Source organism: Rhizobium vallis (genome assembly GCF_003985155.1).
In the GTDB taxonomy this organism is placed as follows: Bacteria; Pseudomonadota; Alphaproteobacteria; order Rhizobiales; family Rhizobiaceae; genus Rhizobium; species Rhizobium vallis.
On sequence record NZ_ML133690.1, the window covers coordinates 1 to 226,692 of the forward strand.

211 protein-coding genes, 1 tRNA gene, 2 other RNA genes and 4 pseudogenes (1 of these 218 only partly in view) are annotated in these 226,692 nt (G+C 60.4%); 122 read left to right on the forward strand and 96 right to left on the reverse strand.

Annotated elements, in window-relative coordinates; translation table 11 throughout:
• Nucleotides 1–349: 349 nt before the first annotated feature.
• Both EFQ99_RS15510 and EFQ99_RS15515 read right to left on the reverse strand, forming a co-directional pair.
• Nucleotides 350–616 carry a hypothetical protein gene (locus tag EFQ99_RS15510; RefSeq protein ID WP_126921899.1) on the reverse strand — a complete coding sequence of 89 codons (267 nt, stop codon included), beginning with the start codon at nt 614–616 and terminating at the stop codon, nt 350–352.
• 949 nt (nt 617–1,565) lie between these two features.
• A tRNA-Ile gene (locus tag EFQ99_RS15515) sits at nt 1,566–1,641 on the reverse strand.
• Between the two features lie 221 nt (nt 1,642–1,862).
• On the opposite strand from EFQ99_RS15515, the gene EFQ99_RS15520 reads away from it, so the two are divergent.
• Nucleotides 1,863–2,231 carry a response regulator gene (locus EFQ99_RS15520; RefSeq protein WP_164736379.1) on the forward strand — a complete coding sequence of 123 codons (369 nt, stop codon included), beginning with the start codon at nt 1,863–1,865 and terminating at the stop codon, nt 2,229–2,231.
• A gap of 98 nt (nt 2,232–2,329) precedes the next feature.
• Here the strand turns inward: EFQ99_RS15520 and EFQ99_RS15525 are convergent, their stop codons facing one another.
• The 3 genes from EFQ99_RS15525 to EFQ99_RS15535 form a co-directional block, all read right to left on the reverse strand.
• Nucleotides 2,330–2,524, reverse strand: a complete 195-nt coding sequence (locus tag EFQ99_RS15525) for a hypothetical protein (protein ID WP_126921901.1) — start codon at nt 2,522–2,524, stop codon at nt 2,330–2,332.
• Entirely contained in the window at nt 2,521–3,186 is a 666-nt protein-coding gene (locus EFQ99_RS15530; RefSeq protein ID WP_126921902.1) for an acyl-homoserine-lactone synthase, read from the reverse strand. The genes EFQ99_RS15525 and EFQ99_RS15530 overlap by 4 nt, the downstream gene beginning before the upstream one ends.
• A gap of 222 nt (nt 3,187–3,408) precedes the next feature.
• Nucleotides 3,409–4,134: a LuxR family transcriptional regulator gene (locus tag EFQ99_RS15535; RefSeq protein WP_126921903.1), complete on the reverse strand. Its 726-nt coding sequence runs from the start codon at nt 4,132–4,134 to the stop codon at nt 3,409–3,411.
• Nucleotides 4,135–4,257: 123 nt separating this feature from the next.
• Here EFQ99_RS15535 and EFQ99_RS15540 point away from each other — a divergent pair, with 123 nt between their 5' ends.
• Nucleotides 4,258–4,452 carry a hypothetical protein gene (locus tag EFQ99_RS15540; protein ID WP_126921904.1) on the forward strand — a complete coding sequence of 65 codons (195 nt, stop codon included), beginning with the start codon at nt 4,258–4,260 and terminating at the stop codon, nt 4,450–4,452.
• Nucleotides 4,453–4,760: 308 nt separating this feature from the next.
• Here EFQ99_RS15540 and EFQ99_RS35050 read toward each other — a convergent pair whose 3' ends face one another.
• Entirely contained in the window at nt 4,761–5,141 is a 381-nt protein-coding gene (locus EFQ99_RS35050) for a hypothetical protein (RefSeq protein WP_164736380.1), read from the reverse strand.
• Between EFQ99_RS35050 and EFQ99_RS35500 the strand changes: the two are divergent.
• A pseudogene (locus EFQ99_RS35500) lies at nt 5,137–5,325 on the forward strand (hypothetical protein); the annotation flags it as partial. The gene EFQ99_RS35050 and the pseudogene EFQ99_RS35500 overlap by 5 nt on opposite strands.
• Nucleotides 5,326–5,346: 21 nt before the next feature.
• On the opposite strand, the gene EFQ99_RS15555 reads toward EFQ99_RS35500, so the two are convergent.
• Both EFQ99_RS15555 and EFQ99_RS15560 read right to left on the reverse strand, forming a co-directional pair.
• Nucleotides 5,347–5,586, reverse strand: a complete 240-nt coding sequence (locus EFQ99_RS15555) for a DUF2934 domain-containing protein (RefSeq protein ID WP_126921905.1) — start codon at nt 5,584–5,586, stop codon at nt 5,347–5,349.
• A gap of 26 nt (nt 5,587–5,612) precedes the next feature.
• Nucleotides 5,613–5,819 carry a hypothetical protein gene (locus EFQ99_RS15560; RefSeq protein WP_126921906.1) on the reverse strand — a complete coding sequence of 69 codons (207 nt, stop codon included), beginning with the start codon at nt 5,817–5,819 and terminating at the stop codon, nt 5,613–5,615.
• 359 nt (nt 5,820–6,178) lie between these two features.
• On the opposite strand from EFQ99_RS15560, the gene EFQ99_RS15565 reads away from it, so the two are divergent.
• Nucleotides 6,179–6,562, forward strand: coding sequence for a BRA0787 family protein (locus EFQ99_RS15565; RefSeq protein WP_126921907.1), 384 nt, complete (start codon nt 6,179–6,181; stop codon nt 6,560–6,562).
• 117 nt (nt 6,563–6,679) lie between these two features.
• A complete protein-coding gene (locus tag EFQ99_RS15570) occupies nt 6,680–7,093 on the forward strand; it encodes a DUF4174 domain-containing protein (RefSeq protein ID WP_126921908.1) in 414 nt (137 codons plus the stop codon).
• A 61-nt stretch (nt 7,094–7,154) separates the two neighbouring features.
• Here the strand turns inward: EFQ99_RS15570 and EFQ99_RS15575 are convergent, their stop codons facing one another.
• Entirely contained in the window at nt 7,155–7,862 is a 708-nt protein-coding gene (locus tag EFQ99_RS15575; RefSeq protein WP_126921909.1) for a GntR family transcriptional regulator, read from the reverse strand.
• 268 nt (nt 7,863–8,130) lie between these two features.
• Here EFQ99_RS15575 and EFQ99_RS15580 point away from each other — a divergent pair, with 268 nt between their 5' ends.
• The 9 genes from EFQ99_RS15580 (at nt 8,131) to EFQ99_RS15620 (ending at nt 16,088) form a co-directional block, all read left to right on the forward strand.
• Nucleotides 8,131–9,219 (forward strand): ABC transporter ATP-binding protein, encoded by a 1,089-nt coding sequence (locus EFQ99_RS15580; RefSeq protein ID WP_126921910.1) that lies wholly within the window; start codon nt 8,131–8,133, stop codon nt 9,217–9,219.
• 53 nt (nt 9,220–9,272) lie between these two features.
• On the forward strand, nt 9,273–10,571 hold the full coding sequence (locus EFQ99_RS15585; RefSeq protein ID WP_126921911.1) for an ABC transporter substrate-binding protein: 1,299 nt from the start codon (nt 9,273–9,275) through the stop codon (nt 10,569–10,571).
• A gap of 313 nt (nt 10,572–10,884) precedes the next feature.
• Nucleotides 10,885–11,796: an ABC transporter permease gene (locus EFQ99_RS15590; protein ID WP_126921912.1), complete on the forward strand. Its 912-nt coding sequence runs from the start codon at nt 10,885–10,887 to the stop codon at nt 11,794–11,796.
• 1 nt (nt 11,797) lies between these two features.
• Entirely contained in the window at nt 11,798–12,619 is an 822-nt protein-coding gene (locus tag EFQ99_RS15595; protein ID WP_126921913.1) for an ABC transporter permease, read from the forward strand.
• Between the two features lies 1 nt (nt 12,620).
• Nucleotides 12,621–13,364 (forward strand): aspartate/glutamate racemase family protein, encoded by a 744-nt coding sequence (locus tag EFQ99_RS15600; RefSeq protein ID WP_126921914.1) that lies wholly within the window; start codon nt 12,621–12,623, stop codon nt 13,362–13,364.
• Between the two features lie 3 nt (nt 13,365–13,367).
• A complete protein-coding gene (locus EFQ99_RS15605; RefSeq protein WP_126921915.1) occupies nt 13,368–13,976 on the forward strand; it encodes a flavin reductase family protein in 609 nt (202 codons plus the stop codon).
• A gap of 88 nt (nt 13,977–14,064) precedes the next feature.
• Nucleotides 14,065–14,559, forward strand: a complete 495-nt coding sequence (locus EFQ99_RS15610; protein ID WP_126921916.1) for a heme-degrading domain-containing protein — start codon at nt 14,065–14,067, stop codon at nt 14,557–14,559.
• A gap of 132 nt (nt 14,560–14,691) precedes the next feature.
• Entirely contained in the window at nt 14,692–15,315 is a 624-nt protein-coding gene (locus EFQ99_RS15615) for a DUF2799 domain-containing protein (protein ID WP_126921917.1), read from the forward strand.
• A 182-nt stretch (nt 15,316–15,497) separates the two neighbouring features.
• Nucleotides 15,498–16,088, forward strand: coding sequence for a DUF2799 domain-containing protein (locus EFQ99_RS15620; RefSeq protein WP_164736381.1), 591 nt, complete (start codon nt 15,498–15,500; stop codon nt 16,086–16,088).
• 39 nt (nt 16,089–16,127) lie between these two features.
• Here the strand turns inward: EFQ99_RS15620 and EFQ99_RS15625 are convergent, their stop codons facing one another.
• Entirely contained in the window at nt 16,128–17,387 is a 1,260-nt protein-coding gene (locus tag EFQ99_RS15625) for an AGE family epimerase/isomerase (RefSeq protein WP_126921919.1), read from the reverse strand.
• Nucleotides 17,388–17,556: 169 nt separating this feature from the next.
• Between EFQ99_RS15625 and metH the strand changes: the two genes are divergently transcribed.
• From metH to EFQ99_RS15640, 3 genes are all read left to right on the forward strand, one after another.
• Nucleotides 17,557–21,330, forward strand: coding sequence for a methionine synthase (gene metH, locus EFQ99_RS15630; RefSeq protein WP_126921920.1), 3,774 nt, complete (start codon nt 17,557–17,559; stop codon nt 21,328–21,330).
• A 182-nt stretch (nt 21,331–21,512) separates the two neighbouring features.
• On the forward strand, nt 21,513–21,746 hold the full coding sequence (locus EFQ99_RS15635; RefSeq protein WP_126921921.1) for a type II toxin-antitoxin system Phd/YefM family antitoxin: 234 nt from the start codon (nt 21,513–21,515) through the stop codon (nt 21,744–21,746).
• Nucleotides 21,743–22,144 carry a type II toxin-antitoxin system VapC family toxin gene (locus EFQ99_RS15640; protein ID WP_126921922.1) on the forward strand — a complete coding sequence of 134 codons (402 nt, stop codon included), beginning with the start codon at nt 21,743–21,745 and terminating at the stop codon, nt 22,142–22,144. Before EFQ99_RS15635 ends, EFQ99_RS15640 begins: the two co-directional genes overlap by 4 nt.
• A gap of 3 nt (nt 22,145–22,147) precedes the next feature.
• On the opposite strand, the gene EFQ99_RS15645 is transcribed toward EFQ99_RS15640, so the two are convergent.
• Both EFQ99_RS15645 and EFQ99_RS15650 read right to left on the reverse strand, forming a co-directional pair.
• A complete protein-coding gene (locus EFQ99_RS15645; RefSeq protein ID WP_126921923.1) occupies nt 22,148–22,912 on the reverse strand; it encodes a GntR family transcriptional regulator in 765 nt (254 codons plus the stop codon).
• The gene (locus tag EFQ99_RS15650; RefSeq protein ID WP_126921924.1) at nt 22,909–23,793 is read right to left on the reverse strand and encodes a glucosamine kinase nucleotide-binding domain-containing protein; all 885 of its coding nucleotides are present in this window, start codon (nt 23,791–23,793) and stop codon (nt 22,909–22,911) included. Before EFQ99_RS15650 ends, EFQ99_RS15645 begins: the two co-directional genes overlap by 4 nt.
• Nucleotides 23,794–24,324: 531 nt before the next feature.
• Here EFQ99_RS15650 and EFQ99_RS15655 point away from each other — a divergent pair.
• The 5 genes from EFQ99_RS15655 (at nt 24,325) to EFQ99_RS15675 (ending at nt 29,677) form a co-directional block, all read left to right on the forward strand.
• Nucleotides 24,325–25,584 carry an ABC transporter substrate-binding protein gene (locus tag EFQ99_RS15655; protein WP_126921925.1) on the forward strand — a complete coding sequence of 420 codons (1,260 nt, stop codon included), beginning with the start codon at nt 24,325–24,327 and terminating at the stop codon, nt 25,582–25,584.
• Nucleotides 25,585–25,807: 223 nt separating this feature from the next.
• The gene (locus tag EFQ99_RS15660; protein WP_126921926.1) at nt 25,808–26,755 is read left to right on the forward strand and encodes a carbohydrate ABC transporter permease; all 948 of its coding nucleotides are present in this window, start codon (nt 25,808–25,810) and stop codon (nt 26,753–26,755) included.
• Nucleotides 26,756–26,764: 9 nt separating this feature from the next.
• Nucleotides 26,765–27,604 (forward strand): carbohydrate ABC transporter permease, encoded by an 840-nt coding sequence (locus EFQ99_RS15665; RefSeq protein ID WP_126921927.1) that lies wholly within the window; start codon nt 26,765–26,767, stop codon nt 27,602–27,604.
• Nucleotides 27,601–28,665, forward strand: coding sequence for a Gfo/Idh/MocA family protein (locus EFQ99_RS15670; protein WP_126921928.1), 1,065 nt, complete (start codon nt 27,601–27,603; stop codon nt 28,663–28,665). The genes EFQ99_RS15665 and EFQ99_RS15670 overlap by 4 nt, the downstream gene beginning before the upstream one ends.
• Nucleotides 28,666–28,675: 10 nt before the next feature.
• Nucleotides 28,676–29,677: an ABC transporter ATP-binding protein gene (locus tag EFQ99_RS15675; RefSeq protein WP_126921929.1), complete on the forward strand. Its 1,002-nt coding sequence runs from the start codon at nt 28,676–28,678 to the stop codon at nt 29,675–29,677.
• A 69-nt stretch (nt 29,678–29,746) separates the two neighbouring features.
• Here EFQ99_RS15675 and EFQ99_RS15680 read toward each other — a convergent pair whose 3' ends face one another.
• The 6 genes from EFQ99_RS15680 to EFQ99_RS15705 all read right to left on the reverse strand — a co-directional run bounded on the left by EFQ99_RS15680 (nt 29,747) and on the right by EFQ99_RS15705 (nt 35,234).
• Nucleotides 29,747–30,052, reverse strand: a complete 306-nt coding sequence (locus tag EFQ99_RS15680) for an NIPSNAP family protein (RefSeq protein ID WP_126921930.1) — start codon at nt 30,050–30,052, stop codon at nt 29,747–29,749.
• A 193-nt stretch (nt 30,053–30,245) separates the two neighbouring features.
• Complete coding sequence (locus tag EFQ99_RS15685) at nt 30,246–31,307, reverse strand: ABC transporter ATP-binding protein (RefSeq protein WP_126921931.1); 1,062 nt, start codon at nt 31,305–31,307, stop codon at nt 30,246–30,248.
• Between the two features lie 12 nt (nt 31,308–31,319).
• The gene (locus EFQ99_RS15690) at nt 31,320–32,108 is read right to left on the reverse strand and encodes an ABC transporter permease (protein ID WP_126921932.1); all 789 of its coding nucleotides are present in this window, start codon (nt 32,106–32,108) and stop codon (nt 31,320–31,322) included.
• On the reverse strand, nt 32,105–32,998 hold the full coding sequence (locus EFQ99_RS15695) for an ABC transporter permease (RefSeq protein ID WP_126921933.1): 894 nt from the start codon (nt 32,996–32,998) through the stop codon (nt 32,105–32,107). Before EFQ99_RS15695 ends, EFQ99_RS15690 begins: the two co-directional genes overlap by 4 nt.
• A gap of 71 nt (nt 32,999–33,069) precedes the next feature.
• Nucleotides 33,070–34,173, reverse strand: a complete 1,104-nt coding sequence (locus EFQ99_RS15700) for an ABC transporter substrate-binding protein (protein WP_126921934.1) — start codon at nt 34,171–34,173, stop codon at nt 33,070–33,072.
• 188 nt (nt 34,174–34,361) lie between these two features.
• On the reverse strand, nt 34,362–35,234 hold the full coding sequence (locus EFQ99_RS15705) for a MurR/RpiR family transcriptional regulator (protein ID WP_008531061.1): 873 nt from the start codon (nt 35,232–35,234) through the stop codon (nt 34,362–34,364).
• Nucleotides 35,235–35,410: 176 nt separating this feature from the next.
• On the opposite strand from EFQ99_RS15705, the gene EFQ99_RS15710 reads away from it, so the two are divergent.
• From EFQ99_RS15710 to EFQ99_RS15745, 6 genes are all read left to right on the forward strand, one after another.
• Complete coding sequence (locus EFQ99_RS15710) at nt 35,411–36,181, forward strand: N-formylglutamate amidohydrolase (protein WP_126922295.1); 771 nt, start codon at nt 35,411–35,413, stop codon at nt 36,179–36,181.
• A 119-nt stretch (nt 36,182–36,300) separates the two neighbouring features.
• Nucleotides 36,301–37,890: an amino acid permease gene (locus EFQ99_RS15715; protein WP_126921935.1), complete on the forward strand. Its 1,590-nt coding sequence runs from the start codon at nt 36,301–36,303 to the stop codon at nt 37,888–37,890.
• A 141-nt stretch (nt 37,891–38,031) separates the two neighbouring features.
• Nucleotides 38,032–39,396: a glutamine synthetase family protein gene (locus EFQ99_RS15720; protein WP_126921936.1), complete on the forward strand. Its 1,365-nt coding sequence runs from the start codon at nt 38,032–38,034 to the stop codon at nt 39,394–39,396.
• Nucleotides 39,397–39,594: 198 nt separating this feature from the next.
• On the forward strand, nt 39,595–40,980 hold the full coding sequence (locus EFQ99_RS15725; RefSeq protein WP_126921937.1) for an aldehyde dehydrogenase family protein: 1,386 nt from the start codon (nt 39,595–39,597) through the stop codon (nt 40,978–40,980).
• Nucleotides 40,977–42,128 (forward strand): iron-containing alcohol dehydrogenase, encoded by a 1,152-nt coding sequence (locus EFQ99_RS15730; protein WP_126921938.1) that lies wholly within the window; start codon nt 40,977–40,979, stop codon nt 42,126–42,128. Before EFQ99_RS15725 ends, EFQ99_RS15730 begins: the two co-directional genes overlap by 4 nt.
• 500 nt (nt 42,129–42,628) lie before the next feature.
• Nucleotides 42,629–43,327 carry a ParA family protein gene (locus EFQ99_RS15745; protein WP_245441502.1) on the forward strand — a complete coding sequence of 233 codons (699 nt, stop codon included), beginning with the start codon at nt 42,629–42,631 and terminating at the stop codon, nt 43,325–43,327.
• Between the two features lie 60 nt (nt 43,328–43,387).
• Here EFQ99_RS15745 and EFQ99_RS15750 read toward each other — a convergent pair whose 3' ends face one another.
• From EFQ99_RS15750 to EFQ99_RS15765, 4 genes are all read right to left on the reverse strand, one after another.
• Nucleotides 43,388–44,143: an ABC transporter ATP-binding protein gene (locus EFQ99_RS15750; protein ID WP_126921939.1), complete on the reverse strand. Its 756-nt coding sequence runs from the start codon at nt 44,141–44,143 to the stop codon at nt 43,388–43,390.
• A gap of 1 nt (nt 44,144) precedes the next feature.
• Entirely contained in the window at nt 44,145–44,984 is an 840-nt protein-coding gene (locus tag EFQ99_RS15755) for an ABC transporter permease (RefSeq protein ID WP_126921940.1), read from the reverse strand.
• Nucleotides 44,985–45,005: 21 nt separating this feature from the next.
• Nucleotides 45,006–45,974 (reverse strand): aliphatic sulfonate ABC transporter substrate-binding protein, encoded by a 969-nt coding sequence (locus tag EFQ99_RS15760; RefSeq protein ID WP_126921941.1) that lies wholly within the window; start codon nt 45,972–45,974, stop codon nt 45,006–45,008.
• 199 nt (nt 45,975–46,173) lie between these two features.
• Nucleotides 46,174–47,574 carry a L,D-transpeptidase gene (locus EFQ99_RS15765; RefSeq protein WP_126921942.1) on the reverse strand — a complete coding sequence of 467 codons (1,401 nt, stop codon included), beginning with the start codon at nt 47,572–47,574 and terminating at the stop codon, nt 46,174–46,176.
• 256 nt (nt 47,575–47,830) lie between these two features.
• Between EFQ99_RS15765 and EFQ99_RS15770 the strand changes: the two genes are divergently transcribed.
• The 3 genes from EFQ99_RS15770 to EFQ99_RS15780 all read left to right on the forward strand — a co-directional run bounded on the left by EFQ99_RS15770 (nt 47,831) and on the right by EFQ99_RS15780 (nt 49,499).
• Nucleotides 47,831–48,670: an aldose 1-epimerase family protein gene (locus EFQ99_RS15770; protein ID WP_126921943.1), complete on the forward strand. Its 840-nt coding sequence runs from the start codon at nt 47,831–47,833 to the stop codon at nt 48,668–48,670.
• 72 nt (nt 48,671–48,742) lie between these two features.
• Nucleotides 48,743–49,081, forward strand: coding sequence for a protein tyrosine phosphatase family protein (locus EFQ99_RS15775; protein WP_126921944.1), 339 nt, complete (start codon nt 48,743–48,745; stop codon nt 49,079–49,081).
• A gap of 73 nt (nt 49,082–49,154) precedes the next feature.
• Nucleotides 49,155–49,499: a RidA family protein gene (locus EFQ99_RS15780; protein ID WP_126921945.1), complete on the forward strand. Its 345-nt coding sequence runs from the start codon at nt 49,155–49,157 to the stop codon at nt 49,497–49,499.
• A 38-nt stretch (nt 49,500–49,537) separates the two neighbouring features.
• Here EFQ99_RS15780 and EFQ99_RS15785 read toward each other — a convergent pair whose 3' ends face one another.
• The 4 genes from EFQ99_RS15785 to EFQ99_RS15800 are packed head-to-tail and all read right to left on the reverse strand — an operon-like array spanning nt 49,538 to nt 54,311.
• Entirely contained in the window at nt 49,538–51,196 is a 1,659-nt protein-coding gene (locus EFQ99_RS15785) for a thiamine pyrophosphate-binding protein (protein ID WP_126921946.1), read from the reverse strand.
• Nucleotides 51,193–52,392: a succinate--glutarate CoA-transferase gene (gene caiB, locus EFQ99_RS15790; RefSeq protein ID WP_126921947.1), complete on the reverse strand. Its 1,200-nt coding sequence runs from the start codon at nt 52,390–52,392 to the stop codon at nt 51,193–51,195. Before caiB ends, EFQ99_RS15785 begins: the two co-directional genes overlap by 4 nt.
• A gap of 15 nt (nt 52,393–52,407) precedes the next feature.
• Nucleotides 52,408–53,364 (reverse strand): DMT family transporter, encoded by a 957-nt coding sequence (locus tag EFQ99_RS15795; RefSeq protein ID WP_126921948.1) that lies wholly within the window; start codon nt 53,362–53,364, stop codon nt 52,408–52,410.
• A gap of 17 nt (nt 53,365–53,381) precedes the next feature.
• Complete coding sequence (locus EFQ99_RS15800; protein WP_126921949.1) at nt 53,382–54,311, reverse strand: alpha/beta fold hydrolase; 930 nt, start codon at nt 54,309–54,311, stop codon at nt 53,382–53,384.
• Nucleotides 54,312–54,467: 156 nt separating this feature from the next.
• Here EFQ99_RS15800 and EFQ99_RS15805 point away from each other — a divergent pair, with 156 nt between their 5' ends.
• The 5 genes from EFQ99_RS15805 to metF all read left to right on the forward strand — a co-directional run bounded on the left by EFQ99_RS15805 (nt 54,468) and on the right by metF (nt 59,898).
• Nucleotides 54,468–55,208: a ribonuclease T2 family protein gene (locus tag EFQ99_RS15805; protein ID WP_126921950.1), complete on the forward strand. Its 741-nt coding sequence runs from the start codon at nt 54,468–54,470 to the stop codon at nt 55,206–55,208.
• Between the two features lie 98 nt (nt 55,209–55,306).
• Nucleotides 55,307–56,956: an energy-dependent translational throttle protein EttA gene (gene ettA / locus EFQ99_RS15810; protein WP_126921951.1), complete on the forward strand. Its 1,650-nt coding sequence runs from the start codon at nt 55,307–55,309 to the stop codon at nt 56,954–56,956.
• Nucleotides 56,957–57,094: 138 nt separating this feature from the next.
• Nucleotides 57,095–57,736: a GNAT family N-acetyltransferase gene (locus EFQ99_RS15815; RefSeq protein WP_245441503.1), complete on the forward strand. Its 642-nt coding sequence runs from the start codon at nt 57,095–57,097 to the stop codon at nt 57,734–57,736.
• 232 nt (nt 57,737–57,968) lie between these two features.
• Nucleotides 57,969–58,994 carry an ArsR/SmtB family transcription factor gene (locus tag EFQ99_RS15820; RefSeq protein ID WP_126921952.1) on the forward strand — a complete coding sequence of 342 codons (1,026 nt, stop codon included), beginning with the start codon at nt 57,969–57,971 and terminating at the stop codon, nt 58,992–58,994.
• 1 nt (nt 58,995) lies between these two features.
• Nucleotides 58,996–59,898, forward strand: coding sequence for a methylenetetrahydrofolate reductase [NAD(P)H] (gene metF / locus EFQ99_RS15825; protein WP_126921953.1), 903 nt, complete (start codon nt 58,996–58,998; stop codon nt 59,896–59,898).
• A gap of 561 nt (nt 59,899–60,459) precedes the next feature.
• Here metF and EFQ99_RS15830 read toward each other — a convergent pair.
• The 5 genes from EFQ99_RS15830 to EFQ99_RS15850 form a co-directional block, all read right to left on the reverse strand.
• Nucleotides 60,460–61,374, reverse strand: coding sequence for a DMT family transporter (locus EFQ99_RS15830; RefSeq protein ID WP_126921954.1), 915 nt, complete (start codon nt 61,372–61,374; stop codon nt 60,460–60,462).
• A 145-nt stretch (nt 61,375–61,519) separates the two neighbouring features.
• Nucleotides 61,520–62,746, reverse strand: coding sequence for a lytic murein transglycosylase (locus tag EFQ99_RS15835; RefSeq protein WP_126921955.1), 1,227 nt, complete (start codon nt 62,744–62,746; stop codon nt 61,520–61,522).
• 81 nt (nt 62,747–62,827) lie between these two features.
• The gene (locus EFQ99_RS15840) at nt 62,828–63,625 is read right to left on the reverse strand and encodes a glycoside hydrolase family 25 protein (RefSeq protein WP_126921956.1); all 798 of its coding nucleotides are present in this window, start codon (nt 63,623–63,625) and stop codon (nt 62,828–62,830) included.
• Nucleotides 63,626–63,752: 127 nt separating this feature from the next.
• Nucleotides 63,753–64,427, reverse strand: coding sequence for a class I SAM-dependent methyltransferase (locus EFQ99_RS15845; protein WP_126921957.1), 675 nt, complete (start codon nt 64,425–64,427; stop codon nt 63,753–63,755).
• Nucleotides 64,424–65,668: a BtaA family protein gene (locus EFQ99_RS15850; RefSeq protein WP_126921958.1), complete on the reverse strand. Its 1,245-nt coding sequence runs from the start codon at nt 65,666–65,668 to the stop codon at nt 64,424–64,426. Before EFQ99_RS15850 ends, EFQ99_RS15845 begins: the two co-directional genes overlap by 4 nt.
• A 190-nt stretch (nt 65,669–65,858) precedes the next feature.
• Here EFQ99_RS15850 and EFQ99_RS15855 point away from each other — a divergent pair, with 190 nt between their 5' ends.
• Nucleotides 65,859–67,283: a serine hydrolase domain-containing protein gene (locus EFQ99_RS15855; protein WP_126921959.1), complete on the forward strand. Its 1,425-nt coding sequence runs from the start codon at nt 65,859–65,861 to the stop codon at nt 67,281–67,283.
• A gap of 24 nt (nt 67,284–67,307) precedes the next feature.
• On the opposite strand, the gene EFQ99_RS15860 is transcribed toward EFQ99_RS15855, so the two are convergent.
• From EFQ99_RS15860 to EFQ99_RS15870, 3 genes are all read right to left on the reverse strand, one after another.
• Nucleotides 67,308–68,243, reverse strand: coding sequence for a lytic transglycosylase domain-containing protein (locus EFQ99_RS15860; protein ID WP_126921960.1), 936 nt, complete (start codon nt 68,241–68,243; stop codon nt 67,308–67,310).
• Between the two features lie 115 nt (nt 68,244–68,358).
• Nucleotides 68,359–68,994, reverse strand: a complete 636-nt coding sequence (locus EFQ99_RS15865) for a LysE family translocator (RefSeq protein ID WP_126921961.1) — start codon at nt 68,992–68,994, stop codon at nt 68,359–68,361.
• A gap of 57 nt (nt 68,995–69,051) precedes the next feature.
• Nucleotides 69,052–70,263, reverse strand: coding sequence for a pyrophosphate--fructose-6-phosphate 1-phosphotransferase (locus EFQ99_RS15870; protein WP_126921962.1), 1,212 nt, complete (start codon nt 70,261–70,263; stop codon nt 69,052–69,054).
• A gap of 376 nt (nt 70,264–70,639) precedes the next feature.
• Between EFQ99_RS15870 and EFQ99_RS15875 the strand changes: the two genes are divergently transcribed.
• The 18 genes from EFQ99_RS15875 (at nt 70,640) to murB (ending at nt 90,332) form a co-directional block, all read left to right on the forward strand.
• Complete coding sequence (locus tag EFQ99_RS15875; protein ID WP_126921963.1) at nt 70,640–71,347, forward strand: J domain-containing protein; 708 nt, start codon at nt 70,640–70,642, stop codon at nt 71,345–71,347.
• Entirely contained in the window at nt 71,344–72,105 is a 762-nt protein-coding gene (locus EFQ99_RS15880) for an N-acetylmuramoyl-L-alanine amidase (protein ID WP_126921964.1), read from the forward strand. The genes EFQ99_RS15875 and EFQ99_RS15880 overlap by 4 nt, the downstream gene beginning before the upstream one ends.
• Before the next feature lie 261 nt (nt 72,106–72,366).
• On the forward strand, nt 72,367–72,894 hold the full coding sequence (locus tag EFQ99_RS15885; protein ID WP_126921965.1) for a lytic transglycosylase domain-containing protein: 528 nt from the start codon (nt 72,367–72,369) through the stop codon (nt 72,892–72,894).
• 118 nt (nt 72,895–73,012) lie between these two features.
• Nucleotides 73,013–74,197: an NAD(P)/FAD-dependent oxidoreductase gene (locus EFQ99_RS15890; protein ID WP_126921966.1), complete on the forward strand. Its 1,185-nt coding sequence runs from the start codon at nt 73,013–73,015 to the stop codon at nt 74,195–74,197.
• 138 nt (nt 74,198–74,335) lie between these two features.
• A complete protein-coding gene (locus EFQ99_RS15895; RefSeq protein WP_126921967.1) occupies nt 74,336–75,511 on the forward strand; it encodes an NAD(P)/FAD-dependent oxidoreductase in 1,176 nt (391 codons plus the stop codon).
• 55 nt (nt 75,512–75,566) lie between these two features.
• Nucleotides 75,567–75,964: RNase P RNA component class A (rnpB, locus tag EFQ99_RS15900), an RNA gene on the forward strand.
• A 426-nt stretch (nt 75,965–76,390) separates the two neighbouring features.
• Nucleotides 76,391–76,828: a division/cell wall cluster transcriptional repressor MraZ gene (gene mraZ, locus EFQ99_RS15905; RefSeq protein WP_024320776.1), complete on the forward strand. Its 438-nt coding sequence runs from the start codon at nt 76,391–76,393 to the stop codon at nt 76,826–76,828.
• 17 nt (nt 76,829–76,845) lie between these two features.
• Nucleotides 76,846–77,871, forward strand: a complete 1,026-nt coding sequence (rsmH, locus tag EFQ99_RS15910; RefSeq protein ID WP_126921968.1) for a 16S rRNA (cytosine(1402)-N(4))-methyltransferase RsmH — start codon at nt 76,846–76,848, stop codon at nt 77,869–77,871.
• Nucleotide 77,872: 1 nt separating this feature from the next.
• Nucleotides 77,873–78,400 carry a cell division protein FtsL gene (ftsL, locus tag EFQ99_RS15915; protein ID WP_126921969.1) on the forward strand — a complete coding sequence of 176 codons (528 nt, stop codon included), beginning with the start codon at nt 77,873–77,875 and terminating at the stop codon, nt 78,398–78,400.
• Nucleotides 78,400–80,157 carry a peptidoglycan D,D-transpeptidase FtsI family protein gene (locus tag EFQ99_RS15920; RefSeq protein WP_126921970.1) on the forward strand — a complete coding sequence of 586 codons (1,758 nt, stop codon included), beginning with the start codon at nt 78,400–78,402 and terminating at the stop codon, nt 80,155–80,157. The genes ftsL and EFQ99_RS15920 overlap by 1 nt, the downstream gene beginning before the upstream one ends.
• A gap of 6 nt (nt 80,158–80,163) precedes the next feature.
• Complete coding sequence (locus EFQ99_RS15925) at nt 80,164–81,684, forward strand: UDP-N-acetylmuramoyl-L-alanyl-D-glutamate--2,6-diaminopimelate ligase (protein ID WP_126921971.1); 1,521 nt, start codon at nt 80,164–80,166, stop codon at nt 81,682–81,684.
• The gene (locus EFQ99_RS15930; RefSeq protein ID WP_126921972.1) at nt 81,681–83,120 is read left to right on the forward strand and encodes a UDP-N-acetylmuramoylalanyl-D-glutamyl-2,6-diaminopimelate--D-alanyl-D-alanine ligase; all 1,440 of its coding nucleotides are present in this window, start codon (nt 81,681–81,683) and stop codon (nt 83,118–83,120) included. The genes EFQ99_RS15925 and EFQ99_RS15930 overlap by 4 nt, the downstream gene beginning before the upstream one ends.
• A gap of 21 nt (nt 83,121–83,141) precedes the next feature.
• A complete protein-coding gene (gene mraY / locus EFQ99_RS15935; RefSeq protein WP_008531140.1) occupies nt 83,142–84,242 on the forward strand; it encodes a phospho-N-acetylmuramoyl-pentapeptide-transferase in 1,101 nt (366 codons plus the stop codon).
• 7 nt (nt 84,243–84,249) lie between these two features.
• The gene (gene murD, locus EFQ99_RS15940) at nt 84,250–85,662 is read left to right on the forward strand and encodes a UDP-N-acetylmuramoyl-L-alanine--D-glutamate ligase (protein ID WP_126921973.1); all 1,413 of its coding nucleotides are present in this window, start codon (nt 84,250–84,252) and stop codon (nt 85,660–85,662) included.
• 1 nt (nt 85,663) lies between these two features.
• Nucleotides 85,664–86,818, forward strand: a complete 1,155-nt coding sequence (gene ftsW / locus EFQ99_RS15945) for a putative lipid II flippase FtsW (protein ID WP_126921974.1) — start codon at nt 85,664–85,666, stop codon at nt 86,816–86,818.
• Nucleotides 86,819–86,824: 6 nt separating this feature from the next.
• Complete coding sequence (gene murG, locus EFQ99_RS15950; protein ID WP_126921975.1) at nt 86,825–87,949, forward strand: undecaprenyldiphospho-muramoylpentapeptide beta-N-acetylglucosaminyltransferase; 1,125 nt, start codon at nt 86,825–86,827, stop codon at nt 87,947–87,949.
• Nucleotides 87,946–89,361: a UDP-N-acetylmuramate--L-alanine ligase gene (gene murC / locus EFQ99_RS15955; RefSeq protein ID WP_126921976.1), complete on the forward strand. Its 1,416-nt coding sequence runs from the start codon at nt 87,946–87,948 to the stop codon at nt 89,359–89,361. The genes murG and murC overlap by 4 nt, the downstream gene beginning before the upstream one ends.
• Nucleotides 89,358–90,332 (forward strand): UDP-N-acetylmuramate dehydrogenase, encoded by a 975-nt coding sequence (gene murB, locus EFQ99_RS15960; protein ID WP_126921977.1) that lies wholly within the window; start codon nt 89,358–89,360, stop codon nt 90,330–90,332. Before murC ends, murB begins: the two co-directional genes overlap by 4 nt.
• A gap of 3 nt (nt 90,333–90,335) precedes the next feature.
• Here the strand turns inward: murB and EFQ99_RS15965 are convergent, their stop codons facing one another.
• Complete coding sequence (locus tag EFQ99_RS15965) at nt 90,336–91,265, reverse strand: UDP-glucose 4-epimerase family protein (protein ID WP_126921978.1); 930 nt, start codon at nt 91,263–91,265, stop codon at nt 90,336–90,338.
• A gap of 448 nt (nt 91,266–91,713) precedes the next feature.
• Here EFQ99_RS15965 and EFQ99_RS15970 point away from each other — a divergent pair, with 448 nt between their 5' ends.
• The 13 genes from EFQ99_RS15970 (at nt 91,714) to EFQ99_RS16030 (ending at nt 105,255) form a co-directional block, all read left to right on the forward strand.
• Nucleotides 91,714–92,640 carry a D-alanine--D-alanine ligase gene (locus EFQ99_RS15970; RefSeq protein ID WP_126921979.1) on the forward strand — a complete coding sequence of 309 codons (927 nt, stop codon included), beginning with the start codon at nt 91,714–91,716 and terminating at the stop codon, nt 92,638–92,640.
• A complete protein-coding gene (locus EFQ99_RS15975; RefSeq protein ID WP_126921980.1) occupies nt 92,628–93,560 on the forward strand; it encodes a cell division protein FtsQ/DivIB in 933 nt (310 codons plus the stop codon). The genes EFQ99_RS15970 and EFQ99_RS15975 overlap by 13 nt, the downstream gene beginning before the upstream one ends.
• Entirely contained in the window at nt 93,557–94,888 is a 1,332-nt protein-coding gene (gene ftsA / locus EFQ99_RS15980) for a cell division protein FtsA (protein WP_126921981.1), read from the forward strand. Before EFQ99_RS15975 ends, ftsA begins: the two co-directional genes overlap by 4 nt.
• A 56-nt stretch (nt 94,889–94,944) precedes the next feature.
• Complete coding sequence (ftsZ, locus tag EFQ99_RS15985; RefSeq protein ID WP_126921982.1) at nt 94,945–96,663, forward strand: cell division protein FtsZ; 1,719 nt, start codon at nt 94,945–94,947, stop codon at nt 96,661–96,663.
• Nucleotides 96,664–96,923: 260 nt separating this feature from the next.
• A complete protein-coding gene (lpxC, locus tag EFQ99_RS15990) occupies nt 96,924–97,880 on the forward strand; it encodes a UDP-3-O-acyl-N-acetylglucosamine deacetylase (RefSeq protein WP_126921983.1) in 957 nt (318 codons plus the stop codon).
• Between the two features lie 318 nt (nt 97,881–98,198).
• Nucleotides 98,199–99,068, forward strand: a complete 870-nt coding sequence (locus tag EFQ99_RS15995; RefSeq protein ID WP_208722769.1) for an outer membrane protein assembly factor BamD — start codon at nt 98,199–98,201, stop codon at nt 99,066–99,068.
• A 5-nt stretch (nt 99,069–99,073) separates the two neighbouring features.
• The gene (recN, locus tag EFQ99_RS16000) at nt 99,074–100,747 is read left to right on the forward strand and encodes a DNA repair protein RecN (protein WP_126921985.1); all 1,674 of its coding nucleotides are present in this window, start codon (nt 99,074–99,076) and stop codon (nt 100,745–100,747) included.
• A 77-nt stretch (nt 100,748–100,824) separates the two neighbouring features.
• Nucleotides 100,825–101,352 (forward strand): DUF6886 family protein, encoded by a 528-nt coding sequence (locus EFQ99_RS16005; protein WP_126921986.1) that lies wholly within the window; start codon nt 100,825–100,827, stop codon nt 101,350–101,352.
• Nucleotides 101,353–101,446: 94 nt separating this feature from the next.
• Nucleotides 101,447–101,734, forward strand: a complete 288-nt coding sequence (locus EFQ99_RS16010) for a type II toxin-antitoxin system TacA family antitoxin (RefSeq protein WP_126921987.1) — start codon at nt 101,447–101,449, stop codon at nt 101,732–101,734.
• Nucleotides 101,731–102,231, forward strand: coding sequence for a GNAT family N-acetyltransferase (locus EFQ99_RS16015; protein WP_126921988.1), 501 nt, complete (start codon nt 101,731–101,733; stop codon nt 102,229–102,231). Before EFQ99_RS16010 ends, EFQ99_RS16015 begins: the two co-directional genes overlap by 4 nt.
• A 152-nt stretch (nt 102,232–102,383) precedes the next feature.
• Complete coding sequence (gene ligA / locus EFQ99_RS16020) at nt 102,384–104,540, forward strand: NAD-dependent DNA ligase LigA (protein WP_126921989.1); 2,157 nt, start codon at nt 102,384–102,386, stop codon at nt 104,538–104,540.
• Between the two features lie 41 nt (nt 104,541–104,581).
• Nucleotides 104,582–104,878, forward strand: a complete 297-nt coding sequence (locus EFQ99_RS16025) for a type II toxin-antitoxin system HigB family toxin (RefSeq protein ID WP_126921990.1) — start codon at nt 104,582–104,584, stop codon at nt 104,876–104,878.
• Nucleotides 104,878–105,255, forward strand: a complete 378-nt coding sequence (locus EFQ99_RS16030) for a helix-turn-helix domain-containing protein (RefSeq protein ID WP_126921991.1) — start codon at nt 104,878–104,880, stop codon at nt 105,253–105,255. The genes EFQ99_RS16025 and EFQ99_RS16030 overlap by 1 nt, the downstream gene beginning before the upstream one ends.
• On the opposite strand, the gene EFQ99_RS16035 is transcribed toward EFQ99_RS16030, so the two are convergent.
• A complete protein-coding gene (locus tag EFQ99_RS16035; protein WP_126921992.1) occupies nt 105,252–105,788 on the reverse strand; it encodes a GNAT family N-acetyltransferase in 537 nt (178 codons plus the stop codon). The genes EFQ99_RS16030 and EFQ99_RS16035 overlap by 4 nt on opposite strands.
• A 271-nt stretch (nt 105,789–106,059) precedes the next feature.
• On the opposite strand from EFQ99_RS16035, the gene EFQ99_RS16040 reads away from it, so the two are divergent.
• Both EFQ99_RS16040 and EFQ99_RS16045 read left to right on the forward strand, forming a co-directional pair.
• A complete protein-coding gene (locus EFQ99_RS16040; RefSeq protein WP_126921993.1) occupies nt 106,060–106,650 on the forward strand; it encodes a 3'-5' exonuclease in 591 nt (196 codons plus the stop codon).
• Between the two features lie 74 nt (nt 106,651–106,724).
• The gene (locus tag EFQ99_RS16045) at nt 106,725–107,216 is read left to right on the forward strand and encodes a CreA family protein (protein ID WP_126921994.1); all 492 of its coding nucleotides are present in this window, start codon (nt 106,725–106,727) and stop codon (nt 107,214–107,216) included.
• 271 nt (nt 107,217–107,487) lie between these two features.
• Here EFQ99_RS16045 and EFQ99_RS16050 read toward each other — a convergent pair whose 3' ends face one another.
• Both EFQ99_RS16050 and EFQ99_RS16055 read right to left on the reverse strand, forming a co-directional pair.
• The gene (locus EFQ99_RS16050) at nt 107,488–107,955 is read right to left on the reverse strand and encodes a chemotaxis protein CheW (RefSeq protein ID WP_004668786.1); all 468 of its coding nucleotides are present in this window, start codon (nt 107,953–107,955) and stop codon (nt 107,488–107,490) included.
• 2 nt (nt 107,956–107,957) lie between these two features.
• Entirely contained in the window at nt 107,958–109,922 is a 1,965-nt protein-coding gene (locus EFQ99_RS16055; RefSeq protein WP_126921995.1) for a methyl-accepting chemotaxis protein, read from the reverse strand.
• A 394-nt stretch (nt 109,923–110,316) separates the two neighbouring features.
• Here EFQ99_RS16055 and EFQ99_RS16060 point away from each other — a divergent pair, with 394 nt between their 5' ends.
• Both EFQ99_RS16060 and EFQ99_RS16065 read left to right on the forward strand, forming a co-directional pair.
• Nucleotides 110,317–110,919, forward strand: a complete 603-nt coding sequence (locus tag EFQ99_RS16060) for an SCO family protein (protein ID WP_126922298.1) — start codon at nt 110,317–110,319, stop codon at nt 110,917–110,919.
• A 54-nt stretch (nt 110,920–110,973) separates the two neighbouring features.
• On the forward strand, nt 110,974–111,852 hold the full coding sequence (locus EFQ99_RS16065) for a 50S ribosomal protein L11 methyltransferase (protein ID WP_126921996.1): 879 nt from the start codon (nt 110,974–110,976) through the stop codon (nt 111,850–111,852).
• A 368-nt stretch (nt 111,853–112,220) separates the two neighbouring features.
• On the opposite strand, the gene EFQ99_RS35055 is transcribed toward EFQ99_RS16065, so the two are convergent.
• Entirely contained in the window at nt 112,221–112,394 is a 174-nt protein-coding gene (locus tag EFQ99_RS35055; RefSeq protein ID WP_003541368.1) for a hypothetical protein, read from the reverse strand.
• A 278-nt stretch (nt 112,395–112,672) separates the two neighbouring features.
• Between EFQ99_RS35055 and EFQ99_RS16070 the strand changes: the two genes are divergently transcribed.
• Nucleotides 112,673–114,508 (forward strand): aminopeptidase P family protein, encoded by a 1,836-nt coding sequence (locus EFQ99_RS16070; protein ID WP_126921997.1) that lies wholly within the window; start codon nt 112,673–112,675, stop codon nt 114,506–114,508.
• A gap of 34 nt (nt 114,509–114,542) precedes the next feature.
• Here the strand turns inward: EFQ99_RS16070 and EFQ99_RS16075 are convergent, their stop codons facing one another.
• Both EFQ99_RS16075 and EFQ99_RS16080 read right to left on the reverse strand, forming a co-directional pair.
• Nucleotides 114,543–114,851: an AzlD family protein gene (locus EFQ99_RS16075; protein WP_126921998.1), complete on the reverse strand. Its 309-nt coding sequence runs from the start codon at nt 114,849–114,851 to the stop codon at nt 114,543–114,545.
• 3 nt (nt 114,852–114,854) lie between these two features.
• Nucleotides 114,855–115,586: an AzlC family ABC transporter permease gene (locus tag EFQ99_RS16080; RefSeq protein WP_126921999.1), complete on the reverse strand. Its 732-nt coding sequence runs from the start codon at nt 115,584–115,586 to the stop codon at nt 114,855–114,857.
• Nucleotides 115,587–115,721: 135 nt separating this feature from the next.
• Between EFQ99_RS16080 and EFQ99_RS16085 the strand changes: the two genes are divergently transcribed.
• A complete protein-coding gene (locus tag EFQ99_RS16085; protein WP_126922000.1) occupies nt 115,722–115,985 on the forward strand; it encodes a DUF2164 domain-containing protein in 264 nt (87 codons plus the stop codon).
• Nucleotides 115,986–116,003: 18 nt separating this feature from the next.
• On the opposite strand, the gene EFQ99_RS16090 is transcribed toward EFQ99_RS16085, so the two are convergent.
• From EFQ99_RS16090 to EFQ99_RS16100, 3 genes are all read right to left on the reverse strand, one after another.
• Entirely contained in the window at nt 116,004–116,669 is a 666-nt protein-coding gene (locus EFQ99_RS16090; protein ID WP_126922001.1) for a dihydrofolate reductase family protein, read from the reverse strand.
• A 90-nt stretch (nt 116,670–116,759) separates the two neighbouring features.
• The gene (gene pncA, locus EFQ99_RS16095) at nt 116,760–117,386 is read right to left on the reverse strand and encodes a bifunctional nicotinamidase/pyrazinamidase (protein ID WP_126922002.1); all 627 of its coding nucleotides are present in this window, start codon (nt 117,384–117,386) and stop codon (nt 116,760–116,762) included.
• Nucleotides 117,387–117,705: 319 nt separating this feature from the next.
• Nucleotides 117,706–118,209: an EF-hand domain-containing protein gene (locus tag EFQ99_RS16100; RefSeq protein WP_126922003.1), complete on the reverse strand. Its 504-nt coding sequence runs from the start codon at nt 118,207–118,209 to the stop codon at nt 117,706–117,708.
• Nucleotides 118,210–118,422: 213 nt separating this feature from the next.
• On the opposite strand from EFQ99_RS16100, the gene EFQ99_RS16105 reads away from it, so the two are divergent.
• Nucleotides 118,423–118,770 (forward strand): hypothetical protein, encoded by a 348-nt coding sequence (locus EFQ99_RS16105; protein ID WP_126922004.1) that lies wholly within the window; start codon nt 118,423–118,425, stop codon nt 118,768–118,770.
• A 22-nt stretch (nt 118,771–118,792) separates the two neighbouring features.
• Here EFQ99_RS16105 and EFQ99_RS16110 read toward each other — a convergent pair whose 3' ends face one another.
• The 3 genes from EFQ99_RS16110 to EFQ99_RS35505 all read right to left on the reverse strand — a co-directional run bounded on the left by EFQ99_RS16110 (nt 118,793) and on the right by EFQ99_RS35505 (nt 122,267).
• Nucleotides 118,793–121,273: an ATP-dependent helicase gene (locus EFQ99_RS16110; RefSeq protein ID WP_126922005.1), complete on the reverse strand. Its 2,481-nt coding sequence runs from the start codon at nt 121,271–121,273 to the stop codon at nt 118,793–118,795.
• A 75-nt stretch (nt 121,274–121,348) separates the two neighbouring features.
• Entirely contained in the window at nt 121,349–122,026 is a 678-nt protein-coding gene (locus tag EFQ99_RS16115) for a YoaK family protein (RefSeq protein ID WP_126922006.1), read from the reverse strand.
• Nucleotides 122,027–122,066: 40 nt separating this feature from the next.
• Nucleotides 122,067–122,267, reverse strand: coding sequence for a hypothetical protein (locus EFQ99_RS35505; RefSeq protein WP_245441504.1), 201 nt, complete (start codon nt 122,265–122,267; stop codon nt 122,067–122,069).
• A gap of 335 nt (nt 122,268–122,602) precedes the next feature.
• Here EFQ99_RS35505 and EFQ99_RS16130 point away from each other — a divergent pair, with 335 nt between their 5' ends.
• The 5 genes from EFQ99_RS16130 to EFQ99_RS16155 all read left to right on the forward strand — a co-directional run bounded on the left by EFQ99_RS16130 (nt 122,603) and on the right by EFQ99_RS16155 (nt 128,814).
• Nucleotides 122,603–123,079: a VOC family protein gene (locus tag EFQ99_RS16130; protein ID WP_126922007.1), complete on the forward strand. Its 477-nt coding sequence runs from the start codon at nt 122,603–122,605 to the stop codon at nt 123,077–123,079.
• 430 nt (nt 123,080–123,509) lie between these two features.
• Nucleotides 123,510–125,453: a PrkA family serine protein kinase gene (locus tag EFQ99_RS16140; RefSeq protein ID WP_126922009.1), complete on the forward strand. Its 1,944-nt coding sequence runs from the start codon at nt 123,510–123,512 to the stop codon at nt 125,451–125,453.
• A gap of 12 nt (nt 125,454–125,465) precedes the next feature.
• Nucleotides 125,466–126,740 (forward strand): YeaH/YhbH family protein, encoded by a 1,275-nt coding sequence (locus tag EFQ99_RS16145; RefSeq protein ID WP_126922010.1) that lies wholly within the window; start codon nt 125,466–125,468, stop codon nt 126,738–126,740.
• Nucleotides 126,737–128,287, forward strand: coding sequence for a SpoVR family protein (locus EFQ99_RS16150; RefSeq protein WP_126922011.1), 1,551 nt, complete (start codon nt 126,737–126,739; stop codon nt 128,285–128,287). The genes EFQ99_RS16145 and EFQ99_RS16150 overlap by 4 nt, the downstream gene beginning before the upstream one ends.
• 134 nt (nt 128,288–128,421) lie before the next feature.
• The gene (locus EFQ99_RS16155; protein ID WP_126922012.1) at nt 128,422–128,814 is read left to right on the forward strand and encodes a GFA family protein; all 393 of its coding nucleotides are present in this window, start codon (nt 128,422–128,424) and stop codon (nt 128,812–128,814) included.
• Nucleotides 128,815–128,929: 115 nt separating this feature from the next.
• Here the strand turns inward: EFQ99_RS16155 and EFQ99_RS16160 are convergent, their stop codons facing one another.
• Entirely contained in the window at nt 128,930–129,697 is a 768-nt protein-coding gene (locus EFQ99_RS16160) for an SDR family NAD(P)-dependent oxidoreductase (RefSeq protein WP_126922013.1), read from the reverse strand.
• Between the two features lie 105 nt (nt 129,698–129,802).
• On the opposite strand from EFQ99_RS16160, the gene EFQ99_RS16165 reads away from it, so the two are divergent.
• Entirely contained in the window at nt 129,803–130,306 is a 504-nt protein-coding gene (locus EFQ99_RS16165; protein ID WP_126922014.1) for a TetR/AcrR family transcriptional regulator, read from the forward strand.
• A 4-nt stretch (nt 130,307–130,310) separates the two neighbouring features.
• Here the strand turns inward: EFQ99_RS16165 and EFQ99_RS16170 are convergent, their stop codons facing one another.
• Genes EFQ99_RS16170 through EFQ99_RS16185 form a run of 4 tightly spaced genes read right to left on the reverse strand, consistent with a single transcriptional unit; the run spans nt 130,311 to nt 134,074 of the window.
• Nucleotides 130,311–131,522, reverse strand: a complete 1,212-nt coding sequence (locus tag EFQ99_RS16170; protein ID WP_126922015.1) for an MFS transporter — start codon at nt 131,520–131,522, stop codon at nt 130,311–130,313.
• Nucleotides 131,519–132,622, reverse strand: coding sequence for a flavin monoamine oxidase family protein (locus EFQ99_RS16175; protein ID WP_126922016.1), 1,104 nt, complete (start codon nt 132,620–132,622; stop codon nt 131,519–131,521). Before EFQ99_RS16175 ends, EFQ99_RS16170 begins: the two co-directional genes overlap by 4 nt.
• Nucleotide 132,623: 1 nt before the next feature.
• Nucleotides 132,624–133,325: a cupin domain-containing protein gene (locus EFQ99_RS16180; RefSeq protein WP_126922017.1), complete on the reverse strand. Its 702-nt coding sequence runs from the start codon at nt 133,323–133,325 to the stop codon at nt 132,624–132,626.
• A 2-nt stretch (nt 133,326–133,327) separates the two neighbouring features.
• Nucleotides 133,328–134,074: an SDR family oxidoreductase gene (locus tag EFQ99_RS16185; RefSeq protein ID WP_126922018.1), complete on the reverse strand. Its 747-nt coding sequence runs from the start codon at nt 134,072–134,074 to the stop codon at nt 133,328–133,330.
• Nucleotides 134,075–134,175: 101 nt separating this feature from the next.
• On the opposite strand from EFQ99_RS16185, the gene EFQ99_RS16190 reads away from it, so the two are divergent.
• Nucleotides 134,176–135,087 carry a LysR substrate-binding domain-containing protein gene (locus EFQ99_RS16190; RefSeq protein WP_126922299.1) on the forward strand — a complete coding sequence of 304 codons (912 nt, stop codon included), beginning with the start codon at nt 134,176–134,178 and terminating at the stop codon, nt 135,085–135,087.
• A gap of 20 nt (nt 135,088–135,107) precedes the next feature.
• Here the strand turns inward: EFQ99_RS16190 and EFQ99_RS16195 are convergent, their stop codons facing one another.
• The gene (locus EFQ99_RS16195; RefSeq protein ID WP_126922019.1) at nt 135,108–135,596 is read right to left on the reverse strand and encodes a RidA family protein; all 489 of its coding nucleotides are present in this window, start codon (nt 135,594–135,596) and stop codon (nt 135,108–135,110) included.
• A 173-nt stretch (nt 135,597–135,769) separates the two neighbouring features.
• Here EFQ99_RS16195 and EFQ99_RS16200 point away from each other — a divergent pair, with 173 nt between their 5' ends.
• The 6 genes from EFQ99_RS16200 (at nt 135,770) to EFQ99_RS16225 (ending at nt 144,392) form a co-directional block, all read left to right on the forward strand.
• Complete coding sequence (locus EFQ99_RS16200) at nt 135,770–136,453, forward strand: TetR/AcrR family transcriptional regulator (RefSeq protein ID WP_126922020.1); 684 nt, start codon at nt 135,770–135,772, stop codon at nt 136,451–136,453.
• 121 nt (nt 136,454–136,574) lie between these two features.
• Nucleotides 136,575–137,486, forward strand: a complete 912-nt coding sequence (locus EFQ99_RS16205; protein ID WP_126922021.1) for an adenylate/guanylate cyclase domain-containing protein — start codon at nt 136,575–136,577, stop codon at nt 137,484–137,486.
• 300 nt (nt 137,487–137,786) lie between these two features.
• Entirely contained in the window at nt 137,787–138,998 is a 1,212-nt protein-coding gene (locus tag EFQ99_RS16210) for an efflux RND transporter periplasmic adaptor subunit (RefSeq protein WP_126922022.1), read from the forward strand.
• Nucleotides 138,995–142,150, forward strand: a complete 3,156-nt coding sequence (locus EFQ99_RS16215) for an efflux RND transporter permease subunit (protein ID WP_126922023.1) — start codon at nt 138,995–138,997, stop codon at nt 142,148–142,150. The genes EFQ99_RS16210 and EFQ99_RS16215 overlap by 4 nt, the downstream gene beginning before the upstream one ends.
• Before the next feature lie 272 nt (nt 142,151–142,422).
• Complete coding sequence (locus EFQ99_RS16220; protein WP_126922024.1) at nt 142,423–143,421, forward strand: flagellin N-terminal helical domain-containing protein; 999 nt, start codon at nt 142,423–142,425, stop codon at nt 143,419–143,421.
• Nucleotides 143,422–143,726: 305 nt separating this feature from the next.
• The gene (locus EFQ99_RS16225) at nt 143,727–144,392 is read left to right on the forward strand and encodes a YiaD family glycine zipper/OmpA-like lipoprotein (protein WP_126922025.1); all 666 of its coding nucleotides are present in this window, start codon (nt 143,727–143,729) and stop codon (nt 144,390–144,392) included.
• 139 nt (nt 144,393–144,531) lie between these two features.
• On the opposite strand, the gene EFQ99_RS16230 is transcribed toward EFQ99_RS16225, so the two are convergent.
• The 3 genes from EFQ99_RS16230 to EFQ99_RS16240 form a co-directional block, all read right to left on the reverse strand.
• Nucleotides 144,532–144,858, reverse strand: a complete 327-nt coding sequence (locus tag EFQ99_RS16230; RefSeq protein WP_126922026.1) for a helix-turn-helix domain-containing protein — start codon at nt 144,856–144,858, stop codon at nt 144,532–144,534.
• A complete protein-coding gene (locus tag EFQ99_RS16235; RefSeq protein WP_126922027.1) occupies nt 144,855–145,190 on the reverse strand; it encodes a type II toxin-antitoxin system RelE/ParE family toxin in 336 nt (111 codons plus the stop codon). The genes EFQ99_RS16230 and EFQ99_RS16235 overlap by 4 nt, the downstream gene beginning before the upstream one ends.
• Nucleotides 145,191–145,284: 94 nt before the next feature.
• Complete coding sequence (locus EFQ99_RS16240) at nt 145,285–145,692, reverse strand: DUF2000 family protein (RefSeq protein WP_126922028.1); 408 nt, start codon at nt 145,690–145,692, stop codon at nt 145,285–145,287.
• Nucleotides 145,693–145,724: 32 nt separating this feature from the next.
• On the opposite strand from EFQ99_RS16240, the gene EFQ99_RS16245 reads away from it, so the two are divergent.
• Entirely contained in the window at nt 145,725–146,612 is an 888-nt protein-coding gene (locus EFQ99_RS16245; RefSeq protein ID WP_126922029.1) for an AraC family transcriptional regulator, read from the forward strand.
• Here EFQ99_RS16245 and EFQ99_RS16250 read toward each other — a convergent pair.
• Nucleotides 146,607–147,314, reverse strand: a complete 708-nt coding sequence (locus EFQ99_RS16250) for a helix-turn-helix transcriptional regulator (RefSeq protein ID WP_126922300.1) — start codon at nt 147,312–147,314, stop codon at nt 146,607–146,609. The genes EFQ99_RS16245 and EFQ99_RS16250 overlap by 6 nt on opposite strands.
• 88 nt (nt 147,315–147,402) lie before the next feature.
• On the opposite strand from EFQ99_RS16250, the gene EFQ99_RS16255 reads away from it, so the two are divergent.
• Nucleotides 147,403–147,801, forward strand: a complete 399-nt coding sequence (locus tag EFQ99_RS16255) for a VOC family protein (RefSeq protein WP_126922030.1) — start codon at nt 147,403–147,405, stop codon at nt 147,799–147,801.
• A 193-nt stretch (nt 147,802–147,994) separates the two neighbouring features.
• On the forward strand, nt 147,995–148,948 hold the full coding sequence (locus EFQ99_RS16260; protein ID WP_126922301.1) for an NmrA/HSCARG family protein: 954 nt from the start codon (nt 147,995–147,997) through the stop codon (nt 148,946–148,948).
• Between the two features lies 1 nt (nt 148,949).
• Here the strand turns inward: EFQ99_RS16260 and EFQ99_RS16265 are convergent, their stop codons facing one another.
• From EFQ99_RS16265 to EFQ99_RS16275, 3 genes are all read right to left on the reverse strand, one after another.
• Nucleotides 148,950–149,870: a LysR family transcriptional regulator gene (locus tag EFQ99_RS16265; RefSeq protein WP_126922031.1), complete on the reverse strand. Its 921-nt coding sequence runs from the start codon at nt 149,868–149,870 to the stop codon at nt 148,950–148,952.
• A gap of 87 nt (nt 149,871–149,957) precedes the next feature.
• On the reverse strand, nt 149,958–151,052 hold the full coding sequence (locus EFQ99_RS16270) for an AbrB family transcriptional regulator (RefSeq protein WP_126922032.1): 1,095 nt from the start codon (nt 151,050–151,052) through the stop codon (nt 149,958–149,960).
• Nucleotides 151,053–151,263: 211 nt separating this feature from the next.
• Nucleotides 151,264–152,166 (reverse strand): LysR family transcriptional regulator, encoded by a 903-nt coding sequence (locus EFQ99_RS16275; RefSeq protein ID WP_126922033.1) that lies wholly within the window; start codon nt 152,164–152,166, stop codon nt 151,264–151,266.
• A gap of 92 nt (nt 152,167–152,258) precedes the next feature.
• Here EFQ99_RS16275 and EFQ99_RS16280 point away from each other — a divergent pair, with 92 nt between their 5' ends.
• Nucleotides 152,259–153,293, forward strand: coding sequence for an aldo/keto reductase (locus EFQ99_RS16280; RefSeq protein ID WP_126922034.1), 1,035 nt, complete (start codon nt 152,259–152,261; stop codon nt 153,291–153,293).
• 70 nt (nt 153,294–153,363) lie between these two features.
• Here the strand turns inward: EFQ99_RS16280 and EFQ99_RS16285 are convergent, their stop codons facing one another.
• The 5 genes from EFQ99_RS16285 to EFQ99_RS16305 form a co-directional block, all read right to left on the reverse strand.
• Nucleotides 153,364–153,753, reverse strand: a complete 390-nt coding sequence (locus EFQ99_RS16285) for a RidA family protein (RefSeq protein ID WP_126922035.1) — start codon at nt 153,751–153,753, stop codon at nt 153,364–153,366.
• A gap of 54 nt (nt 153,754–153,807) precedes the next feature.
• A complete protein-coding gene (locus tag EFQ99_RS16290) occupies nt 153,808–154,578 on the reverse strand; it encodes an amino acid ABC transporter ATP-binding protein (RefSeq protein WP_126922036.1) in 771 nt (256 codons plus the stop codon).
• Between the two features lie 11 nt (nt 154,579–154,589).
• On the reverse strand, nt 154,590–155,255 hold the full coding sequence (locus EFQ99_RS16295) for an amino acid ABC transporter permease (RefSeq protein WP_126922037.1): 666 nt from the start codon (nt 155,253–155,255) through the stop codon (nt 154,590–154,592).
• A 4-nt stretch (nt 155,256–155,259) separates the two neighbouring features.
• Nucleotides 155,260–155,922: an amino acid ABC transporter permease gene (locus EFQ99_RS16300; protein ID WP_126922038.1), complete on the reverse strand. Its 663-nt coding sequence runs from the start codon at nt 155,920–155,922 to the stop codon at nt 155,260–155,262.
• Between the two features lie 93 nt (nt 155,923–156,015).
• Nucleotides 156,016–156,864: a transporter substrate-binding protein gene (locus EFQ99_RS16305; RefSeq protein ID WP_126922039.1), complete on the reverse strand. Its 849-nt coding sequence runs from the start codon at nt 156,862–156,864 to the stop codon at nt 156,016–156,018.
• A 307-nt stretch (nt 156,865–157,171) separates the two neighbouring features.
• Between EFQ99_RS16305 and EFQ99_RS16310 the strand changes: the two genes are divergently transcribed.
• Together EFQ99_RS16310 and EFQ99_RS16315 are read left to right on the forward strand one after the other, a co-directional pair.
• Entirely contained in the window at nt 157,172–158,584 is a 1,413-nt protein-coding gene (locus EFQ99_RS16310) for an FAD-binding oxidoreductase (RefSeq protein ID WP_126922040.1), read from the forward strand.
• 149 nt (nt 158,585–158,733) lie between these two features.
• Complete coding sequence (locus EFQ99_RS16315) at nt 158,734–162,441, forward strand: AsmA family protein (RefSeq protein ID WP_126922041.1); 3,708 nt, start codon at nt 158,734–158,736, stop codon at nt 162,439–162,441.
• Nucleotides 162,442–162,524: 83 nt separating this feature from the next.
• Here EFQ99_RS16315 and EFQ99_RS16320 read toward each other — a convergent pair.
• The 4 genes and pseudogenes from EFQ99_RS16320 to ssrA all read right to left on the reverse strand — a co-directional run.
• Nucleotides 162,525–162,746 (reverse strand): annotated as a pseudogene (locus EFQ99_RS16320) (ribbon-helix-helix domain-containing protein); the annotation flags it as partial.
• Between the two features lie 102 nt (nt 162,747–162,848).
• On the reverse strand, nt 162,849–163,043 hold the full coding sequence (locus EFQ99_RS16325; RefSeq protein ID WP_126922042.1) for a DUF4169 family protein: 195 nt from the start codon (nt 163,041–163,043) through the stop codon (nt 162,849–162,851).
• 50 nt (nt 163,044–163,093) lie between these two features.
• Entirely contained in the window at nt 163,094–163,606 is a 513-nt protein-coding gene (locus tag EFQ99_RS16330) for an SspB family protein (RefSeq protein ID WP_126922043.1), read from the reverse strand.
• Nucleotides 163,607–163,733: 127 nt separating this feature from the next.
• Nucleotides 163,734–164,096: a transfer-messenger RNA gene (gene ssrA, locus EFQ99_RS16335) on the reverse strand.
• A gap of 109 nt (nt 164,097–164,205) precedes the next feature.
• On the opposite strand from ssrA, the pseudogene EFQ99_RS16340 reads away from it, so the two are divergent.
• The 4 genes and pseudogenes from EFQ99_RS16340 to EFQ99_RS16355 form a co-directional block, all read left to right on the forward strand.
• A pseudogene (locus EFQ99_RS16340) lies at nt 164,206–164,733 on the forward strand (thymidylate synthase); the annotation flags it as partial.
• A gap of 171 nt (nt 164,734–164,904) precedes the next feature.
• Complete coding sequence (locus tag EFQ99_RS16345) at nt 164,905–165,822, forward strand: thymidylate synthase (RefSeq protein ID WP_126922044.1); 918 nt, start codon at nt 164,905–164,907, stop codon at nt 165,820–165,822.
• A gap of 11 nt (nt 165,823–165,833) precedes the next feature.
• A complete protein-coding gene (locus tag EFQ99_RS16350) occupies nt 165,834–168,905 on the forward strand; it encodes a hypothetical protein (protein ID WP_126922045.1) in 3,072 nt (1,023 codons plus the stop codon).
• Nucleotides 168,905–170,893, forward strand: coding sequence for a hypothetical protein (locus EFQ99_RS16355; RefSeq protein ID WP_126922046.1), 1,989 nt, complete (start codon nt 168,905–168,907; stop codon nt 170,891–170,893). The genes EFQ99_RS16350 and EFQ99_RS16355 overlap by 1 nt, the downstream gene beginning before the upstream one ends.
• Before the next feature lie 2 nt (nt 170,894–170,895).
• Here EFQ99_RS16355 and EFQ99_RS16360 read toward each other — a convergent pair whose 3' ends face one another.
• On the reverse strand, nt 170,896–171,339 hold the full coding sequence (locus EFQ99_RS16360) for a hypothetical protein (protein ID WP_126922047.1): 444 nt from the start codon (nt 171,337–171,339) through the stop codon (nt 170,896–170,898).
• A gap of 259 nt (nt 171,340–171,598) precedes the next feature.
• Here EFQ99_RS16360 and EFQ99_RS16365 point away from each other — a divergent pair, with 259 nt between their 5' ends.
• The 4 genes from EFQ99_RS16365 to EFQ99_RS16380 all read left to right on the forward strand — a co-directional run bounded on the left by EFQ99_RS16365 (nt 171,599) and on the right by EFQ99_RS16380 (nt 175,509).
• A complete protein-coding gene (locus tag EFQ99_RS16365) occupies nt 171,599–172,117 on the forward strand; it encodes a hypothetical protein (RefSeq protein ID WP_126922048.1) in 519 nt (172 codons plus the stop codon).
• Nucleotides 172,117–173,859, forward strand: coding sequence for a site-specific integrase (locus EFQ99_RS16370; protein ID WP_126922049.1), 1,743 nt, complete (start codon nt 172,117–172,119; stop codon nt 173,857–173,859). Before EFQ99_RS16365 ends, EFQ99_RS16370 begins: the two co-directional genes overlap by 1 nt.
• Before the next feature lie 232 nt (nt 173,860–174,091).
• The gene (locus EFQ99_RS16375; RefSeq protein ID WP_164736382.1) at nt 174,092–174,619 is read left to right on the forward strand and encodes a hypothetical protein; all 528 of its coding nucleotides are present in this window, start codon (nt 174,092–174,094) and stop codon (nt 174,617–174,619) included.
• 62 nt (nt 174,620–174,681) lie between these two features.
• Nucleotides 174,682–175,509: a hypothetical protein gene (locus EFQ99_RS16380; protein ID WP_126922051.1), complete on the forward strand. Its 828-nt coding sequence runs from the start codon at nt 174,682–174,684 to the stop codon at nt 175,507–175,509.
• Between the two features lie 59 nt (nt 175,510–175,568).
• Here EFQ99_RS16380 and EFQ99_RS16385 read toward each other — a convergent pair whose 3' ends face one another.
• Nucleotides 175,569–176,111 (reverse strand): Uma2 family endonuclease, encoded by a 543-nt coding sequence (locus EFQ99_RS16385; protein ID WP_164736383.1) that lies wholly within the window; start codon nt 176,109–176,111, stop codon nt 175,569–175,571.
• 797 nt (nt 176,112–176,908) lie between these two features.
• On the opposite strand from EFQ99_RS16385, the gene EFQ99_RS16390 reads away from it, so the two are divergent.
• Nucleotides 176,909–178,213 carry a DUF6161 domain-containing protein gene (locus EFQ99_RS16390; RefSeq protein WP_126922053.1) on the forward strand — a complete coding sequence of 435 codons (1,305 nt, stop codon included), beginning with the start codon at nt 176,909–176,911 and terminating at the stop codon, nt 178,211–178,213.
• Between the two features lie 22 nt (nt 178,214–178,235).
• Here EFQ99_RS16390 and EFQ99_RS35515 read toward each other — a convergent pair.
• The 8 genes and pseudogenes from EFQ99_RS35515 to EFQ99_RS16435 form a co-directional block, all read right to left on the reverse strand.
• Nucleotides 178,236–178,507 (reverse strand): annotated as a pseudogene (locus tag EFQ99_RS35515) (hypothetical protein).
• A 1-nt stretch (nt 178,508) separates the two neighbouring features.
• Entirely contained in the window at nt 178,509–179,321 is an 813-nt protein-coding gene (gene ku / locus EFQ99_RS16400) for a non-homologous end joining protein Ku (protein WP_126922054.1), read from the reverse strand.
• An 11-nt stretch (nt 179,322–179,332) separates the two neighbouring features.
• Nucleotides 179,333–180,241, reverse strand: coding sequence for a non-homologous end joining protein Ku (gene ku / locus EFQ99_RS16405; RefSeq protein WP_126922055.1), 909 nt, complete (start codon nt 180,239–180,241; stop codon nt 179,333–179,335).
• A gap of 206 nt (nt 180,242–180,447) precedes the next feature.
• Nucleotides 180,448–180,987: a metallophosphoesterase family protein gene (locus EFQ99_RS35520; protein WP_126922056.1), complete on the reverse strand. Its 540-nt coding sequence runs from the start codon at nt 180,985–180,987 to the stop codon at nt 180,448–180,450.
• Nucleotides 180,988–181,320: 333 nt separating this feature from the next.
• Nucleotides 181,321–184,965 carry a YobI family P-loop NTPase gene (locus tag EFQ99_RS16415; RefSeq protein ID WP_245441505.1) on the reverse strand — a complete coding sequence of 1,215 codons (3,645 nt, stop codon included), beginning with the start codon at nt 184,963–184,965 and terminating at the stop codon, nt 181,321–181,323.
• 463 nt (nt 184,966–185,428) lie between these two features.
• Nucleotides 185,429–185,746, reverse strand: coding sequence for a hypothetical protein (locus EFQ99_RS16425; RefSeq protein WP_126922058.1), 318 nt, complete (start codon nt 185,744–185,746; stop codon nt 185,429–185,431).
• 1 nt (nt 185,747) lies between these two features.
• Nucleotides 185,748–185,951, reverse strand: coding sequence for a hypothetical protein (locus tag EFQ99_RS16430; RefSeq protein ID WP_126922059.1), 204 nt, complete (start codon nt 185,949–185,951; stop codon nt 185,748–185,750).
• Entirely contained in the window at nt 185,941–186,303 is a 363-nt protein-coding gene (locus EFQ99_RS16435) for a hypothetical protein (RefSeq protein ID WP_245441506.1), read from the reverse strand. The genes EFQ99_RS16430 and EFQ99_RS16435 overlap by 11 nt, the downstream gene beginning before the upstream one ends.
• A gap of 544 nt (nt 186,304–186,847) precedes the next feature.
• On the opposite strand from EFQ99_RS16435, the gene EFQ99_RS16440 reads away from it, so the two are divergent.
• From EFQ99_RS16440 to EFQ99_RS16455, 4 genes are read left to right on the forward strand one after another with little or no spacing between them, the layout of a single operon-like run.
• Nucleotides 186,848–187,417 carry a hypothetical protein gene (locus EFQ99_RS16440; protein ID WP_126922060.1) on the forward strand — a complete coding sequence of 190 codons (570 nt, stop codon included), beginning with the start codon at nt 186,848–186,850 and terminating at the stop codon, nt 187,415–187,417.
• Complete coding sequence (locus EFQ99_RS16445) at nt 187,410–188,063, forward strand: hypothetical protein (RefSeq protein WP_126922061.1); 654 nt, start codon at nt 187,410–187,412, stop codon at nt 188,061–188,063. Before EFQ99_RS16440 ends, EFQ99_RS16445 begins: the two co-directional genes overlap by 8 nt.
• A gap of 48 nt (nt 188,064–188,111) precedes the next feature.
• Nucleotides 188,112–188,588, forward strand: coding sequence for a hypothetical protein (locus tag EFQ99_RS16450; protein WP_126922062.1), 477 nt, complete (start codon nt 188,112–188,114; stop codon nt 188,586–188,588).
• Between the two features lie 57 nt (nt 188,589–188,645).
• A complete protein-coding gene (locus EFQ99_RS16455) occupies nt 188,646–189,833 on the forward strand; it encodes a Fic family protein (RefSeq protein ID WP_126922063.1) in 1,188 nt (395 codons plus the stop codon).
• Nucleotides 189,834–189,913: 80 nt separating this feature from the next.
• Here the strand turns inward: EFQ99_RS16455 and EFQ99_RS16460 are convergent, their stop codons facing one another.
• The 4 genes from EFQ99_RS16460 to EFQ99_RS16475 form a co-directional block, all read right to left on the reverse strand.
• Nucleotides 189,914–191,002 (reverse strand): alpha/beta hydrolase, encoded by a 1,089-nt coding sequence (locus EFQ99_RS16460; RefSeq protein WP_126922064.1) that lies wholly within the window; start codon nt 191,000–191,002, stop codon nt 189,914–189,916.
• A gap of 207 nt (nt 191,003–191,209) precedes the next feature.
• The gene (locus EFQ99_RS16465) at nt 191,210–191,425 is read right to left on the reverse strand and encodes a cold-shock protein (protein WP_126922065.1); all 216 of its coding nucleotides are present in this window, start codon (nt 191,423–191,425) and stop codon (nt 191,210–191,212) included.
• A gap of 192 nt (nt 191,426–191,617) precedes the next feature.
• Complete coding sequence (locus EFQ99_RS16470) at nt 191,618–192,940, reverse strand: MFS transporter (protein WP_126922066.1); 1,323 nt, start codon at nt 192,938–192,940, stop codon at nt 191,618–191,620.
• A gap of 236 nt (nt 192,941–193,176) precedes the next feature.
• Nucleotides 193,177–194,412, reverse strand: coding sequence for an ROK family transcriptional regulator (locus EFQ99_RS16475; RefSeq protein WP_126922067.1), 1,236 nt, complete (start codon nt 194,410–194,412; stop codon nt 193,177–193,179).
• A gap of 250 nt (nt 194,413–194,662) precedes the next feature.
• Here EFQ99_RS16475 and EFQ99_RS16480 point away from each other — a divergent pair, with 250 nt between their 5' ends.
• From EFQ99_RS16480 to EFQ99_RS16525, 10 genes are all read left to right on the forward strand, one after another.
• A complete protein-coding gene (locus EFQ99_RS16480) occupies nt 194,663–195,727 on the forward strand; it encodes a substrate-binding domain-containing protein (RefSeq protein WP_126922068.1) in 1,065 nt (354 codons plus the stop codon).
• A 149-nt stretch (nt 195,728–195,876) separates the two neighbouring features.
• Complete coding sequence (locus EFQ99_RS16485; protein ID WP_126922304.1) at nt 195,877–196,959, forward strand: ABC transporter permease; 1,083 nt, start codon at nt 195,877–195,879, stop codon at nt 196,957–196,959.
• Nucleotides 196,956–197,741, forward strand: coding sequence for an ATP-binding cassette domain-containing protein (locus tag EFQ99_RS16490; RefSeq protein WP_126922069.1), 786 nt, complete (start codon nt 196,956–196,958; stop codon nt 197,739–197,741). Before EFQ99_RS16485 ends, EFQ99_RS16490 begins: the two co-directional genes overlap by 4 nt.
• Nucleotides 197,742–197,798: 57 nt before the next feature.
• A complete protein-coding gene (gene tkt / locus EFQ99_RS16495; RefSeq protein ID WP_208722778.1) occupies nt 197,799–199,805 on the forward strand; it encodes a transketolase in 2,007 nt (668 codons plus the stop codon).
• Between the two features lie 4 nt (nt 199,806–199,809).
• Nucleotides 199,810–201,414 (forward strand): ribulokinase, encoded by a 1,605-nt coding sequence (locus EFQ99_RS16500; protein ID WP_126922070.1) that lies wholly within the window; start codon nt 199,810–199,812, stop codon nt 201,412–201,414.
• Nucleotides 201,415–201,461: 47 nt separating this feature from the next.
• On the forward strand, nt 201,462–202,421 hold the full coding sequence (locus EFQ99_RS16505) for a sugar ABC transporter substrate-binding protein (RefSeq protein WP_126922071.1): 960 nt from the start codon (nt 201,462–201,464) through the stop codon (nt 202,419–202,421).
• A gap of 104 nt (nt 202,422–202,525) precedes the next feature.
• Nucleotides 202,526–203,596 carry an ABC transporter permease gene (locus EFQ99_RS16510; protein ID WP_126922072.1) on the forward strand — a complete coding sequence of 357 codons (1,071 nt, stop codon included), beginning with the start codon at nt 202,526–202,528 and terminating at the stop codon, nt 203,594–203,596.
• Nucleotides 203,593–204,342 carry an ATP-binding cassette domain-containing protein gene (locus EFQ99_RS16515; RefSeq protein ID WP_126922073.1) on the forward strand — a complete coding sequence of 250 codons (750 nt, stop codon included), beginning with the start codon at nt 203,593–203,595 and terminating at the stop codon, nt 204,340–204,342. Before EFQ99_RS16510 ends, EFQ99_RS16515 begins: the two co-directional genes overlap by 4 nt.
• A gap of 127 nt (nt 204,343–204,469) precedes the next feature.
• Nucleotides 204,470–204,883, forward strand: coding sequence for an iron response transcriptional regulator IrrA (irrA, locus tag EFQ99_RS16520; RefSeq protein ID WP_126922074.1), 414 nt, complete (start codon nt 204,470–204,472; stop codon nt 204,881–204,883).
• A gap of 61 nt (nt 204,884–204,944) precedes the next feature.
• Nucleotides 204,945–206,105 (forward strand): arabinose transporter, encoded by a 1,161-nt coding sequence (locus EFQ99_RS16525; protein WP_126922075.1) that lies wholly within the window; start codon nt 204,945–204,947, stop codon nt 206,103–206,105.
• A gap of 61 nt (nt 206,106–206,166) precedes the next feature.
• Here EFQ99_RS16525 and EFQ99_RS16530 read toward each other — a convergent pair whose 3' ends face one another.
• Complete coding sequence (locus EFQ99_RS16530) at nt 206,167–206,922, reverse strand: class II aldolase/adducin family protein (protein WP_126922076.1); 756 nt, start codon at nt 206,920–206,922, stop codon at nt 206,167–206,169.
• Nucleotides 206,919–208,058, reverse strand: a complete 1,140-nt coding sequence (locus tag EFQ99_RS16535; protein ID WP_126922077.1) for a TauD/TfdA family dioxygenase — start codon at nt 208,056–208,058, stop codon at nt 206,919–206,921. The genes EFQ99_RS16530 and EFQ99_RS16535 overlap by 4 nt, the downstream gene beginning before the upstream one ends.
• Nucleotides 208,059–208,196: 138 nt before the next feature.
• Between EFQ99_RS16535 and EFQ99_RS16540 the strand changes: the two genes are divergently transcribed.
• Nucleotides 208,197–209,120, forward strand: a complete 924-nt coding sequence (locus tag EFQ99_RS16540; protein ID WP_126922078.1) for a LysR substrate-binding domain-containing protein — start codon at nt 208,197–208,199, stop codon at nt 209,118–209,120.
• On the opposite strand, the gene EFQ99_RS16545 is transcribed toward EFQ99_RS16540, so the two are convergent.
• From EFQ99_RS16545 to EFQ99_RS16585, 9 genes are all read right to left on the reverse strand, one after another.
• The gene (locus EFQ99_RS16545) at nt 209,117–210,046 is read right to left on the reverse strand and encodes an NAD(P)-dependent oxidoreductase (protein ID WP_126922079.1); all 930 of its coding nucleotides are present in this window, start codon (nt 210,044–210,046) and stop codon (nt 209,117–209,119) included. The genes EFQ99_RS16540 and EFQ99_RS16545 overlap by 4 nt on opposite strands.
• Nucleotides 210,047–210,069: 23 nt before the next feature.
• A complete protein-coding gene (locus EFQ99_RS16550) occupies nt 210,070–210,831 on the reverse strand; it encodes a hydroxypyruvate isomerase family protein (protein WP_164736386.1) in 762 nt (253 codons plus the stop codon).
• On the reverse strand, nt 210,828–211,478 hold the full coding sequence (gene otnC / locus EFQ99_RS16555) for a 3-oxo-tetronate 4-phosphate decarboxylase (protein WP_126922081.1): 651 nt from the start codon (nt 211,476–211,478) through the stop codon (nt 210,828–210,830). The genes EFQ99_RS16550 and otnC overlap by 4 nt, the downstream gene beginning before the upstream one ends.
• A complete protein-coding gene (gene otnK, locus EFQ99_RS16560) occupies nt 211,475–212,743 on the reverse strand; it encodes a 3-oxo-tetronate kinase (protein WP_126922082.1) in 1,269 nt (422 codons plus the stop codon). The genes otnC and otnK overlap by 4 nt, the downstream gene beginning before the upstream one ends.
• 17 nt (nt 212,744–212,760) lie before the next feature.
• Complete coding sequence (gene ltnD / locus EFQ99_RS16565; RefSeq protein WP_126922083.1) at nt 212,761–213,660, reverse strand: L-threonate dehydrogenase; 900 nt, start codon at nt 213,658–213,660, stop codon at nt 212,761–212,763.
• Nucleotides 213,661–213,684: 24 nt separating this feature from the next.
• Complete coding sequence (locus tag EFQ99_RS16570) at nt 213,685–214,776, reverse strand: tartrate dehydrogenase (protein WP_208722770.1); 1,092 nt, start codon at nt 214,774–214,776, stop codon at nt 213,685–213,687.
• The gene (locus tag EFQ99_RS16575; RefSeq protein ID WP_126922084.1) at nt 214,773–216,224 is read right to left on the reverse strand and encodes an aldehyde dehydrogenase family protein; all 1,452 of its coding nucleotides are present in this window, start codon (nt 216,222–216,224) and stop codon (nt 214,773–214,775) included. Before EFQ99_RS16575 ends, EFQ99_RS16570 begins: the two co-directional genes overlap by 4 nt.
• A 25-nt stretch (nt 216,225–216,249) precedes the next feature.
• Nucleotides 216,250–217,074, reverse strand: a complete 825-nt coding sequence (locus EFQ99_RS16580; protein WP_126922085.1) for an SDR family NAD(P)-dependent oxidoreductase — start codon at nt 217,072–217,074, stop codon at nt 216,250–216,252.
• 104 nt (nt 217,075–217,178) lie between these two features.
• The gene (locus EFQ99_RS16585) at nt 217,179–218,012 is read right to left on the reverse strand and encodes an HpcH/HpaI aldolase family protein (protein ID WP_126922086.1); all 834 of its coding nucleotides are present in this window, start codon (nt 218,010–218,012) and stop codon (nt 217,179–217,181) included.
• Between the two features lie 188 nt (nt 218,013–218,200).
• On the opposite strand from EFQ99_RS16585, the gene EFQ99_RS16590 reads away from it, so the two are divergent.
• Nucleotides 218,201–219,040, forward strand: coding sequence for a cupin domain-containing protein (locus EFQ99_RS16590; RefSeq protein ID WP_126922087.1), 840 nt, complete (start codon nt 218,201–218,203; stop codon nt 219,038–219,040).
• 63 nt (nt 219,041–219,103) lie between these two features.
• Here the strand turns inward: EFQ99_RS16590 and EFQ99_RS16595 are convergent, their stop codons facing one another.
• Entirely contained in the window at nt 219,104–219,994 is an 891-nt protein-coding gene (locus tag EFQ99_RS16595) for a LysR family transcriptional regulator (RefSeq protein WP_126922088.1), read from the reverse strand.
• Nucleotides 219,995–220,173: 179 nt separating this feature from the next.
• Between EFQ99_RS16595 and EFQ99_RS16600 the strand changes: the two genes are divergently transcribed.
• From EFQ99_RS16600 to EFQ99_RS16610, 3 genes are all read left to right on the forward strand, one after another.
• Complete coding sequence (locus tag EFQ99_RS16600; RefSeq protein ID WP_126922089.1) at nt 220,174–221,259, forward strand: alpha/beta hydrolase; 1,086 nt, start codon at nt 220,174–220,176, stop codon at nt 221,257–221,259.
• Nucleotides 221,260–221,668: 409 nt separating this feature from the next.
• A complete protein-coding gene (locus EFQ99_RS16605) occupies nt 221,669–222,886 on the forward strand; it encodes an MFS transporter (protein WP_126922090.1) in 1,218 nt (405 codons plus the stop codon).
• Nucleotides 222,847–223,326 (forward strand): cyclophilin-like fold protein, encoded by a 480-nt coding sequence (locus EFQ99_RS16610; protein WP_425376271.1) that lies wholly within the window; start codon nt 222,847–222,849, stop codon nt 223,324–223,326. The genes EFQ99_RS16605 and EFQ99_RS16610 overlap by 40 nt, the downstream gene beginning before the upstream one ends.
• 21 nt (nt 223,327–223,347) lie before the next feature.
• Here the strand turns inward: EFQ99_RS16610 and EFQ99_RS16615 are convergent, their stop codons facing one another.
• Nucleotides 223,348–226,692: the 3' portion of a hypothetical protein gene (locus EFQ99_RS16615; protein WP_126922092.1), read on the reverse strand. Its footprint extends 195 nt past the window's final position; the window shows 3,345 of its 3,540 coding nt (coding positions 196–3,540); its start codon lies beyond the right edge, outside the window; its stop codon occupies nt 223,348–223,350.

Consider the following 226,692-nt stretch of genomic DNA (forward strand, 5'->3'; position numbering starts at 1 on the left):
GCACTTCGATGCGCTACTGCCTTCTGGGATTGTGCCGTCAATTCGCTCCATCCCTAAGATAATTGTGAAAGCTGGCCTGAGGGCAATAGTTCCATGGGGACACGCGATTTTACGCCATGCTTTGCCAGGCCGGTTGCCACCTCAGGCACCGAGTGGTTGTCGCGCGGGATTGTCTATTGGTTATCGACCACTATCCAGCCTTGCGCCGAGACGGCCGTTTACGTCTCGGATTTATTTCCTTGCGATGCTGGCCACCGGATCGTCGACGTTGGTAAGCTCCTTCGCCACGACACTGCACGCATCGTCCGCCGGGTATAGGGCCAACCTCAGATATGACAGTAGAATGTCGTTATTCGCGAACTTCGAGACTGTCTCCGTATTTCAGGGCGAGCCGCCTGCAATCTTCGCAATCAAGCTCAATGCCATCAAGTGTGACTGTCGCAGCCGCCGTGCTGCAAACAGACTGATCCAACCTAGCGACCCGAAGAATGGCGTTGCCAAGCAGCATATCACATGGAGCCTGATCTACTTCAGGGCCGCCGACGCTGTGCGTGACAATACCCCGCACCGTGGCAAGCCATTTGCGCTTTCGGATGATATTTCTGTCCTCGACCATGAGCGTGCCTCTACCGGAAACCCGGTCAGTTCACCTCGAACAGACCGAGTCACTGCTAGGAAAACCCGTTTGAGAAATCCTTGTTCCGGGGGCAACCACTCGCGATCAGCTCGATCGAACCATTGCATCGCTGCCTGTTGACTTGGGCAATTTCGCTCGGCTTGTAGATGCTCCTCCAATGACGTTTCGACGACCCGCTTAATGCATACCGCGCCTGGACACACGATGGAAAGCTGCGACACGCCTCGTACAAAAGCTTGAGCGAGCGCCAGGACAGGCCGCCATTACACGATTGACTGAAGATCGTCGCGACTTGGAACAAAGCCCGACGAGAAATCGCCGGGCTTTGTTCGTTGATATCGAAATTGGGGGTCGGGGCAGGGATTCGAACCCCGCGTCACAGCTCGAGGGCTGGAAGCAACCTCGGATACCCGAGGGATGGGGAGAGCGCCGCGCTCCGATTACGCTTACGCCCGACTGAACCATTAACTCGTGGCCCTTGCAATTGTTCCAGATAGGCAGCCGGGTGGCGAACTCGTTGTCTTGATGAGTTGAGAAGCTTAGCATTGTGCGCGCGGTTCGCTTTCAACGGCGCGAGGCCTGGCGTGGGGTCGTTGTCATATTCTTGCGAGAGGCGTGCTTGGCGTGTCACTCGTCGCCCAGAACGCGCCCAGTATCTCAGTCGCGAAGTCGTTAATTCGCATTCTCCTAGTGCGATGGGCAGTTCTTAGAGCGTCTCGAACTCCTTGCCACCCGGTTAACAGACATGTTTCCCGTTTTCGGCTCGACCCAAGGCGCGTACCGCCCAATTTGATTATCCTCTAATCCGTTGAAGCGACTGTCTTTTTGAGCATAACTAATGACGACAGATCGGACGGCTAGAGGTTTCGATGTGTCGCCCGATCTCGCCGTTCAAACAGTCAGCGAGGGCGATCTCGGCGGGAAAAGATGGTGGGCCCGGAGGGACTCGAACCCCCAACCAAGCGGTTATGAGCCGCCGGCTCTAACCATTGAGCTACAGGCCCTCACGCCGGTGTCCGGCGCTTGGATGCCGGAGGCCGGCACCCGTGATGCCGGGGCAATGGTTCCCGCAGCATGGGTTCGCTCTAACGCAAATTGCAGGGAGCCACAAGCGGAGAGCGCAAGCATCTGTGGACGGTGCATATTTCATCGGCGGAAGCACTGGAACCTTCTCGCGCCGGCGGCACTTATTCGAATCAGATACCGCATGAAGAGGCGATTGCAGATGGTGGGTTTGAACAGTGCCGTGGTGCTCATCGTGGAGGACGAACCGGTGATCCGGTTCAATATCCTCGACGTGCTGGAGGACGTCGGCCATGTGGCGCTCGAGGCGGCGAATGCCGACGAGGCGCTGGTGGTGCTGAAGGGGAGGCAGGATGTCGATATCCTCTTCACCGACGTCAACATGGCGGGTTCGATGGACGGTATCCAGCTTGCCAAGCGCGTGAGGGCGATGCGGCCGAACATCGGCATCATTATCACCTCAGGCATGGTGCAGCTCGATCCGATGGCGCTGCCTGCCAATGCCGCCTTCCTGCCGAAGCCCTATATGCATGACGCGCTGATTTCCGCGATCGATTCGCTGATGACGTGACGCGCCGCGCAGCCGCAAAACGGGGACAGGTTTTGCGGCTGCGCGCGAGGCGCCGGGAGATATGCTCGTCTTCAGATGCGGCGGAGGGAACCGCGCCCTCAGCTGAAGCTGCTCTTCAGCGCCTCGTTTTCGTGATGGGCCTTCTTCTCATAGATCGTGAACAGAGCCATCGAGAGGAGATAGGAGAGGAAGGGATCCCCTATCTGCGTGGCGATATCGCGGGATGCGAGCACGTGGCGCTCCAGCGCGGTGATATCTTTTTGCATTGCGGTGGTTTCAGCGAGGCGGTTCATGCTGCCATCTCCAGGAATTGGGTCACGACCGAGCGGGCCGGTACGTGCCTGACATATAGGGGTAGGGTCAGGCCGAGGGCGGCGCGCATCTTGCGCAGCACGCGGTCCGACACTTCGAAGGCGCCGCAGCAGACGGGGTACTTGCCGTAGCTGTCTGCGCGGCCGAGTTCTTCCACTTCGGCGCCTGCGCGCTTGTAGACGCGCTTGAGATAGGGTTCGTAGTTGGAAATCATCGTATGGATGCCGTGGTCGAGCGCGCATTCGCAAAGGGCGAGCAGCATCATCGAGAAGGCGCGGCCGGCGTCGATATTCGGGAAGTCCCTGGCGATCGCCTCTTCGTCGATGCACATGCGCGTGCCTTCCCAGATGCCGGGGGCGATGAGATCGGCGGCAGCGGGGAACGTCTCACGGAAGACGTCGTAGAGAAGCGTCGGGCCGGTCGTCGGCATCAGGCGCATGCCGCCATAGAGACGGGTGCGGCTGTCGTTGCACCAGACGAGATAGGCGGGAGACAGAGAATCGTAGCTGTCGCGCTCGTACGGGCCGATGACAGGAACGTCCCAGCCGAGCGTATCGGCGAAGACCTTCTTGCGCAGGCGAAACATCTGGTCGAGTACGGCCGCGTATTTCTGATACTCGTGTGCCTGAATGATAACGAACATTTTGCCCTCCAGCGTTTGCAAGTCCGTGGAAGCAGAATGGTTCAGGCGGGCCGGATCGGAAATTCCCTCAGATAGGCCCCCCCAGATGGGGGGATTAGCCCAAAAGTATGATGAAACGGGTTAGGATACGTTCAGCCGCGGCGCGGCAAGGATCGCGACGCCCCGGCTTTGTTAATCGAGGCATCGTGCTTTCCGAAAACTGATTTGATTTTCGGGCAGGCTCTAGGGATTGATGATGCGCAATTGCACGGCCCGCGATGCGGCCGCCGAAATCGTGGCGCAGCCGAGCTTGAAGCGGGCGGTCTTCAGGTAATCGCGCGTGGTGTGCTCCGATATGCCCAATATGACCGAGATATCCTTGTAGTCCTTGCCGAGGGCCGTCCAGTGCAGGCATTCGATCTCGCGCGGCGAGAGCGCAGGCACGGGATCGTTCTCGCCGTGGAGCTCGTAGACGGCTTTGCGATGGATGAGGTGGGCGATCTCGATCCATTCGTTGCGGTAGCGGCGGACCAGTTCGACCCACTCTTCCGGCGGTATGCGTGCATTCATCGACAGGAGGGCGCGTCGCTGCGCCTTATCGGCGACGGGGATGGAATAGCCGTTGCCGCCGATGCCGTGCTTCTGGGCGTCGACCAGCATGGCATAGGCCTCCGGCGTCGGCTCGACCTCGCTCCAGTCGAAAGGCAGCTGGCGTTCGAAGCCCTGCTTGACGATCGGATCGACCTTCACATAGCTGTTCAGGAGGTAGCGCGAGACCCAGGCATCCGGATAGGTCGTGCGCACGAAGGGGGAATCGATCTTGCTCGCGATCGTCTGGGCGAGATGGTAGGTCACGAAATCGAGCGCATATTCCGCCTGCAGAATCCGGATGGCGGCATCGACATTGGCCGCGCCCTTGATCTGTTCGAAAGCGGACTCGAACTTTTCGCTATAGGTGTTCTCGTTCATTTCCTACCGCCCCAATTCCCACAATCCTAACGTGACCAATGTCACAACTACAAGGCATCCCCACATATGCGGGGAATGACTATTTCGGCTCCATCTGTTAGCGCCTTCATGAGGAGACCTCATATGGACATCAAGAGACCATTCGAGATTGCCGAATGCCAACAGGCGGCCAAAGGCCTGAAATCCAGTTGGCAGGACATGGCAGGTTCCGAAGCGTTGATCCGCGCGCTCGTTGCCGAACGCAACGGTGACACCCCGCTGGCGCTGTTCTGGACTGCCGTCCATAAAGCGCTCTGCGAGGAAAGCAACGCCTTCTGACACGGCGCTGCGAACGGGCTCCGGCTTCTCCCCCTGATTTCGTCAGGCCCGGCCGGACATCGAAACCGCCACCCGCGTCGCGACCAGCGAGGCTTTGCCACGGGTGAATACGTTTGCATCTTACTCTCGTAACCGATCTGCTGAAACCACCGAACGGCGGCATTCCAGGGAGGTCAATGAGAATCCAGATTCTTCCATCGATTTGCGCCATCGTGCTTGACGAAGCGTTTACGGCAGGCGTACTGGCGGCTGTGTACACGGTTACACTGTGCCGCAGCGGTGCATGTTTGCGCAATAACAGCCGGCATTCAGAAGCTGTTTCCCATGTCTGCCGCCGCCCGCACGAATGATTCGGGATGCCAGACGGTCAGCACAACGGAATTGATATGATTGAAAAGTGCCTGCTTGCCGACCGTGCCGAGAAAGTTCGCCGGCAATACGATGAGCGTTTCATCCCGCAGGCGATCGAGACGGGCGCGCATTTTCATGCGGAAAATCCCGACGGACCGAAATTCATCTGGACGACAAGCGTCCGGCTGATCCGGGGTCGTCTCAATTCGCGCAGGGCAGGAGAAGTCGCGGCATTGAAGCAGGTGATCGGGTGGGCCGATCCGATGACGTGGCCAGCCGTTCACGACCCGTGCGGAGTTGAGGCGGGGGCGCGTCGTTCCCAGCGGAGATCGGCTCACGGTCGAAACCTCCGACGCGCCGCTTGTTGCACCTCAGAGTTGGGATTTCATGACGTTCTGCAGGGCGCTTCCGGATTTTGACGCCGGCATCGGCTTCAATCTGCACAACGATAAGTAGGGAACCAATTTCCCGATGTGGTGGCGGGGAGATTTTCAGGCGCGTTTCCGGCTCAGCCTCAACTGAGCCGGTGCGTGGGATAGTGGGTCAGCCGACCTTGGTCGACGGATTGACCCAGCCTTGCCGCGGCATTTCGGGCTGCGGTGATTTCGGTCGAAACTTCACCAGTACCTCGCGGCCGTCGACGGAGGCCTTCGTGCGCTCCAGCGCATTGCGCTCGGCAACCGCCTGCCGCCAGTGTTCGTCGTCGCGACCATAGGGACGGCCTCGTTCTTCCCAGATCGCGTAAGCTCTTTTGCTGATCCATTCGTGGCGTCTATCGCTCATTTATCCATTCCATTCGTCAAAGGGAGTTATTCGGCAATTCTGTCCTGCAGGGTCGGTTGCCGGCGCTTGGCCGCCATCAGCAGGTCGAGTTCGATCGAAGAGGGCCCGAAACGGGTGTACAGGCTTTCGGCCTGGTCGCTGCGCAATCCATATTTGGAGGCGAATTCATCAAGGCTATAGGGGCGGCCGCGCAGGATCCTGCTTCGGCGCTCCGGTTCGCGGATTTGCGTCATTGGTGGTAATCCCAGTCGGTTTGGCGAGTTATGCGAACAAAACAGATTACAGCGATAAAAGTTCCGTGAATTTTCAGGGTTTTTTCGCGGCGCCGTGCCACTCTGGAGCGATTTCAGCCCGGTGGGATAGAATTTTAACGATGGCGTCCGTTGAGAAAATTTCGACTAAAAAGTGAAGATATATCATAGTGTTATGAAATTCGCTTCCGCGGCATGGGAGAAATGGGCTTTACCCCGGCGCGTTACTCTATAGAATCAATAGTGTTATTCGGTTCGCAGGGTCAAAATTTTGGCCGTTCCCGCGTCGATGCGACCGATACCGGAGGACTTTGGCTTCAACCCATCGACAGGAGACAGACATGATGAATGCCCTGCCGCCACTTCATGACGGCCACGCGCCGTTTACCCTCCAGCAGCTGTTTCGCGAAGCGCTCTATGCCTTTGAGGAATGGGACAGCGAATTGACCGAACCGATCGTGACTCACGAAGGACGGGTCATGCCTATCAGCTTTGTTTTCGAAGCCATGCGCGAATGCACCGACATCGTGCCGATGAATATCGTCGGCGCCGTCACCGAACGGCTGACCAAGCCGTGGGAGGGCGAAGGCCCGCTCGACCAGATGACCTTCTCGACGGCGGCGCGCGTCATGCGTGTGCTGGTGCGCAAGCGCCTTCTCGCCAACGGCGCGGCGGATCTCGTCGCCGTTTCGGCCCACGCGGCCGAAGACCAGAACCGCGATTGACGGAATAGGGATCGCGGCCAAGGCTGCGATCCTTTTCCGCTTGGCCCGGGAACCTCGCCCATCTCCAGCCGTTATCCGGCAGCACGGTCACATCAGAGATGGCCGAGGAATGAGCACATGCTGAAATCCATCGTTCATGAAATCATCGGCACGCATCACCGCGAGCCGGATCTCCCGCGGTCGCTCGAGCAGTTTCGCGATCGCAAGCGGGTGCTGATCATCTTTGCCGATGCGCAGGACGACCGCCCGCTTATCCAGGACGAGTGGCTGCGCAAGGCGCAAATGCGCCTGATCGAGGAAGACATCGAGGTGTTCAGCATCGCCGGTGGCGGCGCCTTTGCGCTGTTCGACGATGACTGGGAGCTCGATGCAGACGACGTGAGAGAGCGGCTGCAGGGGCCGCCGTCCGGTGAATTCGGGCTGATCTTGATCGGGCGCGACGGAACCGTCAAGCTGCGCTCCAGCGAGCCGCGCACCGCGGAGGAAATCTTCGAGGCTCTGGAGAGCTTGCCGAAGACGACGCCCTGGTAACTGCTTGAAACATCTGTTCGTTCGGGCGCGGGCATGGCGAAAGCTGTCCGCGCCTTCCATGTCAGAGTTCGAAGGCTTCCCTCAGTCCGAGGCTCTTGCGTTCGCGCAGGTCGAGATCCGCCTCGATATGGGCGATGTGGTGCAGCATCAGTTGGCAGGCGCGGTCGAGTTCATTGCTTTCAATCGCCGAAATGATGTCGCCATGTTCCGAATGGCCGCAGCTCGACACGGTCGACTGGCCGTAGAGTGCGATGACAAGCGAGGAACGGGCAACCAGTTCCTCCATGAAGCGCTGCACGATCGCATTGCCTGAAATCGCCGCCAGCATCAAATGAAAATCGCCCGATGCCTTGATCTCGGCCCGGCGCGCCGTCTGGCCGCGCTCGCTCATCAGGCGGCCTTCCTCCAGCAGCAGCTCTCTCATGCGCTTGATATCGGCAGGCGTGATCCGTGCTGCCGCCTCGCGTAATATGCCCGGCTCGACAAGGCGGCGGGCGGAAAAGATCTGGCGGGCTTCGTCGGGCGAGGGATAGGCGACGAAGGCGCCGCGGTTCTTCTCGACGCTGACGAGGCCTTCATAGGAGAGCGCCTGTAGAGCTGCGCGGGCAAGCGTGCGGCTGACGCTGAAGAGATTGCCGACATCGCTTTCCGAAAGCTTGGTGCCGGGCGAAAGCCTGCGCTCGACGATCGCATCGCGAATGGCGTCGCGGATCTGTTGTGCGCCGGTTTCGGCGGTATCTTCGGACAGTGCCCTGGCGGCGGATTTCATCAAATCGTTTCCTGGTGAACGTGCAAACCATATCTGGCTTCGCGGCAAAAGTTAAACGAATTTGCGCGCGAAATGACGGTCAAATTGTATACGATTAATTGCACGAATTGAGGACGAAAGCCTAATTCGTGTGCATATGCGGATCTGCCTATAAAATGCTCTGATGCGCCGAATTATGCTGAAAATCCTTGATTCATAAGGGTTTAACGCGGTGTAGCGCAATCTGGCACGGCAGATGCATCGTCTTTTCCGAACAAGGGAAGGCATGATGTCGAAAGCAGCAGAGATCGATATAGTATCCGTTTCGAAGGTGTACGGTGCGACGACGGCGGTCCATGCGATCAGCCTGAAGATTCCGGCCGGCTCCTATTGCTGCTTCCTCGGTCCGTCGGGCTGCGGCAAGACCTCGACGCTGCGCATGATCGCCGGCCATGAGAGCATCTCCTCGGGCGACATCCGCCTCGGCAACGCAGTCGTCACCGATTTTCCGCCGGCCAAACGCGGCACGGCGATGATGTTCCAGTCCTATGCGCTGTTCCCGCATCTCGACCTCATCGACAACGTCGCCTTCAGCCTCAAGATGAAGGGCGTCGACAAGGCGGAGCGCCGGACAAAGGCGCTCGAGATGCTGAAGCTGATGCAGATGGAGCCCTATGCCAACAGGCGTCCGGCCCAGCTTTCCGGCGGCCAGCAGCAGCGCGTGGCGCTGGCGCGCGCGCTGATCACTGATCCGGAGGCGCTGCTGCTCGACGAGCCGCTGTCGGCGCTCGATCCATTCCTGAAGATCCGTATGCGCGCCGAGCTGAAGAAGCTGCAGAAGTCGCTCGGCATCACCTTCGTCCACGTCACCCACAGCCAGGAAGAGGCGATGGCGCTCGCCGATATCATGGTCATCATGAATGACGGCCGGATCGAGCAGGCGGCCGCACCGCGCGAGGTTTTCGAACGGCCGGCGACGGCCTTCGTCGCCCGCTTCATGGGCGACCACAACGTTTTGTCCGGCCGGGTGACATCAAGCGAGAACGGCGTGATCGTCATGACCGTACCGGAGGGCCAAAGCTTTTCCGTGCGCGGAACGGGCAGGGCGGTCGGCGAGCCCGTCGATATCGGCATCCGCACCGACCGTGTGCGCCTGCAGGTGGCGACCGAATGGACGCTCGGCTTCAATGGCATCGTCTCCAACATCGAGTATCGCGGCTCTTCAGTGAAGATCACCGTTCTCGGCGCCGGCAGCGACGACTTCACCGTCATTTCAGACGACGGCGATTATTTCGATCGGCCGGTTTCGGTCGGTGACACCGTCGCGCTCAGCTGGGCGCTCGACGATGCCGTGCTGCTCGGCCGACCTTCTGCATAAGCCATCACCATCAACAACCATGAACCTTCCATATCAAGAAAAGGGGAACTGACATGACGACTGACACGACATCGACCAAGGCGGAGAAGGGTCTTTCCCGCCGCACGCTCTTGAAGACGGGTGCTGCTGCCGTCGGCGCCATCGCCGGCTCCGGCGCGATCACCGGCTTTCCCACCATCTGGGCGAAGACGAACATCACGCTTCGCCAGTTCGGCACCGGCGTTTCCAACATCAATGCCATTGCCGAGAAGTGCAAAGCCGATCTCGGCATCACGCTGGAGATGACGGCGACCGATTCCGACGCCGCCGCCCAGCGCGCCGTCACCCAGCCCGACAGCTATGACATTGCCGACATCGAATACTGGATCGCCAAGAAGGTGTTCCCGACAGGCGTTCTGCAGCCGATGGACGTCAAGAAGCTCAAATATTACGACAAGATCGTGCCGCTGTTCATCAACGGCAAGCTGAAGGCAGACAGCGTGATTGCCCAGGGCACGGCGCCGCACACGGTCGGCTTCGTCGAGGCGCAGGGCTCCAAGAAGTTCGCCAAGGAGCCGACGCAGTGGATGACGATGGTTCCCACCATCTACAACGCTGACACGCTCGGCATCCGCCCCGATCTCACTGGCCGTCCGATCACCAGCTGGGCCGATATTCTCGATCCGGCCTTCAAGGGCAAGACGGCGATCCTCAACATTCCGTCGATCGGCATCATGGATGCGGCGATGATCATGGAAGCCGCCGGCAAGATCAAATATGCCGATAAGGGCAACATGACGAAGGAAGAGATCGACAAGACGATCGAGTTCCTGATCAAGACCAAGGGCGACGGCCAGTTCCGCGCCTTCTGGAAGTCGTTCGACGAAAGCGTCAACCTGATGGCTTCGGGTGAAGTCGTCATCCAGTCGATGTGGTCGCCGGCTGTCGCCGCCGTCCGCTCCAAGGGCATCGCCTGCACCTTCCAGCCGCTGAAGGAAGGCTACCGCGCCTGGGGCGGCGGTCTGGGCCTCGCCTCGCATCTCAAGGGCGCCGAGCTCGATGCGGCTTACGAATACATCAACTGGTACACATCCGGCTGGGTCGGCGGCTACCTCAACCGCCAGGGCTACTATTCCGCCTGCATGGACACCGCCAAGGAATTCATGTCGGCTGACGAATGGGGCTACTGGATCGAGGGCAAGGCTGCGACCGGCGACATCCTTTCTCCTGAAGGCAAGGTCATGGAGAAGGCCGGTGCGGTGCGCGACGGCGGTTCGTTCGAAGCCCGCATGGGCGCGGTCGCCTGCTGGAACTCGGTCATGGATGAAGACCGCTACATGGTCCGCCGCTGGAACGAGTTTATCGCTGCCTAAGCGATTGCCGTTTTCCCCTCCCCAACCCTCCCCACAAGGGGGAGGGAGTCAGGTGAGGGCGGTGCGAGCTGTCTTTCGCTATCGCTCAAGACGTCGCTTCGCTCCGCCCCCTCGTCCGCCCTTCGGGCACCTTCTCCCCGCTGGGGAGAAGAGGGAGTTCGCGGTTTAGCCGCGCAACAAAATCAAGGTTCGCGGTGGCCCGGACGTCGCCGCGATTCTCTTCTCCCCAGCGGGGAGAAGGTGCCGGCAGGCGGATGAGGGGGCGGTACGCGCCTTCCTTCCACTTGACGTAATCAGAACGGAGAAGTGGATCATGGCGACCATCGCAGCGGAAACGGAAGACGGCAAGCAAGGCGCACGCAGCCGTGCCTTTCGCCTTTCCCCCTCGGCGATCTCCTATCTCCAGGCGATGCCGCTGTTCGTCATTCTCGGCTTCTTCTTCCTGCTGCCGATCGCGATGATCGGTATTGTCAGCTTCTGGGATTACGATTTCGCCGGTCTCTATCCCGATTTCCTCACCATGAACTACACTGATACGCTCGGTTCATGGGTGACGTGGAAGACCTATCTCAACACGCTGAAATTCACCGCCATCGTCTGGTCATTGACGCTCGTCATCGGTTTCTGGGTTGCCTATTTCCTGGCCTTCCACATCCGCAAGACCTCGACGCAGATGATCCTCTTTCTCGTCTGCACCGTGCCGTTCATGACATCGAACATCATCCGGATGATCTCGTGGATCCCGGTGCTCGGTCGCAATGGTCTCGTCAATTCGTCGCTGATCAAGATGGGTATCATCCCGCAGCCGATCGAATGGCTACTCTATTCCGATTTCGCCGTCGTGCTCGCCATGGTGCATCTCTACACGCTGTTCATGGTGACGCCGATCTTCAACACGCTGATGCGCATCGACCGGTCGCTGTTCGAGGCAGCGCGCGATGCGGGTGCCTCTGGCTGGCAGGTGCTGTGGAACGTGGTCATTCCGCTCGCCAAACCCGGCATGGCGATTGGTACGATCTTCGTCGTGACGCTCGTTATGGCCGATTTTTCGACGGTGCAGGTGATGTCCGGCGGCCAGAGCGCTTCGGTGGCGCTGATGATGAAGAACCAGATGTCGCTGCTGCAATATCCGGCGGCGGCTGCCAACGCCGTGGTGCTGCTCGCCGTCGTGTTGCTGATGGTCGCGGCGATCCTGCGCGTCGTCGATATCCGCAAGGAGCTTTGAGATGAGCCACGAAAAACGCGGCCTGGAATTCTATCTGCTGGCGATTTTCTTCGCCGTCTTCGTGCTGTTTCTCTACGGCCCGCTTTCGGCGATCCTGATCCTCTCCTTCCAGGGGCCGGACGGCGGCCTGACCTTCCCGATGAACGGCGTTTCCACGCACTGGTTCTTCAACCTGTTCGAGAAGCAGGCGGTCGGCGATTTCGGCGCCTCCTTCCGTCGCTCCTTCACCCTCGGGCTGATGGTGATGGTGGTGACGGTCGTCGTGTCGCTGCTTGCCGGCCTTGCCTTCCGCCGCCGCTTCCGCGGCTCGACCGCGCTGTTCTATGCCACGGTCGCAAGCCTCGTCGTGCCGTCGATCATCATCTCGCTCGGCATCGGCGTCGTCTTCCAGGAGGGAGGGCTGAAGCCCGCCTGGTATTCCTCGGCCTTCGGCGCGCATCTCACCTGGACACTGCCTTTCGGCGTGCTGATCATGTTTGCCGTCTTCAACCGTTTCTCGCCGGCCTATGAGGAGGCGGCGCGCGACCTCGGCGCCACCTCCTGGCAGACGTTCCGCCATGTCGTGCTGCCGATGATCGCGCCGAGCCTGATCGGCGTCGGGCTGTTCGGTTTCACGCTTTCCTACGACGAATTCGCCCGCACGCTGATGACGTCAGGCAGCTACAACACGCTGCCCCTCGAAATCTACGGCATGACGACCAACGTCACGACGCCCGTGCTCTATGCGCTCGGCACGGTGACGACGCTGTTTTCCTTCACCATCATTCTCATCGCGCTCGGCATCATGACCATGCTCAGCCGGCGACAGGCAAAGACAGACTGACATGCGCATTCTCATCGTTAATCCGAATACCACGGCCTCCATGACCGAGAAGGCCGCGATCGCCGCGCGTGCGGTGGCTGCCTCAGGCACGGAGATCATTGCCGCCACCTCGCACATGGGTCCAGTCTCCATCGAGGGCCACTATGATGGAGCACTCGCCATTCCCGGCCTGCTTTCCGAACTCAAGGAGCGGCAGGGCGCGGGCTACGATGCGGCTATCATCGCCTGCTTCGACGATACCGGGCTCGAAGCGGCGCGCAGCTTTGCCGATGTGCCGATCCTCGGGCTTTGCGAATCCGCGGTAGCGACGGCGGGCTTCCTGGCGCAGCGTTTCACCGTGGTGACGACGCTGGAGCGGTCGCGGGTGCTGATCGACAATCTGGTGCGCCGCTACGGCATGGGCGAGCGCGCCAAGGTGCGCGCCTCCGACATTCCAGTCCTTGAGCTGGAAGATGCGGCCTCCGGCGCGATTGGCAAGCTCAGGGCCGAAATCGAGCGGGCGCTTGCGGAAGACGGCGCCGAGGCAATCGTGCTCGGCTGCGCCGGCATGACGGATCTCGCGAGAGAATTGCAGGCGATCTACGGCGTGCCCGTGGTCGACGGTGTGGCGGCGGCGGTGAAGCAGGCCGAGGCGCTGGTGTCGCTCGGGCTTTCAACCAGCAAGCGCGGTTCCTATGCCTCGCCGCTGCCCAAACCCTTCACCGGGGCGATGAGCAGCTTTTCGCCGGTTCTGAAGGTCGGCTGAGCCATGGCTGTTTCCTTTGATTTTGAACGACTCACCGAGCGCGAACGCTACAAGCTGATGATCGGCACGATCATTCCGCGGCCGATCGCACTGGTGACGACCGTCGACGAACACGGCCGGATCAACGCGGCGCCTTTCAGCTTCTTCAACTGTCTTTCGGCCGATCCGCCGATCCTGGCGATCGGGGTCGAGAACAATGCCGATATGTCGTTCAAGGACACCGGCCACAATATCCGCATGACCGAGGTTTTCACGGTCAACATCGTCTCCTTCGCCATCGCCGAGGCGATGCATGTCTGTGGCGCCAAATATCCGCGCGGCGTCGATGAGCTGAAGGAGGCGGGGCTGACGGCGATGCCGGGCAAGAAGGTGGTCTCGCCCTACATCGCGGAGGCGCCGGCCGCTTTCGAATGCCGGCGGCATGTGACGCTGGAACTCGGCCGCTCCAGGCAGATCATCATGGGCGAGATCGTCTATGCGCATTATCGTGACGGCGTCGTCGATCCCAGGCTGCATGTCGATCCGGCCGCGGTCGATGCCATTGCGAGGCTCGGCGGCGATACCTGCGCCACCATCCGCGACCGGTTCGAGATGCTGACGCCGAAGCTCTGAAGCGACATAGGCTCAAGTTTTGCTTTACTTTTTTGCCTCCGCCGAGAATGGTCTGCAGCGGATCATCGCGGCAGAGGAGGGCTTACCCATGACAATCGAGGACGATCTCAGCCGGATCGCGGAGCAGGAGAAGGCGCTGAGCTTCGACGCTTTCGACCTGACGACGGCATGGCAGCTCGGCAAGCTCCTGCAGGAACTCGCCACCGAACGCGGCCTCGGCATTGCGATCGACGTAACGCTGCATTCGATGCCGGTCTTTTATGCAGCACTTCCCGGCGTGACGCCGGACAACGTCAACTGGGTGCGCCGCAAGCGCAACATGGTGCTGCGCTATTTCCGCAGCAGCTATGCCTCCGGCCTGAAGCTGAAGAAGGACGGCAAGACGATCGAGGACAACGGGCTTTCCGGCGACGACTATGCGCCGCATGGCGGCAGCTTCCCGATCAACGTCAAGGGCACGGGCTGCATCGGCGCGGTGACCGTCTCCGGCCTGCCGCAACGCGACGACCACAATCTCGCCGTCGAGGCCTTGGCGCTGATGCTGGCGAAGGATCTGGATACGTTGCGGCTGGCCTCGCTTTGATGCGGCTATCCCAGCCGTAATTTTGACAGAAAAAAGCCATGAAAAATGCAAAATTGCGTCGCCCCTCCGGTGACGCGTGTTTATCCCGCGGTTAAGGTGCGGCATCGCCCTCCTTAACCTACCCGGGACATCATGATCCGCCTGTTCCTCGCGCTTGCCGCCACCATCGGTTTCGGTCTTTTGCTGGCCTCCTGCAACACACTTACCAAGGAGGAATGCGTGGCCGCCGACTGGCGGGTGATCGGCGAAAGCGACGGCGCGGCGGGCTATGAGCCACAGCAGCGCTTCGCAGGCCATGCGAAATCCTGCGAGCGGGTCAAGATCGTGCCGGACCAGACGATCTGGTTCCAGGGATATCAAGCGGGCCTGGTGCGCTATTGCACGCCGCTCAGCGGGCTCGCGCGCGGCCAGGCGGGCAGCGGCTATGCCAATGTCTGCCCGCCGGAAACCGCATCGGGCTTCCTGCGCGGCTTCAATCTCGGCAGCAAGCAGCACGGACTGCAGGAGCGTCTCAACTCGATGCAGAACGACTACAGCTCCAAGGAAATCAGCATCGACGAGCTTTCCGACAAGCTGAAGGACGCTAGGGATGGCGACAGGTCCGAGCTGCGCCGCCGGATCGAGGAACTGGAAGACGACATGCACGACATTCGCCGCGACCAGCGCGACGTGCAGGACGAGCTCGACCGCGTCAACGAGGATGTCGAGTGGTTCCAGCGGAACCCGAATGTTGCCTTGCCCGCGCCGGGGTATTGAACCCGGGCTCGGAGCTTGTTGACGGTTTCGACGATGCCGTTCGTCGGGCTGTGCGATGCCGTAACCTGAGAGGCTGCTTTTTCGCGACAAAATAAATCGTCCAAATCGTCAGGCGTCCGTAGACGAACAGATGCGTAACTGATAGTTTGTTCTTGTTTTGTTCTAAATTCGGGTCCGTTATTTTGCGCGTATTCTTTGTTCTTGCCGCCGTCGGCATCGGTCTCTTCCTTGCCTCCTGCAACACACTCTCGAAAAAGGAATGCCTTGCTGGCGACTGGGATGGAATCGGTTTCACCGATGGATTCTATGGCCATTCGCCGGAAGCGCGGTTCGAACAGCATATCAAATCCTGTAAGAGGGTGAAGGTTGTGCCGGACCGCGCTGTCTGGAAAAAGGGCTATCAGGCTGGTCTTCTGCGTTATTGCACACCGGAGCAGGGCCTTTGGTGGGGACAACGAGGATATGCCTATGTTGGTGTTTGTCCGCCCGAGACAGAACCTGGGTTTCTACACGGTCACGACCTTGGTCGTCGTCAGTATTGGCTTGAAACGGATCTGAAGCGGGTGACAGATGAGGTCAAGTCCAAAGAGGAAGAGCTCGAGGATCTGTCCCGAAAACTCGATGAGGCGCCCGAGGCGGAGAAGTCCGATATACGCTCCGACATCCATAACCTGGAATGGGAGCTTGGCAGGGTTCGTGATAAGCAGCGCGATGTCGAGAGTGAACTCGACACCACTAAAGCGGCAGTGACCAGATTCCTGAGCCAGTTGTAAACGCAGCGATAACGATGCGAGGCTCGTGAGGCTTGAGCCTCAGAGCCTGCCGCCGGCCTCCAGGATGCCTTTCGTCAGGCTGCCAGTGGCCGGGAAAAGCGGGATCAGGCAGGCCTGCAGGGCGTGGTAGATATCGCCCTTGCCGGGGAAGAGCGAGTGCGAGGGGATGAGGTCTTCCGTCAGCTCCTCGTGCCAGCCGCCGTTCTCATGGTCGATGAAGGCGCGTTCGATCACGTTCCAGATCTTGCGGTAGCATTCCTCGTGATAGTCGCTCGGCAGGTGCTCGTTGAGGAAGTGGGCAGCGGCAGCACCTTCGCAGGCAGGCCACCAGAGCTTGTTGCGCTTGGCAGGCTTGTCGTCCCAGTCGAGCGTGTAGAAGAAGCCGCCCTTGTCGTTGTCCCAGCCGAGCGCCATGGATTGCTCGAAGAGGGCCTTGGCCGCATCCGGCATCCATTCGATGCGTTTGCCGCCGAGCGCCCAGAGCTGCAGGATGAGGCGGGCCCATTCCAGCCAGTGGCCGGGCGTCGTGCCGGCCGGGCGGAACATTTCGTTCGGATGATAGTAATCCTTATCGAGGTTCCATTCGGCATCGAAATGCTCGGCGACGCGCCAGTCGACCGAACCGGCCGAGCGGCGAATGACGAGATCGGCGATGCTTTCGGCCTTAACCAGGTATTGCCGGTCGCCGGTGGCTTCGAAGGCTGCCATCAGCGCCTCGGTCAGGTGCATGTTGGAATTCTGGCCGCGATAGCTGCCGCCATCGAGCGGCTGCCAGTCGGCGGTGAATTCCTCGGCGATCGCCCCGTTTTGCGGCTCCCAGAACTTCGTGTTCAGGACCTCGGTGATATCGGCGAGCATGCCATCAGCCAGCGGATGGCCGATCGTCTTGGCGGAGGAGGCGGCCAAGAGAACGAAGGCATGACCATAACCCTGCTTGTTGGAATCGACGGGACCGGCATTGTTGAGTGACCAGAAATAGCCGCCGTTTTTACGGTCGCGATGATGGTTCCAGAGATAGTCCATGCCGTGGTCGACGACATCGGAGGCGCCGGGACGGCCGAGCAGGGCGCCGATCGAGAAACAATGTACCGCGCGCGCCGCGATATGGATGCTGCGAACCTGGCCCTCGGCGTCGAGCGGCCTGCCGGTATCGTCGAGATCGTAGAAGCCGCCCTTCGGGTTGATCGACTTGTGCTGGAAGAAATCGAAGAGACCGTTTGCCTGGGCGAGCAGCCAGCCGCGATGATAGGCGCGGGTCGTCCAGTTTCCGAGTGCGGCGTTGCCGGTTGCGGGTGCCATGATACTCCTCCGATTTCGTGCGCACTATGTTGGAAATGCCTATATAGCGGTCGGGCGAGTCTGTCATCCGGCGAGACTTGTAAAGCACGAAATCGACGAGCATATATTGACATAAAGATATCTTTATGTGATTTGGATGTTTGGTCTTACGACGTCAAGGAGCCTTCCCGTGTTTGACAATCTCTTTGGTCCCGAAGGGGGCAAGCGTGACGGCAGTGAAGTTTTCGCAGCTTTGAAAAAAGCCGCGAGCGAGCGGATCCTTGTTCTCGACGGCGCCATGGGCACGCAGATCCAGGGATTGGGCTACGACGAGGACCAGTTCCGCGGAACGCGCTTCATCGGCTGCGCCTGCCACCAGAAGGGCAATAACGACCTTTTGATCCTGAGCCAGCCGGATGCGCTCGAAGAGATCCATTACAAATACGCCAAGGCCGGCGCCGATATTCTCGAGACCAACACCTTCTCCTCGACCCGCATCGCGCAGGCCGATTACCAGATGGAAGACGAGGTCTATGCGCTGAACAAGGAGGGTGCGGAGATCGTCCGCCGGGCGGCGATCCGCGCCGAGCGCGAGGACGGCCGCCGCCGCTTCGTCGCCGGCGCCATCGGACCGACCAACCGCACCGCCTCGATTTCGCCCGACGTCAACAATCCCGGTTTCCGCGCCGTCACCTTCGACGACCTGCGGGACGCATATGGCGAGCAGATCGACGGGCTGATCGACGGCGGCGCCGACATCATCTTGATCGAAACGATTTTCGACACGCTGAACGCCAAGGCTGCGATCTTCGCCTGCGAGGAGCGCTTCGCCGCCAAGGGCGTGCGTCTGCCCGTGATGATCTCGGGCACGATCACCGACCTTTCCGGCCGCACGCTCTCCGGCCAGACGCCATCCGCCTTCTGGAACTCGGTTCGCCATGCCAATCCGTTCACGATCGGCCTCAACTGCGCGCTCGGCGCCAACGCGATGCGCCCGCATCTGCAGGAACTGTCAGGTGTCGCCGACACCTTCATCTGCGCCTATCCGAATGCCGGCCTGCCGAACGAGTTCGGCCAGTATGACGAAACGCCGGAGCTGATGGCCGCGCAGATCGACAGCTTCGCCCGCGAGGGCCTCGTCAATATCGTCGGCGGCTGCTGCGGCTCGACGCCGGAGCATATAAGGGCGATCGCTGAGACTGTCGCCAAGTACAAGCCGCGGCCGATTCCAGAGCATCGCCCCTTCATGTCGCTGTCGGGTCTCGAACCCTTCGAGCTGACCAAGGACATTCCCTTCGTCAATGTCGGTGAGCGCACCAACGTCACCGGTTCGGCGAAGTTCCGCAAGCTGATCACCAATGCCGATTACACGGCGGCGCTCGATGTGGCGCGCGACCAGGTCGAAAACGGCGCGCAGGTGATCGACATCAACATGGACGAAGGCCTGATCGATTCCGAAAAGGCGATGGTCGAGTTCCTGAACCTTATCGCCGCCGAGCCTGACATTGCCCGCGTGCCTGTGATGATCGACTCGTCGAAATTCTCGATCATCGAATCCGGCCTGAAGCGCGTGCAGGGCAAGCCGATCGTCAACTCGATCTCGCTGAAGGAAGGCGAAGAGAATTTCCTCGCTCAGGCTCGGCTCTTGCACAATTACGGCGCTGCCGTCGTCGTCATGGCCTTCGACGAGACGGGGCAGGCGGACAGCTATGAGCGCAAGGTCGAAATCTGCACGCGCGCCTATAAACTGCTGACGGAAAAGATCGGGTTCCCGCCCGAGGATATCATCTTCGATCCCAACATCTTCGCGGTCGCCACCGGCATCGAAGAGCACAATAATTACGGCGTCGACTTCATCGAGGCGACGCGGACGATCCGTGAGCGCATGCCGCTCGTGCACATCTCCGGCGGCGTTTCGAACCTGTCCTTCTCGTTCCGCGGCAACGAGCCGGTGCGCGAGGCGATGCACGCCGTGTTCCTCTACCACGCCATCCAGGCGGGCATGGACATGGGCATCGTCAATGCCGGCCAGCTGGCGGTTTACGACAATATCGATCCCGAGCTGCGCGAGGCATGCGAGGATGTGGTGCTGAACCGTCGCCCCGACGGCACCGAGCGGCTGCTCGAAGTGGCCGAGCGTTTCCGTGGCGCCGGCGCCAGGGAAGGCCGCGTCCAGGATCTCTCCTGGCGCGAATGGAGCGTCGAGAAGCGTCTCGAACATGCGCTGGTCAACGGCATCACCGAATATATCGAGGCTGATACCGAGGAAGCCCGCCAGCAGGCCGCCCGGCCGCTGCACGTCATCGAAGGGCCGCTGATGGCTGGCATGAATGTCGTCGGCGACCTGTTCGGCTCCGGCAAGATGTTCCTGCCGCAGGTGGTCAAGTCGGCGCGTGTGATGAAGCAGGCGGTTGCCGTGCTGCTGCCTTACATGGAAGAGGAAAAGCGCCTCAACGGCGGCGAAGAACGCCGGTCGGCCGGCAAGATCCTGATGGCGACGGTCAAGGGTGACGTGCACGATATCGGCAAGAACATCGTCGGCGTTGTCCTCGCCTGCAACAATTACGAGATCGTCGACCTCGGCGTCATGGTGCCGGCGACGAAGATCCTCGACACGGCGATCGCCGAAAAAGTCGATATCATCGGCCTTTCCGGGCTGATCACCCCGTCGCTCGACGAGATGGTGCATGTCGCGGCCGAAATGGAACGGCAGGGTTTCGACATCCCGCTCTTGATCGGTGGTGCCACAACCAGCCGCGTGCACACGGCCGTGAAGATCCATCCCGGCTACAACAAGGGCCAGGCCGTCTATGTGACCGATGCGAGCCGCGCCGTCGGCGTCGTCTCGGCGCTGCTCTCGCCGGAAACGCGGCAGAGCTATGTCGATGATGTAAGAGCCGAATATGCCAAGGTCGCGGCCGCCCATGCCCGCAGCGAGGCCGAGAAGGTGCGCCTGCCGCTGGTCCGCGCCCGCGAGAATGCGCACAAGACCGATTGGTCTGCCTACCAGCCGACCAAGCCGCAATTCTTCGGCACGCGGGTGTTCGAGGATTACGATCTCGCGGAGCTTGCCAGATACATCGACTGGACGCCGTTCTTCCAGACCTGGGAATTGCGCGGCCGTTACCCCGCCATTCTCGAGGACGAGAAGCAGGGCGAGGCGGCGCGTGCGCTCTGGGCCGATGCGCAGGCCATGCTCAAGAAGATCATCGACGAGAAGTGGTTCCGCCCGCGCGCCGTCATCGGCTTCTGGCCGGCCGGCGCCGTCGGCGACGATATCCGCCTGTTCACGGACGAAAGCCGCAAACAGGAGCTTGCCACCTTCTATACGCTGCGCCAGCAGCTTTCGAAGAGGGACGGCCGGGCAAATGTCGCACTTTCGGACTTCGTTGCGCCTGTCACAAGCGGTGTGCAGGATTATGTCGGCGGCTTCGTGGTGACAGCAGGCATCGAGGAAATCGCCATCGCCGAGCGTTTCGAGCGGTCGAATGACGATTATTCCTCGATCCTCGTCAAGGCGCTGGCCGACCGTTTTGCCGAAGCTTTTGCCGAGCGCATGCATGAGCAGGTACGCCGCGACTATTGGGGCTATGCCAAGGACGAGACGCTCAGCAACGAGGAACTCATCACCGAAGCCTATGCCGGCATCCGCCCGGCGCCGGGGTACCCTGCCCAGCCGGACCACACCGAGAAGGCAACGCTCTTCAAGCTGCTCGACGCGGAAAAAGCCGCCGGCGTGAAGCTGACGGAGAGCTATGCGATGTGGCCTGGCTCGTCGGTCTCCGGCATCTACATCGGCCACCCCGACTCCTATTATTTCGGCGTCGCCAAGGTCGAGCGGGACCAGGTGGAGGACTATTCCAAGCGCAAGGGCATGGAGGTTTCCGAAGTCGAGCGCTGGCTGGGGCCGGTGCTGAACTACGTGCCGCGCAAGACGGACGAGGAGATCGAGGACGCCGCGTAGAGACCGCTCGCTGCCGTTCTTAATGCAATGAATCAAGAGATGATGAAGCCGGAAAGTGATTCACTTTCCGGCTTCATGCTTTTGATGCGGCTCGATAATTAGTCGCGTTCTGGCTGTTTGAATTCGATAGCGGAAATGACAATCGGATGGTATGGTTAGCCAAGTTAGCTAATGAGGCTGCAATGCAAGTGACCATCCATGCCGCAAAGACCAATTTGTCGAAACTGATCGACGCCGCCCTCTCCGGCGAGGAAGTGGTGATCGCCAAGGGGCGCAAACCTGTCGTGAAGATCATTCCGATTGTGCAGTCTTCCTTCAAAATCGGCCTGCTCAAGGGGCAACTCGCTGGAGATGGACCGGACTTTTTCGAGCCCATGGATGAGGGTGAAGTTGCGGGCTGGGAAGGGATCGAGTGAATTCGCTTCTGCTCGATACCCATGCCTGGGCATGGTCGCTGACAGGCGACAAACGGCTTTCGGCCAAGGCGATTGCTCTGATCGAAAAGGCGGAAACCGTTCTCGTCAGCCCGATATCCCTGTTTGAAATCGGGCAAAAGGTTCGTCTCGGCAAATGGCCGGAGATGGAGCCTTTCATCGGCCGGCTGCCGGACCTGCTGCAGGAGCAGGGTGCTACTGCAGCAGCATTGACACCGGAAGTCTGCCTGGCCGCAGCCATGATGGATTGGCCGCACCGTGATCCGTTCGACCGGTTTCTTGCTGCGACTGCGATGCAGAATGGGATACCGATCATTTCGGCGGACACGATTTTCGATGAACTCGCCGGAAATCAGCTTTGGATTGCCCGCTTCTGGTAGGGCTTACGTCACCCCGATCGTCAGTTCGGCCACGAAGTCATAGGCGTCCCCGCGATAGAGCGAGCGGGTGAATTCCACGGCGCGGCCGGAGCCGAGATAGGAGATGCGCTCGATCGACAGGCCGGCCGCACCCACGGAGACGCCGAGAAGCTGGGCGTCGGCTTCCTTCATATTGGTCGCCGAAATGCGCTGCACGGCGCGCACCGGGCGGACCTGGCGGCGTTCGAGCTCGGCATAGAGCGAATTGGTGACGGCGGAGGGGTCCGGCAGGAATTCGCCGGAGACGCTGGCATTTTCGATCGCCAGCGGCTGGTCGTCGGCGATGCGCAGGCGGGAGAGGCGGGAAACCTTCACGTCGGCGGCGAGGCCGAGGATCATCATCTCGTCGGGCGAGGGGGTGTGGACGCCCTTGTGTAGCCATTCGGAGCGGGAGGACATGCCGCGGCGCGCCATGTCCTCGGTGAAGGAGGTGAGCTGTGACAGGCGCTGCTCGACCTTCGATACCGGTTTGGCGACGAAGGTGCCCGAGCCATGGCGGCGCACCAGCAGGCCGTCGGCGACGAGTTCATCGATCGCCTTGCGCACGGTGACACGGCTGACGGCGGCAAATTCGGCGATGTCGCGCTCCGGCGGCAGCGCATCGCCGTGGCCGAGCGTGCCGGTGCGCACCGCTTCTTCGAGTGTGCGGCGCAGCTTGACGTAGAGCGGGCCGGTGCCGGCTGCCTGCAGGCGCTCCAGGGACAGGATGGTGGCAAGGTCGTCGCTCATGCCGCACCTCTCTGCTGATCGTTCAGGAGCTTGATCGCAAGTTCCACTGCGCCGTGCAAGGCATCGTTCTTCGGTTTGGCCAGCAGCGGCCCGTAGCGTTCGGAAAGCCACGGTTCATAGGCCTGCGCGAGGCCGCCGAGCAGGCAGATCGACGGGCATTCGGGCCAGAGGAGCGCTTCGAGGCTTTCGCCGATCGCCGCTGCGGCATCCGTGACGATGCCGACCGCGACGGCATCGCCCCTTGCCGCATGTTCGAAGACGGTGGGTGCGTAACGGGCGAAATCCGTCGGTCGTGCCGAATGCGCGAATTCGGCGATACGCTCGGGGTCGTTGCCGTATTCGGCCATGACAGCTTCGGTGATCGGCGATGTCGGGCGCACCCCGTCATGGGCGAGCAGCGACCGTTCCATGAGGTCGCGGCCAAGGCGGGCGCCGCTCGCCTGGTCGCCGACGACGAATCCCCAGCCGCCGATGCCATTCAGCCGGCCATCTCTACGGGCATTATAAACCGAGCCGGTGCCGAAGGCGCCGACGATGCCGTCGGCATCGCCGAGCGCGCCCTGCAGCGCGATCAACGCATCGGTGACGACGCGGCCTTCGGCAAAGGGCAGGGCTCGTTCTATCCGCTGGCCGTAATCCGTGACATTGGCGCCGGCGACGCCGACGACTGATACAACGGAGGAAACGGCCTCAGCGTCGAGCCCGGCATCGCGCAGCGCCTGGCGGGCGGATTCGACAATGTTGAGAAGAGAGTTTTCGAGATCCGACAGGATGTTGGCAGGGCCTGATTTGCCGCGGCCGATGATATTGCCGTTTCGGTCCGCCACCGCGGCCCGGCAGCTCGTTCCGCCGCCATCTATGCCGATTGCTAGCTCCGTCATCGGACCTCCGAATACGCCGTTCCCACATGTTTTTTTAATACAATACCAAAAAAATACCATTTACCAAGTGGGAATAACGGAGAAATTACATCTTTTTATCATATTGATTTTGTTGATTAAAATTTTTTAATGATTTTTTGGAGGCGAAAAAGTTAAATTCGGCTGGACAATTGGTATTTTTTTGGCCTTAATTCGGTCAAAGGGAACAGCGTTTCGAAGCCCACGAAAACCGGCAGCAAAGCCAAGCCGGAACCGCTTCGAGGATGATTGCAGGAACACCCGCCGGCCCGTGTGGCCAGGGGTTGAGTTCAGGCATCCATCGGCTTTCCCAGTCATTTCGCCACGCCCGGTGCAGGCCGCCGGGAAGGCGCGCAGTCCGGCCGCAGGCGATCCGTCTTTGCGTCCGTCGAGCTTTCGGGGCCGGCAGTCGCTGGCGGCCCTCAAGGGGCGTTGGGTGTTTCCTCAAACACACCAACCGCTTGTTTCAGATCGAAAACGGCGCCTTCCGGCGCCTGAAAACAGGAGAGGGAAATGAAAAACACTGCTCTGAAAAGCTTCCTGCTTGCCTCAAGCCTGCTGACATCGGCAGGTCTCGTCCATGCCGCCGACGTCACGCTGACTGTGGAAAGCTGGCGTAACGACGACCTGCAGATCTGGCAGGAAAAGATCATCCCGGCATTCGAAGCCAAGAACCCGGGCATCAAGATCGTCTTCTCGCCGACCGCGCCGACCGAATACAATGCTTCGCTGAACGCCAAGCTCGATGCCGGTTCCGCAGGCGACATCATTACCTGCCGTCCGTTCGACGCCTCGCTCGAACTCTTCAACAAGAAGCAGCTCGTCGACATCACCAGCCTGCCGGGCATGGAGAACTTTTCGCCGGTCGCCAAGGCCGCCTGGTCCACCGACGACGGCAAGTCGACCTTCTGCGTGCCGATGGCTTCGGTCATCCACGGCTTCATCTACAACAAGGATGCCTTCGACAAGCTCGGCATTTCCGTGCCGAAGACACAGGACGAGTTCTACGCCGCGCTCGACAAGATCAAGGCCGACGGCACCTATATTCCGCTCGCCATGGGCACGAAGGACCTCTGGGAAGCCGCAACCATGGGCTACCAGAACATCGGCCCGAACTACTGGAAGGGTGAGGAAGGCCGCGACGCCCTGATCGCAGGCAAGCAGAAGCTGACCGATGCCGACTGGGTCAAGCCCTATGAAGAGCTTGCCAAGTGGAAGCCCTATCTCGGCGACGGTTTCGAAGCCCAGACCTATTCGGACAGCCAGAACCTCTTCACCCTTGGCCGCGCCGCCATCTATCCGGCCGGCTCCTGGGAGATTGCGCTCTTCAACACGCAGGCGCAGTTCAAGATGGGCGCCTTCCCGCCGCCGGTTCCGAAGGCTGGCGATACGGGCTACATCTCCGACCATCCGGATATCGGCGTCGCGCTGAATGCCAAGAGCAAGCATGCCGAGGAAGCCAAGAAGTTCCTGAGCTGGGTCGCTTCGCCTGAGTTCGCCGACATCTACGCCAACTCCCTGCCGGGCTTCTTCAGCTTGAACTCCAACCCGGTCAAGATGTCCGATCCGCTTGCCCAGGAATTTGTCTCCTGGCGCGGCCCGTACAAGTCGACCGTGCGCTCGACCTACCAGATCCTGTCGCGCGGCACGCCGAACCTCGAAAACGAGACCTGGGTCGAATCGGCCAACGTGATCAACGGCACGGATACGCCGAAGGTCGCTGCCGAGAAGCTCCAGAAGGGCCTCGACAGCTGGTACAAGCCGGCCAAGTGATGTGATTGAGGGGCGGCGTCTGTCGCCCTTCATCCGGCCTGCCGGCCACCTTCTCCCCGCTCGCGGGGAGAAGGAGACTCGCAAGCGACCTTCCCAACCGACATGACATTCAGACGGGCATGTTCCCTCCTATCCGCCAGGCGGAGAGAGGGTTGGGGGAGGCGCAACGTTTTCCACCTGCGCTGCGCCTTGCAGCCAGTCGACAAGAACAGGCAAAATAGCCATGAGCGAAACCGACAACGCGGCTGATATCATCCCGATCAAGCGCCCGGTGCGCTGGCACATCTTCGTCTTCATGCTGCCGGCCGTGATCGTCTATTCCGCCGTCATGGTGCTGCCGCTCATCGAAACGCTCCGGCTGTCGCTCTACAACACGGTCGACGGACAGCCGGCCTTCGTCGGACTTGCGAATTTCCAAGTGCTGTTCGGCGATCCGCGCTGGGCGCATGATTTCTGGAACGCGCTCGTCAATAACCTGATCTTCTTTGCCATCCACATGTGCGTGCAGAACCCGATCGGCGTGGCACTTGCCGCCCTGCTTTCGGTGCCGAAGCTGCGGGGCGTGGCCTTCTACCGCACGGCGATGTTTCTGCCGACGCTGCTGTCCTTCGTCATCGTCGGCTTCATCTGGAAGCTGATCCTTTCGCCGATCTGGGGTGTCGCCCCCTGGATGCTCGATCTCATCGGCCTGAAATTCCTGTTCGCACCCTGGCTCGGCAAGCCTGGTTCGGCGCTGATCGCCGTGTCGCTGATCTCGAACTGGCAGTATATCGGCATTCCGATGATGCTGATCTATGCAGCGCTCCTCAGCATTCCCGAAGAGGTGATCGAGGCGGCCGAATGCGATGGCATCACCGGCTGGGCCCAGTTCTGGAAGATCAAGCTGCCGCTCATTCTGCCGGCGATCGGTATCATCTCGATCCTGACTTTCGTCGGCAATTTCAACGCCTTCGACCTGATCTATACCGTGCAGGGTGCGCTTGCCGGGCCCGACATGTCGACAGACATTCTCGGCACGCTGCTCTACCGCACCTTCTTCGGTTTCCAGCTGCAGCTCGGCGACCGCTCGATGGGCGCGACGATCGCCACCGTGATGTTCCTCATCATTCTCGCCGGCGTCTCGCTTTATCTCTTCGTCATCCAGCGGCGCATGCGTCGCTACCAATTCTGAGGAGCGCGCATGTCCAAGGCACGCACATCTCCCATCCGCACCGGCCTCGTGCACCTGGCGCTCGGCGCCTATACGCTGGTCGCGCTGTTTCCGGTGTTCCTGACCATCGTCAACTCGTTCAAGGATCGTGCCTCGATCTTCCGTGAGCCGCTGATGATCCCGACGCCGTCGACCTTCAGCCTCGTCGGCTATCAGACGGTGCTGGGGCAGGGCGATTTCGCCACCTATTTCCAGAACAGCTTTGTTGTGACGATCGTCGCGATCCTGCTGGTGCTGCTCTTCGGCGCGATGGCGGCCTTCGCGCTGTCGGAATATCGCTTCCGCGGCAATATGCTGCTCGGGCTCTACATGGCGATCGGCATCATGATCCCGATTCGCCTCGGCACGGTGGCGATCCTGCAGGGCATGGTGGCGGCCGGTCTCGTCAATACGCTAACGGCGCTGGTCCTCGTCTATACTGCGCAAGGCATACCGCTGGCGATCTTCATCCTGTCGGAATTCATGCGCACGGTTTCGGACGACCTCAAGAATGCCGGACGCATCGACGGGCTTTCCGAATATGCGATCTTCTTCCGCCTGGTGCTGCCGCTGGTGCGCCCGGCCATGGCAACGGTCGCGGTGTTCACGATGATCCCGATCTGGAATGACCTCTGGTTCCCGTTGATCCTTGCACCTTCGGAAGCCACCAAGACGGTCACGCTCGGCTCGCAGATCTTCATCGGTCAGTTCGTCACCAACTGGAATGCGGTGCTGGCGGCGCTGTCGCTGGCGATCCTGCCGATCCTCATCCTCTACGTCATCTTCTCGCGGCAGCTGATCCGCGGCATCACGTCGGGAGCCGTCAAGTGAACCAGGAGAAACCGATCCGTGTCCTCGTTGCCGGTCTCGGCAATATGGGACGTAGCCATGCGCTCGCCTATCACAACAATCCAGGCTTCGAGATCGTCGGTCTCGTCAACCGCTCGACGCCGGCGCAGCTTGCGCCGGAACTCGAGCAGTACACGATCCATCCTGATTTCATGACGGCGCTTGCCGAATTGAAGCCGGACCTCTGCTCGATCAACACCTATTCAGACAGCCATGCGGACTATGCAGTGGCCGCCTTCGAGGCCGGCTGCGACGTCTTCGTGGAAAAGCCGCTGGCGACCACGGTTGCCGATGCCGAGCGGGTCGTAGCGGCAGCGAAGAAGGCCGGAAAGAAGCTGGCGATCGGCTATATCCTTCGCCATCACCCGTCCTGGATGAAGCTGATCGAGGAGGCGCGCAAACTTGGGCCGCCTTACGTCTTCCGCATGAACCTCAACCAGCAGTCCAGCGGCCCGACCTGGGCGACGCACAAGTCGCTGATGCGCACGACCTCGCCGATCGTCGATTGCGGCGTGCATTATGTCGACGTCATGTGCCAGATCACCGATGCGAGGGCCGTCGAGGTGCGCGGCATGGGGCTGCGGCTGTCCGACGAGATCGCTGCCGACATGTATAATTACGGTCACCTGCAGGTGCTTTTCGAGGATGGCTCGGTCGGCTGGTACGAGGCCGGCTGGGGACCGATGATTTCGGAAACCGCCTTCTTCGTGAAGGATGTGATGTCGCCGAAGGGCGCGGTGTCGATCGTCATGGATCCGAACGCCAAGTCGGACGATATCGACACGCACACCAAGACGTCGGTGATCCGTCTGCACACGGCCGAGACCGGCCCGGACGGCAAATTCATTCGGCCTGACAAGGACATGAGGATGACGGGCGAGCCCGGCCATCAAGAACTCTGCGACCTGGAACAGGCCTTCATGCTGAGGGCGATCCGCGAGGATCTGAACCTCGATCGCCATATGGCGGATGCGGTGGCGTCGCTGCGCATCTGCCTTGCCGCCGACGAGAGCGTGCGCACCGGGCAGCCGGTCAGATTATAAGGAATAACCAGTGGGATCGCTTCAACTCAAATCCATCCGCAAGACCTATGGCACGCATGAGGTGCTGAAAGGCATCGACCTCGAAGTCAAGGACGGCGAATTCGTCATCTTCGTCGGGCCGTCGGGCTGCGGGAAATCGACATTGCTGCGCAGTATCGCGGGCCTTGAGGATGTCACCTCCGGCGCCGTCGTCATCAATGGGCGCGACGAGACGCTGACGCCGCCGGCCAAACGCGGCATCGCCATGGTGTTCCAGTCCTATGCGCTCTATCCGCACCTGACGGTGAAGGACAATATGGGGCTTGGCCTCAAGCAGGCCGGTACGCCAAAGGACGAGATCGACAAACGCGTCAGCAAGGCGTCCGGCATGCTCTCGCTGGCACCCTATCTGGCGCGGCGGCCGGCCGAGCTTTCCGGCGGCCAGCGCCAGCGCGTCGCGATCGGCCGCGCCATCGTGCGCGAACCGGAACTTTTCCTGTTCGACGAGCCGCTGTCGAACCTCGATGCGGCGCTGCGCGTCCAGACCCGGCTCGAAATCGCCCGGCTGCATCGCAGTCTGAAGGCGACGATGATCTACGTTACCCACGACCAGGTCGAGGCGATGACGCTTGCCGACAAGATCGTCGTGCTGAATGCAGGCACGATCGAACAGATCGGCTCGCCGATGGAACTCTACAGCCGCCCGGCCAATGTTTTCGTTGCCGGCTTCATCGGCTCGCCGCAGATGAATTTCATCCCCGGCGAGAAGGTCGGTGATCACAGCGCCAAGACGATCGGTGTGCGCCCCGAACACATGACGCTGTCGCGCGAGCAGGGGACCTGGGCTGCGAAGGTCGTGCATGTCGAGCATCTTGGCGCCGACACGATCATCTATCTGGAATCCGACCAATACGGCCTGCTGACGGCGCGCCTGTTCGGCGAGCACCAATACGAACCCGACGAAATCGTCTATGCGACGCCGGACCAGGCGCGCGTGCATCGCTTCGATGCCGACGACCGGGCGATCCGCTGAGCGGATGACAGAACGAAAAGCCCCGCCAGCGTGCGGGGCTTTTTGCTTCCAGCCGGCGCGCGGGCTCGATCAGCCGAGGACGGGCCGCATGAAATTGCGTTCATAGCTGACGATACTGCGGTTGCGCTTGTCGAGTTCGAAAGCTGCCAGACATTCCGGATCGCTTGCCATGCGCGTGCGATAGTCCTCGTAGGCGGCAAGGCTCGGGAAGGAAAACAATGCCACGGCAATATTGTTGGCGCCTTCGGATGGCAGGAAATAGCCGTGATGCGTGCCGCCCATCCTGTTGACGATCGGAATCCAGAGCCGGGCATATTCTTCGAATTCGGCAAGCTTGTATGGATCGATCACATAGCGTAGGTGGCAGGTAATCATTGAAATATCCCTTCGCGTAAAATGCCGGACCGCGGATGCCCGGGTCATTTGGTTTGTTCAACTTCTGGCACGCAGATGGGAGAGTTCAAGCGCTTTGTCGTGATGGCTGCATCACCTTTTCTGACAGTTCGACGGCCTGAAATGAAAAAGGCGCCGCGTCGGCGGCGCCTTTCGGACGAGTTGCGTTGCCGGATCAGTCGCGGATGATCAGCAGATCGGCTGCCATGAAGCGCAGCGTCACTGTTTCGCCGGCCTGCGGCGGCGTGGTGCCGGGGCTGTTGAACATGTCGAAGGAGATGACGTTGCCGCCGACATTCATGCGGGTGCGGATGACCGAGCCCAGGAAGTGAGCCGAGACGACCTGACCGGTCAGCGCGGTATCGCTTCGGGCGCTGTCGGAGAGCGAGCCTGCTTCCGGGCGCAGCGCCAGCGAGACGGTTTCGCCGGCCTTGTGGGCGGCGACCGACTGTTTCAGCGTGATTTTCTGATCGCCGATCTGGATGAGGTTGGTGTCGGGGTCGACGACCTTGGCCTCGATGAGGTTGAGCGTGCCGACGAAGGAGGCGACGAAGCGCGTTGCCGGCGTGTTGTAGATCTCGAAGGGCGAACCGATCTGGTCGGCCTTGCCGGCATTCATGACGACGATGCGGTCGGAGATCGACAGCGCCTCTTCCTGGTCGTGGGTGACGAAAACCGTGGTGATGCCGAGCTGCTGCTGGATCTGCCGGATTTCCTCGCGCAGCGATACGCGGATCTTGGCGTCGAGTGCGGAGAGCGGCTCATCGAGCAGGAGAACCTGCGGCTTGACGGCAAGCGCGCGGGCTAGCGCCACACGCTGCTGCTGGCCGCCCGACATCTGGTAGGGGAAGCGGTCGGCCAGGTGATCGAGCTTGATCAGGCCGAGCATTTCCTTGACGCGGGAATTGATGTCGGGCTTCGGCGCGCCGGCGACCTTGAGGCCGAAGGCGACGTTGTCGTGCACCGTCATATTGGGGAACAGAGCATAGGCCTGGAAGACCATGCCGATATTGCGCTGGTTCGGTTTCAGCGAGCTCTGGTCCTTGCCGTTGATGGTCAGCGTGCCGCCGGTCGGCGTTTCGAAGCCGGCGATCATGCGCAGAACGGTCGTCTTGCCGCAGCCAGACGGTCCGAGGAACGAGACGAACTCGCCCTTCTCGATGTTCATGTTGAAGTTCTTGACGACCTGAACCGGGCCGAAGGATTTCTGAATGTTGGTCAGCGTGAGAAAAGACATGAGCCAGATACCTTAAGCCTTTGCCGGGCGGGCTTTGCCGAAGCGGGAGACGATGTTGAGCAGGCCCATGCTGAGCCAGGTGATCGAGAAGGCGATGACGGCGAGCGCCGAAGGCTCATAGGCCTTGTTGGCGCCGACGAGCTGCAGGTACGGGCCGAAGGCCGGGCGATTGAGCAGCGCGGCGAAGGTGAATTCGCCCATGACGATCGCGAGCGTGATGAAGGCGCCGGAGAGCACGCCGCTCATGACATTGGGAAAAATGCACTTGAACAGGATGGTCGTCCAGCGGGCGCCGAGGCTTTCGGCCGCCTCCGTCAGCGTGCGTACGTCGATGGCGCGCATGGCGGTATCGACGGCGCGGTACATATAGGGCAGCGACAGCGTGATATAGGAGAAGACCAGCAGGATATTGGTGCCCATGGTCGAACCCGTCATCGGCAGATAGGACGACGAGTTGTACATCCTGAGGTAACCGAAGACGATGACGATCGCCGGAATGACGAGCGGCAGCAACGTAATGAATTCGACGACGGGGCGCATCTGCGGCAGGCGCAGCCGCACCCAATAGGCCGTCGGCACGACGAGCAGCATGCCGAAGATGATGGTCAGCAGCGCCATCAGCATGGAATAGCCGAAGGTCTCGCGGAACTGAATGTCTGAGAAGACCGATTCATAGGCATCGAAGCTGTATTCTCCGCGGCGCATGCGCAGCGAAAACTCGATCGTGCCGATCAACGGAATGACGAAATACGAAGCGCCCAGAATGACGGCGATCCAGGCTCCGAGACGTTGAGCTTTCATTTCTGCCACCGTTCGGCGCGCATGCGCAGCATGAGGTAAAGGACGTTGGAGACGCCGGTGATGACGATCATGCCGAGCGCGATGGCGTAGCCGAGGTTGGCATTGTGCAGGACGTCGCCGCGGATCTGCGCATAGAGCAGGATCGGCACGATATTCAGCGAGCTGCCGGTCAGCGCAAAGGCGGTGGCGATGGCGCCGAAGGCATTGGCGAAGAGCAGCAGCGTCGTGCCGAGCAGGCTCGGCCAGAGGATCGGCATTGCGACCATCGTCCAGTATTGGCGGTTGGTGGCGCCTAATATCTGCGAGGCTTCGCGCCATTCCTTCTTCATGCCATCAAGCGCCGGCGTCAGGATCAGGACCATCAGCGGGATCTGGAAATACATGTAGGTGATGGTGAGGCCGAAGAAGGACAGCAGATTGAAACCGGTGCCGTAGAGATTGAAGCCGAACCATTCGCGCAGGAGGAACGTCACGAGGCCGGTGCGGCCGAGCGTTGCCAGAAACGCGAAGGCAAGCGGCACGCCGGCGAAATTCGAGGCGACGCCGGAGAAGGTCAGCAGCGTCGAGCGCACGGAGGCGGGCAGGCCACCGAGCACGACGGCCCAGGCGAGAAAGAAGCCAATCAGCGCGCCGCCGAGGGCGGAGGCGACCGAGACGCGGATACTGATCCAGTAAGCGCTTATGATCGATGGGGTAAAGAGATCGCCGATATTCTTCAGCGTGAGGTCGCCCTCGGGCGTCAGGAATGCGCCCGCCACAAGATAAAGCGTGGGGATGATCAGGAACAGCAGGGAGAAAATGATGAAGGGTGCAATGCCCAGCCAGTCGATCACGCGGTCTTTGTTGATCAAGGGGGCGCTGCTTACCATAGGTGTTGAAACGGTACTCATGGAAAGCTCATCCTGGGGCGTCGGAGTGAGAAAACCTCCCCGCCTTTCGGGCGGGGAGGCTGGATCGGAGATTACTTGACGGCGGCGCCGACGACGGAATCCCAGTTCTTGGTGATGGCTTCCTTGCCGGCAGCCTGTTCTTCGAGCGTCGGGAAGACAGCCTTTTCATAGGCTGCTGCCGGCGGCAGCTTGTCGAGCAGGTCCTTCGGGATCTTGTTCTTCTTGGCAAGATCGTTGAAGCGGATCGGGTGGCAATAGCCCTTCAGCCAGCCGAGCTGACCTTCGTCGGAATAGAGATATTCCATCCAAAGCTTGGCAGCGTTCGGATGCGGAGCGAAGGCGGAGATCGCCTGGACGTAGACGCCGGCAACGACGCCGGTCTTCGGAACGATGACCTCAAACGGAGGGTTGCCCTTCAGGCTTTGACCCCAGGAGAGAGCATTGTAGTCCCAGGCGACGATGATCGGCGTGGAGCCCTGTGCGAACGGAGCAGCCTTGCCGACGACCGGCACGAAGTTGCCGGCCTTGTTCAGTTCGGCGAAGAACTTCAGGCCTTCAGCGCCTGCCTTCGCTGCATCACCGCCGGATGCGGAAAGACCAGAGGCATAAACGCCCTGGACCGCCTGGTTGGCGGTGCGCGGATCGCCTGCGAGCGCGACGCTGTTTGCGTAGTCGCTCTTCTTCAGGTCGGACCAGTCGGCCGGCGATGTCTTGACGAGATCCTTGTTCACGAGGAACGAGAGAACGCCGTAATAGTCACCATACCAGAAGCCATCGGCATCCTTTGCGGTGTCCGGGATCGAATCCCAGGTGGAGACCTTGTACGGCTGGATCAGGCCGTCTTTCTTTGCAGACGGGCCGAAGGAGAGGCCAACGTCGATGACGTCAGGAGCCTGCGGGCCGGTGTTGCCCTTGTTGGCCTTGATGGCTTCGACTTCGTCGCCCGAACCCGCATCCGGGTTCAGTTCGTTGACTTCGAGGCCATACTTGGCCTTGAAGCCGGCAATGACGTCGCCATAGCCGCACCAGTCGTGCGGGAGAGCGATGGTCGTGAGGGTGCCTTCCTTCTTGGCGGCAGCGATAAGTTCAGCGCTCGGCTCAGCAGCGGCAATCGCGGTCGAAGCCACGATCATCGCAGTAGAAAGTGAAAGCAGTCGAGAAAGGTTAGAGATCACTGTTGTTCTCCTTCGGGTTTCAGTGTCTGGCGATGCTGTTAATGAGCTTGCATGAAGCTTGTGTGACAGTTGGATGACGTTAATTTTGCCATGGATAGCAAGCGTTTGCGACAGATGGTTTATTTGCGACAGCGCCATCCGTTTCCGCGAAAAGCTGCCATTGTTTTTCCTTTGTTTTAGGCGCCCTCCTAACCCGGTTTGCGGAAAAGCTTGGTCTGCTCGAACAGGCCTTCCAGCGTCTTCATGCGTTCCTTCGTCTCGTCCCAGGTCGAATTCTGAACAGCCTCGATCAGCGCTTCGACAATGAAGAGAGTGACGACGGAAGAATCCCAGGCAGACGGCGCCTCGATGCGGACGCGGAAGGCATGTTTGGCGAGCTTGGCGGCAGGCGAACCCCACTGGTCGGTGAACACCACGATTTCGGCGCCGCGCTTGCGGGCGGCGGTGGCAAGGCTCACCATCTCCTGCTCGTAGCGGCGGATGTCGAAGATGATCAGGATGTCGCCGGCGTTCATGTTGAGGACATATTGCGGCCAGCTGCTGGAATTCGAAGACAGCAGCGCCGTTGCCGGCCGGATCACCTGCATATGGGTGAAGAAATACTCGGCAAGCGCGCCTGTGATGCGGCCGCCGGCAAAATAGAGGCCGCGCTTGCGGTCCGACAGCAGCGCGGCGACGTTGTCGAAGGTCGCGGTGTCGAGATCAGTCAGCGTCTGGCGCAGATTGCCCATGATGGCATCGGCGAAGCGGTTGAGGATATGCGTGCCCGGCGCGTTCTGCGCCCAGCGATCGTGCTTGGCGATCGGGTTGGAGATCGTCGCCTCGACCTCCTGATGCAGATGCGCCTGAAAATCGGGATAGCCCTTGAAGCCGAGCTTCTGCACCATGCGCACGACGGTCGGTGTCGAGACGCCGGCATTCTCGGCGATGGTGGTGATGCTGCCGAGGCCGGACACCGGATAATTGTCGAGAAGGCTTTCGGCCAATTGCTTCTCGGCGCGAGTCAGCACCCCAAGATGCGAATGGATGACGTCCGAAACCGTCTTCGACGCAGTTGTCACTGACTTTGCTCCCCGGGATGGTCTAGCGCCACTTCCCCACTCAAAGTTAACAACGCTGTCATAATCCATGTCAACTGCTGTCATGAAAAGAAATTTTCAGCGGATGCTTGACAGCGGCCGAAAGCTGAAGAATTCTTTTCTTATAAAGTTTTTATTAAGGGATAGGAGTGGCGCCTTTGGTGCTGGCCCAGCCGAAAATCCTCAGTGAAGCGGACGGCGAATGCGTCGGGATCGAGCGCATTGACGGCCGCAGCCCGCTGCTGCTCGTCTGCGAGCACGCTTCGAACACGCTTCCTCAGCGGTTCGGCGATCTCGGCCTGTCCAGCGAAGCACTCTCGAGCCATATCGCGTGGGATCCAGGCGCGCTTGCCGTTGCGCGTGGCATCTCCAAATCGCTCGACGCCACACTCGTCTATCAACGTTTCTCCCGATTGATCTATGATTGCAACCGGCCGCCGAGTTCGCCGGGTGCAATGCCGGAGACGAGCGAGATCTACGCCATCCCCGGCAACAAGGATCTGACCGACGAAGAGCGCCTTGCGCGCACCGACGCGCTCTACGTGCCTTTTCACGATGCCATTCGCGGGCTGATCGGTGATCGCCGGGCGAGGGGGCAGGACAGCGTCATCGTGACGATGCACAGCTTCACGCCGGTCTATCACGGCCGCCAGCGCCCCGTCGAACTCGGCATATTGCACGACGAAGACAGCCGGCTCGCCGATCGCATGCTGGACGTTGCGGCCGAGGCGCCGCTTTACAGGACTGAACGCAACGAGCCTTATGGGCCCAAGGACGGCGTGACCCACACGCTGATCCTGCACGGGCTTTCGAACGGCTTGCGCAATGTAATGATCGAGGTCCGCAACGACCTCATCGCAGACGATATCGGTCAAGGGGTCATGGCCGACTATCTCAAAGGGCTGCTCCAGCAAAGCCTGGACGCCTGAATAAAAAGAAGACCTGAGGGAGCAGTTTATCTGCGGACGTCCGCACGGCGAAAATGCCGCGGACAATTGGCACTGGACCGGCCCGCAATCCCGCGGCCGATCGTGAACAGGGGGAAGTCATGTCTGACTATACCGATCAGGATAAGACGCAGGACGTCCATGTCCTGCACTCGATGGGCTACGCCCAGGAACTCGAACGGCGTATGAGCTCGTTCTCAAACTTTGCGATTTCGTTTTCGATCATCTGCATTCTTTCTGGCGGTATCAATTCGCTGGCGCAGGCGACGTCGGGCGTCGGTGGTGCCGCCATCGGCATCGGCTGGCCTGTGGGATGCATCATCTCGCTGTTCTTCGCGCTCGGCATGGCGCAGATATCGTCGGCCTATCCGACGGCCGGCGGCCTTTATCACTGGAGTTCCATTCTCGGCACCCGCTTCACCGGCTGGCTGACGGCGTGGCTCAACCTGCTCGGCCTCATCACGGTTCTCGGCGCCATCAACATCGGCACCGCACTGTTCCTCGGCGGCACCTTCGGCGCACAGCTCGGCATCGCTGATGCGTCGGGCGTCGTATCGCCGGCAATGCAGGTCGTTCTTGTGGTGCTTTTCACCATCGTGCAGGCCGCGATCAATCATTTCGGCATTGGCCTCACCGCAAAGCTCACAGACTTCTCCGGCTCGCTGATCCTCGTGACGGCGGCTGTGCTGACGGTTGCATGCTTTTACTTCGCGCCCACGCACGACTTCTCGCGCCTGTGGACCTTCACCAATTATTCCGGTGATGCCGGCGGTGCCGTTTGGCCCCAATCGGACAGCATGTGGTATATTTTCGGCCTTGGTCTGTTGCTGCCGATCTATACGATCACCGGCTACGATGCTTCCGCCCACACTTCCGAAGAAACCAAGAAGGCAGCTCTTTCCGTGCCGCGCTCGATGGTGTCGGCCGTCATCTGGTCCTCGCTTGCGGGCTGGGTGATGCTTTCGGCTTTCGTCATCGCCATCCCTGATATGGCCGAAGGCGCCAAGCAGGGCTGGAGCGTGTTCTTCATGACCATCAATGCCATCATGCCGGCCTGGCTGGTGACGCTGCTTTACATCGCGATCTTCATTTCGCAGTTCCTGTGCGGTCTTGCGACCGTCACGTCCTGCTCGCGCATGATCTTTGCCTTCTCGCGTGACGGCGGCATTCCGGTCGGCTCGAAGACGCTTGCCAGCGTCAGCCCAAAATTCCGCACGCCCGTTGCGGCGATCTGGACGGGTGCGGCTCTCGAAAGCCTGTTCGTCTGGGGCGCGCTGTTCATCTCGGTCGGCGAGGCGAGCCTCTACGTCACCGTCGTCAACGCGACGCTGATCTTCCTTTTCCTGTCCTTCCTCTTCCCGATCGTGCTCGGCATCTTCGCCTACGGCACCAAGAAGTGGCCGGCACCTGGACCCTGGAACCTCGGCGGCGGCGTCTACAAGGTGGTCGGCGTTCTCGCGACGCTCGGCATGATCCTGATCATCTACATCGCGATCCAGCCGCCGAACGACAAGGTCTTCGAGATAACCCTCGGCTTCATCGCGCTGGCGATCGTCATCTGGTTCGCGGTTGAAAACCGGCGCTTCCAGGGCCCGCCGATCGGCGACATGATCGCCAAGCGAAAGGGCGAGATCGCCGCAGCCGAAGCTGCTGTCGGCGAAACCGGCACGGTTGCCGTTCCCGGCGAATAATCAGGCATATCGCAAGGAAATGGGGCCGCATCCCGCGGCCCCACCACCGGATCAACGAAAAGGCATCTGGCCGAAACATCCGGCCAAGCGCATGCGATTTCGTTGCCCCGATTTCTCAATTCCAATTCAGGCGGATCAATCATGAGCAGCTACACGATCGACGATCTCAGGAAGGATGTTGCCGAAGGGCGCATCGACACGGTTCTGGCCTGCCAGGTGGACATGCAGGGCCGGCTGATGGGCAAGCGGTTCCAGGCGGAATATTTCATCGAGAGCGCCTGGAAGGAAACGCACAGCTGCAACTACCTGATCGCCACCGACATGGAGATGGAGACCGTTTCCGGCTACAAGGCGACGAGCTGGGAAAAGGGCTACGGCGACTACACGATGAAGCCGGATCTTTCGACGCTACGTCGCATTCCCTGGCTTGAAGGCACGGCGTTGGTGTTGTGCGACATGCTCGACCACCATACGCATGAGGAGGTCGCCCATTCGCCGCGGGCGATCCTGAAGAAGCAAGTGAAGCGCCTCGAAGACATGGGCATGAAGGCCTACATGGCCTCCGAGCTCGAATTCTTCCTGTTCGATCAGAGCTACGAGTCGGCGCACACCGCGGGCTACCGCAACCTCAAGCTGGCCAGCGCCTATAACGAGGACTACCACATCTTCCAGACCACCAAGGAGGAAGAGGTGATGCGGGCAATCCGCACCGGGCTGCAGGGCGCCGGCATTCCGGTCGAGAACTCCAAGGGTGAGGCCTCGGCCGGCCAGGAGGAGATCAACGTTCGCTACGCCGATGCGCTCGCCATGGCCGACCGGCACGCGATCATCAAGAACGGCTGCAAGGAAATCGCCTGGTCGAAGGGCAAGGCCATCACCTTCCTTGCCAAGTGGAACTACAATGCCGCCGGCAGTTCCTCGCATATCCACCAGTCGCTCTGGAGCCTCGAGGAGAAGCCGCTGTTCTTCGACCATGCCGGCAAATACGGCATGTCGCCGCTGATGCACAATTACGTTGCCGGGCTTCTCTCCCACGCGAGCGAGATCACCTATTTCCTGGCGCCCTACATCAATTCCTACAAGCGCTTCATGGCCGGCACCTTTGCGCCGACAAAGGCGATCTGGAGCAAGGACAACCGCACCGCCGGCTATCGCCTCTGCGGCGAGGAGACCAAGGGAATCCGTATCGAATGCCGCGTCGGCGGTTCCGATCTCAATCCCTATCTCGCCTTCGCGGCGCTGCTTGCCGCCGGTATCGACGGGATCGAGAACAAGCTCGAGCTTGAGGCGCCCTTCGTCGGCGACGCCTATGGCGGCAAGGGTGTTCGCGAGATCCCGCGCACTCTGCGCGCGGCCACGGTGGCGATGACGGAATCGGCGATGCTGCGCAAGGCCTTCGGCGACGACGTGATCGACCACTATACGCGTGCGGGCGAATGGGAGCAGGAAGAGTACGATCGCCGCATCACCGATTGGGAAGTGGCGCGCGGTTTCGAAAGAGCTTAATAGGCATTTGCGGGTTTGCCCCCACCCTGACCCTATCCCCGCAAGCGGGGATAGGGGACTTGCCATGCGAGAGGTGGCGTGGAACGGACAGGTTGCGGCATAGCCCTTTCGCCCCGGTTGCGGGGAGAAGGTGCCGGCAGGCGGATGAGGGGCTGTCGCCCACCCAAATTTTGAATGATACGAGGACAGGAAACGATCATGGCAATGATCCAATGCATTTCACCGGTCGACGGATCGGTTTACGCGGAGCGCCCGGCGCTTTCGCTCGATGCCGCCAAGGATGTGGTGGCGCGCGCCCGCAAGGCGCAGAAAGCCTGGGCGAAGCGGCCGCTCGAAGAGCGTGTCCAACTCGTGCTGAAGGGTGCCGCGCGGCTGAACGAGATGTCCGACGTGGTCGTGCCGGAGCTTGCCTGGCAGATGGGGCGGCCGATCAAGTACGGCGGCGAATACAGGGGCTTCAACGAGCGCTCCAACTATGTCGCCTCGATCGCGGCTGATGCACTAGCCCCGCTCGTCGTCGAAGAAAGCGACCGTTTCGAACGCCGCATCGAGCGCGAAGCGCATGGCGTCGTCTTCGTCGTAGCACCCTGGAACTATCCCTACATGACGGCGATCAACACGATCGCGCCGGCGCTGATGGCCGGCAATACGGTGGTGCTGAAACATGCGTCGCAGACGTTGCTGGTCGGCGAGCGGCTGGTGCAGGCCTTCGTCGAGGCCGGCGTTCCCGAGGACGTCTTCCAGAACGTCTTCCTCGATCATGAGACGACGTCGGCGCTGATTGCCGCCGGCAGCTTCAACTTCGTCAACTTCACCGGATCGGTCGAAGGCGGGCGGTCGATGGAGCGGGCGGCTGCAGGCACCTTCACCGGCCTCGGCCTCGAACTCGGCGGCAAGGATCCGGGTTACGTCATGGAAGACGCCGATCTCGATGCGGCCGTCGATACGCTGATGGACGGTGCCACCTACAATTCCGGCCAGTGCTGCTGCGGCATCGAGCGCGTCTATGTGCATGAATCGCTCTACGACGCCTTCGTTGAAAAGTCGGTCGCCTGGGTATCGAACTACAAGCTCGGCAATCCGCTCGATGCGGAAACGACGCTTGGACCGATGGCGAACAAGCGCTTCGCCAAGGTGGTGCGCGAGCAGATCGCCGATGCGGTTTCCAAGGGCGCCAAGGCGCTTGTCGATCCGAAGCTCTTCCCTCAGGATGACGGCGGCGCCTATCTCGCACCGCAGGTTCTCGTCGATGTCGACCATTCGATGGCCTTCATGCGCGAAGAGACTTTCGGCCCGGCGGTCGGCATCATGAAGGTGAAGAGCGATGAGGAGGCACTCGCCTTGATGAACGACAGCCAGTACGGGCTGACGGCTTCGCTCTGGACCAAGGATGTCGAGCGGGCAGCGCGGCTCGGCCGCGAGATCGAAACCGGCACCGTTTTCATGAACCGCGCGGATTATCTCGATCCGGCGCTCTGCTGGACCGGCGTCAAGGAGACCGGCCGCGGCGGCTCGCTGTCGATCATCGGCTTCCAGAATCTGACGCGTCCGAAATCCTTCCACCTGAAGAAAGTCACAGCATGAGCAGCAACATCACCGCAAACTGGAGCTATCCGACATCGGTCAAGCTCGGCCGGGGCCGTATCAAGGAACTGGCCGACGCCTGCAAGAGCCTCGGCATCAAGAAGCCGCTGCTCGTCACCGATCGCGGCCTCGCCTCGATGGCGATCACCAAGAACGCGCTCGACATCCTCGAAGATGCCGGCCTTGGCCGGGCGATCTTTGCCGATGTCGATCCAAACCCGAACGAGAAGAACCTCGAGGCCGGCGTCAAGGCCTTCAAGGACGGCGGCCATGACGGCGTCGTCGCCTTCGGTGGTGGCTCCGGTCTCGACCTCGGCAAATGCGTCGCCTTCATGGCCGGCCAGACGCGGCCGGTCTGGGATTTCGAGGATATCGGCGACTGGTGGACGCGGGCGAGCCTCGAGGGCATCGCGCCGATCGTCGCGGTGCCGACGACGGCAGGCACCGGTTCGGAAGTCGGGCGCGCCAGCGTCATCACCAATTCCGAAACGCATGTGAAGAAGATCATCTTCCATCCGAAGTTCCTGCCCGGCGTCGTCATCTCCGATCCTGAGCTGACCGTCGGCATGCCGAAGATCATCACGGCCGGCACCGGCATGGATGCCTTCGCCCATTGCCTGGAGGCCTATTCCTCGCCCTTCTATCATCCGATGTCGGCCGGCATCGCGCTCGAAGGCATGCGGCTGGTCAAGGAATTCCTGCCGCGCGCCTATAAGGAAGGCACCGATCTCGAAGCCCGCGCCAACATGATGTCGGCAGCCGCCATGGGCGCCGTCGCCTTCCAGAAGGGGCTCGGCGCCATCCATGCGCTGTCGCACCCAATTGGCGCCGTCTACAACACCCATCACGGCATGACCAATGCGGTCGTGATGCCGGCGGTGCTGCGCTTCAACCGCGCTGCGATCGAGGAGAAGATCGGCCGGGCGGCCGCCTATCTCGGCATTTCGGGCGGTTTCGACGGCTTCTACGACTACGTGCTGAAGCTCCGCTCCGATCTCGGCGTGCCGGAGACGCTGACGGCGATGGGAATTGCCCCTGATCGTATTGACGAATTGTCGGCCATGGCGATCGAGGACCCGAGCGCCGGTGGCAACCCGGTTGCGATGACGCTTGAAAATACCAAGGCGCTTTTCAGGGATTGCTTCTGACATCATAAGAGCGGACCTGCAGACTGGCCCGGAAGGCTTTGGCTTTCCGGGCCTTTTTGTTCTGGTGACGTCCCTAGAGCCTTTCCGGGTTAGATTGCAGCATTCTGTTGGCTCAAACGGAGTCGGATGGTCGACCGGCCGGCGCGCGTCGTAGCCCAGTTCTACGGCCAAGACGGCCGGTCGATCAGCCGGCCCGTTTCAGCCAACCCGAAGGGCCGGGCATCTTTCCGCCAGGATCAAAGGCGATCGGCTCGGACGTACCTAGGGGTATGCCCTTCGCCAATCGCCTTTGCCCTGACGAAAACCTGCTCCGGCAGAATGCTGCAATCTAACCCGGAAAGGCTCTAGTTTTAGGGATATGAAAAATACCGACTGCAATTTCGCCGCGCGTGTTTGGAATTTGTTAACCATGATTGTAAAGGATGGCTTAACCGCACGATGCTCCGAGAGTGCGCAAAAGAGCGATGCCGGCTCGCATCATTGCCTTCCGAGGAACGAACATGCCTGTCATTACATTTGCAAATACCAAGGGCGGCGCCGGCAAGACGACCGCTGTTCTCCTGCTCGCAACCGAGCTTGCCCGCAAGGGTTACCGCGTCACCATTCTCGATGCCGATCCGCAGCACTGGATTTCGCGCTGGCACGAGATCTCTGGTCACGTACCCAATATTTCGGTGATCGATTTCGTCACCACTGCCTCGCTGCCGCAGCATATCAGCGAGAACAAGCACAATACCGACTATTTCATCATCGACCTGCCGGGTGCGCGCAATCCGCTGCTCGCCACCGCCGTCGGGCTTTCCGACCACGTGCTGATCCCGATCCAGGGCTGTGCGATGGACGCGCGCGGCGGTGCGCAGGTACTCGAACTGCTGCAATATCTGGACGAGAAGGCGGGCATCAAGATCGGCCATTCGGTGGTGCTGACCCGCGTCAACTCGATGGTGACGACGCGGGCACTGCAACTCGTCAAGTCGCTGCTCAGCGAACGGCACGTGCCGGTGCTGGACACCGCCATCATCGAACGCTCGGCCTTCCGCGACATCTTCGACTGCGGCGGCACGTTGCATACGATCGACCCCACGCGCGTCAGCAACCTCGACAAGGCGCGTGAGAATGCCATCTGTTTCGCCGAGGAAATGATGCGCAAGCTGCCTGTCCGGCTGGTGGCGTCTGCTCACATGGCGACGGCAGCCTGACAGTTAATGTGCATCCTTGAACGAAGTGCGTCCGGTTCGCCCCGCGACGCATTTCGTTTTTCAGGCGCTTGCCGTGCGGGTGCCATCATTGAGTGAATGAGCCAGAAGGCCGGAAAGACGCCTTTTGACTTCGGCCAATGCGTCCGACATGCGATTGCGCTGCCGCGGCAGGCCTATATCGACCACCTCCAGAATGCGTCCCGGCCAGGGGCGCATCACGACGACGCGATCTGCCAAGAAGGCCGCCTCTTCGATATCGTGCGTCACGAGCAGCATCGTCGTGGCATTTGCGCGCCATAGATCGATCAGATGATCCTGGAGTTCGACACGCGTCATCGCATCGAGCGCGGAGAAGGGCTCGTCCAACAGCAGCACCGCCGGCTTCGTCACGAGGGCGCGCGCCAAGGCCACGCGTTGCGCCTGCCCGCCGGACAGTTCCTTGATCCAGCGCTTCTCGTAGCCGCGAAGGCCGATCTTCTCGAGAGCCGCCGATACCCGCTCATCGCGTTCGCTGCCTGCCAAATGGCGCAGGCCGAAACCGATATTGTCCGCGACTGTCAGCCATGGAAAGAGCCGAGGCTCCTGGAAGACGATATTCACGAGCGAGTCCGGTTCCGTCAGCCGGCGCCCCTCCAGGCTGATTTCGCCTTGTGTCGGGGCTTCGAGGCCCGACAGCAGCCTCAGAAGGGTGCTCTTGCCGCAACCCGATCCGCCGATGACCGCGACCAACTCCCCCTTGCCGATATTGAGGGAGAAGTCTTGCAGCGCGTGCGTTCCGTTGGGATAGACCTTGGATAGGGAGCTGATATCGAGCATGTCAGATCCCGCTCGCATGGGTATCGCGCCAGCGCAGGAACGGCGCGCTCACGATCAGAAGCAGGCTATCGGTCGTCTTGCCGACAACGGCAAAGACCAAAATGGCCGCCAGGATCTGGTCCGGCTTTCCGAGTTGCTGACCATCCACCAGAAGATAGCCCAGGCCTTCGGATGCGCCCATGAATTCCGCCGCAACGACAAACATCCAACCGAGACCCAGGCCTGCGCGCAGGGCAAGGATGAAGTCCGGAAGGACCGCAGGCAGCAGGATCAGGCGGATGAGTTCGAAGCCCGAAAGCCGAAAGACGCGGCCCACCTCGACGATGCGCCTGTCGACGCCGGTGACGGCGCCGTAAACCCCGAGATAGACCGGGAAGAAGACGCCAACGGCAATCAGGGCAACCTTGGAGGCTTCGAAAATACCGAACCACAGGATGAACAGCGGCACCCAAGCGATGGAGGGAATGGCTCTCAGAGCCTGCAGGGTCGGATCCAGCAGACGTGCGAGCAGTTTGGAATAGCCGGTCAGCGCGCCAAGAGCGGTCCCCACCAGCGATCCGAAGGCGAAACCGATCGCCACTCTGCGCAGCGTCGCTCCGACATGGGTTGTCAGATCGCCCGATGCCGCCAGCGCATAGACCGTATAGAGAATTTTCGAGGGCGGGGGCATCAGGCGGCCTCCGACTATTCCCGCACGAACGAGGATCTCCCAGGCGGCAAACAACGCAACCGGAAACACGATTCCGACGAGCGGGTGATCGAAAGACGAAACCCGGCGGCGCCGGGTCTCCTTTCCTGTTTCCGTATTGTGCCATGACAGCGCGATGTGCACCAACGACATGGGAATGTTCTTTCTATCGCTTCACTGGCCGAGGGCGGCGGAGGCGTAGCTGGGATCGATCAGCTCCGATACGGTCTTGGTGACATCGACATCCGCCTTGATGACTTCGGCCTTTTGCAAGGCGAGGCCCGCCGCTTGGATGGTCTCGCGCTGTGCATCGCCGATCACGGAATAAGTGAGGTTCGTGCGCTCCAGCTGGCGGGCGATCACGGTATCGGGCAGCTTGGTGGCGGCGACGAGCGCGGCTTTGAGCTTGGCAGGATCTTTCAGCGCTTCGGTGCGTGCCTTCTCATAGGATGCAAGCACGCGCTTGACGAGATCAGGATGGGCGGCAGCAAACTCTTCGCGCACATTCAGAACGCCCCAGCTGTTATTTTCCGGCTTGCGATAGAAGAGCACATCGCCATCCTCAATCTCGGCGGAGGCCATGATCGGATCGAGGCCGGCCCAAGCGTCGACGTCGCCACGCTTCAGCGCAAGGCGGCCGTCGGCGTGCTGCAGCAGAACAAGCGAAACATCCTTTTCCGTCAGACCTGCATCGGCCAGCGCGCGCACCAGGAAAATGTGCGGGTCGGTGCCGCGCGTCACGGCGATGGACTTGCCCTTGAGATCCTGGACGTTGGTGATGCCGGTATCCTTACGGGTGACGAGCGCAGTCCATTCCGGACGCGAATAGACATAGATGGATTTGATCGGGTTGCCGTTGACGCGGCCGATCAAGGCAGCCGCACCCGCGGTCGAGCCGAAGTCGAGGGAGCCGGCATTGAGGAATTCCAAGGCTTTGTTGGAGCCTGCGGACTGGACCCAGGTTATCTTGATCCCATCCTTTTCGAATTCCTTCTCTAGAATGCCTTCGTCCTTCAAAATCAGGCTGACCGGGTTGTAGGTCGCCCAGTCCACGCGAATTTCCGAGACATCGGCGGCCTGCGCCGTGCCGACTGCGACCAAACCCGCCAAAACGCTCAAAGCCAATCGAACAAACGATTTCATGCGACCTCCAAATGTTAGGAGGTAAAATCTACAGATTTAATAGCTTTTGGCGTGCTTTCGGGTTCCAAACTTTGGGACGGGAGAGCAAATTTGAACTGCCGCTGCGGCTCGCGCTAGATTGTTGTGTCAGAACGCCGGCTGGATCGACCTGCCGGCGTTCATTGATGCTGTTCGCTTAGGGGCAATCAGATGCGAGGGCTTAGTCGACGAATTCGACCGTCACCCCCGGCTTGACCATCTTGGCAAGCTCGGTGGCATCCCAGTTGGTCAGGCGGATGCAGCCATGGCTCTGGGTGCGGCCGATCTTCGAAGGTTCGGGCGTGCCGTGGATGCCATAGGTCGGCTTGGAGAGCGCCATCCAGACCGTGCCGACGGGGCCGTTCGGGCCGGGCGGGATGTTGAGGATCTTGTCGTTGGCGCCCTGCTGGAAATTGATCTTCGGATTGTAGGTATAGCCGGGATTGAGGGCGACGCGCTCGACGTTCACCAAGCCTGACGGGGAGGGCGTGTCGGTGGAGCCGATCGAAGCCGGATAGGCAGCGATGAGATTGCCGGCGGCGTCATAGGCGAAGACCTGCTTGCGGGCCTTGTCGGCGATGATGCGGGCAACGTCGCCGCTCTTCGGTTCACCGGGATTGACCACCTTGATGACGGTGCCGGGAACGGTGAAATCGGCGCCGGGGTTCATCTCCTTGAGGAAGGCCTCATCCATGTGAAAGCGCTCGGCCAGCATTTCGGTGGTCGAGGTGTAGGCGAGCGACGGCAGCAGCGCCTTCTGCGAATAATCTTCCGGGATCTGGGCGACGAAGGGACCGGCGGCATCGGCCGGCGTGATCGTATAGCTGACGACAGGCAGGCCGCCGTTCAGGCGCAGCTCTTCCAGGATGGCGTCGGTGTCGTTGGGGTCGAGCTTGGAGCCGGTCATCTGGTCGTAGGCATAGATGCCCTTGGTGACGTTCGAGCCCATGTGTCCGTCGATGACGCCGGGGGAGATGCCGGCGCGGTCGAGGAAGACCTGCAGCGCGACGATCTCGGGCTTCGACTTGTTCTTCAGCGTGATCACCGGCTCGTCAGGTACGGCCTTCGGCGCGTCGGCGGGCGGGATCTGCTGATCCGGGTCGATCGAGGCATAGTCGTCGCCGGGTTGCTGATTACCGATGCTGTTGTCGTCCGGATAGGGCTGCTCGCCGAGCGGCTGGCGCTCGATCGCCGCATCCCGCGGGATGCCGCCGGTCACGGCCCCGCGCTCGGAGTAACGCGTATCGCCATTATTACCATCGTCGGCATAGTAGGGATCGTTGCCGTATTGGTCGTTATTGACCTCGCGCGGGCCGGGGCGTGGCGGATAGTAGCCGCGGGCACGCATCTCGGTGGCGACGATGTTACCATAGGCATCGATCATCACGCGGTTGCCGCTGCGATCGCGGGCGTAGGCGAAGCCGCGGGGGACATAATCGAGGATTTCGCCGTTTGGCGTAACCAGCACGATATCGCTCTGGCGGCGGTCGCGGAATTGCTGCGCGCCAGCCTCCGGCGCTGCAGCGGCAAGGGCTGCCAGCACGGCCGCAAGAGAAAATGCCGATTTCAGAAAGCGATTCACGTCTCAAACCTCGAACAGTGACTGGGCAGACACACACCCGTCAATTTTGACGCTAGTGTGGAATTTATGAAACCGTGCTGAACAAAATATGAAAATCACTAAGATTTCCTTTTACTCATAAACGTTTGCCTTCTCATGCCAGTTCCGCAAAATCAATTGTTACGGCCAAAACATAAGGTGGCGGCGAGCCTGATTGACGAATGAGGGCGCGAAACCTAACGCTGTGGCGGCCGATAAATCCTTGAGGAGACCCGAGATGATCGAATTTGCCGCCGCAAGCGGGCCGCGCCTGATGCTGGATGAAACATCGGTGCTGGATATCGGCGGATGTATCGTCGAGGGCGTGGATATCGCGCCGAAGCGGGCCGTTCCCGACGACGGCGATCCGCGAATCGATCACTCGCTCGAAGGCTTCCTCTTCACCTGCGGGCCGGATCATATCCGCCACCGCCAGCCGCTTCCCGGTCGGGCCGATGGCAAGGTCTATCCGCTGCACGGATCGGCCTCCGGCCATGCGGCGAAGCTGCTGTGGACGAAATTCGAGAACGGCAATGCTGAATGCCGTGCCGATATCGACATCGTGACCGTCGAGGGCTTGCCGCAGCGCATCGAGCGGTTGTGGCGGATCGACGGCGCGACCGGCGAGGTGCGGCTTGAGGACCGCGTCGTCAATACCAGCGACCAGACGGTGCCGACCTTCCTGATGTATCACATGAACACGGGCGGCAAATGGCTGGACGAGGGCACGCGGCTCGAAGGCAAGATGCTGGAGAATGGCGGCTTTCCCTGGACCTTCGGCGAGGACCCGGGTGGCATCTTCTGCGTCCCCGCGCCGGCGACTGAGGAAGGCTTTGCGGAGGTCCGGCTCGGGCCGATCGCCGCAATCGGCGACAGGACGCTTCGCGTGCGCTTCCGTGCTGATACGCTGCCCTATCTGCAGGTCTGGCGGAACCAGAAGGCGCCGGCCCATATTATCGGCATCGAGCCCGTTTCACACCGATGGGTCTTGCGCGACGAACTTGAGGCGGCCGGCGAGTTCAACATGCTGGCGCCGGGCGAAAGCCGCAGCTACGGGCTGAGCTTTGCCTTCGTGTGAGCGAAGTGTTGTTGACGCCTGCCGGACTGCGTCGTAGACCTTCAGCCCACGATTTTTGAGGAGATGAAGACGATGGATATTCGCCAGATCGACGATGAATATTCGGTTTCGGGTCAGATCACGCTCGACGACCTCGACGAGATCAAGGCGCTGGGCTTCAAATCGATCGTCTGCCACCGACCCGACCAGGAAAGCCCGGATCAGACCTCGTTCTCGGTCATCGAGGCGCGTGCCAGGGAACTCGGCCTTGAGATCACCCATGTGCCTGTTGGGCCGATGGGCGTGACGGAGGAAGCGGTGCAGGGCATGGTCGACGCGCTCGACGAATTCCCGCGGCCGATGCTCGGCTATTGCCGCTCCGGCGCGCGCTCGACGGCGATCTACCAGAAAACGCACCACATTCGCAGCTGAGCCTCGCCACCGCGGGCCGATTTTCCGGCGCTGCCCTCAGCGCCGCCACTTTCCATTCACTGAGGAGACTATAATGAGCATTAAGCGTATCGACGTCGGCGCGCGCATGAGCGGCGCCGTCATTCACGGCAACACGGTTTATCTGGCAGGCCAGGTGGGCGAGGGCGAAAGCGTCACCGACCAGTGCAAGTCTGCGCTTGCCGAAGTCGACCGGCTGCTCGCCGCTTCCGGCAGCAACAAGTCCAAGATCCTGCAGACGATCATCTACCTCTCTGATATCGCCTATTTCGCCGAGATGAATGCCGTCTGGGAAGGCTGGATCGACCCGGCAAACCCGCCGGCCCGCGCCACCAGCGAAGCCAAGCTCGCTGCGCCGAAATACAAAGTCGAGTTCATCGTCACCGCTGCGCTCGACTAAGCTCGCCGCAGGTCTGCTCTCAAAGCCGGTGGGGCAACCTACCGGCTTTTTGTTTGCGCGATTTCAGAAAGAGTGCGCGTCGGCGTGATCGCTTCTGGATCGAGCTTCACCTCGATGATCGCCGGCTTGCCGCTCTCGCGCGCACGCTCGAAGGCCGGCGCGAATTCCTCCGTCCGTTCCACCGTTTCGCCGTGGCCGCCATAGGCGCGGGCAAGGGCTGCGAAATCGGGATTGGTGAGATCCGTGCTGCTGACGCGGCCGGGATATTCGCGCTCCTGGTGCATGCGGATCGTGCCGTAGATGCCGTTGTTGACGACGACTGATATGATCGGCAGGCCGTAGCGGATGGCGGTGGCGAATTCCTGGCCGTGCATCAGGAAACAGCCGTCGCCGGCAAAGCAGATGACCTCGCGCTCGGGAAAGAGCCGCTTGGCGGCGACGGCCGCCGGCAGGCCGTAACCCATCGAGCCGGAGGTCGGGGCCGACTGCGTGTTGAAGCGGCGGAAACGATGGAAGCGGTGCACCCAGGTGGCGTAATTGCCCGCACCATTGGTGAAGATCGTATCCGGCCCGGTATTGGCCTCCAGCCATTCCATGATCGGTCCCATCTGGACGGCGCCCGGACCTGTTGCCGGCGGCTTCGACCAGGCGAGATAGGCCTGGTGCATACGCTCGGTGCGCTCGGCCCAGCGCGGCTCGGCCGGCGCTTCCAGATCGGCGAGTGCGGCGACGAAATCGACGGGTGCGGCGCAGATGGCGAGATCCGGGCGGTAGATGCGGCCGAGTTCGGAAGCGTCGGGATAGACGTGCACCAGTGGTTGCTGGGGGTAGGGGATATCGATCAGCGTATAGGACGAGGACGGCATTTCCGACATGCGGGCGCCGAGCAGGATCAGCAGATCGCTCTCCTTGATCTCTTTTGCCAGAGCAGGATTGATGCCGATGCCGACATCGCCGGCATAGGAGGGATGGAGATGATCGAACAGCATCTGCCGGCGGAAGGAGCAACCGACCGGCAGGTTGAAGCGCTCTGCGAAGCTCTGGAAGTCGGCAACGGCATCGGCATCCCATCGCGTGCCGCCGAGGATCACCATCGGCCGCTCGGCCTTCAAGAGGCGCAGATAGAGATCGTCGATCTGCTTGCTGCCGGGATGAGCCTCGACGCTGGCGTAGCGCCTGGCGCGGGGTGCTTCCACCTCGTCGCGCAGCATATCTTCCGGCAGCGTCAGCACGACGGGGCCGGGGCGGCCGGAGGTGGCGATTGCAAAGGCGCGGGTGACGAATTCGGGAATGCGGGCGGCGTCGTCGATTTCGCCGACCCATTTGGCGAATTCGGTGAAGGCGCGGCGGAACTCGACCTCCTGGAAGGCCTCGCGCTCGCGCGCCTCCCGCTGGACCTGGCCGATGAAGAGGATCATCGGGATCGAATCCTGCTTGGCGATGTGCAGGCCGGCGGAAGCGTTGGTGGCGCCGGGGCCACGGGTGACCATGCAGATGCCGGGTTCGCCGGTCAGTCTGCCCCAGCAATCCGCCATCATCGCAGCGCCGCCCTCCTGACGACAGACGAGGACGTCGATATCGCTGTCGCGCAGTGCATCGAGGACGGCAAGGAAGCTCTCTCCAGGCACGCAGGAGAGGCGTTTGACGCCGTTTGCCTTCAGCGCCTCGACGATCAGTTCTCCGCCGGTTTTCTTCATGACGAAGCGTTCTCCTCGTATTCGGCGAGTTCCGCCAGAATTTCATCCCGGTGTTCGCCGAGCCGCGGGCTCGGCCTGGTGTAGCGCAAGGGCGTCTCGGACATGACGACCGGCGTCCTGACGCCGGGGATCATGGTACCGGCAGCATCCGCAAGGTCGATGCGCAGGCCGCGGGCCCGCACCTGCGGATCGGCGAACATTTCCTCGATCGTGTTGATCGCGCCGGCTGGAACCGCATTCTCCTCGCAGGCCTTCAGAAGATCCGCCTTCTGCCATTTCAGCGTCTCGGTGGAGACGAGGCGGCGCACCTCACCGCGATGGGCGACGCGGGCCCTGTTGGTGGAAAAACGCTCGTCGCCAGCGATTGCCTCCAGGCCAAGGAGGGTGGAGAGGCGGCGGAACTGGCCGTCGTTTCCGACCGCGAGGATGAGATAGCCGTCGGCCGCCGGCACGACCTCATAGGGCGAGATATTGGGATGGGCGTTGCCGAGGCGGGTCGGTGCGGCGCCAGAGACCAGGTAGTTCATGTTCTGATTGGCGAGCACGGCCGACTGCACGTCGAGCAGGGCCATGTCGACGAGCTGGCCTTCGCCTGTCTTCAGCGCGTGGATCAGGGCGGCCTCAATCGCCGAGACGGCATAGATGCCGGTGAAGACATCGGCGATCGCTACACCCGCCTTCATCGGCTGGCCGTCCGGCTCGCCCGTTATTGACATGAAGCCGGACATGCCCTGGACGATGTAATCGTAACCGGCGAGATGCGCATAGGGGCCGGTCTGGCCGAAGCCGGTGATCGAGCAATAGACGAGCTTCGGGTTCACTTTCCGCAGACTGTCGTAATCGAGCCCGTATTTGACGAGGCCGCCGAGTTTGAAATTCTCGATCACCACATCGGCGGTGGCAACGAGCCGGCGGACGAGATCCTGACCTTCGGGGCTCTTCAGATCGGCAGTGATGGAACGCTTGCCGCGATTGGTGGCGTGATAATAGGCGGCCGAGAGATTTTCGCCATCGGCGCCTTCGACGAAGGGCGGGCCCCATTGGCGGGTATCGTCACCGCCGTCGGGATTTTCGACCTTGATGACATCGGCGCCGAGATCGGCAAGCATCTGTCCCGCCCAGGGGCCGGCGAGCACGCGGGCAAGCTCGATCACCCTGATGCCGGCAAGCGGCGGTTTTTTGGTTGTCTCCATCATGTTCCCTCGCCAGTTCTACGGCGCCAGCGTCGCCTCAGATGTATCGGATACGGGTCTGGATGCAAAGCGGCGCTCGCGCCAGAGGATGTAGAAGCCCGACGCCATGATGATCATGATGCCGAGCCATTTGACCGCATTCGGAAAGTCGCCGAAAACAAGCCAGGCAAAGATCGTCGCCGAGACGATCTCGAAATATTGCAGCGGCGCCAGCGTCGAAGCGGGTGCGGCGCGATAGGCATAGACGCCGAAGATGCCTGCGATTGCGGCCATGGCGCCGACGCCGGCGAGGTAGAACCAGGTGCTGCCCTCCGGCATGACGGGATCGAAGATATCGGAGCCGCTTCCCTGCCCAAAAACAAGCAGGATGGCGCAGAAGAGCAGGCCCCAGATGCCCATCTGGAACTGCATCGCCCACGGGTCTTCCCTGTGCGAGAGGACGCGCGTCATCAGCACGAAGATTGCAATGCAGAGCGCGCTGAGGACGGGCAGGAGCGCGACATAGCCGACCTCCTCGAAGCTCGGCTGAATGATCAGCATCGCCCCGAAGAAGCCGACGCCGCAGGCGGTATAGCGCCGCCAGCCGATCGTTTCCTTCAGGAAAATGCCGCCGAGGATCGTCACTATTATCGGCTCGACGAAGAAGATCGCAATCGCGTCGGCGACCGCCATATATTTCAGCGTGGTGACGAAGGAGATCATCGAGACAGTGATGATCGCGCCTCGGATGGCGTGGAACAGGCTCTGGCTCCACGAGAAATCGGTAAAGCTGCGCCGCCACAGCACGATCGGCAGCATGCAGAGCGCCTGGACGGCAAAACGACCGGCGGTGACCTCGGCCGACGGGATGGTGACGACGGCAAGCTTGGAGAAGATGTCAATGAGCGGCGAGACCATCACCGACAGAAACATCAGCGCAAGCCCGGTCGTCACCTCGGAGGCGGACGAAACGGTGCGGACGGGGGTGCTGCTCATGATCGAATCCCTGTGGCTCAGGCTCTTGCGACGGCCGCGTCGCACCAATCCGCGAAGGCCGCGGTCGCCTGATCCGCGCCGATCTCGTTCAGTGTTTCGTGCCGCATATCCTGATATATCAAGGTGCTAATACGAGAGAAGCCCTGGTCTTTCAAATGGTTTGACAGCCAGAGAATGGCTTTTCCACGCTCCGTTGCGGGATCCTTTCCACCGCCGACCAGATGGATCGGCATATCCCGCGCCAGCCGGTCGAGATGGACCTTCTGCGGCGCGCGGAAGGTCATTTCGAAGAGATCGAGCCAGAGAGAAACCGAGGCGTCGAAGCCGCAAAGCGGATCGGCGACATATTTGTCGACTTCGCCGGGAATGCGCGACAGCCAGTCGAATTCGGTGCGGCGGCCGGGGATGGATCTGCCCCAGGCGCCGAAGGTGAGCTTCGGCAGCAGGCCGCTCGGCACGTCGGAGCCCTTGAGCATGCGCTCGGCAAGGAGGATCACCTGGGCGGCGCGACCGGCAAGGCCGACGGCGAAATTCGAATTCCAGACGGCGACGGCATCGAAATCAGCAGGGGCGGTGACCGATGCATTGAGGGCGATGAGACCGCCCATCGAGTGGCCGAAGAGGATCACCGGCAGGCCAGGATGGCGGGAAGCGGCATGGGCGCGCATGGCGATGACATCGCCGATCACCTTTTCGACGCCGCCGCGCCTCGCAAAGCGGCCGATCGGCGCGTCGGGCGCCGTCGTCTCGCCGTGGCCGCGGTGATCGTGGGCGTAGACGTGATAGCCGCGTGCCGCCATTGCCTCGGCAAAAGCGCGGTAGCGTTTCGAATGTTCGGCGAGCCCATGCGATATCAACAGGATGCCGCGTGGCGGAGCGACAGCTTCGGCATAGTGATAGGCGAGCGACGCCTCCGGCACGGCAAGCCTTTGCGTTTCAAGAAACATAGGATCCTCCCTGTCGCAACAGACCAGATCATCCGGCAAAAGCAACATGGGCATTTGATTTATCCGATAACAAATTGCGATGTGGTTGCGATTCAGGGTTGCGGGCTTTCGATCTTCGTGCTTATTTGTTCTCGTATTGTTCTTTTGGGGGTTGAAATGAGCAGCATGCAGTTGCGTACATTGGCGTTCGCCTTGTCGATGGTCCTTGCCGGCGCCGCCACGGCGCAAGAGGGTGGCGGGCGCACCCGCTTCATTCTTGCGGCGAGCTGGCAGCCCGCCTTCTGCCAGACGAACCAGAAGAAGGCCGAATGCGCCAGCCAGACCGGTGAACGTCCCGACGCGACGAACTTCTCGCTGCACGGGCTCTGGCCGATGAAGCAGAATTATTGCGACGTGAGCGCCGAGCAGAAGGCTGCCGACAAGGACGGCAAATGGAACGAATTGCCGGAGGTGGCACTTTCGGCCGATGCGAAGTCGGCGCTTGCGAAGGCGATGCCCGGCACGCAATCCGGCCTGGAACGGCATGAATGGGTAAAGCACGGCACCTGCACTAAGATGAGCGCCGAAGACTATTTCGGCGTCGGTATGCATCTGGTCGGGGCGCTCAATATGTCGGCCGTGCGCGATCTCTTCGCCGCCAATATCGGCAAGACCGTCAAGGCCGAGGCGATCAAGGCGGCTTTCGACAAGAGTTTCGGGCCGGGTGCCGGTGATCGCGTCAAGATGAGCTGCCGGAAGGCCGGTAGTATCCGGGTGATCAGCGAGCTGACGATCGGGCTTTCCGAGGATGCAGGGACGGCGTCGGCGAAAAGTGCAGCACTTGCCGATCTGATCCAGGGGGCGGGAAAAACCTCTTTCGGCTGCGACGAGGGTGTCGTCGACGCTGCGGGCTTCTGACCGGAAATCCTGAGTAATCCGGGTTTCGGCGTTGCTCGCAGGCGCTGTTTCGCCTACATAGCGGCACGATCGAAGTTTCCCGCCCGGAGCAGCGCAGTATGGCACGTCAGTTCATCTATCACATGTCCGGCCTCAACAAGGCCTATGGCAACAAGAAGATCCTGGAGAATATCCACCTTTCTTTCTACCCGGATGCCAAGATCGGTATCCTCGGGCCAAACGGCGCCGGTAAATCCACCGTGCTGCGCATCATTGCCGGCCAGGACAAGGAATATACCGGCGAAGCCTGGCTCGCCGAAGGGGCGACGGTCGGCTACCTCGAGCAGGAGCCGAAACTCGATCCCAACAAGACGGTGTTCGAGAACGTCATGGAAGGCGTTGCCTCCAAGACGGCTGTGCTTGAGCGCTATAACGAGTTGATGATGAACTATTCCGACGAGACGGCGGAAGAGGGTGCCAAGCTCCAGGATATCATCGACAGCCAGAACCTTTGGGATCTGGAAAGCCAGGTCGAGATGGCGATGGAAGCCTTGCGCTGCCCGCCGCGCGACGCCGAGGTTACCAGCCTCTCGGGTGGTGAGCGCCGCCGTATCGCGCTTTGCCGCCTGCTGCTGTCGCAGCCGGACCTGCTGTTGCTCGACGAACCGACCAACCACCTGGACGCCGAGACGATCGCCTGGCTCGAAAAGCACCTGCGTGACTATCCAGGCGCCGTGATGATGATCACCCACGATCGCTACTTCCTGGATAACGTCACCGGCTGGATCCTCGAACTAGACCGCGGCCGTGGCATTCCTTACGAAGGCAACTACTCGGCTTACCTGCTCGCCAAGGCCAAACGCATGCAGCAGGAAAACCGCGAAGAGGCAGGCCGTCAGAAGGCGATCAGCCGTGAACAGGAATGGATCGCCTCCAGCCCGAAGGCCCGTCAGGCCAAGTCCAAGGCGCGTATCAAGTCCTACGAGCAGCTGGTGGAAGCCGCCGAGAAGCAGCGTCCCGGCGACGCGCAGATCATCATTCCGGTCAGCGAGCGCCTGGGACAGGTGGTCATCGAGATGGAAGGCATCACCAAGGGCTTCGAGGGCCGTACGCTGATCAACGACCTGTCGATCAAGCTGCCGCCGGGCGGCATCGTCGGCATCATCGGCCCGAACGGCGCCGGCAAGACGACGCTGTTCCGCATGATCACCGGCCAGGAGAAGCCGGACAGCGGTTCGATCCGCATCGGCGAGACCGTGCATCTCGGTTATGTCGACCAGAGCCGCGACGCACTTGCCGCCGACAAGACGGTCTGGGAAGAGATCTCCGGCGGCGCCGAAGTCATCAAGCTCGGCAAGTTCGACATGAACTCCCGTGCCTATTGCGGTGCCTTCAACTTCAAGGGCGGCGACCAGCAGCAGAAGGTCGGCAATCTCTCGGGCGGTCAGCGCAACCGTGTGCACCTTGCCAAGATGCTTAAAGCCGGCGGCAACGTTCTCCTGCTCGACGAACCGACCAACGACCTCGATACGGAAACGCTGGGCGCGCTTGAAAGTGCGCTCGAGAATTTCGCTGGCTGCGCCATCATCATCAGCCACGATCGCATGTTCCTCGACCGTCTGGCGACGCATATCCTCGCTTTCGAAGGCGAAGGCCATGTCGAATGGTTCGAAGGCAACTTCGAGGATTACGAACAGGACAAGATCCGCCGCCTCGGCCCCGACGCGCTGAACCCGGGCAGCCAGGCCCACAAGCGCCTGACACGCTGATCGCAGCCAGGCCCCGTGGGTGACGTTGCTTGCTGGAGCTACGTTCGCGAGGGTAAATACGGTCGCCGCAAAGCTTGATTTTGCGGCGACCTAAAATCAAATTTATTGTAGCAGTTGTATATTTCGGTGATTGCAAATGTGGTGGCGACCACCTGCATGTGGTGCTCGTCCTCGCCAATTTTCAACGAGCCTGACGATTTTGCTATGGCCCATCTAAAAAGCGAATTTCCTGCGCTTCTAACTGTTCGCCTCCGCCTGCGTGAACCGGTTCCTGATGACTGCGGCGCCTTCCACGACTTGCTTTCCATTCCGGAAGTCACCCGTTTCTCGAACTGGTCGGATGAGCCGAAGAAAGCGCAAACCGAGCGCGTGATAAAATGGATGCGCGGCGCGTTCGCCAAGGGAAAGGGCTGCGCGTGGATGATAGAGGACCGCGCCTCAGGGCGGTTTTTAGGAAGCATACGGTTCAACAGCATCGATAAACACTCAAGATGGGCTGAGATCGGCTACGAATTGCATCCATCGTTCTGGGGGAAGGGAATTATGAGTGACGCGGTGACAGCCGTCGCTCGATGTGGGTTCGACAACTTTTCCCTGAACCGCATTGAAGCATGGACTCTGCCGGGGAACGGGGCGTCGGGCCGGGTTCTGGAAAAAGCAGGCTTCCGATATGAAGGCACACTTCGTCAGAAGGCGTGGTTCAAGAACGCCTTCCATGATTTCCGAATGTTCGGCCGTCTTGCCGGTGAATCGCCCGAAGTCCTGCCGCAGGAATCGTAAGTTGGCGACAGAGCGGCTATCCCGAACAATCAGGGAAATTTCGCTCCCAAAAATCAAATCCTGTGAGATCGGTGTTCCATTTTTGGGCCGGAACATTGACGATGGAGCGCGTTTTTATGCCCAGCGCACCTGTCGCAATTTGAGCAGGCGAATTCGCGGAGAGCGCAAATTGCTGCTTGCCACTCTCTTCCAAATCACATAAAGATATCTTTATATCTTGATTGGGCTGGAAATGAGCGAACCGTTGAAGCTGGGACTGGATGGGTTGGTGGACGTCTTGAAGGCGGCCGGCGAGCCTACGCGTCTGCGTCTTCTGGCGCTTCTTGCCGCCGGCGACCTGACAGTCACCGATCTTACCGAAATTCTCGGCCAATCCCAGCCTCGCATCTCCCGCCATCTGAAGCTGCTCGGCGAGGCTGAACTGATCGAGCGCTACCAGGAAGGCGCCTGGGCCTATTTCCGGCTCAAGCAGGACGGCAAGGCGGCCATGCTCGTGCGGGCGCTGTTGAGGCATGTCTCCGAGAACGATCCAACCGTGCTTCGCGACGGAGAGCGGCTTTCGCAGGTCAAACGTCAGCGCGCTGAGCGGGCGCAGGCCTATTTCAGCCGCAACGCGGCTGAATGGGACGAGCTTCGCCGCCTTCACGCGGCCGACGAGGAGGTCGACGCTGCCGTCATCCAGCTGCTCGGCAACCAGCCGATCGATTCGCTGCTTGATCTCGGCACCGGCACCGGCCGCATCCTCGAGCTTCTGTCCGGGCTTTACCGCCGGGCGATCGGCGTCGATGCCAGCCGCGACATGCTGAGCGTGGCGCGCGCCAATCTCGACAAATCCCGCATCACCAAGGCGACGGTCCGTCACGCCGACATCCTGAACCTTCCGTTCGAGGGGCAGGATTTCGATCTGGTGACGATCCATCAGGTGCTGCATTTCTTCGACCAGCCGCAGATTGCGATTGCGGAAGCCGCGCGCATGCTCCGGCCGGGCGGCCGGCTCGTGGTCATCGACCTTGCGCCGCACGCGCTCGAATATCTCCGCGACGAGCATGCCCATGTCCGTCTCGGTTTTTCGCACCAGGCGATGTCCGACTGGCTGCGCAAGGCCGGGCTCGATGTCGAGCAGGTCGTCGATCTTCATCCGGGTCAGCAGGGCGGGCAGGGACTGACGGTCACCGTCTGGCTCGCGCGCGATCCGAGGCGCCTCATGGCTTCGCAACTAAGCGAAGGCGCCGAACCTACATTTGCCGGGAGAGTATGACATGGCTTTGAAAAACGAAGCACGCGGACGCAACATCGGGATTTCGTTCGAATTCTTCCCGCCGAAATCGGAGGAGATGGAAGGGCAGCTGTGGGACACCGTCAGCAAGCTGCAGGACTGGGATCCGGATTTCGTGTCGGTGACCTATGGCGCCGGCGGCACCACCAAGGCGCCCACGCTGTCTGCCGTCACCCGCTTTCTTTCGCAGACGCCGCTTGCCACGGCTTCGCACCTGACCTGCGTCGGTGCGACGAAGGAAGAAACGCACCAGATGATCGATACCTTCCGCAAGGTCGGCGTGACGCATTTCGTGGCCCTGCGTGGCGATGCGCCCGGCGGTGCCGGCGCTCCCTATCAGCCGCATCCCGGCGGTTACGCCAATGCGGCGGAACTGGTGGCCGGCCTCAAGTCGGTCGGCGATTTCGAGATCTCGGTCTCCGCCTACCCGGAAAAACACCCGGAAAGCCGCGACACGGCCGCCGATATCGACATGCTAAAGCGCAAAGCTGACAATGGCGCCGACCGGGCGCTGACGCAGTTCTTCTTCGACAACGACAATTTCGAGCGCTACCTGGAGCGGGTGCGCGCCGCCGGCATCAAGATCCCTGTTGTGCCGGGCATCATGCCGATCCAGAACCTGACGCAGCTGAAGCGGTTTGCCGGCGCCTGCGGCGCGGTCATCCCCGCATTCCTCGACGAGCGTTTCGCGGGCTTCGACGACAAGCCCGAGGAGCGGGCGAAGGTCGCGGCCGACGTTGCTGCCGAGCAGATCGAGGATCTCGTGCGGCGCGGCCTCGATGAGTTCCATCTCTATACGATGAACCGCGCGCCGCTGGTTTCCGCGGTTCTCGACAATCTCGGCTTTACCCGCCGGGCGCCAAAGAGTGCCGGCGCCGCTGCCTAACCCCTAACGCATCGACCCCAAAATCGGAATCGATTTGGGGTCGATGCGTGGATTCAAAGTATTAGAGCGTCCTTTGTGCGTCCGTAAGGGCGCACGGCACTCTTGAGGTCTCAAAAGTGAAAAGCGCATGTCGGGCGGGACATGCGCTTTTTCGTTGGCGGATTGATCAGCTATTCAGGAGTTTAGGCACTATCAGTCATTAGGCCTTCGTGACCCGGCTCAGATAAAGAGCATGGTCAGGACGAAAACAAACGCTGCACTGACCAACAGAACATTCAAGGATTGCGTGAGTCCCATGTCTGTCTCCTCGCGTTAACCAGCTAGTATTATGTCTGAAATATGTCGGTTGGAAAGCGGATTTTATGCTGCAGTGCCGAAGCCGTCAGTGCCCAAATTGAAATCATTATTGATAAGCCATTGAAGTAATGTAATAATTTCGGATTAATTTTTGTTCACAGAATTTAACATGCCGTTAAATCAGGCGATTGTGGGTTTACCTATGCGCCCAAAACATGGCGAAGCCGCAAGCGGTTGAAAACATAAGGAAACTGCAACCGGTTTTCAGGCTGTTCTCAGCAGCCGGCGATAGGCGCGGCCGTCGAGGATGACGAGGCCGAAACCGATCAGCGCCATGCCGGCGAATTCGGCAAGACTGAGCCTTTCGCCGAGGAAGAGAAAACCGAGAAGGATGGCGCTTGGCGGTACCAGAAGGGTGACGAGCGAGGCGTTGGTGGCGCCGGCGGCAGCCATGATCCTGAAGTAGAGGATGTAGGCGAAGGCGGTCGACAGCAGCGCCAGCGCCAGGACGGCGAGGATCGCGTCGAGCGGCGGTGCGGCAAGCGTCCAGGGCCGATCGGCCAGCAGCGATAGCGGCAGCGCGATCAGCGAGGACGCCGTCAGTTGGCCGGCCGATGTGACAGGGGCGGGAACATCCCTGAAGCGTTTGCCATAGGTGGCGGCAAAACCATAGGAGACGGCGGCAAGCACGGGAAGCAGCAGCGCCCAGAGCGGCGCCGCCCCGCTATTGGCCGAGATCGAGATGCCGGGGCCGATCAGTACGATCGTACCGGCGAGGCCGAAGAGGCAGCCGGCGATCTTTGCCGAGGACAGTTTCTCGTCCGATGTGAAGTGGTTGGCGATGATCACAGTCCAGATCGGCGTCGTGGCGTTCAGGATCGCCGCAAGGCCGGCGCCGATGCGGGTCTGGCCGAAGAAGATCAACGCGTGCGGGAGCGCATTGTTGATGAGGCCGAGGATGAGGAATTCGCGCCAGCGGGCCTGGAGGATCGAATAGATGTCGAAACGGCCGGCGATATAGACATGCAGCGCGAGCGCTGCGAGCAGCAGTCTGAGGAAGACGAGGGTAAGCGGCGGCACGTGCTGGACGGCGATGCGGGCAAAGAAGAAGGAGCCGCCCCAGATCAGGCCGAGCAGCACCAACAGACCCCAGGTCCAGGCATTCATTCTGCTTTCCACGCTGCTTCCTCCACCGCAAAGCGCGTCGCCGCCGGATCGTTCGTTAAAAACCGGCGGCGGCTTTTCACCGCGAAGTTTTAGCGCAAGCGGGAAGCGGCGCCACCCGTTTCTTGTCAGCCGGGTGGCGGCAGGCCGTCAGCGGCGATCAGAGAGCGTTGAGAAGGGCAGGCGTCGCCCAGCCATCGGCCGGCATGCCCAGGCGCTGCTGTTCCTTCTGGATCGCGACGCGTGTGCCGGAGCCGAGGATGCCGTCGATCTCGCCGACATCATGACCGAGTGACTGCAGCTTGTTCTGCAGGGTCTTCATCTGGTCGTTGGCGAGCCCCTGTTCCGGCGCACCCTTGAGATAGGTCGGAGCTCCGGACAGGCGGGTGGCGAAATAGGCGGCCGAGGTCGTGTAGATGAACGACTTGTTCCACTCGAGATAGATCTTGAAATTCGGATAGGCGATGAAAGCAGGTCCCATGCGGCCCTGCGGCAGCACGAGATCGCCTTCGAGCTCACCGAAGGCGGTGTTGCCGTCGCGCGGCTTGACACCGAGCGCGAACCATTCGCCGGCCTTCATCGTGCCGCCGAGGCCGGATTTCTCCCAGGGCAGATTATCGGGCACAGTCACTTCCTGCAGCCAGGGCTGGCCGCGCTCGAAGCCGAGATGCTGGATGAATTTCGCCGCCGTCAGAATGGCGTCCGGGCCGCTCTGCTTCAGGCGGACATGGCCGTCGCCGTCGCCATCCATGCCATAGGCGACGATGTCGCGCGGCAGCATCTGCACCTGGCCGATTTCGCCGGCCCAGGCGCCGGTGTTGGTTGCGGGGTCGAGATCGCCGTGCTGGACCATCTCGATGAGAGCGATCAGTTGCGGGCGGAAGAGTTCGGGGCGGCGGCAATCGTGCGACAGCGTCACCAGCGCATTGCGGGTGTTGAAATCGCCCTGGACGGCGCCGAAATCGGTTTCCATTGCCCAGAAGGCGGTGATGACGCCCTGGGGAACGCCGAATTCCTGCTCGGCGCGGGCAAAGACATCGGCATATTGCTTCATCTTCTGGCGGCCGATGTCGAGGCGGCCTTGGCTGACGGTGCGCTGGGAGAATTCGAGGAAGGTCTGCTTGAAGACGCCCTGGGCACGATCCCGGCTGATGACCTTGGGATCGATCTCGGCGCCGGCAAGCGCTTCGTCGGCGGCTTCAGCACTGGCGCCGGCGGCGACCGCATCGGCCTTGACGCCTTGGAGGAAGGCCGGGAGATCGCCGCCGCAGGGTGCTGCCGGGGCGGCTGGGTTCGCTGCAGGCGCCTGCTGGGCGGCTGCGCCCCCCGCAAGGGCGAGGGCAAACAGGAGGGCGAGTGCAGAGCGGCTTGCGAGCGAGCGGTGCATGGATGCGGTCCTTATATCAAATGGATGTCCGTCGCTTTCCCAGAGGAATGTGACGGAAGCAAGAAACATCGAAAGACGTTACTAAGAATTTCTATCCTTGGAAACGGTCGCGACCCAATTGTTCCAGTTCTTTGCGCTGCCGGCAAAGACGTTGATATCGGTCGGTCCCTTGATGCCAGGGATAACACCGGTCGAGGTATATTGCCAGAAGGCCCAGCGACGGTCGGAATAGGTTACTTCCGGATGTTTCGCCACCGAGCGGACCCAGAAATGATAATCCTGGAAGTAGCCGGCAAGATTGTCGCGGTGGAAATCGACCGAGGTGTAGATGATCGGGCGCTTGCCGTAATAAGCTTCCAGCCGGTCCATGAAACGCTGCATTTCGGAGCGTACTGTTTCCGGGTCGGGCCTATAGCGGCAGGTCTTCGATTCGGCGTTCCATTCGACGTCGAGGACCGGCGGCAGGCGCATGGCCTCCTTCGGCACGTTGCGGATGAACCAGTCGGCCTGCTCGTCGGCCGAAGAGCAGAAATAGTAAAAATGATAGGGGGCATGCGGGATGCCGGCGGCGCGGGCCTCGCGCCAATATTCGTCGAAGCGGGGATCGACCCTGTCCTTGCCTTCCGTCGCCTTGATGAAGGCGAAGCCGACGCCGGAGTTCCTCACCGTGCTCCAGTCGATATCGCCCTGCCATTTGGAAATGTCGATGCCGTGGATGGCGTTCTGCTGCGGATGCTTCGGGCCGAAATCCTGCGGATCGGTGTCTTGGAAGCGCATCTTCGGCTTGATCGACGCGGTTTCGAGATAGTCATGACCGGAGGAGGAGCAGCCGGCCAGGAGGATGGCCAAAGGCAGAACGCAAAACAAAAGCCGGCGCATGGGTATCCCGTCGTGAACCGAATGATCTCTTTGCCCCACAGCCTGACCTTCGAGAAAAACGAGCCCAGCAGAGGAATAACCCTCTTTTCACCATATCAACGTAAAAAATCGGTTAGTTTCAAGCGAATTATGAGCGCTTGCTGATAATAGCCGCCCGCCAGGCATAACCGCCGCCGACGGTGTCAAACAACAATCTCGCGTTGTTTTCATGGGCTTGCGCTTCCAGCACCTCGCGCAGATCGGGGCGCGGGGCGACGTGGAATTTTGCAAGCCAGGACTGCAGCATACGCCGGAACCAGCGCGGCAGACCCTCCTGCTGGCCGAAATCGACGATGTGCAGTTGGCCGCCGGGGTTGAGCGCGGCGATCGACGCATCGACGGCGCGCTCCCAATCCGGGATCATTGACAGGGCATAGGAGATCAGGATGCGGTCGAAGCCGCTGACGCCGAATTCGCGCGGGGTGAAGGCGGTGGCGTCGGCGACGCGGAATTCCGGGATCGTCGCCTTGGTGGCGAAGGTCTTGCGCGCCGAGATCAGCATTTCCTGGGAAATGTCGAGGCCGAACAGCTTGGCGGTCGGGAAATGCCTGTGGGCGAAGGCCATGTTGCGGCCAGTGCCGCAGCCGACTTCGAGCAAGGTGCCGCCCTCGGGCACATCGAGATTGCGGATCGTGCTGTCGCGGCCGAGAAGGTAATATTTGCGGGTGAGGTCGTAGATATGGCGCTGGTAGCGATACATGCCATCCATCAGGCTGGCATGTTCATCGCTCTTACCTGCCGTCTCGGTGCCGACCTTGCTCACGCTTTCTTCCCGTAGATGTGGAAGCCGCCGTAGATCGCCGAGCGATCGAGCGCAGTTAGTTCGCGCGACTTCTCCTCGAAGTAATCCCACTGGTCGCGGATCGAAGGCGACAGACGGCCTTCGATGATGCTCTTTTCGGCGGCGGTGCGGAAGATCACGCGGGCGCCTTCGCGCGCCGTGCGAGTGATTTCCCGCCAGACGTCGTTCAACTGCGCGTCCGTCATCCAGTCCTGTGCGTCGAGCAGGATATAGCGGTCGCGCGAGGCGGCCGGCTCACGGGCCAGAAGCTCGGTAAAGCTTGCGTGGTGGACATTGACCCGGTCGACATTGGCGCGGATCACCTCGTAATGCTCCGGCTTCAGATAGGTCGGCAGCGGACCTTCCTTTTCGGTGCCATAGCGCCGGCCGAAGGCCTGCCAGGCGAAATAGTTGTCGCTCATCGGGAAATGACAGGCGAGCTTTTCCAGGCGATGCTTCAGCACCGGCGCGATCGAATGATCGTCGGCAAGGCTGGCGAGCTCGTCATATTGCTGCGGCGGAATGCCGAGGCCGAAGAGAGAGCTCTTGCGGCCGGTGATCCAGCGCACGACCGGCTTTTCGAACAAGGGCGCGATCTGCTCGTCGAAGAACTGGCGCTGTTCGCGGATCGAGCGGGTCTTGGTCATTTCGCGCAGCTTGACGCCGTGCAGGCGGGCAAGAAGATGGGCCGCGCCGATGAAACGGCCGAGCAGGCCGGTTTCGTAGATGTTGCGGTCGAAGACGGTGACGCGGCGGCGGCCGAACTTGCGGCCGTTCCAGTAATTGCGGCTCGTCTCATCGAGCCTTGCGGCGAGGTGCCGGTCGAAGGCGCGGCTGTTCGACTTCTCGTTCGGCATCGCGAGGAAGCGGACGAGATCGGCGTGATCGGGCAGATGCTTGAAGGCGGCGAGCTTCAGGCGGTTCAGCGCGATATGGTGCGGGTTGAGATCGACGACATCGATCGAGGCCGGCGCCTTGGAGAGATAGGCGAGCATATTGCAGCCGCCGGAGCCGATGGTGACGATGCGATGGTTTGGTTTCAGCTCCATCGCCTGCATGTCGAGATCCGGATCTTCCCAGATCTGCGGATAGACGAGGCCAGAGAACAGTAGGCCGAAGAGACGCTCGGAAAAGCCATCCTTCGAAAATGCCTTGTGGCGGAGAAGGGCGTCCTTGAGTTTCCGGTTCTTGCGGAAGCCGGCATCCGGTGCAAATTCTGACATGAGTCTGTCACCTTTTTAGCGTTCAGGGCGTGTAACGCGCCTCTGCTACAGTTTGATGACGTGGGCTGTGGGCGGGGTTCTCCAGAGGGATCGCCCTCTTGGGAAAGTGATCGCAGTGATGGGTCTTCTTCGTGCCGGCCCCTTTCCGGCGGGTGCGATTCCTGCTTTTCTCCCGGCATGGAGGAATGCCATGCGATTTGTCCTGCGTATTCTGAAGGCGCTTGCTCTCCTTGTCGTCCTCGTCGTCATCGGCGGCGCCGGCTGGCTCTTCGTCCGGCCGCCGGAATTGCTGCGGGTCGGCGACGGCTATGCCGCGAAGATCGTCTGTTCCAATGTCTTCATCGCCGGCCGGGAGGCCGACGAGGTGCTTCATGACGATGTCCAGGCGCCCGGAAATCCGCTGTTGCGATTGATGCGCGTCAGCGTCGACCGCGACAACGACCGTGTGACGGCGCGTTTCATGGGACTGTTCGCGCCGAATTATGCGCTTTATCGCAGCGGTCTCGGCTGCACCAGTGTGCCGGACGGCGATTTCGAGGCGGCGATGAAAGCCGTGCCTTTCGATGCGCCGGCCAAGGTGGAGGCAAGTGACGCATTGTGGCCCGAGGGCGAGGGCGTGGGCAGTCAGGCGGATGAGAAGATCGCCGCGCTGCTGGCCGATGCCAGGTTGTCCGGGCCGGCAATGCGGGCGATCGTGGTGGTGCGCGGCGGCCGCATCATCGCCGAGGCCTATGGTCCCGGCTTCTCGGCAAAGACGCCGCTGGTCGGCTGGTCGATGACGAAGACGGTGAATGCGGCGATCCTGGGCCGGCTGATGCTCGACGGCAAGATCTCCTTCGACGACGATCATCTGCTGGCGCAGTGGAAGAGTGATGGGCGGGCCGAGATCAAGGTGTCCGACCTGCTCGGCATGGAGAGCGGCCTTGCCTTCAACGAGGATTACGGCGACGTCGCCGACGTGACGCGCATGCTCTATCTCGATCCCGACATGGTATCGCTGCCGGCCAATGCGCCGATGGAGGCAGCACCCGGCCGGCGCTTCCGCTATTCGAGCGGCACGGCCGCGCTCTTGTCACGCATCTGGATGGACAGGGTGGGCAATGCGCAGGCGGCCTTTTCCTATCCGCACGACGCGCTGTTTTCACCGCTCGGCATGACGAGCGCCGTCTTCGAACTCGACGCGCGCGGCACGTTTGCCGGAAGCTCCTATCTCTATGCGACGGCGCATGACTGGGCGCGCTTCGGGCAGTTCCTGCTGCAGGACGGTGTGTGGAACGGCCAGCGGCTGCTGCCGGAGGGTTTCGTCGGCACCATGCGCACCCCGACGGCGGCTTCGAACGGACAGTATACGCAGGGTCAGGCCTGGCTCGCTCCCGGCGGCTCGAGCGCTGCGTTGAGGTTGCCGGAGGATACGTTCTGGCTGTCGGGCCATGACGGGCAGAGCATGGCGATCGTGCCTTCCGCCGGGCTGGTCGTCGTCCGGCTCGGCCTGACGCCGGGCTGGCTCGGTTATCAGTCGCAGCCGCTTCTCAAGGCGATACTGGCGGCCCTGCCGCAGACGGGAGAGACGCAACAGCAGGCGGGAGCGCCACGGCAGGCGCAGCCCCAGCCATAAGCTCAGTCATCGTCTCTGTTTTTGTTAGTAATTGCCTTGGGCGACGTCGGTCATGCCCTTGCGCTTGGCGTCGTAGTAATAGCCGCGCGCATAGAGGCGGACAGCGTCGTCTTCCTTGTTGTCGGAGACGAGCCAGGCGCCGCGCAGATATTTCGCGGCATATTTGATGTTGGTCTCGGCGTCGAAGAGGCCGCCCGGCGCACCGTCATAGCCCATCGACTTGGCGGTGTTGTACTTGATCTGCATGAGGCCGAAATAGCCGCGCTTGTTATAGGCCTTCGGATTGTAGCGGCTCTCGCGATGGACGATGCGGTGGAGCAGCGTTTCGGGAATTTCGTAGACCTTCGAATATTTCTGGATGAGCTTGGTGACGAAGCTCTTCTCGACGGTCGGCGCATCGTCGGTGTCGTCGTCGCTGAACATCGGTGGTGCGGTCGGCGGATCGATCGGCCCGGATTCGTCGAAGCCGTAGTCCATGGAGCGCGGCGTGGTATCGACTGCGGCAAGGGCTGCAAGGGCGCTGTTCTGCGGCGTTGCGGCAAAGGCAAGCTGCGTCGTCGGCTGCGCCGGCGTACCCGGACGCGGCGTCGGCACGACGGACTGGATTGCCGTCATCTCCGGCGTCAGCGGGATCTGCGCGTAGGCAACCGGCTGAATGCCGAGATCGGCGGGCTGGGACGCCGTGGCAGCCGGCATTGCCGTTGCGGTCAGCGAGGGAGCGGTTTGCGTCTGGGGAAGGACGGAGCCGGCGACTGCCTGGCCAGGAGCGCCCTCGGCCGTCGGGATCGCGGCGAGCGTCGCATCCTCGCCGGGTTTTGGCATCGGAATTACGGTCTGAGCGGCTGTCAGTTCGGCCTGGGACGTGTATTCGACGCTCGAGCACCCCGTCACCACGCCGCAGCAGAGCATCGTGGAAAGTACAAGACCGCGTTTCAGGCCGGACAATCCGATCGCTACCATTCCGTCACTTTCGTGAAATCGCGCCGCCCCGGCAGCGTATAAAAGTTACTAAATACCTTAAGCCCCGCTGACCCCATTAACCTATTCGTGGCATTCCGGCAACCACGGAATATTTCTAGGCTGCAATACGGCGATACCCGGCCGTTACGGCGCCTGCAGCAATCAGAAGAGTGCCGCCGGTGCGATTTACTGCCCGCTGGACGCTTGCCTTGCGAATCAGTCCGCGGGCGGCATGGGCGAGAAGCGCGTAGGTGGAGGCGTTGAGGATCGCCAGCACGAGGAAGGTCGCTTCCATGATCACCATCTGCCCGAAGAAGGGCAGGGCGGGGTTGAGGAATTGCGGCACGAAGGCGACGAAGAAGACGATGCTCTTCGGGTTGAGGGCGGTGACGACATAGGCGTGGAGGAAGATCTTGAGCGACTTCTCCTCCGGCAGATTGTCGTTGTCGGCGACCGGTTCGCCGATCACGGGAGCCCGCCAGAGCTTGATTCCCAGCCAGATCAGGTAGGCGCCGCCGATCCACTTGAGGACGGTGAAGAGGGCGGCGGAGGTGGCGAGCACCGCGCCGAGACCAAAGAGCGAAGCCGTCATCGCCGTGAAGTCACCGAGCGCCACGCCGCTTACTGTCGCAAACGCCGTCCGGCGGCCATGACCGAGCGCATAGGAGACGACGAGCAGTATCGTCGGCCCCGGTATGGCCAGCATGATAGCGGATGCGGCCGCAAAAGCGATCCAGGCCTCAAGCGACATGGTGTCTCCTCCTATTCCTCGGGAAGAAGCAAAGACATCATATTAACGATCCGTCAATCACGCTTCTTTGTATTTCTGCCCTATATTGTCCATGACTTCGGCAAACCATGCCGTAGACAGGTCGAAAGCCTTGCCGCCCTTGATGCGCGGGAATTCTATAGTGCGCAATTTACCGTTCTGCGCTTCATCGTGACCAGTGACGCCGGAGATTTTATTGAGCGCGCTTTCGACGGCGAGATCGACCATGCTCTGGATCAGCCTGAGGTCGTCGCCGTTGGCCGGCGCCGAGCGGGCAAAATAGCCCGATTTCTGCACGAGGGAACGTTCGGCGTTGAGCAGGTTGGCGAACTGCTTCTGGAACCAGGCGCCGACATTGATCGTGTCGATCTTCACGTGGCCGAAGGCGTCACGCTTGACGGTCTCGCCGGCGGCTTCGCGCTCGGCGACGATGGCGTCGAGGCAGGCGCCTTCCGAGACGAAGACCGTGGCGTGGCCGGTGCGGTCCATGACGTCCTTCAGGCGGGCGGCTTCGGCGTCGAGGTCGAAGGCCATTTCAGGCAGGTAGACGGCGTCGATGCTCTTCAGATGCGCATCCATCATCAGACCGTCGACATACTGGTTGCGGCTGGTGCGCTGGAGGTAGGCGCGGGCGGTGGCCGCCGTCAGCCAGCCGCAATGGCGGCCCATGACCTCGTGGATGACGAGGGTGCGGGGCGCTGCCGTCTGCTCGTTGCTGACATTGTCGAAGAAATGCGCGCCGACTTCGGCGGCCGTCCAGGCGCCGAGCGACTGGCGGATCGGCACGACGTCGTTGTCGACGGTTTTCGGCAAGCCGACCACGGTGAGATTATAACCGTTGGCAGCGAGGTAGGCGGCAAGGTCGGCAGCTGTCGTGTTGGTGTCGTCGCCGCCGATCGTGTGGAGAATGGTGATGCCGTCGTCGGCGAGGCGTTCGGCGGCGACCCTGAGCGGGTTCTCGCCTTCCTTGACGAGGCCGCGCTTGACGCAGTCTGCGGCATTGGTGAGCTTGACGCGGCTGTTTCCGATGGGCGAGCCGCCATAGCGGTGCAGCAGCGCCGCCTTTTCGCGCATGTCGCGGTTGATCTCGATGCGGTCGCCGAGCAATACGCCCTGGTAGCCGGACTTGTAAGCGACGATATCGATCTCGGGTGCCACGTCGCTGTAGCGTTCGATGAGGCCGCCGACGGCGGAGGAAAGACAGGGGGCAAGGCCTCCGGCGGTCAGCATTGCGACTTTCTGTTTGGCCATGGATCCCTCCTGCGGTGTTTCTGTGCGGCAGCGTAGCTAGCGCATGGATGCGGCAGGGAAAGGGCACTGTAAAGTAAAGAATTTACGAAAAACGCGCTTTCGACGGCTGTCGATAGCAAAGGCTGATCGAAGCGCCGATATAATCGTTTCAAGCCCGGCCAGCCGTCCGGAAGCTTTTGTGGAAATCGTCGACTCGCGAGCCGGAGTGGCGTGCGGCCAAGTGAGAAGGAGCGGGCGATCCTCGCTTGCTGCGACGCAATAATTACAGAATCGTGAAAACTGTTTTCGATCCTACGACCAATAGCTGCCTTGCAAAGGCTCAGATTCTTTGGTCAAGCTGTATGCTTGTAAACGGCAAGCTTGCGAGAGATCTTCGATGTCCTTCTGGGAAAAACTGTTGAATGCCATTGGCAATACCGCGGGCAATGCGCTCTCCGCGGTGGTCGAGGCTATCCGCACGGTTTTCGAAGGCGATCCGGAGACACGGCGCAAGGTGGCGTTCTCCGTGGCGATCATCGCGCTTTCGGCCAAGATGGCCAAGGCCGACGGTATCGTCAGCGAGAAGGAGGTCGAGGCCTTCCGCGAAATCTTCGAATTTCCGGCGGATCAAGCGAAGAACGTCGCCAGGCTCTATAATCTCGCGCGCCAGGACGTCGCCGGCTATGAGGCCTATGCCGAGCGGCTTTCTTCGCTCTGCGTCACCTGCGCGGCCAATTGCCCGGTGCTCGAAGACGTGCTCGACGGCCTGTTCCACATCGCCAAGGCCGATGGGCTGGTCCACGAGAAGGAATTGAATTTCCTGCGTCATATCGCCGAGATCTTCCAGATGAGCGAGACCCGCTTCGAGCAGATCGCCGCCCGCCACGTCTTTTCCGGCGGCGATCCCTACAAGGTGCTCGGCGTGTCGCCGTCGGACGATTTCATGACGATCCGCCGCCGCTACCATGGCCTCGTCAGCGAGCATCATCCCGACCGTCTGGTCTCGCGCGGCGTGCCCAAGGAGTTCCATGTGATCGCCAACGAGCGCATGGCGGCACTGAATGCGGCCTATGCGGCGATCGAGAAGGAACGCCGCGCCGCATGACCTCTTTCGAGGCCGATTACCAGGGCGCATCCGTGCGTCCGTCGCCGAACCACGGCGAGCGGGCAGACGGGCGTCATCCCGATATGATCCTGCTGCACTATACCGGCATGCCGACGCCAGAAGGTGCACTCGACTGGCTCTGTCGCGCCGAGAGCCAGGTTTCCAGCCACTATTTCGTGCATGAGAACGGCGAGGTGGTGCAGCTCGTGCCGGAAGCGCGGCGCGCCTGGCACGCGGGCAGGAGCAGCTGGCACGGCGAGACGGATATCAATTCGCTGTCGATCGGCATCGAGATCGCCAATACAGGTCATCCCGGCGGACTTCCCGACTATCCGAAAGAACAGATCGCGGCGGTGATCGAATTGTGTCGCGACTGTGTCAAACGTTGGTCGATCGCGCCGGAACGGGTGCTCGGCCACTCCGATGTCGCCCCGGTCCGCAAGGTCGATCCGGGCGAGAAATTTCCCTGGGGCGAGCTTCACCGGGCCGGCGTCGGGCACTGGGTCGAGCCGGCAAGGATCACCGGCGGGCGCTTCTTCCAGCGTGGCGATGCGGGCCAGCCGGTCGAAGCGCTGCAATCGATGCTGTCGCTCTATGGCTACGGCACTGAAATCACAGGCGAATTCTCCGAGAAGACGGCCGGCGACGTGGAAGCCTTCCAGCGCCATTTCCGCCCCGAACGGGTGGACGGGATTGCCGATTTCTCGACCATCGACACGCTGCACCGGCTGCTTCAGGCGCTGCCGCGTTATTCCTGACGGCAGGAGCGGGATTTCCCGGCAGTTTTCCCGTAGCCGGCGAGAAATCTGCCGCGCCACATCATTTCCCTATTATCTCCTCATTGCGATGGTCTAAGGACGCCCGCTGAACAGCGCTCACGGCTGGTTTCAAGTGTAATTGTGAGCGCTAAATGAAACGATAAGAATTGCTGCGGACGCGATCAGTTCTTGATTGCGTATGACCGGATGACGGCGAGGCGCGCAGTCCTGCAATTCTTTGGGTCGGAGTGAACAGACTATATGAAGAATTTGATTATTGGTGCTGCGGCGTGCTTCGGCATGCTGCTGGCAGGGTATAACTTTGCCTCGGCGAATGATGACTGGGGTGTCAGGGCGCAAACCATCTCGCTGAAAACAGTCGATCGCCAGAGCGGCTATGCCATGCCGGACTTCTCCACCGCCGTTCCCTATGCCGCGCTGATCAATAAATATGCCGCTCAATACGACGTGCCCGTCGCGCTCGCCCAGGCCGTCATTCGTGTCGAGAGCAATTTCAATCCGAAAGCACGCGGCAGCGCCGGCGAAATCGGCCTGATGCAGATCAAGCCGGCAACAGCCAGGATGATGGGATATGCCGGCACGCGCAAAGGCCTGTTCGATCCCGAAACCAATATCAAATACGGCATGAAATATCTGGCGGCCGCCCATGAGCTCGGTGGCGGGGAGACTTGCAACACGATCCTCAAATACAATGCCGGCCATGCCGCAACGCGCATGAACCCGGTGTCGAAGACCTATTGCGGCAAGGTCCTGGCGATGATCGACTGAGCACGGCGAGGCGCGTCCGGGCAAGATGCTCTTGCGGCAATTTTGCGATATGAATCAGCGCGCTTGCCATGATATCCCAGCTTGAAACGAGGTGGACCGCCTCGCAACGAGGTGGGATATGGCAGTCGATTTCAGGTTCATCGTCATCGGGCGCGGCATGATGGGGTCCGCCGCCGCGCGGCATCTCTCCTCGATGGCCGACGGCATCGCGCTGATCGGCCCGCGCGAGCCGGAGGAGCGCAAGGCCCATCACGGCGTCTTCGCCAGCCACTATGACGAAGCGCGCATCGCCCGCACCTTCGATGCCAATCTGGCCTGGGGAACCTTCGCCGCCCGCGCACTCGACCGTTACAGCCAGATCGAGGCAGAGAGCGGCATTTCCTTTTATTCCGAGGTCGGCTGCCTCTATGTCGGTCCCCAGAAGGCGGAACAGGACTTTTTTCGCAGCGCCGTAGCCGTCAGCCGGACGCTCGGCAGCGATATCGAGGCCATCGCGCCTGATGACCTCGGCCGGCGTTTTCCCTATCTCACCGTCGATCCCGATTTCGCAGGATATTTCGAGCGCAAGCGCGCCGGGCATATCAACCCGCGGGCGCTGGTGCGGGCGCAGGCGCGCCTTGCCGAACGGGGCGGCGTCTCCCTGATCGAGGAAACCGTGACATCGGTGCGCGACGCCGGTTCGCATGTCGAGGTGACGGCTGGCGGCAGAAACTACAGTGCCGAGCGCGTCTTGGTCGCGGCCGGCGGCTTCAGCAATTTCCATACCCTGCTGCCGCGCCCTGTCGATACCAGGGTCGTGGGGCGCACGGTCGTCTTCTACGAAATGGGCGAGCGCGAGATGGCGATCTTCGGCGATATGCCGTCGACCATCGTGCTTGGCGATCGGGAGGAGGACCACATCTATATTCTGCCGCCGGTGCGTTATCCCGACGGCAAGACCTATCTGAAGCTTGGCGGCGATACCGAGACGCTTTCCTTCCAGAAGCTGGAGGATGCCGGCGCATGGTTCCGATCCGACGGGAATGCGGCCGAGCGCGATCATCTCTGGCGCATCGCCCTGCAATTGATGCCGGAGCTTGCCGGCTGCCCGGTTACCTCGGGCCCGTGCGTGGCGAATTTCACGCCGACCGGTTATCCCTATATCGGCTTCACGCAGTCGCCGCGCATCGGCGTGCTCACCGGCGGCAATTTCGTCGCGGCCAAATCCTCCGACGAACTCGGGCGCCTCGGCGCCGTGCTTCTGGCGGAAGGACGGCTCGGGGATGAGGATTTCGGCCGCGAGTTGACGCCGATTTTCGCCTAAAGCGCGTCGCGATCTTTCAGATTCGCTCCTTGCGCTTTAGCTCTTTGTTTTTACGCATGTCTCGGCAAGAGCGTTTCACGCTTTGCCTGGCAAAACCGCTGCACACTTTTGCGCGACCTGCTTTAAGAGGAAAAGACGATGGCAGTCGATTTCAAATATATCGTCGTCGGCCGCGGGCTGATGGGAGCCGCCGCCGCGCGGCATCTGGCGCGCCAAGCCGATGGCGTGGCGGTCATCGGCCCGGACGAGCCTGATGATCGCAGGACGCATCAGGGCGTCTTTGCCAGCCACTATGATGAGGGCCGCATCACCCGCACCATCGATCCCGACCGCAACTGGGCGCTGCTCGCCAATCGCTCGATCGGCCGCTACGGCGAGATCGCGCGCGAGAGCGGTATCGATTTCTATCGCGAGGTCGGCTGCGTCGTCGTCGCGCCTGATGGAAGCGATTATCTCGAGAGAACGCGGCAGGCGGCCATTTCGCTCGGCGTCGAGACCCGACTTCTCGGTGAGGATGGGCTGAAAGCCGATTTTCCCTTCTTCGCCTTTCCCCATGATGGCGCCGGAGTCTTCGAGGCGAGGGGCGCCGGACATATCAGTCCGCGCAAGCTGGTCAAAGCGCAATCGCTGCTGGCGGAAAAGGCAGGCGCTGCCGTCATCCCGGACCATGTCGTCTCGATCCGCGAGGAGGGCGGGCTTGCGGTCGTCACGACATCGGGCGGTCTGACCTATCGTGCTGAAAAAGTGCTATTGGCGGCGGGCGGATTTTCCATTGCGGAGAATCTGTTGCCGCGGCCGGTTGCCATGACGGTTTATGCCCGGACGGTGGCGCTGTTTGAGGTAAGCGAGGCCGATGCGGCGCGCCTTGCCGGGATGCCGTCGCTCATTCTCGATACACCCGACATTCATATCTATCTGCTGCCGCCGATCCGTTATCCCGACGGCAAGTTCTACCTGAAGATCGGCGGCGATCCCGACGATGTCACGCTCGGCAACGATGCTGAGATGCGGGCTTGGTTCGGGACCGAAGGACGCGAGATCGTGCGCGAGCATCTGCAGCGCATCGTTGCGGGCCTCGTGCCGGATCTGACGCCGCTTTCGGTTTCGACGGCCGCCTGCGTCGTCTCGTTTACGCAAAGCGGCTATCCGATGATCGGCTATACCTCGTCGCCCGCAATCGCCGTCCTGACCGGGTGCGCCGGCACCTCGGCCAAGAGCTCGGACGAAATCGGCAGACTCGGAGCCGAGCTGCTTTTGTCGGGCAGAATCAGCGAACAGGGCTACTCCACGGATTTCACACCGCAATTTCGCTAAGCCATATCGCTTATTTCGATAGCAATTGCGATCTCTCTCGTTTATGGGAGCCCTGCCAGTTGGCCGGGCAGCCGCGCTTTACCAATGCCGAAAGGCGGTAGGGTGAGGAAAGTCCGGGCTCCACGGAAACACGGTGCCGGATAACGTCCGGCGAGGGCGACCTCAGGGAAAGTGCCACAGAAAGCAAACCGCCTGTCATGACAGGTAAGGGTGAAAGGGTGGGGTAAGAGCCCACCGCATCTCCGGCAACGGAAATGGCACGGTAAACCCCACCGGGAGCAAGACCGAATAGGGATGACGCGGCGGGCCGAAAGGCCTTCCGGCTGGTTTCCAGGCCAGTCATCCGGGTGGGTTGCGAGAGGCAGCGTGCGAACGCTGTCCCAGAGGAATGGCTGCCACGTTCCGGTTCACGCCGGAGCCATACAGAACCCGGCTTACAGGCCAACTGGCGATTAACTTTTGTGGCGAGGTAGATCCTGTTTTCAAGGATCGTTTTCCAGGCAAGTCACTGAAATCGAAAGTTTTCAAGCGGATGCTGATTCGCCTTCCGGCGCAAAATTCATTTTGCGAAAGCACCGCTCTGCGCCACTTGTGAGATGGCGATCCTAACCCTTTGTTAAACTTAACGGCTTATAAATTTTTGATCATGCGTCCATTTCAAAATGGGCGTATCCCATTGACGCCCATATGGTCCCATGCTATCCCAAATGCGCACTGCACCGGGGCAATCATCTGCCCATTCATCGCAAAGCAAAGGCGTTTTCCTCTATGGAAGCGTCGGACGGGTTTTTGCTCATCCGGCTTGCGAAGCTGTGCCTGATATTGGGAGTTTCGGGCGTCTTTTGGTCCGGATCCCTGCGGGAACGGATGTTTCGTGTCATGAGCCGCTTCCTTTCGAATGCGACCAACAGGATCGATGCCAAGGGCAGGGTTTCCGTGCCGTCGGCGTTTCGTTCCGTACTGGCGCAGCGCAACGTCCAGGAGCTCTATTGCTTTCAGGACTTTGTGTTTCCGGCGATCAGCGTCGGCGGTCCGGATCTTCTCGAAAGGTTCGAACGGCAGATTGCAGCGGAAGATCCGTTTTCGCCGGATGCAAACGAGATGTCGCTTCTGATCCACGGAGGCGGTGTTTTCATGAAGCTCGACGCCGAGGGGCGGTTGATGGTCACGGATTTCATTCGTGGCTTTACCGGCATCTCGGACGAAGTGACCTTCGTTGGTCGGGCGGATCATTTTCAGCTCTGGCAGCCGCAGGCTTTTGTGGCGGCGCAGGCGCAGGCACGAGGGGAGCGCAAGCTGGCGGGCAAGCGTTCCTGAAAGGACGAGGGAACGGAATGGCGGCGAATCCTGGCGGAGGTTCAACTGATGCCGGTGGCGGACCGGTTCGCCACATTCCTGTTCTTCTTGAGGAAGTCCTTGCGGCGCTCGCGCCCGCATCTGGCAAGCTCATCCTCGACGGCACGTTCGGCGCGGGCGGCTACAGCTCGGCCATTCTTGCCGCCGGCGCCGAGGTGATCGCGCTCGATCGCGACCCCAGTGCGATTGCGGCGGGCCAGGCAATGGTCGCCGCCCATGCTGGTCGCCTCAGACTTGTTCATTCGCAATTCTCGCATCTTGCCGATCATGCGCCGCAAGCCGGGCTCGATGGTGTCGTGCTCGATATCGGCGTTTCCTCCATGCAGATCGACGAGCCCGAGCGCGGCTTCTCCTTTCAGAAGAGCGGGCCGCTCGACATGCGCATGTCGGCGGAGGGCGTTTCGGCCGCCGATGTCGTCAATCGCGCCAAGGTCGCCGATCTCATCCGCATCTTCCATTTTCTCGGCGAGGAAGACCAGTCGCCGCGCATCGCGCATGCGATCGAAAAGCGCCGCGAGGAAAAGCCGTTCGAAACGACGCGCGATCTCGCCGGCCTCATCGAACTCGTTACCCCACGCAAGATGAAAGACAAGATCCATCCGGCAACGCGTGTCTTCCAGGCTCTGCGCATCTTCGTCAATGACGAGCTCGGCGAGTTGGCCCAGGCGCTGTTTGCGGCGGAGCGGGCGCTGAAGCCCGGCGGGCGGCTCGTCGTCGTCACTTTTCATTCGCTGGAAGACCGCATCGTCAAGAAATTCTTCTCCGACCGCGCCGGCAAGGCGTCGGGGTCGCGGCACCTGCCGGTCGCTCATGAGCGGGCGGCAACCTTTACGGCGATCGGCAAGGCGATGGTTTCGGCAGGCGAGGCGGAAGCGCAGGCCAATCCGCGCGCCCGCTCCGCCAAGCTGCGCGCCGGCCTGAGGACGGACGCCGCCGCCGAGGCCGCCGATATGTCGCTCTTCGGATTTCCCAATCTCGCCAGTCTCGGAAAGCTTGGAGGTTGATATGCTGAAAACGTTCGATCTCGTGCTTATCGGCGTGATGACGGCAGCTGCCGCCGTCACCTACACGATCAAGCATCGCGCCGAATTGAAGCTCGAGGAGGTTCATCGCCTCGAAGCCGAGATCAAGCTCGAGAAGGATACGATCGACCTTCTCAAGGCTGACTGGGCGCTGCAATCGCAGCCGAACCGGCTGGAGCGGCTGGTCAAGTCCTATAATGACGAACTGCAGCTGCAGCCGACGGAATCGACGGCGCTCGTGCATGCCAAGGAATTGCCGATGCTGAAATCCGAGGTTCCCGTGCCTGATGTGACGGAGGCCAAGGCCGGCGGCGCGGCCGCGGCCAAGGGCGCGACCGTTGCCAGCGCCAAAGGCGCGACCGGCTCCAAGGGGCAACCCGTTCCGACGCCTGCGCAGCGCGGCGCAGTGGATGCGCGCGGGGCCGTTGATCCGCATGGCGTGGTGGAGCCCGGCGGCGGGGCGGAGGATGACGCAGACGCAGACGAGATCGAAACGGGGTCGGTGGAATAATGTCGTTTCTTTCCCGTATTATGGTCCTGAAGAGCCAGGCGCATTTCTCCGCCGGCGTCTATAACCGTTTCGGCGGTCCTTCCGCCGGCATGGCGATCGAGGGATCGCGCAAGAAGAAATCGGGGCAGGCGAAAAGCCGCGTCGGCCTGCTGATCATGGGATTCATGGGCGTCTACGCCGTCATCGGCGGCCGTCTCGTCGAATATGCGATGAAGGATCAGGAGGTCGTATCCAGCATCCTGCCGCCCGACCGGCTGATGGCCTCGCGCCCCGATATTATCGACCGTAACGGCGAGGTGCTGGCCACCGATATCCGCACCGTCTCGCTGTTTGCCGAGCCGAACAAGATCGTCGATCCCGACGAAGCTGTCGAAAAACTTTCGTCCGTCCTGCCCGAACTCGACGTCAAGGACACCTACAAGAAACTCTCGCTCAAGACCTCGCATTTCGCCTGGCTTCGCCGGCAGCTGACGCCGAAGCAGCAGAGCCAGATCCTGGCGCTCGGCATTCCCGGCATCGGCTTCAGGCCGGAGAAGCGCCGCTTCTATCCGGGCGGATCGACCGCCGCTCACATCCTCGGCTACGTCAATATCGACAACCGCGGTGTCGCCGGCATGGAGAAATTCATCGACGACCAGGGGCTCGCCGATCTCGCCTCCGTCGGCATGACCAGCGACCAGCCGCTCGAGCCGGTGCGGCTTTCGATCGACCTGCGCGTGCAGAACATCGTCCGCGACGCCGTCGTCAACGCCGTCAACAATTTCCAGTCCAAGGGTGCCGGTGCCGCCGTTATCGACGTGCATACCGGCGAGGTGCTGGCCATGGCATCGGCGCCGGATTTTGATCCGAACGATCCCCAGGAGGGCGCCAAGGACGGCTGGCTCAACCGGATGACCAACGGCACCTTCGAAATGGGCTCGACCTTCAAGACCTTTTCGCTGGCGATGGCGCTCGACACCGGCAAGGTGAAGATGTCGGACACGTTCGATGCCAGCAAGCCGATCTATATCGGCGGCTTCACCATCCACGATTTTCACGGGCAGCGCCGCTGGCTGAGCGTTCCCGAAATCTTCCAGTATTCCTCGAATATCGGCACGGCGCGCGTCATCGACATCGTCGGCATCGACGCGCAGAAGGACTACCTGAACAAGTTCGGCCTGTTGACGAAGATGCAGACCGAACTGCCCGAAGTGAAGATGCCGAGCCAGCCGCGCGTCTGGAAGAAGATCAATTCGATCACGATTTCCTTCGGCCATGGTGTCTCGACGACGGCGTTGCAGACAGGGATTGCGGCTGCCGCTCTCGTCAACGGCGGCAAGCTGATCGAGCCGACATTCCTGCCGCGCACGCGCGAGGAGGCCGATCAGGTCGCCACGCAGGTCATCAAGAAGTCGACCAGCGACCAGATCCGCTATCTCCTCGACGTGAACGGTTTCAAGGGCTCCGGCCGCGTCGCCCGTGTGCCGGGCTTTGCCGTCGGCAGCAAGACCGGCACGGCCGACAAGGTGGTGAACGGGCGTTATTCGGCGACACTGAACTTCAATTCCTTCATCGCCGCATTCCCGATCAACGATCCCAAATATGCCGTGATCACCTTCTGCGACGAGCCGAAGACCGGCGAGAAGCAATATGGTGGAACGATCTCCGCCGGCACGGCCGGCCCGATCGCTCGCGAGATCATCAGCCGTGCGGCCCCCATTCTCGGCATCGAGCCGAAATTTGGGGAGGGCGGATCGGCCTTGCTGGTGTCTTATTGAGTGTGAATGAATATCGACGCCGATTCGCGAGGGGTGAACCGGGTTCAAGAGAGAAAAGTGCAGTCGATGAAATTGCGAGACCTGGCCGGAGATCAGTTTCCGGAACTTGAAGCACAGCTCGAAGGCCCGGCGGGCCTGGTTGATATTTCAGGCCTGTCTTCGGACAGCCGCAAGGTAGCGCCCGGTTATGCCTTCGTCGCGGTCGCCGGCACCAAGGCGGATGGCGCGGGTTTCATCGCCGATGCCGCCGGCCGGGGAGCCGCTGTCGCGATCGCTTCCCAGGCCATCGATGCCTCCATTCCGGTGCTTGCGGTCAAGGAACCGCGCCGCTTCCTGTCCATCGCCGCCTCGCGTTTCTATGGCAGGCAGCCAGAGACCATGGTCGCCGTGACCGGCACTGCGGGCAAAACCTCCGTCGCTTCCTTTACACGGCAGATCTGGGCGCATGCCGACTATGCGGCCGCGATGATCGGCACAACGGGCGTCGTTTCGCCGACGCGCGACGAATATGGTGCGCTGACGACCCCGGATCCGGTGTCGCTGCACCAACTGCTCGCCGAACTTGCCGGCGAAGGCGTCACGCATGCCGCGATGGAGGCTTCCAGCCACGGTCTCGACCAGTGCCGGCTCGATGGCGTGAAGCTTGCCGCTGCCGCCTTTACCAATCTCGGCCGCGACCACATGGATTACCACCCGACTGTGGAAGACTACATGGCCGCCAAGATGCGGCTTTTCGATACGCTTTTGCCGAAGGGCTCGCCGGCGGTGATCTTCGCCGACGATCCGTGGTCGGCACAGGCGATCAAGGCGGCCGCCGATGCCGGTCACGACGTTCGCACCGTCGGGCGCAAGGGTGATTACCTCACGCTGAAACGGGTCGAGCATTTCCGCCACAAGCAGACCGCCGAGATCCATATCGGCGACGAGATCTTCGAGGTGGACATTCCGCTCGCCGGCGATTTCCAGGTCGCCAACGCGCTTGTTGCGGCAGGACTTGCGATGTCGACCGGTGTTTCGGCAAAGGCTGCGATGGCAGCGCTCGAAAAGCTGGTCGGCGCTTCCGGCCGTCTCGAGCTCGTCGGCCATACCAAGGACGGCGCGCTCGCTTATGTCGATTACGCCCACAAGCCCGACGCGCTGGAAAACGTGCTGAATTCGGTCCGGCCCTTCACCACCGGCCGCGTCGTCGTCGTCTTCGGCTGCGGCGGCGACCGTGATCGCGGCAAACGGCCGATCATGGGCGAAATCGCCTGCCGTCTTGCCGACGTCGTCATTGTCACCGACGACAATCCGCGCTCGGAGGAGCCCGGCTCGATCCGGGCAGAGATCATGGCGGCAGCAAGCTGCGCCTCGGAAATCGGCGACCGCGCCACGGCGATCCGCGAGGCTGTGGGCATGCTGAGATCGGGCGACACGCTAATCGTCGCCGGCAAGGGGCACGAGGAAGGGCAGACGATCGGGAGCGTCACATTGCCGTTCTCCGATCACGCGGAGGTGCGCAAAGCCTTGGAGGAACTGAAATCTTGAGCTGGCTCTGGACGACCGAAGACATGATCGCAGCGATGGCGGGGCGCCCTTTCGGCACTCCGCCCGAAGGCATCACCGGCATCTCCATCGACAGCCGCTCGATTACACCAGGCGAAGCCTTCTTCGCGATCAAGGGCGACCGTGTCGATGGTCACGACTACGCGTCGATGGCCATGGCGAACGGCGCTTCCCTGCTGGTTGTCAGCGAAGCGAGGCTTCCGGCCATGGGCCGCCTGACGGTGCCGATGATCGTCGTCGAAGACGTGCTCGCCGCGCTCGGGCGTCTCGGCCAGGCCTCGCGCGAGCGCTCGCGGGCGAAAATCATCGCCGTCACCGGTTCGGTCGGCAAGACCACCACCAAGGAGATGCTGCGGCACGTGCTGTCGCCTTCCGGCAAGGTGCATGCCTCCGTCGCCTCCTTCAACAATCATTGGGGCGTGCCGCTGACGCTGGCGCGCATGCCTGACGACACGGATTACGGTGTCTTCGAAGTGGGGATGAACCATCCGGGCGAGATCCGGCCGCTGGTGGCGATGATCCGTCCCGATGTCGCCGTCATCACGACGATTGCGCCGGCCCATCTCGGCAATTTCAAGAGCATCAAGGAGATCGCCGCCGCCAAGGCCGAGATCTTCGAGGGGCTGCAACCCGGCGGTCACGTCGTGCTCAACCGCGACAACGACCAGTTCAATTTCATCGACCGCACGGCGCAGTCGCTCGGCGTCGAGCACATCCATTCCTTCGGCCAGCACGCCAAGGCCGAATTCCGGCTCGCCGAATTCAACGGTTCGGACGAAAATTCGACGCTGTGGCTGACGATCGGCGGCGAGACGCTGGAGGTCGCGATCGGCGCCCCGGGCCGCCATATCGCCGAGAATGCGCTCGCGGCCCTCGGGGTCGTCAGGATCGTCGGCGCCGACATGCAGAAGGCGATCGAGGCGCTTGCGACGCTGAAGCCGGAAAAGGGCAGGGGCAAGCGTCACCGGCTTTCGATCGGCGGCGGCCGCGGCAGCTTCACGCTGATCGACGAGAGCTACAATGCCAATCCGGCCTCGATGCGCGCGGCGATCGCGCTGCTCGCAGCCGCCGAACCGGCCGGCCGTGGACGCCGCATCGCCGTGCTCGGCGACATGCTCGAAATGGGCGAATATGCCGAGAAGGTTCATACCGATCTCGCAGGGCCGCTGCTTGCGGCCGGCATCGAACATGTCTGGCTCGCGGGCGCCGAAATGGCGGCGCTGAAGGAATCATTGCCGGAAAGCGTGCATGTCGAGTACCGCGAGAACACCGGCGAATTGATGGACTACGTGTTGAACTCGGTCGCTCCGGGCGACGTGTTGATGGTGAAATCGTCTCTGGGCATCGGTTTCGGCAGGATCGTCGCCGCGCTTCTTGACAAATTCCCGGCATTTTCCGACACGCAACGCGAACTTTGACCGGGTAACAAGGGGCCCTGAATGCTGATCTGGCTTGTCGAACTGTCGGAATATTTCAAATTTCTGAACCTGTTCAGATATATTACCTTCCGCACGGGCGCCGCTCTCTTTACCTCCGCACTGATCGTTTTCCTGTTCGGGCCGACGATCATCAATTCGCTGCGCATCCGCCAGGGCAAAGGCCAGCCGATCCGCGCCGACGGGCCGCAGACGCATTTCAAGAAGGCCGGCACGCCGACCATGGGCGGGCTGATGATCCTTGCCGGCATTGTCGGCGCGTCGCTGCTCTGGGCCGATCTTTCCAACGTCTATGTCGTCGCGACGCTGCTGGTGACGCTGGGCTTCGGCGCGATCGGTTTCTATGACGACTATCTCAAGGTGACCAAGCAGAGCCACAAGGGCTTTTCCGGCAAGGCCCGCCTCGGCATCGAGTTCGTCATTGCCGGCATCGCCGTCTATTTCATGATGCGCACCGCCCTTGCCTCGGGAATAGCAGGTTCTACCTTCGGCTCCTCGATCGCCTTTCCCTTCTTCAAGGACTTCATGATCAATATCGGCATCATGTTCGTCGTCTTCGGCGGCTTCGTCATCGTCGGCGCCGGCAATGCCGTGAACCTGACCGACGGCCTCGATGGGCTTGCCATCGTGCCTGTCATGATTGCCGCCGCATCCTTCGGCGTCATCGCCTATCTCGCGGGCAACGTGGTGTTTGCGAACTACCTGCAGATCAATTTCGTGCCCGGCACCGGCGAGCTTGCCGTCGTGCTCGGCGCCGTGATCGGCGCCGGCCTCGGCTTCCTCTGGTTCAACGCGCCGCCGGCCGCTATCTTCATGGGCGACACCGGATCGCTCGCGCTCGGAGGCACGATCGGCACCGTCGCCGTCGCCACCAAGCACGAAATCGTCATGGCGATCATCGGCGGCCTCTTCGTCATGGAGACGCTCTCGGTCATTATCCAGGTCGGCTTCTTCAAGATGACCGGCCGGCGCGTCTTCCTGATGGCGCCGATCCATCACCATTTCGAGAAGAAGGGCTGGACCGAGAGCCAGGTGGTGATCCGCTTCTGGATCATCGCCGTCGGCCTTGCCATGCTTGGCCTTTCGACGCTGAAGCTCCGGTGAGGCGGCGATGATCCCGGTCACGACGCTCAAGGACAGGAAGGTCGCGCTTTTCGGGCTCGGCGGCTCCGGTTTTGCCACTGCCCGTGCGCTGATTGCAGGCGGCGCTGACGTGACCGCCTGGGACGACAATCCCGACAGCGTCGCCAAGGCTTCGGCTGAAGGCATCCGGACAGAGGATCTGCACGGCATCGACTGGAGCCAGCAGGCGTTGTTCGTGCTGTCGCCCGGCGTGCCGCTCACCCATCCGAAGCCGCATTGGACCGTCGATCTTGCGCGGGCTGCGGGCGTCGACATCGTCGGCGACGTCGAGCTCTTCGTGCGCGAGCGCCGCGCCCATGCGCCGGATTGCCCGTTCATCGCCATAACCGGCACCAACGGCAAGTCGACGACGACGGCGCTGATCGCCCATATCCTGAAATCCTCCGGTTACGACACGCAGCTCGGCGGCAATATCGGCACGGCGGTGCTGACGCTCGATCCGCCGAAGGCGGGCCGCTATTTCGTCGTCGAATGCTCGTCCTACCAGATCGATCTGGCGCCGACGCTGAACCCCTCGGCGGGTATCCTGCTCAACCTGACCCCCGATCATCTCGACCGTCACGGCACGATGCAGCATTATGCCGACGTCAAGGAGAGGCTGGTCGCCGGGAGCGATACCGCGATCGTCGGCATTGACGACAGCCATTCGGCGCTGATCGCCGACCGCGTCGAGCGGGCGGGCGTCACGGTCGTTCGCATTTCTCGCCGCAACGTGGTGGCATCAGGCATCTATGCCGAGGGCACGAAGCTCGTTCAGGCCGTCGGCGGCGCCATGCTGCCCTTCGCCGATCTCGACGGCATCCGGACGCTGCGCGGCAGCCATAATGCGCAGAACGCTGCCGCAGCCGTCGCCGCCTGCCTTGCGGTCGGCGTTTCGGCGGACGACATTCGCGCCGGCCTCGCGTCGTTCCCAGGATTGAAACACCGCATGCAGCCTGTGGGCAAACGCGGCCGGGTCGTCTTCGTCAACGATTCCAAGGCGACGAATGCCGATGCTGCAGCACCCGCGCTTTCGAGCTATGATCGCATCTACTGGATCGCCGGCGGTCTGCCGAAATCAGGCGGCATCACGACGCTTTCGCCCTATTTCCCGCGCATCGCCAAGGCCTATCTGATCGGCGAGGCGGCGGCGGAGTTTGCCGCGACCCTCGGCGAGGCGGTGCCTTACGAGATCTCGGGCACGCTGGAGCGCGCCGTCGCGCATGCGGCAGCCGATGCGGAGCGCGACGAGGCAAGTGCTTCTGCCGTGATGTTATCCCCGGCTTGCGCAAGCTTCGACCAGTATAAGAATTTCGAAGTCAGGGGCGATGCCTTCGTCGGCCACGTGGCGGCACTTGACGGAATGACGATGCTGATCGGTCCGGCAACAGGAGAGAAATGACATGGTAAGCCGCGCGGAACGTGGGCCTCTGGCCGATTGGTTCTGGACCATCGACCGCTTCTTCCTGGCGATGTTCATCTTCCTGATGGGCATCGGCTTCATGCTGTCGTTCGCGGCATCTCCAGCGGTTGCCGAGCGCATCGGGCTCGAGCCTTTCCACTTCGTCAAGCGCCACGCGGCCTTCATGATCCCCTCGATCGCCGTCATGCTCGGGCTGTCGTTCCTGACGCCGCGCCAGGTGCGGCGCACCGCAATCCTGCTGCTGATCATCTCGCTTGCGATGATGGTGCTGGTGCTGTTCGTCGGGCAGGAGGTCAAGGGCGGCAGGCGCTGGATCTGGATTGCTGGCCTTTCCATCCAGCCGTCGGAATTCATGAAGCCCGCCTTCGTCGTGGTCTGCGCCTGGCTGTTTGCCGAACATGCACGCCAGCCGGAAATTCCAGGCAATCTCTTCGCCATCATCCTGTTCGGCATCGTCGCGGCCCTTCTCGTCGCGCAGCCCGACCTCGGCCAGACCATCCTGACGACCGCCGTCTGGGGCGGCATGTTCTTCATGGCCGGTATGCCATGGATCTGGATCATGCTGCTCGGCGTCGGCGGCGCCGGCGGCCTGCTCAGCGCCTATTACGTCTTCCCGCACGTCGCGCTGCGAATAGACAAGTTCATGACCGGCGAGGGCGATACGTTTCAGATCGACACCGCCCGCGAGGCGATCATCCGCGGCAGCTGGTTCGGCCAGGGCCCGGGCGAGGGCATCGTCAAGCGCATCATCCCGGACGCGCATACCGACTTCATCTTCTCGGTCGCGGCCGAGGAGTTCGGCATCGTCTTCTGCATGGCGCTCGTCGCGCTGTTTTCCGTGCTGGTGCTGCGCGGCCTCTCGCATGCCTATCGCGAGCGCAACGATTTCAACCGCTTCGCCGTCGCCGGCCTGGTGCTGCAGATGGGCATCCAGTCGATCATCAATGTCGGCGTCAATCTCGAATTGCTGCCGGCAAAGGGCATGACGCTGCCGCTGATTTCCTACGGCGGCTCGTCCATGGTGGCGATCTGCGTCACTGCCGGCTTCATCCTGGCGCTGACGCGCCATCGACCGGAAAAGCGCGCGCAGGACCGGAGCCTCTTCCGCGTCCCGCACGGCATGCCGGCGGAGTAGAAGGACATGAGCAAAGGCATCGTGCTGCTTGCCGCCGGGGGAACCGGCGGCCATGTGTTTCCGGCGGAGGCGCTGGCCTTCAAGCTGAAGGAGCGCGGCTATTCGGTGCATCTCGTGACCGACAGCCGGGCCGAGCGTTATGCCGGCAAGTTCCCAGCCGAGGCAATTCATGTCGTGCCGTCGGCGACGATCGGCTCGAAGAACCCGGTTGCCGTCGCCCGCTCGCTGTGGACGCTGTGGAGTGGCATGCGGGCGGCGAAGAAGCTGATCCAGCGGCTGAAGCCCGTCATCGTCGTCGGTTTCGGCGGTTATCCCACGGTGCCGCCGCTGCTTGCCGCAACACGGCTCGGCGTGCCCTCGATGCTGCATGAGCAGAATGCCGTCATGGGACGGGCCAACAAGGCCTTGGCTCCGCGGGTGAAAGCGATTGCCGGCGGCTTCCTGCCCGAAAGCGGCGGTGCGTTCTCCGACAAGACGATTGCAACGGGAAATCCCGTGCGCCCGGCGATCCTTGCCGCGGCCGAACAGCCTTATCTGCCTTCGCATCCCGGCGAGCCGTTCAATCTCGTGGTCTTTGGCGGCAGCCAGGGCGCGCAATATTTCTCCAAGGCGATGCCGACGGCGATCAGCCTGCTCGATGACGTGCTGCGCGAAAGACTGCGGGTCACGCAGCAGGTCCGGCCCGAGGATATGGAGATGGTGGGCGGCTGCGTGGCGCAATTGCAGATGGGCGCCGACATAGCGCCGTTTTTCAATGATATGGCGGAACGTCTTGCGAAAGCGCATCTGGTGATCTGCCGCTCTGGTGCTTCCACGGTTTCGGAAATCTCGGTCATCGGGCGCCCGGCCGTGCTGGTGCCTTATCCGCATGCGCTCGACCACGATCAGGCGGCCAATGCCGCCGCACTGGCTGCGACCGGCGGGGCAAAGGTGATCGTCCAGGCGGAGCTTTCGCCTGAACGGATCGCCTCCATCCTGAGCCATGTGATGAACGATCCAGAAAAGCTTGCCGGCATGGCGGCTGCGGCTAAGCTTGCGGGAAAACCGGATGCCGCGAACTTGCTTGCCGACATGGTTGAGGCTATTGCCGCCGGCAAGACAGTCTCCGAATTCAAGAGGACACGCGTATGAAACTGCCGAAGGCGATCGGTCTCGTCCATTTCATCGGCATCGGCGGCATCGGCATGAGCGGTATCGCCGAGGTGCTGCACAATCTTGGCCATAAGGTCCAGGGATCGGACCAGGCCGACAGCGCCAATGTCCAGCGCCTGCGCGACAAGGGCATCGAGGTGTTCGTCGGCCACAGGGCCGAGAATCTCGGCGATGCCGAAGTCGTGGTCGTCTCGACGGCGATCAAGAAGAGCAATCCGGAACTCATCGCGGCGCGCGAAAAGCTGCTGCCGGTGGTGCGCCGCGCCGAAATGCTTGCCGAACTGATGCGCTTCCGCAATTCGATCGCCATCGGCGGCACGCATGGCAAGACGACGACGACCTCGCTGGTCGCGACGCTGCTCGAAGCCGGCGGGCTCGACCCGACCGTCATCAACGGCGGCATCATCAACGCCTACGGCACCAACGCCCGCATGGGCGAGGGCGAGTGGATGGTGGTCGAGGCCGATGAATCGGACGGCACCTTTCTAAAGCTGCCGGCCGATGTCGCCGTCATCACCAATATCGACCCCGAGCATCTCGACCATTACGGCAATTTCGATGCGGTGCGCGCCGCCTTCCGCCAGTTCGTCGAGAACGTGCCGTTCTACGGCTTCGGCGTCATGTGCCTCGACCATCCCGAGGTGCAGTCGCTGGTCGGCCGGATCGAAGACCGCAAGATCATCACCTACGGCGAGAACCCGCAGGCCGACGTGCGCTTCAAGAATGTGCGCATCGACGGCACGCGCTCGATCTTCGACGTCGAAATCCGCCGCCGCCGCACCGGCCAGGTGATCGAGCTCAAGGGGCTGGTCATGCCGATGCCCGGGCGCCATAATATATCGAACGCCACGGCGGCGATCGCCGTTGCCAACCGCCTTGGCATATCGAGCGCCGACATCGCCAAGGGGCTTGCCTCCTTCGGCGGCGTCAAGCGCCGCTTCACGCTGACCGGCGAATGGAACGGGGTGCAGATCTTCGACGATTACGGTCACCACCCAGTCGAGATCAAGGCGGTGCTGCGCGCTGCCCGCGAAGCCTGCAAGGGCCGTATCATCGCCGTGCACCAGCCGCACCGCTACAGCCGCCTTGCGAGCCTGTTCGAGGAATTCGCCGCCTGCTTCAACGATGCCGACAGCATCTTCTTGGCCCCGGTCTATGCGGCAGGCGAGGACGCGATCGAAGGAGTCGATTCGGCAGCGCTCGTCTCGCGCATCAAATCCGGCGGTCATCGCGACGCCCGTTTCCTTGCTTCGGCAGAGCTTCTGCCGCAGATGGTCGCGGAGGTTGCAAAGCCAGGTGATTTCGTGGTTCTGTTGGGGGCTGGGAGCATCACATCCTGGGCGGCTGCGCTGCCCAAGCAGTTGGAAGGTCTATCGGGAAAGTCCGCATGAAACAGGTGAATGGGGAAAAGCTTCTCGCGTCTCTCGGAGACGGTGTAAAGGATATCCGCGGTCGTATCACGCCGGATGCCCCCATGGACCGCGTTACCTGGTTCAGGGCCGGCGGTCTCGCCGAGCTGATGTTCCAGCCGCATGACGTCGACGATCTCGTCGCCTTCCTGAAGATCCTGCCGGAAGAAGTGCCGCTGACGGTGGTCGGCGTCGGCTCCAACATCCTGGTGCGTGACGGCGGCATTCCCGGCGTCGTGCTGCGCCTGTCGGCAAAAGGTTTCGGCTTCGTTGAGCTTGCCGGTGAAAACCGCATCCTTGCCGGCGCCATCTGCCCGGACAAGCACCTCGCGGCAATGGCGATGGACAACGGTATCGGCGGTTTCCATTTCTTCTACGGTATTCCCGGTGGCATCGGCGGCGCGGCACGCATGAATGCCGGCGCGAACGGCGTCGAGACGCGCGAGCGGCTGGTCGAGGTCAACGCGGTTGACCGCAAGGGCAACAAGCATGTGCTTTCCAATGCCGAGATGGGCTATTCCTACCGGCATTCCAAGGCATCCGCCGACCTGATCTTCACCTCGGTGCTGTTCGAGGGCTATCCCGAGGACCGCGCCCAGATCCGGGCCGAGATGGATGCGGTGCGCAATCACCGCGAGACGGTGCAGCCGGTTCGCGAGAAGACCGGCGGCTCGACCTTCAAGAATCCGCCCGGCCATTCGGCCTGGAAGCTGATCGACGAAGCCGGCTGCCGCGGCCTCGTCATCGGCGGTGCGCAGATGTCATCGCTGCACTGCAACTTCATGATCAACATGGGGCAGGCGACCGGCTACGATCTCGAATATCTCGGCGAACAGGTGCGCCGCGAGGTCTTCGAGAAAGAGGGCATCAAGCTGGAATGGGAAATCAAGCGCCTCGGGGTCTTCATGCCCGGCCGCGAAGTGCGCCCGTTCCAGGGTGTGACGAGCGAGTAAGACCTACTTCACCGCAAGCTTCAGGCCTTCGCGCGGCGTGACGACGGGCGACCAGCCCAGAACGTCGCGAGCGTGGGATATGTCGACCTGCAGCGAGCCGCAAAGGCGCTGATAGACGGCTTCCTTCCCCACAGCCTTAGCAGCCATGTGCAGCACTGCCGGTGGGAAGGGAAGCAGCACCGGCTTGACGCCCAGCCCCGCGGCAATTCCTTCGATGAGTTCGGGCGTTGAAAGGTCCTTCCCATCTCCGGCAAGGAAAGTCTCGCCTGCGGCGGCGGGATGCGCCATGCAAGTGATGATCAGGTCGATAAGATTTTGTACCGCGACCAAGGTGCGGCGGTTCTTCAGCGAAGAGAAGGGGAGAGGCAGTCTTTTACTGACAAGGCTGACGAGCAGGGCGAAGTTGCCCCTTGCGCCCGGGCCGTAGACCAGCGGCGGGCGGATGATGACCGTTTCCATGCCCGTGCGAGCGGCGATGTCGCGTAAGCCGATCTCGCATTCCAGCTTCGAAATGCCGTAGGGATCGATGGGTCTCGGCGTGTCGTCGTGCCGGAATGGCCGATCGTTCTCTTCCCCATTGACCTTGATGGTGCTGATGAAGACGAACCTTTTAACGCCTGCGCGGGCGGCTTGTTCGGCGAGATTCAACGTGGCGGCAGTGTTGGTTCGGCGGAATTCCGCAAGCGGGTCGGCCGCTCGGTCGTTCATGATGTGAACGCGGGCGGCGAGATGGACGATGATATCCACGCCCTGAAGAGCCGGCGTCCAGTCGGTCCTATCGGTTATTTCGATCGGAAAATGCCTGACATCAGGCGGAAAGGCGGAGGTCTGGGATCTCGTGGTGACCACAAGGTCGCAATTCTTCTCTGCCTGCAGCCGTTTGACAAGCGGACCACCGACGAAGCCGGCAGCGCCGGTGACGAGGCATCGCATGATCTTCTCCTTACTCACCCATGCGCGCCTTCGCTAGCCGGAAGTGATATCGGCATCAATAGAAAACGGCGACGGCCGGGTGCTGCGGCTCTCCGCATTAATCAAATCGAGGTGCTGGCTGCTGCCTCACTGTTGCCGGTCTCCGGCTGCGAGATGTCGCCAGACTCCTATGCTGATTCCCTCGCAGATGAGCGCGATTCGATATGTCGTTGAACCGATGGGTTTTTTCGTTTCCGCCCAGGTTCATTTCCGGGCGGCGAGGGAATGGCTGCGCAGTGGGCAAAAGGTAAACGGCCGCGAAGTTCCAGGCAAAGAGTTAACGAAAGTAAACACTTCATTAACCATAATGATGGTCTAATGCACGCAGGTCGGACAAAGGCCCGAAACGGCGCAGACAGCTTCGCGCAAGCGTCGATTTCGAAAATGGAAGTTATTTTTGGGGGTGTTGATGAGTCGCAAGCATGTCGCTGTCCTGATGGGCGGATTTTCCTCGGAGAGGCCTGTCAGCCTGTCCTCGGGAAATGCTTGCGCAGATGCCCTCGAAGCGGAAGGTTTCCAGGTGACGCGCATCGACGTTGCCCGTGATGTTTCCGAGAAGCTCGCCGCGCTGAAGCCCGACGTGGTCTTCAATGCGCTTCATGGGCCGTTCGGCGAGGACGGCACCATTCAGGGCATCCTCGAATATCTCGAGATCCCCTATACGCATTCCGGCGTGCTTGCCTCGGCGCTGGCGATGGACAAGGACAAGGCGAAGCTCGTTGCCGCCGCCGCCGGCATTCCGGTGGCCGAATCGCAGGTGATCAATCGTTTCGCCTTTCCCTCGACCCATCCGATGAAGCCACCCTATGTGGTGAAGCCAGTGCGTGAGGGGTCGAGCTTCGGCGTCGTCATCGTTACGGAAGATCAGACGCATCCGCCGCAGGTCGTGAGTTCCCCCGGGTGGCGCTACGGCGAAGAGGTTCTCGTCGAGCGTTATGTCTACGGCCGCGAACTCACCTGTGGCGTCATGGGCGAGACTCCCCTTGGTGTCACGGAGGTGGTGCCGCAGGGACACAATTTTTATGATTACGACTCCAAGTACGCGGCGGGCGGTTCAAAACACGTCATCCCGGCGAAAATTTCACCGAATATTTACCAAAAAATACAAACATTGGCCCTAAGGGCGCATCAGGCAATTGGTTGCCGCGGCGTCAGTCGGTCCGACTTTCGTTACGACGATCGTTTCTCCGAAGACGGCGAAATCATCTGGCTGGAAGTCAATACCCAGCCCGGCATGACTCCAACCTCGCTCGTGCCCGAAATGGCCGGTCATGCCGGCTATTCATTTGGTCAGTTTCTCCGGTGGATGGTGGAGGACGCGTCTTGTTTGCGTTGACGGTCAAGAGGATTGGGCGCCCCAGCCATCATGCCGTGCTTCCGATGGTGGAAGCCGAGGAGCGGTTCGTGCTGCCGCGTCCGCTGCGCCGAGTCACCCGTTTCCTGATCAGCCTCGGCAGCGGCCGCATCTATATTCCTGCTCATACGGGCACGGTTTCAGCGCTCGCATTTCTGGCTGCGACCGGCCTCTACGGCATGTCGCTCGGCGGGCACACGGAAGTGGTCGCGCAGGCGACGACCACGGCTGCCGGTTTTGCGATCGAGGACGTGAAGGTTTCCGGCAATTCCGAAACCTCCGAAATCGACATCCTGCAGCTGATCGGCCTTGACGGCACGACTTCGCTGGTCGCGCTCGACGTCGATGCGGCCCGGCAGAAGATATCGCACCTTCCCTGGGTCGAGAGTGTCGAAGTTCGCAAGGTCTATCCCAAGACGATCGAGGTGAAGCTCAAGGAGCGCCAGGCCTATGCGATCTGGCAGCACGGGCAGGAGCTTTCGCTGATCGAGAAGAACGGCAGCGTCATAGCGCCGCTGCGCGACAACAAGTTTTCGTCGCTGCCGCTCGTCGTCGGTCGCGATGCGGAAACGGCGGCAGCCTCGCTCGATGACGCCTTCTCGAAGTGGCCTGACGTGAAGGCCCGGGTGAAGGCCTATGTCTGGATATCTGGGCGTCGCTGGGACCTGCACATGGACAACGGCGTCGTCGTCAAGCTGCCGGAAGACGGCATCGATCAGGCGCTAGCGACGCTTTCGAAATTTGACAAGCAGCACCAGCTCCTCGAGCGGGATATCGCCGCCGTCGATCTGAGATTGCCTGACAGGACCGCAATCCAGCTGACGCCGGAAGCGGCGGTCCGCAGGCAGACGGCAGTGACTGAGCGTACAAAAGAATTGAAGAAGGCGGGGCAGAGTATATGAGCTTGTTCGGTTCATCCCATTTCGGATTGCCGCGCCTGAAGCCGCTTTCATCGAAGCGGTCGCATGTCGTTTCGGTGCTCGACATCGGCTCGACCAAGGTCGTCTGCATGATCGGCCGGCTGACGCCGCGCGAGGAAAGCCAGGTTCTGCCCGGCCGCACGCATAATATCGAGGTCATCGGTATCGGCCATCAGCGCTCCCGCGGCATCAAGACCGGCGTCATCGCCGATCTCGATGCGCTGGAAGGCGTCATCCGTCTTGCCGTCGATGCGGCGGAGCGCATGGCGGGGCTGACCGTCGAGAGCCTGATCGTCAATCTGACGGCCGGCCGCCTCGGCAGCGACATCTATACCGCGACGATCGATCTCGGTGGCCAGGAAGTCGAACTCAACGACCTGAAGAAGGTGCTGTCGGCCGCCTGCCAGCAGTCGCTGCGCCAGGATCGCTCGGTGCTGCATTCGCTGGCGACCGGCTTCTCGCTCGACGGCGAGCGCGGCATTCGCGATCCGCTGGCGATGTACGGCGACGCGCTCGGTGTCGACATGCATGTCGTCACCGCGGAGCGCTCGGCGCTGAAGAATCTCGAGCTCAGCGTCAACCGCGCGCATCTGTCGGTCGAGGGCATCGTCGCGACGCCTTATGCCTCGGGCCTTGCCGCTCTCGTCGACGACGAGGTTGAACTCGGCTGCGCTGCGATCGACATGGGCGGCGGCACGACGACGATTTCGGTCTTTGCCGAGGGCAAGCTGGTTCACACCGATGCCGTCGGTCTCGGCGGTCATCATGTGACGACGGATCTGGCGCGCGGCCTTTCGACCCGCATCGAGGATGCGGAGCGGCTGAAGGTCGTGCATGCCTCCGCACTTCTGAATTCCTCCGACGAGCGTGAACTGATCTCGATCCCGCCGATCGGCGAAGACGATCGCGACCAGCCGTCGCAGGTGCCGCGGGCACTCGTTTCGCGCATCGTGTCTGCCCGTATCGAAGAGACGATGGAACTGATCCGCGACCGTATCCAGCGCTCCGGCTTCAGCCCGATCGTCGGCAAGCGCGTCGTGCTGACCGGGGGCGCGAGCCAGTTGACCGGCCTTGCCGAAGTGGCTCGGCGCATCCTTGCCCGCAATGTCCGCATCGGCCGCCCGATGGGCGTCTCGGGACTGCCGACGGCGGCCAAGGGCCCGGCCTTTTCGACGGCCGTCGGCCTGATGATCTATCCGCAGGTCGCGGACATGGAGACACATGCGTCACAGAGCGGTCTGCTCATGTCGCTTGGAGGAAATAACAGCCGCATAGCCCGCATGGGCCAGTGGCTGAAGGAAAGCTTCTGAATTTTAAGTAATTGGCCGGCGTGGCGATGCGGCCAGAGAGAGAAGGAACAGGTACCATGACCATCAAGCTGCAAAAGCCTGACATCACAGAGCTGAAGCCGCGCATCACCGTGTTCGGCGTTGGTGGCGGTGGCGGCAACGCCGTCAACAACATGATCACCGCTGGTCTCCAGGGCGTCGACTTCGTCGTCGCCAACACGGATGCGCAGGCGCTGACGATGACGAAGGCCGAGCGTATCATCCAGCTCGGCGTCAACGTCACCGAAGGCCTCGGCGCCGGCTCGCAGCCGGAAGTCGGCCGCGCGGCCGCCGAAGAGTGCATCGATGAGATCGTCGATCACCTGAACGGCACGCATATGTGCTTCGTCACCGCCGGCATGGGCGGCGGCACCGGTACGGGCGCTGCTCCTGTCGTCGCACAGGCCGCCCGCAACAAGGGCATCCTGACGGTCGGCGTAGTCACCAAGCCGTTCCACTTCGAAGGCGGGCGCCGCATGCGGCTGGCCGAGATGGGCATCCAGGAACTGCAGAAGTCTGTCGACACCCTGATCGTCATTCCGAACCAGAACCTCTTCCGCATTGCCAACGACAAGACGACCTTTGCAGACGCCTTCGCCATGGCCGACCAGGTTCTCTACTCGGGTGTCGCCTGCATCACCGACCTGATGGTGAAGGAAGGCCTCATCAACCTCGACTTCGCCGACGTCCGTTCGGTGATGCGCGAGATGGGCCGCGCGATGATGGGCACCGGCGAAGCCTCCGGCTCCGGCCGCGCGCTGCAGGCGGCCGAAGCGGCAATCGCCAACCCGCTGCTCGACGAAACCTCGATGAAGGGCGCGCAAGGCCTGCTGATCTCGATCACCGGCGGTCGTGACCTCACCCTCTTCGAAGTCGATGAAGCCGCGACCCGCATCCGCGAGGAAGTCGATCCGGACGCCAACATCATCCTCGGCGCCACGTTCGACGAATCGCTCGAAGGCATCATCCGCGTCTCGGTCGTCGCGACCGGCATCGACCGGGCGATCAGCGAAGCGGCCGAGCGTAACTTCCAGCCGGTTGCAAAGCCCGCTATCCGTCCTTCCGCGGCTGTTGCTCCGGCAGCGGCCGCAGTTCAGCCTGCCCCCGTCATGCAGGCGCCGAAGGCCCTTGATCCGATCGCGCAGACTATCCGCGCAGCCGAGATGGAACGCGAGCTCGAGATTCCGGCCCCGCGTGCCGCCGCACCGCTCCAGCAGCCGGTTGCACAGCAGGAAACCTTCCGTCCGCAGAGCAAGATCTTCGCGCCTGCACCGGAAGCTCCGGCAATGCGTCCCGCACCGGTGCAGCAGGCTCCGGCCCCGGTCATGAGCCAGCCGGTGATGAGCCAGCCGGTCGTCCAGCAGCAGCCGGTCCGTCAGGAGCCGATCATCCGCCAGGCGCCGGAACCGATGCGCATGCCGAAGGTCGAGGATTTCCCGCCGGTTGTTCAGGCCGAACTCGACCACCGCACGCAGCCGGCTTCGGCGCATCAGCAGGAAGAGCGCGGTCCGATGGGCCTGCTCAAGCGAATCACCAATTCGCTTGGCCGCCGTGACGACGAGGCCGTCGCCTCCGACATGACCGCCGCTCCGGCGGCCGCTTCGCAGCAGCGTCGTCCGCTGTCGCCGGAGGCAAGCCTCTACGCTCCGCGTCGCGGCAGCCTCGACGACCAGGGCCGCGCGGTTCCGCAGGCGCGCATGATGCAGGAAGACGACCAGCTGGAAATCCCGGCATTCCTGCGCCGCCAGTCGAACTGAGGCGGATTTCCGCACCGTTCATGCCCGGGATCAAGGTCCCGGGCATTTGCGTTTTTCTGGCTCAAATTCCTGAGCGATTTCAACTGTATGACTTCGTAACAAAGCGAAAGAAACAGTGATTTGGATTGGAGCGCCGACGCACGTAAGTATGGTGCAAGGAAACTGCCCTAGGAGACCCTATCAGAGGCTCCTTTTGCAGAATGAATGAAAACCGCGCCGTGGGACAAGCTACTGGAGCGGAAGAATAAAAGGCAGAATTTATGGCGATTGGCTTGCTGGGTTTTCAAACGACGGTATCGCGTCCCGTGACGCTCACGGGCACGGGAGTCCATTCGGGCGCAGAAGTCTCGATCACCCTGAACCCGGCCGAATCGGACACCGGCGTCGTTTTCCAGCGCCTGCATGACAATGGCGACGTTACCGAACTCAAGGCCGTCTCCTCGCAGGTCGGCAATACAGACCTCTGCACCGTGCTCGGCTTCTCGCCCGCCCATTCGGTCGCGACGATCGAACATGTGATGGCCGCCATCTATGCGCTTGGCCTCGACAATGTGGTGATCGAAGTGCAGGGCGCCGAAATGCCGATCATGGACGGCAGCTCGCTGCCCTTCGTCGAAGCCATCGAACAGGCCGGTCTCGTCTCTCTTGGCGTCAAGCGCCGCTATATCCGTATCACCAAGCCAGTGCGAATCGAGCACGGCGGCTCCTGGAGCGAATTCCGCCCCTATGACGGCACGCGATTCGAAGTCGAGATCGATTTCGAATGCCCGCTGATCGGCCGGCAGAAGTGGGCCGGCGACATGAGCGCTTCCGTCTTCAAGACCGAGCTCTCCCGCGCCCGCACCTTCGGTTTCATGCGCGACGTCGAGCGTCTCTGGGCATCGGGCCATGCGCTCGGCTCCTCGCTCGAAAACTCCGTCGTCATCTCTGACGACAATACCGTCATCAACATCGAAGGGCTGCGTTACGCCAAGGATGAATTCGTGCGCCACAAGACGCTCGATGCCGTCGGCGATCTGGCGCTTGCCGGCGCCCAGTTCATCGGCTGCTATCGTTCCTATCGCGGCGGCCACAAGATGAATGCCAATGCCCTGAAGGCGCTGCTCAGCGATCCCACCGCCTATGAGGTCGTGGAAACGTCGACGCCGCGCCAGCGCGTCGCCGCCCGCGAAATGATCGCAGTCAGCGCGTCGGAATTCGCTCCCTGGTCGGCATGACCTCCAGCATATTTTTAAGACCAGGCCGCCTCTTTCCCGGGGGCGGTTTTTTTTATGTGCCGATGCGTTCGCGGCGACAGGTCTGGTTCCGGGCGTTTCATTTTAGGAATGGCGCATGAATCCATCGCGCTGTTCGGCATCATGGTTTCGCTGCCACAGATCGGCAAAGAAGATGAAAAGCCGGGCATTCCGGCGGCCGCTGCCACAAAAATGCGTTAATGCCTTATCATTGCGTTGCTCTTGATGCACATTTATGGCTAGAAACGCCAGCAAGGCGTGGCTGCCGTGGAGAGAGCGGCGGTAGTGGGGTTCTTTTGAATGGGTTATGCAGGATCTGAAGGTATGATGAAGACAGCGCGCGCTTTGTTGGCATCGCTTCTGGTGCTCAGCGCAGGCGCCTCGATATCCGGCTGCCAGTCGGACCCCGATATCGACATCACCAAGCTCGGTCTCGAAACCGATCCGCCTGACGTGCTCTATACCCAGGGCCTCGCCAACATGAAGGCCGGCAACATGGCGGAAGCGGCGCGCAAGTTCGATGCGATCGACCGCGAGAACCCGTTCTCTGAATGGGCGCGCAAGGCACTCGTGATGAGCACCTTCGTCAAATTCCGTCAGGGCCGCCTGGACGATGCGCTTGCATCAGGCAACCGCTACATGTCGCAATATCCGAAGTCCCCCGATGCCGCCTACGTGCAGTATCTCATCGGTCTTACCTATTCCAAGCAGATCGTCGACGTAACCCAGGACCAGCGCGCCTCGGCCAAGACGATGGAAGCGATGCAGGCCGTCATCGACAATTATCCGAACTCCGAATATGTCGACGACGCACAGGCCAAGATCCGCTTCGCCCGCGATCAGCTGGCCGGCAAGGAAATGCAGATCGGCCGCTATTACATGGAGCGGAAGGAATATCTCGCCGCGGTCTCGCGCTTCCGCATCGTCGTCGAGAAATATCCGAGCACGAACCAGATCGAAGAGGCCTTGGCGCGTCTCGTCGAAGCCTATTACGCGATGGGCATCGTCGATGAGGCGCAGACGGCGGCTGCCGTTCTCGGCCACAATTATCCCGACAGCCAGTGGTACGCCGATTCCTACAAGCTGCTGCAGACCGGTGGCGCCGAGCCGCGTGAAAACAAGGGCTCGTGGATCGCGGCGGCAGGCAAGAAACTCCTGCTCGGTTCATAAGACCAATGCTGATCCAGCTTTCGATCCGCGATATCGTCCTGATCGAGCGGCTGGATCTTGCCTTCGAGACCGGTCTTTCCGTGCTGACGGGCGAGACCGGGGCGGGCAAATCCATCCTGCTCGACAGCCTGTCGCTGGCGCTCGGCGGACGCGGCGACGGAGGCCTGGTGCGCCATGGCGAGGACAAGGGCCAGGTGACGGCCGTCTTCGACGTCGGCATGGATCACGGCGCCCGCGCGCTGCTGCGTGAAAATGGCATCGACGACGAGGGCGACCTGATTTTCCGCCGCCAGCAATCGGCGGACGGGCGCACCAAAGCCTATGTCAACGACCAGCCCGTCAGCGTGCAGCTGATGCGCCAGGCCGGCCAGATGCTGGTCGAGATCCACGGCCAGCACGACGACCGCGCCCTTGTCGACACCAACGCCCATCGCACCCTGCTCGATGCCTTCGCCGGCCTCACCGACGAGGTTTTAGAGGTTTCCGGGCTATACCGCTCGTGGCGCGACAGCGAACGGACGCTGAAGAAACATCGCGAGAAGGTGGAAAGTGCCGCGCGCGAAGCCGATTACCTCCGCTCCTCCGTCGAGGAGCTGGAGAAGCTCTCGCCGCAGGATGGCGAGGAAGACGAGCTCGCGGACCGCCGACAGAAGATGATGAAGGCCGAGCGGATCGCCGGCGATATTGCCGAGGCGTCCGAATTTCTGAACGGCAATGCCTCGCCGGTGCCCCACATTGCCTCGCTGGTGCGCCGGCTGGAGCGCAAGAGCCATGAGGCGCCGGGACTGCTCGAAGAGACTGTGACGCTGCTCGATGTGGCGCTCGACCAGCTTTCCAACGCGCAGATGGAAGTCGAGACGGCGCTGCGCAAGACAGAATACAATCCCCGCGAGCTGGAGCGGGTGGAGGAGCGGCTTTTTGCGCTGAGGGCCGCCTCGCGCAAATATTCCGTGCCCGTCACCGAGCTGCCGGCGCTTGCCGTGCGCATGATTTCCGATCTTGCCGATCTCGACGCCGGCGAGGAGAGGCTTGCGCGGCTCCAAGCCGAAGTCGGGCAGGCGCGCGAGAGTTACGACGCGGCGGCGCGCGCGCTGTCCGACAAGCGTCACCATGCCGGCACGGCGCTGGCTGCGGCCGTCATGGCCGAGCTGCCGGCGCTGAAGCTCGAACGCGCCCGCTTCATGGTGGAGATCACCACGGATGCGGGAGAGGCGCTCGCCGAAGGCATCGACGTCGTCGAATTCCACGTCCAGACCAATCCCGGCACACGGCCGGGCTCGATCATGAAGGTCGCCTCCGGCGGCGAGCTGTCGCGCTTCCTGCTGGCGCTGAAGGTAGCGCTTGCCGATCGCGGATCCGCCCCGACGCTCGTCTTCGACGAAATCGACACCGGCGTCGGTGGCGCGGTGGCCGATGCGATCGGCCAGCGGCTGAAGCGGCTCTCCGAGCGGGTGCAGGTGCTGTCCGTCACCCATGCGCCGCAGGTCGCAGCCCGGGCGGCGACGCACCTCTTGATCTCCAAGGGGCCAGCGGCCGACGGCTCCGAAAAGATCGCCACCCGCGTTGCGACGATGGCGCAGAAGGACCGCACCGAAGAGATCGCCCGCATGCTCGCCGGGGCTTCGGTGACGGAGGAGGCGAGGGCAGCGGCGAAGCGGCTGCTGGCAGGTAACGGCTGATTTCCGGCGCCGCCGGCGGTGACGAGCGTCTCGCTTGGCGCTATCCGTAACATTCCGATCAGCGACGATCCGTTGCCATGCGCCTTTTCCATTTCAGCGATGATCCCGATATTGCGGCGTTCGAGCCGCGCCCAGTCCGCATGCCCTCGATGCGCCCGCGAAGCCGGGAATGGCTGAACGGTCCGCTGGTCTGGGCAATCGATGGCGAACATGACTTCATGTATCTCTTTCCGCGCGACTGTCCGCGCATCCTGATATGGGCGACACCCGATACGCCGGCGGCCGAGCGGCGGCAGTGGCTCGGGGATATCAGGGCTGCGGCCTATGTCGAGCGTCATTGGATGGAAAGGCTTAAAGCGGAGACGATCCATCGCTACGAGTTGCCCGCCGAGGGTTTCCAGGATCTCGGCGATGCAGGCATGTGGGTGGCCCGCGGGCGCGTCGTCCCCATCGAGCGCACCGCCATTTCACGGCTCGACCGGGAATTTGCGCCGCGCGGGGTGGAGCTTCGAGTGGTCGACAGCCTCCGGCCGCTGAAGAGCCTCTGGGACACGGGCCTCCATGTCAGCGGCATCCGGTTGCGCAATGCGCGAGATTGGGAGTAGACGGGGCGGGAACGGCCAGCCGCGGTTCCGATGTCCGAACTTATCTTGCCATTGTCCGGTATTTTGCCGTACAGTATAGGTAAGGAGAAAACCCATGCCTCAGCAAAACAGCCGCACGACCCGACTGGAAGCTCGCATCAGTCCCGAGGCGCTGGCGATCGTCAAGCGTGCTGCCGAGATGGAGGGCCGCAGCCTGAGCGATTTCGTCGTCTCTGCGGCACAAGACGCGGCGCGGCGGACGATCGAGGAGAACCAGCTTATTCGTCTGTCGATTGAGGATCAGGCGCGTTTTGTCGATATGCTGCTCGATCCGCCAGAGCCGGCGGATGCCCTCAAACGCGCCAAGACTGCCCACAGCGCCCTGATCGTGAAAGCGCAGTGACGGTGCAATTCATAATCGAGGCCTTGAATTCCGGGCATGACCGCAAGAGCTTTGCTTGTGGCGTTTTCGTACTGGACCGGTATTTGAAGGAGCAGGCAGGGCAAGATATCAAACGCCGCGCCGCCCTTTGCTATGTCTCCCGCCCGGAAGGTTCCACCCGTATTGCCGGATATTATACCCTTTCGGCCGGAGATGTGGCGTTGAAGGATATTCCCGAAGATAAGGCCCGCCGTCTCCCGCCTTACCCGGCCATTCCCGTTGCACGGATCGGACGCCTGGCGATCGATAAAGACTTTCAGGGTAAGCGGCTCGGGGCAGCCTTGCTATGGGACGCCGCCAATCGCGCCTTGCGTTCGGAATTGGGCGTTTTTGCATTGGCCGTGGACGCGAAAGATGAACAGGCCGCCGCCTTCTACCGGCATTTCGGATTTATCGCTTTCGAAACGAAGCCCTTGCAGCTTTTCCTCCCGTTGGCGACCGTGGCGAAATCGCTCTGATCTTCCGTGTCATTCCGGATGCGCCGATTTCGAGCGGCGCGTCCCCGCGCGAGCTTGCAGTGAAAGTGGATCGCGCCGCCTCTCTTTTCATCCGGCAATTTTGCTCTAAAAACAATGCAGATTTCTGGCCAGATTCTCTGGAGTGATGTTTCATGTCCATCGAAGGTTCCACCGTCGACACGTTGACGATCGAAGAGGCTGCCGCCGAGCTCGAACGGCTGGCGAAGGAGATTGCGCATCACGATGCGCTCTACCACGGCAAGGACCAGCCGGAGATTTCGGATGCCGATTACGATGCGCTGAAGCGCCGCAACGATGCGATCGAGGCGCGCTTTCCGGAGCTGATCCGTGAGGACAGCCCGTCACGGCATGTCGGCGCCGCGCCCTCCGTCACCTTCGCGCCGGTCGTTCATGCGCGGCCGATGCTGTCGCTCGACAATACCTTCTCGCAGGAAGATGTGCAGGATTTCGTCGCCGGCGTCTATCGCTTCCTCGGCCGCCTGCCGGACCAGTCGATCGCCTTTACCGCCGAGCCGAAGATCGATGGTCTCTCGATGTCGATCCGTTATGAAAACGGCAGGCTCACGACGGCTGCCACGCGCGGCGACGGCACGACGGGGGAAAACGTCACCGCCAATATCCGAACCATCGCTGAGATCCCCACCGAGTTGCCGAAGGGCGTTCCCTCGGTCGTCGAGATCCGCGGCGAGGTCTATATGGCCAAGAGCGACTTCCTGGCGCTGAACCGGCAGATGGAGGCGGAGGGAAAACAGACTTACGTCAACCCGCGCAACACCGCCGCCGGGTCGCTGCGCCAGCTCGACGCCAAGGTGACGGCGAGCCGCAAGCTGAAATTCTTCGCCTATGCCTGGGGCGAAATCTCGGAAATGCCGGCCGATACGCAGTTTGCCATGGTGCAGACCTTCAAAGACTGGGGATTTCCAGTCAATCCGCTGATGAAGCGGCTGAATTCTGTCGCCGATATTCTTGCTCATTACGACGAGATCGGTCTTGAGCGCCCGGATCTCGATTACGACATCGACGGCGTCGTCTACAAGGTCGACAGTCTCGAGCTGCAAGGCCGTCTCGGCTTCCGCTCGCGTAGCCCACGCTGGGCGACGGCGCATAAATTCCCGGCGGAGCAGGCCTTTACCGAAGTCGAGAAGATCGAGATCCAGGTCGGCCGCACCGGCGCTCTGACGCCGGTGGCGCGGCTGAAGCCGATCACGGTCGGCGGTGTGGTCGTCACCAACGCGACGCTGCACAACGAGGATTACATCAAGGGCATCGGCAATGGCGGCGAGCGCATCCGGCCGGAGGATCACGATATCCGCGAGGGCGATACCGTCATCGTCCAGCGCGCCGGCGACGTCATTCCGCAGATCCTCGATGTGGTGATGGAGAAGCGCCTGGCCGAGGCGAAGCCTTATGAATTCCCGAAGACCTGCCCGGTCTGCGGTTCGCATGCCGTGCGGGAGGTCAACGAGAAGACTGGCAAGATGGATTCCGTGCGCCGCTGCACCGGCGGCTTCATCTGCCGGGCACAGGCGACCGAGCATCTGAAGCACTTCGTCTCGCGCAACGCCTCCGATATCGAGGGGCTCGGCTCGAAACAGATCGACTTCTTCTTCGAAAACGAGGACCCGTCGCTGCAGATCCGCACGGCGCCCGAAATCTTCACGCTGGAGAAGCGCCAGCAGCAATCGATCACCAAGTTGGAAAATATCGACGGTTTCGGCAAGGTCAGCGTCGGCAAGCTCTACGGGGCGATCAACGAGCGGCGCAGCATCGCGCTCCATCGCTTCATCTACGCGCTCGGCATCCGCCATGTCGGCGAGACCACGGCGAAGCTCTTGGCGCGCACCTACGGCACCTATGAGGCCTTTGCGACTGTCATGAAGGAGGCCGCACCGCTTTCAGGCGATGCCTGGAGCGATCTGAACGCCATCGAGGGCATCGGCGAGGTCGTGGCGCGCGCCATGGTCGAATTCTACAAGGAGCCGCGCAATATCGAGGTGATCGGCCGCCTGCTGGACGAGGTGACGCCCGAGGAGGCCGAACAGCCGGTCACGTCAGGCAGTCCGGTCGCCGGCAAGACGGTGGTCTTCACCGGTTCGCTGGAAAAATTCACCCGCGACGAGGCGAAGGCGAGGGCTGAAAGCCTCGGCGCCAAGGTAGCGGGATCGGTCTCGAAAAAGACCGACTTTGTCGTCGCCGGCCCCGGCGCCGGCTCCAAGCTCGACAAGGCGCGTGAGCTCGGCGTCCAGACGATGGACGAGGACGAGTGGCTGGCGCTGATTGGCGGGTGACTGATGCTTGATTTGTTCCCGTATTGGGAATATGCTTCTCCATGCAGGTGATCGCCAAATCGACATTGCGTGCGTTTTGGCAGTTGCACCCGCAAGCTAAAGTGCCCCTCGGTGTCTGGCACGCTGTTGTCAGCAAAGCGGAATGGGCGGGACCGGCGGATATCAAAAGGATGTTCGGTGCCAACGTGGATTTTGTCGGCGACAACAGGGTGATTTTCGATGTCGGCGGCAACAAGTATCGCCTCATCGTTCACATCGCCTATGCCTATCGGCGTGTGTTGATCAAGTTCGTCGGTACGCATGCCGAATACGACAGAATCGATCCGGAGACGGTGTAATGGACATAAGGCCGATCAGAAGCGATAGCGATCTGGAATGGGCGCTTGGCGAAGTTGCTCTCTACTTCGACAATCCGCCACCGCAAGGTTCGGTGGATGCCGACAGGTTCGACGTGCTCTCCGATCTCATTGAAGCCTATGAAAACCGGCATTTCCCTACGGTCGAACTGGAACCGGTGGATTTTCTGCATGTCTTCATGGAAATGGCTGGCCGCAGCCAGGCCGATCTCGGCGAGATCCTGGGTTCGCGCTCCCGCGCCTCGGAAATACTGCATCGCAAGCGTGCCTTGACGGTCGACATGATTTTCAAACTCAACGAGGCATGGGGCGTTCCCGCCGAATGCCTCGTCAAACCTTATCGCCTGGCCGTTGCTTAGGCTCTCAGCCGCCCCATGCTATAGGCGTCGACATACTCGCCGGCGCGGTAGCCGAATGAGCGCAGAAGCCCTTCCTTTTCGAAGCCGAACTTCTCGTAGAGCCGGATCGCAACCTCGTTGTCGGTGTAGACGGTCAATTCCAGCCGTTTGACGTCGAGCCAGTCGTCGGCGGCGTCGACCATGGCGCCGAGCAGAATTCGGCCGAAGCCGCGGCCGGTGAAGTCGTCGTGTACACCCATGCCGATGGTCGCGACGTGCTGCCTGCGGCCGGAGAGGCGATTGAGGCCGCAATTGCCGACGATCTTGTCGTTCAGGGTGACGACGAGGTCGAGCGCGCCCGGCGCCGGGTTTTCCATGTGCCTGCGGACTTCCTCGATGCGCTGGTATGGCGGCCGCAAGGTGCCGGCCCGGTAGCCAGGCAGATTGATGAGATCGGTGATCTCCTCGGCATCGGAAAGACGCACGGCACGCACGACGACGCCGTCGGGCAGGCGCGCTCGGTCGCGGGGCTTATTCTCTTTGCTGTCAGACATTGGATGCTCTCCTTGGGTTTTGAGGAGGAGAGCCGGATTTCGAAAACCCTGCTCGCCTCGGCAGGGTTCTCGGGATGATCGGACGGCTAGTGACGCACCATCGCTCCCGCGTACCCTGGAAGGGTCGTGGCGATATGATGCATGGTTGATGTCACAGAGTTGATCATGCACAAAAGTTTCCCCATTTGCGTGCAGATGTCAACAGGCCGGAATTTGCCTTCGCATGCGGCTATGATTATTCCGGTAGGGCAGACGATTCGGATATTCGCCTTTGAAGACCATCGCCATCGATTTCGAGACAGCCAATGAGCAGCGCGGCAGCGCCTGTTCGGTCGGCCTTGCCTGGATCGAGGAGGGCAGGGTGACGCGGGTTGAGGAGCGGCTCATCCGGCCGCGCGACATGCGCTTTTCCGGGATGAACATCGCAATCCATGGCATCCGGCCGGAGCATGTCGAGGACGCGCCGGAATTTCCCGAGGTGATGGACGAGTTCCACGATGATATCAGGGGCGCGACGATGATCGCCCACAATGCCGCTTTCGATTTCAGCGTCTGGCGGGCTAGCCTCGATCTTTACCGGCAATCCTATCCTGAACTGACCTATCTCTGCAGCCTGAAGATGGCGCAGCGGATCTGGCCGCATTTCCTCTCGCACCGGCTGAACCTGATCGCCGAGCATCTCGGCCTGCGCTTCAAGCACCACAACGCCGCCGAGGATGCGGCGGTCTGCGCGGCGGCCGCGATCGAGATGGCGAAAGTGGTCAAGGCCAATGCCGTGCACGCGATACCGGCGCTGATCGGCATGAAGCCCGGCCGGCTGACGGCGCAGGCCTATGAGCCCTGTACCTGCCGGAAAGGCTGATCCCTCCAAGCTTCGATTTCTTGCAAAGCATGGGGCCGTGCTTATCTAGAATGCGGATCATTCAGGGAGCCGCCATGTCCAAGCCGCGCAATCTTTTCCTCGCCGCCCTTTCTTTCGCTGCCCTTTCCGCAGGCGCCGTTTCGGCCGAAGTGGTCGGCAAGGTCGGGGTCGACTGGATCGGCAACGATATCATCGTCGAGGCGGTCTCCGATCCCGAGGTCAAGGGCGTCACCTGTCACGTCACCTATTTCGACCGCAGCCTGATCGACCGGTTCAAGAACGGCAACTGGTTCGAGGATCCGTCCAACAATTCCATCGCCTGCCGCCAGACGGGGCCGATCGAGATCGGCAATATCGATCTGTCGAAAGACGGCAGCGAAGTGTTCCGCCAGGGCATGTCGCTGATTTGGAAGACGCTGGTCGTCAACCGCATCTACGACAAGGCGAACGACACGCTGATCTATCTCGCCCATTCACGCGAGTTGACGGACGGTTCGGCGAAGATGTCGATCTCGACCATTCCGCTCTATGGGCAGAATGTGACTTGGACGAATGGTAAGCCGTAGTGGATGCAGAGCGTCTGCCCCAACTTCCCTCATCCCTGTGCCTGTCACAGGGATCCAGCGCGCCCAAGTCTTTGGGCGCAGGAAACTCTTTTCCCTAAATAGGTGAGTCATTCACCGCGCGGACGCGCGGTGGCTGGATCTCTGTGACAAGCACAGAGATGAGGGAGGAGAGGGAGTGCCCGCGGCTTAGTGAGACGGAGCCGAGTCGCGTCTCCTTTGAACAAAAGGGCCCGGACGAGCCGGGCCTTCGAATTCCAGATATCGATACCGCTCAAGCAGCCTGATTCAATTCGTCGGCAATGACCGTATCGAGGTTTAGGAAGCAGACCATGGTCTTTTCGAGCGCGACGATGCCGCGGCAGAAGGCGCGTTGGGCTTCCGGGATGATTTCCGGCGGCGGCTGCAGGTCTTCGCTCTTGATGGTCATCATGTCGGAGACCTGCTCGACCAGCAGGCCGACCAGCTTGCCGGCGATGTCGGTGACGATGATCGCCGAGCGCTCGGAGGGCTCGGTCATCTTCATGCCGAGACGGCAGGCCATGTCGATGACGGGGATGACAGCGCCGCGCAGGTTGATGAGGCCGAGCACGTAGGGCGGGGTATGCGGCATCGGCGTCACCGGCGCCCAGCCGCGGATTTCGCGGATGGCCATGATGTCGATGCAGAATTCCTGGTCGCCCAGGTGGAACGAGACGATTTCGAGATAGGCGCCCGACTGCTTGATGGCGTTGTTGTTCATGATCAGAATTCTTCCCAGTTGTTCCCGGCGGGAGAGGCGATGGCTTTGGCGGCAGAGCCGCCGTTGAATGCGCCCGCGACTTTGCCGATCAGGCTGCGTGCGGGAGAAGGTCTCGAATGCGAGGCGGCGGTTGCCTCTCGCGGCGTTTGCCGGGCGCTCATGCCCTCGCCGATTTTGAACTGCTTGACCAGCTGCGTCAGGTTTTCCGCGTCGATGGCGAGCGTATGGCTTGCGGCATTCGTCTCTTCCACCATCGCCGCGTTCTTCTGCGTGACCTGATCCATCTGGCTGATCGAAGTATTGATTTCGCTCAATCCAACCGATTGTTCGCGCGCAGAGGTTACGATTGATTTAACATGTTCGTCGATGCGCAGAACATCTTCGCCGATCTGGCGAAGCGCCTCGCCCGCCGCCGTCACAAGTTCGCCGCCGATCTTCACCTCGTCGCCGGATTTTCCGATCAAGGCCTTGATATCCTTGGCGGCACCTGCGGCGCGGCCGGCAAGTTCGCGCACTTCCTGGGCAACAACGGCAAAACCCTTGCCGGCCTCGCCGGCGCGTGCGGCCTCGACGCCGGCGTTGAGCGCCAGCAGGTTCGTCTGGAAGGCGATCTCGTCGATGACGTTGATGATCTTGCCGATCTCGCGGGAGGCGCCTTCGATTCGCTGCATCGCGGCCATCGCATCGCCGACGACGATGTCTGATTTGGCGGTGTTTTCGCGGGTGTGCGAGACCATGTGGCCGACTTCTTCGGCGCGGCTCGTCGCGTTGCGGACGGTCGCGGTGATTTGGTCGAGGGCGGCCGAGGTTTCCTCCAGCGAGGCGGCCTGCTGCTCGGTGCGCTTGGCGAGATCGTCGGCGGCGGCGCGCATCTGGCGGCCGTTGGCCTCGATCGAGCTGCTGTTGACGGCAATGTCGCTCATTGCCTTGCGCAGCCTCGCCGTCGTTTGATTGAAGTCGAGACGCAAGCGTTCCAGCTCTTCGCGGAAAGGCTGATCGATCGTCACGGTGACGTCGCCTTCCGAAAGGCGCGTGAGGCCGGCGCCGAGCGCGTTAACGGCGGCGTTGAGCGCCTCGGCGTCGGCGAGCTTGGCAGCTTCGCGGACATGGTGCTCGGCGTCGCTGCGCTGCCGCTCGGTCTCGCTCTGCGCCTCCAGGTCGCGTTTCTCGATCGCGGCCAAGCGGAAGGCGTCGGCGGCGCGGGCCATTTCGCCGATCTCATCGCCACGGTTTTTTTCCGCAACATTGCTGGCAAGGTCGCCGTTCACTATGCGCCGCATGCTTTCGCTGACGGCCGCGATGCCGCGGCGGATCGAGCCGCCATGGACATATTGCAGGACGGCCATACTCAGGATGGCGAGGATGCCGAGGCCGATCTGCAGGAGCAGGGCTTGCCGAGATATGGCATTGGCGAGGTCGACATGCTGCTGGGCGAAGATGGTGCCATCGGCGGCAAGCTTGTCGAGCGTTTTCGTCAGCCCGTCGCCAGTGCCGTCGATCGTGTCGTCGATCTTTTCGAATTCGGCCTCGGGCGCACCCCGCTGCACCAGGGCGACGAGACCCGTCTGGATCGCCTTGCCGATGGCGGCGACGTCGGCGTCGTAGCTCTTCAACAGATTGTCGTCATTCATCTCGTCGGCAAGCAGGCGCATATCCTGAGACCCGCCGGAAAGACTCGCCAGCGAATCGGCGATCAGCTTGATGCGCGCCGGCTCCACCGCCTTGTCGTCCTTGTCGATGATGACGTCCATCGCGGTCAGCACCATCGTCAGGTTCGCAACCCGCATGGCGTTGATATGGTTGACGCTCGCCTGGATTTCGCCGGCGCGACGCAGGCCGGCATCGACCCGGATATTCTCATACCAGCCGACGCCGAGCGTCGTGGCGAAGCCAACGAAGGCCGCGCCGCCGAGCGTCCAGAGCCGCTGGCTGACCGACAGGCTCTTGCGCACTGGTGAATTCGTCATGAAACGACCCCTCCACAAACCGCTCGGGTTCATGTTTTCCTATCCTCATGCGGAGGTCCGGGGTTTTCGCCGCTCGGCAGACGTCATGTCAGAACGGCACGAAGCGGCCGCACGCAGTGCTAAATATAGATATGACGGCTTAAGTCTTTCCTAACGATATATCTCGCGTTATTGCCCGTTCGGCTCGAAAGCAAATCGTTCAAAACATGAGGTTTTTTGATCCAAGCCGATGGCTGCGCGCGGATTTTCCGAAAACCGCGGCCTTGATCGCTGAGACAATTAATCACGGGTCAGAAAACATATTCTTGAATTGCGTGTATCCGGCCGAGACTATAATCACGCGAAACGCGTAAGGGTGGGCGGCGCATATCTGCCCGGATCGAGGTTCATGCCAATGAAGACATTCCGCATCGTCATTTGGGTCGCCGTGCTGTTCGTCGCCGGGATTCTCGGCGTGCTGACGCTCTATCCCATGAAATCTCGGGAGGTCGTGGCGGAAGCGCCGTTTGGCGTGCCCTTCACCCTGGTCTCCCAGAGCGGGCAGCCGATCACCGAACAGGCGCTGCGCGGCAAGCCGACGGCGCTGTTCTTCGGCTTCACGCATTGCCCGGAGGTTTGCCCGACGACGCTTTTTGAGCTCAACGGCTGGATGGAGAAGGTCGATCCCGACGGCACCAAGCTGCAGGCCTTTTTCGTGACCGTCGATCCGGAGCGCGACACGCCCGAGATCATGAACGAGTATGTTTCCAACGTTTCCAAGCGCATCACCGGCATTTCAGGTTCGCCTGACAAGATCGCCGAGGTCATCAAGGGTTTTCGCGTCTACGCCAAGAAGGTGCCGGTCGATGAGAAGAATCCGAACGGCGACTATACAATGGATCACACCGCCTCGGTCTTCCTGCTCGATTCCGCCGGGCATTTTTCCGGAACGATCGCCTATGGCGAAAACCCGGACACGGCGGTAAAGAAGCTGGAGAATCTCGTCAGCAAAGGGTGATAGGGCGCTGGCCCGACCGGCGGCGGGTAGAGAAAACGGGAAAGACCGCCTATCGTGAGTGAAATCCGCCTTTACGTGTCGACGACCGAGAGCAAGGCCGAACAGATTCTCGACCTTTTGAGCGAGGTCTTCGGCGAAGAAGACTTTGCCATCGGCACCACCGAGATCGACGAGAAGAAGGACATCTGGGAAGCCTCGATCTATATGATGACCGAGGACGAGGTGGATGTGCGCTCCCGCGTCGAAGCGGCGCTGAAGAGCGCCTTTCCCGAGAGCCGACTGCAGCGCGAAGTCATCCCCGATGTCGACTGGGTGGTGAAATCGCTGGAGGGGCTGAAGCCGGTCAGGGCAGGGCGCTTCCTGGTGCATGGCTCGCATGACCGCGACAAGGTCCGCCCCGGCGACATCGCTATCGAGATCGATGCCGGCCAGGCTTTCGGCACCGGCCATCACGGCACGACGGCGGGCTGCCTTGAAGTGATCGACGCGGTGGTGCGCTCGCGCCCGGTCCGCAACGCGCTCGATCTCGGCACCGGCAGCGGCGTGCTGGCGATCGCAGTGCGCAAGCTCAAGAACATACCGGTGCTCGCGACCGATATCGATCCGGTCGCGACGCGGGTGGCGGCTGAGAACGTGCGCCGCAACGGCATCGCATCGGGCATCGTTACCCGAACCGCGCCGGGCTTCCATTCGACGGCCTTTTCCGAGTTCGGCCCCTTCGATCTCATCATCGCCAACATCCTCGCCCGGCCGCTGATCCGCATGGCGCCGCAGCTCGCGACGCATCTTGCGCCGGGCGGTTCGGTGATTCTTTCAGGGATTTTGGCCGCGCAGCGATGGAAGGTGATTGCCGCCTATAGCGGCGCGCGACTTCGCCATGTCAGGACGATCTGGCGCAATGGCTGGGTGACGATTCACTTCGATCGGCCTTGACGAAAGAGAGTTGAGGCTGACCGTGCGGCTTGCTCCCTCTTCGCCTCAGCGGGGAGAAGATGCCCGAAGGGCAGTTGAGGGGGGGAGCGGCGCAGCCGCGAATGCGCTGAGCGCAAGCGAAGGGCAATAGATAGAGTGTGCCGTGCGGCCCCCTCATCCGCCTGCCGGCACCTTCTCCCCGCTGGGGAGAAGAGAGAACGCGGCACCTTGGTCATTCCAACAATAAAAAAGGCGGTGCCGATGGCACCGCCTTGGACCGGTCTATCCGGTCTGTGCCCGCGAGCTCGAAGGAGGAGGAGTGCTCAAGCGGGCTCTACTGCATTCCAATAGGCCGGTCCGGGAGGGAGGAGACGGACGGGCTTTCAGACTTAGAACGCGTAGCTGGGAGCGCCCTTGTGGCGCGTGGCGCGCTGGCCTGCACCGAGCAGCTTGAGGCTGTCTTCGTTCTGCGGGCGGCGGGCGCCGATTACGTGACGCACGGTCTGGCGTTCGCCAGCCTGCACCGGGCTGCTGTATGCGAAGCGCGAGAGAGAGGCGGTCATTTCAAAAATTCCTTTGTTTGCTGGTTCATCCGAACCGTTCGATGGCGTCTATATAGCTATTCTGAAATGCGGAGGCAGAGGGTTTCGCTCATGGGAGCCATGCGGCCAATGCATAAAGCGTGCCAAATTAACTTTCGCCGTCACAGTTCTGTCAAAATATTGAGCGGGCTCGGCGGTTTCGACTCGTTTCGTCGCTTTTTCTCCCCATCGATTGAAATTTCGCTAACATGGCGGCCATCCCATTAACCGGATTCGTCTCAACCATTCGGGTTTTCAGCATGTTCCAGTCCTTCGACGTCACCTCCACGCCGCAATTCGGCAGGGATCGGGTATCGGCGCTGCGCGCTACTTTCGATTCGCTCGGCATTGACGCCTTCCTCGTGCCGCGCGCCGACGAATTCAACGGCGAATATGTTCCCGCGGGCTCGGAGCGCCTGGCCTGGCTGACTGGCTTCACCGGCTCGGCTGGCATTGCGCTCATCCTGCGCACCCAGGCGATCGTCTTCGTCGACGGGCGCTATGTGACCCAGCTTGCCGAACAGGTCGACGGTTCGGTCTTCTCAGGCGGCGATCTCGTCAACGAGCCTCCGCATCTCTGGCTTGCCGCCAATGGCGGGAAGGGCCTGCGGCTCGGTATTGACCCGTGGCTCCATGCCGGAGCTGAGGTTCGCCGCCTGGAAAGGGCGCTTGCGGAAATCGGCGGCACGCTGGTTTTCCTGCCGCACAACCCGCTCGACAGGCTCTGGAGCGACCGGCCGGCCGAGCCGCTCGGCGCGGTCAGCATCCAGAATGTCGCCCAGGCCGGGATGCTGGCGAGCGACAAGATCGCGACTGTTGCCGCCGGTCTTTCGAAGAAAAACCTCGCGGCGGTGCTGATCGCCGATCCCTCCTCGGTCGCCTGGATATTCAACATCCGCGGCGCCGACGTGCCGCACACGCCGCATCCGCTGGCGCGCGCCATCATCCATGCCGATGGGCGGGCCGAACTCTTCCTCGATAAGCGCAAGACCGGCATCGAGCCCGAGGCCTATCTCGGGCAGATCTCTACGCAATTGCCGCCCTCGGCGCTGGAGGAGAGGCTCGCCGCCGTTTCCAGGAATGGCGGCCGTGTGCTGATCGATCCTGATATCGCTTCCTATGCGCTCTCCGAGATCATCCGCAAGGCGGGTGGCGAAGTGGTGGAAGGCACCGATCCCGCCAAGCTGCCGCGTGCGGTGAAGAACGACGTCGAAATCAACGGCTCGGCCGCGGCCCATCTGCAGGATGGGGCGGCGATGGTGGAATTCCTCTACTGGCTGTCGCAGGAAAAACCCGGCACGGTGAGCGAGATCGCCGCCGCCGAGCGTCTGGAAGCGGCGCGTGCCCGCGTCGGCCAGAGCATGCAGAACCCGCTGAAGGACATTTCCTTCGACACGATTTCGGGCGCGGGCGATCATGCGGCGATCATGCATTACCGCGTGACGACCGAGACCAACCGGATGATCGAGGCCGGCGAACTCTTCCTGATCGATTCCGGCGCGCAATATATCAACGGCACGACCGACATCACCCGCACCGTCGGCATCGGCGCGGTTTCGGAAGAGCATCGCCGCTTCTTCACGCTGGTGCTGAAGGGCATGATCGAGATCAGCACGGCGCGTTTCCCGAAGGGCACGCGCGGCTGCGATCTCGATCCGCTGGCGCGCATCGCGCTATGGCGGGCAGGGGCCGATTTCGCCCATGGCACGGGCCATGGCGTCGGCTCCTATCTCTCGGTGCATGAGGGGCCGCAGCGCATCTCCAGGCTTTCGACCCAGGAATTGCTGCCGGGCATGATCCTTTCCAACGAGCCGGGCTATTACCGGCCCGGCAGCTTCGGCATCCGCATCGAGAACCTGATCTATGTGCGCGGAGCCGAGGAGATCGAGGGCGGCGACATGGCGATGCTCGGCTTCGAGACGCTGACCTTCTGCCCGATCGACCGCAGCCTCGTCATCCCGGAGCTTCTGACCCATGACCAGTTGCATTGGTTCAATGACTACCACCGCCGCACGCGCGAGGCGCTGATGCCGCTGATCCACGATCACGACGTCAAGGCATGGCTCGAAAACGAGACGCTGCCGCTGGAATATTAGAAAATGTCTGTGAGCGCCGGCTTCCGCTCAGCGCTCAGAGGCCGATCGTATGGCGCCAGATCATCACGACGATCCAGGCGGCGACGAGCATCCAGGTGTGCGAGACGCGCAGGCCGACGAAGAGGGCGACGATCAGCGCCAGTTTCGATTCCCAGCCTCCGATGAAGAAGGCGGGGGCGACGAGCGTCGTCAGCACGGCGGCCGGCACGGCATTGAGCGCCGCTTCCATGCGCGGGGGGATGCTCTTCATCCGGGTGATGAGGATATAGCCGCCGATGCGGGTGGCAAAGGTGACGACTGCCGCGGCAAGGATGACGAGCGCCATATGAAGATCGAATGCCATGGCTCAGACCTCGTGCACTTCGGATTGCAGGGCGTCGGCTTCGAGATCCGGCTCTTGAGGCGGCAATGGCAGCAGGGCGGCGAGCACGATGCCGGCGGCGGCACCCAGGCTGACATGCCAGGGTGAGCCGACATAGCGATAGGCGAGCACTGAAGCCACCGCACTGACGAGCGCCACGGGCAGGAAATTGTCGCGCTTGCGGAAGCCGAGGACGATGCCGAGGAAATAGGCCGGCAGCAGGATATCGAGGCCGATCGCCTTGGGGTCGCCGATGAAGCTGCCGAGCAAGCCGCCGGCGACGCTGATCAGCACCCAGGGAACGTAGATGATGATGCCGAAGCCGAAATACCAGGCGAAGGTGAGGGACCGGCCGGACTCGCTGCGTTTCACCGCCGCGGCAAATTGCGGATCGACGAGCAGGAAGAAGGTGAAGAATTTCTGCAGCGGCGTGAAATGGCCGATATAGCGCGCCAGCGCCGCCGAATAGAGCACGTGGCGGAAATTGACGGCGAGGATCGACAGCACGATCAGCCAGGCATGGACGTTATGGCCGAAGAGTTCGATGCCGACCATCTGGCTGGCACCGGCATAGACGGTGGCGCTCATGAAGGCGGCCTCGGAGAGCGACATGCCGTTCTCGACCGCCAACGCTCCGAAGAGCGCACCAAAGGGCGCCGATGCCAGCGCAACGGCGAAGCCGCCCCGCAAACCTTCAACAAAGTCGGCGCGATTCATCTGGGTGATTCCTATTGGAAATGCAGGTTTCCCTTATGGTCTATGGTGTGCCGCGGCAATTGAATTTCGTTGATTGACCAATCGATTTCGCTGAAGCATCAAGGTCCTGATCGCATTCGGCGGAGAGGGAAGCCCATGAAGAAGATCGAATTTTCGAAGGAGGCGAAGGCGGCGATCGTCTCGCGCATTCGCCGCTATTTCGAGACGGAGCTCGACCAGCCGATCGGCGCGCTGCCGGCGGAGTTCCTGCTCGATTTCTTCGCAGAGGAGATCGGCGCCAATTATTACAATCAGGGCCTTCGCGATGCCCACGCAGCCCTCTTGAAGAAGATGGAGGATCTGGCGGAGGACATCTATCTCCTGGAGCGCGAAGAGAAGAACAAAGTCGCAGGTCCTTAGGGAGACGCGCGGATGCTCTCAGCCCTCGCGCTTCATCCGCTCACGGCGCGCGAGTTCTGCTTCTGAAGGTTCCGACATTCCGAAGCTACCGGTTTTGACCTCGCCTGCGCGCTCGTAGACGCTCATGATGACGCCCGTCGTCGATACCGAGTTAGCGGTGAGCTTCAGCGCCTCCGGTTCGGCGCCATCGCCGAACAGGCGCTTGCCGGGGCCGAGGATGACCGGGAAGGTCAGGAGCCGGAGTTCGTCGATCAGATCGTGCGCCAGCAGGGTCTGCAAAAGGCCGCTACTGCCCTGCGTCAGCAGGTCGGGACCGTCCTCCTGCTTCAAGCGAGCGATTTCGGTGGCGACATCGCCGTGCAGGGCGACGGAGTTTTGCCAGGTCAGCGGTTCTTTCGAGGTGGTCGCAACATATTTGGTTGCGGCAGCGAAGGCTTTCCCGATGGGATCGTCCTCGCCGACGAAGGGCCAGTGCGCGGCGAAGATTTCATAGGTCTTGCGGCCGAGCAGCAGCGCGAAGGGATCGGTAAAGATCCCGTCCATGAAGCTGCCCATCGCCTCATCCCAGTAGTTGACGGTCCAGCCGCCAAGGGTGAAGCCGCCGGTCGGATCCTCCTCGGGCGCGCCCGGTGCCTGCATTACGCCATCCATGCTGACGAAGGCTGCGGTCACAAGTTTTCTCATCTCTCGACTCCCATGGTGTGTTCTGAGCCAAGGACGGATTGGCCTCAGCCGATCCGACATTCCCGTGTTATTTTTCGTTCCCGAAAAGCTCTAGCCGGTCAACACCTTGGCGCTGTCGATAATGGCGATGCCGTGGGCGCGCATCTCCTCGATCGCGGCGGCCACGCCTTCGGGGGTGATGCCGCGGCTTGCATCCTCGATGAAGCGCACGCGCGCCCCCGGTATCATCTCCAGCGCGTCGAGCGCGGAGAACTTGACGCAGTAATCGGTCGCAAGGCCGCAGACGTCGAGATCGGTGACACCCTGGTCCTCGAGGAAATCGGAAAGGCCGGTCGAGGCGTCCCGGTCATTATCGCGGAAGGCCGAATAGCTATCGATCCCGGGGTCCTCGCCCTTCTGCTGGATCAGGTCGATCTCCTCGGATTTGAGCGCGGGATGCAGTTCGGCATCGAGCGTGCCCTGAATGCAGTGGTCCGGCCACATCATCTGCGGTTTGCCGGCGAGTTCGCCCATCTCGAAGGGGGCTGTACCCGGATGGGCGGAAGCGAAACTGCCGTGGCCCGGCGGGTGCCAGTCCTGCGAGGCGACAATCAGATCGTATTTGCCGCTGTCGATCAGGCTGTTTGCGATGGGAACCACCTTGTCGCCATCGGGCACCGGCAGATTACCGCCCGGACAGAAGCCGTTCTGAATGTCGACGAGCAGCAGCGCTTTCATCAAGGCCAATCCCTTCGCTTTAAATGCAAGATGCCAAATGCACTGAACGCATAACTAGTGAATTTCCAGGCGTTCGCATGCAAGTGTTAATTCTGGCACCGGCGGTGGTAAATAGTTGAAAAAGAAGGATCTAATGCAACAAATAGGAGAGTTTGGAGTGGCTGAAGTGTCGAAATGGAAGGAAGGTATCGGGCGATAATGTCAGGGCAGAGGAAACAGCGAAGGCAGCAATCGCCGCCAAATTCGGTCTGCCCGCATAAGGCTTTTACAGCGCGTCGACGGATCGAGGCTCCCCCGGCGGAGCCCCATCTCGGGCCGCTCAGGCCGCGGTCACATCATCGGTTGCAGCATCACCCGCCACGGCGGAAGCGCCGTAGGTGTTGCGGTAGGCCTGAAGGGCCGTCTGCATGTCGCCGAGCACCTTGGTGAGAAGCGGATTGCTGTCACCGGAGGCCTTGATGCTGTTCGGATCGGCGGCGAGGAATTCGGACTCGGTCAACTTGCCGTCGCCATTCTTATCCATCGAGGCAAAGACGCCCTTGGCGGAATCGTCGTTCTGATCGCTGCCGTCGCTTTGGTCGTCGCTGTCGTCGGTTTTCTGCATGGAGAGCATCAGCGACAGGATGTCGGCGGTGATCTTCTTGACGATATCGCTGCTCTTGTCGTCGCTGCTGCTATCCGTGGCGCCCGTGCCCGATGTCGAGGACTGCGAAGCGGCGGCCAGTTCGTCCGCCGAAATCACGCCGTCGCCGTTCTTGTCGAGACTGGAAAGCGGGGACTGGTACTGGGTTAATGTGCTGCCGAGAGATAAAACACTGGTCACTTGAACCTCCTTCGAAAAGTTCGTCGTGAAGCCCGCCTTTCATGGGTGGGCGTCCTCCCGGCTAAGCTGATTTGCGCATAGCGTCAAAGCGACGTTTTGACCGGGAGCCGCGCCGTTGACGCGGTCGGCGGAAGCAGGTTAACCATGCAAGGTTGATCTTGCCCACGGCCGCGATTTCTGGCTTTCTTGGCGTCAGCAGCGGGAAACGAAGCCATGCCCGAGCCCGATCCAGACGAAAAGATCGATGCGACGTTCCGCAACGGATCGCTGACGGCGGCCGGGATCATTCTCGGCTTCTCCCTCAATTTCATCAGCCTCTGGGTCTCCAATCCAAATGACTGGAGCCGTGTCGATCTCTTGCCGATGTCGTTCCTGACCGTCGGCATCGTCATTCAGGTGAAGGTGTTTGCCGATCTGCTCGCGCGCGACTCGCTGCTCGCCGTCAAATACGATCGGGCTCGCCGGCTCTTCCTGATCGGATTGTCGATCGTCGCCGCCGGAATGGGGATCGCCCTGCTGAACGATATACTCGGGCTCAGCAGTATGCGGATGTTCGGGTGAGGGTTCCCACGCGCCGCAAGAATCACACGCGCTCGACGAAGCCGTCCAGCACCCGCTTCTGTCCGGCCCGGTCGAACTCGATCGTCAGCTTGTTGCCTTCGATGCCGGTGATGTTGCCGTTGCCGAATTTCAGGTGGAAGACGCGGTCGCCGAGGGTGAACTTCGACGGTTCTGACGAGGTGGATTTCGCCACCAGCTCGCCGTCGATGGTGCGCCCCTTCGGGCCGCTTTCGCCATAGCCGATGCGCTCGACGGCGTGGCCGGAGCGGGTACCCCAATTGTCGCGGGTGGCCTCGGTCTTGTTGGCCTGGGCGCGTTTCCAGCCGGGAGTGGAATAGGAGTTGGCGAAGGGTTCGGCCTTGTCGAAGCGGGACTGGCCGTAGCCGCCGCGGCCGTAGCCGCCATAGCTCTGCTCCATCTCGGCGACTTCGACATGGGTTTCCGGCAGTTCGTCGAGGAAACGCGATGGCAAGGTCGATTGCCAGAGGCCGTGGATGCGGCGGTTGGAAACGAACCAGATGTGGCAGCGGCGTTTGGCGCGGGTGATGCCGACATAGGCGAGGCGGCGCTCTTCCTCCAGGCCGGCGCGGCCGCTCTCATCGAGCGAGCGCTGGTGCGGGAAGAGGCCTTCCTCCCAGCCGGGCAGGAAGACGGTGTCGAATTCCAGACCCTTGGCCGAGTGCAGCGTCATGATCGAGACGGCGTCGAGGTTCTCATTGGTCTCCGCATCCATGACGAGCGAGACGTGCTCGAGGAAGCCGCGCATCGACTCGAAGCTTTCCATCGAGCGGATGAGTTCCTTCAGGTTTTCGAGGCGGCCCGGCGCTTCGGCGCTCTTGTCGTTCTTCCACATGTCGGTATAGCCGGACTCTTCGAGGATCTGCTCGGCAAGTTCGGTATGCGGTGTGTTTTCAAGCAGTTCCTGCCATCGGCGGAAAGATTGAATCACGTCGAAGAGGGCTTTTCGTGCCTTCGGCTTCAGCTCGTCGGTCTCGATGATGTCGGCGGCGGCCGCAAGCATCGGGATGTCGCGGGCGCGGGCATAATCATGCAGGGCGCGCACCGTCGTATCGCCGAGGCCGCGCTTCGGCGTGTTGATGATGCGCTCGAAGGCGAGGTCGTCGGCCGGTTGCGCGACCAGGCGGAAATAGGCCATGGCATCGCGGATTTCGAGACGCTCGTAGAAGCGTGGACCGCCGATGACGCGGTAGTTGAGGCCGAGGGTGACGAAGCGGTCTTCGAATTCGCGCATCTGGAAGGAGGCGCGCACCAGGATCGCCATGTCGTTCAAGAGATGCTTGCCGCGCTGGAGCTGCTCGATCTCTTCGCCGATGGCGCGGGCTTCCTCCTCCGAATCCCAGGAGGCGTGGACCCGCACCTTGACGTCATCAGGGTCGGCGCGGTCGGTGAACAGCGTCTTGCCGAGCCGGCCTTCATTATGGGCGATCAGATGGGCGGCAGCACCGAGAATATGTTCGGTCGAGCGGTAGTTGCGCTCGAGCTTGATGACCTTGGCGCCGGGAAAATCCTTTTCGAAGCGCAGGATATTGTCGACCTCGGCGCCGCGCCAGCCATAAATCGACTGGTCGTCGTCGCCGACGCAGCAGACGTTCTGCGGCTCGCCCTTGGGGCGCTGCGCAAGCAGCCTCAGCCACATATATTGCGCGGTGTTGGTGTCCTGATACTCGTCGACCAGGATGTAGCGGAAGCGGCCGTGATATTCCTTCAAGAGATCCGGGTTTTTACGGAAGATCGCGATCGGATGCATCAGCAGGTCGCCGAAGTCGCAGGCGTTCAGCGTCGAGAGGCGGTTCTGATAGGCGAAATAGAGATCGCGGCCGCGGCCGTTGGCAAAGGCGCGGGCATCGCCCTCGGGGATATCGGCGGGGCCGAGGCCCTTGTTCTTCCAGGTGTCGATCATGCCGGCGAACTGTTTGGCGGGCCAGCGCTTGTCGTCGAGGCCTTCGGCCTGGATCAGCTGCTTGATCAGACGAACGACGTCGTCGGTGTCGAGAATGGTGAAACCGGAACTCAGGCCGACGAGTTCGGCATGGCGGCGTAGCAGCTTGACGCCGATCGAGTGAAAAGTGCCGAGCCAGGGCATGCCTTCGACGGCGCCGCCGACGAGCAGCGCGATGCGCTCCTTCATCTCGCGGGCGGCCTTGTTGGTGAAGGTGACGGCTAGGATCTGCGAGGGGAAGGCGCGGCCGGTGTTGAGAATATGGGCGATGCGGGTCGTCAGCACGCGCGTCTTGCCGGTGCCGGCGCCGGCGAGCACGAGGACAGGGCCTTCCAGCGTTTCGACGGCTTCGGTCTGCTCGGGGTTCAGGCCGGCGAGATAATCCGGCCGCTTGCCGCCGTCACGGGCGGCCATAGCGCGAGCGGCGATGCCGCCCCCGGCGGCGGGTGCCCTTCCGACAGGTGCGGCAGGCGGCTGTGGCTTGCGCGGCATCTCGCCCGGCTCTTCGTCGAAGAAGGGAATATCGTCGAAACTGTTGCTCATGGCGCGTAATGTAGTGATTCGGGAAGGAAAGACCAGAAAGTTGTTCTGCTTTCATTCCCGAGTGGCATGCTATCCTCAGGCGGTTTGCTCCGGGACGAGCACGAGGCAGAGCGAGCCGAGCGCAAAGAGCGGCGGCAGCGCGAAGCACCAGACGCCAGCGATGGTATAGAGCAGTGCGGCCAGGCCGCAGCCGAGCGCGAACGCGGAGACTGCGATCGTCATGCGGCCGAGGCGTCCGCGCACGGTATTGCCTGTGTCTCCGTCCGTGCCGTTGGCGAGGTCGGCGAGATCGATCATGATTTGTGTCGTCGTGCCGGTCATCAGGGTCGACGGTGGAGCCTGCGGCAGATGGATGCGGTGAGCGGCGTTCTGGATCGCCATGGCGACGACCAGCAGCATACCGGTGAGGACGAGCGGAAAGCCGTCCGGATCGGTGAAGGGCGCCAGAGCGATCGCGCAGGCGCCGCCTGATATCAGAAAGATCAGCTTGATACTGAGCAGGATGCGCAAGGCGCGCTGATCGGACACCTTCAAGCGCCGGCTGATGTATCGGAGCACGAGGATCGTCAGGCAGAAGACCGGCAGCGCCAGCAGCTTGGCGATGATGCCCGACGTTCCATGGGCAAGGGCTGCACCGAGGGTCACGAAATTGCCAGTGACATGGGCAGGGAAGAGACCGCCGAGCGCGAGGAAACCTGATGTATCGACATAGCCGCCGGTCAGGCTCAGCAGGACGGGAAGGGCTGGGCGCATAGTCGTCTCCCTTTTTGCGGGGGCAGGGGGTCGGTTCGGATTATTTTGCCGCGGTGGCGTGGATTTCGGCGATATAGCCGCCGGGGGATTCCACCATCGCGGCCCTTCGATCGCTCGACGGCGCGATATAGACATGGGTCTTGTCATATTGCGCGCCGACCCCGAATTGCGGCGTGACGGCGAGAGCAGGAGAAGCGGCCAGACCGAGAAGAGCAACAAGGGTTAGGGATAGGCGAAGCATACGAGACCTCCTTTGGCGCGGGTGCCCGGCGCACAATCGCGAAAATCGGAATCGATTCTCGGAAAGGATTCTGCGCATTTCGAAGTGCTGGGGCGTCCTTAGCGTGCGTACTTTGTCTTTCCGGCGACCGTCGTCAAGATCGTCGAAACGCCGCACCCGGCGGCTGCATGGGCGACGAGGGCCGCCTTGTTACGCAACAGCATGGTGTCGATTGTCAAAGCGGCGAAAGCAGGACGAAAATTCCAATGGCGAGGGTGTCGGGATCGGGGCAGCGGGAACGTCCTTGGAGTGTCGGACAGCGGTCCGGATAAACCCCATCAGCAAGGAGGCTGTTCATGCCGAAGGTCGTTTCAAATCTCTGGTTTGCAGAGCAAGCCCGCGAAGCCGTCGAATTCTATGTGTCTGTCATCCCCGATTCCCGGATCGGCAGCACCACCATATTGCCGGCGGAAACGCCGAGCGGGCCTCCGGGCAGCGTCGAGCTGGTCGAGTTCACACTCGGCGATCAGGCTTTCCTCGCCATGAAGGCCGGACCGCTCGACAGCTTCAACCATTCCTTCTCGATCGCCGTTCTCCTCGACAGCCAGGCCGAGATTGATCGGATATGGGATGCCTTCCTCGCCAATGGCGGCACGCCCGAGGCCTGCGGCTGGCTGAAAGACCGCTGGGGGCTTTCCTGGCAGATCGTGCCGCGCAAGCTTGGCGAAATGATCGCCAACAGCGACCGCGAGCGGGCCAAGCGCGTGACCGAGGTGATGCTCGGCATGGTCAAGATCGATCTTGCCGCACTGGAGAAGGCATTCAAGGGCTGAGAGGCCGGTGGAGAGAGAATCATAAAATTGGGCGCATGGTCGTCATGCGCCCGCTTCCAGAAGAATATCCCCAATTTCCGTGCGTCGCATGGCCGTTACACATTGTTACCGGCCCGGTCGAAGCGGCCTTACCGGCTGCCGATCGCTGTTTTTTCGAGTTCTCGAATCACGGGCGACATTGCACACCTTTTCGATCTTCTTGTCACGTCGTGAAATGTGCTGATACCGCGATGGTGCCTTTCTCAACTATACTGATCAACAGTTTCGTAGAGTAAATAAAGAACCGGTGGATGCACAATTTCGTGCATTGCTAGAAACGGCCGGTGAGCGTGGAATAACTTGCGAAACTATTGATTCTCAGGAACGCCGTGGCCATCTCGATGGTTATAGGGACACCTGAAGCCTGTGGCATAACCTTGATGGAGGGCCCATGCTGAGCGAATCCGTATTCGATGCGTTCACCCGCAGTTATGAAGCGCGCCGCGAAACCGACATGTCGGTGGCGGAATATCTCGATCTCTGCAAAAAAGAACCGATCGCTTATGCCAACGCGACCGAGCGCTTGCTTGCCGCGATAGGCGAGCCGCAAATGGTCGATACCGCCAAGGACGCGCGCCTCGGGCGGATCTTCATGAACAGGACCATCCGGATCTATCCTGCCTTTGCCGGCTTCCACGGCATGGAAGAGACGATCGAGCGCATCGTTTCCTTCTTCCGCCACGCCGCGCAGGGGCTCGAGGAACGCAAGCAGATCCTCTATCTCCTCGGCCCGGTCGGCGGCGGCAAGTCGTCGCTGGCGGAGCGGCTGAAGCTGTTGATGGAGGTCCATCCGATCTATGTGCTGAAAGCGGGCGACGAAATCAGCCCCGTTTTCGAAAGCCCGCTCAATCTTTTCGACCCGGAAACGATGGGGCAGCTTCTCCAGGAGCAATACGGCATTCCCCTTCGGCGCCTGAGCGGGTTGATGAGCCCGTGGTGCCTGAAGCGGCTCGATGATTTCGGCGGCGATATTTCCCGTTTCCGCGTCGTCAGGATACAGCCGTCGCGGCTGCGCCAGATCGCCATCGCCAAGACCGAGCCCGGAGACGAGAACAATCAGGATATCTCGTCGCTGGTCGGCAAGGTCGATATCCGCAAACTGGAGACCTATTCACAGAACGATCCCGATGCCTACAGCTATTCGGGAGGGCTGAACCGCGCCAACCAGGGCATCCTCGAATTCGTCGAGATGTTCAAGGCGCCGATCAAGATGCTGCATCCGCTGCTGACGTCGACACAGGAAGGAAACTATATCGGCACCGAGAATATCGGCGCCATACCCTTCTCCGGCATCGTCCTTGCGCATTCGAACGAGGCGGAATGGCAGACCTTCAAGGCCAACAAGAACAACGAAGCCTTCATCGACCGTATCTGCGTGATCAAGGTGCCTTATTGCCTGCGCGTGACGGAAGAGCAGAAGATCTACGAAAAGCTGATCGAGGGATCGGAACTGGTGGACGCGCCATGCGCGCCGGCGACGCTCGAAATGCTCGCCCGCTTCTCCGTGCTTTCACGCCTGCGCAAGCACGAGAATTCAACCTTCTTCTCGAAGATGCGCACCTATGACGGCGAGAGCCTGAAGGAAACCGATCCGCGCGCCCGCAGCGTCCAGGAATATCGGGATGCGGCCGGCATCGACGAGGGCATGGACGGCATATCGACGCGCTTCGCCTTCAAGGTGCTCGCCTCCACCTTCAATCACGACACCACCGACATCGGCGCCGATCCGGTTCATCTGATGTATGTGCTGGAGCAGTCGATCCGTCGCGAGCAGTTTTCCGACGACGTCGAGAAGCGCTATCTGGAGTTCATCAAGGCCGATCTTGCGCCACGTTACGCAGAGTTCATTGGAAATGAAATCCAGAAGGCCTATCTTGAATCCTACGCAGACTACGGACAGAATCTGTTCGACCGCTACGTGGATTATGCCGATGCCTGGATCGAAGACGTGGACTTCAAGGATCCCGATACCGGCCAGCTTCTCGACCGCGAGCTCCTCAATCAGGAACTGACGAAGATCGAAAAGCCGGCGGGGATCGCCAATCCGAAGGATTTCCGCAATGAGATCGTCAAGTTCTGCTTGAGATCGCGGGCAGCCAACGGCGGAAAGAATCCGTCATGGACGAGCTACGAGAAAATCCGGGAAGTCATCGAAAAGCGAATGTTCTCGCAGGTCGAGGATCTTTTGCCGGTCATTTCCTTCGGGTCGAAGAAGGATTCCGAAACGGAAAAGAAGCACAGCGAATTCGTCTCGCGCATGGCCGCGCGAGGTTACACCGAGAGGCAGGTTCGACGCCTTGTGGAATGGTACATGCGCGTCAAACAGGCAAGTTAATGCGGAGCCATTATGCACATTGTCGACCGGCGGCTGAATCCGCGCGGTAAAAGTCTGGAAAATCGGCAGCGGTTCCTTCGTCGCATGAAGGGCGCCGTGCAGCAGGCGGTCAAACGTTCTCTGCAAAACCGAAACATTCGAGATGTGCTCGACGGCGGGGAAATCAGCCTGCCGATCGATGGAATGGCCGAACCGAGCCTGAGAAGGGGCGACGGCGGCATTCGCGATCATATCCTGCCCGGAAACAGGGCCTTCGTCGAAGGCGACATTCTTCCGCGCCCGCCGGGGAGCCGGGGCGGAAAACCGAAGGATGCGGGCGAAGGCGATGGCGAGGACGGCTTCCGCTTCGTGCTGACGCGCGAGGAATTCCTCGACGTATTCCTGGACGATCTGGAACTGCCCGACCTTGCCAAGCGGCGCCTGGCCGAAACCGAGGAGGAAACGCCTTTCCGGGCCGGCTATTCCGTCTCCGGGTCGCCGTCCAACATCGCCATCGGCCGCACGACGAGGCTTGCGATGATGAGGCGCGTGGCGCTCGGTCGTCCGCGTCCCGAAGAGATCGAAGCCCTGCAGCGGCAGATCGAGGAATGCGAGGACGAGGAAATCCGCCTGACGCTGGAGGCAAAACTCAAGTCGCTCGAGGCAAAAAGCCGGCGCATTCCCTATATCGATCCGCTCGACATCAGGTATCGCCGCTTCGAAAACGAGCCGAAGCCCGTGGCAAAGGCCGTGATGTTCTGCCTCATGGACGTCTCGGGCTCCATGTCGGAACACATGAAGGACCTCGCGAAGCGGTTCTACCTGTTGCTCTACCTGTTCCTGTCCAGGCGTTACAAGAAGGTGGAGATCGTCTTCATCCGCCATACCGACAGGGCCGAGGAGGTCGACGAGGAAACCTTCTTCTACGGCCCGGCGACGGGCGGCACGCTGGTATCGAGCGCCCTTGCAGCGATGCGGGCGATCATCGCGGCGCGTTTCGATCCGGCGGAGTGGAACATCTACGGCGCCCAGGCCTCGGACGGCGACAACGCCCATTCGGACGGAAACCTGACCGGCCATCTCCTGCAGGAGATTTTGCCGCTCTGCCAGTATTTCGCCTATATCGAGGTCGGCGAAGAGGGCGGCGACTCCTCAATATCCCGGTCGCCCCTGTGGATGCTCTATGAGGGGATCCGCTCGGAACTGCAGCCGCTTTCGATGCGCAAGGTCTGCCGGCGAAGCGAGATATTCCCGGTCTTCCACGATCTCTTCCAGAAACGTGACGCACAGTCGAGGGCGACGCCATGACAGCCACGCTGAGGCCGAAAGAGCTGCTACTGTTCAAGGGTGCCGACTGGGACTTTTCAACGCTGCAGCGCATCCACGACGCCTGCGAGGAGATTGCGCTTAACGAACTTGGCCTCGACGTCTATCCGAACCAGATCGAGGTCATCACGTCGGAGCAGATGCTGGATGCCTATTCCTCGACCGGCATGCCGCTCTTCTACCGTCACTGGTCCTTCGGCAAGCACTTCGCCCATCACGAAGCCTTCTACCGCCGCGGCATGCGCGACCTTGCCTACGAGATCGTCATCAACAGCTCGCCCTGCATCTCCTACCTCATGGAGGAGAACACGGCGACGATGCAGACGCTGGTCATCGCGCACGCTGCCTTCGGCCACAACCACTTCTTCAAGAACAACTATCTCTTCAAGCTCTGGACCGATGCGGAGGGCATCCTCGATTACCTCGATTTCGCCAAGGGTTATATCTCCCGCTGCGAGGAACGTTATGGCGAGGTGGCCGTCGAGCGCACGCTCGACGCGGCGCATGCGCTGATGTCGCACGGCGTGCATCGCTATGCCGGCAAGAACACGCTCGATCTCCGCCAGGAGGAGAAGCGGCTACAGGAACGCCGCGCCCACGAGGAGCAGATGTTCAACGACCTGTGGCGCACGGTTCCCGTCGGCAAGGCCAAGAAGGCTGGTGACATCGGGCTTGAAAAGCGCCGCGCCGCCCTTGGCCTCCCACAGGACAACATCCTTTATTTTCTCGAGAAATCCGCGCCGCGGCTGCAGCCTTGGCAGCGCGAAATCCTTCGCATCGTCCGCCATGTCGCACAATATTTCCATCCCCAGCGGCAGACCAAGGTGATGAACGAGGGAACCGCTACCTTCGTCCACTACCAGATCATGAACCGGCTGCACGAACGCGGGCAGATCAGCGACGGCAATTTCCTCGAATTCCTGAAGTCGCATGCCAATGTCGTGTTCCAGCCGAATTACGACGACCGCCGGTTCTCGGGCTTCAATCCGTATGCGCTCGGTTTTGCGATGATGCAGGATATCGAGAGGATCGTGACCGCGCCGACGGAAGAGGACCGCGCGTGGTTTCCCGACATTGCAGGACGCGGCGATGCGATGGGCGTCCTGCGCGACATCTGGGCCAATTACCGGGACGAGAGTTTCATCAGCCAGTTCCTGAGCCCCAACCTGATCCGGCAGCTCAGGCTGTTCCATCTCTACGACGATCCGGAACAGACCGAGGGTGTGCTGGTTTCGGCGATCCACAACGAGCGCGGCTATCTCCGCATCCGCCGCCAGCTCTCACGCGAATACGATATCGGCTGGACGGATCCGGCAATCGATATCGTCGACGTCGACCTCGCCGGCGACCGCCGCCTGCTCCTGCAGCACATCGTCGTGAACGACTGCTATCTCCAGGAAGCCGACATGAAGCACGTGCTGCAGCATCTCGCCGATCTCTGGGGTTACGACGTATTGCTTCAGGAAATCGACGATTCCAACGTCGTGGCCCGGGAGCACACGGCGAGCCCGCGCAAGAACGTTCAGTGATCAGCTGAAATTTTCGCTGAGACGCCTCGGGTGAATTGTGATAGCCGCCGGCTGGTGGTCATATCGCGATGGCGATCACGTGCAGTGACGGGACCGTAGACATTCCGCGCCCCTGATTTTGGAGGAGACGCAGCATGGACCGTTTCACGGGAGGCTGCCTGTGCGGCGATGTCCGGATCGTGGCATCGGGACGCCCATACCGGGTCGGACTTTGTCACTGTCTCGACTGCCGCAAACATCACGGGGCGCTTTTTCACGCTTCCGCGATATTTCCCCAGGATGCAGTGACGATCGACGGCGAGACGCGCGACTATGGCGGGCGTTTCTTCTGTCCCCGCTGCGGCTCGTCGGTTTTCTCGCGCACCGCGGATGAAATCGAAGTGAATCTGGGATCCCTTGATGCGCCCGACCAACTAATGCCGACCTACGAACTCTGGACGGTTCGCCGCGAGTCCTGGCTGCCGCCATTTCTGCTTGCGAGGCGATACGATCGGGATCGTGAGGCCGCAGGCCGTTTTGAGGAATAGGCAGGACGAGGGGAGGTGCAGAACAAGATGCCCCGCGCCTGCCCTGCGGCCAATTTACCTGGCCGGCAAGGATTCGACCGCATTCCAATCCTGCATCTTGGTCATGCCGTCATCCTCATTGGCGGCCGGCGGTTACGCCGCCGTCGACGGGAAGGATCGTGCCGGTGATCCACGAAGCCTGCTCGGAGGCGAGAAACAGGATCGCTTCCGCGACGTCGCGCGGCTGACCGTAGCGGCCGAGGGGATGGAAGGCGTTGAAAGTGGGAAGGACCTCCTTGACCTGAGTGTCGGACAGGAAGGTGTTGTAGACCGGAGTTTCGACGACGGCCGGCGCAACGGCATTGATGCGGATATTGTAGGGCGCAAGCTCGATGGCGAGGTTGCGGACCATGGCGTGGACGCCGGCATTGGCGGCCGAATAGGCCGCCGACGGGGTCGCGCCGATCGCCTGGATCGCCCACATGGACCCCGTCTGGACGATTGCGCCGCCCCTGTCCTTCATCGCCTTCGCCGCCGCCTGGGCGGTGAAGAACTTGCCCTTGAGGATCGTGTCCAGATACCAATCGTAATCGGCTTCCGTGAGCTCGGTGAACGGCTTCGGATTGAAGACACCAGCATTGTTGACGAGGACATCGAGCTTTCCAAAACGGGAAATGGCGAGGTCAACAAGCGCGGCTCCGGTTTCCGGCTTGGCGATGTCGCCTGCGGAAACGGCGACATTCTTGCCGCTCGGGTCGATTTCCCTTGCCGCGGCTTCGAGCTTTTCGAGATTCCGTCCGTTGATGACGACCTTCGCGCCCTCCGCAACGAAGCGCGCCGCCGCTTCCTTGCCGATGCCGGAACCACCGCCGGTGATGGCGACTACCTTACCTTCAAATCGCATGTTCGTCTCCTTTTGTCTATCTATCGATAGATAGATGACGAATGCATAGCGATTGCTTTCCGGGTACGCAAGCCCTATCTATCGCTAGATAGAGAAAGGGCAGGGATGAGTGACACTGCAAATGCAATTCTGGACGCGGCTGAGGAGAGGATCCGCGAGGCCGGTTACAGCGGCTTCAGCTTCCGCGAGGTCGCGGCCGATATCGGCGTGAAGAGCTCCAGCGTCCATTACCATTTTCCGACCAAGGAAAAGCTGGCGGCCGCCGTTGCCCGTCGTTACACGGATCGCTTCCTGGAAGCCGTGGACAACGAACTGGCTGGGGGCGGTGACATCGTCCGGGCTTGGCGGGAGGTTTTCCGCAAGGCTTTTCACCGCGACGGCAGGATGTGTCTCTGTGGCGCGCTGGCGGCGACGTCACACGATCTGGCGGAGGAAGTTAGAATCGAAGTGAAAAGGTTCTTCCTGCTCGGTATCGAGAGACTAACGGCCGGCGGCCTCGACAAAGACGCGGCGGTGCACGTTCTCGCTACCCTGGAAGGTGCGATGCTGACGGCGAACATCCTCGACGACCGGTCCATGTTCGACAGCGGCAGCGCAGCCCTCGCATGATCCGTCACGGTGCGTACGCCGGCCGGGCCGCGCGCCAGACCAGGGGAACCAGAACCAGGGCGACCGCCGGAAGCACGATCCAGTTGATCGTTTCCCAGCCGGAGCTGTGCAGCAGCGATCCCGATGAGAAGGAGGCGCAGGCGACCGTTCCGAAGACGAGGAAATCGTTCGCGCCCTGAACCTTGCCACGCTCGGCCGGCGTATGGCAGTCGGCCACCATGGCGGTCGCGCCGATGAAGCCGAAGTTCCAGCCGATGCCGAGCAGCACCAGCGAGATCCAGAAATGGGCGATGTCGAAGCCGGCAAGCGCAACCGCTGCCGAGCCGCCGATCAGCAGCAGGCCGATAGCGGCCACTCGTTCCTTGCCGAAACGCACCATGAGCCGCCCGGTCACGAAGCTCGGCCCGTACATGGCAAGGATATGCCATTGGATGCCCAGAGCCGCCTGGTCGATCGAATGTCCGTGTCCCACCATGGCGATCGGCGAGGCGGTCATCACGAAGGTCATCAGGCCGTAGGATACGACGCCCGTGGCGATCGCCAGCAGATAGCGCGGCGAGGTCAGTATCTCGAAAAGCGGCCGCTCCGCGGCGCCTTCCCGACCCACGGCTCTCGGCGGCGAAGATCTGCGAAGCAGAAAGAGGATCGGGAAGGCCAGCGCGGCGAGGACCGCCTGGCTCACGAAGCTCCCCGCGAAGGGCGTCCCGGGAAGCGCATCGCGCGTCCAGATGACGAGCTGCGGCCCGATGATCGCCGCCGCGAGGCCGCCGATCATGACACGGGCGATCGCCCTCTGGCTCTCGGCGCCGCTCGCATTGTCGGTCGCGGCGAAACGGTAGCTCTGGACGTAGGACGAGTAAAAACCGGCAAGGCAGGTGCCGAGACAGAAGACGATGAAACTGCCGAGAACGATGCCGATGGCGGCGATCAGGCCGGAGACCATGCCGATGACCGTGCCGAGCAGATAGCCCGCCCGCCGCCCGAAGCGGCGCATCACATATGCCGCCGGCAGAGTTCCGAGCGCGAGCCCGAGGTTGAGCAGGCTGACCGGCAGGGTGATGAGATCGGGATCGGGCGAGAGCTGCTGCCCGACCAGGCCACCGAGCGACACGACGACGGGCGCGTTCGCGCCGCCGAAGGCCTGCGCGACAGTCAGAATCCATGAATTGTGTTTTGCGGTTTCTGGGGCGGGCGAAACTTGCGGAATGACGTTCATTCTCTATCCATTCTGGACCGGATCTCGGCGACTGCCCGCTTGGCGGCGATGACGGCGCCGGCGAGGTATCCCGGTTCGGAATCACTGGTTTCGCTTCCGGCCAGCAAAAGGCGGGCTTCCCACGGCCCGGATACCCAGCGCGAACTTCCCGGCATGGGATGTCCGCCGCCCGCACGGTCCGCTGCGGTCGATGTCAGCGAATCGGCGGCCCAATCTTTCAGCAGGGTCGCGCGCGGCTCAAGCGCCTCGTAGCCGAAAAGCCTCGCAAGCTGTGCGAGGCTTGCCTGCTTCAGGACCTCCTCGCCAAGTGCGGCGCGCTGATCCGCGCCGACGCCGAGGAAGCCGAAGAGGGCTGGCTTGCCGGAGGCTGTCGTCGCGTCGTGGATTTCGACCAGCGGCCCCACCATGCTCTGCGCTGTGCCGGAAAGCCCGTCCGTGCGCCAGAAGGGTTTGTCGTAGATGGCGAAGAACTTCGCATGCGGCGCCATCCATGTCGGCGTGTCGCGCCAGCGGGCGGCCGTTGCCGGATCCTGCAAGGGCGTAAATGTGACCGTCGCCTCCAGCAGCCGCGGCGGTAAAGCCGCGACGACGAGCCCCGCCTGCAGGACCTCCGCGCTGCCGCCGCCCGTCTCGACGGTGAGCTTGACGCCGTCTTCGGCGAGGTCCATCGTCGTCACCTTCGCGCCGAGACGGATGCGTTCGGCCGGGAGCCTGCCTGCGAGCGCGCGCACTGCCGCCGCCGTGCCACCCCTAAGCCGCATCGACTGCTGATCCAGCGCCTCCGGCAGATAGCGCTGGGGCTTCTCGCGCGACATGCGTTCGAAGACGACGGCTCCCTCGCTGTTCTGGCCGAAGGAGCCAAGCCCGAATTCGCTAACGAGCGTCGCCATAACAGGCTGTATCAGCGGCCAGTACCATGAAGGACCGAGATCGAAGCCGTCCTCTGCCGGCATGCCGGTTTCGTCGGCCGTCAGGATGCGGCCGCCAAGCCGCTCGCGCGCTTCCACAAGAATGACGTCGATACCGGAAGCATGAAGCGCCTGGGCCGTGTACAGGCCGGCGAGACCGCCGCCGACGACGGCTACTTTGCAAGTCTCCATGTCACTTCTCCCCAGGGCGTTCGGGATTGTCGAAGAGGCAGACGTCCTCATGCAGGAGCGGTGCGGATTTGTACCAGACGCGCGCGCCTTGTCCTCCTGTCTTTGCCAGAAGCGGCTGTCCGGCGGGCAGGCGAAGCCAGCTCCAGCGGCCGAGCGTATCGCCCGTCTCGGTGAAGCCGCCTTCGATCACCAGCAGCTCGAGTCCTTTCGGATTGGCGATCTCGACCTCGGCATCCGGATGCCAGTCCTCCAGCATCACGCGCTCGTCCGAGCCATCGAAGAGTATCCTCGACGAGGCGACGCCGGCGCGCGCTTGGGATGGCCGGCCTTCGCCTGGTAGTCGGACGATGCGCTCGCGGTCGGCGGCCTTGAACTGCCAGAGCTTGACCAGGATCGTGCATCCGCCCTCGCTCTGCGGCGCATGTCCGCTTCCGGGCGGGTTGCGAACATAGGTGTCGGCGGGAAAGTCGCCGCTCTCGTCCTGGAAGACGCCGTCGAGGACGAGAAACTCCTCTCCGCCGGGATGTTCATGATGCGAGAACCTGCTTTGCGGGGCATAGCGGACGATGGATGTCGCCCGGGCCTTCTCTGCGCCGATCCGGAAAAGCATGCGCCGGTCCACGCCCTTTATCGGGCTCGGCACCCAGTCGAGCTCTGCGGCGTGGACGAGCGTGCGGCTGGAAAGGTCTTCGTTCAACAGCATGGTCAAAGCTCCGATCTGCCGCCGTCAACGACAATCTCCGCTCCGAGCATGTAGCTCGAAGCGTCGCTTGCCAGGAAGAGCACGGCGGACGCGATCTCCTCCGGCCTGCCCATGCGGCCGAGCGGTACTTGCGCGCCGACCCGATCCGCATAGCTGCGGAATTCTTCCTCGCTCTGATCCCGGCCGCGGTGGATCGGCGTCTCGATCGAACCGGGACTGACGGCATTGACCCTGATCTTCCTGTCGAGCAGTTCCGCCGACATGGTTCTGGCAAAGGAGCGGACCGCCGACTTCGAGGCGGACAGGATCGCCCGGCCGGGTGTTCCAACCTGGTTGAGCCAGGAGGTGTTGAGGACGATCGAGCTGCCCTCGCGCATCAGCGGCAGCATCGACTGCACGGTGAAGAAGACGCCCTTCACGTTCACATCCATGATCCTGTGATAGGTGGCGTCATCCGTCGTTGCAATCGGCGTGCCGAGGGCAACGCCCGCATTTGCGAACAGGATATCCAGCGATCCGAATGCCTCCTTTATCTTGGCGCTCGCCAGGCTCAGCTCTTCGAGCGAAGAGACATCGGCCTGGATGGGAAGGACGTCGCTGCCAAGCTCGGCGACTGCAAGGGCGAGTCTTTCTTCGGATCGTCCGGTGATCGCGACGCGGGCGCCGTTATCGCGCAGTACGCGTGCGGCGGCGAGGCCGATGCCGCTCGAGCCGCCCGTGACCAATGCTGTCTTTCCCTGCAGAACCATGCGTCAAATCCTCTTGTTTGCCTACATGCTAGCGCGAGGATTTGCGTTCGCGAGGAAAAGACGCCATATCGCATAGAAAGAAAAACTTTGTCGTGGTCGATATGAGAAACCTCACCAGATTGCGTTCACTTCAGGCGCTGGAGGCGTCTGCGCGGCACGGCAGCTTCGTCGGGGCGGCCACCGAACTCGACGTCACGCCGCCCGCCGTCGGTCAGTTGGTCCGCTCGCTGGAGGATTGGGTCGGATATCCATTGTTCAGGAGAAGCCGCTCCGGCGCCGAGCGCCTGGCGCCTGTCGACGAGGCACGGGAGGCTCTCGATGACATCGCCCAGGGGCTCGATCTTCTGGAGTCCGGCCTTCGCAAGCTGCGCGGCCGCAAGGCCCGTTCGGTCGTGGTGGTGACGGCATCGCAGGCGCTCGTTGCCAACTGGCTTTTGTCTCGGCTCGATGACTTTTCGTCAGCCTATCCCGGCATCGATGTGCGGCTCGACGTTTCGGATCGGGTCATCGATCTCGCCCAGGGGGAGGCGGATATCGGCATCCGATGCGGTCTGGGCTCCTGGAAGGGCGTGCGGTCCACCTTCCTGATGGGCGAGGAGATCATCGCCGTCTGCCATAACAGGCTCGTGCCCACCGATCGCGATCTCACCGCAGGATGGATCGCGGAGCAGACGCTGATTCACGATGGAACGCCCCATCCAGGCGGGGAGTTTCCGAGCTGGGGCGAATGGCTCGCCCGATCCGGCGCCAACCACGCGCCCGCCGACGGCGGCTTGAAGATCAATTCGACCGCCGCCGTCATCCACGCGGCGGTCGCGGCAAGAGGGGTAGCCCTCGTGCGGAAAGCGCTCGTGGCGCAGGAACTGGAGAGCGGCCGACTGGTGCATCTGCTGCCGGAGGTTCGATGGCCCGTCAAATGGGCCTATTACATTGTGGCTGCCCCCAAGGCGTTGCGGCGGCATGAAGTTGCCGCGTTTCACGACTGGCTGGCGGGATGCTCCTTGCCGCGATGATCGCCGCGGGTACTGGCACGTTAATCCAGCATGACGACGGCCTCGACTTCGAAGAGCATCGGGTCGATCGCAAGCTTCGGGACGGGGATCAGCGTCTGCGCCGGCAGCGACCCGCCGAACATTTCCTTGACGTTTCTGGTCAACACTTCGAGCTTGGACATGTCATGATCGACCACGAAGACCGTGAGCTTGGCGACCTGATCCGGTCTTGCGCCGAGCGCATCGAGAGCCGTGTGTAAGTTTGCATAGGCCTGTTTCACCTGGACGGCGAAGTCGGGTGACAAGGCGCCGGTGCTGTCCTGGCCGCCCTGTCCGGAGATATAGGCCAGGCGGCCTTCGCGGGGCACGATCACGGCCGTGCTGTAGCCATTCGGCGTCGGGTCGTAGAGGTTTTGCGGATTGACGATGGTCAGCTTGAGATCATTCTCGCTCGCCGTCGCCGCAGTAAAAACTCCGATGGTCATGATGATTATCCCTCCGATAAGCAGATGCTTGATTGCGCGTGACATGGTTTTCTCTTGGGGTCTGAGGACCGCGGGCAAGATGCCCGCGGCTGCAGGATTGAGTTCACTCGTACGATGTACGACTAAATTGCATCGTACATCGTACGAGTCAACTGTTCGGGATCGACATTCCCGGTGTTGTCGGCGTAAATCGGTAGAGTGATCGGCAGGGAAGACGGATGGCGGCCAAACGCAGCGGCGCTCAGAGCAAGCGCTCTCAACGGACACGGTCCGCGCAGGAGCTGCGCAACGAACCGGCGCTCTCGCTGGAACGGATCGTGGCGACCGCGGTAGAACTGCTGGACGCCGAGGGCGTCGACGGATTGACGATGCGCCGGCTCGCCGATCGCCTCGGATCGGGCGCGATGAGCCTCTATTGGCATGTCGACAACAAGGAGAAAGTCTTCGATCTGGCGCTCGACTCGGTGCTCGAATATCGCGAGCCGGCTGAAATGGCGCAGTCTCAAGACTGGCGCGGCGAAGTCGTTCATATGCTTGAGGACTGGCGCGCCGGCATGCTGCGCCATCCTTGGTCGGCATCGTTGCTGCCGCGCCGGGCGCTCGGCCCGAACATCCTCCGGCGCCTGGAATTGCTGAGCAAGACCTTGTCCGGAGCCGGGGTTGCCGATGCGGATCTGAACGTCGCGATATGGTCGCTGTGGAACTATGTGTTGGGCGCGACCGTCACCCGGGCGAGCTTCGACCTTTCCGACGACGACATGGCCGCCGCGCAGCAGCGCCTTACGCGGCTTAGCGAACACTACCCGACAATCGAACGCTCTCGTCTGCTGCTCGACAATGATTGGGACGGCGCTTTCCGGAAAGGCCTCGACTTCCTGCTCGATGGTCTCGCTCCGAAATAACAATTATCGGTGGCAACGAAGACAAAGGCTTAGTAACGTAACACCGCTGCAATCGCCTATCTCGACCCCATTCAACCAGCTTCAGCCTTGCAGCGATCTCTAGGCGCGGAGACGAGAGACCATGGATGAAACGCGGCGCAAGCTGACGACGATCTTCTGTGCTGACGTGCAGGACTATACGCGGCTGATGGGGGCCGACGAGGAGGGGACACTCGCGACGCTGAAGCGTTGCCGGGAGGCGATGGGACGCCTGATCGAAAGCCATGGCGGCCGCGTCGTCAACACCTGGGGCGACGGGCTGATCGCCGATTTCCCGAGCGTGGTCGAAGCGGTGCGCGCGGCCGTCGATACGCAGAACGAACTTGCCGGCTTCAATGCCCGCCGCCCGAGCGATGGACGCATGCTTTTCCGCATCGGCATCAATCTCGGCGACGTGATCGTCGAGGGCGAAGACATCTACGGCGACGGCGTCAATATCGCCGCGCGGTTGCAGGGCTCGGCCGCGCCCGGCGGCATCGTCATATCGAGCACCGTCTATGATCAGGTCCGCAACAAGGTGGCTGTTGGTTTCGAGTTTCTCGGGCCACTGATGGTGAAGAATGTCGAAGAGGGCGTGCCGAGCTATGCGGTGAGAATTGGCGAGGGAAGCGACGAGGCTCCGCCCTCCGAACGGCCAGCCTTCGCGCGACCGCCGCAGCCGGCGGCCTTCATGACCGAACCGCGACCGGCGCCGCAGAGGCGAAGGTCGTTCGCCGTGCTCGGGGTTGTTGCCGCCGTGCTCGTCGGCATCAATCTCCTGACGTGGGACGGCGTTTTCTGGGCGCGCTTTCCGTTGCTTGTCTTCGCCGTCCTTGCAGCGCTTGTCTGGAATCGCGACCAGACGCGTTTCAACCGCCGGATAGCCACGCTCGCGATCCTGTCGCTCGGCATTATCGGCATCAACGTCCTCACCTGGAGCGGAACGTTCTGGGCGGTATGGCCGATACTGGGGTTTGCCGCCGTGATCGGCCTGCGGTGGTCGATGCGCCGATAGATTTGCGCCCTCATTTTTAAGGGGTACCGCGCGAATATTCGCCGATAAGCCGGCAGCGCCGAAGACGTTTGCGAACTTCGTTCAAGCAAAAGTGAGCGGCCGGGTTTATTTCCATTCTTCGCTGATATTACAAATCGGTAATGCCAGGTGCTTATGCTTGCCGCTAAGCTGCAAACGCGCGATATTGTCGCACCAGGCGGGAATCTCGATGCCCAGTAATCCAGAACCCTGGGAATCTCGATCCCGTAGCGCCTCTTTCGACCGACCCTGGTCCAACCTCGAGTCCCTCCGGAGACGTGAATGGCCTTTTGGAAGCAGTTGATACTTTCGCTCATCGTCATCTTTGCCGGCTTTGCCGCGTGGGTTTTCTTCGTGCCTGGTGCAGGCGAGATGATGCGCGCGGCAGGCATTCCCGAGGGCCTCGTTTCGATGATCGCGCCGAAGGCCGAGGAGACGGCGGATGCCGACGGTTCGTCGCGGGCAGAAGGGCAGCAGCGCGGCCAAGGCCAAGGACAGGGGCAGAACCGCCGTAACGGCGGCGGGCGCAACGGCGCCATTCTGGTCGCGACGCAAGCCGTCGTCCAGGGCGTCGTCAACGACCGGCTGAACGCCATCGGCACGGGCGATGCGATCCGCTCGGTTGCGGTGACCCCGCAGGCAACGGGCACGATCCGCGAAATCCTGATCAAATCGGGCGACATGGTGAAGGCCGGCCAGGTGCTCGCCAAACTCGACAGCGAGGAGCAGGTGATCGCCCGCGGCCAGGCAGACGTGGCGGTGAGGGCTGCCGTCGAGAAATCCAATCTCTATCACAACATCAAATCCAGCGTGTCGCGCATGGATGTCTTCGATTCCGAGATCGCCGAGCAGGGTGCGCGGCTACAGCTGCAGGCCGCCGAACTCAATCTCGCACGGCGCAATATCACCGCCCCGATCGACGGGATCGTCGGTATCGTGCCGGTCAATATCGGCGACAATGTCACGACGACGACACCAATCGTCACACTCGACGACCGTTCGGAAATCCTCGTCGACTTCTGGGTGCCGGAGCGTTTTGCCAATACGGTGAAGGTCGGCCAGCCGGTCGACGCCATGTCTGTCGCACGGCCGGGGCAGGTGTTTTCAGGCGCGATCGAGGCGGTCGACAACCGCATCGATGCGGCAAGCCGCACGCTGCGCCTGCGCGCCCGGATCGACAATTCGTCGGATGAGCTGCGCGCCGGCATGTCCTTCAATGTCAGCATGAAATTTCCCGGCGACAAATATCCGGCGGTCGATCCGCAGTCGGTGCAGTGGGATTCTCAAGGCTCCTTCGTCTGGCTGGTGACCGACGACAAGTCGCATAAGGTGCGGGTCAGCGTCGTGCAGCGCAATCCCGATTTCGTGCTCGTCAACGCCGATCTCAAAGATGGCGACAAGATCGTGACGCAGGGCCTGCAGCGCGTGCGTGAAGGTGGGGCGGTTCGCGTTTCCGCCGATGTCGCCGCCAACGGGGAGGTCGCGACCCAATGAGCGTGACCGAGCTGCCTCAGGACAGGGCGTCGGGCAAGCAGAGCTTCACCGCGCTTTTCGTTCGCCGGCCGATCCTGGCGCTGGTGTTCAACACGCTGATGGTGGTTGCCGGCCTTGCCGCTTACGTCGGCGTCGAAGTGCGCGAATTGCCTGACGTTGATCGTCCCGTCGTGACCGTGCGCACCACTTTCGACGGCGCATCGCCGCAGACGATCGACCAGGAGCTGACCAAGGTGATCGAAGGGGCGGTCGCGCGTGTCAGCGGCCTGAAGTCGATCTCGTCGACCTCTTCCTTCGGCCAGAGTCGGGTGACGCTCGAATTCTCCGATGCGATCGATCTCGCGGTCGCCGCCAACGACGTGCGCGACGCGATCGGCCGCATCACCCAGAACCTGCCGGACGAGGCCGATGCGCCGCAGATCGTCAAGGCGGATTCGGATTCCTCGCCGATCATGCGGCTCGCCGTCACCTCGACCAAGCTCAACATGGACGACCTGACGCAGCTCGTCGAGAACGAGGTGGTCGATCGGCTGGCCTCCGTCGACGGTGTAGCCGACGTCGAGGAATATGGCGACCAGGAGAAGGTCTTCCGCGTCGATGTCGACCAGGGCGCGCTTGCCAGCCGCGGTCTCACCATCGGTGACCTGATCAAGGCGCTCGACAACGCGGCACTCGACGTGCCGGCGGGATCGCTGAAGAGCAATACGCAGGATATCGTCGTGCGGGCCACCGCCAACCTGCAGACACCGGCGGATTTTTCCAACGTCATGCTGCACGACCGCGTCCGGCTCGGCGACGTTGCGACCGTGACGCTCGGGCCCCGTGACGGCGAGACGGCGCTGCGCTCGAACGGAAAGCCCGGCATCGGGCTCGGCATCATCCGCCAGGCGCAGTCGAATACGCTCAACATCTCGACCGGCATCAAGGCCGCCGTCGAGCAGCTGTCGAAGACGCTGCCCGAGGGAACGTCGATCGCCATCACCAGCGACGACGCCGTCTTCATCGATGGCGCGATCCATGAAGTGGCGCTGGCGCTGGTGCTTGCCGCCGTCATCGTTACCGCCGTCATCTATCTCTTCCTGCGTGACTGGCGGGCGACGCTGATCCCGGCGGTCAGCATGCCGGTGGCGCTGATCGGCACGCTGGCGGCGATCTACATGGTCGGCTTCTCGATCAACATCCTGACGCTGCTCGCCATCGTGCTGGCGACCGGCCTCGTCGTCGACGATGCGATCGTCGTGCTCGAAAACATCGTGCGCCGGCGCGCCGAAGGCATGGGGCCGCGTGCCGCCGCCGTGCTCGGCACGCGCGAGGTGTTCTTCGCCGTTATCGCCACGACCGCGACGCTCGCTGCCGTCTTCATCCCGCTCTCCTTCCTACCGGGGCAGGTCGGCGGCCTCTTCCGCGAATTCGGCTTCGTGCTCGCCTTCTCGGTCGGTCTGTCGTCGATCGTGGCGCTGACGCTGTGCCCGATGCTCGCCTCGCGCATGCTGACGAAGCCGATGCTCGAGGATCACGGCTTGCTCGGCCGTTTCGGCGGCGCGCTTGCCAATCTTTACAAATGGGCGCTGCACGGTTGCCTCGGCGCGCCCTTCGTCGTCATCCTGTTCTCGGTGATCTTCGCCGGTGCGGCTGTCATCGCCTTCTCCACAGTCAAGAGCGAGCTGACGCCGGAGGAGGACCGGTCGATGGTGATGATGCGGCTGACGACGCCGCAGGGGTCGAGCCTCGAATATACCCGCGACAAGATGCAGCTCCTCGAGGAATATTTGCAACCGCTCGTCGATGGCGGCGACATCCGCAATGTCTTCTCGATCTCCGGCCAGGGCGGTTCTTTGAACAGCGGCTTCATGGTGCTGACGCTGGCGCCCTGGGGAGAGCGGCACAGGACGCAGGCCGAGATCGTCGGCGATATCAACCAGGCGGCCGCGAAGGTGCCGGCGTTGCGCGGCAACGCTATTTCCTCCAATAGCCTGCGTATCCGCGGCGCCGGCAGCGGCGTGCAGATGGCGCTTGTTGGTAACGATCACGAGGCGCTGACGGCGACCGCCGCCAAGCTGGTGCAGGCGCTCGACGCCACCGGCCGGTACGATACGCCGCGGCTGACCAACGAGCCCAGTCAGGCGCAGGTCTCGGTGGCGATCGACCGCGAGCGCGCCTCCGATCTCGGCATCGACATCACGGGCCTGTCGACGGCGATCCAGTCGCTGCTCGAAGGGCGTTCGGTGGTCGACGTCTTCGTCGACGGCCAATCCTATCCCGTGCTCTTGACCTCGACGACGCGGCCGATCGACGACCCGACCGACCTCGAAAACGTCTTCCTGAAGACCGGCGACGGCAAGATCGTGCCGATGTCCGTCATCGCCACGATGAAGGAAGGGTCGGTGGCGCCGCAGCTGAACCGCGAGCAGCAGCTCGCCTCGGTCGCGATCACCGCCGGCCTCAGGAACGGGATGTCGCTCGGCGATGCCGTGAAACAGGTGACCTCGCTTGCCGAGCCGCTGCTGCCGCCGGGTTCACGCCTGCTGCCGCTTGCGGAAGCAGCGACGCTCGAAGAGAATTCGAACGGCATGGCGCTGACTTTCGGCTTCGCCATCGTCATCATCTTCCTGGTACTCGCCGCCCAGTTCGAAAGCGTGCTCTCCTCGCTGATCATCATGTCGACGGTGCCGCTCGGCCTTGCCTGCGCCGTCTTCGCGCTCGTTATCACCGGATCGAGCCTCAACATCTACAGCCAGATCGGCCTGGTGCTGCTGGTCGGCGTCATGGCGAAAAACGGCATCCTGATCGTCGAATTCGCCAACCAGCTGCGCGACAGAGGCGAGGATGTGCGCTCCTCGATCGAGAAGGCCTGCGCGCTGCGCCTTCGCCCCGTCATGATGACGATGATCGCGACCATCCTCGGCGGCGTGCCGCTGGTCTTTGCCCATGGCGCGGGTGCGGAAGCGCGCGTGGCGCTCGGCTGGGTGATCGTCGGCGGTCTCGGCTTTGCGACGCTGGTGACGCTGTTCATCACGCCGGTCGCCTATCTCCTGCTTGCCCGCTTCGCCAAGCCGCACGCCCATGAGGAAGCGCGCCTGCACGAGGAGATGTCGATTGCCGCACGCCCGCGCGCCGCACCCGACGAAAAGCAGCTTCAGGCCGCCGAATAAGGCTTCGCATCGATTTCCAAAGAACGCCGCCGGATCTTTTCCGGCGGCGTTTCTCATGGTGTATCAAGTCTTGCGAAATAGGCTAAATTAGCTCTCAAGATTAGCCGTTTTTTAAGCATAAACGGCAATGATTGTTACCAGCAACCGACTGGTCTTCTTCGTTTCTTGAAGGCCCATGCGCTGGGTTTCCAGCGGCCCCGGACATGAGTGTCCGCGCGGCGCGGTTCATTTTTTGTGCAGTTTGCGTTTGTTGTGTTTTGGAGTTTAGTCCCGTGAGTATTTATCAGCGCACCTCCGTGGATGCGGCGCTTTACGTGCTGCGCGATACCAATCGGAAGATGGCGGTCACGCAGAACCACATCACGACGGGTATGCGTGTCGCCAAAGCCAGTGACAACGCCGTCTATTGGTCGATCGCCACCACCGCACGCACCGACAACAAGGCGATTTCGGCAGTCCAGGATGCGCTCGGCATGGCCGCCGCCACGATGGGAACGGCCTATACCGGCGTCCAGAACGTCATCGACGTCGTCTCCGAGATCAAGGCCAAGCTGGTTGCCGCAACCGAAGACGGCATCGACAAGAACAAGATCAACGAAGAGATCAAGCAGTTGCAGGAGCAACTGCGCAGCGTGTCGGAATCGGCGACCTTCAACAGCGACAACTGGGTCATTCTCAACGACGACGCGACGCCGACGCAGCCGCGCCAGATCCCTGCCTCCTTCATCCGCAACGCCGACGGGACGGTCTCCGTGGGCATGCTGAGCTACCACATCGACACGACGCCTGTGGGAGCCACGACCTCTAAAGACGCGCGCTACCTGATCGACGACCGCGCCACCGGCTCGGGCGAATACGGCGTGCTGACTTCGGCTTATTTCGCCACGGAACTCGGCGCTTCGCAGGACTACGTGCTGATGACGAGCAAGAACGGCACCACGGCAGGCCAGGTGGTGATCTCGGTGTCATCGAGCACGACGAAGGGCCAGATCGGCCAGATGATCAGCGTCGTCGATGCGGCGATGACGCAGCTGACGACGGTCGGCTCGGCCTTCGGCGCGCTGGAAAGGCGCATCAACCTGCAGAACGACTTCGCCACCAAGCTGCACGACAACATCACCGCCGGCATCGGCCGGCTCGTCGATGCCGACATGGAGGAGGAGTCCAGCAAGCTCAGGGCGCAGCAGACCCAGCAGCAACTCGGCCTGCAATCGCTGAACATCGCCAATGCCTCTTACGATACGGTGAGGCAGCTGTTCCAGAATTTCTAAGGGCGCGATCCAGCCATCCGCCCTCGTGGTTCGATACGGTCCTTTGGTTCGTCACTGCAATCGATTCTCTGGATCGATTGCCCCACGCCGCGGACCGTTCCTCACCCTCACGGTGAGGGCTGATCGTCGCACCTTGCCGGCGCGCCAGCCCCGCCGATCCGCTAAAACTGGTGATATCAGCGCATTGGTGCAACATGGCTGCTGTTTTGGCGCCTGAAATTCCCGTATCAAGAGAAGATCTTCATTTTCTTGCCGTAATCCTTGCCATTTGCTCGCATCAGTTTTGAACGGAGACTGTCCTGTCCATGATCAAGAAATTCCTACTTCTGGCTGTCGCAGCAAGCTATCTCAGCGCCTGCACGACGACCGATCCCTATACTGGTGAACAGAAGGTCTCCAACACGGCGGGCGGCGCGGCGCTCGGCGCGCTCGGCGGCGCTCTTGTCGGCGTGGCCGTCGGCGGCGGCGGGCACGGCAAGCGCAATGCGGCGCTGATCGGCGCCGGCATCGGGGCTCTGGCCGGTGGTGCGATCGGCAACTACATGGACCAGCAGGAAGCCGAGCTTCGCGCCCAGCTCGAAGGCACCGGGATTTCGGTGACCCGCAACGGCGACAACATCATTCTGAACATGCCCTCGAACATCACCTTCGACGTCGACCAGGACGCGGTGAAGCCGGGCTTCTATCCGACGCTGAATTCGGTGGCGATCGTGCTGCGCAAGTTCAATCGCACGCTGATCGACGTCAACGGCCATACGGATTCGACCGGCAGCCTGCAGCATAACCAGGACCTGTCGCAGCGCCGCGCGCTTTCGGTTGCCGATTACCTCGGCGGCCAGGGCATCGACCAGCGCCGCGTCTCCGCCGTCGGCTTCGGCCCGTCGCAGCCCGTCGCCTCGAATGCGAGCGAGGCCGGCCGCGCCCAGAACCGCCGCGTCGAGATCCAGATCGCGCCGATCACGCAGGGCTGAGTCTTTTCGGCAATTGAGAGAGATGATCATCGACGCGCTCTGTTGCGGATTGATGATTATAAATTCGAAAAAGGGTCGCGCCCAAGATTGCTCGGGCAGCCCAGTGAGAAGGCGGGTTTTCCCGCCTTCTCATCGATGGTTAGGTTGATGCTGCAGCCTGTTCCTTGGAGCGTTTAGGCATCCGGGTGACTTTGACGGTCACATGACGATCAAGCGCATTGAGAACCCGCACAAGCCGGTCGATGGTGAAGCGGCCAAGGTATGCGTTGCGAATACGGGAAAGATCGGCGGCAGTTACACCGGTCACCTTTTCTCCGTCGCGTACCGTCAGTTTACGTCGGTCGAGTGCCGCAATGATCTCGGCGGCAAGCTGGGCTTTCATTTGCCTGGTATCGGCGTCGGGGTCGCCAAGATCGGCGTAAATGTTGCCGCTGCCTCGAACGATTTCGAAGTCATCGTCATTCATCGCAACATCTCCTTTATTCGTTTCAAACGGGCTTGGATGAGCTCAACGTCCTTTTGAGGCGTCGCTATTCCTTTGGTGGATTTCTTCTGGAAAGCGTGAACCACCCAAATGGCATCTCCCAGCTGAACCGCATAAATGGCCCGGTAAGCATCCGTGCGGTAGGGCAGGGCGATTTCGAACACGCCCGAGCCCAAACCTTTCATGGGTTTCGCAATATCAGCCTTTTGACCCATGCCGGCGATGGCAAGCGCGTCTTTCATTCTGTCCTGAACGGACTTGGGGAAGTCCCCGAAGTCTTTCAACGCCGCTTTAACCCACGCAATCTCTTTCATAGGGTGATGTTGTCATATATGACAACGCCAAACAAGTGCTTCCTGAAAAATCAAGGGCAGTTAGAGAAACAAGGATCATGCGTGGCTCTCCCCATCAAAGCTGCATCGTCGCGCCCTTGGTGATCTTGTCGACGATCTTCTTGTCGGCGCGTAGCGCGATGCCGACGACCTTGGCATCGTCGGGGGCATATTCGGCAAAGACGGCGCGATTGGCCGTGTCGTGGCCGGTTGCAAACATTTCCTCGATGAAGACAGAAGACGTGACATCACGTTCGAGCGCGCGGCGGTGGATCGTCGATATCGTCGCGTCGTCGGCCGACAAGACGATGATCGGCTGGATGGATAGCGGGTTGTAGAGATTGCCGGCGCGATCCTTGTAGGGCTCGCCGATGATTTCAGGATATTGGCCGGCAATGCCTGTCGACAGGAAGGCTGTGACATTCAGCTTCTGCCAGCCGGCAAGATTGTTTCGCAGGACGATCGCAATTTTGGTATCAAACATTCCAGTCTCTTTCATCGGGTGTCGATAACGCGTTGAACCAGGATCTAACGCCGCAGGCCTTCGAGGGTCTTGAACGTTTGTGCGAGCCGCAGGGGCGCAGCGGCATCCTGACTGCGCCGTCCTTTCCGGGTATCGAGCGCATCGAGGCGCAATTCTCCGGCAATGTCTTCGAGCCGCACCGGCATGATACCTATGCGCTCGGCGTCACGCTGCATGGCGTGCAGACCTTCACCTATCGCGGCGAGCGGCGCTTCAGCCTGCCGGGGCAGGTGATCGTGCTGCACCCGGACGAAGAGCATGACGGCGGGGCGGGAACCGAGGACGGGCTGCATTATCGCATGCTCTATCTGGAGCCAGCGCTGTTGATGGAATGCCTTGAGGCGGAAAAGATAGGCCTTCCCTTCGTCGATCAGCCCGTGATCGCCGACGACGCACTGGCGCAGGTGCTGCTCGCAGCACTCAGTGAACTCGACCGGGAGCTGGACGAGCTTTTCGTCGATGATTTCGTCAGCCGGGTGGCGGGCGGGTTGTCGCGGCATTCGCAGGTGCGGCGCCGGGCTCTCGGCACGGTTGCCTGGAGGCAGGTGCGGGCGGCGCGCGACTATCTGGAGGCGCATGCGTTGCGGCCCGTGCGCTCCGGTGAATTGGCGAGCATTACCGGCCTCGATCGTTTCACCCTGTCACGGCATTTCCGCACGGCCTTTGCCACCAGCCCGCACCGCTACATGCTGATGCGGCGGCTGCAGCAGGCAAAGGCGCTGATGGGCGAAGGCGAGGGGTTTGCCGATGTGGCCGCCGCCACGGGCTTTGCCGACCAGGCGCATTTCATCCGGCATTTCAAGAAAGCCTATGGGGTGACGCCGGGGCGCTGGGCCGGGCTTCAGCGGACAGCGCAGGTCAGCAACGGCAGCGTATCATAGCGCTCGGCGCGAACGGGAAAGTTCGGCTTCACGCCATTGCAGCCATTGCTGTCTCAATTTGCCTCTGGACAGGCCGATGGTCTCTTCGAGAACCTTGAGATCGAGAATGCGTTCGGTGCGAAAATGGCGAAAGGCCTGTTTCGATTCGCACCACGCGATCAAAAGACAGCGCGCATCCTCATAGCCGAGCAGCACCGGCCACACGATACGGCTGGTTACCGCGCCATTCGCCGCGCGATATTCAAGCTCAATCTTTCGCCCCTCCCTGATCGCCCGCCGGATTGGGCGGCTGTCGAGCGTCAGGCTGTCCATGACCTCGCCAGGTTTCAGGCTGACGGCGGGTTCGGCAATGAACGGTAGAAGATCGTCCGGTACGGTGGATGCAATCTTTGCGATGACATCTCTGGCCGCAGTGTTGATGGCCGGATCACCCAGCTTTGCCACCATCTGAACGCCCAGCAGAACGGCCTCGATCTCCTCTGCTGTCAGCATCAGCGGGGGCATATCGTATCGTGGGTCGAGGACGTAGCCAAAGCCAGCTTCCCCTTCGATGGGAACGCGCTGGCCAATCAGGTGGGCAATGTCACGATAGACGGTTCGTCGGGCGACCTCGAGTTCGTCCGCAAGCTGCGCCGAGGTGACCGGACGGTTTGATCTTCGAAGTATCTGGATGATCTGAAAAAGCCGTTCCGCTTTTCGCATGGCTGGTGACTCCTGCTGCCACAACGCTGGCAGGATGACTATGTCACAAGAGTAGGCAAAGAGATCATTATGCGTGAAGGAGAAAATGATGAAACTCGCATCCACCCGTCTCGTCGCTTCGGATATCGAAAGCATGGTGGCCTTCTATGAGCTCGTGACGGGCTGTCGCGCGGACTGGCTTGCTCCCGTCTTTGCCGAGATCGTCACACCCGGCGCCGTCGTGGCGATAGGGAGCGCGGAAACGGTCGCGCTCTTCAAGGAGGGCAGTGCGGAGCCACGCGCCAATAAAACCGCCGTTCTTGAATTCATGGTATCGGACGTCGACGCTGAATTCGCTCGGCTCAAGGATCATGTCGAGGTGGTGCATGAGCCCAAGGATTTGCCGTGGGGAAATCGCACGGTTCAGTTCTCCGACCCGGAGGGGACCCGCGTGGCGCTTTATACGCCCGTTACCGAGGCTGCGAGGCAACGCTTCAGCGGTCGATAGGCGCAGCTGGCCACGGTATTTATCCGTAAAACGGCATTATCATATGCATTGCGCATGCCTACAGCAAGAAAGCCTGATGACATAACTTGTCTCCCGGATCCGAGCGACCGGCATCTGCCGAAAGCTCTCTCCAGTATGACGCCTGGCTGTGCAATCGGCAGCCAGTGACAGGGAAAAGGTTCGAGGCACAACTATGTCAGCAAATGATAAGCCACTCATCGCAATTGTCGGTGCCACCAGCAAACAGGGGCGCAGCGTCGCATCAACGCTCCTTCGCAGTGAGCGTTTTCGCGTACGCGCCCTAACCCGAAGAAAGGATTCACCCGAGGCTTTAAGTCTGGAGAAACTTGGGGCTGAAATTGTAACCGTTCCCCTCCAGCTTGGCTTCCAGAAGGATCTCGTTGCTGCCTTCGAAGGCGCGGACGGGGCATTTCTGATGACGCCGCCCGTCATGCCGCCGGCGACGATAGAGGTTCCTATCGGCCGCCAACTGGCGGATGCAGCGGTTGAGGCAGGCGTCGGACATATTGTTTTCAGCACGCTCGAGAATGTCGATGCCATCTCCGGCGGGACGAAGTTTGCTCCGCACTTCACCGACAAAGCGCGCGTTGCAGACTATATTCGCGGTCTGCCGATCTCTCATTCCTTCGTTATGCTGGCATTCTTCTACACAAATCTTCTCGAATATTATCCGCCGCGCATGGAAGGCGACACGCTCCTGCTGCCGATCTATCTTCCCGAAGATTTTCGAGCGCCTTTTGTCGATCCGCTCACGGCGACCGGGCCGGCCGTGCTGGAAATCTTCTCAAATCCCGAGCGCTACAACGGGAAAACGCTGCCGATCGTTGGCGATATCATCTCTCCGCGCGAGATGGTCGAAACCTTTCGAGAGGTAACCGGCCTCAAGGCAGAATATCGAAACGCTTTCACCAGGGATGGCCTGCTGCAGCATTTTCCGGAGTTTGGCGCCAACGAGCTTTTCGTGCGAGAGCTTCTGGGGATGGTCGAGTATGCGGTCGAATATGGTTATTTCGGCAAGGAGCATGATCTGGAATGGAGCCGTCGCCTGAACCCCGACACGCTCGACTGGAAGCAGTATCTTCGCACTACCGGCTGGCGCGGCGACAAGCGATCTTTCGGGCTCTAAATCACGATGGGCGGATTCCCGGCAACTTAGAAATCTCGGCGACAAGAAAGTCGGTGAGAAGGCGAACGCGGGCAATAGCGGAACGCTCGGGTACGATGAGCAGGCTCAGCGGGACCGGCGACGGGCGATAGTCTTCGAGCACGACCTCGAGCCGACCGTCGTCCAGGAGATCGTGGATCAGCCAAAGGTGGGTGGGACCAATGCCGCGGCCTGCGGCAAGGGCTTCGCGCGCCGCAAGCCCGTGATCGACGCGCAGCTTCCCATTGACCGGAACGGTTACATTCGCGCCATTGTGGGAGGTGAGAGCGATCTGATCGCTCCCGGCTATATTGGACATGATGACGGTTTCGTATCGCGAGAGATCGTCCGGGCGCTGCGGCCGCCCGTGGGCGGAGAAATAGGCCGGAGCGCCGACGATCAGCCGATGGCTTTTTCCGAGCGCATGAAGCTTCATGGAACTGTCGGCGAGAGGTCCAAGCCGGATCGCTAGGTCAACGCCTTCGCGAACCAGGTCGATGCGCTCGTCGGTCAAGTTGAGATCGACGCTGATATCAGGATGCTGGTCCTGAAATTCGAAGATGAGGCGGGTGATGTGCATCACGCCAAGCGCTGCAGTACATGAAAGCCTGACAGCGCCTGCGGCCGCCCGCCGCGCATTCCGGGCTTCCTCGGCCGCCTGCTCGACCAGGCGCAATACCTGGAGGCAGTTGGCATAATAGCGGCTGCCTTCGTCGGTAAGCGTCACGCGACGCGTGGTTCGGCTGAGGAGAGGCACACCGACTGCGGCCTCGAGTTCATTGAGCTGCCGCGTCACGGTGGATTGACCGACGCCGAGTTCCCTTGCCACCATAGACAGGTTGCCTCGTTCGGCAACGCGAACAAAGGTGCGCATTCTGTCGAGAGACAGTCCCGAGTTATCCATTTTTCAGCACGATGATGCTCATTGAATCAATCTAGGGAATAACCGGGCCTGAGGCTAGTGAGCCTGCCGAACTGATGGCTTCCGAACTTAGGCCGGGTTTTCCGCAAGGCCGGAGCGGCGTGCGATGAAGCGGGCGAGCATTGGGCCGATCAGCAGAATGACCAGGAAACGGCCGGTCTGCATCGCCATCACGAAGGGCACGTCGACATTGCTCGACGCGGCGATGATGGCAACGGAGTCGGCGCCGCCGGGGCTGGTGGCGAGATAGGCCGTCAGCGGATCGATGCCGGCAAACACGTGAAGGGCTGCCGCCATGCAGCCGCAAAGCGCCATCAGCAGCACGATGCAGGCAGCGACCCGCGGCAGGGCGCGCGCCACGTGGCTGAGGATCGAGCGGGTGAAACGCAGGCCGATGCTCCAGCCGACGAGCGCATAGGCGATGGCGAGCAGCCACATCGCCAGCTCGATCTTCAGAAGGCCGATGCCCTGCAGGAAGGCGCCGAGAAAGAGCGGCACGATGATCATGCCGCCCTGGATGCGCAGGCGCCGCACGCCATAGGCGCAGAAGCCGGCAAAGGTGATGGTCGCCGCAAAGGCCGGCCAATCGACCGCGGGAAAGAGGATGAGCGGCGGCGACTCGGCGCCGTCGGCCGCCACCCAGAGGCGCGAGATCACCGAAGCGCCGACGGCGACGAAGACGACCCTGAGATATTGCATGAAGGCGACGAGGCGGGCATCGGCGCCATAGGCTTCCGACATGATGACCATGGCGGAGGCCGCACCCGGCGAGGAGCCCCAGACGGCGGTCGTTCCCGGCAGCACCTGCCAGCGCGTGAGCAGCCAGCCGAGGCCGGTGGCGATGGCGATGACCGAGAAGACGAACAGCAGGAAGAGCGGCGCGTCCTTCGCCATGGCACCGAGAATATCAGGGGTGATGGTGCGCGCCATCATGAGGCCGACCAAGACCTGGCCGAACTGCAACGGCAAGAGCGGCACGCGAAGCTTTCCCTTGCCGACCGTCAGCGCCAGCAGGATGGCGGCGACCATCGGTCCGATCAGCAGCGAGGCGGGCAGGGCGAAGAGTTCAAGGAAGACGACGAAGGCGGTGGAGAGCGCGAGCAGCAGCGCCCATTTCGGCAGGCCGGCATCGCGCAGCAGGCGGCGTACGTCGCTGAATGGCATGATCCCCGTATCTTTCCTGGCCGGTGCAAGCCGTGAGGCTGAAGATGGGAGGAAGCTCCGGCGTGACGAAGAGAGGCTGGCCGCAGGGGCCAGCTGGCGCGGCTTCGATATAGGTGGGTGCGGCGAGCGCGGTCAATTGCGAAATCTGGCTTCTCGTCACCCCGCCATGCGAATCTGATTCAAGCGGCCGCTTCAAGCCATTGTTATCTCATCAGAGACGCACTTCTCGGCCAAGGAAATCGAGCAATGCGCGCACGCGCGCCGGCAGCGGACCGCCTTGGCCCATATAGAGGGCGTAGAACTCCTCGGTGTCGCCGGGATTGGCTTCTTCCATCACTTGTATCAGTCGGCCGGCATCGATATCGGCGCGCACGGTGAAGGCGGCCAGTCGGGCAAGGCCGGCGCCAGCAAGCGCGAGATGGCGCATGGCTTCGCCGTCTGCGACCTGCACGCCGGGCGTGATCGGCACCGTCACCGTTTCGCCATCCTCGCGCATCGGCCAACCCTCGACGGCGCGGGCATAGGAAAAGCCGATGCGGCAATGGCGGCGGAGATCGCCGACGCTGCGCGGCTCGCCGTGACGCTTGAGATAATCGGGAGAGGCAACGATGAGCTTGCCGGCGGCGCCGAGCTTGCGGGCGATCAGGCTGGAATTCTTCAAAGGGCCGGCGCGGATCGCGACATCGGCGCGCTCCTCCATCAGGTCGACGATCCTGTCGGTATGGGAAATATCGAGCGTCACGGCGGGATGAAGCGCCATGAAAGCGGGCACGAGCGGCGCCAGCACATGATTGCCGAAGGAGCCGCTGGTGTTGATGCGGATGCGGCCGGAAGCCTGTTCACCCGATGAAGCCTGACGCTCGGCCTCGGCGATATCGGCAAGGATGGCGATGCTGCGCTCATAGAAGGCACAGCCCTCCGGCGTCAGCTGCAGCTTACGGGTCGAACGGTTGACGAGGCGGGCGCCGAGGCGCACCTCCAGCCGGGCGACGAGCTTGCTGACCGCCGACGGCGTCATGCGCTGAACTTGCGCGGCAGCGGAAAAACCGCCACGCTCGACGACGCTGACGAAGACTTCCATTTCGCCTGAGCGATTGACGTCCTGACGGCTCATGATGAATTCAAATCACAGATGATATGCTTTCAGGCAATCTATATCACCATTCTCACCGGGTCTATCTCTGCAAAAAAACAGGAGATTGAATCATGGAATACAGAAATCTTGGTGCATCGGGCTTGAGGGTGCCGGTGCTGAGCTTCGGGGCCGGCACTTTTGGCGGCAGCGGACCGCTGTTCGGCGCCTGGGGCACGACGGATGCGCAAGAGGCGCGGCGGCTCGTCGACATCTGCCTCGAAGCCGGCGTCAATCTCTTCGACACGGCCGATGTCTATTCGGCCGGTGCTTCCGAAGAGGTGCTCGGCCAGGCAATCCGCGGCCGGCGCGACGCCGTGCTGATCTCGACGAAGACGGCGCTGCCGATGGGCGACGGGCCGCAGGACTGGGGCGCCTCGCGGGCGCGGCTGATCCGGGCAACGGAGGATGCGCTGCGCCGGCTCGGCACCGACTATATCGACCTGTTGCAACTCCATGCTTTCGATGCCTCGACGCCGGTCGAGGAGGTTCTGTCGACACTCGATGGGCTCGTTTCATCCGGCAAGATCCGCTATGTCGGTGTTTCCAACTTTGCCGGCTGGGAACTGATGAAGTCGCTGGCAGCCGCCGAACGCCACGGCCATCCGCGTTACGTCGCCCATCAGGTCTATTATTCGCTGGCGGGGCGCGATTATGAGTGGGAGCTGATGCCGCTCGGCGCCGATCAGGGTGTCGGAGCGCTCGTCTGGAGCCCGCTCGCCTGGGGGCGGCTGACCGGCAAGATCCGCCGCGGCGAGCCGCTGCCCGCGGCAAGCCGGCTGCACGAGACGGCGCAATACGGCCCGCCGGTCGACGACGAGAAGCTGTTCGACATCGTCGAGGTGCTCGACGCCATCGCGGCCGAGACCGGCAGGACGGTGCCGCAGATTGCCATCAACTGGCTGCTCGGCCGGCCGACGGTATCGAGTGTCATCATCGGCGCGCGCAACGAGGAGCAGCTGCGGCAAAACCTTGATGCGGTCGGCTGGAGCCTTTCGAAAGAGCAGATCGAAAGGCTCGATGCCGTCAGCGCGGTCATGGCGCCCTATCCCTATTTCCCTTATCGCAGGCAGGAAGGCTTCGCGCGGCTCAACCCTCCGATTGTATGAGGGCCTCCAGTCATTTGATGGGGCGATCGTCTGAGGGCAGACCTTTGCGCGGCCGGGGCCGCGCAAAGGTTCAGTTCCTGTCGGCGCGGTAGGCGACGCAGTCGACCTCGACCTTGCAATCGACCATCATCCGCGACTGGACGCAGGCGCGCGCCGGCGGGTTCTTGCCGAAATATTCGGCGTAGACGCCGTTGAAACTCCAGAAGTCGCGCGGATCGTCCAGCCAGACGCCGACCCGCACCACGTCCTCAATGCCGTAGCCTGCCTCGTGCAGGATGGCGATCAGGTTTTCGATGGCCTTGCGGGTCTGCGCGACGATGCCGCCGTCGATGATCTCGCCCTTTTCCATCGGCACCTGGCCGGATACGTGAAGCCAGCCGCCGGCTTCCACCGCACGTGCGAAGGGCAAAGCCTGTCCACCGGCACCGGTTTCTCCGGCGCCGTAACGCTTGATCGTCATCGGATCTCTCTTTCTTTTTTGCTTCGAAAGCAACGGCGCGTCCGCGCCGCCCCATCAGTTGAAACTTGACGTCTTGAGGAATTCGGCGAGACGCTGCGTCTTCGGCTGCACGAACATCTCCTTCGGATCACCTTCCTCGCAGATCACGCCCTTGTTCATGAAGATCACGCGGGAGGAGACTTCGTAGGCGAAGCGCATTTCGTGCGTGACGAGCAGCATGCTCATGCCATCGGCGGCAAGCCCCTTGATGACCTGCAGAACTTCGCCGACGAGCTCGGGATCGAGCGCCGAGGTGACTTCGTCGAACAGCATCAGCCGCGGGTTCATGGCGATGGCGCGGGCGATCGCGACGCGCTGCTGCTGGCCGCCGGAAAGCTGGCCGGGATAGTGATCGGCGCGCGACGCCAGTCCGACGCGGTCGAGCCATTTCTCGGCGACGGCGCGCGCCTCGTCGCGCGGCATCTTCTTCACCTTGACGAGGCCGAGCATGATGTTGCGGGCAGCCGTCATATGCGGAAACAGGTTGAATTGCTGGAAGGCCATGCCGGTCAGCGCCCGCTGACGTGCGATTTCCTTTTCGCTCTTGCGCCGGCGCACGCTGCCGGACTGCTCATAGCCGATCTCTTCGCCATCGAGTCGGATGTGGCCGCCCTGGAAGTCCTCAAGCATGTTGATGCAGCGCAGCATCGTGGTCTTGCCGGAGCCGGAGGAGCCGATGATGGAGATCACCTCTCCCTGCTGCATCGTGCAATCGACGCCCTTCAACACTTCGACGGGGCCATATTGCTTGTGAAGCCCCTGAATTTCGAGAAGTACCTTGCTCATGATCCGAGCCCTCACGATGGAACGACCGTCTTGCGCTCGACGTATTTGCCGAGGCGCTCGATGCCGTAATTGATGACGAAATAGAGAAGCCCCGCGAAGAAATAGAACTGGAGGCTCATGAAATTGCGCGAGATGATCTCCTGCGTGCGCAGCAGCAGCTCGGTGACGCCGATGACGGAAAGCAGAGTCGAAGCCTTGACCATTTCGGCCGCCGTATTGACCCAGGCGGGCAGGAACTGGCGCAGCGCCTGCGGCCAGAGGACATAGGCGAAGGTCTGGCGGAAGGTGAGGCCGATCGCCTTGGCCGCTTCCGTCTGGCCCTTGGGGATCGCCTGCAGGCCGCCGCGCACGATCTCGCCCACATGCGATGAGCAGAACACCGCAAGAGCGAGCACGCCGGCCTGGAACGGGCCAAGCTCGATACCGATGGTGGAAAGCACGTAATAGCTCGCCAGCACCAGCACCAGAACCGGCGTTCCCCGGATGAAATCGGTGTAGGCCCGCACGATCAGGCGCAGCACAGGGTTGCCGTAGACAAGCGCGAGCCCGACGAGCACGCCGAGGAGCGATCCGGCGACGATCGCCAGCGACGAGATCGAAACCGTGACGCCGAGCCCCTTGAGGACGACGAAGCGGGCGATCCAAAGCTGGTCGAGAAAAGCAGTAAGACCGGTCATGACATCACCTCGGAACGGCAAGCCGGCGCTCGACGACGCGCATCAGCGCGGCGAGCACGGAGCAGGTTACGACATAGAGGCCGGAGGCGACCATCCAGGTTTCGATGACGCGGAAGGTCTCGACATTGATTTTTCTCGCCTCGAAGGTGAGTTCGGGCACCGCGATCGCGGCGGCGAGCGAGGTGTCCTTGAACAGCGAAATGATCGTCGAGGACAGCGAGGGCAGGACGTTGCGCAGCATCAGCGGCGTGATGATCGAGACGCGGATCTGCATCGGCGTCAGGCCAATCGCCAGGCCCGCTTCCGTCAAGCCCTTCGGGATGGAGAGCAGGCCCGCCCGGAACACTTCGGCGAGATAAGCGCCGGAATAGATCGACAGCACCGCGACGAAGCTCTGGATCTTGCCGATCCTGATACCGAGCTGCGGCAGTGCGAAGAAGGCGAAAAGAACGAGAACGAGGATCGGCAGGTTGCGGATGATCGTGACGTAGAGTGCTGCGGGACGCTGCAACCATCGGCTTTTCGAGATGAGCGCGAAGGCGATGATGAGGCCGATCGCAGCGCCGATGAGGATGGAAATGAAAGCCAGGCCGAGGCTGAGCAGCAAACCTTCGAGCAACTGGTCGAAGCTGCGCCAGACGGCGGCGAAATTGAGCGTATAACCCATGGCGCAACCCTGCAATCAAGGGTGAAGAACGGGCGGAGGAGACCTCCGGAGGGGAGAACATTCCCCGGAGGCCTCCTTCCATCCCAGGCGACCTTACTTGTATTCGACTGGGAAGCCGATCTGGGGCGGCGTCAGATCCTTGCCGAACCATGTCTTGAACGACTTGGCGTAGAAGTCGAATTCGACGCCGGTCATCGCCTCGTGCAGAGCCGTGTTGACGAAATTCAGCCAATCCTGATCGCCGCGCTTGACGCCGCAGGCGTAGGTTTGCGGATTCCAGCCGTAGCCCGCATCCTTATAGCGGCCGGGATTCTGCGTCATATACCAGGCAAGCGACGACTGGTCGGTCGCGACAGCGTCGGCGCGGCCCGATTCCAGCGCCTGATAGATCAGGTCGACGGATTCGTATTGGTCGACGGTCGCTTCCGGCAGGGCGGCATGGACCATGGTCTCGGCATAGACGTTCTGCAGCACCGAAATCGTCACGGATGAGCCGGCGGCCTTGAGCGCGGCATAGTCGGCATATTTGCCGTCAGACTTCAGCATCAGGCCGACACCCTCACGGTAATAGGGGATGGTGAAGGCGATCTGCTGCGCGCGTTCGCCGGTGACGGTCATGAACTGGCAGGTGATGTCGACCTTGTCGGTGGTGATGTTCGGGATGCGGGCATCGGACGATTGGTTGACGAACTCGATCTTATCAGGATCGCCGAACAGCGCCTTGGCGACGATGTGGCCCATATCGATGTCGAAGCCCTGAAGCTTGTCATCCGCGCTCTTGAAGTGCCACGGCGCGTTGGTGCTGCCGGTGCCCATGACGAGATGGCCGCGAGCCAGCACTTCATCGAGCTTGCTCTTGGCGTCCTGGGCGGCCGCAGGCATGGCGGAAAGAACGAGAGCGGTTGCCAGCGAAAGCGCGCTGGCGCGGAGCGAGACGGTCATGATGGTTCCCCTTGTTTGACGCTCTGATTTGGAATCCAATATATTGGACACGTGTCCTGTTTATCGGATTTGCATATCGAGCGACATCGCCGGTGACTTGTCAATAGGCAGGCCCAAGAAAAAGGCATGCTTGAGAAACGACGGCAGCCGCGGAGGGGTCGCGCGCTTGGAAAGGGCGGGCGTCTATAACAAAGGGGGAATGAAATCTTCTCCTAATCTTAGCTGGACAGCAGCTTTGACTTGCCGCATACCCGGCCTATCTGCGGAAATAGACACGCATTCGCGGAATGGCAGGGAGATCAAAGGGATGGCGCTGAAGGACGCGAAGGCCGGCATACGCAACGAGGCGGGAATCGCCGTTGTGCTCGGCATTCTCAAGCAGAGTTTCGGCGAGCGGTTCCAGACCGGCCAGTCCTTCCGGGCCCAGCATGCCCATACGACGACCTATATTCCATCGCAATTGCCCGATGGCGTGCTCTTTGCCGAGAGTGCCGAGGATGTGAAAGCGGCGGTCAGGGTCTGCGCGGCCCATAAGGTGCCGGTAATCGGTTTCGGCGTAGGCACGTCGCTGGAGGGCCAGGTTAACGCCGCCAATGGCGGGATTTCGATCGATTTCAGCCGCATGAACCGAGTGCTCGAAGTCAATCCCGAAGATCTCGACTGTACCGTCGAGCCGGGCGTGACGCGCGAGGCGCTGAACATCCACCTGCGCGATACCGGTCTGTTCTTTCCGATCGATCCCGGCGCCAACGCCTCGATCGGCGGCATGGCCTCGACGCGGGCCTCCGGTACCAATGCCGTGCGCTACGGCACGATGAAGGACAACGTGCTTGCCGTCACCGCGGTCACTGCCAATGGCGAGGAGATCCGCACCGCCCGGCGCGCCCGCAAATCCTCAGCCGGCTACGACATGACGCGGCTTTTCGTCGGCGCCGAGGGCACGCTCGGCATCCTGACCTCGGTGACGCTGCGCCTGCAGGCGATCCCGCAGAAGATTGCCGGCGGGGCCTGCGCCTTCCCGAGCATCAAGGCCGCCTGCGACGCCGTCATCATGACGATCCAGATGGGCATTCCGGTGGCGCGCATCGAACTGCTGGACACGGTGCAGATGCGGGCCTGCAACGCCTATTCCGGGCTTTCCTATGCCGAAAGCCCGACGCTCTTCCTCGAATTCCACGGCACCGACGAGACGGTGCCGCTGCAATCGGCAGCCTTTGCCGAGATCGCCGCGGAATGCGGCGGGGCCGAATTCCTGTGGACCGCCAATGCCGAGGAGCGGACGAAGCTCTGGAAGGCGCGTCACGACGCCTATTGGGCCGCCCGCGGGCTGGCGCCCGGGCTTGCCGCACTTTCGACCGATGTTTGTGTTCCGATATCGAGGCTTGCCGATTGCGTTTCCGAAACGCAGGCGGATATCGAAGAGCACGGGTTGCTGGGCCCGATCGTCGGCCATGCCGGCGACGGGAATTTTCATGTGCTGCTGCTGTTCGACGACAAAAGCGCCGAGGACATTGCCAAGGCCGAGAGCTTCGTGGAGCGGCTCAACCGCCGGGCGCTCGACATGGATGGGACATGCACCGGTGAACATGGGATCGGGCAGGGCAAGATGGCGTTCCTGGAACAGGAGCTCGGCGGGACGGTGGATCTGATGCGACAGGTGAAGCAGGCGCTCGATCCGGACGATATCTTCAATCCCGGCAAGATTTTCCACCATGACTGAAAACGGAAGATTCTCATGAACTTGGGCCTTGCCCCCGAATCCCGTTCTTCATTAAAGAGTTAGAGCATGATGTCTCCCGAAAACCGCTCACACCTTTCGGCACCATGCTCTAGTGTCGGCAACCGTATTCCGAATGGAGAATCCTTGCATTGGTAGGCCGGTTCCTCGTCTTTCTGGGGGGAGTGATCGTCGCGGCGCTTTTTCTGGCGCTGCTTGCACCGCTGTTCATCGACTGGACGGATTTCCGCAAGAATTTCGAGGACCAGGCAAGCCGCATCATCGGCAAGAAGGTGACTGTCCACGGCACGGTGGATGCGCGCCTCTTACCTTTTCCTTCGGTCACGCTGCATGACGTGCGCGTCGGCCAGGAAGCGGACGGTACGCCGATCGTCAAGGTCGAGCAGTTCTCCATGGATGCCGAGCTTGCGCCCTTCCTGTCGGGCGAGGCGCTGATCTTCGACATGCGCGTCGTCAATCCGAAGGTGCGCCTGAGATTGCTGAAAGACGGCACGCTCGACTGGATGCGCGGCAGCCGCCCGGAAATTCCGGCAAAGACCGTCGTTCTCGAAAACGTCCATGTCAGCGGCGGCGAGGTCGAGTTCCTCGACGACCAGTCGGGCCGCTCGCGCAGCATCACCGGCCTCAATGCCGAAATGTCCGCCAAGTCGCTGGCCGGCCCCTGGCGCATTGAGGGCGACGCGGCGCTCGACGGCCAGCATGGCAGCTTCTCGATCTCCAGCAGCCAGCCGGACGAAAAGGGCGCGCTGCGCGTGCGCACCAAGCTTTCGCCGGACAAGCACCCGGTCAACATCGATCTCGACGGCGAGCTGAAGCTCGTCGACAGCAAGCCGAACTATCAGGGCCAGCTTTCGGCGGCGATCGAAGACGGCAATGCGGCCAAGCCCGCCGACAAGCGTGTTCAGCCGCCGCGCGTCAAGGGCCGCTTCGAGCTCACCAACGAGCGCATCCGCATCCCCGAATACCGGATGGAGATCGGGCCGACCGACGATCCCTATGTCATAACAGGCGAGGCGACGCTCGATACCGGCAATGCGCCGGAATTCCTGCTGACCGCCGACGGGCAGCAGATCGACGTCAACCGCATCGCCAATCAGGGCGCTTCCGGCAAGACGACGCGTGATCCGGCGGTTTCGGCGCGCCAGCGGCTGAATTCGCTGATCGACATCGTTAGCCAGGTGCCGATCCCGCAGGTGCCTGGAAAGGCGAGCGTCAAGCTGCCGGCGATCGTCGCCGGCGACACGACGCTGCGCGACGTGCAGCTGGAACTCGAACCGGCCGGTACCGGCTGGATGATCGACAGCGCCACCGGCACGCTGCCGGGGCGCACCCAGGTCGAAGGCAAAGGCAAGCTCCTGCTCATGGGTGAGCCCTCGTTCAACGGCCAGATCGTGGTGGCCTCCAGCCAGCCGACCGGGCTTGCCTCCTGGCTTGCCGGCTCGGTCGACCCGGCCATCCGGCAATTGCGGCAGGCGGGCTTTTCGGCCAATGTCAGCCTGACCCACGAATTGCAGCGTTTCGAAAATCTCGAAGTCGCCATCGGTCCGGCGACGCTGAAGGGGCGGCTGGAGCGGCAGGCGATCTCCGGCCAGACGCCGACGCTGTCGGTGGCGCTGAACGGCGACACGCTCGATCTCGATGCGCTGCAGGCGCTGACCGGCCTGCTGACCGGCCAGGATGCCGGCGACAATGTGCTCGACCACAAGATCGCCGCCCAGCTCAAGGCAGACAAATTCAACGCTTTCGGCGTCAGCGCCGAGAATGTCGAGACGACGTTTACGATCGCCGACGGCGCGCTTGCCGTCGACCGGCTGGCGATCAAGAATATCGCGGGCGCCGAGCTGACGGCGACGGGCAGGGCTGAGGGCTCGCTGCTCGACTATAAGGGCGCCGGCGAAATCACTTTCAAATCGGCCGATCCCGGCGGCTTCTTCACCATGCTGCGCGAGCATCTGCCGCATCACCCGGTCCTCGACCGGCTGGTGCGCAATGCCGGTTGGTACGGCAATACGGCGCTGCGCGGCGCGCTGACGCTCGGCGGCGACGAGGGCAATGCGCTGACCGTGACGCTTGCCGGCGTCTCGAACGGCAGCCGCGTCAATCTCGACTACCGCATGTCCGATCTCCTGGCGCTGACCGGCAACGGCACGACGAGCCTGGAAGCGACGCTGGAAAACGCCGTGCCATCCGTCCTGTTCGGCCAGTCCGGGCTCGATCCGCTGCCCGTCGATGTCGGCGCCAACGGCCGCCTGACGCTTAAGGTTCAGGTGTCGGGCAACGACCCGGCCGAAGCGGCCCTGACCTTTGCAACCGACCGGACCTCGTTTACCGCCAACGGCAAGGTCGACGTCCGGCCGGAAAGCTTCATGAACGGGAAGATCGCGCTGTCGCTCGACAGCGCCGATATCGATCCCTATCTCATCATGAACGGCATCGCCTTGCCGCAGACCGGGGCAGGGCTGCCCTTCGGCCTGCAGGCCAAAGCCGCCGTCGACGGCGACAAGATCGTCTTCTCCAATCTCAAAGGCCATGCGGCCGACAATGAATTTTCAGGCGCGCTGACCTTCGACCGAAAGGCTGCGAAGACGACGGCAAACGGCGAGCTGACGCTTGCCAAGGCCGATGCCGGCTGGCTTGGCGAAGCGGTGTTCGGCCAGATCACCGATCCCGCCAAGGGCACGCTGACGACGGCGCCGCTCGGCCTGCCTGTTTTCAAGGATCTCGACGTCAATGTGAAACTGACGGCCAAGCAGTTCTGGCCCGGCCTGCCGGAAACGGCGGTTTCCGATTTCACCAGCAACGTCGCCTACAAGGGCGACGAGCTGCAGCTCAACGACATCGCCGGCAACTGGGACGGCGGAAAGCTCGCCGGCAACCTGCTCTTCACCAATGCCGACGGCACCGGCTTCCTGCAGACGAAGCTCTCGCTTGCCGATTCCGATCTTGCCGGCATCGTCTGGCTGCGCGACGGCGCGCCGATCGCCAATGGCAAGTTTGGACTGTCGCTTTCGATGGAGGCTTCCGGCAAGACGATCGGCGAGATCGCCAGCTCACTCAACGGCTCGGGCGAACTGAAGCTCGGCGAGAGCAGCATACGCGGGCTGAACCTTGCCATCCTGCCGCCACTGCTTGCCGCGACCGATACGATGCAGGAGCAGATCACCGCCGGCAAGGTGCATCCGATCGTCGAGACGCTGCTCAGCAACGGCGAGGCGAAGCTGCCGCCGCTCAGCATTCCTTTCAACGTTACCGATGGGACGCTGAGGGTGCAGAATGTCGCCATCGCCAACGATCTTGGCCGCATCACCGCCGATGCGCAGATCGAGTTGCCGGAAGAGCGGATCAGCGCGACGCTCGGCGTCGGGCTCAATCCGGGCACGGAAGCGCTTGCCGGCGCTGAGCCGGCGCTCAGGCTGAATTTTTCCGGCATGCTGCCGTCGCCAGGCAAGACGATGGATGTGACCGATATCACCAGCTATCTCTCGCTGCGCGCCTTCGAGCGCGAGCGCCGCCGCGTCGAGCGGCTGCAGGCGATCGTGCTGGAAAAACAGCGGCTGCGCCGCGAGGCCGCGCTCTACCGCTTCAACGACGCCGAGCGGGTCAAGGCGGCGGAGATCGAGCGGCAACGGCAGGCGGAGGAAGAGCGCCTGCGCATGCTGGCCCAGCAGGCGGCCGAAGAGAAGGCCGCCGCCGATGCCGCCCGCGCGGCAGCCGAGGCGAAAGCCAAGGCGGATTCCGATGCGAGGGCTGCGGCCGAGGCGGAAGCGGCGCGGCGCAGCGGTCAGGCCCAGCCCGGTCCGCTCAATTTCGACCAGGTGCCGGGCGTTCAGGCGCAATAAAACGCCCATCAGAATCCGATTCAAACGATAGGCTTCAAGTCTTTGTTTTCATGCATGTCGTCGCCCCGAGGCGACGTGCCTGACGGCTGGCGGCCGCTGCCACCCTTCGCCCAGGCGAGCACGTGGAGCCGCAGCGCCGAGGAAAGATTGCTGTCGGCCGGGCGATGGTCGTCGATCTCGGAAATCAGCGCGGCGAGCGGGATCGAGCGGCTTGCGGCGATCGTCTTCAGCTCGGCCCAGAATTCGTCCTCCAGCGAGAAGCTGGTGCGATGGCCGTGCAATGTCGCCGAATGCTTACGGATCATGACGCGGCATCCAGGTTGAGCTTTTCGTGAATTGATTCAAGGAAACCGCATAAGTGGCTGATCGCAGAATCCATTCCGGCCCTTCAAGCTTTGCCTGAGCCGTCAGGCGCCGTCGTCATCGGTTTCGATCCGGCCGCTACGATGGGCCTTGTCGGCCTTCTCGTTCAGGGCATGGGTGAGCTGCTTCTCGGCCTTGGTGCGGCCGAAGGAGATGCGGTTCTGCTCGGCCTGCTTCTCCTTTTCGGAGCGAGCCTGCTTCTTACGGAACTGGCGCAGATTGACGATTTCGGCGCGCATGCGATGCCTGGCTTCCTCATGAAAAAGGGAGGCTTGGCCTCCCTTTGAAATCACTGCTTCTTGCGGAAGGAGTCGAGCGAAACGACGGAGCCTGGTTTCTTCTCCTCGCCATCGGCGGGCTTTGCCGCGGCGTCGTCGGGCTTTCCGGCCGCATCCACCGGATAGGCGGTGATTTCGCCAGACGGCAGCTCTTCGCCATCGGCGAGCGGCACGTCGAACTCGAGTTCGAAATTGACGGAAGGATCGTAGAAGCCGCGGATGGCATTGAACGGGATGACCAGCTTCTCAGGAACGTCGGAGAAGGAAAGGCCGATCTCGAAATGCGTCTCGGTGATCTTCAGGTCCCAGAACTGGTGCTGGATGACGATGGTCATCTGCTCGGGATATTTCGACTTCAGGTGCTGGGAGATGCGCACGCCGGCCGCGCCCGTGAGGAAGGTGATGAAGAAGTGATGGTCGCCGGGCAGACGGCCCGTCGTCCCTACCTCCGCCAAAACCTTGCGGATGACGCCACGAAGTGCATCCTGCGCCAGAATGTCGTAGCGGATATGATCCTGCCCCATGCTTTTCCTGTCTTTCGTCGGTTCTGAAGTCTTTTCACAAGGTATATGCCACGTTCAGGCGCCTTGGGAAAGTCCGGAGCCGAGTCACGCTAATAACGAACATACATGATTATTGCGGCAGGGAGAAGGTGAAGGCTTCTGTTGCCAGGTGCCTTCGGACCCCGCCTAGAGGTGCGAACCACTAGGACTTTGATTGAAGTGTCACACCGCGATTAAGCAGCGAGACGAGCTTCCGCATAGTTGTCGTTTGCAACTACAATTTTAGCCCGATAACGGCGGTACAATGCCGAGCAAAAAGACGATCTTTACACCCTTGTCGATCCTGTTTCGCCCCCATCAAAAGCCGGCCTCGAGGACCGCCGGTTTTTGGTGGAGGCGCCGGGTACCGCCCCCGGGTCCAATAGGTTTATTACACCGCTCATTTATCGCCATAGCCGGCCCGAAAGCCGGCAGGGTTGATATAGTGATTTCCTCTGCCCAAGGAAAGGGCAAACGTCACAAAAGCTTTATCTCCCCAGGCAGAAATTGCGGGAAAACGCACGAGGGGCTGGCTTCCCGCCGCCGAAGACTTAAAATCAGGGAAACGGAATCAGCGCGACATGAAGCAATATCTCGATCTCCTCGCCCACGTGATGGAAAAGGGCTCCGACCGGGGCGACCGCACCGGTACCGGCACCCGCTCGGTCTTCGGCCACCAGATGCGCTTCGACCTCGAAGAGGGCTTTCCCGTCCTCACCACCAAGAAGCTGCATCTGCGTTCGATCATCCACGAGTTGCTGTGGTTCCTGAAGGGCGAGACGAACATCGGCTACCTCAAGGAGCACGGCGTTTCCATCTGGGACGAATGGGCCGACGAGAATGGTGATCTCGGGCCGGTCTACGGCGCCCAGTGGCGCTCGTGGCCGACGGCCGACGGCGGCCACATCGACCAGATCGCCAATCTCGTCAAAGGCATCGTCAACAATCCGAATTCGCGCCGCCACATCGTTTCGGCCTGGAATCCGGCTGAAGTGGACCAGATGGCGCTGCCGCCCTGCCACTGCCTGTTCCAGTTCTACGTTGCCGACGGCAGGCTCTCCTGCCAGCTCTACCAGCGCTCGGCCGATATTTTTCTCGGCGTGCCCTATTTTTCCACGGTAACACCTACCAATGTGAGTGAAATAGCCAACGATAACAAGGGGTTGCCTGTTTCGAACTTGGTAACGTTATCAGATGTGAGTGGCAGATTGACCGCAAAAATAGCGGCTTGACTTCCGCTCACTCGTGAGTCTTCGGTTACGGAAATTGCGGAGACCCAAATGAAGCGCCATCCCGAATACCAGTACCTCGAGATCATGTCCGACCTGCTTGACGGCGGTGACCGTCGAATGGACCGTACGGGTGAGGGCACTCTGTCTTTGTTCGGCAGGCAAATGCGCTTCGATCTCTCGGACGGCACGATTCCGATCTTCACGACGAAGAAGGTCTATTGGAAAACGTCGGCGAAGGAGATGCTGTGGTTCCTGACCGGGCAAACCAACATCGACGGCTTGTTGCGCGAGAATGTTCGTATTTGGACCGATTGGCCGCTTGCGAAATATCGCAAAGCGACGGGCGAGGAAATTTCCCAGGATGCATTCGAGGATCGAATACTGGCAAGCGAGGCATTCGCAGCAGAGTGGGGCGATCTAGGTCCAGTGTATGGGAAACAATGGCGTCGATGGAAGGATAATGACGGGAACGACCATGATCAGATTGCGACCGTCATATCGACGCTGAAGTCAAACCCGACCAGCCGACGGATACTTTTCCATGCATGGAATGTTGGTGAGCTGGATCGGATGGCTCTCCATCCCTGCCACATGACGTATCAATTCCACGTGTCGTGGCCAGACGGACCAGAAGGTCGTCCGCGCCTTTCGATGATGGTTAATCAACGTTCCTGTGACATCTTCCTTGGCGCGCCATTTAATATATGCCAGCAGGCGCTGCTTTTGGCTATGGTGGCCCAGCAGGTTGATATGGATCGCGGCGAGCTCATTTGGGTGGGCGGAGATACGCACCTGTATCTCAACCACCTCGACCAGGCCCGGCTGCAGCTCTCCCGAACTCCGAAACCGTTCCCTCGACTTGAACTGGCGCGCAAGCCCACGTCGATTGACGGTTACAGGATCGAGGATTTTGAAGTGCTGGACTACCAGTCACATGAGCGGATTGAGGCTCCAGTAGCCGTCTAAAGGCTTTCCTGATGCAGATTGATCGAGGCAGTCACAGCGCCGAGCACTCCGCGCTGCAGGATATGCTTGCCCGCCATTTCGCGGAACGAGAGTTGGTGCCAATGTCCAATGCCGACCGCGTCGATCGCGGTTGGTACTTGGCTGCTGTTGGATTGCCATTCCACTACAAGCTCGCAGATCATATCTTCGATCATTTCGACAAGCTTGCCGCCGATGAAATGATTATCGACGAAAGACTGATCGATAGGCTCGATAGCTATGTCAACCTCGCGATAGCGGCGAGAACGCTCGTCGTGCGCGTTGACAAGCTAAACCGACAACGCATTTACGACGCTCTCGACTTGGGCCGAGGAGCGGCACAGAACCATCCGTTGATAGTCTCCCAACTAGAGTTATGGGATTCGAGAATCGCCGAAATCGATTACGTGCCTGACTGGGCGGCAATACGGCTCCACGATAAGAACACCCTCTCGGCGTCTATACCGAAAAGGTCTGTATTTCGGGACCGAGTCGCTATCGAGGAAAACGACACCTCGATCGCCCGTTTAAAGGCGGTTCTCGCAAGCCACTTGGAGTGCCGCTCATTCATCGTTAACGGGAAAGGCATGCTCTCTAGTTGCGACTATGCTCGAATAATCGGGATTGACCGTACTCACATGACGTCGGCTCACCGGGTAATATTGAGAGACTATCAGCGTCATGTTGGCCCACCCTTGTCGACAACTGAGCGAAAAATACCGCAAATTCGAGAATGGTTCAAATCCCACGTCAAGAGACGAACGCTCCAGATGCGGGGCCCAAAAATCGAACTGAAAGCCCTGCAGAAGGATTTCTCGATCTCTAAGCGGCAGCGGGACGGGTGTCAGGCTCTGCTGGACTTGATTGACGAGTTCAATATTGAACTGGATCGGATCGGATATGTTGGGGACGAAGACCACAAGATTGAAATGGCGCTCATAAATGCTCTGCCTAAAGCGAGCCTGCTGAGAAATGGAATAGCGATTGATCGAGAAGCTCTGGCACGGACTATTAAGTGCAAGAAGTCGATCTTCATGCGCTCTCCGTTTAAGCAGCACATAGACGCGGCGGATGAAGCGCATCTTGCGATGATTTCGAATCATCCCGCTTGGGTCTGTTTTCCTGGTCGAGGTATCAACTTCGAGCCGCTGATGAAAGCGGGTTGGTCAGAGGAGATAGTCCACAGGGTTTGTGCGGCTTTCAAAGACAATTTCGTCGGACAGCCTGCCCAGAAGCGAATGCGATTGGCGGTCGATGTCCGTCAAATCATGCGTAAATTGGCGGCGATAGGCTCCAGATGTGTTCGCATGGCATTCGCCGCGATCAATCGGAGAGAGGCGATATCAGACAATGATTGGCGCGCTGCCCTGGATGAAGTCGGGCATGGTATAAATCGCGCTAAAGCGGTGAACTACAACTCGATCGTGGCCTGCTTCGAGCGGGAACACATCTTTCCGGTGACGAAACATCGGATCAAGCTTCCTCCTAAACGACGAGATCAGAATGGAAACCGAACCGTCGCCGAGGTTCTACCTCGACTGGGCAAGGTCGGCGAAGAAACGCAAAGGCCTGAACTTTCATCGCTTGCTAAACAGTACGTTTCCTTTGCAAACTGGGTGCTTCTTCAGAAGGCTAATTGGGTTGACGGCGTTACCGAGTTTCGAGGCGACGACTTTCTTGTAGTGCTGCAGAGTGAGATCGAAAAATGGCAGGGCGAGCTTCCCAAGGACCCTGTCGAAGCAATCTCGCAAATCATCAGCAGGCGACTGTCCTTGATAGAGGACGCAGCGGAGGCCGTTTTCGTTTTTTGGAGAAATCATTACGTTGAGGGGCAGCAACTCCTCTCCGAAGGCGTCGATCCGACGGAATACGAAGGCGTTTTGTTCGGGGCAGATTCGACAAGCAGCGAATACCTAAAAGCACTCCGCACGTACTTTCCGACTGATCCCGACAAGAGGCGACAAGGGTTGGCAAACCTAGTTCGTCTTATCCATGACCGCTACGGCGGACTAATTCCGTTGGCCGGAAGTTCCGAAGAGCGATTTTTCAGCGTTCGTTGCCAGGAATACAGCTCTCAATTGTTGGTGCAGGCGTATTTGATTCCGCATCGGGATGTTCACGCCGCTGTCATGACGATGTACTTGGCGGAGTCTGGATGCAACGTTGCAGTTGCGCGCACGCTTTTCCATGACTGTATCGAAGAGACCGACATCCATGGCTTCCAAAAAATAACTGGGTCCAAGGCGCGAGCAAAAGGCAAACCGATTGTCATCAATCTGCCCGAGGATTCAAGAGCGCTGACGGCCTTGTGTTGGTTGCGTGACAACAATGCGGTCGCGCGAAAGGCCGCACCAGACGGCATTCGTGATCTGCTTTTCATAACGAGACTCAAAAGCGATATCGTCGAGATCAAGGCCCAATGGTTCCTAGACAACTTCAAGAAACTCTTGGGCGGCATCCCTGATTTGTCGATGCTCGGCATAACTCCCGTCATGCTCAGGCCGTCTGTTCTGCTCCGTTATGCGCTGGAGAATGACGGCGACCTGAGGGTCGGGCTCGCCTACGGGCAACATGATCCCAGTCAGACGGGCGTCTACCAGGTCCGGTTCCCAACGAAGTACATCTACGATCAGCTGTACTCTCAGTTTCAGGAACGGTTCCAAAAAATAATCGCCGGCATGGCGGCGCAACTGCGCGTCAAGAAACCGCAAGCTCTTGGCCCCAACGCCAAGCCGATCGGCATCGGCGGCGTATGCAACGCAGGTGGTTGCAGTGAATTGAAGTGCTGGAACAATTGCTCGAATCTCGTCGTGATCCCAGAAATAAACGCGCTTGCCGATTGGCAGATTTGGAACCGGTCACTCAAAGAAGTCCGTGCTGATTGGGAACGTGACCGGATCGAGAGATGGGAAGCTATGTGGCTCCCCTTTCTCTGCTTCACCGACGTGCTAGCGGTAAAGATGCGGCAAGGCTCCAACGCGCTCGAAAGACTTTGGGATGCAGCGACGGAGTTAGCAGAGAGCCTTATGTCCAGCGAAGGATTTGTCATGCCGAGGCCATTCTGATGTTGAAGCCGATCGTCGTGAAACAAATGACTTCGGAGCATCGCTCCACATTCCCGGAGGACGCCGAGCGGACGGCTCCGTGGTTGGGCGCTCCGTACTCCGCTATGAAGTGGCCAATCACAAGCGACAAACCAAACCCTGGCGAAACAGCAATTGAGATCGATTTTGATATTCCGGCCGCTGGCGGCAGACTGACGCAATATCCCGCCCTCATCAGGGCGGCGAAGGAGTTTGCCTTCTGGCGGAGGCAGCTTGGTGCGAAAAAGCAGATGCATGACGCACAAACCCATGTCGGGTACATTCGGACCATGCTCAACTTCCTATGCGCTCTCACGCACCGCGGCTTCAAATCCCTAGATGGATTGCCCTCCAGCGTGTACGAAGCGATGCTCCGCGATTGGACTATGGGTACCGAGAGTCTTTTGCAGAGCTCATCAAAGGTCGAAAGCTTTCTCGATAAATTTGAGAGCCGACGAAGCCTTCCACATTTCCTGAAAACACGCATGAATGGCAACTGGTTCTTAGCGCGCGAGAACGTGATGACCGCATGCGGATTGCCGCCTTTGAGCATCGGGCGTGTTACCAAGGTAGTCATGGACCAAGCCGCAGCGCGTCTGGGGTGTGCGAACATCGGTGAAGGCGCAGGGTCAACACTCACGGAACTTACAACTGAGTATCTCGGCACCCTGAAAACCCAGTTTCGCTGGATGTATAAGCATCGGACTCGCATGCGATGCGAGAATTTTGCGTTCGATCCAGACATTATAAAGGTGTCCACGAAAACAGACACAAAGCCGACGCCCGTCATTCCCCCAGAACTTGCGTTCAAGATGCTTGCTGGCTGCGCCCGTGAGTACGAGGACACCTTTCAACCGCTCCAAGCCATCCCGATGAATATGCGTGACCTGTCTTGGGAGGCTGCTGCATACCGTTTTGTCGCGACAGTCCGCGCTATGACGCTTGCCGTTACGGCCCGCCGTGGGGAAGAACTCAACCTAATGCGACGCGACTGCCTTCGCGGTAGCGACGAAGATGGTTGGTATGCGAATATTTTCATAGTGAAGAACGTGAAAGATTGGGTTTGGATACCTATCCCGCCATATGTGGCGCAGGCGATACAGAGCGTTATCGACCTCTCCCCGAACATGACAGACGATCAGCCCCTGTTTGCATTCTATCGTCCACGACTGAGGAGTGTTCGGCATCCAAAGGAATGGGGGGCCGTGCTCAATACCCTCGCAAAAGACCACGATGCCATTTCATACCTTGCGGCCAACGATAACCACGAGGACTGGAACTGGACAGAGCGGCAGTTCCGACGGTTCACAGCAGTTATGTACTTCAACGGCTACGGTGGCAGCGCTGCGGTTATTTCGCACATCTTGAGACACTTCAACTTGGCCCAGACCTGGGGATACATGAAATACGATCCGAGCCTCGACAGAATGTGGAGAGACGTTCGAGCGAAGTTCCTTGAGCAAATTGCCGAGGAGGCGCTCGCTGGCACCCTTGAAGGTCCCATGGGCAGAAAATTGGTCCGCGACGCCAAGAAGCTTGTGCAGCACGCGACCAAGAACCTCGAGCAGACGCTCAAGGACCAGATGCGAGACCTTGAGGTCATCGAGCCCAAGAACATGGTGCACGCCATCCAAGAGGTGATGAGGCGCAAGGCTCTGGTGATCATCCCAAAAGGTTGGGTACTGTGCTCCTGCCCAGCTTCTGCAAGCGCCGCGCGACGTGCGGCTTGCCGGAAGCAGGCGGGAGTCGGCACGGTGCGCGAGATCGGGCCCGACTTCGGGAGGGCAGGTCCGCAGGTCTGCGCCGGATGTATCTTCGCCATCGAGAACGAGGCTACGCGGAAATTCGCTACGCAGGAAATGGAGAAGTTCAAGCTCTCCTGTGTCTCGCCATGCATGAAAGGCACAGTTCTCGGCAACATCCAGCAAACCCAGCTGGTCACCTTCATGAAGATACAGGAAGCTGCCTAGTCTCAGGCGGGTGGAGACTCTTTCAGGACGTAACCATCGCCTTCGTGGGCGAATTCGTCTTTCGCTCTTGTCATCACTCTAGTGATGGTCTTTGCCGGCTGCTTGCCGCCTACGACAATACCCGAAGCTCGCAATGCATCGAGTATCTCGGTGCGCCGCACCGGTCGTCCATGTCTGGTTGCCAAGTCTCGGGCTACCGCACGGATCGCCTTCGAAACGGAACTATCGTCAAGGTTGAGTTCCTCAAGGAGTGGTGAGGGCTCGGTGTCAAAACGATGCGCATCCAGGAGCCGGGTCAGCTTCCCAGTCTTGAACTGCTTGATCTTGTCGAGCTGTTCCACCTGACGATCGATCGCCGCTATCTCGGACTTGAGCCGGACGATGGCTTCGCTAAGGAGGTCATCGACACCTTGTGTCGTCGTCGTCTCTATGTTCGCTCTTGGCAACTGTCATCCGTCCGTGCTAGTAATTCTCCCCGTGGTGGACTCGATGTCCTCCAAGGTGGGGAGCTACCTCGCCGGAGCGGTGTCGTCGCCCACCATCTGGGTTGTCGAAGATAAGTAACATTTCATTGGCTCGTTTTCCAGCGGGAACGTGCGGGGTTCCGTTCGCCTTCCGTCATGCTGGGCCATCGAGGCGGTGAGGGGGAATAGCGGCCCGCCAACGGCGTGGATAGGCATGAATTTGATTGCAAGAGGAGTTGGTATGCAGTCGAACGTCGATAAATTGCCTTGTGATAAAGAGCGGATTGCAGCGAAGAAGGCATACTATGCGGGGCTGTGTAACGGAACCATTCGGCTGGCTCGGTGGGACGAAGTTCCGCGCACTCTCAACACCATTCGTGACATGCATCGCCCGGAACTGGGCCTTTTCAGGATCGGTCACCGAAATCACTGGACCACGACGAGTTCGCCATTCAAGGACGATGTAGCTGCCATCCAGGAACATGTCTCCAAGATCAACGAGAAGTACCCGCTCGTTAAAAAGCAACCGAAGCCTGAACGTACTTCGCAGGTCGTCAAGGCAGCGAAAGGCCGCATAGAATCGGCAGTCAGCCAGGAAATTGTTTTTGCCGAGAACTTCCATACGGACGGGGAGGCTTCGAAATTGGACCGTAACGAGCTTGCGCAGACGAAGGTGCGCAATGGTGAGCTGGCTGAGACAATCCGGAAGCACGAGGCCGAGATCGCACGCCTCCGTGTCCAGCTTTTCAGGGGCGTCTGATGCGTTACGCGGAGCTCCCAAACATATGGCAGGAGGACCTGTCAGGCCTTAGTGGCGCGGCGCTAGGAAGAGTCTACGTCGAGCGAGCCACGGAAAGACTGGTTTCGCGAGCAATTGATCCATCACTGTATGAGGACTGGGGGAAAATCGATGTCGACCGCGCATGCCAGTTGATCGGCTGCAAGCGGTCGGCGCTCTACCAGAACACAGGAATTCGAACGATCATCAGTGATCTGCAGGAGCAAGACGCAAAGCTCAAGCCTGCGGATGGTTCTGAACACGAACAGGCCGCCGAGCCGAAAAGCAACGTTATTCAGTTCCCCATGGAACGCGCCAGGCCACCGTCCCGATATATTGTCGGCAAGATCGTGGTGGTGAAGGTCAAGTTGGCGCTGTCGAAGGCAGTTTCGCGTGACTATTCGATCCCAACGCTGTTCTGGGAAGATGGTATCGATCGCGAAGTCTCTCACTACATAAGGGCGCTAGCGCTGGAGGAGCGCCCTCTCAGCACGCTACTCGAGTATCTGAAAATCCTAAGGGAATTCAGACGCTTTTGCCGTCAGAACGGTATTCCCTGGCTGCTTGTCAATGACGATACCCTGCGTGCGTATCGGGCTTTAAAGCTGAACAAGGGCATCAAGACACGCCGCATCAACACGATCACCGGCGTCATCTTTCAGTTCTATGCGTGGGCAGAGCGCGTCGGGATGCTCCGCAATCACGTACAGCTCTACGAGCCAGGCGATTACCCGCCGGAACTGTGGGAGCATCCGTTCGCCATTACTTCTGACGAGTTCACGAAGAAAGACGGCGCGAAAATCCGGGTGAGCCGCCTCAGAATACCGGACACCTCTCCCAAGGCGAACCGCCCCACAGTTACCGATGCTAAGCTCAAACTCGTCAAATACGCAGAGGAAGGCTCGAGGCACGAGGAGCGCAACTCACTTGCGTACTCGTGGATTGCCGTCACAGGCGCTCGAAGCTTCGAACTGCTTCAGGTGATCGTAGGCAAGCTCCCCACGCGCGAGCAATTGGATCGCATTTTTGCCGGCGCGCTCGATTGGACAATCGAGGTCAAGAGGAAGGGTGGGCGTGACGGCAAGCTTGTTCCTACTGCCGATCTCCTACGGCGGACGCTCAATTTCGCCGAAAACGAGCGGGCCGCCATCGTCAAGAGGTGTGAGAGCCTCGGCCTCCCAGTTGAGGACGGCTTGTTCCTGACTGACAAGGGTACAACCCTTGCCGTCAGCTCGTTTCAAGGTCTCGCGCGGCTCGCCTTCCAACGAGCGGGCGTAGCCGGAAGCGCCCATCGCATCCGAGCGATTCCTGCCCGTAAGGCTGTGGAGGTGGCGCTCGATGTCGCCGATGTCGGCGACGTCGAACTTGGGCCTGATACCATCTGGAAACATGCCATCCTGATGCGGGCCGCAGACATCCTCGATCATAGGTCGACGCGAACGCTCGAGCATTACCTCAACGACCTGATCAACAGCCGCGTCCAGAAGTCCGCCGCGTCCAAGCTTCACATGGTCGAGTCCGCGATCTCCGAGAAGGAGCTGACGCTGGCTGCGCTGGAGCGACGGATCGAAGCGCGTACCAAGGAACTCGACATCAACCGCTTGATTGCGGATTTCCGACGGACGGGGACGCTCGCTGGTGCCACGGCGGAGGAGGTTCGCACGCTGGAGGAATTCCAAGACGAGTTCGATACCGCCATGAGGGAGTTCAAGATCGCTGCATAGGGAGGGCGCAGGTCGCCTGTCATGGATGAAGTCTTCAATTTGTCCTCCATTGAGGTCTTTAATTTGTCCCCCATCAAGATGTTCATTTTGTCCCCCATTCGTCGTTCCGGGATTTGGGGTCAGGAATTGATGGCTTCGTAAGTTGACTAATTAAAGACACCGTCGCGAGAGCAGGTTCAGGTTGGCGACTTCCAAAAACAAAGACGTCGCGTCTTCAAACCGAGAGGGAAAAATGGAAGACCCCCGATATTTCTACAAGCATCGCTCCAAGGAGTTGGACATCCGGAAGTTGAATGCAGCTATCGACAATTGGGTGCGTGAGGAGCGGAAGCGCGGATCGACGAATGGGCAGATGAGGCATCGCATCATCCGCGAGATAGTGTGCGCGACGGGTGTATCGCGGGCACGCGCGGAGCACGCCTATTGGCTGTTCCTGAAGATAAGGAAAACTCAGGCGCTGGCGAAGATGAGCGGCTCGGATGCTCGATATATTATGAAAGACGACCGCTTGGTTGAGGTTCTGCTGATGCTGCGTAAAGCAGAGTCAAGGTCCTCTGCAGTCGTTCCGGAGGGTCCCTCCAAGCTACGCAAGCCTCGCGGCGCGATCTGCATCGCTCCAATTCAGTCTGCCAATGATCACGGACGGAACCAGAATCGATACCAAGGCTGCCTCTTCGACCTTAACGCCCACCAGCCTTGGTGGGAACGGTGGCATAGGGAGTACGCAAAAATTCATGATCCAGATGCCGGCGGCAGATGATCGTCGATCAGTCGGAACGCCCGGCGCAGAACAAAAGACGCGCTCATATTGGAAGGGATCGCATGCGTATCTATCTGCAAGGCTCCGGAACCGCACTCAACTTGGCTAAGAACGTCAAGAACAGATATAAGGGACGGATCAAGCTGAACCACGCCATGCATATGGTGGCGCACGCCTTTGGCTATGACCATTATCAGCAATTGAAGAGCATGGACGGACTGGTCGACCCGAGTTCAACGGACTTGGAGGCTTCACCCGAAGAGCGATCTGCACGTTTTGCTCAATACATCCAAGCGATCACGGAATACGGCTTCACGACAGAGGAAGCAGAGGAAATGATCTCGACCGTAGGGATCGGTGGATTCTGGGGGGCTGCCGTTAGTGAGAACGAAACGCTGAAGCGCACCACGATTGCCGAGCGAGCACTTCGCCCGTCGCCCAACAAGATGCAGTTTGTCAGCCCCCTAGATTTGGAGCGGTTTCGTGTAAACCTCCAAGGCGGCGTGGAAACGCTGGGAATTGAGCTGCCTATACGGACTCGACACCTGATGGCGAAGTTGTTCGGTTACGAGAGCTTTCCTGAAATGTACGACTGTGCGGGCCACGGTGTTCCGTCGGCTCCGGACAGTCACGTATCACCGGAAGCGCTCGACGCGAGGGTTCAGGAATATCTGGCGGTCTTGCTCGCGGCTGGCTTCTCCGAAGACCAGGGTAGAGAATTGCTGCAGATTGTGTCGTACGGTGGCTGGTGGGGCCTGGAGGAAGGCGAATGGACTCGCGAGGGTGTCCGGGCCCGGCAGGAAGGGTACGTGGATCGAATCGAGGGATCGCGATCATGGCGTCGCCTTCGCGCACTTCGACCTGGAGATTTCGGTTACCGTCGTCGTTGATGTGCGCCAAATTTAGCGAATGAAAACCGCAGTAGGTCTCAAATGCTCGCACGGGCCTTTCATGTGGCCGGCCCCAATTCGACCCCGTCATAGATGTCGCTCAAGGCGAGCCTCGTTTCGATCGCAGGCAGCTCGATGACATCGGCGAGCCCGCGATATGCTGAAGCGTCCCAGCGTTCACTTCTTCGATCATGAACCAATACGCAGGCGGTTTCGGTATCTACCAGCAGAACCGACGTAATCTTCGGTGTCGACTTGTATTCGAACAGGCGTCGATGCGGGTCAAAACCTCTCGTCAAAGGCGACAGAACGTCAACGACGACCCGAGGCTCCATAGCTAGCATTGCTTCGTCATTGCGCGCACCGCAATCGACAACGAGGTCAGGGAAACGGATCGTGCAAGCGGTTGTCAAAATCCCCGTGCCGATCGAAGTCGGGCGGTAACTTTTTGCGCGCGACCGGGTGTGTAGCAAGGCCAACGTGTTGGCGGCAATGTATCGATGACGCTGGTTTGTCCGGGGCTTCTCGACCACTCTGCCATCGACAAGTTCCCACACGCCTTCGCGACCTCTAATGAACCGAAAGAAATCGTGCTGAGACATGAGGGTTTCGGAGTGCAATGCCATCCTGAAGGCTAGCGTGCGGAGCCGACAAAGCAAAGGGCGATTTCCGTCGGATAGGAGCATCAGAAGCCAATCAACGCAGCATCCGCTGGAATATGAAGAAGTTGTCCTTGGTGTTGCCGCATCGCTGCAATCAAGACTTCGCGCTAAAATCGTCTGTGCGGGCGCTGGGCGGGAACTTTGCCCGCAGTCGTTTCATGTCGACATTGCGGCAGTGTCCGCACTTGCAGAAACCAGACAAGACATACCACGCGGGCACATTTCCGAGCTCCGTGTCATCCAGGCGATGGGCATCCGGCGGGAACCTGAGGAATTCGAGAGGCGAGAGCAGTTTCTCGATAGCTTTGAAGGCTGACAGTGGGATTTCCATCCGGCAACGCAAATGCCCGCTGACGTCGACACGCCCGCAGCCCATCGTTCGAGCCACGGTGACGGGCAAGCTCTGAACACTGACGTCGCCAATTCGTTCGAGCATACTGTCGACGCGGTACTCTTTTCGGATTGAGCAGCCGCCACATAGGACGGTGACGCTGTGGCCCTTGTAGAAGGACAGCCATCGAATGCCCGAGCGCCAATGTAGATGACTATCCACCATTATCGGAGAATATGGAACATAACAAGAACAAGATCAACGCGATTGTCGGTTGGTTTACCTGCCACTACGTCCGTCCGCACCAACCACAACGCATGTAAGTGTGGGAAACCGCTGGATTTTTGTGGCCCGCGTTATCAAGCGCGCTAAGACAGGTTTGTTTCCCTAATCGAGACCGATCACGATGAATTTCGAGACCTTCGAGCTTGTTTCCTATCCGTTTGTCGAGACGAGAAAGGAATTTCCCAATCTTGTGCTTGGGAGCGCCGATCGCTCCGAGGTACCGCAAACAGGATATCGCGGTTATTTTGATTTCCTTCAATCCAGGATCAAGGAAGCCATCCGTGACGATAACCTTCCATCGTTGCTGTCAAACTACATGACGGCGATCAGCCAAGCCTCGACGAACATCGGCCCCGGTTTGATGTCCCCGCTCACCGTGAGCCATGTCAACGAATTCGCGGCTCGGTGGAGTTCACTGCTGGAAGGGGCAGCTCCGGTACAGCACCTTGAGGCGATTCTTGCTGCGGCGGCGGCATTCCTTGTCGAAACGAGTAAGGCGAACCAGGGCGAATTCAATCTGGGCGGCACCCGATACGGCGCGGCGATCATCGCCGAAATGGGGAGCTACAACGCGTGGCTTGTTTCCGAGGACATCAATGGAGGAACTCGAAGGCAGCAGATGACCGCGCTCGATCAGTTCGCAGCACAGACAAAGGAATCTTTCGATAACGCCGCCGAAATCATAAGAACAGGCCAACAAGTCATCGGCGAGCTTAGAACGGAGAATGCCACGGCACTGAAAGAGGTAGCCGAGGCCCGATTGGAACTCGAGCGCGCCCAGTCATTCTTCAAATCCGCCCTTAACTCGTCGAACCAGTCTCTCAAGACCACAACAGAGGGCTTCCAGGCGTTAAGTGCGGAAGTCTCGACCCGAAAAGGCGACGTCGATGCCTTCAAAGAGGCGCTCCGGGAAGAGGCCAAGATCGAGGCCGCCAAACAGCTCTGGGACGAGCGAGCGACCGCGGCATCACGGGGATTTTGGGCGTCCGCCATGCTGTTGTTCTTGACGCTGGTCGTCGTTCCCGTCGTCGGTTTCGTAAAACTAGAGAGCGTCATCGAGGTTCTTCGCCACATCGCCGAAACGACCTTGCTCGGGATCGATCAGTCAAAGGCCGAAGGCGGCATCCTTCTCGGACTGGCGATCAATCGCATCGTCATCGTGACCGTGCCGCTGGCTCTATATTTCTGGATGGTCCGAATATTGGTCCGCTTCAATCTGCGCTCCCAGATGCTGATGGACGATGCTCGGCAGCGCCACACTATGATGAACACCTATTTCCATCTGATCGAGAAGCAGTCGGCCGTGAAAGAGGATCGAGCACTCATCCTCAACGCGTTGTTCCGCCCGACGCCGGGGCAGCAGAACGACTCCGTCGATCCGCCCAATTTCACCGAGCTAATGGATAAGGCGATCGGCCGGCAGTGAAGGGTAGAGGGGCAGGTAAAACCTAATGGCGGGTATGCAGCAGGGGCTCATCGTCGTCGAAGTTGCCGTTGCTCGCCGCGTCATAGCTGTTGACGCTTCTGCCTCCGCCCCTCGTGCCGAACGCGGTCAGCTGGACCATGACAGCACGCGCGCGGTCGATTGCCTCGTCCTGAGTGAGCTCCTGGCCGCGCCCACGTGAACGGTGACGGCATCGCCATCATCGCCATCATCGCCAATGAAGTCGACCTTCCAACCATCGGGCTGCCGTTCAGTTCTGGTATCGGCCAGGTGCATGTCACGACGCCTTCTTGCCGTTAAGTTCGGACGCCAACGATTTCTTGAGGGCATCCATGATGTTGACCACGTTGGAAGGAGCGCGCGCGTCGTCCTTCTTTCCCTTGGCCGTCTTTTTAGGCTTCAGCAGCTTCTTCTTCTCGGCGATCAGCTTGAGAAGACTGGCTTGGATTGGGTCGCTTGCCATATCCGGAGACCAATGTGACGTCTTCTTTTTGATCAGCTGCTGCACTAGCGGGACCAGGTCGGGATCGGCCTCGTCGTGGATGTCTTCGAAATAGCTCTCCTCAGGACGTACTTCGTCTCCGAACCTCAGCGACCAGAGCACGATGCCTTCATCACGCGGCTCGAGGATGACGGCGCGCTCGCGGCGACCGATCACCAGCTTGGAGACCCCGACGACCTCGTCAGACCTCATGGCGTCCCGAATGACCGCGAAGGCTTCATTACCGACCGGATCGTCTGGCATGAGGTAGTGCGGCTTCTCGAGATAGACCCAGTCTATGCTGTCGGCCGGCACAAACTTTTCGATATCGATCGTTTTGACGGTGTCCAGAGCAACACGGTCAAGCTCGTCATCGGTTAGGATAATGTAGTCGTTCTCGCCGCGAGCGTAGCCCTTTGCCTCGTTTTGGTCCTTCACGGGCTTCCCGGTGACGGAATCGATGTATTGCGAGACTACTCGGTTGCCCGTCTGTCGATTGATGGTGTGAAATCGCACCTTCTCGCTCTCGCTTGTCGCGGGCGTCATCGCGACAGGGCAGGTAACCAACGAGAGCTTGAGGTAGCCTTTCCAATAATAGCGCGGTGCCATGGTCTCCTCCGTCAGCTTGCCTTACGACGCGGAGCAGCCCCGGAAGAGGCGGCTTTCGAAGCCACTCCGCGCGTCGCGCGTTCCCGACCGCTGCCTTTGTTGGCGTTGGCGGCAGTGCGCTTGGGTTTGTTCTCTGCAGCTCGCATCATGCCGGCACTCTCGCGCAGGGCCGCCAGCAGGTCGTTCGGCTTCGAGACCTCGACTTTCTTGCGTGCAGGGAGTGACTTGCCCTCGATCTTGGCTTTGACGAGATCAGCCAGGGCGGCCTCGTACCTGTCATCGAAGCTGGCCGGGTCGAACTCGCCCTTTTTGGTGCCGATGATATGCTTGGCGAGATCGAGCATTTCACCCTCGATCTTGAGTTTTGGTATCTCTTCGAACGCCTTTTTTGACGAGCGGACCTCGTAGTCGTAGTTCATGGTCGTCGCAATCAGGCCCTTGCCATGCGGGCGTATCAACACGGTGCGCATCCTGCGGAAGAGGACGGCCCTGGCAATCGCTGCCACTTTGGAGTTTTTCATCGCATCACGCAGAGCCAAGAACGCGTCCGCGCTCATTTTGTCCGGCGTCAGGTAATAGGGTTTGTCGAAATAGACGTCGTCAACTTCGGAGCACGGAATGAAGGCATCGACCTCCAGTGTTTTGTTGCTCTCCGGGATCGTCGCGGCCACTTCCTCCGGATCGATGATGATGTATTGGCCATTCTCGATCTCGAAGCCTTTAGTCTGGTCTTCGCGCTCAACGCGCTCCTCGGTCTCGCTATCGATAAAGACGCGGCTGACCCGATTGCCCGTGGCCTTGTTGATTGTATTGAAGGTAATGCGCTCCGACGTGCTCGCCGCCGTGTAGAGGGCGACACCGCAACTGACTTCGCCGAACTTGAGAAAGCCCTTCCACTGGGCCCGATGTCCCGATGCCATGACGATACTCCGAATCACTTGGTCGCGATTCAAAGACGTACGGAGGTGATTCGTTCCGACTCGAAACGAATCATTTTCAATCAGTTATCGGCTCTTTTTCTGACAGAGATTCATCGGGAAGCGTGTGCTAGCCCGAGCGCCATCCTGGAGCGAAAGCCAAGACATCGATCCACGGAGAACGAAATGCCGCGATCGACACCGCGGCATCATGCCTGGCTTGGCTCCTGAGGTGGCGATCCATTCCGTCTACCGATGGAGTTAGTCCGGTCCATTATCGTTGCAAGCGAGACTGGCCTAAGTGCCTGTGCATCGACACCAACATCGTACTGTCGGGACAGGGGCTTGAGCCGAGCGTGTGAGTGACCATGGAGATTTACGGACTTTTTGCCCATCTTGTTCCATGTTCGAAACGGGTAATGGCAAAGAATGAGCAGATGACCATCTACGACCAACTCGGCATAGTGCTGCACGGTTGCCCAGCCGGACGCCTGCGTTGTCGTCACCGGGTCATTGTTGCCGACGATCAGGTGTTTCCGGCCATTCAATTCCGAAAGCAGCCGATCGCAGTCGTCGCCACGCGGAAGGATGAAATCGCCGAGATGCCAGACGTCATCGTCATGTCCAACTACTGAATTCCAGTACTCTATGAGCGTGGCGTCGTGCGTTGACACGTCCGCGAATGGTCGTTTGTCGATCCGTAGAACCCTGGGATCGCCGAAGTGTGTATCGCTCGTGAAATAGATCATCAGTCGAAGGCAACTTTCCTAACGAAGTCGTGGGGCCGACCACTTTCGTATACTACCGTACGGAACACCTACAGGAGGAACGTCCGCGCCTATCGGCTTTGAGAGATCGCGGACGTGTCAACCGGACGCGACGGGGATGGTGAACGCAGCGGCCTTTCCGGTTTCTCGCTGCGGGCAACTAAATGCCAGGCGAGCACCCGACCCGTCCGATCCGCGGTTTCATTCTATCGACGAGGTTGATACATGCAATCGACGGAAAGCAGCGGTAGGCTGGTTCCGGTTTTACGCGGTGGTCCCATTTGCGAAGACGTCGCCAACGTCCTTTACGACCGTCTACTTTCGGCGGTTGTAGATGCGTATCTCATCCGTGAAGATCGTCGGCTTCGAAGACGAAATAATGGACCGAGCCTCCAGCCAGCGAACAAATTCTTGATTATCCGGCGTATTGGCGATTGTCGGCTGTCGCCAACCCGGCTCAATCTGCGAGAAGGGGTCCGGCAGTTGACTGATTGTAGACTTCACCTCGCCGTCGGACAGCAGGCCGTGGCATTTATTGAACAGCACTATTCGGGCCTTCAATGGTCCAGGGCTCAAGACAATCGCTTGGGCGGCCTCCGATGGGAGGTGACCGAGATCGACGTCGGTGCGATACAAGATATCGGCGACCAATGATGCGCGGCGAGGCTGGCCCGCCAACGAGGTCAGGTCCATCTTTTCGATAATTTTGAGTTTTCGATCGTCGGTGATACCTGTGGCCAGCAATCTTTCGCGGAATTCATCGTCGATAGAATACTGGTCTTGTTGCGCAAGATATTGATCGATGTTCTTGGCGACGAACATGACCTGCAATTCCGTGTGCTCCGACAAGAACGTAAACGCTTTCGTCGAGAATGTGATCTTCTGCTCCTCGATCAGTATCCGCATCTTGTCTGCGCCCAGCTCGTCAGGGAATTGAGAGAACCGCTTAGGCAGGGCTCGCAGATATGCGCGGTACGTGTCGGCGTCGAATTCAGCGTTGCCGATCACGAATTGACGCAGCCCAAACGCGTCTTTCCCATCATCGATCATGATCGGTGAGAGAACGTCCGTAACGCCGGGCTCTGCGAGGAAGGCCGTCAACGACTGAGCATCGAAGCTCTCCGTTGCTAGGTATGTTCGACAGTTCTCCCAAGAGGCTGCGATCTTATGCAATCTGAACACAGTCGATTGGAGACGAAGCGGAATTTGCTCTAGGGAAGGCAGGACAGCTGTTTGTTGCTCGATGAAGCGTTCCAGATGTTCAACCTCGATATCATCGTGGTTGATGACTTCGATGATTGGGGCGACATCCTCCTCGGTGTTTCCGGGCAGTAGCAAAACGGTCTTGAGGTACCCATCAAAGTCGGCTCGTACTTTGTCGAGCAATGGCCGGTAAGCGACCTGTAACAGGGTGGAGTAGTTTTTCGTATCCAGGGCCGTTGCTTCACCCACCCCTAGAACATCGCGCACAATGAATTCTAGGTTCTCAAGGGTGACCTTGTAAAAGCCGTGGTCGCTGAGTAACCTAGCGATTGCGGGATACGGTTCAATGCTATCGAGTCGGTCAACCTCGAACGAGAAGAGCGCTAGCTGGCTGGGCTCGAAATCTACCTGAAGAGCCAATATTCGCGGCAGGTTTCTCGCCAAAAAGCCCTGAAAGCCGGGTGCCTTGCGAGGCAGTATCTGCAGCACGCTCTTGGGCAAATGCGCGATCATGCGCGCGACGTGAACGGCACTGTCGGGAGCCGCGATTGCGGCCGACACGAAACCAGACCATCGCTCGACCAAAGTCGTCAGAAGCTCGCGATTGCACTTTCCCGTCTGATAGTAGACCGCAAAGAAGGCCTCGCACTCGGAGAAATTCGATGAAACATAGTCGACAAATTTGGCGATCTGGGTCCGGTAATCCGCTTGATTGCTGAACATGCAATCGACGAGCGCTTTGTTGAGGACGTACTTTTGGCGGAAGTCATCCTCGCGCATCGCGGCAATTACTTCTTTTGGGTTGTCGATCTGAAAGTCGGGTTCCGGATAGATGAAGCTCCGGATTTGAATCAGATATTTGTTGTCAGACGGGGAGAGGCGACCACTGTGGAAGAGTGACGTGTACTGGTAGTAGGTGTCGTCCAAGAAACCTTCGATGACGAGAAACCGAACGAGGTCTCTGTTTTCACCAAACGCATTGAACAGCTCTTCCATCTCGCGGGAATTTGCACGGATCAGTTCATTGAATTTCGCTGTGCGTAGCGTCGATAGCTTGGTCCTGAGGTCCCTGATTGTTTTGGCCGCGCCGTCTCTATGGTCGGCGGCCTTTAATTCAATCTGAGCTTTCCTCTCTTGGTATGTCGCCTTCGGGTACACACTTTTTTGGAAGTCACGAAGGATCACGTTCTGCCGTTGATTGTAGTAACCGTGCCTCACCAGAATCTGATCTTTCTCTATGATTTGATCGAAGTCTGGGCGTGTAGGAAGGCTCACAATCGGGATGTTCTCCTGGCCGTTTATCACGAGGTAAGTGAAATCTTGCGGCACCATAGCCAGCAGAGCCATGGCGTAAATGTTTCGGAGCTCTTGGACGTCAGCCGGCACGAGCTTCTCGACGTCGTTGATTTGCCGCTCCAATTCAGAGATTTCGGCTTTGCATTTGGCCTCGGCACTCGTGACGTAGTCGTCATGCCGCGCGAGTATTTCTGCAAGCTTTCCCTTTCCCCGGTGCAAGTCCTCGAAATCGCTTGGTAGCACGTTCTTATAGATGAGAATGGCGAGCAGTTTGTTCGCATCGAGAATGTTTTCGCCATCGGTTTCCAAATTGGCGACGTAGATGCCGTACTCGTTGAAGATGTTATGGATGAGCCGCAGATCATTGAGATAGCGAGACACCTCCCGCAGGAACTGCCGATCAAGTCGAGTGTCCAACGCCAAGCGTTGGCCATGTTCGAGGACCTTGTCAATCGAGTTGGAGCTGTTGATGATAGGAATGACGGGAACGATGAACTCGAAAAACTTCGTCCTGTCGGTGTTAACGAACATGTTGTCTCGAAGCGCATAAAGGAAGCGTATCTGTCGTTTGACCCCGGCGTTGGCGTTGACCAAGCTATTGATTTCGCGAAGGGTAACGAAAATCTCCGGGTTGTTGAACCTATCCAGGTCCTCGATGATAACGAGATCGTATTTCGTAGCTTGGAAAAAATATATAATTTCGTCCAAGTGCCTGTTCAGGATCGATTCTTCCTTTGCAGTCTCAGGCGTGATTTCAATGTCCTTCAATGATATGCTTTTAAGCGAAAGGCCGAGGCTTTTGATGTAGACCTGATGGAAGGCGAGCCAGACGAAAAGAAATCCAATTGTAAACGTCGCTAGGTTGAGCCAATTCGTCGCAAGGTCGAGCGGTTCGAAGAATTTGCCGCTTAGGACCTCATCGCTTTTCTTGATGACGTGCCAGCACGAGAACAAGCCAGCCATGATGAACAGCGAAGTGAACTTTGACCACCATTTAGGTGTCTCGATGCGTTTGAAACGCGACAACGGTAGACTGTTGGCATCAGCGCCGTACAGCATCTGCTGCAGAATGCTTCGTTCTATCTCCTGCTTGCTGACGGTGCCTTTCTGAGGGGTGGGTTTCTTAGGAGCGCCTTTTTTAGAAGCGTCTGCCTCGGATTCACCAGTCGTGACCGAACCGTCGGCCTCAGGTAGGAAGGCTGCAAGCGATATTTGGAGAACCGGGCGTCCATACTTTTTTCGGAAAGTCTTGATGATGCTGCTTTTTCCCGAGCCATATGGGCCGGTCAAAGCAATATTCGAGACGTTCGGGTTGTTGGTGGCCTTCAATAATGCGGTAGAGTAGATGCCGTGCTTGTCCGCCTCATCAGTAGGCGCGAGGTCAATATATCTCGGCGATTTATCATCCGCTTTCCGGCCCGAAGTTAATAACCACCATACGTGGAAGAAAGATATATTCATCAAGCCGATAGCCCGAATAACAAATGCAATGATTGCATTTTGTATCACGGGGGTGAGTGCCGAAAACCTGAAGTTAAAGTTGTGCACAGGTCGCGACGTCTTCAGTAGGCCAGGTATCGTCGGCCAGACCTTCAACTGTTGGCGCGAAGCTGAAGACGGCAGTCGGCATAATGCATGAGTAATGGGGCAAGCTCCTAGATAATCGCGGTGCGACAGAGATGAAGGGAGACGACGAAGTTTTACGCTCCGTCTGACCACCTAAGGCAAGCCGACGGCAACTTCCTCGATATGGATTTTGATAGCAGCGCCCGGATCATCGACGTGATCGTTTCGCCAATAGTGGCATTCGCATCACGTGGCGCAAGGTCTACGTCTAAGTCGAAAACCCCCGCCCAGTCACCGCAATGGCATTTGCGCGCTATCAGAACTGGCGCGCGCTGAAGCGTTTTTCGGTCGACGTCACTCATATTACCTCCTTCAAGACCCATCCGGCCTTCGGTCGTTTCCAACCACGTTTCGCTGCCCGCATATCCGCCTCGGCCGTGGCTCTGCGTTTCGCGTCCATCAGCCCGGTTGCCCATACGGTTATCCGGAACCTTCCGACCGCAAATACGTAGCGGTCCAGGTTCGGTCTGCGGCCCGTGGCGTAGCCTGCCCGGAACACGTTCCTGGCGACCGTTTCACTGACGTGTTCGCCATACCTTGGTTTCTCGGCGCTCCACCATTTTCTGAAGGCGTCGTCGAATTTCTGCTTTTGCTGAGGGCGCACCTTGTCCAGCATCTCAGACGTCCCGGTCGAACTTCGGTGTCCACCCACGCGTCATCCCGCGGCTCATAGCGGCTTCCGCTAGCGCCAGCTGCATCCTGAGATGCTTGATGTCCCCGAGGAGCGTCGCGATCGTCGCCTTCGCATCATCGTCATGGAACGCGAGGGCAGCCTCTACCTCGTAGTCCTGATCAATCTGCTTCGCGGTGTTATTCGACATGGCCAGCTTCTCTGAGGATACGATGGAAATCCCGCAGGACCGCGTCAACGTCCCCTGATCTGGCAAACCAGATTGGGGGCGCAATGGCCGGCTCGCTGCCGACAGAGCTGTAATAGCCGCACGCCCGATTGGAGTCAGGATCGAGCACCACCTCGAAATATCCGACCGGGCCGCCCGAACTCATGTCGAAGACGTTCGCGGAATAGGCGGACCAATCCTTGTAGTTGGTCTTCGACACGAAGGTCGCGATCAGCAGCGGATGGATTTCGGCTATCGTCGCGCGCGCTGGCGGCGTCCAGTAGAGACCGGATATCTCCTCAGCGCGCAGGTGTACGATCGGCGTTTTGGTCACAGCCGTTGTCCTCAAGCTCTTAGTGAGTGTTCTTATTATGTTCTCTTTGCCGACGGAGTCAACTACGTTGACACGTTGAGCCACGAACATGTTGTCGATAGGAAAAGACGGGCGGCCGCAGGCCCCCCGAGCCGCGCCTTATAATTTGAATCCGTTCCGAAACTATCGCCGTAAGACCATCGGTGGTTCGCTAGGTTAGGGGAATTGAAGACGTGAATGACAGCGTCTATTCGCCGGGGTGCTTTGCAAAGGGGGATCGTGAAGCAGGCGGCAACCAAGCGGGTCCAACCCCGATCCAAGCGATAGCACCGTTATCGCAAATGCCGTGGACACCCCGTTGGCCATATTCCATGAAGTTGTTGGGCAGCAAGTCCCTGATCATGCCGTGGGGTCTTCAATTCGACCGAGGCTTCGCAGAGACTTAATTAAAGACGTGAGGAAATGGCATCTAAGTCAATGAAGTCTTTATTTAAAAATCCTTGACGAACGTTCGCCCCATGCTACTCCTTTATGTATGTGATGGCGACGGGCGACGGAGACGGGCATGGATGATGAGAAAAATTCGGTAGCGGACATGGCCCTACACGACGTGACGATTGAGGAAGTCGAAGCGTTCATCGACGAGCTACCAAACGAGTATAGGTTCCTGGCGATCTTCGTTTACGCGACCGCCGCCCCGCCGGAGGCTGCGGTCAGCCTCGAGGTTGAGGCCGTAACGAGGCTGTTTGCCAAACTGGGGAACGCCCGCGCGATGCAACGGCTATCCAACGTTCCGAGCCATCCGGACTGGGAGTTGCTGCTGCCCGTATATATAGCTGGCAGGCGGGCTGACCTCCTCAAGCGCAAAAACATTCCGCCGCGCGATGAACCCCCGCAAGTCTACCTAGATCGCGCAGCTCGGCCGTTCACATTGGAAAAGGTCAACGGAGCCTTCCTTCGGCTGAGCAGAAAGTTGAATCTGCCGATCCCATTCTCCCTTGAGACGATCGCCCGTGTGGTCGCTACGCAGTCTATGTTGAGACTGATGGCGATGCCGGAACATCAACCTGACTTCTCTCTGCATTATTGGTCTGTGTGCGGCAGGTTTGAATATGAAAGGGAGCGACATGTGTGACGACGAGAAACCCTTTCGACACACCAGACTTCGGAGGACTATCGGCTACATCGGTAGAGACGGGCTAGACCTGGAAGAGGTGTATGAGGGCGAGGTGGCTTTATGCGAGGTCGACGCTTTCATCCGGTCTTTACCAACAGAGTACCGACAGCTCGCGCTTTTCGTCAGGGCGACTGCAGCCGACCCGGAGGTAGCCATCAGCCTCGAGGTGGCGTTCGTAAGGGAGCAGCTTGCTCGACTCGGAGGCTTCCTTACGATGCAAAATCTGTCCAACGTCCCAACGGACCCACACTGGGAACATCTGTTGCAAATCCAGATCGAAGGAAGGCGGGCCTCGTTTCTTCGGCGCAGGGGAATTCCGGCAGGTGAGGAGCCGACCCGGGTGTACCTTGACCGCAACGCGCGGCCGATGACGCTGAAAAACGTCAATGCTGCTTTGGCTCGAGCCAGCAAACGAATAAGGCTGGGCGCTCCGATCACTCTCGAAACTATTGCCGAAGTGGTGACCAGGTCCTCGATGAGGAAGTCGGCTAGCGCTGCTGCCTCAGAGGATGGCTATCTGATGACATCGCTGGATTATTACTTACGGGAGGTCCGCTTAGGGCATGGGCTGAAGAACAACGACATAAACGGCACACGCCATTAACGTGCGAGGCGAACGATGACATCGTGCGGGGAATACGGACACGTCGAGATGTTGCGTGCGTATGCGGAGGTGGAGGCCAGTCTAAACGTAATCGACAAGGTGATCGACGCGCTGCCCATTGAATTCAGATGGCTAGCTCGCCTTGTAGGGAGCTCGACGATCGCGCCGGAGGCTGCCGTGTCGCTTACGGAAGCACGAGTACGCCATTTGTGGGAACAACACGGGTTCGATGGGACAGTTTCAAAGCTGTCAGAGCGCCCATTCCCGGTGAAGTGCGACGCCGGGTACCTGCTGGTTATCCAGCTGAACTACGTTCGGGAGGCTATCCTGAAAAAGAATTACTTCCCGATCGAAAGTCGGCCCGCTCAAGTGTTTCTGGATTGCAAGGCGATGCCGATAACCGTGGTTTCTGTGGATACAGCGCTGCACGAGGCGGCAGTCAGAGCGGAGGTCGCCATGCCAATAACGCTCGCCGTCATCAGCGAAACATTCAGGCAATCGCTGGAAGTTTTTATTCCGTTTTGAACCAAGCACTCGTGTCGATCACACTCTGTGGCGTGCCAGGTCGAAAGGGGAACACGCATGTCCGTTCGCGATGACGGCGAAAGCCCCATTCTCTTTGAGCCGCTCGTCGTTTCCGACGTCGTGTTGCGATCCAACCTAAACGATCTAGCGCTCTCCCTGGCCGAGAAATCAGCGGCCTTTTCTTCATCACTGCCTCCGGCAATCGCCGACGCGCTGGCCGATCTCGTCAGGACAGTAAACTGCTACTACGATCTCCTGATCGAGGGCCGTAATATCCAGCCCGTCGACGTCCAGCAGGCGATACTTGGCAACTTCCGCGACGACAACGAGAGGCGCGATGTCCAGCTAGAGGCTTTGGCCTACGTCGCCGTTCAGAGATGGATCGATAATGAGGATGCCTCACCGTTTTCCTTGAAGAATATTTGCGAGACTCACTGGCGGTTCTATAAAGCCCTTGCTCAGGGCCTGCTGCTATCAACGGGTGAGAACGCCGAGACGGCAAATGCGAAGCCTGGCGCTCTCAGGACATGTGACGTCAGGGTCGGCCACCGCACGGCAATCAGCCCAGGAGCTGTACCGCGGTTTCTGACCCACATGGAGGAAACCTACGATTCAGGCGGGCGGATCGACCGGATTCTCGCCTCGGCCTACGGTCATCATCGCCTCCTCTGGGTCCAACCCTTTCCGGAGGGAAACGGTCGTATTGCGAGACTGCTCTCTCATCGAGCGCTACGGTCTGTCCTTCGTACGGACGGCCTTTGGTCGGTGGTACGAGGGCTAGCGCTCCGCAAAAGGGAATACCGAACCCTCCTTCAATCGTGCGACGAGCCCAGCCAAGCGGCAGTCAGCCGTGAAGAGCGTGGGCCGCTCAGCGAAGGCGCTTTCGCAGATTTCACGCGATTTTTCATCGAGACATGTATCGATCAGATCGATTTCATGAGTGAAATTATTCAACCGCACAGCCTGCGTGGTCGGGCCCTGACATGGGTTCAGCATGAAATAAAGGCGGGACAACTCCCGCGAGGGGCTGAAATGGTGGTGAATGCAATCCTCTATCGCGGTGAATTGGATCGAGGGGAGGTTGCGATTCTAGCAAGAGCAAGTGACCGGTCCGCTCGACGCGTGACGGCAGCTCTGATCAAATCTGGCGTGGTCACGGCAGAGTCATCCCGATCGACGCTGCGGCTGTCCTTTCCCGCTGGCCTGGCGGTGAGGTTTTTCCCTGAGCTCTTCCCGGGCGATTGAACGACGACCGCCCCCGAACAGCAACCAGGTGGACGTAGCAGAACTCACGCCCACCTGTGAATGCGGATTTCAGTCAGCTGTTAGACGCTAAGATGCTGATCGAAGAACGACTGCAGCTTGTCGAACGGGATCACATCGACCTTATCATAGAGGTCGGTGTGGTTCGCGCCGGGGATGATCATCAGCTCTTTGGGCTCTGCTGCCGCGGCGTATGCCGTTTCCGCGAAGTACAGCGAATGAGCCTTCTCGCCGTGGATGAAGAGCACAGGGCGCGGTGAGATTTCCTTGATGTAAGTCAGGATGGGCATGTTCATGAACGACAGCGGGGTGGTCTGCGTCCAGGCGTTGCCAGAGTTGACTGCGCGCTTATGATACCCACGGGGAGTGCTGTAGTAGTCGTGATAATCCACCAAGAACTGCGCTTCACCGCCCTTGAGCACATTGTACGGCGGCTGATAGGCCGGAGTTCCCTTTTCGGCATCGGCCCAGCGTTGGCGGCTCATCTGTTCAAGAGCCTTCGTGCGTTGTTCGAGGGTCACGCTGTCGTTGTAACCCTTGGACATGACGCGCGTCATGTCATACATCGTGCTGGCAACCACCGCCTTGACGCGCTTGTCTACCGCGACAGCGTTCAATGCCATGCCGCCCCAACCGCATACACCGATCACACCGATCCGCTCGCGATCGACCTCAGGGCGAAGACCGATGAAGTCCACCGCAGCGCTGAAGTCTTCAGTGTTGATATCGGGAGATGCAACATTCCGCGGCTCACCGCTGCTCTCGCCCGTGTATGAAGGATCGAACGCGATCGTCACAAAACCCCGCTCAGCCATGGTCTGAGCGTAGAGACCCGAAGATTGCTCCTTGACCGCGCCGAAAGGACCGCTGACCACAATGGCCGGAAGTGCGCCGGCATTCCGGTTTTTCGGAAGGTAGAGATCGCCGACGAGCGTGATGCCATACCGGTTCTTGAAGCTGACCTTTTCGTGGTCGACCTTTTCGCTCTTGGGGAAGACCTTGTCCCATTCAGTTGTGGTTTGCGCAAAGGCGGGCGCGCCAGCAACCGTTGCTACGCCAAGCGCCGCCATTCCAACGCCGGTCATCTTCAAGAGAGTGCGGCGTGCTGCGTCTGGCTCGTCATGGATTACGGGTTCATTTGCTTCGTTCATATCTATCTCCAGTTGCTGTTGCTATCGTTCGGAGATGTAATGGACTGGGTGACCCGCGATTAGGGCGTGCGTTTCGCTAGTCATTATGAGAGATTTTCATGAATGCTGTCGCGGACTGACCTGAAATTCCGCGAGAAAGCCCTGTTTCACGAAAAAAGGGCCAGCGATGCGGCCCTTGATAGCTAGGCATAATCAGGTCGTTTTGGCTCAAGCAGAAATGAGCTGGATGTTGACTGCCTTGGGACCTTTGCCGCGCCTATCGGGCTCAGTCTCAAACGAAACCTTCTGTCCCTCCCGCAGGTCGTGGATGCCTGAGGCCTGAAGCGCTGAGATGTGGACGAATATGTCACTTTCTCCGCTGCTGGGAGTGATGAAACCGAACCCTTTGTCTGCATTGAAGAATTTGACCGTACCCGTAGCCATGCATTTACCCCTGAACCGTTCTAACGCTCACAATTTGCCGTCCAAACCTGTCATCTGCAATCAAAAAACATGCTGCTTGTTAGGCTAGTGGGAGCGTAGAGGTGCTACCCGATCGGAGTTCCTCAAATATCATTGCGACAGCGAGCCATCACGGACAAATGAAATTCGACCGTGATGGCTGGCGGATGACCTCTACCGCGAGGTTGATGGAACGAGCAACGGCGTCTCCTCTTCAGACGCCGCAGCCGTTCGCAACCGGATGCCCTTCGTCTCCGGAACAAACTGGACCAGTATTAATCCGATGAAAGCGATCGCAGTCACATAGAGACCAGGGGCGAGTGCGGAGCCCGTGCTGCTGACGAGCCAAGTCGCGATCAGCGGTGTCGTGCCACCGAAAATCGCAACGGCCAACTGGTAGGCGATCGCATGTCCCGTCGCTCGGTATGACGTCGGGAAGAACTCCGCAGCAGCGGGAAACGCCGCGCCGTTGTAAATGCCAATTCCGATCGCCAGCAGCAGCTGGCCCATGAATGCGTTTGCGAGGACGCCCGTAGAGGCCAGCATTACTGCAGGGTAAGCGGCTACAAGAATCCAGAGCGCCCCAAGGGTGAATACCTTCTTGCGGCCAATGCGATCGCTGAGCCGACCGGACAACGGGATGATGGCCGAAAGAACAAGGATGGCCACGGCGTTCGTCATCAGGGCGTCGGTCGGATGCAAATGCGCCTCCTTTACAAGGAAGGCATACATGAACCCGAGCAAAAGGTAGGAGCCGACGGTCTGCACTGGCTGGACCATCAACACGTAGAGGATGGGTTTGTAACCACCGGTGCGAGCCATTGACCGGAAGCTATTGCTGTCCTTCCTGTCGCGAACGGCCGCCTTGTACTCCTCCGGATCGTCTAGGCTACGGCGCAACCAAAAGCCGATAACGCCGATAAGGCCACCAAGGATAAACGGAAGTCTCCATAGCCAGTCACCGTACAATTCTTCGCCGGCAACAAACTGAAGCCCTGCAAGCATAAGGGCGACGAGCGCATTAGGGATGTGGGCGAAGAACCAGACGATCCCGACCCACCACCCTCGGCGGTCATCGGGTGCCGATTCCAGAATATAGCTTGTGCTGCCGGTGGTTTCGCCACCGAGCGCGAACCCTTGGGCCAAACGGCAGAGAACGAGAAGGGTGGGCGCTAGGACGCCTACCGATGCATAAGTCGGCAACAATCCGATTATTGCTGTACCCGCAGCCATCAGCCAGATTGTGATGGCAAGGACCTTCACGCGCCCGATCCGATCGGCGAGGTATCCAAAAACCAATCCGCCGATCGGGCGGGCGAAGAACGCCACCGCATAGACAGCGAAGGTGCTAAGGATAGCGGCGGTAGGATCACTTTTGGGGAAAAAGTGTTGCGATAAAATAGGGACGGAAAATCCGAATACCGCGAAGTCGTAGATTTCCCCGAAATTGCCGATCGCTCCGGCACCAAGCCGGCGCTTGGACTCGTTCTGGCTCATTAAGCTCCTCCTATTTGCCAAGACGCTGGCGGCCTCCACCGCAACCAATCCCGCACAGCCCGAACAGTCCGCGCGGAAATACACGTCTTCATACGAAACCCAGGTGCCAGGGCACACCCCATGGCGAACGAGGGTATAATGTCAGCCTATAGGCGAGTTGAGCTAGGCCTTGCCTTGGGGAATGGGCGTCCGATGCTATGGCGCGGAACGGCCTGGCAGATCAGTGCGGGAGCTGTCTATGCCGAGCGTAGGCTGTGTCGGGCTATGACGCTCTCAACATTGCCTTCCTTCATCTGCTCTTCCACGACGAGGAAAGCCGCACCTACAATTCCGGCATCGGGGTCCGGAGGCGATATGACTATCTCAAGTTCTCGAGTAGCGAGAGGCAGCGAACGTTTGTAGACAAGTTCCCGGACGCCGGCGAGGAGATGGTCATCCAATGTGGCGAGGGTGCCCCCGATTACGATCATTTCCGGATTCAGGATACTGACCAAGCTGGTCATAACCTCCCCGAGAATTCTTCCGGACTCGCGCACGAGATGTATGGCAAGTGGCTGACCTGCGCGCACAAGGTTAGTAACGTCCCGAGCGTTCTGCGCCTCGATCCCTTCGTCCCTGAGTTCGCGGGCAATTGCCCAGCCAGCTGCTCTTGCCTCAACACACCCAACCTTGCCGCAGCGACAAAGAGGTGCCGGTTCACGGGCGAATTGGATATGGCCGATATCCCCCGCGGCACCCTGTGCTCCGCGATACAGGCGTCCTTCTGTGATGATTCCGCTGCCGATACCTGTGCCGATCTTGACAAAGACCATCTCGCTCACCGTGGAGCGGCGAAGCCTGTGGTCGCTTAGAGCGAGGAGGTTCACGTCGTTTTCAGCATAAACAGGAACACCGAACCTCTGTTCGAGATGTTCCCTAATTTCGAAGTTGTCCCATCCGACAAGGACCGAGGGACCGACAACCCGTCCGTTGGCGTAGTCGACCGGGGCCGGGAGCCCGATCCCAATTCCGATTACGTCACCTGCTGTTTTTCCCGCGGATGCGAGAAGAACCTCGAATTGCTCCTCAATCCACTCAAGCACGGCGGTTGGGCCACGGAGAATGTCGAAAGTTTCAGATATCTCGCCGAGAATGGTAGGGCGAAGGTCGGTAAGCGCGACACGAATATGCTGTTCACCGATGTCAGCACACAGCACGACAGCGAAGTCCCTGTTGATATCCAGGGTGCGGGTCGGACGGCCGCCGCTTGGAAGCGTTTCCTCGGTTTCCCTGATCAACCCGGCGTCGATCAAATTTCCAAGCTTCTGATGGACAGTTGCTCGAGAAAGGCCCGAGAGGTCAGTCAGCAAGCTTCGTGATCGAGCGCGGCCTGATGCGACAAGTGAAAGAATCTGGCCGCTCGCCTTGTCTGAACTGACATCGGCTCCACCACCTTGCCTAGTTTTTCCATGTGCCTGGTTTGTGCTTGGCATGGTTGAATCCTGTCAGTCTCGAATGCTCATTTTCTTACATTTCTTGGGCCACATGACGAGGCCGGTGCGCAGATTTTTTCCAAAACCGCGGACCAAAATCAACTTAAATCCGCGCCATTACGTATAAAATTATACAAAAGATATGAATCATATGATTGACAACATGCAAAACACGGTTCATTAACGTCCACGTTTATACCGATTGGCCTCGGAGGTGAGGTCTCGGTTCATCAATCTGGGAGGTACTAGAATGATCCGTCAGCTCAAAAACGCATTGGCCACCAGCACGTCTTCGCGCCGGTTGGGCCTAGCTGCGCTTCTCGTCAGCGTTGGAATTGCTGGCTTGCCAGGGAGCGTGCTTGCCGAGGACATCCTCATCGGTGTTATCACCAAGACTGACGCTAACCCGTTCTTCGCCAAAATCCGTGAGGGCGCGACTACCAAGGCGGCAGAACTCGGCGGGGTGAAGATTCAGAGCTTTGCAGGAAAGTTCGACGGCGACAACGACAGCCAGGTGGCTGCCGTCGAGAACCTGATTTCCGCTGGTGCGAAGGGCATTCTCGTCGTTCCAAGCGACACCAAGGCTCTGGTCTCGGCCGTCGAGCAGGCTCGCAAGGCGGGCATCCTGGTGATCGCTCTCGATACCCCGCTTGAGCCAGCAAATGCCGCCGACGCCACTTTCGCTACCGACAACTTCAAAGCGGGCGAATTGATCGGTACGTGGGCCGCAAAGAGTGTTGCTGATCCGACCAAGGCAAAGGTGGCGTTCCTCGATGCGTTGGAAAACCAACCGACCGTTGACGTCGCCCGAGATCAGGGCTTCATGAAAGGCTTTGGCATCGATCCCAAGGATGTCTCGCGCTACCTCGATGAAGACGACAGCCGGATTGTTGGACACCAGTGGGGCCAAGGATCGGAAGAGGGTGGCCGTACCGGCATGGAAACGCTTCTCCAGAAAGACAGTGACCTGTCCGTCGTCTACACGATCAATGAGCCGACCGCTGCCGGTGCTTACGAAGCCCTCAAGGCGACAGGGAAAGAGGGTTCCGTCGTGATCACCTCAGTCGACGGCGGTTGCCCAGGCGTCAAGAACGTCAAGGCAGGCGTAATCGGTGCGACATCGATGCAGTATCCGTTGAAGATGGCTTCGCTCGGTGTCGAGGCGATCGTGGAATATGTGAAATCTGGCAAGAAGCCTGAAGCCAGCCCGGGACTTCCGTTCTTCAACACGGGCGTCACGCTCGTGACCGACAAGCCGGTAGCCGGTGTCGAGTCGATCACGTCCGACGAGGCCTTGAAAGCATGCTGGGGTTGATCCGCTTGGTGCTCCAGAGGCGTTGCTCCTGGACACTATCGTCAACCTAACTCCGCTCGCTTTCGTGCCGCCTTTCTACCTGGTTCCGTCTTTGAGGGGCGGGACCAGGGTCGGTCGCTCCATTGCGAGCCCAAATAGGGTGTATCCTCATGACAGATTCAAACAAGCTGGCGGCAACGCCGGCCAGCTTCGAAGCGCGCCTTTCAGAAAGTGACGACGCGGTCGCTGTGTTCGAAACCAAGCGTAACAGCCCCCTTAATCGGCTACAGCGCTTTCTTCACAGCAACCCCACGATGGTGCCCTTCATCGTTTTGGCCGCTAGCGTCATCGTCTTCTCCGTGGTCGTTGGCGGACGGTTCTTCCAGCCTTTCAATCTGTCACTGATTCTCCAGCAGGTTACGATCATCGGGATCATTGGCATCGCGCAAACGATCGTCATCCTGACCGCCGGTATCGACCTTTCTGTCGGGGCGATTATGGTTCTGACATCGACCATGATGGGTCGCCTTGCGATCGTCGCCGGCTTGCCGCCCGAACTCGCTTTCCTGATTGGGCTCGCAGCCGGACTACTCTGTGGTCTGATCAACGGTGTCCTCGTCACCTATGTCCGCCTGCCTCCATTCATCGTCACCTTGGGCAGCTGGAGCGTCTTCGGTGCCTTGAACCTCTGGTATTCCGGTAGCCAAACAATCCGCGGGCAGGAGGTTGCCGAGGCTGCGCCGATTCTGCAGTGGATGGGTGCAGCAATTCAGATGGGCGGAGCGCGTATCACCATGGGGACCGTCCTCATGCTCGCTCTTGCAGCTGGCGCTTGGTACGTCCTCAACCGCACCGCATTTGGACGGCATGTCTACGCGACAGGCGATGATCCCGATGCTGCACGGCTTGCTGGTATCAACACGCGTCGCGTGCTGCTTGCGGTGTACGGATGCGCTGGACTGATTTCCGCTATTGGCGCTTGGGCTTTGATTGGACGCGTCGGTGCGATCAGCCCGACCTCCGGCTCGACCGCAAACCTCGACTCCATCACAGCGACAGTCATCGGCGGCACCTCGTTGTTCGGAGGCCGCGGAACGATCGTCGGAACTCTTATCGGTGCGCTCATCGTCGGCGTGTTTCGCAACGGTCTCGCATTGGCTGGACTTGACGCGCTTTGGCAGGAGTTCTCCGTCGGAATTCTAATCGTAGCCGCTGTCGGCGTTGATCAGTGGATTCGGAGGGTCGCAGCATGAACCAGGAACTCGCTCTCGAAGGACGTGGCCTGACCAAGACCTACGGCAATGTCGTCGCCCTCAACGGTGCTGACTTCGAACTGCGCCGCGGGGAAATCCTTGCGGTTATCGGGGACAATGGTGCAGGCAAGTCAACCTTGATCAAAGCGCTCGCCGGCGCTGTTATCCCCGACGCAGGGGAAATCAGGCTGGACGGCAAGCTGACTGCCTTCAAGTCACCGATGGACGCGCGAGCAGCCGGTATCGAAACGGTATTCCAGAACCTTGCGCTCTCACCGGCGCTCTCCATCGCCGACAACCTTTTTCTCGGACGGGAGATGCGGGTCGGCGGCGTACGTGGATCGATGTTCCGGCTGCTCGATCGAGCAACGATGGCAACAGAAGCACGGCGTCATCTCTCAAACCTGGGTTTGATGACCGTTCAGGACATCCATCAGAGCGTGGAGACACTCTCGGGAGGTCAGCGCCAAGGTATTGCTGTTGCGAGAGCCTGCGCGTTCGGCGGACAAGTCATCATCCTCGACGAACCCACCGCGGCGCTCGGGGTGAAGGAATCGCGGAAGGTCCTGGACATGATCCAGAGCGTTCGTGAGCGGGGACTCTCGATCGTCCTGATCAGCCACAACATGCCCCACGTCTTCGAGATCGCCGATCGCATCCACATTCACAGGCTTGGAAGGCGAGCTGCCGTGGTCAACCCGCAGGCCGTCACGATGTCTGACGCCGTAGCGATAATGACCGGGGCGGCCACCGCGGCCGATTTTGCCCAAGCAACGGCCTAAGCCACAACCGGTGGCCTGGGTCAGCCCTATTCCCGCATGAATAAAGTCATGGAAAATATGTCTCACAGCAACGCCACACTCGCCAACGCCATCAGAGCACTTTCAATGGATGCCGTAGAGGCAGCCAAGTCAGGTCACCCTGGTATGCCGATGGGCATGGCGGAAATCGGGGTCGCGCTCTGGACACGTCATCTGCAGCACAACCCGGCCAACCCCAACTGGATGAATCGCGACCGCTTCGTTTTGTCGAACGGTCACGGGTCGATGCTCCTCTATAGCCTGCTCCATCTGACTGGCTACGACGTTACGATCAAGGACCTTAAAGCATTCCGGCAACTCCATAGCCGGACGCCTGGGCACCCGGAGTTCGGCTACACCCCTGGTGTTGAAACGACGACTGGCCCGCTGGGGCAGGGTGTTGCCAACGCGGTCGGGATGGCCATTGCCGAACGACTGCTGGCATCCGAGTTCAACCGGGAACAACTCAACATCGTCGATCACCACACCTACGTTTTCCTGGGCGACGGCTGCTTGATGGAGGGGATCAGTCACGAGGCTTGTTCCCTCGCGGGTACGCTGCGCCTTGGGAAACTGATCGCACTGTATGATGACAATGGCATCTCCATCGACGGTCATGTCGGCGGATGGTTCTCCGATGATACTCCCAAGCGCTTCGAAGCCTATGGCTGGCACGTTATCCGCGGGATCGACGGTCACGACGTTGATGCCGTTGATCGCGCCATCGCCGAGGCGAAGGTGGAGACCGACCGCCCAACCCTGATTTGCTGCCGCACTACAATTGGCAAGGGGTCGCCGAACAAGGCTGACAGCCATGACAGTCATGGTTCTCCACTTGGCGCGACCGAGGTCGCACTCACTCGTGACGCCCTGGGCTGGAAGGATGCGCCGTTTGATATTCCGGCGACGGTGTATGAGGCATTTGACGCGGTCGCCGCAGGAGCGGCTCGCGAGTCAACGTGGCTGGAGGTCTTTGATCGGTATCGTTCGGAGTATCCGGCTCTTGCTGCAGAGTTCGAGCGCCGGATGAGCGGTGGCCTGCCGGCGGATTTCGCCGCGAAGATGGAAGAAGGTCTTCAGGCCGTCGTCGCGAAAGCAGAAACGATCGCGACCCGAAAGGCCAGCCAGAACGCTCTGGAGCTTGTCGCGCCGATGGTTCCCGAACTGGTTGGGGGATCGGCCGACCTTGCGAGTTCAAACCTGACCATGTGGAGCGGGACGCGTGCGCTTGGGCCGTCCGGTGCTGGCAACTACGTCTACTACGGCGTTCGCGAATTCGGCATGGCCGCGATCATGAACGGGATGCTCCGCCATGGTGGCGTGCGTCCGTACGGCGGCACCTTCCTGATGTTCTCGGAATATGCCCGCAACGCTTTGCGAATGGCGGCCCTGATGAAAGTCGGCGCGATCCATGTGTTCACGCATGATTCTATCGCGCTGGGGCAGGACGGTCCAACCCACCAGCCGATCGAGCAGCTTGCGACCTTGCGGCTAATGCCGAATATGGACGTCTGGCGGCCGTGTGACACCGCGGAGACTCTGGTAGCCTGGCAAGTTGCGATCGAGAGCGTCTCCAACCCCACCAGCCTGATCCTCTCAAGACAAAACCTTCCCTTCCAGACGCGTGACGCCGACAAATTGGCGGCGATGAGACGCGGTGGATACATCCTCAAGGACGAGGGCGGTGTGCTCTCTGCCGTCATTATCGCGACGGGCTCTGAGGTCGCCTTGGCTGTCGAAGCCCAGGCATTGCTTGCCGCGGAAGGCATCTACGTCCGCGTTGTATCGATGCCCTCGACCTTTGCCTTCGACCGCCAGGACAGCGCGTACAAGGACTCCGTCCTCCCGCGCGGTGTGCCGCGCCTCGCGGTCGAGGCAGGTGTGACGGACTATTGGCGCAAGTATGTTGGTCTCGAGGGAGCTGTCGTCGGTATCGACACGTTCGGCGAGTCCGCCCCGGCCGAAGTGCTTTTCGAACACTTCAACATCACTGCAAAGGCAGTCGCTGACGGTGTCAGGACGATGCTCGAATCGAGAAAGGGGTAACGGTATGGCCGACACCTATCTCATCGGCATGGATTTCGGGTCGGAGTCCGCTCGCGGTATTCTGGTAAATTCCCGGACAGGCGAACAGGAGGGACACCACGTCCATCCTTACAGCAACGGGATTTTGACCAACTCACTCATGGGCCATGAATTGCCCGCGAATTTCGTCCTGCAGGTGCCTTGCGACTACACGGAGGCCGCCGAGCGAATCCTGTCCGCTTTGGGAAACGGAAAGACAATTCTAGGGATCGGTATCGACTTTACGGCTTCGTCACCAATGCCCGCGCGAGCAGATGGGACGGCGCTTGCTGCTCTCCACCCTGAAGACCCACACGCCTATGTGAAGCTTTGGAAGCACTCGGCCCAGTCTCAGGCTGACGCGATCAACGCTGACGGCGGTGAATATCTCGAGAATTTCGGTGGGAAGCTGTCTGGAGAGTGGTTGATCGCGAAAGCGGCGCAGCTGAGTTCCGAGGCACCCGCAATCTGGGACGAGACGGACCGTTTCATCGAGGCGGGTGACTGGCTTGTGTGGCAGCTTACTGGCAACGAGATGAGAAGCTTGGACTTCGCGTCTTACAAAGCGCAGTATTCTGGGTCGTCCGGCTATCCGGAAGATGTTGTGCCTGGGCTTACTCGTCGGCTGTCTGCGCCTTTGCAGGTTGGTAGTCCAGCCGGCGTCATGACTGCAGAATGGCGTCAACGCACCGGCATTCAGGGCGATGCCATAGTTTCTGTCGCAGTCATCGACAGTCACGTCGTTCTGCCCGCTGTCGGTGCCGTAGAACCCGGAGTTTTCGTCGGTGCGCTCGGCACTTCTGCCGGGTTCCTCATCTTGGACGACGAGGGACGGGGTTTGCCCGCGGGTCTTGAGGGAGCGGCGTTCGGTGCAGTTCTGCCGAACCTGTGGTGCTACGAGGCGGGACAGGCAGCCTTTGGCGACATGCTAGCATGGTACGTAAAGACGTTTCCGCGCGAGGCAGACCTCTCCAGAAATTTCGCCTCGTACAATGAGGCAGCCCAGGCGCTCGGCCCGGGCGAGGGCGGTGTCTTGGCTCTCGACTGGTTTGCCGGCAACCGCATCCCGCTTGCGGATTCGGCACTTTCCGGCCTGCTCGTTGGGTTGAGCCTCAAATCGACGGCGGCCGGAATCTATAGGGCTCTGATCGAGGCTCTTTGCTATGGAACCAAGACCATCCTGGACCTGGCCCTTGTTGCGGGCGTCCCTGTTCGGCGTGTGATCATGACAAGTGGTCTAACACGCAACAACCCGTTCCTCGTCCAAACGATGGCTGACGTCTTGGGCCGGACAATCGAGGTCCCTGACGTTGAAAATCCGACCGCACTCGGTGCCGCAATCCACGGTGCCGTAGCGGCTGGGATTGTCGGCTCGTTTGCCGAGGGCGCTGAGCGACTTGGAGCACGCAGTCTTCAGAGCTTCGAGCCAGATCAAGACCGTCTAGCGGATTACCAGTTGCTCTACGCCGAATATCGACGGCTAGCGGCCGATGAAGAGTTACGGCGAGCGATGCGCTCGCTGCACATGTTCGATGCCCGGAACAGACAGTATCGGCAACGAAAGCCGCAGGAGGTCGAGGCGGCACAGTGAGCTTCGTATTGAAGCGACATCGATCGTAACGGGAAGTGGAGGAAGCAATGAAACTGACAGTGAAAGCCGGCATTCTGCTGGGTCTAGCCGCATCTATGCTGAGCGCTGCCGCGTATGCGGCCGATAAGCCCAAGGTGCTAGTTATCTATCCTTACCTGGGCGACCAGTCGTTTGTCCGGATGCACAAGGCCTCGGAAGCCGAGGCGAAGAAATTTCAGGACGTCCAGATCGACATCGTCGCCGGCCCCGATCGTACGAATGCCAACTACTTCATCACCGCCATCGAGAAGGCGATGACCGAAGGTTACAACGTCATCGCCATCAATCACGGTGGCGCGGCCGCGCAGCTTTATCCCGCGCTCAAGAAGGCCGAAGCCCAGGGCATCAAGGTCGTCGGTTTCGACACAGGGCTGCCCGAGCTGAAGGGGCACGCCTCCGATGTTCTCTACGACATTCCCGGCGCGTCGGGTAAGGCCGGCGAACTGTTTGCTCAGATTGTTCCTGAGGGTGCGAAAATCGGGATCATCAGGTGCCTGCTTGGCAACCCGGATACCGATGCCTTCATCAATGGCTTCAAGAAGGCAACGGAATCGAAGAAGTACAACGTCGTCATGGATGCCGACGCCAAGTGCGATCCAGCCAGCGCGCGCACGATCACCGAAAACATGCTGACCTCGTCGCCTGACCTTGGTGGCATCTTCAATGTCTTCGACGTTTCGGCACAAGGCTCCCTCCAGGCCCTCAAGGCCAGCGGCAGCAAGGTTCCTTTGGGGTCCATCGGCGGCCAGCTCTACGGTGCCGAGGCAGTGGCTGCAGATGGCAATTGGAAATACACCGTGCCGTACCCCTTCGAAGCGATTGGTGCGACCGCGATAGATACCGCGGTCAAGGTCGCCAAGAACGAAGCAGTTGAGCCGGTCACCGTCGTGCCTGTTGCCACACCACTGACCAAGGACAACGCAGAGGCCTACGTGACGGACCTCAAAGCAAAGCTCGCCACCAAGTAGGCCAGGGCATTCGCAAGACACTGCGCCCCTGAGCGATGCCGGGGGCGCACCGTCATAGTGCCAGCCGGTTTCGGCGTGGCGACGCACGTTAGAAGGTTTTCATCATGTCATCCACCAACACCGACAGCGTGGCAGGTGCGGCGAATGCTCAAGCGACCACGGCGGAGCTCGATAGCTCCGAAGCCTTGAAAGCTCCCGGTATTCGCTTGGGTTTGCGCATCCTCCGCACGGGACCAGCAGTGATCCTCATCGCGCTCATCATCATCATGAGCTTCCTCAACGAGTATTTCCTGACGGTTCGGAACCTTCAGAACCTCCTTACGCAAACGACGATGATCGCGACGTTGGCGTTGGGTCAGTTGCTTGTCATCATCGTCCGAGGCGTCGACGTCTCTGTAGGCAGCGTTCTTGGCCTGACGGTGGTCTTGTCCGGATTGATGATGGATTCCGGAATCGACAATGGTTTTCTCCACCTTGCCGTCTTTCTTTCTGCAGGTGCCGCGTTCGGACTGTTCAACGGCTTCATGATCGTTAAGGGCGGAATACCGCAGCCTCTAATCGTCACAGTAGCGACACTGGGTATTGGCAGAGGCATGGCGCTGCTCCTGAGTGGTGGTACCGAGCACATCGGGATGGCACCCCTAGTACAGGCTGCGGGCAATGGTTCTATCGGAGGGATTCCGATCCCTGCGATACTCGTCGCCTTCGTGACCCTGGTGCTCGCGGTACTGACGCTGAGGACGCTGTGGGGGCGATGGATATATGCGGTGGGCGGAAATCCCGACGTCGCTGGATGGCTGGGGGTGCCAAGGGACCGGGTCATTATGAGCTGCTATATGCTGTCAGGTATGACCGCGGGCATCGCCGGGTTAATATATGCTGGCCGGACGGACGCCGCCTCGCCGCTGGCAGGCGTGGGCATGGAGCTCGACGCAGTCACCGCGGTGATCATTGGCGGGGCCAGCCTCTTCGGCGGTCGCGGTCATATCGTAAATGCTCTGATCGGGGCTCTGATCATCGGCGTCATTCGCAATGGCTTGAACCTCATGAGCGTGTCTCCGTTTTGGGAAGCAATCGCCATTGGCGCGTCGATCCTGCTGGCGCTCGAACTTGACGTTCTCCGTCGTTATTTTGAAGAGAAACTGCGAGCACGTGCGGCGAGGGCGATGCGATGAGCGACAATGTCGTGTTGGAGATTAAAAACGCCGTGAAGTCCTACGGCTTCGTCACGGCCCTCGGCGGTGTCGATCTGACTCTTCACAAGGGAGAGATTCTGGCTCTGCTCGGAGACAACGGGGCCGGCAAGACGACGCTGGTTCGCGCTATAAGCGGTGTCATGCAGCTCGATGAGGGCGATATCCATCTGGCCGGAGAAAAGCTTGCGCTAAGTTCCGCGGGCGACGCGCGGCGCGCCGGCATCGAAACGGTATTCCAAAACCTTGCAGTGTTGGACAATCTCGACGTCTCCTCGAATTTCTACATTGGGCGCGAGAAAACGTGGCCGAGTTGGATGGGGCCATTTGGCTTCCTCAACAAAGCACGTGAGGCGACCGGTTGGGTCGGCGCAGCGAACACCCTCGGGATCAAGGCGTTGAATCCGGGTCAGGAGATAGGGCTAATGTCCGGTGGACAGAGGCAAGCCGTCGCTGTCGCGCGCGCGGTGGCGTTCGCGAGTAAGGTGGTGATCTTGGATGAGCCGACTGCCGCGCTCGGCGTCCGGGAGTCCGCGCAAGTACTTCGCTTGATCAAGTCTCTTCCGGAAAGAGGGGTCTCAGTGATTCTGATCAGCCACAACATGGATCACGTCGTACAGGTGGCCGATAGGGCTGTCGTTATGCGACAGGGCCGCATCGCGGGGTCGGCGGTTCCCAAGAAGGAGTCTGTTCCCGAGCTGATCGCGATGATCATGGGAGCGACTTGATTTATCAGCTAGACGGCAACTTGCTTATAGCACTGTATTATAGCAGCCGTCTTCAGGTAGGTCGTTCAAGGTATCGCACTCGGAATTTCTGTTAGAAGAGATTCCGAGTGATTTCTGGACAATACCAATGGAACGCAGATCATCGATTGCCAAGGACCTGCGAGAGGCAGGCTTGAGGCCTACTGAACAACGAATTTCGCTTTACAGGCTTCTTTTCGCGAATGGGCATCGACATGTGACCGTGGAAGAGCTTCACGCTGAGGCCATCGGCGAAGGCGTCGCCCTATCTGTCGCCACAGTCTATAACGCGTTGAACGATTTCACGGAAGCTGGATTGATCCGCGTGCTTGCGGTCGAAGGAGCTCGGACGTGGTTCGACACGAACACCTCCGACCACCACCACTTTTACGTCGAAGGCAAAGGCGAAATCCAAGACATCGATAGCGACGACATCTCCCTCAGCAACATTCCGATTCCTCCGGAGGGCTTTGAGATCGCGAACATTGACGTCATCATAAGGCTTCGGCCCATCGGCGGCTAATGACCTGCCGAGCCGACGGTTTCCCACCTCACCAACTACTAAAATAGCCCGGAGCCGCACCTTGAGCGCCAGCGCGAAAGTTTTTGTAACGCTTGCTCCCAAAATGGCAGTCGTTTTCGTAGGCTTTCTCATAGCCGGCATGGGCATGCCTGTCTTGCCAATCCACGTGAGCCAAGACCTCGGCTTTGGCACGTTCGTCATTGGCCTGATTACCGGCAGTCAGTTCTGTTCATCCCTTATGACGAGGTTGTGGGCCGGGGATTTTGCCGACCGAAAGGGGCCAAAGAAGGCTGTGATTGTCGGGCTTTCCCTAGCTGCTGTTGCAGGCGGGTTCTACTTTGCTTCATTGACCTCGCTTGGAAATCCCGCGTTGTCCGCGTCAATTCTGGTATTGGGGCGAGGCGTCCTTGGCGCAGGCGAAAGCCTGATTATCACAGGATCGGTGGCGTGGGGACTGGCAACAGTAGGGCCGCAGCATTCTGGGAAGGTGATAGCGTGGATCGGTACAGCGATGTTCGGAGCCTTGGCCGCGGGAGCGCCTCTCGGTAGCGCCTTGTTTGCCATAGAGGGGTTCGCGGCAATCGCCGCCGCTACGATCTTTTTGCCGATTGTGATGGCTGTTTTGGTCGCCCCCCTCGCTCCGGTGCCAGGCCGGTCGACGGCCTCCGCATCGAGGCTCAGCGTCATCAAGGCAGTCTGGCTTCCTGGGCTAGGCTCAGCTTTCGCTAGCCTCGGCTATGGAAGCATCTTGGCGTTTTCTAGCCTCCTCTTCCTTCATCGAGATTGGGCCGATGGATGGCTTGCTGTGACTTGCTTCGCCACGGCACTGGTCACAAGCCGTATCCTGCTTGGGCATATTCCTGATCGGCTCGGAGGTCCGATTACGGCGTTGGTTTTCGCGATCGTCGAGGTGATTGGCTTGATCACAATGGGCTTGACCACATACTCGGCGATTGCACTTGTCGGCGCTGCTTTGGTTGGCTTTGGCTATTCGCTAGTCTTCCCCGCATTTGGTATAGCGGTTGTCAAGGCTGCCCCGCCTGAAAGCCGCGGAATGGCAATGGGCTTGTACTCGGCTTGCCTTGATATCGCCCTTGCGCTTTGCGGGCCCGCGCTCGGCTTCGTAGGTGACGTTGCGGGCCTTCCCGCAATATTCACTACCACCGGTCTTTTGGTGTCGCTTTCGACGATCGTTGCTGTGTTGATAATGAAGCGCGCGTAGCAGAAAACCGAAGGCTTGAGCGAACTCCTAGCCTTCGGTCGCGTGTCTGCGCTATGGCGTTTTATTGCTTGTAGGACGGATCGAGTTGGGATTTGAGGTAGTCGAAGTGCCGCTGGGCCATTCCTTTGTAAGGCTTCCAACCTTCGCACGTCTTCCGAGCTACTTCATCCGAGAGCACCGCTAACGGGATGCCCGTTGACCGCGCTAAGATAATCGTTTGCGCCGCTTTCTCGAAGAAATACAAATCTTCGAATGCGTCCGCCACCGTTTCGCCCGCGATTGAAACACCGTGGTTGCCCATTAGCAGGACCGACTTGCCCTTCATCACGCGGGCGAGCCGCAGACCTTCCTCCTCTGCATCGGCTATGCCTCCGAAATCGACGTCATAGCCTATCCGCCCGTAGAACCGAGCAGTATTGTTGTCCAGTGGGAGCATGGTCGGGTCTGCCAGGCAAGCAAGCGCCACAGAGTAGGGCGCATGGCAATGCAGTATCACCCGCGCCTCCGGAAGCATCCGATGAAGAGTTCCATGAACGGCCCACGCAGACGGATCGGGTGCCTCCGGCCGTGCCATCACACCCTCGTCCCCGGCGTCTAGGAGAAGCAGGTCGCTGGCTCTGAGCGTATCGAAGTGCTGCCATCGCGGGTTCAGCAGGAAATGTTGGCCACTTTGGTCGACCGCCGCGCTGAAATGATTGCCGACTGACTCGCTCCAGCCGAAACGGTGGCAAATTCGGAAGGCGGCTGCTAGGTCCTCACGAAGCCCAACGTTATCCAATGACGATGGTTCGATCGTTGTTTCCGGGGCTGCCCTCATGACTTGAACCTTCCTTCGCTGACGAGCGCACGGTAGGTCGAGCGCATCTCAGCTCTGTCAGCGTAGCAGCCTCGGAGATAGCGGTCGCCACTTGTGGCGGAATAGGCGAGACGGCCATGAACAATACGGTGGTTATCGAAGACCATACATTCTCCGGCCTTCATCAAGAACCGCATCATGTATTTGTCATCCTGAAGCATCTTCCCGAAGCGGCAGAACGCGGGATAGTAGTCGTCCAGGACATCTTGGGGAACGTCGAAAATGTCGGCCATGTGCTGACTAATTGTCAGGCCAGACACCTCACCGTGCTGGTCGAGTTCAATCACCCGCTGGCGTGAGCGCATGTCGTAGTTGTCGTGTTCGCAGTAGAACGGGATGTCTATCTCTGAAAGGAGACGGAACCCTTCAGGATCGGTTTCCTTGAAGTCGTTGGCGACTGCAACGCCGTCCGAGTATATGCTGAGGCCGCCTTGAACGCTGTTGGCACGGCAGTGCAGGAACTGAATCCCTGGAGCCGCTTCCTCCGCAGGGGTGTCCGTGTGCAGTTCGAGCGCCTTCGCGGTGTAGGCGGTATTGGTCGGATTGATATGGGTCTTAACGTCGAAGTATTCACCGAAGAAGGTGGGTCGTACGTGACCCATGAGTCTTACGGTTTCAGACAGTCCCTCGTTGCTGTCTGGCATATCGGTGACGATGGTAAGCCCATAAGTCAGCATGGCCTCAATCCAATCCGCGACCAAAGAGGGGTCTTTCAGGAGCTGCGGTTGGGAGAAGCGCGCAATTGAAGGGTAGTGGTCGCTATACCACGCCTTTCTCGGCAGATCGGCCGGGTCCACGCGGCGAGCGCCACCGGAATACGCCGACAGCATAGAGATCGGGTATCTGGAAACGTGTGCTTCGTTGGCCCATTCGACTTCAAGCTTGTCGTCGACAAGTCTCGCGTCCTTCGCAAGGGGGGGCTGCTGAAGGTGAAAAATGTCGAACTGACGTTCTCGCGTCGCACTATCGAAGGATGTCGGGCAGTTGTCGCGTAGCCAATAGTAATTGAAGTATGCCTCACTGCCTGTAGGCAGGGTCAATCGGAGGCCCTTATCAAGGAGGCTTATCTCTCTGGGGATGGAAATTTGAGCGTTCATTGCCTTATCCTCTGCTTATATTGAGTTGAGCGAAAACTCCTCGTCGAGGGGGAGTGAGGCTGGACGTTAGAGGCAATTCCGCATATTGAGAACGATGGAAAAATCGGCGCTAATATAATGTGAGATTATAGAAGCCAGATGCTCCCATTACGATTGATCAATGTGTTTGATGCCGTTGTCCGTAGTGGAAGCACACAGGGTGCGGCTAAGGAGCTCAACGTAACTCAGCCTGCCGTCAGCCAAGCGATCCGGTCACTCGAAGAGCTGCTTGGCGTAAAGCTGTTCGATCGCAAAACGCGCCCGGTCAGTCTCACCACAGCGGGCGACATTTTGAATACGGGCGTCTCGGATGGGCTGAACCGGATCGCCGAGACCATTGACCGTGTTCGGTCCTTGCACCTGCTTAACGAAAATTCGGTCACGATCGCTTGTACCATTGGCACAGCGACATATTGGCTGATGCCGCGCCTCGCTGGCTTCTACGTCGAGTTCCCTGATATCGCTGTAAATGTTCAGACGACGGTTGGGAGCCCGGAAATCTCACCTAGCACTGACTTGTTGATCCGGTATGGGCTCGGGGAGTGGACCGACGGTCGATCTGTCAGGCTTTTCGACGAGAGAGTCGTACCTGTTTCCAGTCCCCGCGTCGCTGAGAGGTACTCAATAATGGAAGACCTCGAAGATGCGCCGCTGCTTCACGTTGTCAGCTCGGAGAAGAGCTGGCTATCTTGGGACGACTATTTCAAGCGTTTCTCGCTGCCCGAAAACAACATGGTCGGTCGCAGCTTCACGAACTATGTGCAAGCGACCCAAGCCGCCCTTTCAGGGCAAGGCGTGATGCTTGGGTGGGAATCAAACACTGGCGATTTGGTTCGCGAAGGCCGGCTGATTGCGATGAAGAATGCTGAGATCGTCCCTGAAGAGTCCTTTTATCTCGTCATTCCGTCGAACGGTCAGAAGAAGTCAGCAACCGACGTATTTGCCAGCTGGCTTGCAGCCCTCTCAAATGACGAAAGTCGGGACCTGCGCGATAGGCTGGCGACGGGGATCGTGGCCAGCTAGGACTGACCTACTAAGCGCGCTCCCTTGCGAACCTCTTCTTCCATATCGACTCCATTCAACTTCCCAACCAAGTCGCTCAACATAGGCACGAAGTCGTCGCCATGCCCGACGGCCTCCGCATGCGTGTAATACTGAACAGCGGCTGAGGCCATCACGCTGGTGACCTTGGAGTCGGCCGCCATGTTATTGACGTAGCGAAGGTCCTTGGCGGCGTACGAGATCATGAACTTGTGAGCGTCCCGGTCACGATCAACGACGTATTTCATGAAGGTGCCGAAGAAGCCACTGTCCATACGGCTACCCGTGATGACGTCACGTATCGCCTGCGGCGAAATTCCGATTTTCGCTCCGAGAACAACCGCTTCGGCATAGAGAGCTCCGTAGCTCATCCCGATGAAGTTCATAAGGAGCTTCATCTTGTGTCCGTTTCCAACAGCCCCAACGCGGATGACACGGCCGGCCCAGCACTCGATGACAGGCTTCACCTGTTCGAATACGTCGTCATCGCCGGCGACCATGGCATCGAGGGTACCTTCTTCTGCCTCTTTGGGCGTCCGGCCCAGCGAAGCGTCAATCAAGGTCGCGCCAACGGCCTCCAACTCTTGCGCCAGAAGGAGCGTGGAGGAAGGGTCGGATGTCGAGGTGTCGATCACGATCAGCCCAGGACGTGCACCGGCGATAATACCGTCGTTGCCCTTCACGACTTTCTCCACCTGGCCCGAGTTCTGAAGGCAGATATGGATGATGTCGCACTTGTCGGCCATGTCTTTCGGGCTCTCAGCACTTTTCGCGCCGATTTCCAGAAGCGTGGGCATCGGGCGTTGATCCAAGAACCAAAGGTCATAGCCCTTCGTGCGAATGTTCTTTGCCATGCCGTGTCCCATCATGCCGACGCCGATGAAGCCGATGACTGGTTTGTTGCTCATGGAAATCTCCTCTCCGAATTTCGTCAGTTTTTGAATGTGGCTAGCCAAGCCAGATCGGGTACCGCTCCATTTGCCGGCAGATACTCAGCACCAATGGGCGAAGACCAACCGAGCTCCCGCACGCGACGCAGCGCGAAAGAGTAGTCCAGCTCGCCATGGTCCGGGCTGCCGCGGTCAGGCACAGACGCGATTTGCACATGCCCGATCAGAGGCAGGTTCGCCTCGAACCGGCGTGTCACGTCGCCGCCCATGATTTGGACGTGATAAAAATCGAACATCATCTTGAGGTTCGGTTTGGCGACCGTGCGGATGATGTCTGCCGCCTGCTCGACCGTGCTGAGAAAATAGCCCGGAGCGTTGTAGTGGTTGAGAGGCTCGATCAAGATGGTGATATCGGGCCCCGCTTTCTCTGAGGCGTAAATCAGGTTCTCGATGAAGGCCGAGCGCGCACGCGGGCCGCTCGAGTTGCCCGCCATGACATGGATCGCTTTAGCGGAAATCTCGGTCGCGTATTCGATGGCTTGGTCGATCGCTGCACGGGCTTCTGGCTCTCGACCGGGAAGGGCGGATAGGCCGTTCTCGCCGACCGAAACGTTCCCCCGCGAGGTGTTCAAGCCAAGCATTCTGAGTCCGGCCTCTTTCAAGGCAACTTTGACCTCCGAGGCAGGAACTGCATAGGGCCAATGGCATTCGACAGCGTCGAAGCCTGCATCCTTAGCAGCTCTGATTGCCTCGGGTAGCGGACGGTCGTTCCAGAGAAACCCGAGGTTCGCCGAGAATTTCATGCTTCCCACTCCACATTGAAAGTCGTGACGACGTCGAGAATCTCTTCTGCCTTGAGCTGCCGTGGGCGGCAGCCGCAGGTCAGCATCGCGAGCCGCGCCGTCGCCTCGAGTTCTTCGATCGCGTTGCACGCGGCCTCGACATCCTTCCCGGCGACAACAGGACCGTGATTGGCCAGCATGACGGCGGTGCGCTTGCCTGCCAGTCCTCGGACGGCTTCTCCCATCGCCGGATCACCTGGCCGGAAGAACGGCAAGAGCTTTACGCGACCAAGCTGCATGATGGCGTATGGTGTCAGAGGAGGGAGGAAGTCGTCCTCGTTGACGTCAGGCATCATGGACCAAGCGACCGCATGACAGGAATGCAGGTGTACAACGGCTCCTGCCTGGCTTCGCGTGCTGTAGAACGCGGAGTGAAGAGGCATCTCTTTGGTAGGCTTGTCGCCCGCAATATGCTGGCCGTTACCGTCGAAACGACTTAGACGCGAGGGGTCAAGGCGACCGAAGCTGGTCCCGGTTGGAGAAACCAGAAGGCCGCCGTCAGACGTGCGCGCGGAGATGTTGCCCGTCGACCCATGTGTGAGGCCGCGATCGAAAAGCGATTTGGCCAGATCGCAGATTTGTTCGCGCAGGCGAGCTTCTTCGGTCATCGATCGAGAACCTCCAAGGCCTTCGAGAAGAATTGCTCGTTGCCAAAATTGCCGGATTTGAGGGTGATTGCGATCCTGCTGTTCTCGGAGGTGGCAAAGCACCAGGGAACTCCCGGTGCGATTTCGGCACCGATGTCGAGGCGCGTAACGCCCAAGGCCTTGGCCACCGACCCCGAGGTTTCACCTCCGGCAACCACGAAACGCCGGTATCCAACGTTCCGCGCTTCTTCTGCACAGGCCGCCAATGTCGATTCAATCAGCGAACCCGCACGTTCGACGCCCAACTTCTCCTGTGCGGCGCGAACCGCATCGGGTGCGGCGGTCGCGTAAATCAACGGGGTCGCCGATGCGTCCTGCGCGGCCAACCAGTTCAAGACACGTGCGCTACCAAGCTCAGCGACCTCCAGTGGGTCAAGCTTGAAGCTTGGCCCGCCCTTTGCGAGGAAATCGGCGACTTGGCGATTGGTCATCGCGGAGCAGCTGCCCGACAATACAATCGCTGGACCAGGATCGAACGAACTGGACGTGGACGCCGGCGATCTTTCGATCCGCCCTTGCTTTGCCCATAGTTCCGGTAGGGGCATTGCCACGGCGCTGCCGCCAGTGAGGAGCACCATGTCCTGGCATGCTTCCGCGATGATGTAGAGATCATCGTTGGCAACGGCGTCGACGATGACGTGGGCGACCCCTTCCGAAGCGAGCTGGGATAGTTGCTCGGCGAGGGACGCTGCGCCCTTTGCGACAACCAACCTGTTCGCCAGGCCGACGGGCTTGGTTGTCTGCGGTGCGAGGAGACGGGTGAGGTTTGAGTCCCGCATCGGCGTGAGAGGATGATCCTTCATCGGGCTCTCCGAGAGGGGCTGCTCGCCCACAAACAGGTTTCCCATGAAGATAGCTCGACCATTCTCCGGAAACGCAGGGCAGTAGATGGTCTGGGAGGCACCCAGCGACCCCATCAGAGCCTCGGCAACGGGACCGATGTTGCCCTTTACAGTGGAGTCAAACGTGGAGCAATACTTCCAGAAGAAGCGCTGCGCTCCCGCGTCCTTCAGCCACTGAAGCGCTGCTTGCGTTTCTTGTATGGCTTCATCTACCGGGCTGGTGCGGCACTTGAGGGCAATTATCTCTAGTGGCGCGGTGTCCCGCGGTGGCTCCGTGGGAACGCCCATTCTAAGTGAAACGGGAACGCCTGATCGGGCCAATAGCCCAGCCAGATCGGTCGCACCGGTGAAGTCATCAGCGATTGCGCCAAAAAATGTTGCCATCTTGATTTCCTTACCGGTCACGACCCCGACTTCGAGCCCGGAAGCTCTATGCCGGCGTTGCGTGCGTAAATCTTGGCGACCGCAGCGTCATCTTCGCGCCCCAGGCCCATGCCGGAGGCGGCGACAAACTGTTGTAGAGCCGCGGCCGTGAGCGGGGCCGAGAACTTGGACGCGCGAGCGACGTCAAGGACGATGCCAAGGTCTTTTGGCCAGATGTCGACTGCGGAATGAGGAGTGTAGTCGCCCGATGCCACGTGCGGGGCACGGTTCTCCAGCATCCAGCTCGTGCCGGCGCACTGCGGTATCACCTGGAGGAATGTGTCGGCATCGATGCCCTGCGTAATGCCAAAGGTAATGGCTTCCGCCATCGCTGCGATATGCGTTCCGGCAAGCATCTGGTTGACTGCCTTCATGGCCGACCCAGCGCCAGCTGCGTCGCCCAATTCGAAGACCTTCTCCGCAAGTGCGTCGAGGGCCGGGCGGGCTTTTGCGAAGGCCTCAGACGTACCGGAGGCCATGATTGAAAGCTTGCCGTTGGCGGCTTTGACGGAACCGCCCGAAATGGGTGCGTCGAGGAAATGAATGCCGCGTTCCGAGCAGCGTTCGGCCGCCTTTCGCGCATAGTCCGGCGCAACTGTGACGCACATGATCACGACGGCACCGGGCGATAGTTTCGAGACGACCCCATTATCGCCGAACAGGACCTCTTCAGTCTGGGTCGAATTCAGAACGACGACTAAGACAGCGTCCAGGCCTGCCGCGGCGGCATCCAGATCAGTTGCAGAGCCGCCGGCGGCGTGAAGGCGCTTTACGGCATCGGGGTTAACGTCCGCACCGAACACTTCAAGGCCCGCCCGAACGAGGGAGGATGCCATTCCGAACCCCATCGAACCCAGTCCAAAAACACCAACTTTCATTTCTCGCTCCATACGTTCCAACAATCAGGTGTTGGACCCAAAGATTTGTTTGATCACAGCGTCTGTGACCTCACGTGTTGTCGCTGACCCACCCACGTCCGGCGTCGAAATGCCCGCCGAACACACCGCTTCGATGGCCCTCATCAGGCGGTCTGAACTCTCGGATTCTCCCAAATGGTCAAGCATCTGGCATGCAGTCCAAAACGACGCGATCGGGTTCGCGATGCCTTTCCCGGTTATGTCGAATGCAGAGCCGTGGATCGGCTCGAACATCGAGGGGAAGCGTCGCTCTGGATCGATGTTCGCTGTCGGCGCGACGCCCAGGCTGCCCGCCAGCGCGCCCGCCAAATCCGACAGGATGTCGGCATGCAGGTTCGTGGCCACAATCGTGTCGAGGCTTTCCGGGTGAAGGGTCATTCGGACAGTCATGGCATCGACGAGGACTTTGTCCCATTTGACGTCGGGAAATTCCGTGGATACCTCGGCGGCTATCTCATCCCAGAGGACCATGCCGAAACGCTGCGCGTTTGACTTCGTGACGACGGTCAGTTGCTTTCGCGGTCTCGATTGAGCGATCCGGAAGGCAAAGCGCATGATGCGGGTAACGCCCACGCGGGTGAAAATGGCGACCTCAGTCGCGACTTCCTCAGGCAGGCCGCGGTGCGCGCGCCCTCCGTGGCCCGAATATTCACCCTCCGAATTCTCGCGCACGATCACCCAATCGAGGTCGCCGACCCCCCTGTCTCGCAGAGGGGTCGGTATCCCCGGGAGAATCCGCGTTGGGCGGACATTCGCGTATTGGTCAAAACCTTGGCAAATCGGCAGCCGCAGTCCCCACAGCGTGATATGGTCGGCAATGTCGGGAGCACCTACCGCGCCGAAGTAGATCGCATCGTGGCCTCGCAACTGCGCGAGGCCGTCGTCCGGCATCATCTTCCCGTGCCTGCGGTAATAGTCCGAACCCCAGTCGAACTGGGTCACCTCGAAACGCACTGTGTCTGAGCGCCGCTGGAGCGCATCGAGAACCTCGAGACCCGCACCGATGACCTCGGGACCGATACCATCAGCTGGTATCGCCGCGATCTTGTGGGTGCGATGTCCGGTCATGGATGTCATGCGAATTCCGGCAACGACGTCGCCTCCTCGTCGAACCCGTAAACCGACTTCGTCTCCAGGTACTCCTCAAGCCCGACGCTTCCCATGGAGCGTCCGATGCCGGATTGCTTATAGCCCCCCATCGGCGTGACGGAATTCGTGGCCGCGCCGTTGAAGCAAATGCGTCCTGCGCGCAGGCCGGCAGAGAACTCGTAACCCTTCTTTCTATCGCCGGAGAAGACGTAGCCGCCGAGCCCGTATGGGCTGTCGTTGGCGATCTCCAGCGCTTGCTCCTCGGAAGAGTAGGGGATGACAGCAAGCACCGGACCGAAAATTTCTTCCTTCGCGATGGTCATGTCGGGTGCGACGTGGGTGAAGACGGTGGGCTTTACGAAGTAGCCCTGGTTGCGGCCCTCGGGCTTTCCCGTCCCTCCGCAGGCGAGGCGAGCGCCTTCGTCGATACCGATCTGGATGTAACGTTGGATGCTGTCGTACTGGGACTGGCTGACGACAGGACCCATCGTGGTGGCCGGATCGCGCGGGTCGCCCAGTTTGTACTTCGAGACCTCGTCCACCAAGTAGGCAGAAACCTCTTCGATCTGGCTTTCATGGACGAGCATCCGGCTTGGAGCATGGCACGATTGGCCGGCGTTGAAGAAGCAACGCTGGATGTTCCAGCGAGCGGCCTTCTCAAGATCGGCGTCCTCGAGCACGATGTTCGCCGATTTTCCGCCGAGCTCCAGCGATACGCGCTTGATTGTCTGGGCCGCCGCCTCGCCGACGCGCGCGCCGGCGGATGTCGAACCCGTGAACGAGATCATGTCGACCTCGGGATGCGTCGACATAGCCGCGCCGACTTCACTGCCTCGTCCGATGATCAGGTTGAACACGCCGGCAGGAACGCCGGCCTTTTCGAAGACCTCCGCGAGAATGATCGAGCTGATCGGCGATGCGTCCGAGGGCTTCGAGAGCACAGTGCATCCGGCTGCAATAGCGTAGATCGCTTTGATGACCGGCGTCTGGACGGGCCAGTTCCACGGCGAGATCAAGGCGCAAACCCCGATCGGCTCGCGGCGGATGATCGTGTCACCGAGGCGGCTTTCGAAATGGTATGTCCGCAGGAGGTCGCGGGCGACTTTCATATGGCCAATAGGGCCGGTCGCCTGCGCTCGTGCGCTCACGGGAATGCCTACTTCCTGCGCCATCACGTCGGCAAACTCGTCGACGCGTTTTTCGTACGCTGCGATGATGCGGTCGATAAGTTCGGCACGCTCTTCCAGCGACGTTCTTGAGAAGGTATTGAAGGCTCGGCGAGCTGCCAAGGCTGCCTTGTCGACATCGGAAGCCATACCGCCTGTGGCCACGGAAGCGAACGGCGTCTCCGTGTAGGGGTTCGTCAGCAACTTCTGGCCTGCCTTGGCTGGCTCTTGCCAGCGGCCGTCGATGTAGAGATTTCCGTAGTGTTGCATGAGCTTACTCCGCTTGATCGACAGATCAGAAGCTGTGTGTGTAGCCACCGTCGCAAGCGATCGTCTGCCCGGTGATGAATGATGCCGCCGGGGAGGCGAGGAACATCGTGATGCCTACGAGGTCAGAAGGGACGATGGTGCGCGGAATGCACTGGAGGTCGATGTTCCGCTGGAGAATTTCTTGGGTGAGGCTGGCTTTGCGCTCGGCCACTTCGGTCGCGACGGTGCCGGGACGAATGCAGTTGGCGGTTACGCCGAACGGACCCAGTTCGCGGGCAAGCGAGTTGGTCATCCCGATCAGCGCCGACTTCGACGTCACATAATGGAGATAGTTCTTGGTTCCGCGGTGGACGGAGGCCGACGAGATATTGATGATGCGCCCAAAGCCGCGGTCCCGCATGCCAGGCGCGGCTGCGGCAGCACAGAAGAAGACGCCGTTCACGTTGACGTTCATCACCTTCTGCCACTCTGCCTCAGGTATCTCGTCAAACGGACGCTTGACGAGTGCCGAGAAAAGAGAGGCGTTGTTGACCAGCACGTCGATACGACCGAACTCTTTCTGGACAGCCGCGACCATTGCGTCCACGGAGTCCTTGCTGGAGACGTCCACGGACAGGGCCAGCGACCGGCCCCCGGCTTCCGCAATCTCTTTAGCCACGCTCTCGGAGTTGGCCAGGCTGAGGTCGGCGATCACGGCGATGGCCCCCGCAGCAGCGAACTGCCGGGCAAGTTCGCGGCCGATGCCTTGGCCTGAACCTGTCACGAGAACGACCCGGTCTTTAACGCTGAAGTCGCGGGCTTCAGCAAGGAGTGCTGAGGCAGCGTTGTTCGAGGCGGTTTCAATGTTCACGGTAGTCCTCCGATAGACTGTCCAGCTGGACTTTCGCTTTGCGGTCCAATGGATCGAGATGTGGTTCCTCAGGCCGCCAGATGACGGCTATGTTTTTGTTGGGCTCAGCGGAACGACGCTGCCGTGGCGATCGCCGTGTTGGTCAAAAAGCCTGTGTCACTGCCAGTCGAGACGTAGCGCGCGCCCAAGCGAAGGATTTCCTTTGCGATCTCGGGACGCGTGTTCAGGCCGCCCACGCCGAGGTGCTTCCCTTTGGCATTGCAAACCTCGAGCACGTGTTTGTAGGCCTCCATCACCTTGGGGCTGTCGAGTTGGCCAGGAATTCCGAGTGAGTTGCAGAGGTCGTTGGTCCCCACGAGCAGCATGTCCATGCCATCGACCGACGCGATGTCCGCGGCATTTTCTACCGCGTTGACCGACTCGATCATTCCGACCACCAGCGTCGCCTCGTTCATCTTCGCCATCGTCTCGGCAGCCGGGCCGCCTCGGAAGAGTGTGTGGGCGTTCGTCGCGAGCAAAGAACGATCGCCCTTGGGAGCAAACAATGCTGCCTCCACGATATCTTCTGCCTGGGCCTTGGTCTCGACATGGGGAACGATAACGCCCTGCGCGCCGGTCTCGAGTGTGCGGCTGATGTCGGCCTTGTTGTGGCCGGCCACACGAACCAATGGCGTAACGCCCAGTGCGGCAGCGGTGATGCTGATTTGGCTGACGGTCTCAAGCGAGAAGCTGTTGTGCTCCAGATCGATGTACAGGCAATCGAAGCCCGCACTGCGGGCGATCGCTGCGATCTCGACACCGCGTACGATGCGGACGATCATGCCAACCGCTACTTCGCCGGCGTTCATGCGCGTCTTCATCAGGTTTTTGATAGGTGTTTCGATCGGATGCATGTGGAATTCCAAACTCGCGGGATTACCGCGTTCTGACTTCATCATTCGTGCCGTCTGGCTGTGCTAAGGTTTGAAGCCAACCGTGATCGCGATCAAGAGCGCGGGAGGGTCGCGAGCCCGGAGCAATAACAAGATGTTATAGCTCGGTTTCGGGGAGGATTACGGAGCGACCCACTTTTCTATTATCTGAAGTCAACCGGAAGGTTTCACCGAAGACAACAGAGGAGTGAAAGATGCGTATTTCAGATGTAGCCAGTGCAGAGGGCGGTGCAGTCGGATCGATGCGTGTAGGCAAGCTCGATCAGAAGTTCCTGCTACAGGGGGAAGATGGCTCCCCGAACAACTACCTGCTCAACGTAGGTCTCACCGGCTCTGGCGGCTGGGGAACTCCGCGCCATCGTCACAACTTCGATCAGATTCGATACGTCCTCAAGGGCAAGTACCCGGCGTCCCCGCACAAGATCATGGGTGAGGGCTCTGTCGCGTACTTCCCGGAGAGCGTTCACTACGGACCGCAGGACCGTCCGGAAGGCCTCGAAATGATGGTCATCCAGTTCGGCGGCGCGAGCGGGGAGGGCTTCCTCAGCACTCCGCGTCGTGAAGCTGCAAACGAGGCCCTGAAGGCCAAGGGCGAGTTCAAGGACGGCATCTTTACCTGGATCGACGACAAGGGTCAGAAGCACAACGTAGACGGCGCAACGGCTTGCTACGAAGAAGCAATGGGCAAGAAGATGGTCCTTGCCAAGCCTCGCTACGACGATGTCGTGATGATGGACCCGGAATCGTACGAGTGGACTCCCACGGGGACTCCAGGTGTATCGACGAAGCTCCTTGGGGTGTTCACCGAACGCAACACCAAGATCGGCTTCATCAAGGTGGATGCCGGCGCGACGTTCAATACCGGCTCGCGCGACCAGATTGACGTTCTCTTCATGAGCAAAGGGAACATCACGGTCGATGGCAAAACCTATGGCGATAAGACCGCCATCGAACTGCTGCCGTCTGACGCTCCGGTCGACATCAAAGCCAACGAAGAGTCGTTGTTCTTTACCGTCACACTGCCAAAGTTCTGATGGTTCAATTGCCGGCGTGACCAGGTCACGCCGGCATTACTTTGCCCAGTGCGTATGCTTCGGTCATACCCTCGACCTCAGAGCGTCGACTATCAGCGATAATGCGGGATTGTTCTGCCTTCGATTGGGATAGTAGAGGTAGTATCCCTCAAACATTGGGCACCAATCGTCGAGGACTTGGGTCAACTCTCCTCGATCAATGTGACCAGCGACCAGGCTCTCGGGCAAGTAGGCGAGCCCATACCCCAAAAGCGCGGCGTCGATCATGCTGCCGGGGTGATTGATAGTTAGCTGGCCGTCGACCCTCACCCGAACCTGCTTATCGTCCTTCTCAAATTCCCACGCGTACAACCCGCCCGCCGAGTGTTGTCGGGTGTTTATGCATGTGTGGGAGCTCAAATCCTGTGGCGTGGATGGTGCAGGGTTTTTCCTGAAATATCCGGGCGAACCGACAACCACCAAACGCCAATCCTGCCCGATCTTTACGGCGATCATGTCCTTGTCCAACCGCTCGCCGAGCCTGATCCCCGCGTCAAAGCGCTCCTCGACAATGTCGCTGATGCCGTTGTCGCAAAAGAGTTCGACCTTGAGATCGGGGTAATCCTGCAGGACGCCCCGCAGCTTGGGCCATACAACGCTTTCTAGGGCGTAGTCCGAGAGGTTGATCCGAACAGTCCCGACCGGGCGATCGCGATAACGCATCAGGTCGGCGATATCCGCATTGATATCGTCCAAGCGAGGCTGGATCGCGCTGAGGAATTTTTCGCCGACTTCGGTCGCTGCCACGCTTCGGGTCGTTCTAATCAGAAGACGAAGACCAAGGCGCTCCTCGAGGCGTTTGATGGCGTTGCTGATCGTAGATTGGGAAACACCAAGCAAAGCGGCAGCGCGTGTGAAGCTGCGTTCACGTGCGACGACAGTGAACCAAAACAGCTCGTTGTAATCTTCCTGCACCTTCGGCCCTCGTTTCGACCCCAGCCAACTTCTATCGCGCCGACGACGTTATTCGCAGAGCTTTTGACTGTCGGGGATTAATTCGCCATGAGATAACTATTAGCGGATTTCCCCGTCTAATAGATAGGTCCTTCATCCCTTAGATTGCGTCCCAAGACAACAAGGAAAAGGGAAGACGCATGAAAAGGCCAAATAGTGAGAACGTGTCCGATACCGGACTGACCCTCGATCGGCGCAGTTTGCTGAAAATTGGCGGTTTAACCGCTGCTACGGTTGGAGTACTTGCAATGGGCAGCGCGGCTGCCGAGGCTGCTGCCTCGGAGACATGGGATAAGACCTTCCCTAAGAGCGACAAGGTCGATCACCAAAAGGTGTCCTTCTATAACAAACTGGGGATCATGCTGGTCGCGGACTTGTACGTCCCGAAAAACGCCGATCGGTCTGCTCGTCATCCGGCGATCGTGGTTGGACACCCGTATGGTGGCGTAAAGGAGCAGACGTCGGGTCTTTACGCCCAGACGCTGGCAGAGCGCGGGTTTGTCACCATTGCCCATGACGCCTCCTACAACGGTGAAAGTGGCGGGCAACCTCATTTCACGGCGTCTGCCGAAGCATTCGTGGAAGACTTCAACGCGGCGGTCGACTACCTCGGCACGCATTCCTTCGTCGACCGGCAGCGCATCGGCCTGCTCGGCGTATGCGGGAGTGGCGGTTTCGGATTGGCTGCGGCCGAGATCGATCCGCGCATCAAGGCTGTCGCCACTGTCAGTATGTATGATATCGGTCAGGGCCAGCGCCAGGGTCTCGCTGCTGAACTCGACAACGCTGCCGTAAAGAAGCAGCTCCGCGAAATTGCCGATCAGCGATGGGCAGAAGTTGACGGCGCGCCGCGGATGATGGCCGTTGGCACTCCCGAGGTGCTGACAGAGAACTCTCATCCGATCGAACGCGAGTTCTTCGATTATTACCGGACGCCGCGTGGCCAGCATCCGAGGTCGACAACGACCATGGCTCGCACCAGCAACGCGCCCATGACCCTGTTTTGGTCGTTCCCACGTTTGTCTTGGATTTCCCCGAGACCTGTTCTTTTCATCACCGGTGACCAGGCACACTCCAAAATCTTCAGTGAACAGGCCTACGCCGCCGCTTCCGAACCGAAGGAACTGTATGTCGTGCCCGGTGCCGGACACGTCGATCTCTATGATCGGACGAACCTGATCCCTTGGGCGAAGCTACAGTCGTTCTACGACCAGCATCTCGCTTAACACGAACGACCGTGCCCGGGCAGAGGCCCGGGCACGGCGAATGAGGATGATCTGATGAGATGCTCTGACCGTTTTTACTTCGCCAACGCTAGTGCGGCCTTATGGTGTCGAGCGGTGGGCGGCAACCTCATGGCTTCTATCGAATGGGCCGCTCTGTGTCTCGTTGGTGCCATCTCTGGGTACGGGGAAGAACGAAACTACCGCGATAGCCAGGATCGCTTTCGGTAGCCGATCGGTCTTTCGGCACTACGCTCAGCGCCATGTTGCTTCGTTAATCCGTGCGGAATGATCAAAGGTCCGACCTTTTCCACAGATGCCCCGTTACGATGCCGATTGATGATTGTCATCGATAAGTACAAGCGAGAAGCAACGGGTAATCAAATAAGTGGGTATGCCTTACTTCTGAGACATGACACATCAATCGACAATCTCTCCCGATATCCATCCTGAAACGCGGGCTCGAGCTGCTGCCTGGGGTGCGGTTTTCGCCATGGCCTTGTGCGTCGCGGTCTTGATCGCATCAGAATTTATGCCCGTCAGTCTTCTCTCTCCGATCGCCAGCGATCTCGGGGTAACGGACGGTCGTGCTGGTCAGGCAATCTCCGTCTCAGGCATCTTCGCGGTTTTAACGAGTCTCTTTATCTCGAACCTAACCCGGAAAATTGACCGACGCTTGGTATTGTTGTCCCTGTCGCTAATCCTGGTGATCTCGGGTTTGGTCGTCACCTTTGCACAGTTCTACGCGGTCCTCATGATTGGCCGCGCCATGCTGGGCGTCGCCATCGGCGGCTTCTGGTCGATGTCCACAGCCATAATCATGCGATTGGTGCCGTCGGACTCGGTACCTAAAGCGTTGGCCACACTCAACGCTGGCAATGCCATCGCCGCCACGATCTCAGCGCCACTGGGAAGCATGCTCGGCAGCTATGTGGGATGGCGTGGGGCGTTCTTCGCCGTTGTTCCCCTCGCGCTGGTCTCTCTGGTTTGGCAATGGAGCAGCCTCCCATCGCTTCCAGCTCGTAAGCGGGAAGGGCCGCCACACGTCATCCGGTTGCTCCGGCGCAAGCAGGTCGCGCTCGGCATGGCATCGATCACATTGCTGTTTGCTGGTCAGTTCTCGTTGTTCACCTATCTTCGGCCCTTTCTGGAAAAGGTGACCCTGGTTTCGGTGTCGACCCTTTCACTTCTTCTGCTGCTGATGGGATTGGCCGGCGTCGCCGGTACCTACATGATCAGCCGTTTGCTGCAGACACGATTGTATGGGATTCTGGTATCTGTTCCCATCGCCATGGCCGCCGTGGCGGTGGGCCTGGTCGCCTTCGGTACTTCAGTCCCTGTCACAGCTATTCTTCTCGTCGGCTGGGGGCTTTTGGGAACTGCGGTCCCCGTCGGATGGGGAACGTGGCTTACTAGAGCCATGCCCGACGACGCAGAGGCTGGCGGGGGCCTTCAAGTTGCGACGATCCAGCTGGCCATCACATTTGGGGCTGCGCTGGGGGGAGTGCTGTTCGACGGCGCTGGGTGGCAAACAACCTTTTTGTTCGCTGCCGTTGCGCTCGCTGGTTCATCACTCTTCGCGGGTCTCGCATGGCGGGCCGCGAGAAAGCCAAAAGGAATCGTTCTGTGATTACACGTCGTCGAAATTTTCTGGGAATGGGTGCCGCGATGATCGTACCTAGTGTTGGCTTTGGGCTGCAGGCCAATGGCCAGACGATGCCCGGTGTGCGTGTGAGGTTCGCTTTCGCGGATTCTGAAATGACGGCGACGTTGAACGACAGTCCCTCCGCCAGGGACTTTCTCACCATGTTGCCGTTGAACCTGACGATCGAGGACTATAGCCATAATGAGAAGATTGTCAGGCTTCCGCGAAAGCTGAGCGAAGAGGGAAGCGGGCCATTTGACAACGAACGGCCCGGTGACCTTTGCTATTTCAAGCCGTGGGGAAATCTGGCGCTGTTCTACGGTGACTACAAATGGGACGGCCTAATCCGCCTCGGTCGGTTCGACGACGGATTCGATCCGCTGCTTATTCGGGGAAACTTCCCGATTCGTATCGAGAAAGTCTGAAACCTCCCGGGGCGGACTTCCTTAATTATCGTCATCAGGACCGAAGCGCTCTGTCATTGAGCCCGCTTGTTGTTCATAGTCTTTTGATAGCGATCGAACACAGGCAGCGAGCAGGAAGTAGCCTTCGAGCTCGGCGGACTCGGCCTGAACTCTGTACTTCTCGGAGAGCGCCTTTTCAGGCGCGCCGGTTGGGTCGACCCAATATGCGCCGCGAGCATTGTACAATCCAGTTCGATATCCCGATCGTAGCGGTTCGTAAGAACTCTCGTCCAGGGCCTCCGCAACTGCTCTATTCACCCAAAATCCGTCCGGGTCTTCAGGCGCATGTATGAGGACTGTTCCCAGTTTGGATAGTCCGATATCCAGATAGCCTTTTTCTTCGGCTTCCTCGAGGAATGCTTCGAACCATTTCCTAAAATCCGAAGCCGAGAAGCCATCCGCGACTTTCTGACCTGGCGGTGTTCGCCAGTGCAACAACAACCGATGTGCCGCGGAAGCTGCGTGCCGCTCCTGCTCGGTTGGCTCTTTCGACGGCGCGCCCTTCGATCTGTAAATTCTGGCCAAGACGTCCAGGTAGAAATCTGGATCGTCTGCTAGCCGTTGCTCCAGAGTTTTTGCAAACGTCTCGCGCCCGAGTTGGACGAGAAGGTCAAGGTAAGCCCACTCGATTTTCTCGAGGTCCCTTTTGTTGGAATCATCGGCGATCTGAATGCGTTTGATCAAGGCTTCGACTGCGTAGCTGTCCATGCCAACCAATTTTTTTCCCGCCTTTGCGAGGGCCAAGAGGGCCCTGGTGGCGTCCTTTGTGTTCAGATCACCGAAACGCAGCATATATGCGTGAAGAGATTCTACCGCCCCATCTGGGCGGCTTTGCATGAGCAGTTTCTTCACAGCGTAACGGAGGTCTCGCTTGCTTTCGATCAGGCCAATTCCGACTGTGGACCAGTACAAACCATCATCGCGACCCAAAAGGCTTTCGACCTCGGCCCACGTTGCGCGTGAAAACGGGAGGGCCGTGAGTAGCGTTGCTTTGGAATTCTTAGACCATTGGGGCAAACCTAGAGATTCAAGCCATTCCTCTTTGCGGGTGGCAAAGCTCTGAGCTGCATAACCCATAAGCACGTCGCGGAGACTCTCAGTGTCACTCTGCGCCCACCGTTGTAGTTCCGTCACCGGAACCGTTGCACCCTCGAGTTTAGCCAGAGCTACACCGACCAAACGGGGTCTATCCACGGTCATAGCAAAAGACACCACCGCGGAGAGTCCGCCGATCTCCCAGATTTCCTGAACTGCCTCCTCCTGCAGGTTTTCGTTCTTTTGCTGCCGTTCCTGCCAGGTCATCTTTCTGTCGTACGACAGAGGGTCACTCGCACCAAATCGATCCTGATATCGGATGGAAGGGTCCTCTGGCTGCAGGCGAGACGCAAGCGCCTCGATCTCTGCGACGGATGAGCGCGGTATAGCCCAGTCAGCGCTAGCGAATGCGGTGTGTTTCTGCGCGGTGTCTTTCAATGCCACCCAGATTTTGTGGTTTCTACCGCTTTCCCGCAGAAGTCCGATGTTGTCGCCAATCAAGATGATCGCTTTAGTGAAAGCCGCCGGCGGCAAGTCCGGTAAATGCTCTGCCAAGTCAGCTAGGTACTCGGGTTTCGAAGCGGCCAAGCCAATAAGGCTCTCGGTGTATTTGGTTATCTCCTGAAAATAGTCCTCTCTCATGACCTGAGGTACTTCAACCGCCCCAAAATCTTGCCACTTCGGTCTGTGAGTACCCGAAGTCGTTTGCGTGACCCCGGGAAGAGCAGAAACATACACTGCCCACGCCGTCGCAGGGTGTTTGCGTCCCAAGGCGTTCAGTGCCGATGTCCTGATGGTCACAGGTGCGGTGGTTTGAGGGTGCCAGGGCAGATATATGCTCTTGAGACTTTCCAATGGACGATTTGTCCATTGGCCGCCCGGGTCCAGCGCATCGAGATCACCCAAAGCGAGAGTCACCCGCCCCAAAAACTCTGGTGACCAAGCTAGGCTCTCCAGTCCCCAAAGAAGACCCGTGGAAAACGTCCGTGCGAACGCTCCACCCCGCTCTTGAGCGAACAGGCTTTTGAATGTGTCGCCCGTCTTGATCCAACCTGCGACAGAATCGAGGAAAGTTTCGGGCGCGGCCTCAGCCAGTACAGCAAGGTCGCGATCAATGCTGGCGACCCTAAGCCAACCGCCGCTCCGCAGGGTCTGTGCGACAACGATTTTCGGGATGCTCTGTACCGTGTCCTGACGGCAGCGAGTTAGAACCTGTGGGCGAGTGGTCATGAGGGCAAGCGTATCAGCGAGGGCAGAGCGAAGCTGCTTCGAGTACGCGTTCGCGGCCTGCTCAGTAGGCTCAGCTTCCGCAAATAGCGAGGGATCATCTTGTGACAGTGCTTGCGTCGCATGTTTTTGGACGATTTCGAGGTGCCTGTCGAAGATATGAGGCCCGCCAATCTCCCAGCACTTTTCGCGGTCCTTGACGCTCCATATGCCACGTTTATATCGGAGTACGGTGCCAGGATTGTTGAGCTCAATACTGAGTCTGCTGGTTAGTTGTGCGTAGGTTTCGCCGACCAGTTCGCTGACATATTCTTGGTCCGCAGGCGAGGCATCATTCCACGTGCCAATCAACTGTGCGACGGCAATCAGGGGATTGTCGGCGTCCATGCCTGCTGTCGTCGACGTCGGGGTTTGCGGGGGCAGCAGGTCTCGCGAGATGGTAACCGCGGCTCCTGTTTGGAAGGCCTCAACCAATTCCATTGGGAGCGTTTCGACTTTAATGGTGCCTGCGCTCTGATTGATGTCGCGAACGGCTTCAATAAGCTGGGCCCAAGTACCTTCGGAGCCAGCACCGCCGAACTGAGAGATAATACAGGTGAGGAAGGCACGGTTGACGCCACCGGCGATGTCGAGGTCGTATTGAAGGACATGGAACGCCTTCAGGAATTTCCATGCGGTTTCTTCGTCTACAACCACCCCGCCATTGGCCGCCTTCAGATGGTGAAGGACCGCTTTAAGTTTCGACTGCTTGTTCGCGCTGCTGAAATTGGATTGGTTGACCTTCTTGAAAAAATCGTCGGATGCCGGGGAAGTCCGCGCCCACTCAAGTACGGTTCGGAGTTCTAGGTCCGCGCCGCTCAGGGGGCCGGTAATCAGGGCGAGGGCATCGAAGCCGTGGGCGAGGTTTTTTGAGAAATCCCGCCATGCCGCAGTGATCACCTCTGAGAAGGTACCGTTTCCGATAGTGAACGCGATGTCGTGCTTGATTTGGGCGAGGAGGCGCGACTTTCTGCCAGAGCTCGTCTCGTGCGCCTCGACCACGACGTCGTCCGTCTCCACACCAAG

What these genes read in the sequence shown, in the direction of transcription:
- EFQ99_RS15510 (WP_126921899.1), bottom strand. Translation starts at nt 616, where the DNA reads ATGGTCGAGGACAGAAATATCATCCGAAAGCGCAAATGGCTTGCCACG.
- EFQ99_RS15520 (WP_164736379.1), top strand. Translation starts at nt 1,863, where the DNA reads ATGGTGGGTTTGAACAGTGCCGTGGTGCTCATCGTGGAGGACGAACCG.
- EFQ99_RS15525 (WP_126921901.1), bottom strand. Translation starts at nt 2,524, where the DNA reads ATGAACCGCCTCGCTGAAACCACCGCAATGCAAAAAGATATCACCGCG.
- EFQ99_RS15530 (WP_126921902.1), bottom strand. Translation starts at nt 3,186, where the DNA reads ATGTTCGTTATCATTCAGGCACACGAGTATCAGAAATACGCGGCCGTA.
- EFQ99_RS15535 (WP_126921903.1), bottom strand. Translation starts at nt 4,134, where the DNA reads ATGAACGAGAACACCTATAGCGAAAAGTTCGAGTCCGCTTTCGAACAG.
- EFQ99_RS15540 (WP_126921904.1), top strand. Translation starts at nt 4,258, where the DNA reads ATGGACATCAAGAGACCATTCGAGATTGCCGAATGCCAACAGGCGGCC.
- EFQ99_RS15555 (WP_126921905.1), bottom strand. Translation starts at nt 5,586, where the DNA reads ATGAGCGATAGACGCCACGAATGGATCAGCAAAAGAGCTTACGCGATC.
- EFQ99_RS15560 (WP_126921906.1), bottom strand. Translation starts at nt 5,819, where the DNA reads ATGACGCAAATCCGCGAACCGGAGCGCCGAAGCAGGATCCTGCGCGGC.
- EFQ99_RS15565 (WP_126921907.1), top strand. Translation starts at nt 6,179, where the DNA reads ATGATGAATGCCCTGCCGCCACTTCATGACGGCCACGCGCCGTTTACC.
- EFQ99_RS15570 (WP_126921908.1), top strand. Translation starts at nt 6,680, where the DNA reads ATGCTGAAATCCATCGTTCATGAAATCATCGGCACGCATCACCGCGAG.
- EFQ99_RS15575 (WP_126921909.1), bottom strand. Translation starts at nt 7,862, where the DNA reads ATGAAATCCGCCGCCAGGGCACTGTCCGAAGATACCGCCGAAACCGGC.
- EFQ99_RS15580 (WP_126921910.1), top strand. Translation starts at nt 8,131, where the DNA reads ATGTCGAAAGCAGCAGAGATCGATATAGTATCCGTTTCGAAGGTGTAC.
- EFQ99_RS15585 (WP_126921911.1), top strand. Translation starts at nt 9,273, where the DNA reads ATGACGACTGACACGACATCGACCAAGGCGGAGAAGGGTCTTTCCCGC.
- EFQ99_RS15590 (WP_126921912.1), top strand. Translation starts at nt 10,885, where the DNA reads ATGGCGACCATCGCAGCGGAAACGGAAGACGGCAAGCAAGGCGCACGC.
- EFQ99_RS15595 (WP_126921913.1), top strand. Translation starts at nt 11,798, where the DNA reads ATGAGCCACGAAAAACGCGGCCTGGAATTCTATCTGCTGGCGATTTTC.
- EFQ99_RS15600 (WP_126921914.1), top strand. Translation starts at nt 12,621, where the DNA reads ATGCGCATTCTCATCGTTAATCCGAATACCACGGCCTCCATGACCGAG.
- EFQ99_RS15605 (WP_126921915.1), top strand. Translation starts at nt 13,368, where the DNA reads ATGGCTGTTTCCTTTGATTTTGAACGACTCACCGAGCGCGAACGCTAC.
- EFQ99_RS15610 (WP_126921916.1), top strand. Translation starts at nt 14,065, where the DNA reads ATGACAATCGAGGACGATCTCAGCCGGATCGCGGAGCAGGAGAAGGCG.
- EFQ99_RS15615 (WP_126921917.1), top strand. Translation starts at nt 14,692, where the DNA reads ATGATCCGCCTGTTCCTCGCGCTTGCCGCCACCATCGGTTTCGGTCTT.
- EFQ99_RS15625 (WP_126921919.1), bottom strand. Translation starts at nt 17,387, where the DNA reads ATGGCACCCGCAACCGGCAACGCCGCACTCGGAAACTGGACGACCCGC.
- EFQ99_RS15635 (WP_126921921.1), top strand. Translation starts at nt 21,513, where the DNA reads ATGCAAGTGACCATCCATGCCGCAAAGACCAATTTGTCGAAACTGATC.
- EFQ99_RS15645 (WP_126921923.1), bottom strand. Translation starts at nt 22,912, where the DNA reads ATGAGCGACGACCTTGCCACCATCCTGTCCCTGGAGCGCCTGCAGGCA.
- EFQ99_RS15650 (WP_126921924.1), bottom strand. Translation starts at nt 23,793, where the DNA reads ATGACGGAGCTAGCAATCGGCATAGATGGCGGCGGAACGAGCTGCCGG.
- EFQ99_RS15655 (WP_126921925.1), top strand. Translation starts at nt 24,325, where the DNA reads ATGAAAAACACTGCTCTGAAAAGCTTCCTGCTTGCCTCAAGCCTGCTG.
- EFQ99_RS15660 (WP_126921926.1), top strand. Translation starts at nt 25,808, where the DNA reads ATGAGCGAAACCGACAACGCGGCTGATATCATCCCGATCAAGCGCCCG.
- EFQ99_RS15665 (WP_126921927.1), top strand. Translation starts at nt 26,765, where the DNA reads ATGTCCAAGGCACGCACATCTCCCATCCGCACCGGCCTCGTGCACCTG.
- EFQ99_RS15680 (WP_126921930.1), bottom strand. Translation starts at nt 30,052, where the DNA reads ATGATTACCTGCCACCTACGCTATGTGATCGATCCATACAAGCTTGCC.
- EFQ99_RS15685 (WP_126921931.1), bottom strand. Translation starts at nt 31,307, where the DNA reads ATGTCTTTTCTCACGCTGACCAACATTCAGAAATCCTTCGGCCCGGTT.
- EFQ99_RS15690 (WP_126921932.1), bottom strand. Translation starts at nt 32,108, where the DNA reads ATGAAAGCTCAACGTCTCGGAGCCTGGATCGCCGTCATTCTGGGCGCT.
- EFQ99_RS15695 (WP_126921933.1), bottom strand. Translation starts at nt 32,998, where the DNA reads ATGAGTACCGTTTCAACACCTATGGTAAGCAGCGCCCCCTTGATCAAC.
- EFQ99_RS15715 (WP_126921935.1), top strand. Translation starts at nt 36,301, where the DNA reads ATGTCTGACTATACCGATCAGGATAAGACGCAGGACGTCCATGTCCTG.
- EFQ99_RS15720 (WP_126921936.1), top strand. Translation starts at nt 38,032, where the DNA reads ATGAGCAGCTACACGATCGACGATCTCAGGAAGGATGTTGCCGAAGGG.
- EFQ99_RS15725 (WP_126921937.1), top strand. Translation starts at nt 39,595, where the DNA reads ATGGCAATGATCCAATGCATTTCACCGGTCGACGGATCGGTTTACGCG.
- EFQ99_RS15730 (WP_126921938.1), top strand. Translation starts at nt 40,977, where the DNA reads ATGAGCAGCAACATCACCGCAAACTGGAGCTATCCGACATCGGTCAAG.
- EFQ99_RS15745 (WP_245441502.1), top strand. Translation starts at nt 42,629, where the DNA reads ATGCCTGTCATTACATTTGCAAATACCAAGGGCGGCGCCGGCAAGACG.
- EFQ99_RS15750 (WP_126921939.1), bottom strand. Translation starts at nt 44,143, where the DNA reads ATGCTCGATATCAGCTCCCTATCCAAGGTCTATCCCAACGGAACGCAC.
- EFQ99_RS15755 (WP_126921940.1), bottom strand. Translation starts at nt 44,984, where the DNA reads ATGTCGTTGGTGCACATCGCGCTGTCATGGCACAATACGGAAACAGGA.
- EFQ99_RS15760 (WP_126921941.1), bottom strand. Translation starts at nt 45,974, where the DNA reads ATGAAATCGTTTGTTCGATTGGCTTTGAGCGTTTTGGCGGGTTTGGTC.
- EFQ99_RS15770 (WP_126921943.1), top strand. Translation starts at nt 47,831, where the DNA reads ATGATCGAATTTGCCGCCGCAAGCGGGCCGCGCCTGATGCTGGATGAA.
- EFQ99_RS15775 (WP_126921944.1), top strand. Translation starts at nt 48,743, where the DNA reads ATGGATATTCGCCAGATCGACGATGAATATTCGGTTTCGGGTCAGATC.
- EFQ99_RS15780 (WP_126921945.1), top strand. Translation starts at nt 49,155, where the DNA reads ATGAGCATTAAGCGTATCGACGTCGGCGCGCGCATGAGCGGCGCCGTC.
- EFQ99_RS15785 (WP_126921946.1), bottom strand. Translation starts at nt 51,196, where the DNA reads ATGAAGAAAACCGGCGGAGAACTGATCGTCGAGGCGCTGAAGGCAAAC.
- caiB (WP_126921947.1), bottom strand. Translation starts at nt 52,392, where the DNA reads ATGATGGAGACAACCAAAAAACCGCCGCTTGCCGGCATCAGGGTGATC.
- EFQ99_RS15795 (WP_126921948.1), bottom strand. Translation starts at nt 53,364, where the DNA reads ATGAGCAGCACCCCCGTCCGCACCGTTTCGTCCGCCTCCGAGGTGACG.
- EFQ99_RS15800 (WP_126921949.1), bottom strand. Translation starts at nt 54,311, where the DNA reads ATGTTTCTTGAAACGCAAAGGCTTGCCGTGCCGGAGGCGTCGCTCGCC.
- EFQ99_RS15805 (WP_126921950.1), top strand. Translation starts at nt 54,468, where the DNA reads ATGAGCAGCATGCAGTTGCGTACATTGGCGTTCGCCTTGTCGATGGTC.
- ettA (WP_126921951.1), top strand. Translation starts at nt 55,307, where the DNA reads ATGGCACGTCAGTTCATCTATCACATGTCCGGCCTCAACAAGGCCTAT.
- EFQ99_RS15820 (WP_126921952.1), top strand. Translation starts at nt 57,969, where the DNA reads ATGAGCGAACCGTTGAAGCTGGGACTGGATGGGTTGGTGGACGTCTTG.
- metF (WP_126921953.1), top strand. Translation starts at nt 58,996, where the DNA reads ATGGCTTTGAAAAACGAAGCACGCGGACGCAACATCGGGATTTCGTTC.
- EFQ99_RS15835 (WP_126921955.1), bottom strand. Translation starts at nt 62,746, where the DNA reads ATGCACCGCTCGCTCGCAAGCCGCTCTGCACTCGCCCTCCTGTTTGCC.
- EFQ99_RS15840 (WP_126921956.1), bottom strand. Translation starts at nt 63,625, where the DNA reads ATGCGCCGGCTTTTGTTTTGCGTTCTGCCTTTGGCCATCCTCCTGGCC.
- EFQ99_RS15850 (WP_126921958.1), bottom strand. Translation starts at nt 65,668, where the DNA reads ATGTCAGAATTTGCACCGGATGCCGGCTTCCGCAAGAACCGGAAACTC.
- EFQ99_RS15855 (WP_126921959.1), top strand. Translation starts at nt 65,859, where the DNA reads ATGCGATTTGTCCTGCGTATTCTGAAGGCGCTTGCTCTCCTTGTCGTC.
- EFQ99_RS15860 (WP_126921960.1), bottom strand. Translation starts at nt 68,243, where the DNA reads ATGGTAGCGATCGGATTGTCCGGCCTGAAACGCGGTCTTGTACTTTCC.
- EFQ99_RS15865 (WP_126921961.1), bottom strand. Translation starts at nt 68,994, where the DNA reads ATGTCGCTTGAGGCCTGGATCGCTTTTGCGGCCGCATCCGCTATCATG.
- EFQ99_RS15870 (WP_126921962.1), bottom strand. Translation starts at nt 70,263, where the DNA reads ATGGCCAAACAGAAAGTCGCAATGCTGACCGCCGGAGGCCTTGCCCCC.
- EFQ99_RS15875 (WP_126921963.1), top strand. Translation starts at nt 70,640, where the DNA reads ATGTCCTTCTGGGAAAAACTGTTGAATGCCATTGGCAATACCGCGGGC.
- EFQ99_RS15880 (WP_126921964.1), top strand. Translation starts at nt 71,344, where the DNA reads ATGACCTCTTTCGAGGCCGATTACCAGGGCGCATCCGTGCGTCCGTCG.
- EFQ99_RS15885 (WP_126921965.1), top strand. Translation starts at nt 72,367, where the DNA reads ATGAAGAATTTGATTATTGGTGCTGCGGCGTGCTTCGGCATGCTGCTG.
- EFQ99_RS15890 (WP_126921966.1), top strand. Translation starts at nt 73,013, where the DNA reads ATGGCAGTCGATTTCAGGTTCATCGTCATCGGGCGCGGCATGATGGGG.
- EFQ99_RS15895 (WP_126921967.1), top strand. Translation starts at nt 74,336, where the DNA reads ATGGCAGTCGATTTCAAATATATCGTCGTCGGCCGCGGGCTGATGGGA.
- mraZ (WP_024320776.1), top strand. Translation starts at nt 76,391, where the DNA reads ATGAGCCGCTTCCTTTCGAATGCGACCAACAGGATCGATGCCAAGGGC.
- rsmH (WP_126921968.1), top strand. Translation starts at nt 76,846, where the DNA reads ATGGCGGCGAATCCTGGCGGAGGTTCAACTGATGCCGGTGGCGGACCG.
- ftsL (WP_126921969.1), top strand. Translation starts at nt 77,873, where the DNA reads ATGCTGAAAACGTTCGATCTCGTGCTTATCGGCGTGATGACGGCAGCT.
- EFQ99_RS15920 (WP_126921970.1), top strand. Translation starts at nt 78,400, where the DNA reads ATGTCGTTTCTTTCCCGTATTATGGTCCTGAAGAGCCAGGCGCATTTC.
- EFQ99_RS15925 (WP_126921971.1), top strand. Translation starts at nt 80,164, where the DNA reads ATGAATATCGACGCCGATTCGCGAGGGGTGAACCGGGTTCAAGAGAGA.
- mraY (WP_008531140.1), top strand. Translation starts at nt 83,142, where the DNA reads ATGCTGATCTGGCTTGTCGAACTGTCGGAATATTTCAAATTTCTGAAC.
- murD (WP_126921973.1), top strand. Translation starts at nt 84,250, where the DNA reads ATGATCCCGGTCACGACGCTCAAGGACAGGAAGGTCGCGCTTTTCGGG.
- ftsW (WP_126921974.1), top strand. Translation starts at nt 85,664, where the DNA reads ATGGTAAGCCGCGCGGAACGTGGGCCTCTGGCCGATTGGTTCTGGACC.
- murG (WP_126921975.1), top strand. Translation starts at nt 86,825, where the DNA reads ATGAGCAAAGGCATCGTGCTGCTTGCCGCCGGGGGAACCGGCGGCCAT.
- murC (WP_126921976.1), top strand. Translation starts at nt 87,946, where the DNA reads ATGAAACTGCCGAAGGCGATCGGTCTCGTCCATTTCATCGGCATCGGC.
- murB (WP_126921977.1), top strand. Translation starts at nt 89,358, where the DNA reads ATGAAACAGGTGAATGGGGAAAAGCTTCTCGCGTCTCTCGGAGACGGT.
- EFQ99_RS15965 (WP_126921978.1), bottom strand. Translation starts at nt 91,265, where the DNA reads ATGCGATGCCTCGTCACCGGCGCTGCCGGCTTCGTCGGTGGTCCGCTT.
- EFQ99_RS15970 (WP_126921979.1), top strand. Translation starts at nt 91,714, where the DNA reads ATGAGTCGCAAGCATGTCGCTGTCCTGATGGGCGGATTTTCCTCGGAG.
- ftsA (WP_126921981.1), top strand. Translation starts at nt 93,557, where the DNA reads ATGAGCTTGTTCGGTTCATCCCATTTCGGATTGCCGCGCCTGAAGCCG.
- ftsZ (WP_126921982.1), top strand. Translation starts at nt 94,945, where the DNA reads ATGACCATCAAGCTGCAAAAGCCTGACATCACAGAGCTGAAGCCGCGC.
- lpxC (WP_126921983.1), top strand. Translation starts at nt 96,924, where the DNA reads ATGGCGATTGGCTTGCTGGGTTTTCAAACGACGGTATCGCGTCCCGTG.
- EFQ99_RS15995 (WP_208722769.1), top strand. Translation starts at nt 98,199, where the DNA reads ATGGGTTATGCAGGATCTGAAGGTATGATGAAGACAGCGCGCGCTTTG.
- recN (WP_126921985.1), top strand. Translation starts at nt 99,074, where the DNA reads ATGCTGATCCAGCTTTCGATCCGCGATATCGTCCTGATCGAGCGGCTG.
- EFQ99_RS16005 (WP_126921986.1), top strand. Translation starts at nt 100,825, where the DNA reads ATGCGCCTTTTCCATTTCAGCGATGATCCCGATATTGCGGCGTTCGAG.
- EFQ99_RS16010 (WP_126921987.1), top strand. Translation starts at nt 101,447, where the DNA reads ATGCCTCAGCAAAACAGCCGCACGACCCGACTGGAAGCTCGCATCAGT.
- ligA (WP_126921989.1), top strand. Translation starts at nt 102,384, where the DNA reads ATGTCCATCGAAGGTTCCACCGTCGACACGTTGACGATCGAAGAGGCT.
- EFQ99_RS16025 (WP_126921990.1), top strand. Translation starts at nt 104,582, where the DNA reads ATGCAGGTGATCGCCAAATCGACATTGCGTGCGTTTTGGCAGTTGCAC.
- EFQ99_RS16030 (WP_126921991.1), top strand. Translation starts at nt 104,878, where the DNA reads ATGGACATAAGGCCGATCAGAAGCGATAGCGATCTGGAATGGGCGCTT.
- EFQ99_RS16035 (WP_126921992.1), bottom strand. Translation starts at nt 105,788, where the DNA reads ATGTCTGACAGCAAAGAGAATAAGCCCCGCGACCGAGCGCGCCTGCCC.
- EFQ99_RS16045 (WP_126921994.1), top strand. Translation starts at nt 106,725, where the DNA reads ATGTCCAAGCCGCGCAATCTTTTCCTCGCCGCCCTTTCTTTCGCTGCC.
- EFQ99_RS16050 (WP_004668786.1), bottom strand. Translation starts at nt 107,955, where the DNA reads ATGAACAACAACGCCATCAAGCAGTCGGGCGCCTATCTCGAAATCGTC.
- EFQ99_RS16055 (WP_126921995.1), bottom strand. Translation starts at nt 109,922, where the DNA reads ATGACGAATTCACCAGTGCGCAAGAGCCTGTCGGTCAGCCAGCGGCTC.
- EFQ99_RS16060 (WP_126922298.1), top strand. Translation starts at nt 110,317, where the DNA reads ATGAAGACATTCCGCATCGTCATTTGGGTCGCCGTGCTGTTCGTCGCC.
- EFQ99_RS35055 (WP_003541368.1), bottom strand. Translation starts at nt 112,394, where the DNA reads ATGACCGCCTCTCTCTCGCGCTTCGCATACAGCAGCCCGGTGCAGGCT.
- EFQ99_RS16070 (WP_126921997.1), top strand. Translation starts at nt 112,673, where the DNA reads ATGTTCCAGTCCTTCGACGTCACCTCCACGCCGCAATTCGGCAGGGAT.
- EFQ99_RS16075 (WP_126921998.1), bottom strand. Translation starts at nt 114,851, where the DNA reads ATGGCATTCGATCTTCATATGGCGCTCGTCATCCTTGCCGCGGCAGTC.
- EFQ99_RS16080 (WP_126921999.1), bottom strand. Translation starts at nt 115,586, where the DNA reads ATGAATCGCGCCGACTTTGTTGAAGGTTTGCGGGGCGGCTTCGCCGTT.
- EFQ99_RS16085 (WP_126922000.1), top strand. Translation starts at nt 115,722, where the DNA reads ATGAAGAAGATCGAATTTTCGAAGGAGGCGAAGGCGGCGATCGTCTCG.
- EFQ99_RS16090 (WP_126922001.1), bottom strand. Translation starts at nt 116,669, where the DNA reads ATGAGAAAACTTGTGACCGCAGCCTTCGTCAGCATGGATGGCGTAATG.
- pncA (WP_126922002.1), bottom strand. Translation starts at nt 117,386, where the DNA reads ATGAAAGCGCTGCTGCTCGTCGACATTCAGAACGGCTTCTGTCCGGGC.
- EFQ99_RS16105 (WP_126922004.1), top strand. Translation starts at nt 118,423, where the DNA reads ATGCCCGAGCCCGATCCAGACGAAAAGATCGATGCGACGTTCCGCAAC.
- EFQ99_RS16110 (WP_126922005.1), bottom strand. Translation starts at nt 121,273, where the DNA reads ATGAGCAACAGTTTCGACGATATTCCCTTCTTCGACGAAGAGCCGGGC.
- EFQ99_RS16115 (WP_126922006.1), bottom strand. Translation starts at nt 122,026, where the DNA reads ATGCGCCCAGCCCTTCCCGTCCTGCTGAGCCTGACCGGCGGCTATGTC.
- EFQ99_RS35505 (WP_245441504.1), bottom strand. Translation starts at nt 122,267, where the DNA reads ATGCTTCGCCTATCCCTAACCCTTGTTGCTCTTCTCGGTCTGGCCGCT.
- EFQ99_RS16130 (WP_126922007.1), top strand. Translation starts at nt 122,603, where the DNA reads ATGCCGAAGGTCGTTTCAAATCTCTGGTTTGCAGAGCAAGCCCGCGAA.
- EFQ99_RS16140 (WP_126922009.1), top strand. Translation starts at nt 123,510, where the DNA reads ATGCTGAGCGAATCCGTATTCGATGCGTTCACCCGCAGTTATGAAGCG.
- EFQ99_RS16145 (WP_126922010.1), top strand. Translation starts at nt 125,466, where the DNA reads ATGCACATTGTCGACCGGCGGCTGAATCCGCGCGGTAAAAGTCTGGAA.
- EFQ99_RS16150 (WP_126922011.1), top strand. Translation starts at nt 126,737, where the DNA reads ATGACAGCCACGCTGAGGCCGAAAGAGCTGCTACTGTTCAAGGGTGCC.
- EFQ99_RS16155 (WP_126922012.1), top strand. Translation starts at nt 128,422, where the DNA reads ATGGACCGTTTCACGGGAGGCTGCCTGTGCGGCGATGTCCGGATCGTG.
- EFQ99_RS16160 (WP_126922013.1), bottom strand. Translation starts at nt 129,697, where the DNA reads ATGCGATTTGAAGGTAAGGTAGTCGCCATCACCGGCGGTGGTTCCGGC.
- EFQ99_RS16165 (WP_126922014.1), top strand. Translation starts at nt 129,803, where the DNA reads ATGAGTGACACTGCAAATGCAATTCTGGACGCGGCTGAGGAGAGGATC.
- EFQ99_RS16170 (WP_126922015.1), bottom strand. Translation starts at nt 131,522, where the DNA reads ATGAACGTCATTCCGCAAGTTTCGCCCGCCCCAGAAACCGCAAAACAC.
- EFQ99_RS16175 (WP_126922016.1), bottom strand. Translation starts at nt 132,622, where the DNA reads ATGGAGACTTGCAAAGTAGCCGTCGTCGGCGGCGGTCTCGCCGGCCTG.
- EFQ99_RS16180 (WP_126922017.1), bottom strand. Translation starts at nt 133,325, where the DNA reads ATGCTGTTGAACGAAGACCTTTCCAGCCGCACGCTCGTCCACGCCGCA.
- EFQ99_RS16185 (WP_126922018.1), bottom strand. Translation starts at nt 134,074, where the DNA reads ATGGTTCTGCAGGGAAAGACAGCATTGGTCACGGGCGGCTCGAGCGGC.
- EFQ99_RS16190 (WP_126922299.1), top strand. Translation starts at nt 134,176, where the DNA reads ATGAGAAACCTCACCAGATTGCGTTCACTTCAGGCGCTGGAGGCGTCT.
- EFQ99_RS16195 (WP_126922019.1), bottom strand. Translation starts at nt 135,596, where the DNA reads ATGTCACGCGCAATCAAGCATCTGCTTATCGGAGGGATAATCATCATG.
- EFQ99_RS16200 (WP_126922020.1), top strand. Translation starts at nt 135,770, where the DNA reads ATGGCGGCCAAACGCAGCGGCGCTCAGAGCAAGCGCTCTCAACGGACA.
- EFQ99_RS16205 (WP_126922021.1), top strand. Translation starts at nt 136,575, where the DNA reads ATGGATGAAACGCGGCGCAAGCTGACGACGATCTTCTGTGCTGACGTG.
- EFQ99_RS16210 (WP_126922022.1), top strand. Translation starts at nt 137,787, where the DNA reads ATGGCCTTTTGGAAGCAGTTGATACTTTCGCTCATCGTCATCTTTGCC.
- EFQ99_RS16215 (WP_126922023.1), top strand. Translation starts at nt 138,995, where the DNA reads ATGAGCGTGACCGAGCTGCCTCAGGACAGGGCGTCGGGCAAGCAGAGC.
- EFQ99_RS16225 (WP_126922025.1), top strand. Translation starts at nt 143,727, where the DNA reads ATGATCAAGAAATTCCTACTTCTGGCTGTCGCAGCAAGCTATCTCAGC.
- EFQ99_RS16230 (WP_126922026.1), bottom strand. Translation starts at nt 144,858, where the DNA reads ATGAATGACGATGACTTCGAAATCGTTCGAGGCAGCGGCAACATTTAC.
- EFQ99_RS16235 (WP_126922027.1), bottom strand. Translation starts at nt 145,190, where the DNA reads ATGAAAGAGATTGCGTGGGTTAAAGCGGCGTTGAAAGACTTCGGGGAC.
- EFQ99_RS16240 (WP_126922028.1), bottom strand. Translation starts at nt 145,692, where the DNA reads ATGTTTGATACCAAAATTGCGATCGTCCTGCGAAACAATCTTGCCGGC.
- EFQ99_RS16250 (WP_126922300.1), bottom strand. Translation starts at nt 147,314, where the DNA reads ATGCGAAAAGCGGAACGGCTTTTTCAGATCATCCAGATACTTCGAAGA.
- EFQ99_RS16255 (WP_126922030.1), top strand. Translation starts at nt 147,403, where the DNA reads ATGAAACTCGCATCCACCCGTCTCGTCGCTTCGGATATCGAAAGCATG.
- EFQ99_RS16260 (WP_126922301.1), top strand. Translation starts at nt 147,995, where the DNA reads ATGTCAGCAAATGATAAGCCACTCATCGCAATTGTCGGTGCCACCAGC.
- EFQ99_RS16265 (WP_126922031.1), bottom strand. Translation starts at nt 149,870, where the DNA reads ATGGATAACTCGGGACTGTCTCTCGACAGAATGCGCACCTTTGTTCGC.
- EFQ99_RS16270 (WP_126922032.1), bottom strand. Translation starts at nt 151,052, where the DNA reads ATGCCATTCAGCGACGTACGCCGCCTGCTGCGCGATGCCGGCCTGCCG.
- EFQ99_RS16275 (WP_126922033.1), bottom strand. Translation starts at nt 152,166, where the DNA reads ATGAGCCGTCAGGACGTCAATCGCTCAGGCGAAATGGAAGTCTTCGTC.
- EFQ99_RS16280 (WP_126922034.1), top strand. Translation starts at nt 152,259, where the DNA reads ATGGAATACAGAAATCTTGGTGCATCGGGCTTGAGGGTGCCGGTGCTG.
- EFQ99_RS16285 (WP_126922035.1), bottom strand. Translation starts at nt 153,753, where the DNA reads ATGACGATCAAGCGTTACGGCGCCGGAGAAACCGGTGCCGGTGGACAG.
- EFQ99_RS16290 (WP_126922036.1), bottom strand. Translation starts at nt 154,578, where the DNA reads ATGAGCAAGGTACTTCTCGAAATTCAGGGGCTTCACAAGCAATATGGC.
- EFQ99_RS16295 (WP_126922037.1), bottom strand. Translation starts at nt 155,255, where the DNA reads ATGACCGGTCTTACTGCTTTTCTCGACCAGCTTTGGATCGCCCGCTTC.
- EFQ99_RS16300 (WP_126922038.1), bottom strand. Translation starts at nt 155,922, where the DNA reads ATGGGTTATACGCTCAATTTCGCCGCCGTCTGGCGCAGCTTCGACCAG.
- EFQ99_RS16305 (WP_126922039.1), bottom strand. Translation starts at nt 156,864, where the DNA reads ATGACCGTCTCGCTCCGCGCCAGCGCGCTTTCGCTGGCAACCGCTCTC.
- EFQ99_RS16310 (WP_126922040.1), top strand. Translation starts at nt 157,172, where the DNA reads ATGGCGCTGAAGGACGCGAAGGCCGGCATACGCAACGAGGCGGGAATC.
- EFQ99_RS16325 (WP_126922042.1), bottom strand. Translation starts at nt 163,043, where the DNA reads ATGCGCGCCGAAATCGTCAATCTGCGCCAGTTCCGTAAGAAGCAGGCT.
- EFQ99_RS16330 (WP_126922043.1), bottom strand. Translation starts at nt 163,606, where the DNA reads ATGGGGCAGGATCATATCCGCTACGACATTCTGGCGCAGGATGCACTT.
- EFQ99_RS16345 (WP_126922044.1), top strand. Translation starts at nt 164,905, where the DNA reads ATGAAGCGCCATCCCGAATACCAGTACCTCGAGATCATGTCCGACCTG.
- EFQ99_RS16350 (WP_126922045.1), top strand. Translation starts at nt 165,834, where the DNA reads ATGCAGATTGATCGAGGCAGTCACAGCGCCGAGCACTCCGCGCTGCAG.
- EFQ99_RS16355 (WP_126922046.1), top strand. Translation starts at nt 168,905, where the DNA reads ATGTTGAAGCCGATCGTCGTGAAACAAATGACTTCGGAGCATCGCTCC.
- EFQ99_RS16365 (WP_126922048.1), top strand. Translation starts at nt 171,599, where the DNA reads ATGCAGTCGAACGTCGATAAATTGCCTTGTGATAAAGAGCGGATTGCA.
- EFQ99_RS16370 (WP_126922049.1), top strand. Translation starts at nt 172,117, where the DNA reads ATGCGTTACGCGGAGCTCCCAAACATATGGCAGGAGGACCTGTCAGGC.
- EFQ99_RS16375 (WP_164736382.1), top strand. Translation starts at nt 174,092, where the DNA reads ATGGAAGACCCCCGATATTTCTACAAGCATCGCTCCAAGGAGTTGGAC.
- EFQ99_RS16380 (WP_126922051.1), top strand. Translation starts at nt 174,682, where the DNA reads ATGCGTATCTATCTGCAAGGCTCCGGAACCGCACTCAACTTGGCTAAG.
- EFQ99_RS16385 (WP_164736383.1), bottom strand. Translation starts at nt 176,111, where the DNA reads ATGTCTCAGCACGATTTCTTTCGGTTCATTAGAGGTCGCGAAGGCGTG.
- EFQ99_RS16390 (WP_126922053.1), top strand. Translation starts at nt 176,909, where the DNA reads ATGAATTTCGAGACCTTCGAGCTTGTTTCCTATCCGTTTGTCGAGACG.
- ku (WP_126922054.1), bottom strand. Translation starts at nt 179,321, where the DNA reads ATGGCACCGCGCTATTATTGGAAAGGCTACCTCAAGCTCTCGTTGGTT.
- ku (WP_126922055.1), bottom strand. Translation starts at nt 180,241, where the DNA reads ATGGCATCGGGACATCGGGCCCAGTGGAAGGGCTTTCTCAAGTTCGGC.
- EFQ99_RS35520 (WP_126922056.1), bottom strand. Translation starts at nt 180,987, where the DNA reads ATGATCTATTTCACGAGCGATACACACTTCGGCGATCCCAGGGTTCTA.
- EFQ99_RS16415 (WP_245441505.1), bottom strand. Translation starts at nt 184,965, where the DNA reads ATGAATATATCTTTCTTCCACGTATGGTGGTTATTAACTTCGGGCCGG.
- EFQ99_RS16425 (WP_126922058.1), bottom strand. Translation starts at nt 185,746, where the DNA reads ATGCTGGACAAGGTGCGCCCTCAGCAAAAGCAGAAATTCGACGACGCC.
- EFQ99_RS16430 (WP_126922059.1), bottom strand. Translation starts at nt 185,951, where the DNA reads ATGTCGAATAACACCGCGAAGCAGATTGATCAGGACTACGAGGTAGAG.
- EFQ99_RS16440 (WP_126922060.1), top strand. Translation starts at nt 186,848, where the DNA reads ATGGATGATGAGAAAAATTCGGTAGCGGACATGGCCCTACACGACGTG.
- EFQ99_RS16445 (WP_126922061.1), top strand. Translation starts at nt 187,410, where the DNA reads ATGTGTGACGACGAGAAACCCTTTCGACACACCAGACTTCGGAGGACT.
- EFQ99_RS16450 (WP_126922062.1), top strand. Translation starts at nt 188,112, where the DNA reads ATGTTGCGTGCGTATGCGGAGGTGGAGGCCAGTCTAAACGTAATCGAC.
- EFQ99_RS16455 (WP_126922063.1), top strand. Translation starts at nt 188,646, where the DNA reads ATGTCCGTTCGCGATGACGGCGAAAGCCCCATTCTCTTTGAGCCGCTC.
- EFQ99_RS16460 (WP_126922064.1), bottom strand. Translation starts at nt 191,002, where the DNA reads ATGAACGAAGCAAATGAACCCGTAATCCATGACGAGCCAGACGCAGCA.
- EFQ99_RS16465 (WP_126922065.1), bottom strand. Translation starts at nt 191,425, where the DNA reads ATGGCTACGGGTACGGTCAAATTCTTCAATGCAGACAAAGGGTTCGGT.
- EFQ99_RS16470 (WP_126922066.1), bottom strand. Translation starts at nt 192,940, where the DNA reads ATGAGCCAGAACGAGTCCAAGCGCCGGCTTGGTGCCGGAGCGATCGGC.
- EFQ99_RS16475 (WP_126922067.1), bottom strand. Translation starts at nt 194,412, where the DNA reads ATGCCAAGCACAAACCAGGCACATGGAAAAACTAGGCAAGGTGGTGGA.
- EFQ99_RS16480 (WP_126922068.1), top strand. Translation starts at nt 194,663, where the DNA reads ATGATCCGTCAGCTCAAAAACGCATTGGCCACCAGCACGTCTTCGCGC.
- EFQ99_RS16485 (WP_126922304.1), top strand. Translation starts at nt 195,877, where the DNA reads ATGACAGATTCAAACAAGCTGGCGGCAACGCCGGCCAGCTTCGAAGCG.
- EFQ99_RS16490 (WP_126922069.1), top strand. Translation starts at nt 196,956, where the DNA reads ATGAACCAGGAACTCGCTCTCGAAGGACGTGGCCTGACCAAGACCTAC.
- tkt (WP_208722778.1), top strand. Translation starts at nt 197,799, where the DNA reads ATGTCTCACAGCAACGCCACACTCGCCAACGCCATCAGAGCACTTTCA.
- EFQ99_RS16500 (WP_126922070.1), top strand. Translation starts at nt 199,810, where the DNA reads ATGGCCGACACCTATCTCATCGGCATGGATTTCGGGTCGGAGTCCGCT.
- EFQ99_RS16505 (WP_126922071.1), top strand. Translation starts at nt 201,462, where the DNA reads ATGAAACTGACAGTGAAAGCCGGCATTCTGCTGGGTCTAGCCGCATCT.
- EFQ99_RS16510 (WP_126922072.1), top strand. Translation starts at nt 202,526, where the DNA reads ATGTCATCCACCAACACCGACAGCGTGGCAGGTGCGGCGAATGCTCAA.
- EFQ99_RS16515 (WP_126922073.1), top strand. Translation starts at nt 203,593, where the DNA reads ATGAGCGACAATGTCGTGTTGGAGATTAAAAACGCCGTGAAGTCCTAC.
- irrA (WP_126922074.1), top strand. Translation starts at nt 204,470, where the DNA reads ATGGAACGCAGATCATCGATTGCCAAGGACCTGCGAGAGGCAGGCTTG.
- EFQ99_RS16530 (WP_126922076.1), bottom strand. Translation starts at nt 206,922, where the DNA reads ATGAGGGCAGCCCCGGAAACAACGATCGAACCATCGTCATTGGATAAC.
- EFQ99_RS16535 (WP_126922077.1), bottom strand. Translation starts at nt 208,058, where the DNA reads ATGAACGCTCAAATTTCCATCCCCAGAGAGATAAGCCTCCTTGATAAG.
- EFQ99_RS16540 (WP_126922078.1), top strand. Translation starts at nt 208,197, where the DNA reads ATGCTCCCATTACGATTGATCAATGTGTTTGATGCCGTTGTCCGTAGT.
- EFQ99_RS16545 (WP_126922079.1), bottom strand. Translation starts at nt 210,046, where the DNA reads ATGAGCAACAAACCAGTCATCGGCTTCATCGGCGTCGGCATGATGGGA.
- EFQ99_RS16550 (WP_164736386.1), bottom strand. Translation starts at nt 210,831, where the DNA reads ATGAAATTCTCGGCGAACCTCGGGTTTCTCTGGAACGACCGTCCGCTA.
- otnC (WP_126922081.1), bottom strand. Translation starts at nt 211,478, where the DNA reads ATGACCGAAGAAGCTCGCCTGCGCGAACAAATCTGCGATCTGGCCAAA.
- otnK (WP_126922082.1), bottom strand. Translation starts at nt 212,743, where the DNA reads ATGGCAACATTTTTTGGCGCAATCGCTGATGACTTCACCGGTGCGACC.
- ltnD (WP_126922083.1), bottom strand. Translation starts at nt 213,660, where the DNA reads ATGAAAGTTGGTGTTTTTGGACTGGGTTCGATGGGGTTCGGAATGGCA.
- EFQ99_RS16570 (WP_208722770.1), bottom strand. Translation starts at nt 214,776, where the DNA reads ATGACATCCATGACCGGACATCGCACCCACAAGATCGCGGCGATACCA.
- EFQ99_RS16575 (WP_126922084.1), bottom strand. Translation starts at nt 216,224, where the DNA reads ATGCAACACTACGGAAATCTCTACATCGACGGCCGCTGGCAAGAGCCA.
- EFQ99_RS16585 (WP_126922086.1), bottom strand. Translation starts at nt 218,012, where the DNA reads ATGATGAAGTCAGAACGCGGTAATCCCGCGAGTTTGGAATTCCACATG.
- EFQ99_RS16590 (WP_126922087.1), top strand. Translation starts at nt 218,201, where the DNA reads ATGCGTATTTCAGATGTAGCCAGTGCAGAGGGCGGTGCAGTCGGATCG.
- EFQ99_RS16600 (WP_126922089.1), top strand. Translation starts at nt 220,174, where the DNA reads ATGAAAAGGCCAAATAGTGAGAACGTGTCCGATACCGGACTGACCCTC.
- EFQ99_RS16605 (WP_126922090.1), top strand. Translation starts at nt 221,669, where the DNA reads ATGACACATCAATCGACAATCTCTCCCGATATCCATCCTGAAACGCGG.
- EFQ99_RS16610 (WP_425376271.1), top strand. Translation starts at nt 222,847, where the DNA reads ATGGCGGGCCGCGAGAAAGCCAAAAGGAATCGTTCTGTGATTACACGT.